Source organism: Psychrobacter sp. Marseille-P5312, assembly GCF_900291405.1.
Lineage (GTDB): Bacteria > Pseudomonadota > Gammaproteobacteria > Pseudomonadales > Moraxellaceae > Psychrobacter > Psychrobacter celer.
The window spans coordinates 403,701-634,386 of the sequence record NZ_OLML01000001.1; the positions used below are offsets into that span (position 1 = coordinate 403,701).

The following is a 230,686-nucleotide window of genomic DNA, read 5'->3' on the forward strand; positions in this document are numbered from 1 at the left end:
TACGATTATGCAGTCAGAGCTGATAGATTTTAGAGTTAACGACTTTTAGAATTGATAGGTCAAAGAGGTTTTGATATTACGACCCATCTCAAAATCTGTAGCCGTAGCATCAGCCGTATTTAAGCGCGATGCGTGACTGGCATAAGTCTCATCAAACAGGTTATAAACCCCAACGGTGGCTTTTAGACCATCAAACTGACGTGGTGAATAGTTCACATACACATCGTGCACATCATAGCTTGGCTTAGTCTCACCTTGATTATCAGTAATAGATGCCACATAAGTACTGCGCCAGCCTAAATCAACCATATCATTAGCTGCATAATCTAAGTTCACCATGTAGCGATCGCCTGAGTCAGCACCGCTGCCACTCACTGATGGGATACTATTGCCTGTCTTATCGCCTTCGCTACGAGCACGTGAGTAGCTCAGCCCCATACCAAAGTCACGAGTAGTGTAGTTAGCAGCCAGCTCAACACCATCTATTTTATAGTCTTCATCACTGTTGAACATACCTTGACAGTCACCGCCTATCGCGCCGGTCTCACAGTCAATCCCAAATCTTCCTGGGCGACTACCTGTACGCATAAACTGCTGATAGTTTTCGATATTAGATCTAAAGTATTTTGCACTCAATTGTAGCGCATCATCAGCAATGGTTAGATCGCGTAGCGTGGTGGCCACACCTACCTCAGAGTTATAACCTTCTTCTGGCTTGAGATCATTATTGACATAAATACCCTCGCCATTGCTGTTAAAGACAGTTTGGCCTAAATCTGGGCCATTAAACAGCTCTGTGTAGCTGGCAAACACTTGCGTACGCGGCGCAACCTCGTAGCTTGCAGCAAACGCGCCAACCACATTGTCATAAGTAGAACTGCCCGCCACAAATTCAGGAGACTCATAGCGGTCGTAGCGTACACCTGGTGTCAGCGTCAGTTTGCCTATTTGCCATTGGTCTTCTAGATAGACTGAGGTGTTATTGGCATCATCATTCGCAGTTGCAGAACCATCGCGTGCCATCTCTGACTCTTTTTCGTAGTGCTCAGCGCCTACGATTAGCTTATGACGACCGTTACTTGTGTCAATAACACTGGTATTTTCAATCTTAACACCTGTGGTTTTTACTTTTGCATCAAAATCAAAGTTGCCTACGTCTTCAGAATCACGCAGAATCTGCGTTTCTGTTTGATAAACAGTGGTATCAATGTCAATGAGTGAGTTTGCTGGATTAAAGTTATGATCGAGCGTATAAGTATCGCGCTTCACCTGTTGCGGAATCGGTGGCTCAGAGCGACTCGGAAAGTCTGGGCGGAATGGAAAAACCCCTTCTTTATCAGTACGGCTAAAGCTTGCACCGACATGATGATCCTCACCAATATACGCGCCTGCTTTTAATAAGATGTTTTCGCTCTCACTGTCCTCATAAAGCTCACGGCCGTCGCCATCTTCGCCAGAGTCGGTATCGCGCTTGCCATAATAAGCCAATAGGTCGATATTGTCTGTTGGCGCACCATAGACGGTGGCTGATGTCAGTAGCTCATCATTATTACTGGCATAACCTGCGTGTAGTTTGGCACCGACCTTTTGACCCGGTTTGAGTAAATCTACTGCATCGACCGTTTCAAATGCTACTGCGCCGCCGATGGCATCGTTACCTAGCGTGACAGAGTTGTTACCCACTGCCACTTCTGCTTGTTTTAATAGGTCTGGATCGATGGTGATATCACCCATGTGATAAAACATCGCGCCTTCTTGACGCGCGCCATCGACGGTGACTTTAAGATTGGTATCATCAAGACCACGCACACGCACGCGCTGATTGACCGATGAGGTACCACCGACCTCAACCCCTGGTATGACATCCAAAAAATCACTTAAGTGGCTTGCCTGTGCTGCGGGCGTATAGTTGTCGATATAGACTGAGTCTTCTTGTACATTTTCACGTACTGAGGTGTTTGCCGTGACGGTAATGGTCTGTAGCGTAGTACTTGGCATGTCTTCTGCTGCCGCACTAGCCGCCTGCGTCCACAATATGGCTGCCACGCCCATAGATAATAAGGTTAATTGATTGGATGAGATTGGTAACTTTACTTCACGCATAACACACTCACTTTGATGACGATCAATATTAAATTTTAGCTGTGACTGTAGCCTGTCCGGCATTTATCAATGCATTGCTATATCGCCACATTGACAAACACCAAGACGCTACAGCATGGCTCAAATACGAATAACATTATGAATATTAATGATAATTGTTAGCATTTAAATAATGACAGGCATCATAACCAAGTATTAACAATTTGGCAATAATGAATGTGAGAAATTAAGCATTTTAATGATAATTTGTAAAGGCCGTCGAAAAACCTAAGGGAGGAGGATGTCGGTTAACGTATCAACATAATAAACCAATATCATAAAAAGATAAGCGGATACCTTGTTTTTCTTGTACTACTGTACTAGAATACTGAAACAAGAGCCATTGTTCTGTTATTTATTATCTGACTGATTATTATAAGACGACATACTATGAGCACCAACCCTTATCACAGCTTATTACAGCATTTGGCAAACTGTCCTGATAGTGCGGATATCGAGGCGTTGTTTCGCGCGCTGCTGACAGAAAAAGAGCAGCAAGAGATTGCCAATCGTATACGCATCTTTGATTTGCTGGCGCGCGGCGTGACCCAGCGTGAGATATCTGAGCAATTAGGGGTTGGTATCGCCACTGTCTCGCGCGGCGCCAAAGCGATGCAGGCGCATGACGTCAGCGCTTTATTGGCGACGCATAGAGAAAATGCGTAAGCGATTAGCCATTATATCAATTTTGCTTAGTATCAATTTTGCTTAGTATTAATTCTGCCTATCTCTATCTGACACCTATCTAACTCACTTTGGACATCACTATGACACCTACCCTACAGCACAATCCGCCTGCGGCGATTGAGATTCCCAGCAAACCGAAACGCATCAAACTTACCCAAGATATCGATTTTTTTGCGTTATTTAAACGTATTGAGCGTGCTTTTGAGACCTGCTATCTGCTTGAATCACTGGGCGAAGATGGGCATATGGCGCGCCACCATGCCATTGGTTTTGACCCTGTGATGACCATTGCCGCTATTGACCGCACGACTTTGGCAATTACTGATAATCAAACCGCCAAAACCCAGCACTATCAAACGGACAACCCTTATGAGCTTCTACGCAGCATCACCCCGCAGCACGTCATCGCTCGTGATCAGACAGGCGGACTGGTCGGCTACTTAGGTTATGACAGTGTCAATTTTTTTGAGCCAAGTCTCAATGCAAAGGCAAGCGACGATTTTGAACCCTTTAAATTTGGCGTCTATCTCGATGGCCTAACGCTTGATAAAATGACCGGTGAGATTTTTTATTTTTATTACCCGACTGCTCAGCAAGACAATCGTATCGAGCAAATCAAAGCCTTACTTGATGAGCCAACGCCTAGCTATGAGCCGCCCTCGGTTGAGTTTTTGGCTGATGGCATGAGCCAAGATGAGCATGCGCGCGCCGTCATGCAAGTCAAAGAAGACATCATCTCTGGGCGTATCTTTCAGTGCGAGGTGGGTTTTAAATCCAAATATCGTATCGCCGGTGATAAGATGCCGATTTATGAAAAGCTGCGGGCGGTCAACCCGTCACCGCACATGTACTTTATGAAATTTGCTGAGCAGTGCATCATTGGTGCTTCCCCCGAGCTGCTGTTTCGCCTGCGACAAGGTGAGATGGAAACCTATCCACTGGCTGGCACCGCCAAACGCGGCGTCGATGTCGCAGAAGACCGTCAGCTTGCCCGCGCGTTGCTAAATGATGCCAAAGAGATCGCCGAGCACAATATGCTGGTCGACTTACATCGTAACGATATCGGCCGTGTAGCGTGCTTTGGTACGGTAAAGGTGCGCAGCCTGATGGACATCAAACGCTTCTCACATGTGCAGCACATTTCCTCTGAAATCGTTGGGATTTTGCACCCTGATGAAGATATGTTTAGCGCGCTTGCCAGCAACTTCCCTGCCGGTACTTTATCAGGTGCGCCAAAAGTCGAGGCAATCAAAGTCATCAACGAGCTAGAGCCTGATGGCCGCGGTGCGTATGGCGGCGCGCTTGGCTCGTTTAATTTTAATGGCGATTGTATTTTTGCCATTCCTATTCGTAGTCTATTTATCAATGGTGAGTCCGCCTACGCGCAAACCTGCGGCGGCAATGTCTACGACTCCAACCCTGCTGATGAATACTTAGAAATCCAGCGTAAGCTCTCTGCCATGAAAGTGGTGTTAGACAGCTTTATGACCGCCTAAACCCCTCTCTACTTCAGCAAAGAGTGATGATTTATGAATGTTTTGATTATCGACAACTACGACTCGTTTACCTTTAACTTATATCAATATATCGGCGAGATCTTGCAAACCATGGAGGATGATAAAGACGGCGCTAGCGCTGCAAACGTCATCGTCAAACGCAACAACGAGATCACCTTGGCTGACGTACAAGCGATGAGTCTTGACCGTATTATCATCTCACCTGGCCCAGGCGCACCTGATGATCCTGCTTACTTTGGTATTTGTGCAGAAGTCATCAAAATCATGGGAAAAACCACGCCGATATTGGGCGTCTGCCTAGGCATGCAAGGTATCGCCCACGTATTCGGCGGCGATGTGATACGAGCTCGCGTACCGATGCATGGCAAAGTCTCTGCCATTCGCCATGACGATGCAGGTGTTTATCAAGGCTTGCCGCAAGAGGTAGAAATCATGCGCTATCACTCGCTTATGGTAAAGGCGGATACGCTACCTGACTGCTTAACCGTCACTGCTGTCGTTGCCAATGACGCCCATCATCACTTGAGCCTGACAGAGGCGGCGCTCGCAGGCGATGAGATAATGGGACTTGCCCACACCGACTATCCGATTCAGGGCGTGCAATTTCATCCAGAGTCATTTGCCACAGAAGGTGCCAAACGCTTGCTAAGCAATTTTTTACTGCAAGTTTAAATCATGCAGCCCAAGTAAATCGACTTTTAAGTTTAATGGACTTGTGTTAGTCCTTCATTAACGCTTTAATGTTAGACTGAAAACAACAAACAAAAGGCAGCCTTTAACAAGGTTGTCTTTTGTTATTTCAGCATAGTAATGAGTGATGAGCAATAGGCAACGAGCACCAAGTCAAAAAAAGCGCCATTAGCTTAAAGACTGATACAGCTTATTGTTTGAATTTTCTAGAAAGTAAAATAGAGAGCGATATGGCACACACCGAGAGCGCGATGACAGCGCGGCAGTCATGGATAGGCACCATTCAAATCATTAGTGCTGCGATCTGTTGGGGCACGCTTGGGATATTTTCCACCTATCTAAACCAGAGAGGCTTTAGTGGCTGGCAGATTACTATTTTGCGCATCGTGAGCGCCGCTTTTTTGGTGCTGGTCATGCTACCAACGCTCTGGCCCCATTTGATTAAGCTACGTCCAAAGCAGTGGCTGGGGCTGGCGCTGCAGTCCTTGATAGGCGTGCTTGGTATGTCGCTCTGTTATTTTTTTGCCGTCATCTATGTCGGCGCTGGCCCTGCGGTTGCTTTGCTATATACCGCACCAGTGTTTAGCTTGCTGTTTTCTGCGGTGTTATTGCAGGAGCCTATCACTCGTCAGTCAGCGCTACTGGCACTCATGGCGGTGTTTGGTGTGGGTTTGACGATGCTGGGTGATGAGGCAAAAGTCAACTGGGGTATCGCGCTTGGGCTGCTATCTGGCGTGTGTTATTCGCTCTACGGTGTCCTTGGCAAACGCGCGATGCATTATGCCCACCCTGCGCCGTTGGTGTTTTTTACCTCGATTGTCATCAGTGCTGGCGTACTGCTGTTGTTGCCTGAGACGTATCGTACTTACGGGCAGTTATCCACCTTACCGCTGGCCACCTGGAGCTACGCACTGGGGCTTTCCTTGATTGGTACGGTGGTGCCATTTGCGCTGTATATGAAAGCATTAGAGAAACTGCCTGCCACGCGCGCATCGGTCTTTACTATCTTTGAGCCATTGACCGCCATTGCTTTGGCGCTACTGCTCCTGCATCAAGCGCTTTCATGGATACAATATGTGGGCGTGGTGCTGATTTTACTGGCAGCTTTATTAAATGCCATGTTAAATGGTACGACTACGCGCGTACCACGCTGGCTCAGACGGCAACCAAAACCTTTTTAGCAAAACAAAAGCCCCAGTGAAAAAATAGCTTAAAAACAAATAAAGCCCCAACCATGATGTCATCGTTGGGGCTATTTTTTGCATAAAGGCTTATTTAAAAGTAGTGAATTTGCGCCAGACAGTATCTATTGCGCCCCATTACTGCTCGATACGCTGCAAAAACGCTTGCGTACGCGGGTGAGTGGATAGCTCAAACAGCTGCTTGGCGCTGCCCTCTTCAACCACATGGCCATCCTCAATTAATACCACATGATCGGCGACATCGCGCGCAAAGTTTATCTCATGCGTGACCACAACCATCGTCCAGCCCTCACTTGCCAGCTGCTTCATGGTCTCAAGCACATCTTGTACCAGCTCCGGATCAAGCGCTGAGGTTGGCTCATCGAATAATAACAGCGACGGCTCAATGGCCAAAGCGCGGGCAATGCCGATGCGCTGCTGCTGACCACCTGATAGCTGAAACGGATACAGATCGGCTTTGTCCGCAAGCCCCACCTTATCAAGCAAGGCCAGCGCCTGCGTACGCGCTTGGGCTTTGTTTTGCCCTTGTACCACCGTCGGCCCAAGCATTAGGTTCTCTATCGCTGTTTTATGCGGAAATAAATTATAAGACTGAAACACCATGCCAGACTTACGCTGCAGTGCCAGCAGGGCTTTTTTCTTAGGCTTGGTGGCAAAGTCTACCGTCAAACTACCGTCTTCAAAAGCAATAACGCCCTGATCGGGTATCTCCAGCGCATTTAAGCAACGCAAAAACGTGGTTTTGCCCGACCCTGACGGCCCAAGTATCACCACCACCTTGCCTTTTTCGATGGTCAAGTCGATGCCCTTTAGCACTTGATTGTCACCAAAGGCTTTGTGAATATTACTGACTTGAATCATAGAGGTTTCCGCTGACAAATAAAGAATAATAACAAAACACGAGTAAACAAATAACTACTACCATACTTGGCTCGTCGCTTGAGTGAAATGGCGGCAGTGGCCAATACTTGTCGGTTATTTGGCCACATAACGATCGAGTCTGGTCTCAAGCTTGCCTTGGATAAAGGTCAAAAACAAACAAATGGCCCAATAAATAAAAGCCGCTTCGGTATAGACCAGCATAAACTCATAGTTGCGGGCGGTAATGATCTGCGCTTGCTTAAACAGCTCTGTGACCAATACCAGCGACGCCAATGACGTGTCCTTGACCAGACTGATAAAGGTATTGGACAACGGCGGTACCGATACCCGTAATGCTTGCGGCAAAATCACGTGGCGAAAAGTCTGCAGATACGTCAAACCGACCGTCGAGCCTGCTTCCCACTGGCCTTTTGGAATCGACAAAATCGAGGCACGTACCGTCTCTGAGGCATAAGCACCGATATTGAGCGAAAAGGCAATAATCGCTGAAGGAAACGGGTCGAGCTTGACGCCGACGCTTGGCAGGCCATAAAAGATAATAAACAACTGCACCAGCATCGGTGTCCCGCGAATCGCCGAGACATAAATACGAGCCAGACGGTAGACAATCTCATGCAGCCAGCCTGTACGTGGCACGATACGAATCAGCGCCACGACCAGCGCAATCATCATACCGATGGCAAACGAAATCAGAGCCAGCGGTATCGAATAGTAGATACCGCCTTTGAGCATCGGCCAAAACGAGTCGATGACGATTTGCGCCCGATCAGGACTCATAAAGGGCAGCAGTGCCAATAAATCGGTTAACGCTGAGGTAAGAGACGCTAGCATTATTTTTGTTGACTTATATCAGCACCAAAGAATTCTTCGCTAAGCTTGCTCAGCGTGCCGTCGGCATGCAGCTCGCTCATGGCTTCATTTAACTTCGTCACGACAGCGTCATTGCCTTTTAATAGTACCAAACCTGAACCGCGCTGCTCGTCGGCCGGAGCAACCAGCTTGATCTCAAGGCCACTATCTGGGAATTTTTTTAGATAATCGAGTACGGCCAAATTGTCATTCATGGTAAAGTCAGCGCGGTCTTGCTTGACCAACTGAATCGCTTGCGCCATACCATCGACAGGGACGATTTCGGCTTGATAGCGTTCGGCCAGCTCACCATAGTTACTGCTTAACGACTGGGCGCTACGTAGACCTTTTAGGTTATCCCACGAGCCATAACGATTGTCATCGGTGGGCGCTAGTACCACAGCGCCAGACCAGCTATAAGGCTGCGCGAGGTCGTACTTTGCTTGGCGCTCAGGCGTCGTTAGGCTGACTTGGTTGGCCACCATATCAAAACGCTTCGAGTCTAAGCCTGCTAGCATTGCATCCCACTGAGTTTCTTTAAATTCAACATCGACGCCGAGCTTATCAGCGACCGCACGGGTGACTTCCACGTCGTAGCCGGTCAGCTTGCCGCTTTCATCGTGATAGGTAAACGGCGGATAGGTACCCTCAGTACCCACATTGATCGTGCCGCCATCGTTGATGCGTTGCAGCATATCAGAGCCACCGCTCGCGGCGTTATCAGTCGCATTGCTATCGGCGTCATTGGTAGTAGACTGACCACAAGCAGCGAGCAGGACTGTGCTGGCGGCGAGGGCTAAAAGAGTACGACGTTTCATAAGGCGTCCTTATAAGATGAATGAATAAGTCTAAAAGTGTCTAGCAAAAATATAGGGTGCCATGCTGTAGGCAAAAGCTGTATAAGAAAGCAGTATAATAAAACCATGCAGGCAAACACCTTTACAAACAAATCGTATTTAAACAGTGTCCGCACAGCGCGCATCGGCTTTAGCTGCCCGATTTGAGGACTGCAGATAAATTTTTCAATACTGCATTGGCTACTTTCTGCATTTTCTTATCACAGCCTGTTCCTATGTTTCAAACAAAGGGTTTAAAACAAAAAAACTCAATTGTTTCTATACTAACGCACTTAGGTAAGAATCAACGTACAAAAACAGTGAGCAACAGCCAGCTCTGTCCGTTTGTGGTCACAGCTCGCCTGAGAACTGATAGCGCTCCCCTGCGTGCCACATTTTCACAAAGGTCAACACTTTCCCTGCTGAATATGTCTGACGGCTCAGCACCAATGTGGGAGACTGCGGGGCAATCTGTAGCAGCGCGGCGATCTCATCTGGTGCTGCTAGCGCCTGAATGGTATAGCTACCGCGCTCCAGTGGACTTTTGGCAATCAAGTACTCACTGGTGTTGATAATACTAAAGTCTTGTTCGATAAACTCAGGCAGCTTTTGTGCATCGACCCAGCGCTCTTCAAACTGTATGGGCTGAGTATCCGCAAAATGAATGATTTTTACTTCGTATAAGACCGCTGCACTACTATCCGCCGCGCTCCTCTCGCCTGTGGTTGCCACACTGTCGATAGCAAACTTACGGCGCAGCTCATCATCTAGCATACTTGCGGTGATCACACGTTTGCTCACCACCTGCGCTTGATAATCGCGGTTAGCTGACTTTAAGTCTTGCGCGATATTGCGCACCTCTACAAAGGTATGATTAAACTGCTGCTGGGCGACAAAGGTCCCTGAGCCTTGCCGGCGCTCTAATACTCGCTCCTCGCTCAGCTCTTTTAGCGCGCGGTTGACCGTCATGCGCGATACACCAAACTCCTCAGCCAGCGCCATCTCTGTAGAGATGGCCTCACCTGCTTGCCACTTCCCTGAGTGAATATTGTCCAAGATTGCGTTTTTGATCCGCTGATAAGCGGGAACTTGTTTTGTCATGTCCGTGTTTTACCGTCAGTTTTAGCAAAATAATAGCCTCATAATACCATGACCATCCGTCGCCGCGGCAGCCCTCATCCATTCATCACTATCTGCGTTGGATCACCGACCACATAAGACAAAGAAAAGCCGGTACCAAGACAGACTTACGCCAAAGGTCTTACCCCATACAAAAAATGCTTGCATGAAAAATAAATCTTTGATAATTTGTATATACAACTTATTAGGTACTTTCAATATTATCGCTAAATGCCGCGCAAATAAACCACGTAAACACGCGGCGTAAATAAGCGATGCACACTCAAAAGGATCTGTTCATGACTACTGCCAAGGAAACCACCACAAACAACACCCTTAAGGCAAACACCTTTACCCGCCGTGATGACAGCCGTGAAATCGCTGCGCCCACTGGCAGTACGCTACATTGTAAAAGTTGGCTGACCGAAGCGCCTTATCGTATGATTCAAAATAATCTACATCCTGACGTGGCCGAAAACCCAAAGAGCCTAGTCGTCTATGGCGGTATCGGACGCGCTGCCCGTAATTGGGAGAGCTATGATCAAATCCTCGCCTCTCTTAAAGAGTTAGAAGACGATGAGACCTTACTCGTACAATCTGGCAAACCCGTTGGCGTCTTTCAAACTCATGAAAACGCACCGCGCGTGCTCATTGCCAACTCTAACCTTGTCCCGCGCTGGGCAACGTGGGAGCATTTTAACGAGCTGGATCGTAAAGACTTGTTTATGTATGGGCAGATGACCGCTGGGAGCTGGATTTATATCGGCACCCAAGGCATCGTCCAAGGCACTTATGAGACCTTTGTCGAGGCAGGCCGCCAGCATTATGATGGCGATTGGAGCGGACGCTGGATATTGACCGCTGGTCTTGGCGGTATGGGCGGCGCGCAGCCATTGGCCGCAAGCTTTGCTGGTGCGACTTCTTTGAACATCGAATGTCAGCAATCCAGCATCGATTTTCGTTTGCGCACCGGTTACGTCGATAAGCAAGCGGACGATCTCGATCATGCTTATGAGCTGATCAAGCAGCATACCGCCGCTGGTGAAGCCGTCTCTATCGCCCTACTTGGTAACGCCGCCGATATCTTGCCTGAGATGGTCAAGCGCGCCAATGCAGGTGAAATCAAACCTGATCTAGTTACTGATCAAACCTCTGCTCATGACTTAATCAATGGCTATTTGCCAAGTGGCTGGAGCGTTGATGAGTGGAAAGCAGCACAAGAAAACCCAGAGCAACACGCGGCGTTGAGCAAAGCTGCTGCCGCCTCTTGTGCCGTACACGTACAGGCCATGCTGGATCTACAAGACATGGGTATCCCTGCCACTGATTATGGCAATAACATCCGCCAAGTGGCCTTTGATGAAGGGGTAAAAGACGCCTTTAATTTCCCAGGTTTTGTCCCCGCTTATGTACGACCACTGTTTTGTCAAGGTAAAGGGCCGTTTCGCTGGGTGGCGCTATCAGGCGACCCAGAAGATATCTACAAAACTGATCAAAAAATCAAAGAGCTGTTCCCTGAAAACACCCATGTGCATCGCTGGCTGGATATGGCAAAAGAGCGTATTCAGTTTCAAGGTCTGCCAGCCCGCATTTGCTGGTTAGGTCTGGGCGAGCGTGATAAAGCAGGCTTGGCATTTAACGAGATGGTCAAAAACGGTGAGCTCAAAGGCCCCATCGTCATCGGCCGTGACCATTTGGATACAGGCTCTGTCGCCAGCCCAAACCGTGAAACTGAGAGCATGAAAGACGGCTCAGACGCGGTGTCGGATTGGGCGCTATTAAATGGTATGCTCAATGTCGCAGGCGGCGCCACTTGGGTATCATTGCATCATGGCGGCGGCGTGGGCATGGGCTACTCGCAGCACTCTGGCATGGTCATCGTCGCCGATGGTACAGAGAGCGCAGCCAAGCGCTTGGCGCGCGTACTGGTCAATGATTGCGGCTCAGGGGTGATGCGTCATGCCGATGCCGGCTACGAGCTGGCGATCAAAACCGCCAAGGACTATGGTTTACATCTGCCGATGATTAAATAGCTTGCTACTGTCCTTATATGCTCGGATGATATAAGGACATCATCAACACTTTATCAAGGACGATAATATGTCTGAACGTGATATTTTGCCTCCAGGCAGCTCTGTGCCTAGAACGCCTCTAGACAGTCCAGCACCTGCTAGCCTACGGTCTGAAAAGCTGCTATCCAAACCCATCGCACTAATACAGCTAATCGTATGTAGCGCTATTGGCTTGGTGATGTTTTTTGTACCCTTTACCATCGGTGACAAAAGCACGATTTTGTTTGATCATGGGGCCACTTATCTGGTCACTCAGCAACACACTTTATCTGTGACCTTGTTGTTTTTGCTGATGATATTTGGTGTTGGCAAGCCATTCATAGACGGTTCATGGCGCAAGAACCTCACCCACAAGACCCTGACCGTGTTTAAGATAATCGGTTTGGTTTTGGCGGTGATGTATATGACTGGCACCGCCCCTGCCTATATGATGGAAGCTGATATGCTGCCATTTTTGTTTGAAAAGCTGGCATTACCCGTGGGTATGATTGTACCTATTGGGGCATTAATCTTGGCATTTTTGGTGGGTTTTGGTTTGCTTGAGATGGTCGGTGTGCTGATGCAGCCGATTATGAAACCGATTTGGAGAACGCCTGGCTCATCAGCTATTGATGCCGTTGCGTCTTTTGTGGGTAGTTACTCTATTGGTTTATTGATTACCAATCGTGTGTACCTACAAAAACAATACTCAGCGCGTGAAGCCGTCATTATTGCGACTGGGTTTTCTACGGTATCGGCAGCGTTTATGGTGATTGTTGCCAAAACCTTAAACTTGATGGAGTTTTGGAATATATTTTTTTGGTCAACACTGGTGATTACCTTTATCGTCACCGCTATTACCGCTCGTATTCCGCCCATCAGCCTTTTTGACAATGACGTTGAACGCCCGCCACTCGATCATACCCGGAGCAAACGGCTGGCCGCCGCTTTTGATTTAGGCTTAGCGACGTCGCGTCAGGCAACTGACCTAAAACAGATTTTATGGTCCAATTTTCGCGATGGTCTTATGATGGCTGCTGCCATTGTGCCCTCTATTATTGCTGTCGGGCTGACCGGTCTTTTGTTAGCCAAATACACCCCGGTGTTTGATGTATTGGGTCTGCTTTTGTATCCATTTACGTGGCTCGGCGGCTTGCCAGAGCCTTTAGTGGCTGCTAAAGGTATGTCTGCTGGGCTCGCTGAAATGTTCTTGCCAGCCCTACTACTCAGTGAGGCAGATATCCTAACACGCTACGTCGCTGGGGTGATATCGATTAGCAGCGTGCTGTTTTTTTCTGCCATGATTCCGTGTGTGCTCGCAACAGAAATTCCATTATCGGTTGGCAAAATGATCGTCATATGGTTTGAGCGTGTGGCCCTTAGCGTCCTACTCGCAGCCGCGTTCGGACATTTTGCTATGTATGTAGGCTGGATGGCTTAAATCGCGTCATCTGCCAGCATCAGCGCCGATACCATTAAGTAAATCAGAACACTAAAGCATATTATTCATATTGTTTTTAACTTTGGGACTCTCCTATGACCGCTATCAAAACCCTGACTCTCCATCCACGTAAGCTAAGCTTTGAGATGCTACGTAATATCTATAATCACCCAGTCCACCTCACCTTACCCGCCAGCGCTTATGAGGCAATCGATGCCTCACATGACGATGTACGTACCATCATCGCACGTGATAAGAGCGCTTATGGTATCAATACTGGTTTTGGCCTGTTAGCAAAGACCCGTATCAACGATGACCAGCTCGAACTGCTTCAACGCAACCTGATCATCTCGCACTCAGTGGGTACTGGTGAGGCGCTACCAGACAACGTGGTCAGGCTAATTATGGTGATGAAAGTAGCCAGCCTCGCACAAGGCGTCTCTGGCGTCCGCCGCGAGGTCGTCGATAGTTTACTTGGCTTAATTAATCATCAAATTACTCCAAACATTCCAGCCAAAGGCTCCGTTGGTGCTTCTGGTGACCTTGCGCCTTTATCGCATATGACGCTGGCGATGATGGGCGAAGGCGATGTCTATGTTGACGGCAAAAAAGTCCCCGCCGCTGAGGCACTAGCGCAGCATGGTCTTGAGCCTATCACCCTAGCAGCCAAAGAAGGCCTTGCCCTTATCAATGGTACACAGGTCTCAACGGCACTGGCATTGCGCGGTTATTTCTTAGCAAGAGATTTACTTGAGACCGCCACCATCGTCGGCTCTATGTCTATCGATGCCGCCAAAGGCTCGGATGCGCCATTTGATGCCCGTATTCATGAGGTGCGTGGCCATCACGGTCAGATAGAGATCGCCAAAGCGCATCGTCAGCTGATTAAAGGCAGTGCTATTCGTGCTTCGCATAATGACGAGCAAGACGATCGCGTGCAGGATCCGTATTGCTTACGCTGCCAGCCACAAGTGATGGGCGCTTGCCTTGATATCATCAACCAAGCAGGCAAGACGTTATTAATAGAATCCAATGCGGTGACGGATAATCCCCTTATTTTCAATAACGATGATGGCCCAGTGGCTATCTCAGGGGGTAACTTCCATGCCGAGCCAGTAGCCTTTGCCGCAGATATGCTCGCTTTGGCAATCGCTGAGATTGGCTCTATGTCTGAGCGCCGTGTGGCGTTATTGATTGATGCAACCTTATCAGGTGGCTTACCGCCATTTTTGGTAGAAAATGCAGGGGTAAACTCCGGCTTTATGATTGCTCACGTGACGGCCGCAGCGCTGGCTTCAGAAAATAAGTCTATGGCTCACCCCGGCAGTGTCGATAGCATCCCAACCTCTGCCAACCAAGAAGACCATGTGTCGATGGCCACCTATAGCGCCCGCCGCCTATATGAGATGGCGCAAAATACCGCTACCATCGTTGGTATTGAGCTATTGGCTGCTGGTCAAGGGATTGACTTCCATCATAACCTTGCTACTTCCGAAGCATTACAGGCTGCGCATCAAAAGCTGCGTGAACAGGTGACTTTTTATGACAAAGATCGCTACCTAGCCCCTGATATCGAAGCGGCAAAACAGCTGGTATTAGATGGCGCACTGACAAAGCATTGGCAGGCACTGCGTAGTGATTGGTACGAGTCTAAATAAATAGCATCCTTCTATATAGTCAATTCACTTTAAAAATGACATAGCGCTGCTGGGATGAATTTTACGCAGCCTCTGTGATAACAGCACGCAAGTAAAATTTATACCAGTAGCGCGTTTAGATTTATAACAATTTTAATTTGAACTAACTATAGTAAGTGCTAAATAAAAAGAGTACAGATTGTATGGCGGATCGACTATACACAAGCAATACGGATTAAAGGAAATCAGCGATGAGCCTATCAATGTCTGACACAGCCGTGAGCCACAGCGCCGCTGACATGAGCCGCTGGACTGGACGTGCCGAGCCGTTTGAAACTGCGCGCGCCCGCTATTGGTATCAAATAGCGCAGCCTTATACCTTTGATAGCAGCAGTCAACAAAACAACCAGCAAAACGGCCAGCGCATTGGACTGGTTGGGTTCGCTTGTGACCAAGGTGTCAGACGCAATCAAGGACGCGTAGGAGCCAGAGCGGCGCCGCCTTTGATTCGTCAGGCATTTTCGGCGCTGCCCGTCATCGCTGAGCTGCAACAACGCTTTGATGGTCAACTATCAACGCTACTAGGTGATGCTGGTGACATACATTGTCATGATAATGATGATTTTGCCGAGCGTACCCTTGAGCAAGCTCAATTAACCTACGCTGATAAAGTCAGTCAAATTATCCAGCAAGGCGGCCTGCCCGTCGGACTTGGTGGAGGTCATGCCATCGCTTATGGTAGCTTTTTGGGATTGTGGCAGGCGCTACAGCAGGCAGATGCTACCAGTAACAACGATGCATCGCCGCGTATTGGCATTATTAACTTTGATGCGCATCTGGACATTCGTCAGTCTGATGTCGCCACCTCTGGTACGCCCTTTCGCCAAATAGCCGAGCACCTTGAAGCACAAGATCAGCCATTTCACTATTGCTGTATCGGCGTCAGTCGGTTTTCTAATACTGCTGCGCTCTTTGATCGTGCTGAGCAGTTAGGCGTGCATATTATCAGTGACGAAGATTGCACCAATAAGAAATGGAAAAAAACTGCAGCGCAAATAGAGACCTTTATCCATGACGTTGATGTCATCTATTTAACCATTGACATGGATTGCTTGCCAGCAAGCGTGGTACCGGGGGTCAGTGCGCCCGCCGCTTATGGTATTAATTTGGCATTCGTTGAGCGTGCGGTCAAACGTATCATGGCATCAGGCAAAGTAAAAATGGCTGATATCGCTGAGATTAACCCGACCTTTGATATTGATGCACGCAGCTGTAAAGTCGCGGCGCGCCTCTTAGCGACTATTATCGAGCAGCATTTACTTTTAGTATAAATAAATCGATATAGAATCAAAATGTGGTTGCTATTGATATAAGTGACTGGGATAAATTTTGCGAAGCCTTTGTCTCGCTTGCGCACAACAAGCGAGTAAAATTTGTACCAGTCACGCTATAACATTTTTAAAATAAACCAACCATACAAGGTTACTGAAGTAAATTTTGCACACCCTCTGTCAGCAGCACCACCGCAAGAAGCGTTTTTACCAACGACGCACTGTCTATTTTAAAATAAACGGACTATGGATGGCTGCACTAAATCTATACTAATAAGCAGGAGCACACCATGACTCATACAATCAATCCTACAGATCAAATGCATATAAACGACTCCATCCTGACTTCATTTGATCACATCATTATCAATGCCAATCTTGCCACCTTTTCAGCGCAATACGGCTTTGATATTTACAGTGACAATCAAAGCGCCAGTCAAAACAAAAGCACCCCTTATGGTCAGTTAGAAAGCGCCGCTATCGGTATCAAAGACGGCAAAATCGCATGGGTTGGTACGTATGAGCAAATCAAGCCGCATCTGACTCATTATAAAAGCGATCGAATCAAAGACGTACATGGCAACTGGATCACGCCCGGACTTATCGATTGTCATACCCATATCGTGTATGGCGGTAATCGCAGCAACGAGTTCGAAGCACGCTTGCAAGGTGCCAGTTATCAAGATATCGCGGCACAAGGTGGCGGCATCGTCTCAACTGTTAGTGCCACCCGCGCAGCGAATGAGGAAGAATTATTTACCCAAAGTGAAAAACGTCTGCTCGCCCTCATGCGCGAGGGCGTGACCAGTATCGAGATCAAATCAGGCTATGGGCTGGACTTAGACACTGAGCGTAAAATGCTAAAAGTCGCTCGTGCGCTCGGCGACAAACACCACATTCATGTTAGCACCACGTATTTGGCCGCCCATGCGCTACCGCCAGAGTATAAAGACCGTGCCGATGACTATATTGAGCAAGTTTGCCAGTGGTTGCCCATCTTACATAGCGAGGGCTTAATCGATGCGGTCGATGGTTTTTGTGAAAACATCGCCTTTAGTAGTGAGCAAATTAAGCGCGTCTTTGATATTGCTCGCTCATTAGACTTACCTGTAAAGCTGCATTCTGAGCAGCTCTCAAACATAGGTGCCAGCGCTTTGGTAACAGAATACCAAGGGCTATCAAGCGACCATCTTGAGCACTTGGCAGAAGATGATATCAAAAAAATGGCCACAAGCAACACGGTAGCCGTGCTATTGCCAGGGGCTTTTTATACGCTGCGTGATACCAAGCTGCCACCGATTGAAGCATTGCGCAAGCATCGGGTGCCGATGGCTATCTCAACCGATTGCAACCCCGGCACCTCGCCGCTCACCTCGCTGTTATTGGCGATGAATATGGGCTGTACACTATTTTATCTCACTACTGAAGAAGTGTTGGCAGGCGCAACCGTGCATGCAGCGCAAGCATTAGGCCTCGCCAAAAAAGGCAAGATAGAAGTCGGCTGTGATGCTGACTTGGTATTATGGGACATCGCCCGCCCTGCTGACCTTGCTTATCAGATGGGGCTAAACCCTATCACAGGTATCATGGTACAAGGCAGATGGCGTGAGACGGTATAACAAACCACTATAAAAACCTATTCACAACAAAAAATCTGGCAATACTTTATTGCCAGATTTTTTCTATTTTCAAAATTCAAACGAGCCTAGGCACCTTCTTCTTTATATAGTTAGCTGAATGTAAAACTGTTATGGATTTGAACGCGCTACTGGTATAAATTTCACTTGCGTGCTGCGTTCCCAGAGGCTGCGTAAAATTCATCCCAGTAGCGCTATGACATTTTTAGAGCGTATCGACTATACTATAATGAGCACATGACAAAAACCTAACCCACCGTCTATACCTTAACTATATTGATATGCCAGATATGCCTGATCAACCATTATCAAACACCAGTAGTAGCCATCTTACCGCAGAAGCATTTGCTGCGCTACCGCCTATCATGCAGGCGCGGCTAATACAAAGCCAGCGTGTGATATTGATCGCCAACAACCCGTCGATAGACACAGCGAGCTTAGAGACGTTATTGCAGCCTACTGATATGTTGGTGTTATTTAATGATTTTATTCATGCAGACTTCTTTGCCCATCATCCGCTCGCCAAAGATTTGCCAAAGCTACTATTTTTTAGACAAATCGGTGACAGTAAACTGCATTTTGGCCTACCGCCTCGCAGCAATAATGTGACAGCAATACTCGATATGACTAAGCAAGCACCGCTTGGCATCTTGTTTGGGAATGCTGCCTATCAGTTTCCCATGCCATGCGATGATCCAAACCCCGCTGATGACCCCATAACGGCCAACCGAGTGCTAGAGATTCCAGAACCGCTTGAGAAACTAATACATAGCGATAAACATTGCGCTGTGCTATCAGAGCAGCATAAAGTAGTGGCGGATTATCCTATTTTTGCTGATATTCATTCCTCTGCGCCGACGTCAGGGTTTTTATTATATCGGTTACTGTTGTCTGCACGCCTGCATATTCAGCAAAAACAGAAAGCTGAGACGCTGCTATCAATAGTGATGTTGGGTTTTAATAATGATGATAAGACCGCGCATTTTTGGGAAGGTCATAACTGGGCGTTTGAGCGGCAAGCGCTTGCAACGCCGCCGACAGGTGTGGAGATTATCCGTCAGTATTAGTTGCCCATCAAAACTCACTACTCATTGATACTAACTACTCATTGATACTAATGACGCCTCGGGATTAGCAGAACTAAGAGCCGTCTACACATACGGCGCATCTGAATAATGTGCGGCGTCAATCTCAGCGCTACTTGGCTGTCGATTAATACTAATCGGTACTGTTTGCTCGTCTTGCCAGTCAATCAAACCTAGCTGCGCAAACGCTACCAACCAGCCTGCCATCGGCCAATGTTGCCATTTATCATAAAAGCGATTGGCATTAATCACTATGCTATCGAGATGATTGAGTGGCGGCCGGTAGACGCTATGCTGCTGATGGTAAACCACGTCGTTGGTTAAATAAAAATCAATGTCTAAAGCACGTGCCATAAAAGCAAAATCTGTGTCTTCAGCGCCGTAGCCGATATAATCGGTATCAAAGCCGCCAATCCGCTCAAACTGATGACGCATTATCGCAAAGCAAAGACTCCAAAATGCGCCATAGTCTTGCGTTTTTTTAATATTAGCATCGACATTGTCATTGCGATGTTGGGTAAAATTATCACGATAAGGGTTAAATACCGACAGCTGGTCTAAAGCGTCAGACGCCATTTGACCTTGCTGTAGTTGACTACCTTCATCATCCGTCAAAGGGCGCGTTAAATAACGTGGCTGTCCCATCAGTAGCGCATCAGGATGCGTTTGCAATTTATCATATAGCCCGTCGATAAAGTCATAGGCGACGATACAATCCACATCCAAGAAAATCATAGCCTCATAACTAGCACGTGCAGCGCCAAGATTACGGTTACGACCGATATCAAATGACATGCTATCTGCTACTCCATGCTCAGTCGCTGTAGTCGTTGCTATCTTAATAATATTTAAATCGTAATCTGCCAGGCGTTCAGCCTCGGCGTCATCATTAACAATAACCACCTCGCGCGGCCTGACGCTGCCCTGCGCCAGACTAGCAAGTAGATTGTAAAGATGGCGATTGCGCCCATAGCAAGTCGTTATTACACTCACGGGAATGGTGTTATGTGCGGCGTCTTGAGCTCTGGTTGTCGTTGTCATGGAAATATTTGCTCTTATTATTATAAATTTCTTTGTTATTTCTTATTTTTTGGGTTTTAAGTCCAACTGCGGCAACAACCATTCTGCAAACCAATCTTTTACAGAAATATAGTCAGCAATGCTATTCATAAAGCGTTGCGCCGCCAAATTGGCTTGCCTATCTGTCAAAGCAGTCGGCTCATGGTCAATTGACTTATTATTCGTGGAGAGAGAAGACAATAGGTTCTGAGTATCCATACTAGAGGCTGTGGCGATAAACTGTGGCCAACTAAGCGCACGACCTTGTTCGATTAATGCCTCTGCCATCACTTCTTGCTCACGGTGCGGGCGCACATCAGGCAATACAATAAGCGGCGTGGCATAATCATAGGCCTGCGCAATTGCGTTCAAGCCACACGCCATCAATAGCAGATGACTATAGGCGATAAATGGCGTCACATCATCGACGTGGGCGGCAATATCGACACAATGCCGTACTTCATCATTGATAGGGCCAAGAGAGACGATTATAGCGTCTGGTAGTATTTGGCGTAGCTTTGGCAACTTGGCATCAATCGCTTCGTGCCCGCCATAGCCTTTAATCACAGTAACGATAAAAGACTTATCGACGCTGGCGACCAGTTGTTTATGAACAGCATCATCATGGGTCAATGTCATAAGCTCGTCCATAAACTCACAAAAGCTAGGCAAACCTTGGGCTTTGCTTGGCAAAAAATCCAGATATAACGTTTTTTGTCGTACCCAGTCCGGCGTGGCTGCCGCCTCCAATGCTTTAGGATAAGGAGCTAACAATCCAAGCGCGCCCGCAAAAGCGTTTAAATGCGGCGCATCATCACGCTCGCCTGCCAGCCGTACATAGAGATAAGGCACGCTAGCGGTACGGCATAGCATAGCCACTTCGGCGCTAACATCGACAATCATCAGGTCAATCTGGCGCTGATGTATCTCATCAAGCAGCTGCCAACTGCGTCTCTGGATGTCTTTGTTGCCTACTGGCGAGTAGTGCAAACAGCTTGGCTGCCAATACTCACCTGCTCGCCCCGCTAGCACATCATCTGGTCGCTCATCCTCAGCGTCTAAACGTACGATGTGCTCATCATTTATACTGCTAAAGCGATAACCATCAGCCGGTAAGCTGGTAAACACCGTCATTTTCTGACGTAGCTCTGGTGATAGTAAGGCGGCCAGCTTATCTGCTTGGCGGCAGTGCCCCGAGCCGTGATGATGAGCATAGTAGCCGATACGCATGGTAAAAAAGCTCCTAAGAGATGAAGGCAGTCATTGATAGTCACGACATAAAGAAAAAAAGGAGAGAACGCTAGGGCGTGTCTTGGATGCTATCGCTGTCATCAACCGCTACTGCCTGCTCATATAAACGCAGATAACCATCGACCATCGTAGCGACTGAACAAAACTGCTCAGCGCGAGCACGACAGGCTGCTCGTGAAATATGCTGAACGTCAGCAAACGCTTGTATAAATGCCTTTTTATCCTTTTTGGGTACGATAATACCTGTCTGATGCGTGATAATCTCAGCACTGGCACCGACATCGAAGCCAATCACAGGTGTACCGCAAGCGAGGCTCTCAGCGAGCGTCAGACCATAAGGCTCATCCCAAGTACTGGTAAATAGCATGGCGGTGACTTGGCTTAACTGCTTGTTGATTTGCTTCTTACTTAAATGACCAACATAATCAAATAACGGCGCAGCGCTCGCTCCATCGGCTTCTAAGAGCGGCGCCACATAGTCATCGAAGTATTCCTCATTACTTTTGGGTCCTGCAATAATCAGGCGCTTGCCTGCCGCTTTGCAGTATTCCATCGCCAAATGCGTACCCTTTTCAGGACAAATGCGCCCGTACCAGAAATACACTTCATCAGCAATTGGGTTTGTATTGGCAGTAAATGAGTGGACATCGATGCCGTTATAGACCACATGCGAGGGCACAAACTCAGCAAACAACTGCTGCTGATGACCACTGATCGCCGTAAACTGAGTCTGCGTACCCAGACGTAGCGTCAGTAGTGCCAGACGCAGCTGCGGAAAAATCGGTGTATGAAACGTGGTAAAAAACCGCGCGCCAAACGCCTGCCCCATCATCATCGGCACATGGTGCAAGCTATGATTGTGTACCACATCTATCATTCCTTGCTCATCACGGCTAATGATATCGCGCAGCGCCTGCTGATAGACCAGATACTGATACAGCTCCTCGCGGCTCATCTCTACTGACTCATGCTCATCGGCATAAACTGTTTTTTCAAATTCATCACGGGTCATAAAGGGTACTAGTGTGGCATGGGTTTGACTGTCCGCATGAGCGTAGAGCAGCACCTGATGGCCTTGCGCCACCAGCTCATCACAGATCAGCTGAGTGATCATCTCAAGACCACCTGCATAAGGCTGGGCAATGGGATATAACGAGTGAGCGATGATGGCAATACGTAGTGGTCTTCTTACTTTAATGTTTGCCCCATCGGTTGTCTCACACGCCGCCGGTGACTCAGGCAAGTCATATGTCTTGTGCATAACGATGTTAGAGGTTTTAGCTTTTATATGACCATTTGGGTTGGTTTTGATAGAAGTCAGCATACGTCATCCATTTATTATTTTATTATTCAGCTATATATTTTTTTATTGGATCGGTGTTATTTGGGCGCTTATTTTTAGTAATATTATCTCTAGCCGTATTTTTATTTTTAGCGATATTATTTTTAATCACATAGCTTTGGTTTACAGTGTTATTGATCTCGTCATACGTATCATGCTCATTAGCATAGCGGTCATCCACCTCAGGTGGATACCCATAATTATCAAAAGCCACTTTTGCTGACCATAGCTTGAGGACAGTGACCACAAGCGCACTGATAAATAACAAAGGCGAATACAGCGCTGATAGCGGTGAGGTCACGGCTAAGGTAATGACATTAAGTATGAGTAGCAGTTTTGGTAAGGCACAAACATTGGCCTGCCATACGCTGCGGCGGCTACTAATCACCGCCTGTTTGGGCGTACACAGAAATGGCTTGTCGCGGCCCCACAGCACAGGCCACCATGACAACGCGCCGATTTCCCAAAAGTTCAGGTGCAGTGCCCACGCTCGTAGCTTATTGGTAAAGGTTGGCGTAACGTGCCGAGCTACCTGCTGATTAAGCGGTGAGCGGTCTTGCGCATAGGCCCACAGCCGTCGCAACAAAAACACGCCATAAGCGGCATAAACCACATATAAGGGCGTAAGCAACATCGCCATATCCACCTGTGCGCCTATTACCAGTGCCGTCAGCACGATAAGCAGCGTACAGACATGCAGCACGATAAAAATTCCCGTGAAATTAATCCAGGCACTCAGCTGCGAAAAATGCGCGCGCATATACTGCAAACGCTCGCCCATCGTCTGGCTTACATTTGTATTTGCGCTGCTATCAGCGGTTAGAGATGACGGCGTAACAAAGTAACGGTTGAGCACCTGTACATTGCCATATACCCAGCGCTGCCGTTGAGCTATCAGATCACACAGCGTGGTGGGCAATATACCGGTAGCAATCACCTTGGGTATAAAACGACTGTACAAACCCATACGATGGATCAGCACCCCCATCTGCGCATCTTCAGTAATAGATGCTCCTGACCAGCCGCCCAAACCCACCAAAGCATCTCGGCGTATCACCGCGTAAGTACCGGTAGATAACGCCCGCTGACGATTAAAAGATCGATATAAATGATGATTAAAATAATGGTTTAATTCGCTATGGACATCCGCTTTATCTGCATCACGATAAAACTGCGGAAACTGCAATAAAGCATGCTCAGGATACTCGTGGATCGCGCTGATAATGGCATCACGAGCATGTGGCAACGCCTGATAATCACTATCGACCACCACCACATGACTGGCGCTAGGGTTCATCAGTCCTAGCGCCAAGTTGAGCGCACCAGACTTAAACCCTACCACCGCATCGATATGATAAAAATGCACATTGAGATGCGGCTCTAAGCCATGACAAAAATCTGCCAAAGGCTTATAAAGCTCACGCTTAGTATGGTTGTTATCTATGATTAAAATCTCATCGTCGGCCGCTTTGATGGCTAGTAGCGATTGTATGGTCGCAATCACCATTGTGGTAGGCTCAGCACGGGTCATCAACTGAAAGCTCAAGCGTATCGGCTGCGCGCCCTCTGCATGAGTCATCGCCTGATCGATAGTACCGACCGCATCGCCTGCTAGACGCTCCATCCGCTCAAATTTACCGACAGGTTGCATGCCATTGTTTGTGTCATTTTTCATACCCCTTCGGGTGTTTTGGCGGTAGGGCTTTAGGCAATCATTGCTACGTAGATGGCTGGTTACTTGCTCGTTTATATGGTTATTTATGTTTAATACAGGGTCTTTATACCAGCTGGTCTGCGCGCGTTTGGAGGCTGGTGGATAATCGCCAAAGACATGCGCCGCTCGATTGTTCATAGCTTCACGGCCATTATCGTTATGATTCTGACCAACACTGCAAGTAAACCGCTCAGCATTTGGCGTATCCTGTATCACTGGATATAAGTCCGACATACCTGAGCGGCCATCAGAATAGACCTCCTTATTGACTGTCATGATTCATCCTTTGATAAATATATCGACATTGTCAGCGGCATCGTTTGCCCGCGATATGAATGATTGATGATATAAACCTGTGCGATAAACACTGAGATAATTGATGATAGTCAAAAAGATCGGTGATAATTACTTATAAACTGTCTAAAAAAATAGATTAATGTAACTTCAAGTAAAACATGTAAAAACTTTTATAAATTAATACTTTATAATCCAAAAAACTTTAGGCGGCGTCTACTACCTCGAGTTTACAACCAGTCTTTGCACTCATAAATATTTTATACAGACAAAAAAATACCGCACTTATATATGATAAGTGCGGTATTTGACAGTGCCTTAGCAGCCAGAAGGTGTTAGTTTAAGATACCATAAGCGCACAGTGCGTCCGCCACCCGCTTAAAGCCGACGATATTGGCCCCTGCCATATAGTCGATATAGCCGTTGTCCGTTTGACCATAGTTTGCTGATGCTTCAGCCGCGCCGTCATGGATGTTTTTCATGATGCGCTTTAGGCGCTCATCTATTTCTTCAAAGGTGTTGTATTGACGTACGGAGTTTTGTGACATCTCAAGACCTGAGACTGCCACGCCGCCTGCGTTTGCTGCCTTACCTGGCGCATAGTGCACACGGTGCAAACGGATATGATCGACTGCCTCTGCTGTCAGCGGCATGTTCGCGCCTTCGACGATATATCTGATGCCGTTTTCGACCATATGTTTGGCATCGTCTTCGTTGACTTCATTTTGTGTGGCTGATGGAATGGCGATATCACCTTTAATGTGCCAAGGCTTTTGCTGCGCGAACCACTCACCACCATAGACATCGACATAATCGCACAGTGGCTTACTCTGGGCTTTTTGCGCTTTTAGCCAATCGATTTTTTCTTGATTTAGGCCATTTGCATCATAGAGCGTCCCTTGTGAGTCGGAGACCGTCAGAACTGTCGCGCCTAGCATGCAGGCTTTTTCGGCGGCATGGAGCGAGACGTTGCCTGCCCCTGACACCAGTACTTTTTTGCCTTCGATACTCTCGTTTTGAGCAGCGAGCATGTTTTCTAAGAAGTACACCGCACCGTAGCCTGTCGCTTCTGTACGCATCAAGCTACCACCGAATCCCACCCCCTTACCTGTCAACACGCCACCGTATTCGCGCGTTAAGTTTTTGTACATGGCAAACATATAGCTGACCTCACGGCCGCCGACACCGATATCACCAGCTGGCACATCGATGTCTTTATTGACATAGTGGTGTAGCTCACGCATAAACGCATAGCAAAAGCGGCGAATTTCGCTGTCTGTTTTGCCTTTAGGATCAAAATCAGCACCCCCTTTACCGCCGCCCATCGGCAGACCTGTCAAAGCGTTTTTGAAAATTTGCTCAAAGCCCAAAAACTTAAGCACTGACTGGTTGACGGTTGGATGAAACCGTACGCCGCCTTTGTAAGGGCCAAGAGCGTTGCTGAACTGGACACGCCAGCCGCGGTTGACTTGTACTTCACCTTTATCATTTTCCCAGTTGACGCGAAAGCAGATAATACGATCTGGTTCAACCAAACGCTCGAATATCTTCATTTTTTGAAATTCAGGATGGGCATCGTATAAAGGCGCGATAGTCAGTGCCACTTCTTTTACGGCTTGGACAAATTCAGGTTGATGGGCGTAACGCGCTTCGACTTTTTCGATGGCCTGACTGATACTCATATAGGTTCCTTAGGGTAAAAATGGTGGACGTGTTTATTTACATCGATGTCGCGTCGTATGGCAACAAACGAAGGGGATTATGGACATTGATGTAAGACTACAATCGCCCCTATACACTGCGGTATATAGAGGCTCGTGGGAGTAGAAAAGCGGGATAATGTGACGCCTGAACAAGACGCTCAGTAGCAATGACCGTTTCTATCGTATAACTATATATCATTTTTTTGGGGTATAAGTCTAGTAAATATAACCATCATGAAAAGTTATGGTCAACGTTTTTTGTATAAATTATTCGTTTGTCTGGCCGCTACGCAGGCTGTTAGGCATTGAGAACATAAAGTAAAGCGCTGGGTAAATGAAACAAAAATTGCTACAGGCCTACTGTCTGATTGCAAGTGGCTGAGCCAAATAGAGAGAATAAAACCCTATTGCCAACTTTAGTTCGTCTTAAAATTAAAGAAAACAGATAAAAGGTTGATAATGACAACTAGACGGTCAAAAAGTAGCAGAACCCAGCCATTTGTTTGCTGTAACATATATCAATATAAGTAGTAAGGGTTTATAATGATCAGCGTTTGCTTCAGTCCTTTTTAGTGTCGCTGATAGTGATCTCATCCATTCAATAACCCGTCATAGAGAAAGTGATATGCGTACAGATTCGTTCCAGCAAATCTTGGAAGACCTAAACAGCTCATCTGCCGATGTCGAAGCATCTGCCCTAATTTCTAACGATGGTCTGATGATTGCATCAGCCCTACCATCAGGCGTTGATGAAGACCGTGTTGGCGCTATGTCAGCCGCTTTATTGTCATTGGGTGACCGTGCAGGTCGCGAGCTGGCGCGTGGTAGTATCGATCGTATTATGATCCAAGGCGAAAAAGGCTATGTCATCATGACCTCATCAGGCGATGAAGCGGTATTGACCATCATGGCCAAGCCAAACGCCAAGCTCGGTTTGATCTTTTTGGACATCAAACGCGCCTCAGAAGCCCTAGCAAAACTTATTTAATCAATCATTGTTTTCCAGTCAATCATGACGAATACAACGATAGATAAATACAACAATAAATAAAGGAGATTACTATGGGTTCTCCAATCCCTGATGCACCAAAGCCGGATATGCCAGCTGAGCAGATGACGCTGACTTACTATGACGGCACCTCTCGCACCATTTATGATACGGGTGTTGAGCGCCCTTATCCTGATGGTAAGCTTATCGTCTCGCGTACCGACTTAGACGGTATTCTAACCCACGTCAACGATGCTTTTGTCGAGATTAGTGGTTACACCAAAGACGAGCTGCTTGGCCAGCCGCAGTCTATCCTGCGCCATCCTGATATGCCAAAAGCGGCTTATCAAGACTTGTGGGACACAGCAAAAGCTGGAAAAAAGTGGCATGGCTATGTCAAAAACCTATGTAAAGACGGCAGTCACTACTGGGTTTATGCCACTGTGGTGCCAAACGTACGCCGCGGTGAAACCGTGGGCTATACCTCAGTACGCCGCAAGCCATCACGTAGCAAAATCGAAGCCATGCAGGCGCAGTACGCTGATATGAAACAAAATGAGGAAGGGTAAATCATGACGACACACAATATGTTAATCGCCCCTGATTTTTCGCCTGAGCGTTTTGCAGGTTGGCATATGTTTAACACCTTGATTCAAAAGCGTGCCAACTTAAACATGCACCTAAATACGCCAGCCTCACACGCAGAGCAACAACAAATCATCACGGCTGGTGACATTCAAGTCATCTATGCCAACCCTTTTGATGCGGCAACTTTGATCCGTGAACAAGGCTACAAAGCGGTCGCACGTCCTATCGGCAAATCTGACGAAATGGTCATCGCCGCTGGTGCCAACAGCGACATCAATGTCTTAGAAGATATCAAAGCTGGTGCCACCATCGCGATGGCAAACAACCGCGATGTCAAGCTGATTGGTTTGCGCCTGCTTGAGGCTGTCGATATAGCAGAGTCTGATCTGAGCTGGGATGTCACCGAAACATATCAAGCTGCGGCGCGTAAAGTCATCAAAGGCGATGCGCAGGCAGCGTTCTTTTTGGCAGAGGTATTTCACAGTTTTTCTCGTCTGACCAAAGCTCAGCTATCGGTACTGATCGAAAGTGATTTGGCTGATATCAGTCATGTGCTGCTGATCAAAGACGATTTTCCAGATACCGATATCTTTATGAATGCCATACTCAACCTGCACAACGACCCAGACGGTCAAGAAGCATTGGCCGAGCTGGGTATGCCGCAAGGATTTGAGGCCATGGATGAAGAAGACGCCGAGTTTATGATTGATTTGATGGAAACCTTGCTTGATTAGTCGTTACTTGCTATCTTGCTTTGGCTGATTTTATTTTTTCATGGTCGATGACAGTCGTCATCGCCGTGATTATTGGGTCATGTCCATACAACGCAACACCATAGGCGCAGCCACTATCAAGGCAAGAATAACCGCAACGAAGATGTGACCTAAAGGATCCTGTTATGTCTGATGTAGATCTGATTAAAGAAGCCGAGACCGAGGCGCGCCGTGCGTTTCGCTTTTACTCACGCAAAGTATTTTTGGCACCTGCCAATCGTCACTTTCATGAGCAGCGTATCAACGCTGCCCTACTGCTGAGCGAAAAAGAGCCGCTACAGGGCGCGGTGGCAGATTTTTTTTATGGCTGCTGGTACGATATTCCTTACGATGTCAATAACCTATTTACCCGTATTAAAGACCGTCTGTACCCTCATGTTGCACAAGGCTTTCGCGACTGCATCGACAAAAAACGCTACATCCAGCGCAACAGTATGCTGGCGACGCGTTGGAGTGTATTGATATCGCCGTCGCTCAATGAGCAAAAACAGCGACTGCGCATCAGTAGCGACGATGCCAAAGAAATCTCCAAAGACATCACCGCCGAGCTGATGCAAGCACGTACCGAGGAGGACTGGGGCACGATTGAACAAATCGAAAACGAGTTTTTTGCCCACTGTATCGCTCGCAATGACCGTCTGGCTTTTTCTTTGGTTTGGTTTCGCTTAGGCAAAAGCGACTGGCACTTTGATGAGCGCTGGAACAACTGCCAACAACGTCTTGACCAAACCAAAACCATCAAAACTTAACTTATCGCCTGTTTTATAACTTCATCACAATGGTAGCCGCTATGTCCTCTTACTTAAATGCTGATAAAACCTATCTTACCCTAACCCCAGCCGGTATTTTTGAGGCATTTTCCCAAAGCGAACCTACAGAGGAGCAGCTATCGTTACAAGACTTACTCTCTTATGAGCAAACCCTACTCGCCGCTGATTGGCTAGAGCGCTACTCTGAGACGTGGTTACAGCGCTTTATAGAGGCCGGCTGGATCGAAAAGTTGTCCCTGTTTTTGCCCGCGCCCAACTTACCATTGGATCAGTTTTTGCCTTATGTCGTCGCAAGTCTATCTGGTAAGCGCCGTGCCGCTATCGGCTCTGATGAGGGCTTTTGTCTGGCGCGCATCGGCTATAACCAAGAAGAAGCGGATATGCTGAGTGTTGCGGCGGCTGACTTTTCAGGCTTTATGCTGCGCCAAAAACAACGCGGCTGGGCAGTAGAAAGCCAAGCAATTTCGTTTTTTCAGCAGGTTGACTTGTTGATTCCTGAGACCAGTTTTGTGTTTTTGTGGATTGATGGCTCAGGATATGTGCTGATCATCGATGGCGAGCCGCTCACCAATAGCCGCGCTTTTGTAGAGCTGGTTTGGGCACTCAAAACCTCTGGACTCCGATTTTTAAATTAAGCATCTATGGCGTACTTTCTCATAACTCGTGACGGTCATGACTTTTATAAACATAAACATAAACATAAAAATAGACATGACTGACGTATCATATTCTCATTAAGAGGCACGCATCCCACTTCTATGTTTGCGTTTATAGCAGACAACTTGGTGCGGTGCGCGCTCTTTTTATCCACAACGCCCTCCTTTATCTTTATACCATACCGCCATGCTTTTATATAAGCAACGAGATAGCGGACGGCGGCACACTTCGCAACGATACTACCCTCATACGTAACAGTAGCTGGCACCGTATTGCGTCATACTGACCTTTGACGATGCCAACCTTTACTTGTCTGTTTTTATTGATTTTATTGAACTGACATATAGGCTGTGTTGAATATTTACCAATAACCACTGCTGTGTATGACCCACCATTTATATCAACCAGCTTCCTACACATTACGTCATTGCACAAAAAACCCAGCCTTTGAACGTGGCACTCCTTGCCAAACCTTGCACTCTTGCTTATTAGACCTCTTGCAAAAGTAGTTGTAAGACACAACGTACATTATTGAACTCTACTTACATAATAGATATGCCAAACATAGATAAGCTACTCAAACAAAGTGACGCTGGTTTTAAACGCTACACTGGCATTCATAAAGCCACCTTTTATGACATGCTTGATGCCATGCAAGAGCATGAAGCATCTAAGACCAAATCAGGTAGACCAAGTGTGCTTAGTCTTAAGGAGCAGATACTACTCGCCCTGACTTATTGGCGTGAATACCGCACGCTTTATCATATCAGTATGGACTTTGGTATTCATGAGTCTTCTGCTAGCCGTATCATTCGTAAAGTAGAAGACACACTGATTGACTCTGGCAAGTTTGAATTGCCTAAAAAGCTGCCTAGTCGTGTCGATGAGGACATCAATTGGTCAGTCGTCATTGTCGACGCCACCGAAACCCCAATTGAGCGTCCAAAAAAAACCAAAGCGACTACTACAGCGGCAAGAAAAAACAACACACCCTAAAAGCGCAGGTTATCGTCCATTGGCAAACCGGCTTGATACTTGATGTGCAAACCTGTAAAGGGTCAATCCACGATTTTAAGCTGTATAAAGATACTTGTCCTGATTGGTTACCTGAGAATACTAACTATCTAGCAGACAGTGGTTATCAAGGGTTAGCAAATCTACATAAGCAAACCTTCACACCATTTAAGAAACCTCGTGGTGGTCAGTTATTGGAGATATGCAAACAGGCCAATCACTATCTGGCAAAGTTCCGTATTGTGGTTGAACACAAAATAGGCTTAATAAAGTTGTTTAAAATCGTGGCTCATAAATATCGCAACCGTCGTCAGCGCTATGATCTTAGAATGAAGCTGTTTGCTGGTATCATTAATTCCGAGCTTAACCTATGACTTTTGCAAGAGGTCTATTTTTTAGAACAGTTTATGACTTCGCTGACGACTGTGCGCGTGCGTTATCAAACGATTGAAATCGGCAATACCGACATCCATGTTTGTACGCTACGTGACAATCAACAATTTTAAGCTGACCAATAAAAATGCTGGAGTTTGGTTTTAGCAGTCAGCACGTAAGGCCAGAGGATACCTCTTATCTTGAGCTGCCTTTTAAGGGTCATATTTTGACCTCTGCACGCAAGGCTATGGCATACCCCCTCCTGTATGATGAACGCCTGACGTGATGGCCGCATCTTGCCACTGCTGGCGCGTGATCCAGTGAGCCATTAGGGGTTTGTAAATCCGCTGTGACATTGCTTGGTCAAAAAAACAAACCAAAGTTTATTTAATAATATGATTGCAATCGCAATATCATTCTTCTAGCATGAATTGATAGATAGCAATTGAGCATAAACCTCAAATAGCTTTAAACAATATCAATTATATAAATAATATCAGGCAGATAGATATGAAAAACACCAACACTCCCCTACGTATCGACATCGTCTCAGACGTGGTGTGCCCTTGGTGCGTCGTTGGCTACCGCCAACTGGCCGCAGCGCTTGAGCAAAGCAATACAGACTATGAGATACATTGGCACCCTTTTGAATTAAACCCAAAAATGCCAAAAGAAGGACAAAATATGCGTGAGCACATCATGGAAAAGTATGGCTCAAGTAAGGCAGAATCGGATGCCAGCCGCGCCAGAATAACAGAGGCGGGAAATGAGGTCGGCTTTCAGTTTCACTTCAACGATGACACACGGATGCACAATACCTTTAATGCGCACCAGCTCTTGCACTGGGCCGAAAAACAAGGCCACAGACATGAGTTAAAGCAAGCGCTTTTTGCAGCGCACTTCACGGACAACCGCGATATATCGGATAACGCGGTACTGGCCGATATCGCAGCAGAGGTCGGCTTAGATCGAAGCGAGGCACTGGCGGTCTTAGCAGACCAGCGTTTTGCTCGAGAGATACGCGCAGAAGAGCAGCACTGGCAGCAGCAAGGCATTCAAAGTGTGCCAGCGATGATTTTTAATGAGCGTCATTTGGTAAGCGGCGCGCAAGGGATAGACAATTACCTCAATATCTTAGGGCAATTGGCCAATATGCCCGACTAAACCCTAAGCGTTGTCGATGAAAGGATATCTTATGCACGCTCATCTAACACCCGCGGTTATCGTCTTTGATGTCAACGAGACGCTACTCGACATAACCACTTTAGCGCCGTTATTTGCACGCCTATTCGGTGACGAAAACATGCTCAGAGAGTGGTTTGCCCAGCTGGTGCTATACTCGCAAACCATGACGTTATCGGGGCTGTATACGCCTTTTGGTGAGCTGGGTACCGGCGCATTACAGATGAGCGCTGACATCCACCAAATCACGCTGACAGAGGACGATATCGATGAGTTAAAAGCGCATATGAGCAACATGCCTGCGCACTCTGACGCTGTCCCAGCATTGACCAAACTACGGGAGGCAGGGTTTCGTCTGGTGACGCTGACCAATTCAGCACCCAGCGCCGCCCCTACGCCACTAGAACAGGCAGGATTGAGCGTATTTTTTGAGCAGTCTTTTAGCGTTGAGCAGGCCGCAAAATTCAAGCCGGCGCCTGAAACCTATGAGCTGGTCGCTAATGAACTGGCGGTCCAGACGTCAGATTTATGCCTAGTCGCCTGTCATCTTTGGGATACCATCGGCGCGCAAGCTGCTGGCTGCCAAGGAGCGTTTCTCAAACGTCCTTATAATGCCTTGTTATCCGCCCCCAATGTGCCAACACCGGACTTTATGGCCACAGACTTGACTACGCTTGCAGAGCAAATCATTCATCGCGCGCAAGGCTAATCGCTATGGTTTGTCTTGAGCATAAAAAAATACCGCCCCATAATAGGCGCGGTATTTTCAGCTTATCGTTTGCTGCTTAACTTAATGTTTACTCAGAAAAGTGCACCACCGAACGAATACTCTCACCTTTATGCATCAAATCAAAGGCATCGTTGATGTCTTCTAACGGCATGGTGTGAGTGATGAAGTCTTGTAGCGGAATTTCACCTGCTAGGTAGCGCTCGACGTAGCCGGGCAACTCACTGCGGCCTTTGACCCCGCCAAATGCTGAACCTTTCCAAACACGGCCTGTCACTAGCTGGAATGGACGGGTTGAGATTTCTTGGCCTGCGCCTGCGACCCCGATGATGACCGACTCGCCCCAGCCTTTGTGGCAGCACTCTAGTGCTGAGCGCATGACATCGACATTACCGATACATTCAAACGAATAATCCACGCCGCCGTCGGTCAATTCGACGATGACATCCTGAATGGGCTTGTCATAATTTTTTGGGTTGATGCAATCTGTCGCGCCAAGCTTTTTGGCCAACTCAAACTTGCTCTCGTTGATATCGATAGCGATGATACGGCTGGCGTTGGCCATTTGCGCGCCGATGATAGCGGACAGTCCGATGCCGCCCAGCCCAAAGATAGCAACCGTTGCGCCCTCCTCGACTTTGGCAGTATTCATCACAGCGCCCATGCCCGTGGTCACGCCGCAGCCCAGCAAGCAGACTTCTTCTAATGGCGCTTCTTTATTGACTTTGGCCAATGAAATCTCTGGCAACACCGTGTATTCAGAAAAAGTCGAGCAGCCCATATAATGGTAAATCGGCTTACCATCTTTGTAAAAACGCGTGGTACCATCTGGCATCAGGCCTTTACCTTGGGTTTCGCGTACTGCCGAGCATAGGTTGGTTTTACCTGAACGACACATTTTACAGACGCCACACTCTGCGGTGTACAACGGAATGACATGGTCGCCGACTTGCACGCTGGTCACGCCTTCACCGACTTGCTCGACGATACCGCCACCTTCGTGACCCAAAATCGCAGGAAACACGCCTTCTGGGTCTTCACCAGATAAGGTGAACGCATCGGTATGGCAAACGCCGCTGGCGACAATCTTTACCAGCACTTCACCTTTTTTGGGCAGCATTACATCGACTTCTTCGATAGATAGCGGCTCATTTGGCCCCCACGCGATAGCGGCTTTGGACTTAATAAAATTATCTGACATAGTATTCTCTCTTGTAATCATAAATAAGTGATGGCGTTAATCACGCTCAGACCAATTTAGCTTATAGCGCTTACACTGTAGAGGCAAGCGCTAGTTTGAGTCGTCTATAGGCGTTGGTTTTATATTGTGCATTATAGTTGTTTCTGCTGTGATAACAATGTGTTATATTTGCAAATATCTTTTTCACAGTGGTAATAATCATGCGCTGGGATGGTATTAGTGAGTTTGTCTATGTGGCTGAATACGAGAGCTTTACCCGAGCAGCAAAGGAGCTGGGCATCTCCACCGCGCAGGTCAGTCGGCAGATCAGTGCGTTAGAAAAACGCCTGAATATTAAATTGCTCTATCGTACGACGCGGAAGGTGTCGCTCACAGAAGAAGGGCGGGTGTTTTATCAGCATTGCCGTGGCGTGCTCGATGGCTTGGATGCCGCCGAGCAAGCGGTGAGTAACTTACAATCTAAGCCGCAAGGCAGAATCAAACTCACCGCCCCTGTCACCTATGGCGAGCAGCAACTCTTGCCCCTGATCAATGACTTTATGGTGCAATACCGCGATATCGAAGTGACGGCCTTTTTGAGCAATCAAAAAATAGATCTAATAGAGGGCGGCTATGATCTAGCGGTGCGTATTGGCAAATTAAGCGACTCAACCATGATGGCAAAAAAACTCAGTCGCCGTACCAACTTTGTCTGCGCTGCACCTGCTTACCTCAAAAGATATGGTACACCGCACACACTGTCTGATCTGCACAAACATAACTGCCTACTTGGTACACGTGATTATTGGCACTTTATCGAAAATAATAAACAGGCTAACAAGGCAGTGGGTCAGCAAGCGCACAAACCAACGGACACAGAAAAAAACCTACGCGTCTCAGGCAGCGTGCAATACAACAGCGGTCATAGCTTAGTGGATGCAGCATTAAAGGGTCTAGGTATCGTGCAGCTGCCTGATTATTATGTGCAGCAATATCTGGCCTCAGGGGCATTGATCAGCGTACTGGATAACTATAGAGAGCCTGAAGAAAGCATTTGGGCGATTTATCCGCACAATCGTCATTTATCGCCAAAGATTCGCTTGCTGGTGGATTATCTGGCAGCGCGTCTGGCATAGTTGGCGCTCTTACATCATCGCTGATAAGATCTAGTTGTCACGCGCGCCTTTACTATGCATGGTTTATTACGCACAATGCTATAAAGCATCGCGCTTTTATATACAAAGAGTACTTATATAGTGAGTTCAGTATAAAAACGATACAGTGAGACTGGGATAAATTTTACGCAGCATCGAGCGGCGCAGGCACAGCACGCAAGGAAAATTTATACCAGTTCCACGTTGACATATAAGGTAGGCTGCAAACGCATGACCCACCTTTTTTCTGCTTTGAAAGAATGCGCTTATTCGCAGCCCTCAGCGCGTGCGATTTGCTCATGTAACTCTATTTTTAGCTTCTTTGCACATTCAATAATCTTTTTTCGATTGGCAGGTATAGCGCCATATTCAATCGCCTTTTTGCGCATTTGTACTGTCACATCATAGTGCGGATAGCTGGCGTCTCGGTGAAACAACCGCGTATCTATCTCAATCAAGGCGGCAAACTCATGGAGCTCTTGCAGGCTATCTGCCAGCATGTGGCACCATTTATAGCCTTTAAATTCTATCTGCATAAAATCGACATATATCGCCATAGAGTCGCCTCGTGTATTATCAATAGCTATTTTATCATGTGCTAAACAACGCTTTCACAAAACAGCCATTAGAACAATTCACGTGCATCTTTCTTAAGCTGCTTTAGGATAGTTTGGTACTCGCTATCATTGGTTTCAAGGCTGCTTAGACGTCCATAACGCAGCTGCCGATAGTTCTGCCTCATTTGCAAGATTTTTGCTTGTACAATCTCTGAATGCCCGCTATCTGTTAGCTTACTCACTTTACTGCTCTTATTACTACTTTTAGCATTGGTATCGGCGTCGATATCAGTATTTGAATCATTTTCTCGGCCATCAACCGCTATTGCCAAGCGCTCAAGCCAAGCCAGCTGCCCTTCACTCTCTTGACGAGCCAACTCTTTATCACTTTTACCAATACGTTTTGATAACTGTGCAAGTGGTAGGTCTGCTGGATGCCAACGCTTACGGCGACGTTGCCAAATGACTAAGATGACTATAGCCATCACCATGATAGCACTGACCGTTAGCCATATAATCTGCTGCATGATTGAGCGGATGTTAAACCAGTTGAGTAGCGAGTCGGCTTGCTTGTCCTGATCGTAACCAACGACATCTTTTTGCCAATAGTAACTGGCTTGATCGGAGAGGCGGCGTAAGGTTTGTAGCATTTGATACTGCTGATAGCTGATTTGTGCCCCAGCGCCATCACCGAACATCGCCGCGCCTTGCGACTGCGTCAGTGCCTCCATACCCTGCTCGACACGCTCAGGCGCTACAAAAGCCGTCGGATCGACACGTAGCCAGCCTTGACCTTCAAGCCAAACCTCCGTCCAAGCGTGCGCATCCTTTTGCCGTACTTCCCAGACATCGCCACCGCGGCTGGGCTCGCCGCCTTGATAGCCCGCCACGACGCGTGCTGGAATGCCAGCGGCGCGCATCATAAAGGTAAAGCTGGAAGCATAATGCTCACAAAACCCCGCTTTGGTCTCAAATAAAAACTCATCAATACGGTTATTATTCAGTCGTGGCGGAGACAGTGTATAACGAAAGTCCGTTTGGTTAATCCAGCGCTCCAGCGCCTGCATATAGCGCACAGGGTCTGAACCTGACTGAGCGAATAACTGCTGCGCCAATGTTCGCGCTTGCAGGTTGCCGTCAGCTGGCAGTGTAAGATTGAGACGGCGTGATTCATCAGAGAGAACAGGATCGATACGCATCGGTGCAAACTGCAATACCTCGTAGCGCAGCTGCTGAGTCACCGGCTGATCTTTTAATAAAGTAAAGTCTGAGGTGATTTTGACGTCTTGGCGCTGCGTAAACGGATAATCAAGCCCAAACAGCCAGCTTTGCTGCGTTGGCTCTAGGATAATCTCATAGTTGGTCGGCGCAACTTTCGCTTCATCAGGGATAGTTGCAAAGGCATTCTCAATCCAAGCAGGCGTTTGCGGTGCAGGCCGCCACTCTTGTTGCTGAGGGCTAGGACGCCACGTGACCCCATCAAACTCACTAAAGACCAAGCCGCGCCAATAGAGCTGCTGCTGCGGGGGACGATTGTCTGCAAACTCTACCCGAAATGCAAGCTCGGTCGATTGTCCCAAATCGGCAAAATCACCGGGTGACATACTATCAGAGACACCCGTGGTCGCTTGCTGACCTGAGAGCTGCACTGACCATAGCGGTGGCAGGCGCGGGAAAAACAAAAACAGCACGACCAATAACGGCAATGCGCCAATACCCAGTACACCTAAAGTACGCAAGCGACCATCACCGCGCGTATTGCCGTCGTCATTTAGCGCAATAAAGGCCAGCAGCACCGTCACTGCCCCCACGATTACCTCAAACGTCGTGACCAAGCCCTGGTCCATCAAAAACAGCGCAGCGAGGACAAATAGCGATAAATTTAATACCACATAGGCATCACGGCGCTTATAGAGCTCCCACAGCTTGCTAATCAAGCATAGCACCAAAAACGCCACACCCATATCGAGGCCGAAAGCGGTGTGATAAGTCAGCCATAGCCCTGCCAGCCCTAACAAAAACCCGAGCATCTGCATGCCCTGATAGACGCGTTTTAGATACGCTGTTTTTCTAAATCGCACTTTCACACGCGGCAGCTGAGCAATAATACTGACCACCGCAAACCCCATTAGCCATAACGGCAAGTGCGCTGCATGCGGTAAGATAGTGACCACTTGGGCGATCAACACCCAATAATAGGCAGGCAAAGCAAAAAATTTGGCATATCCGCTTGGCTTTTCGCCATGCACTATCTGTGCGCTGCAATGATCACCCAAGGCCAACTGCTCAAAGCTGGCAGCGTTTATAGCGTCTGCTTTATCAAAGCGACTCGATGACGCTATCGTTTTTTTTGATAGAGGCTGCTTAGAGTTATTCATGGCGCTTTTGCCAACCTTAGCAAGCACGCTTGTACAAAGCTGTCACCTGCCCCCGTCGCCGCGCCGGCAGGCTTATCTTGCGGTAGTTGCATCGTAAAGGGTACGCCCAGCTCACCCAAAGTCTGTACGCCATAAGCCAGCTGTGCCAGTTTTTGTTCATGATGCGCGGCTGGCATATCGGCATAATCCAACGTTTGCTCATGACCGACCGGATCGGCAAAATGCTTGGTAAACATGCCTTGACCTCGTGCCACATGCCCCCACGACACACGGGCCAGCGACTCACCTTCGATATAGTTGTCGAGCCGCTCAAAATCATCTTGACCTTGCTGATATTGCCCGCCTGTTGGCAGATCTTCTTCATTGGCTAGCGCATACTGTGCTTGCCAATCAAAAGCCTCAGGTTTGGGATACACCCAAGCGCGACGGGCAAAATACACATAAGACCATGCGCGCATAATGCCGAGCGGGTAGACGGTTTTGATGGTTAGTCTGGGGAGCACCAGCAGGCCACGGCTGTGCGTTTGTACTGGCAGGCGAATGGTTTGCTCGCCTTGCAGTCGTGTCACTAGTATCGACTCTTGGGTACTAGCGCTATTTTTGATTTTCTTATTGGCTTTTTTATCTATCTTGCTATTAGCCTTACTATTCGCTTGGCCGTCAGCCTGATCAAAGCCAAATAATAGCTGCCGTCTTGGTTGGCGGCTCTCACTAATCAGCTTTAAGGTCACCCAAACAGGCGCACCTGCCTCTGCCATAGTGACATCTATCAATTGCACCTTGAGACCTGAGATATGGGCAAAGGTCACATGAAAGCTGATCAGCCAAACGCTAACCAAATAAAAGCACAAACCCAGCACCAAGTTGTTGCCATAATTGATGCCAGCGATAAAAGTGATGATTAACAAAACGGCAAACAGCAGGCCTTCACGGCTAAAAAAGATATAGACATTACGCAGCGTGAGGGTGGCGCTATCGCTTTTGGGCGCACGCGCGGCAAACCAGCGGCGTAGTGCAGAGTCCGCTGGTACAGTAAAGGCATTTGGCAACAGACTCATAACGACCCTATCCTCAACATTAATAGTCTTATCGCTAATAAACGAGCAGCTTTAGAAGTGAATCTATTATAAGTAAACAGACGGTCAAACAATAACAGCCACTTCTGCCAAAATACGTTGGGCGATGGTCTGCGTCGCTTGTCCACCAGTCACATGCGCGGGTACAAAACGCTGACCGAGGCGATGATCGGTGACGGCAGCAAACACCGCTTGGATATCCTCTGGTGCCACCTCCTGATGCCCCGATACATACGCATAAGCCTGCGCCGCACGCTGTAGCGACAGTACCCCTCGCGGCGACAAACCATGGTACTCCGAGCTGGCGCGTGTCTTTGCAACCAGCCGCTGTAGATAGTCCAAGACCACATCGGCGACATATACTTGCTTGACGCCCTGCTGCGCCAATAATACCGCCTCGGTATCAAGTACAGCAGACAAGCCTTTGAGTAGCTCGCGGCGATCTTGACCTTGCAAAAGCTCACGCTCAGCGGCAGGCGATGGGTAGCCAAGCGATATACACAGCAAAAACCTGTCGAGCTGCGACTCAGGCAGTGGATAGACGCCTGCTTGCTGCAATGGGTTTTGGGTGGCAATGACGAAAAACGGCTGCGGCAGCGCATAGGTTTGCCCATCTTGCGTCACTTGCCGCTCCTCCATGGCCTCTAGCAGCGCGCTTTGGGTTTTGGGACTAGAGCGGTTGATCTCATCCGCAAGTAACAACTGCGTAAAGATCGGCCCGGGCCGAAATTCAAAGCGCTGGTTTTTTTGCTCAAAGATACTCATGCCCAAAATATCAGCGGGCAGCATGTCATTGGTAAACTGCACACGATTAAAGCTCAGGCCAAGCAGCTGGGCTAGCCCTTGTGCCAATGTGGTCTTGCCCATACCAGGCAGGTCTTGTAGCAATAAATGACCACCCGCCAATATACCACTGAGCGCCAGCTTAATCGCCTGCGGCTTATCTAAAACGATGTGGTTTAGTTGCCCAAGCAGCTGAGCTATTTTTTGCTGATTGTGCTGATAGTCAGCGGCATTCAAGGCCGCCGTATCTGCCAGCTGCGTGTCTGGCTGAGAGGTGGTGCTAGAAGCGGGGTCGATCGCGGCATGGCTCATAGTCAGTTATTGGCTCATTTTGGAAGAATAAACATAATAAGTCTGCGATCAAATACCATCATCGGTCGCAGGCGGCGCCGCCCTTAGGGTTGACAGATAAGCAATCACATCTGCTCGCTCTTTTGCATCCGGCATCGGGTCTGAGAGCATTTTTGAGTCTGGCATACTCTTTTGCGCATCGGCGATATAAGGGTCTAGTGTCTGTGCATCCCACACCCAGCCTGATGCCTTTAATCCTTCACTATAAGTATAATCCTCGAGAGCAGCGGCAGGCGCGCCGTAGATATTCATCAGCTGCGGGCCTTTTTTGTTTAGCCCTGCATTTAGCTGATGGCACTGACCGCAGGCATCTTGATAAATGATCGCACCGTTGTCGGCATCGCCCTCAGTATATAGCGGCAATGTCACGGGGTCACGGTGATCAGCAGGCACTTGCTCTCCGCACGCACTGAGCAATAAAACAGCGGCAACAAGGCCGCACAAACGATACTGACGAATCATAAACATGTTTGACAATCTTCAGTTAAAAGGTATGACAGTTAAAAACAGGATGAGGCATGACGTTATGAGACTTTTATGGTCTCACTCGGAGCTTCTAGATAGTATCCTTGCAAATAGCGTGCGCCCACACTCCACGCCACCGACATCGTCGCGGCATCCTCGATATATGGCATGAGTACGTCAGCATGGACCTCAGACGTACGCACAATCAAAGACTTAACCGTGTTTAGGTTATCCGCAGAATTGATGTCTTGGATATAGCTTCGCGCTAAACGCACCATATCTGGCTGTACAAAGCTGGCGATTTCGATAGACTTAGCAGATGAGCCAAAGTTATTGATACCTAACTGACAGCTGACTTGTGTCAACGCCGAAAACTGGGTTTTGGCGACGGTCAGATAGTCTAAGATATCTTTTTCATTAAACTGCAGTGTCAATACTCCAGCAGCACCGCCGACCGCCTTGATCAACTGACTTGCCACATTTGGCAGTTTCTTGTCGACCAGCGACGCCCCAGTGAGCTGCACCAATAGTCTGGCCTCAGGATGGGTCTTACGGACTTCGTTTATTTTTTTGCAGGCATTGATTAGTACCCAGCGGTCTATTTTTTCTAATAAATTATGCGTCTTGGCGACAGCCATGAACTGATCAGGGGTGAGTACGGTATTGTCAGCGTCTGCCAGCGGTAAGCGCAGATACACCTCAAAAAAGTCGCTACGGTCTTTGTTGATGTCATATATGGGCTGAAATGACAGCTCAAAACGATTGTTGGTAATGGCATCGACCAAAGACTCAGCCAGTGCATGATCATCACTATTGGCATGCTCACTTGGGTCATACAAGTGGTACGTCCCACCATTATTGGAAGTTTCTATCATGATTTGATTGATGGCATCGATAGCACGCTCGAGCAGTACATTGGGCTCTGCAGCATTTTTCTCTATCTTCACGATACCAATACTGACGGTGGTACTGGTGGTACGCTTATCAACTTCGATAAACATCTCACTAATGCGTGTGACAATGTGCTGTGCCAAATCTTTTAGCTCGCTGGCGCTTTTGTCTTCGACAAGCACCGTAAACACCGTATCACTAAAGCGGCTCACATGCCCATCTTCTATCAGCTCATCTAACATATAGGCGACTTGCTTGACTGTCGCATCGACCCCTTGTAGGCCCAAACTGCTTTTTATTTTACCCACATTATCGAGCTGAATATACAAAAGCCCTGCTGTCAGTAGCCCTTGTCGTGCCTGCTCGTACACCAGCGCCATTTGTTTTTCAAAACCATGACGGTTGTCGATACCAGTCAGTTTATCTTTACGCTCAGCCTCCGCTAAGCGCTTGGCCACCTCAGCGCTGTTATTGGTGTTTTGCTGAATGATAACTTGGGTGACAGGCTCACCGTCTAGGGTGGCTGAGGCAAGCTGTAGCTTGGCCTCAAAGGTGCTACCATCGGTACGTTTGCTTTCAAACTCAAACTCCACCTCTTGTCGATTGCCTTTGTCAAACTGCCGCAAAAACTGTTTAAAGCCTTTGACACTATCCCCGCCTGAAATCAAATCAACGACTGGCACGCCGATGGCATCGTTCATGGTTTTAAAGCCAAAAAGCTGCAGATAGGGGTCGTTGGCAAATATATGGATGCCTTGATCGATATAGGCGACCGCGCTTTTGGAGTTTTTAATCAATACGTTCGCGCGTTGCTCCGCCTCAGAGATGACATGGCGTAGCGTCTTTAGCTCACGGCGGCTGCGCAAGTTGTCATGTTGCAAGCAAATAGCCATCACCACTGCCATCTCTTGCTCGGCTTTGAGCGCCTTGACCATTGTACCGCTGACGATAGCTGGCAAGCCGTCGTCATTTTGTGCGGTGGCTGCCGCCTCATCATGAAAAAGACAAATCATCGGCAAATCAATACTTTGCTCTTGCACGATGCCCACCGCTTCGGTGAAGTTCATGTCATAAGCACTGCCAAACACCAATACATCCCATGGCTGACGCAACAGCCTTAGCAGCTCTTCTTTATCGTCCAAAAACCCCAAATTCACACTGTCATAATAAGCGCTCAATAACTGCACAAGTCGCTCAGCATAGAGCTGATCATCATTGATGACTAACAGGTTTAGGATAGACTGAGTGCGCATAAATGGCCTTTTAACCTTATGATCATACGATCGTATTTTATCAGTGATGTTTGATACCTGAGCTTGCTTATTCAGTGCTTGGTCAGCAGATTGGGTATCGCATCAATAGAGTAACAATTTGTACCATTATAGACAATAACTGCACCCCCTGCAGGCGAGTTTCATTAGCGGGAGTTCGCGCAGTATGTTTTGGCACTTATCCATGATTCAAATACAAAAACACAGACTTTCTCGTGTCTACTATAGGCCTGATAAAGCTTGCCTCAAATCAAACAATAGTGCTGGTAGTCAAACTATAAGCGTAGCACTTCATATTGGCTAAACTCATCAGTCATTAATAAGCGTCGTCCCAAACGTAACGGCGTCTGCTGCTGATTGATACGCATGATGACCCGATCATCGACCTGAAAATGGGCAGTTGGGACAATGAGGCTTGCCTCGGTTTGGAGCTGCTCGTCTTTCCCCATGATAAAAGCTGGCACAAAGTGCCGGTCACGCGTGTCATCACCATCGACACGTAGACCGCAAGCCGCTGGATTGTGTCCGAGTACCTGCCACTCAATCTCTGGCGTAGCGCCATCGGCATTGACCCAGCGAGTCAGCCCTATCGAGCAATCAAGGGTAGTCGCAGTCTCAGCACGACATAACAAAAAAAGCCTCATGATCTGTAATGGCACCGGCGCGGCCACGCGCTCATCACGGGTTTTATGACTGGTGTTATGTTGGATATCTGCATCTATAGGTAGAGGACTCAAATCGAGCTGCCCAGTCCGCGTCGGTGGTTGGCGATCTACTGGCATGCTCGCAGGCTCAGTGCGCAGTCGCAAGATGCGAAACAACGATAAGGTATCATCGCCATCAAATGTCTCAGCGTTCAACCGCGTATGAGTGTTGGTGGGCAACTGATGGGTATCATAATGAGGCCGGTATGCCTCTGGCAGCTCGTTTGCTACAATCAATCTGGTGAAGCTGCAGCCCTGACTGACTCGGTAATGCATGTCGTTAAACCCGCCAATCACCACAGCGTCTTGCTTTGAGCTATACTTGGTTGGCAACGTCAGCTGAGGCTGTAGATAGCGATATGTGAGCGTCATGATTACTTTATTGAGCAGCGCACACGCCACCGCCTCCCGGCCTTCTTTTATCAATGCCTGCCTGCGTGCCTGCAGATAGGCAATCATCGGTGTCAGCTCTATAAATAAGCACTCATACCGATCCTCATAAGGATTGATGCATGAATGAGCCGTCAAGTAAGTGGGCGGCTGATTGTCTTTTAAATTGACAAACACTCGGGTTTCGCTCTCAGGCTCTATGGTGGCGAGCAGATGCTCGGCCCACTCAGGTAACAAGCGCTGCACCAACAAGATATTAGGGCGACGCATGGCACGTACGTTCAATAAGCTGTGCAAACATAGCTGACAGTACAGACGGTGAATGCTGTCTGCGCGCTGAGTGAGCGTATGGGCGCTCAGATTCATCAATGTTAGGCGCTGCTGATGAGCAAGATAATACAGCTGATTGATCTTAGACCATAAGTACGATGACGGCTTTTGGTAGCAGAGCGCCGCCTCGCCTAAGAGCTTTTGATACATCAATAGTGACTGATAGATAGCAAGGGCGAGCACGGCTGATGCGCGCTTTTCATGGTTGAAATAACGCTGCCAACCGTTTTTTGTAGCAGATTTATCGGGATGGATGGAGCTTGTCATCTCACGCTGTATGACACCATCATAGATCATGATAATCAAATAATATAACGACCGAACTTGAGCCACGTACGCCATCTGCGCCTCACTAAAGGCAGCAGTCTCATAAATATAGTGTTGGCGCAGCGCCACAATCAATTGCTCAGCGGCCTCGATGACACAAGCGGTGAGCTTAAGGCGCTGCTCCTCCTCCATATCCGCTGCCTGCAAGCCCTTCAAAATCTCTTCTAGCCGCTCAGCTTGCGCCTCATGTGTCTGTGACGGCAGACCGGTCAATAGTGTCTGCAAATAGCGCGCTTCATTATCAACTGAACGCCGTACTGTCGTTGACTGCAGTTTTGTAGCAGACAAATACTCTTGAAACGTCGATAGGGTGATCATCCAGATTCCTAATAACTTTTAATCCTAATAACTTTTCGTGATATCGAATAGTTTAACAGCGAAGCCGTTTTGTCAGACAGGCAAGCAAGAAAAGCTGATGCCAGTTGCACGTTAATATCAGCGTATCGATTTTACTTCGCATGACTATACCTTAATACCATCCTTACCCGCACGCTGGATAAATCCTTTACCAAGCGTCACTATTGATATTGCTTGTTTGGTAGTCAGCAGCTCGCCCACTCTTTACTAGTCATTCTTTGTTTACTAATTTTTAATATAGCATATTTTGCATATCAAGCATCATGGTAAATGTTAACCGGCACTTTAAAGGGTTTATTCGGTAATTCTCTGACCAGTTTGGGTACCAGATACCCTGGCAAAGCCGCCAGCAGCGACCAGTATAGCCTTACAGCGCTGTGCTCATCACTATCAAAATGAGCCGCGCCTGCCACTTTATCCAAAACGTGTAAATAATACGGCAGCACGCCTGCAGCAAACAGGCGCTGACTGAGCTGCGTCTGTATCGCCACGCTATCATTGATGCCTTTTAACAACACCGCTTGGTTGAGTAACGTAATGCCAGAGGCTCTTGCACGCTGTAGATGCTCCGCCGTCAGCGTGTCAATCTCATTGGCATGATTGCAGTGGATGACCATCACAATCTGACAGCGGCTTTTGGCCAGCCTATCTAATAGCGGCGTATCCAAACGCGCAGGAATCACAAGCGGTAAGCGCGTATGCAGACGAACGGTGGTCAGCTGCGGGATGGCCTCAAGCGTCTCCAGCCATGCAAACAGCCGCCTGTTGGTCACATTTAGGGGATCACCGCCACTTAAGATAACCTCATTGATTTCAGGGTGCGCTGTGATATAGTCAATGATATGTGCTTTGGCATCGGCGGTGGGCATGTTGGCACTATAATCAAAGTGCTGACGAAAGCAGTAGCGGCAATGAATCGCACAAGCCCCCGTGATGGTCAGCAGCACTCTTGATTGGTATTTGTGCAGCAGACCTTTGATAGGGTTTTGGTCGTTTTCCGCTAGTGGGTCCGCCACGTAGCCTGTGACTTTTATTTGCTCTTGCTGATCGGGCAAAACTTGTTTGAGCAGCGGATCCTCGGGGTCGCCGACTTTCATTTTTGCAACAAAAGCACGCGGCACACGTAGCGCAAAGTGTTTCGGCACATAGATCTCTGTGCGTAGCGTCTCAAGCTTTAGGATGCTAAGCAATTCATCCACGGATGTAATGGCTTCGGATAATTGCGTTTGCCAGTTTTTTTGTGTGATTAAATGGTTTATCATGACAGCCTATTACCTGTGCCCAAAAGCCGCTATTATACGCCCTTAGTGTCTACCCTATCAAAGTATCCCGCCTAGCCTATTTTGCTAAGTGCGACAGACACAAGTGATGGTATGAGGTTTGGCGCAATAAGCCCTGCAACCACCAGCACATAGCATAGTGATACCCCCTACTTACAAACCCTTAGGAGTCTCTTGTGGCAAGTTTTTCTACCAATGAATTTAAAGCAGGTCTAAAAGTCATGCTGGATGGCAATCCTTGTGCCATTCTTGAAAACGAATTTGTCAAACCGGGTAAAGGTCAAGCCTTTAACCGCGTCAAACTGCGTAACCTTCGTAGTGGTAAAGTGCTTGAGCAAACGTTTAAATCAGGCGAAAGCTTGGAAGCCGCTGACGTAATAGACACTGAAATGAACTATCTATACAACGACGGTGAGTTTTGGCATTTTATGCATCCAGAAACCTTTGAGCAGCTGCAAGCCGACAAAGCGGCCGTTGGTGATGCACCAAAATGGCTAAAGGACAACAGTAATGAGCTTTGTGTCATTACTTTATTTAATGGCGTACCCTTATCCGTCACGCCACCAAACTTTGTCGAATTGCAAATCACAGAGACCGATCCTGGCGTACGCGGCGATACCTCAGGCGGCGGCGGCAAACCTGCCACGCTAGAGACTGGCGCGGTTGTACGTGTACCATTATTTGTCCAGCAGGGCGAAGTGGTCCGTGTGGATACCCGTACTGGTGACTACCAGACCCGTGTCAACTAGTCGACGCTTACTATTTACTGTTTGTTACTGAGTACAAAAAAAGCTTAACCTTTATGATAAAGGTTAAGCTTTTTTATTGCCCCGCTATTCTTGATTGGATGACTGCTGAATCAGCCAATACTGCACCAGCGCATTGAGCTGCTCTTGTTTAAAGGGTTTGGTACAATAATCCTGCATCCCAACCTTGAGATATTTTTCACGCTCGCCGTCCATCGCGTTGGCCGTCAAAGCGATAATCGGCGGCAAAGACTGCGGATCATAGAGCTCGTGTAGCTTGATGGTGGCCTGTACCCCGTCCAAAATCGGCATATGATGATCCATCAAAATCAAATCATAGCGATCAGGCGATACGGCAAATATCTCAAGCGCTTGCTGTCCATCCGTGACGTGGGTGACGATATGCCCACTGTTGGTCAAGGTTTTTTTGGCAATAATGGCGTTTACCGCATCGTCTTCGACCAGCAAGATATGACCTGCCCGCTCATGACTTGGCTCATCTGTGATGAGCTCATTGGCGTTCTGCCAAGTTTTATATTTGGCAGCATCGATGGTTGGCAGCGGTAGCAGGACACTAAACGTCGTGCCAACGCCCACTTCGCTGTCGACATTGATTTCACCGCCCATCAAGTCTACCAACGACTTACAGACAGATAGCCCAAGCCCTGTACCGCCATAAAGCCGGTGCGTCGACTTATCCGCTTGATCATAGGCATCAAATATCGCCTCTAACGACTCAGGCTTGATGCCTACCCCCGTGTCTGTCACCTCGATACATACGGTCATATAGTCAGCAGACACCGCCGTATCATCGGCAGGGTGGTCACTCGATAGATTGGCTGGTACGCGGATCGCCTCACCTGAGTGATAATGATTGTCATCAGCGTGGTCGGTATCGTCGACACAGTGGCAGTTGGGCACGTGCTTGACCGCGATACTCACCTGCCCCCCTTCACGGGTAAACTTGATGGCATTATTGACCAGATTGGCGATGATTTGTTTGAGCCGTATCGGATCGCCTTGTACATAAGGCGATAACGATTCCGTATAGTGATAATCTAATATCAGCCCGCGCTGACGTGCCTTTATCGCAAAGAGGCTCACCACCTCGTTGCATAACGTGGAGAGGTTGAGCGGAATGGAGTCAAGGGTCATTTTGCCAGATTCAACTTTTGATAAGTCCAAAATCCCATTGATAATCGCCATCAAATGCTCATTGGACACCTTGATATTGTCCACGTATTCTTGTTGCTCGTCACTAAGCTTCGTCTCGCTTAGCATCTCCACCATACCAATGATGCCATTCATCGGTGTCCGTATCTCGTGGCTCATATTGGCCAAAAAATCCGACTTCATCTCATTGGCATGCTTGGCATTACGCTGCTTGTCCTGTAGCTGTAACGCATCTGCTGCGATCAGGGCAAATTGCGCCAGTACTTTCGCTTGCGACTCATCAAAGTCGTCGTGCGGTTTGGTATCCATCAGGCACAAAGAGCCCAAGCGAAAGCTTTTATGATCCTCGTGTAAGATAATGGGCGCCCCTGCATAAAATCGTAAATGCGGTGACTCGGTAATCAAAGGGTTTTGGCTAAAGCGGCTGTCTTTTGATAAGTCCGCCACCACAAAAACGTCATTGGAGAGCACCGTATAATTACAGATTGCCACTTCACGTGAGGTTCGGCATACCTCACCTAAACCATGGGCAGACTTGAGATATTGCGTCTCCTCGTCCATAAAGGTGATGGTGACAATCGGCATGCCAAAAAAAGACTTGGCAAGCTCTACCAAACGCTTAAATGCAGGCTCATCATTGTCATTGAGCACTTGATACTTTCTTAGCTTGTTGATGCGCGCAGCTTCATCGACTGCGACCGGATAGCTGAGCGTTGGCAAGTTGGTTGTAGACAAGATGGACTCCATTTAATAATCTCAGACGGTTGGAATTACGCGGTCTGCTTTATCAATAATTGTAACGCTTCGCTCACCATGACCATGGCCACCACTGAGGTGACGACGACGGCTGAGCCATAACCACCACAATGCAAGCCTCCTGTTTGACAGCTCTTATCTACTCGTGGCGGCTCTGTAGAGTAAACACATTTGATACCAAACTTATCTTTTAGCTCGCGGTTGATGCCTTTTTCGTGCCGGAGCTTGTTGCGTAGCTTGGCCAGTAGCGGGTCTTGATAGCTCTCACGCAAGTCACTCACTCGAATTTGGCTTGGGTCTATCTTACCACCAGCGCCCCCAGCACAGACCAGTTTTAATTTGTTAAAACGGCAGTGCAACGCGATGGCCAGTTTGGCATTCATATCATCCACACAGTCGAGCACCACAATCGGTTTGCCCTGCTGGGCGGCTGTTTTGGCCACATTGCGACTGGGCAATAACGCTGCGACATTCTCTACTGTCAAAAAATCATCGACCAAGTTTACGGTGATTTTTGGGTTAATCTCCTGCAGGCGTGTGGCCATCGCTGCAATTTTACTTTGACCAAAGGTGCTGTCTAGTGCCGGTAATTGACGGTTGACATTGGAGGCGACCAACACGTCCAAATCTATCAAGGTAATGGTGCCGACCGCGGTTCGAGCCAGCGCCTCTGCCGCCCAAGAGCCGACACCGCCCACCCCGATGACATAGACGTGAGCGGCGGCAAAGGTGTCTGCCGCTGCTGCGCCATAAAGCGTCTTGGTGCCCTGAAAGCGGCGCTCATACTGCCCATCTTCGGCTTGCATCGCCAAAGGCGCGTTGCTCATCGCTTCATTTATTTGCTCAAAACTTTTTGTATCACTTATCACAGATTCAACGCTCTTTTAAATTGAAATGACTTGTCTACATGATGCTTGATTTTCTACCCTCATTATACGGGATAAGGCCAACGCGTTTGTAAAGCATCATTGCTGTTTTGCCATAATTGTTTGGCAAGCTCGTCGATGGGTATCTCAAGCAGCTCACTGAGACTCGCCAGCACCCATGGCAAGTTGGCCGGTACATTCCTATTATGAGCACATCCCGCAGTAGACGGCGCGCCCCACTCATCATCTGGAGACTGGCCTAATGCCGATGCGCTGTCGCCTGCCGTCTGACACATGATGGGCGTCATATCAGGGCAATCCGTCTCTAACACCAAGCATCTGATGCCATGCGCTTTTACCGCCGCACTAATCGCGCGGCGCAGTTTTTTGGCATTGGGATTGGTGACTTGCCCCGTCACTCCCAGCTTAAAACCAAGTTTGACAAAAGCCTTGGCTTCTTGCTCGCCGCCGCTAAAGCTATGGGCGATACCACCGAGCTGCTGCGCGTCGTAGTCGTGCGCTTTTAACATAGCCAGTGCCTCTGCATGTGCCTTACGGATATGCAGCATCACAGGCAACTGATGCGCCACTGCCATGTCCAGCTGTGCGCAAAAAAACTGCTGCTGCTTGGCAAACACGGCAGGGACTTTCATGGCATCTGTAAAGGTATCTAGTCCAATCTCACCAATGGCGATAGGACGCTTTTGCCCCAACATTTGAGCCATATCCGCCAAGTGCTGGTCAGTATGCTGCTCAATATAAAAAGGATGCAAACCTAACGCAATATGCGTGACAGGCATCGGCGGGCGGTCACGATTGTCCCCATCTTTGTCTTGAATTGCATCAGTCGCCGTGAGTGCGTGCTTGGTCTCATACATACGCTCGAAATGACGCGCCAAATACCCCACCAGTACCAAATGATGCACCCCTCGCTCATAGGCTTGTTGCGCAAGGGCTGTGCGGTCATGGTCAAATACAGGCGCATCAAAGTGTGTGTGCGTATCGATGAGCGGGTAGATAGTAGATATCCTCTCATAGTCATGGCTAAGGGTTGATGAGTCGCTAGCAGTCATAATCGTCACTCCACGGCACGTATTGGGTCTCTGGCAGCTGTCTTTACCTTGGTTTTTTGTATCGCCGCTTGACTCGGCCGTGTCATAAGTGGTCTGCGCAGCTCTCATGGCAGCTCGTGGCAGACTTCCGGCTACTACGCCGAGGGATCAGTAACAAAGCCGCCGCGGTTAGCCCCAAGGCCAGCCACTTTTTTGTTGGCTGCTTATGGTCTTTATACTTGTTGTCTTTATGCTTGGTCATTTTGATGCTCTGACATGATAGCTACTCTTGATACTTGCTTAGTTTTTTTGGCAATTGGTACCAACAATCACTTATTACCCATTATTATACGGCGATATCAAGTGTGCTATGTGTATCTGTGTTATGAATGCGCAAGCTAATGTACGATGTCATGTGCGTGATTACATCATGATCCGGCCTCGTAAGCGCGTTCGCTTTATGCCGGATTGATGATAGTGAATTAAAAAATTGGTGAATTAAAAACCAGCTACCATCAGCCATCAGCGCTTTAACGGATAGGTGGTGATACCGCTGCTTGGACTGTCCACTTTTGTAAATCCTTGCGGCGCAGCAGTTGGGGTTTGATCGCGCTTGGGTACGAGAGGGTTGAGCGGCATCAGCTCATAGTCGGCGCTGACATTGCCATTCCAGCCTTCTGTACCGCTCAAGGGCAACTGTTTGATTGTGCCGTTTTTATCAATGACTAGCTGTAGCACACGCATCTGATTGTATTTACGCTCAGTGACACTCGCGACCGCACCGCCATCACGTAAGATGGTGGGCTGCAAAAATATGATTAGATTGCTTTTTTGGGTGCTGTCGTTGTCTGAGCGAAACAACCGACCAATCACAGGGACATTGCCCAGCCCTGGGACTTTTTGTTGGCGGGTGGTGGTGTTGTCACGCATCAGGCCACCTAAGGCGATAGTCTGCTGATCGTCTGCCAAAATCGTGGTATTAATCAGGCTTTTATTGGTAATCAGTCCGCTCGCGTTGCCAGTACTGCCAGGCACCACCGATGAAACCTCTTGTGAGACCTCAAGGCGTACCGTGCCATTGTCACCGATATGCGGAATGACATTGAGATTGATACCGATGTCCTGACGATCAATGGTCTGAAAAGGATTGGTCGAGGAGTTACCACTGGTCGTATAAGAACCTGTGACAAAGGGTACGTTTTGCCCGACCAATATACTGGCTTTTTCGTTGTCCAACGTCAAGATAGAAGGCATCGATAGCAGATTGGCACTGGTCGTCGAGTCAAGCGCTTGTAAGATTGCGCCATAAAACTGAGTGTTGCCTTGGCTGTCTTTGCTGCTATCGCCGATACCGACCAACGCGCCTGCTATCGAGCCGGCAGCGGCGCTGATACTCGACCCACCTGCTAAAGCGGCGGCGGCAAGCGAGGTGGCACTAGCGCCCACGTTATTGAAGTTGACCACGCCGTAGCCGCTATTGGCATTGCCCAGCGCCCACTGTACGCCAAGCTGGGTGGCATCATCGCCTGATACTTCGACGATCGCTGCCTGAATCAACACTTGCGCGCGGCGACTGTCTAGCTGGTTGACGGCATCTTCGATCTCAAACATCAGCTCAGGGGCGGCGTTGACGATAACGGCGTTTTGGGTTTCATCAGCAATGATACTAAAGGGTCGACCATTTGCACTGGCGCTGCCAGCACCAGCGCCTGCAGAAGACAACGCCGATGCAGCCGTACTATTCGTACTGGTATCGTTGGCAGCACTGCTCAGTCCTGCCCCGGCACTACTGGCGTCGTTTAGGGAGGCAGATTCCAAAGTAGAAGTCGCCCCTGCACTATTGATCGACTGATTGGCCAGCAGTCCGCGTAGCATCTCTGCAATATGACTGGCACTGGCATACTTTAGACGAAAGACCCGTAAGCCGCTAAGACGCCTGCTAGGCGTGGTATCTAGTTGATTTACCATCTCTTGTACTTTGGCGATCATCTCAGGGCTACCCTTGACCAATAGCCTATCGCTGGCACTATCAGCAATCACCTTCAGCTGATTACTACCGCCTTGTGCTTGCCCGCTGCCTGCACTAGAGACCAACGCGCTGATCAGCTCCATCATACGCTCAGAATCGACATGGCGTAACGGTATCACGCGCAAGCTATCATTGACATTGCTGTCCAAATCACGGATGAGCGCCGTCAGCTGATTGAGGCTATCGGCGCGATCAGACAACACCAGCGCATTGACACCAGGTACCGCAGCAGCATGGGCAGACTGCGGCATCAGGGGCCGAATGACGCCCAATACTTCTGCCGCCTGAGTATTGGTTAGATAAATCACGCGTGTGGCCAAGGACTCACCGACACTATCTCCGCGCAAATCGACGGCGACGCCAGATTGCTTGGCGACATTATCAGGCACCAGCTTGACCGTCGTACCAGAATCAATCGCGGCAATGCCATTGACCTGCATCACACTCAAAAACAGCTGGTAAATCTCATCACGTGATAAGGCTTTGTTTGAAATCACCGTTACATTGCCATTGATACGCGGGTCGAGGACGAAATTTTGATTGGTGATGGTCGCCACTTCATTGATAAACGCCTTGATATCAGCGTCTTGTAAGTTGACCTTCCAGCTCTCAGCACTCGCAAGCCCTGTACTGGCAGCCCATAGCGGTATCGCCAGACATAAAGGACGACACATACACATCAGACGCTGCATAATACGCTGCAAAGGCGTGACTGAAAATTTGTGAGAACTGACCATATTGATAATTACCTGCAGTGATATTGCTAAATATGTACTGGCTTTAGGTCAAAACCTACCTAGCCAGCATTTAAAACCACTATGTGAGCGTGAAGACTCAAACACAACGATACAACTGAGCGAACGCTTAATCCATCTGGTGATGGGCTTACTATAAATGTGATAAATACAAAGTCACAACCTTGCCGCAACCTGTTAAATGGCATCAAAACTGCTGACGAATGGTGATCACTTGCTCGCCGCGCTGCACTTGTATCTGCGCCTCGCCAGTTTGCTGGACTTGCTGCAATATGCCAGCGTCTTGGGCAGGATTGTTGCCCACACTTTGCCCATTGACCGTGATGACCTTATCCCCTGGCTCAAGACCCAAGCGATTACGCAGTTGCGCTGGCATCGCCGCCGTCACTTGATAGCTCTCTCCTGACGCCATCACCCCCATTCTACTCAGATAGCTGGCGGGGTTTTCTTGCAGCTCGGTGACCGCCTCGGCGATGGCTGATTGCGGACTACTGTCACGATCATCGCTGCCTGTCATGGCCGCCTCATTGTCTATATCAGCTGGCAGCGGCGCGGTAGGCAACATCGTATGATCTGGCAAACGCTGGTTGCTCACCGCACCTGCTATGTTATCGCTTTGATCCAGCGGCATCGCCTCAACCATTCTAATCACAGTTTGCTTGTCAAAGGCATCAGCGATGACGACAGCATTCCAATCGACGGCCACCAATGCATAGTCGCTACCTGTCAGCGTATCACCGATACGATAGTTTTTTACCTCACCATTGACATCGAGTAATGCCGACGACTGGCTCTCTGGCATAGCGAGCAGCACCCCTTTTAACTCGACGTTTGGTGGCGGCTGCACAGGCGCTGCACTCGGCTCGGGGTCGGAGAAGATCGCAAACAAACCTGCGTTGTCATTGCCTGAAGCCGTGCTGCTTTGTAATGGCGCTAAGGGCAAGGCTGGTGCGAGCGGTGCCGCCAGCAAGAGCCAAAATAGCCGCGCCGCTGTCCAGCACAGCCATACCATGGCCAAAAACAGCAACCAACCCGAAAAGCGATTTAGGATATTGAGTACAGGCTTGAGGTTTGCGCTCATATTCAGCATTTACTGCGCCCCCAAACCAGCCAATAAAGGCTGACGCACACTGACGACTGGCGTATCTTGCGGCGCTTGTCCTTTATAGTCAGGCATATTTTCTAGCAGACGTTGGGTCAAACTGACATCTAGCATATTATCGCCATCGATATATAAGTCACCCAAGCGCTTATCTTGTTGGTTTAGTAGATTGATATGCAAAAGGTTTTTGTTGTTTTTTTGCTCAGCGCTCAGCTCAGCACGCAGCGCAGGCATGGTGATATAAAATACCTTACCGCCACTTGGATAGCCAACCTCGCCGCCCACCCACGTAAGCTGACCATCTGCTTGGCTAAAGCCTGCCGCCTTGGCGCTGGTCGCTGATTCATCGGCGGCGGTACCGCTAGCTGTCTGGCGTTTGAGCGAGACATTATTGACCTGAATTGGTGTATTGGGCAGTTGCCAATCGATGATACTGGCAAGGGTGGACGGGGCAATTTTGCCACTCATATTATCTACCTGCCACGAGTGCCAGCCTATTTTTACTTGCCCATGCAGGCGGGTTTGCTCTGATTGGATATCAACCTTGGCACCGAGCTTACCGAGCAGCAACTGCCAAGGCTGCCATGACCAGTCGGCTGTCCCCGTAAGCGAGCTTGCTGCCACAGGCATCTGCCAAATAGCAGACCCTTGCCAGAGATTGCCCGATACGTGCTGCACATAAGGCGTATCTGGCGCATACTTGTTAAGCACCCATGCGGCAGGCATCTGCAGTACCGCAAATAGCGCAAAGAGCACCAGCCCAACGAGCCACCACAGCTTACGGGGACGCTTATGAGACGATGCAGATACTTGGGGCACAGTGTGATAACTCTTATATAAGACAAAAACGTCATTATCATAACAAACAATGGCATACAGATGACAGAAAAAAAGCCAGTATCTTTTTACCAAAAGACTGGCAAAAAAGATACTGGCTTTTATCTGATGCTTGGCTCAGCAACCAGACGCTGGCTGTGCTAATTAAACAGCAAAGTCTTCAAGTTTGCGACCTGCGGCCAACGCCTCTACCAACCAGGTAGGCTTGCGGCCACGGCCCGTCCACGTCTCTTCGCTGTTATCAGTATTGCGGTATTTAATACTGCGTTTTTTCTCCAGCGTCTCACCGGCTTTTAAAATCTCTTCGATGGTGGTATTGCTGTCTTCTGCAATTTTTTCGAACTGCATATAAGCGTCATATAAACGCTGATGCTGTTTTTTAGCGATAAGTTGCTGAGCGTTTTCGGTAATGGCACGTAGCTCATCAACGCCTAAACTATCTAAATCAATAGCACTATTTTTAGTCATAATAAATCCAACTCTATAATAAAATAACAATCTTAATGATCTAATGAATCATTAAGGACGTAACTGACTCAGTATCTGAGTTAGCACTTAATCATATGATAACGGCGTTAAGATTATAAACCCATTAAATGTCATCTGCTTTAAAATAGCTCAATATCGCCATACTCAAACCAAAAAAAAAGGTTTTGGGTCATAAAGTTTATTCGCAAAAGTAATATAAACAAAAATATCGCTTATCACAACAGTAGTTTTTTATACATTTTTGTATAGACTCAGCAGACAGTAAACTTAAGTAAATTTTTAATCCACTATTACTCCCCATTATTTCTTAATTTTATAAAAAATCATATTTAATAACAAACAAACTTTGTTTTTATTAAAAAAAATCAATAATAAAAACGGATATAAAAATAGCTCAATGATATTATTATCAATGAGCTACAGAATTATAAATACAACATCTTGTTATTGTATAAGTTAGAACGGAATATCATCATCGACTGGACCATCAGGCATCGCTGTTGGCTTAGGCTGAGAGGCATTTTGCGCTGGCTGATTGAATGGATTTTGCTGAGGATTGCTTTGGTTGTTATAAGCATTTTGATTGTTATAACCCCCTTGGTTACCGCCCTGCGCCATACCTTGAGCTGCTACGCCGCCTGCTTGGTTGTAGCCACCTTGCTGACCAAAGCTGTTTTGACCGCCTTGATTACCATAGCCCCCGCCTTGGCTTTGACCGCCACCGCTTGCGCCATCGAGCATCTGCATTTGCTCAGCGCGAATCTCGGTGATATAGCGATCTTGACCATTTTGGTCTTGGTATTTGCGCGTGCGCAAACTGCCCTCGATATAGACCTTACTGCCTTTACGAAGATACTGCGCTGCAATCTCGCCTAGACGATTAAAGAGTGAGATACGATGCCATTCGGTCGCTTCTCTTTTTTCGCCACTTTGCTTGTCTGTCCACTGCTCTGATGTCGCAACCGAGATATTGGTCACGCTACCACCGTTATTAAACTGACGTGCCTCAGGGTCTGCTCCAAGGTTACCGATGATGATAACTTTATTAACTCCGCGCATGGTACCGTCCTTTTATTTATGAATAATTTAGTGAATCGTATTTATGATGATTCAATGAAGGCAATGTGCCCCATCATCGTTAATGCTATCGACAATACGATTTTACAGTGATTTGATTTTACTTTAACCAATTTTTATTTAAATATCTAGTGGGCTTTGGGCCAGATGCGACAGTACTTGTCGCGAGTCGTCGGTGAGCTGGGTTTTGTCCAGCTTAAGATAGGCAACCTGTTCTTTTGCCATCACCACCAGCTCATCTACGCCATCTACCGCCAGCATTTGCCGCGACCAGTCTTGGATATTGATGTTTTTAGGAAGGGTAATGGTGGTACTTGATAGATACGGCGGCTGGGCGATCGGAAATATCAGTAATAGCGCCGCGCCCATAATCAGCGCCAGTACGCCCCATGCTAGCAAATTTGGCTGCGTCAAGAGTATGCCGCCCAGCGCCCCGCCGACAAAGGCACCAAAAAACTGGCTGGATGAGTTGAGTCCCATCGCTGTGGCTTTATTGGCGACTGGTGCACGCTTGGATATCCAAGAAGGTATCGTCGCCTCAAGCAAGTTAAAGCCCATAAAGTATAAAAGCAACCCCAAAACAATCCCAATGCCCACATGGCTACCCAGCGCCAGTAATGCCAGTGCCGCAGTCATCAGGCCAATCGCACCCAAAAACACCTGACGCATTTTGCGCTTTTTTTCTGCGACAATAATAAAAGGTATCGCTACCGCAAAGCCAATAAACAACAGTGGCAAATACACCAAGCCCTGCTGACGAACCGACAAACCCAGCACCTCAGAGAGCTGATGCGGCAAGAGGACAAATATCGCCGTCATGGTCAAATGTAAGGCAAAGATACCAATATGCAGACGGTTTAAATCGCCGATTTTTAGCACGCTGGCCAACTGCTTACCGATAGATTTATTGTCCAAGTTATGTTTGAGCACTCGTAGCGGCGTCGGCACCACAAACAGTAACATCATTGCCAATACCGCAAAGCCCGATGTCAGCCAAAACAAGCCTGACATACCAAGCGAGCCGACCAACAAAGGGCCAAATGCAAAGGCCAACATAATAGAGGTGGCAATGGTCAAGCCCATCGTCGCCATCGCTTTGGTACGCATCTCCTCGCGCGTGACATCAGCGAGTAGCGCCATCAATACCGCCGACACCGCACCACTTCCTGCCAGCGCCCGACCGATGATGACCTCATAAATATCGGTGGCGTTGGCTGCAATCATACCGCCCAAAGCAAACAATATCAGACCCAAAAAGATAATCGGCTTACGCGGAAACTTGTCAGCAGCAAGGCTCATCGGTATCTGAAAAATCGCCTGACCCAGCCCATAAACCCCGACCGCCAAACCAATCAAAAACGGCGTGGCATGCGCATAATTGTCGCCATACACCGAAAACACAGGCACAATCATAAACAGGCCAATCATACGCAGGGCAAAGATGCCGCCGACCCCAAGGATTGCCCGTTTTTCTACGCTATTCATACTTGCCTCACAGGTTTATCATTGCTGATATAGTCGATTCACTCTAAAAATGACGACCAGTAGGACCATACTTATTTTAAAATAGATTAGCCATACATCAATATCACAGTCGATCTATCAGGGCACTCACCTACAAATCAAGCCCTCTAAATTAAGGCCCCTAGTATAAGACATTCGCCGTTTGGTTGCCGAGACTTTTGTTTTTTGTTACCAAGTGCGTCTCTAGCGGCTTTTTGCCTTGAATAATGCACGCATCATGACAATAAAGTACAACGTTATCAACAAGGTTGCAGATTCGCTTGAGCCATTAAGTGCTAACTAAGACAAGCGTGCTGGTCAAAACCATAACAAAGGATACCTGTTACGTAACACAGATTTGATTTAGATTGGCTGAGTCTAACAAAACTTGTGAGATAAAAACGGCCTAGATGGTTTAGCCGCCTTAAATGATTTGGTTAAAGATTACCCAGCTTATAAAAAACGCGCGCGAAAAAGCACGCACTAAAAAATAGGGTAAAAACCGCAGCGAGGCCTGATAAAGCCATTATAAAACCCAAAGCACTAAAGAAAGCGTATCGTCTATAAAAGTATCGCTTATAAATCATTTGTAAATAGTTATTGTAAAAACATAGCTTGCAAAAACGCTGTTTATAAAAACCAGCTATCTTTTGCGTCACTATTTTGACCCTCATACACTTTAAAAATAACATAGCGCGACTGGGATGCTGTTTTACATGGCTAGTTTAAATGTAGGTTGCGCTCACTACTTCTTATACATCAGTATTTTTATCCATCACTTTAGCAAATAGGAAACCTATCACCGATGGCAAATGACCACATTGCAATACGCGGCGCCCGCACGCACAACCTAAAAAACATCGATCTGGACATCCCACGCGATAAGTTCGTGGTAATCACAGGTTTATCAGGCTCTGGTAAATCGTCATTGGCCTTCGACACCTTGTATGCTGAAGGACAACGTCGTTATGTCGAGAGTCTGTCTGCCTATGCGCGTCAGTTTCTCTCACAAATGGAAAAACCAGAAGTCGATAGCATCGAGGGACTCTCCCCTGCGATTGCCATCGAGCAAAAATCGACCAACCATAATCCACGCTCAACCGTGGGTACGATTACTGAGATTTATGACTATCTGCGTCTATTATACGCGCGTATCGGCACGCCTTATTGCCCCGAGCATGGTGAGCCGATGGTGGCGCAGTCTGTCACCGAAATGGTCGATCAGATCATGGCGCTGCCGACAGATACCAAGCTTATGATACTGGCTCCTGTAATTCGTGAGCGTAAAGGCGAGCATACGGTCCTACTTGAGCAGCTGATCGGACAAGGCTTCGTCCGTGTGCGTGTCGATGGCGATGTCTATGATACCGACGAGCTACCCACGCTCGATAAAAAGAAAAAACACACCATCGAAGTCGTCGTCGATCGTTTTAAAGTTCGCGACGATTTGGGCAACCGCGTCGCCGAAAGTCTCGAGACTGCCCTGCGCTTAGGCCAAGGTCTGGTCACGCTACACTTTATGGACGGCAATCCAAACGCAGACAGTGCTGACGACCAAGTGATGTCAGCCAAGCACTCCTGCCCTGTCTGTGATCGCGCCGTGCCTGAGCTTGAGCCGCGGATGTTTAGTTTTAACAACCCCTACGGCGCTTGCCCAACTTGTGATGGACTCGGTAAGCGTCAGTATTTCGCTGCTGAAAAGCTCATTACTCATCATGAAAAATCGCTCAACCAAGGCGCGATCAATGGTTGGGATAAGCGTCATGCCTATTATTTTGGCCTGCTCTCTACCGTCTGCAAGCACTTTGACATCGATATGGATGCACCGTGGCAAGCACTGCCAAAAGCGCAACAAGACATCATCATGCACGGCTCTGGTAAAGAAAAACTGAGCTTTAATTTTACCGATGAGCGCGGGCGCAAGACCAATAAGACCGTACCATTTGAAGGCGTACTACCCTATCTTGAGCGCCGTTATGCCAAAACGCAAAGTAACCTTGTGCGTGACGAGCTGGCAAAATATCTGGCTGACACCACCTGTAACGTCTGCGATGGCGCGCGTCTCAATGAAATCTCGCGCAACGTGCGTGTCGATGAGCAGACCATCGCCGATATCGTCAAGCTATCTATCGGTGATGCTGCTGACTATTATAAGACCTTAAAGATCGGCGGTCATAAAGGCGAAGTGGCAGAAAAAATCTTTAAAGAGATTAATGAGCGTCTAAACTTCCTCGTTAGTGTCGGGCTAGATTATTTAACCCTTGCTCGCTCTGCTGAGACGTTATCGGGCGGGGAGGCACAGCGTATCCGTCTTGCCAGCCAAATCGGTGCCGGTCTCATGGGCGTGATGTATGTGCTCGATGAGCCGTCCATTGGCTTGCATCAGCGTGACAACGATCGCCTGCTAAAGACTCTAACGCGGCTGCGTGACTTGGGTAATACGGTACTGGTCGTCGAGCACGACGAAGACGCCATACGTCAAGCCGATCACGTTATCGATATCGGTGTCGGCGCAGGCGTGCATGGCGGTCATATCATCGCCGAGGGTACGGTCGATGAAGTGATGGCAACGCCAGATTCGCTCACCGGACAATATATGTCGGGCGAAAAACGCATTGAGATACCAAAAGTGCGGCATAAAGCCAAAACCGTAGAGGTCGAGGTTAAAGGTAAAGCGAAAGCCAAAACTAAAAAGGTACCGATGACTATCGAGCTCAAAGGCGCCTCAGGCAACAACCTAAAAGACGTCGATCTGAGCCTGCCCGTTGGGGTGATGACTTGTGTCACGGGTGTATCGGGTTCTGGTAAATCAACGCTGATTAATCGTACGCTTATGCCTATCGCCGCCACACAATTAAACAATGCGTCTACCCTTATCGCGGATAAGCATGAGAGCATTAGCGGTCTTGAGCATTTGGATAAAATGGTCGATATCGATCAAAGCCCAATTGGTCGTACCCCGCGCTCCAATCCTGCGACGTATACTGGCGTCTTCACTCCCGTGCGTGAGATGTTCGCCCAAACACCAGAAGCCCGCGCACGTGGTTATAAAGCTGGGCGCTTTAGCTTCAACGTCAAAGGCGGACGCTGTGAGATGTGCCAAGGCGACGGTCTCATCAAAGTTGAGATGCATTTCTTACCGGATATGTATGTGCCGTGTGACACCTGTGAAGGCAAGCGTTATAACCGCGAGACCTTAGAGATTCACTATAAAGGCAAAACCATCGCTGACGTGCTCGAGATGACGGTAGAGGACGCCACTGAGTTCTTCTCGGCGATTCCAGCGATCTATCGTCGCCTACAAGCGTTGATGGATGTGGGACTGAGCTACATTCGCTTGGGTCAGTCTGCACCGACGCTTTCTGGCGGTGAAGCGCAGCGGGTGAAACTGGCACGCGAGCTTGCCAAACGCGACACGGGACAGACGCTATATATCTTGGATGAGCCAACCACAGGTTTGCATTTCCATGATATCGATAAGCTGCTCAACATCTTGCATGCGCTACGCGATAAAGGTAACACCATCGTGGTCATCGAGCATAACTTGGATGTCATCAAAACTGCCGATTGGGTGATTGATCTTGGCCCTGAAGGTGGTAAAGGCGGCGGCATGATTATCGCGGAGGGTACGCCAGAAGAGGTCGCAGAGGTCGAAGGCTCACACACGGGTGAGTTTTTGAAGCCGATGCTTACGCAGGTGGTTTCTGAGGCGGGTTAGTTTAGTTAATTGTTTGGTTTTAATTTAAAGGCTGCTCTTTTGGGAGTGGCCTTTTTTGTTGAGTACGGTTTAAGCCTAGTGTTAGTATAAAGAATACAAGAGATAGACTCACTTAAAAAATGCACTCAAATATGAGCGACGATAATAACAAGCAATTAAATCATCTTGCAATCAGATGTTTTAGAGATATTGCAGATCAAGATTACATTCACGCTCGGCTTGCCCATAAACGTAGTTTATCAATACAGTTTTTATAGTTATCACTGCACCATGACGACCGATAAAATAGAATGCGTATCCAAAATTAAATCATTATTAAAAGTATAAGGATAACTTATGACGAAGACGATTTTAATTACTGGTAGCACCGATGGCATTGGTAAACTTGCCGCTCTCAATTTAGCAAAAGCGGGACATCAGGTATATTTGCATGGCAGAGATGCCGACAAGCTTGATAGCGTCATTATGGAGGTCAAAGCAGTAGCGACAGGCGCAGCGACAAATAATATCGATGGATTTGTGGCGGATTTGTCAGACCTAAACACCGTCCGTGATATGGCGGCCGAGGTCAACAACAAGCTAGCAAAGCTTGATGTACTGATTAATAACGCTGGGATTTATACCACCAGCTCGCCCGTGACCAAAGACGGACTCGACGTGCGTTTCGTGGTTAATTATTTAGCGCCTTATGTATTAACTAACGCCTTATTACCACTGCTTAAAAAATCTAATAAAGCGCGCATTATTAATCTAAGCTCAGCGGCGCAAGCACCAATATTCTATCCCGCATTTGCAGGGAACGAACGTCTTGACGACAAAGACGCTTATGCGCAAAGCAAGCTGGCACTCACGATGTGGAGTATGGACTTAGCCGATACCGTCGCAGATAATAATATCAACGTCATCGCGGTCAATCCTGGCTCGCTACTGAATACCAAAATGGTCGATGAAGCTTATGGCAAATATTGGTCATCAGCAGATAAAGGCGCGAACATTTTAACTGAGCTTACCATATCCGATGAGTTTGCTAACGATACAGGTAAATACTTTGATAATGACATTAAAGACGGCGCTAACGGCGATGCTAGAGGTGAGTTCGGACAACCGCATGCCAATGCGCTAAATAAAGACGCTATTGCCGAGCTGAACCGCCGCACGCAAGAGGTATTATCACTGTAATTGTCTCACTTTAAAAACGATACAGTGCTATTGAGATGAATTTTGCGCAGCATCGATAAGTGCGAAGCGCACAGCCCGTATGTTGGATTGACGAAGAAAACCCAACGATTCATATTGTACAAAATTATCCTGTTGGGTCTCGTTCCTCGACACCAACCTACCTTGCATTATTCATAGTTAACATTAGATCCGTCGTAGGCTGAGTGAAGCTTGCGATATCCAACCTATAGGTTAGACATTTTTCAGACTTAAGATAATTATCGTTTAACCTAAATAAACTCCCGCTCAACATTCATTACCCTTGCATCCACCGTGCGTTCTATTTTTTCTTCGATCTGACTGCATTGCGACTCGATGTCCCGTTTAGACAGTCCGACTATAACGAATGTCCATTCGCTGGCGTCATGCCGATCACGCTCACCGCTCTCACATACCGCGACGCTTGGCGTATTGCCAAAACGTGCGTGCAGGCCGCCCATACGTTGGCGCTTTTCTTTTAATGAGCTACAGCCAGGTAAAGAAAAGGTCAAAGTTAGAATGACGATATGCATTTTATTCTCCTTGCAGCAATGGTTTACGCCTTATAATAGTAGCAAATCAATAGCGCAAGTTATGCTATCGTTACCTTGCTATATCGATACGTCATCACTACTTCTCATCCCTTATAACCCCCATAAGAGCGACAGTAGCCAACATGCCCAGCTTACCCATGACCTCTATCAGCTACGTACAGCAACAGCGCATCACTCGACTCTGCGTGCGCTGCGGATTACTGCTTATGCAGTATGGCGCTGAGTCTGCCGTGGTGGTGGACTTATCCAAACGCTTGGGGCTCGCCTTGGGAATGAGTAGCGTCGAGTGTTCGCTAAATTTTAATGCGATCACTTTGACGACTATCTGTAATGAGCGTTGTATCACCACCACCCGAGATACGATCAATCAGAGCATCAATGTCAATTTATTGGTACAAATCCAGCAAATCGTCAATAAAACCGAAGCCACTGTCGATCGCAATGAGTTGATTGACCGCACAACCCTTGCGTTTGATGAGTTGGATAAAACGGTATATCCGACATGGCTAGTCAGTATATTTGTCGGCGCTTCTTGTGCCGCGTTTGCTTATTTGAATGGCGGCAGCTGGTCGATTACGGCGGTGACCTTTATCGCTGGTATGGTGGCAATGTTCACCCGCATCTACTTAGCAAAGCACCACTTCAATCCCTTTATCACCGTCATCGTGACGGCCTTTATCGCCTCTTTGATTGGGGCGACGACCTATTACTTTGATATTGGCAATAACGCCGATATCGCCGTTGCCTCTAGCGTGCTGTTGCTAGTTCCAAGCTTTCCTTTGATTAACTCTTTCTCAGATATCTTAAAGGGCTATGTCAATATCGGCGTTGGGCGCGCAGTTTTTACTTATATGCTGACCTTATCCGCGTGCGTTGGCATCGTGATGGCGCTGGTGTTACTACGCATACAGCATTGGGGGTTTTAGATGTGGTTTATTGAGACCGTTGTGCTGTCATGTATTATCACCCTTGGCTGGACGCTGATGTTTAGCGTACCCAAACGCTATATTTTACCGTGTTTGCTGATGACCGCTCTGGGATTCGGACTAAAAACCGCGCTTGTCTATCAGCATGTCCATCTGGCAGTGGCCAGCTTTTTTGGGGCGATGCTTGCCAGCTTTTTGGGGGTATATTTTTCTAAAAAATATACCCTACCGCCCAAAGCGCTGATCTCACCTAGTGTCATCTGTATGATGCCCGGTATCGCCGCTTATAAGGCGATGGTCAGTATGGTACAGATAGGCTATTTTGGTTTTTCGGACGAGTTATTTAGCCAAATGATGGTGTATTTGTTCGAGGCCTTGTTTGTGACCTCAGGATTGGTGCTGGGTCTGTCCATTCCTGGGTTGTTATTTTATAGACGTCGCGCCATTGTTTAGGTATCGTTTATAGTATGTTGGGTCCTTGCCCATTTTCTTCATAGCGGCTGTTTATGTTGTACCATACCCACAGTGGTCGGTTGCACCCTGCCCCGACAATACTCAAGACAGCACTTATCAATCATACATACAAGGATAAAACATGAGCAAACATTATGATTATATCGCCATTGGTGGCGGTAGCGGCGGTATTGCCTCGATCAACCGTGCAGCAAGCTATGGCAAAAAGTGCGCTATTATCGAAGCGGAGCAATTAGGCGGCACTTGCGTCAATTGGGGCTGCGTACCCAAAAAGGTGATGTGGTACGGCGCGCAAGTCGCTGAGGCGATTGAGAAGTATGCGCCAGATTATGGCTTTGATGTGGAATTAAAAAACTTTGACTTTCAAAAGCTGGTACAAAGCCGCCAGCAATATATCCAAAATATCCACCGCGCTTATGACAATAACTTAGCCAAAAACGGCGTAGAAGTAATCAAAGGCTTTGCTAAATTTGTCGATACCAATACGGTCGAAGTCGATGGCGAGCGTATCACTGCCGATCATATCCTGATCGCGACGGGCGGACATCCTATCAAGCCTAATATCAAAGGCGCAGAGCACGGCATCGATTCTGATGGTTTTTTTAAATTGACTCATTTGCCCAAACGCGTCGCTATCGCAGGCGCAGGTTATATCGCTGTCGAAATCGCAGGCGTACTCAACAGCCTCGGCGCTGAGGTACATCTCTATGTCCGCCAGCATTCACCGCTGCGCTCGTTTGATCACACTATCGTCGAGGCGCTGCTGATAGAGATGGAGCAAGACGGTATTCATCTGCATACCAACACCACCCTTACCGAAGTCAATAAAAACGAAGATGGCTGTTTAGAGCTATGTACCAAAGATGGCACGTTAGATACGGTTGATTGCTTGATTTGGGCGATTGGGCGCGCGCCGTCTACTGACAACATCAACCTACAAGTAACGGGCGTAGAAACCACCGAGTTTGGCAAAATCAAAGTCGATAAATTCCAAAATACCAATGTCGATGGTATTTACGCGGTCGGTGACATTATCGAAAACAGCATTGATCTGACACCAGTTGCCATCGCCGCTGGTAGGCGTCTGTCTGAGCGCTTGTTTAACAACAAGACCGATGAGCATTTGGTTTATGATTTGATACCGACGGTGATTTTTACTCATCCCGCTATCGGTACTATTGGTTTATCTGAGATTGACGCGGTGAAGCTACATGGCAAAGACAACATTAAGTGCTACACCTCGACCTTTGCCTCGATGTATAGCGCCGTGACTCAGCATCGCCAAAAGTGCGTAATGAAGCTGGTGTGCTTAGGTGAGGAGGAGAAAATCATTGGCCTACATGGCATCGGTTACGGTGTCGATGAGATGCTGCAAGGGTTTGCCGTAGCAGTGAAGATGGGCGCGACCAAAGCAGACTTTGATAATACCGTTGCTATTCATCCAACCGGTGCAGAAGAGTTTGTGACGATGCGTTAGTGGGCGTTAACGAGCGTTAATGGGCGCTAGATGAGCGTTATAGACGTTAACAAGTGTTATTGCTGTCAGTAGAAGCTGATCAATAAAGAGTAAACATATAGAGTTAAATAACAAAAGGAGTGCCGCTTGGACACTCCTTTTTTTTCATCGTTTGTATCTCATACCAACCACTATGGCGTCAATACCCATTCGCCATTGACATCACTGACCTTAAAAGCGCCGCTATCAGTACGACTATTGCCACCGATGGTTTGCGTGACATCAGCGGTACACAGATAAGTGTTGTCACCCTCAGTCGTATCACAGCTGACATTGTCTACGCTCTCAAGCGTTGGCATCATACCTGCCATCATGCCGCTCACAGCTTTTGCCATCTCATCATCGCCCGCTTGCACCATTGCATCGTCCATGATGCTATTGGCCTTGTCATACTGCGCCTGAATCAGCTCTTCTACGTCACTATCAGAGGGGCCGCTCGAGCAAGCGGCAAAGAGCGGTGTCAATACAACGATGATTGCTAATTTTTTTATACTTCTCATCATATTCTCGTTTCGATTAGGTAGTGCTCAAAGTATACCTAAACACCCTTTAAAACCCAACATAATTTCTTTGTCAATAGCACTGTTTTTTAGGATGAGCCGTTTATTCTTGCTAGGGCGTGTCTTCAATTGGATAAGGCATAAATAATAGTTACAATACCGCATCTATTGAAACGATGCGAGCAATACAAGTTATGGCAAGAAAAGCATTAACAGATACACTTTGGGATCAATTGCAATCGACGATGATAAAGTACGGCTGCTATCAAACTCAAAACAGCCGAGAGATCATGGAAGCCATACTGTGGAAACTACGCACAGGCGCGCCTTGGCGTGACATACCTGAAGAATTATGTTCATGGAAAACAGCCTATAGTCGCTTTAATCGATGGTCGAAAACTGGCTTATGGGAGAATTTTTTTTTAGCTTACGAAAAGAAATTGATACGGAATGGGTATTCACAGACGGAAGCTATGTTCGCTGTCACCAGCATGCAAGTGGAGCTCGGCGTGGTGCAGATCGAGCAATTGGACGAAGCCGTGGCGGCGCAACTACAAAGATACACCTATCCTGTGATGCCGATGGATATCCGCTCGATTTTAAAATCACTGGGGGTGACGTCCACGACAGTCAAGTTGCAGGTGAATTGATTGACATGATTGGACAGGCAGATTGCTTTATCGCTGATAAGGGCTATGACTCAGAGGCTATCAGAGATAAAGCTCGAAGCCATAATATGATACCTGTCATCCCTAAAAGGAAGAATACAAAACAGCCTAATCCAGAATTTGATAGCTACTTGTACAAGCTGCGTCATCTTGTTGAAAATATGTTTGCAAGGCTTAAACACTTTCGTAGTATCGCCACTCGCTATGAGAAGTTAGCTCGTAATTTTAAGTCAATGCTTTATCTGGCATGTACTATCGTTCATTGTAAGATGAATTGAAGACACGCCCTAGTAATTTGCTCTTTTNCAAGGCTTAAACACTTTCGTAGTATCGCCACTCGCTATGAGAAGTTAGCTCGTAATTTTAAGTCAATGCTTTATCTGGCATGTACTATCGTTCATTGTAAGATGAATTGAAGACACGCCCTAGTAATTTGCTCTTTTTATGCCTTAGCCTCAAGTGACTTACAGACAGTCCAATCTCCTTGCTGTTATTATGCCAGTATTCTAATAAACGATAAGAGAGTTGCAAGATGGTAGCCGTCTACCTTTATATTTTACCTGTTGGCTTAGGCATCATGACCTTGGCAGGAAGTTTGCTATTTTTATTCGCTTTTCTCATGTCTGATGATAATGCCACGCGCGTGCCCGCTTTTACTTGGTTTAAGCGTTTGATTATCGTAGCATTTATCTTGCTCAGCATTGGGCTATTTATGACTTTTGGTCACTTTTGGGGCGCATAAAGTCCGCTGTTATGCGTTAACGATTTTCTCAAGCTCCAATAGCACTAAGTCATCGCGTTTAGGCTCGCCATTATTGCCATCGACAGGAAACGGCATACTATTACCATTTAGCTGATAACCGCGGCGCTGATAATAAGCCAATAATTCAGGGCGGTGACTTAAGATGGACATAGTAAGACGGGTGGGTTGATTGTTACTTTTTAGATGTCTGTCAGCGAAAGTTTCGGCGGCCTGCAATATCACGTTACCGATGCCCGCTCCTTGCAGCTTTGGATGTACGGCAAACATACCGATATAAGCTTTGTTGCTATGAGATTTTTTATCTGAACCTGTCTCGACCTTTATATCGACAGCTATGCAGCCCAATAGCTCGCCTATCTCCTTGCCGCCGCGCTCGCCGGTATCGGTCTGTGGATAAACAAAAACATAGTGCTTAGGATTGGCAATGACGCCAGCTAGCTCGTCTGCTGTGGTGCGAATACCGCCCACCAAATCGGCCTCATTGGTCCAGCCTTCATCTTGGCGATAGCAGAGGTTTAAGAGTTGCTCTAAAGCGCTCACATCATTAGCATCCGCTTGCCGTAAAAATACTTTTGCTGCTTTGTCAGCAGTGTCATTGTCAGTTTTTTTGTTTTTCGCGGTATCAGTCATTTGGGTACTCTGTCGGGCTAAACATTATTGCTAATAAAAAGGGCTGACCTAATATACTAGGACAGCCTTTATGATAATTATTAACCGCTAATTAGTCTATGGTGATAGCGCATGGGCTTGCTCGATAATATCGAATCCTGCATTGATTTGAGCGCGTGTTGGCGCATGACCACGGCGTAATAATTCGCTAAAAGCAATCAGCTCTTTGTCTCGGCCTAGGGAGCTGGCGGCACTAGCGCGAGTATTCTCTCCTTCGTCATCAAAATAGTACTCGATGTAATCTAAATCGTCAGGCGTACCAAATAAAATGCCTTTATCTGGCGTCGCGGCATGACCACTATAGCGCAGGCTCTTGCCATATTGCGCCGTCCAAAAGAAAGGAATACGTTCCTCTAGCGAGTGGTCATTGTCTTCATTTAAGATGGCAGCAGCCGTTACCATGCCATGCTGTAAGGCCACGCGCCAATGCTCAATACGCATCCGTCCCATCTGATTGGTGGCTTTGGCAATATCGCCCAGTGCATAGACGCCGTCGCGTAGCTGTAAATGCTCATCAACTTGCACGCCATCGGGGTCATTTACTTCATTTAATAGCTCGGTACGTGGTGCCACGCCCGTACCCAAAACCACCACGTCCGCTGCCAGCGTACTGCCGTCTGACAGTGTGACACCGCTGACGTGACTGCCGTCTCCATCGATGCTCTCAACACCTGTACCAAACACAAAGCGCACCCCATTTTCTTCATGCAGTTTGATGAGCGCATTACTCACCGCCTCAGAGACGATATTGCTCATTACCCGCGCGCTACGACCAACGACAGTGATTGAGGCGGCCTCGCCTGCTTGCGATAACGCCGCTGCAGCTTCCATGCCGATAAACCCAGTACCGACGATGACGACGTTTTTGTTATCGGTAGCACCTTTGATCGCCTTAGCATCATCCATACTACGTAGCGTAAACACGCTTGCAAGATCAGCACCTTTAAACGGTGGTATCTTAGGTTCAGCGCCGGTCGCCACCACCAAAAAGTCTGCGCTTTGTTTTTCATTATCGCCGTTGTTATTTTCGATAATAATAGCGTTCTCATTGGGCAAGATTTCGCTGACTCGCTGATTCAGACGCAAGTCGATATTGTTTCTATCAGCCCAATTTGAGCCGCCTAAAATAAGTTTACTCTCGTCCATTTGACCTGCTAGAAAGGCTTTGGACAACAAAGGGCGATTATAAGGCGCTTTATTGTCGGCACTGATTAGGGTGATTTTGCCGCCATAACCAGTGTGACGTAGCTGATTGGCGGTCATAAAGCCTGCACCGCCGCCGCCGACGATGATGGTATGCGTATTAGCGAGCTGATCGTTATCTGCTCGCTCGTTGATATTGCTAGTAGTATCAACGATTAAGTTGTCGCCTTGCCTAGTCACGCTATAGCGCGTCAAGCCTTTCATCGCAACCGGCTCTATCAGCGAGCCATCAGTACTATCAAAAGTGCCATGATGCCAAGGACAAATCACGCGATTACCGCAGCGTAGTCCTTCACCTAAGTCCGCGCCTGCATGGGGACATTTACCATCAAATGCGCTAAACTCATCGCCATCGCGGGTGATTAAAATGATACTATCATCGTCTTGTTTGAACGACTTCATACCGCCATTTTTTATACCCTCTGCGCTAATAGTAATTTTGTTATTATCAGTCATAAGTTATCCTTAACGTTTGCTATTTCATTATTAGGTATTGATCGTTAGTTGCTTCTACTAGGCTAATTGTGAAGCACTACTTTTTTGATATTACAGATAAATAAGTACCATTAAAAATGGCGTTATCTTTAATAGTAGCAAGACCACTTGGCGGGCGATGTTTTTTTGTATATCTAGCGCGTTGCAAATCGTAACTTTTCAGCGGTTAATCCAAAACTCGATAGTTTAAGCGTTAAGCGTTTATGCTACTTTATTCATTGACTTATAAAAAATTTTCACTCACTCTTTTATCACCTATCAAATGACTATTTTATGACTGCTATAGAGAATCAACATCTTGACCTTACCACTATCGACTTTGCGGCAGTAACCAATTCCGCTGATCTACCTCAGCCTATGACGCCACCTATCAAACAGGCGCTCTATAAAGCTAAGCCTGAAGACTTTGTGGTCAATGAGCGGTTAGAGGTAGACTTCACAGGCGAGGGTGAGCACTTGTGGCTACATATCAAAAAATCAGGGATAAATACGGCCTATCTGGCCAAGCTGCTATCAGAATGGGCAGAGATTCCGTTGCGTGATGTCGGTTATTCGGGGCTAAAAGACCGTCATGCGCTGACGACGCAGTGGTTTAGCTTAAGAATCCCCAAAAAGCAACTGCCCAACTCTGAGTTTGCCCCAGTAGACATCAGTGACAACGAGTCCGTCACCATCATCGCCCAGCATTGGCACCACAAAAAGCTCAATCGCGGTACTCACCGCGCCAATCAATTTACCATTACCCTACGAGAAATCGAGTTTGCCAGTAATATCACAGCTACTGACGCCAAGCATGCGACCGAGCAACATCTGGCTACTATCAGCAAAACAGGCGTGCCCAATTACTTTGGCCCCCAACGTTTTGGTTATGAAGGCAACAACATCGCAGAAGCCCTACGGCTATTTGCTCGTCCCATACCGGCGAGCAAACCAAAAACTAAAAAAAGTAAACGCAAACGCGCGCCGCGTGAGCAAAACGCCATGGAGCTGTCTGCGGCTCGCAGTCTGATATTTAATGAGATATTGGCAGCCAGAGTCCGCGTAGGCAACTGGGATACTGGGCTGGCAGGTGAGGTGTTTAACTTAGACGGCTCAGGCTCGATATTTGGCAGTGAGGCAATAGATGATGCCTTACGCGCACGGATGATGAGTGGTGATATTCATCCGACTGGCGTGCTGTGGGGCGTGGGTAACGATAAGGTTAGCGGCATGGCAGCGCAGCTTGAGAGCGACATTGTAAAAAACAATGCCTTATTGACACAGCTGGCCATGGGCTTAGAGCAGCGCGATGTCAAAGCCCAGCGCCGAGCACTGCGTTTGCCGATTGAAGCGCTAAGCTGGGAGTGGTTAGATGCGTCCGATAGTAATGAGCAAGCGCTGATACTGAGCTTTACCTTGACCACTGGCAGCTTTGCCACCAGTGTATTGGCCAGCATCGTCCAGCATTTACAGTTGGGCTCAGCTTAGATACCCCACAGCATCACATGGCGGCTATTTTCGCTGTCGAACATATGATTGGCACTGACCACTTGGTCGCGGCCACGGTCTTTTGCTTCATAGAGCGCCTTGTCCGCTGTACAGATTAAACGCTGGCAAATATCAGGTGGCAAAAGGGTCTGGTACTCTGGCGGTAAAGCGGATCTGTGGTGGCGGGGTTTGCCTGCGGGCGCTGGTTGCAGCGCCGCCTCTAACTGTAGCTGCTCCGTACGGGCTTGTTTCATACACACGCTTTGTTCGTGAGTGAACGTGTATAGCCCCAAGCTTGCGGTGACACTAAACGCCTCATTATCATCGACCTTGATGATGTGCTTGCTGATATCTTTGCGGAGCTGTTCGGCGATGAGCATTGCCCCATCGTGACTCGTGGCTGGCAGGACAATCAAAAACTCTTCGCCGCCATAGCGGCTCACGATGGCCGCATCGGTCAATGCCTGCGTTAGCGTCTGCGCCACTTCAAACAACACCTGATCGCCGACCTCATGGCCATAGGTGTCATTGATGTCTTTAAACCAATCCAAATCTAGCAAGATAACGCTAAAGTCCTGCCCGTCTTGTAGCTCTTTTAGCGCCTGCTCCATCTGCGTCAAACCGTATCGACGATTTTTGAGCTGGGTTAGCTCGTCTTGATTGGCATGCTTTAATATCTCGTTTTTGCTGTCATCTAATATCAACAACAACGTACGAAACATATAAACGATAAAGATTGCTTTGGGTAAGGCCAGTAGCACGTGGGTTGCGCGCCAAAAAAACGTCGAAGAGCGCTGTAGCTCGCTGATACTCGACCAGTCTAACGTCACCCCATTAAACACCGAGGTGGCAAGCGTGTTTTCGATCGCCATCAGCTCGTTATACATCAGATAGTTTTGGCTGTCTAAAAATGGATAAACAAACGTCAGTTGACGCAAGTTGGGCAGATGAATACCGAAGTAAGGCGCCAAGATAGCCAATAAAATCAGAGCAATCTGTAGCAAAAACACACGCCACGCATAGCGGCGTTTGATCAGCATCATCCCAAGCATCGCACCGCCTACCAGCGAGACACCCGCAAACAAACTGCTATAACCGACCATGATGATCACAATGGCGATATAAAGAGTATAAGGCACCACCAACAGCAGCTGCCATTTGTTTAAGTTTTTGTTTTTTATGACAGTCGTTTGCCCTTTAAGACGCGACAGATGGCGTGCGATACCCCAAAAAAACACACCCATCACCGTAATGCCAAGCCACAGCGGATACAACAGATGAATATAAACATAAGCGCCTAAGGCATCTTGATACCACCAGACAAACGCACACCAAAGCCAGTGTAAAAACACCTCCATCAAGATAAACACTGCCAACAAAGCAGTCCTATCAGCAGCTTGCCATTCAAAGATTGCTCGTGAGAGTCGCTTGTAGCCTAAATGAAGAACCGATACAGACATAATTTGGCTACCGCAAAAAATGTAAATACACCAGACATAACATGAGTGAAAGCAACCAACGACTACAACTGCTATATAAAATAAGCGTCTATTAAATATAAGCTCAGATAGCTGCGTGCGTAAGAGATAAACGTCCTACCCATCGTACAAACGCTGGCCACCACCTAAGTGTGGCAAGATTTTTCTGAGGTTTCAATCTGTTTTGGCTATTTATTAGACAAACGCTCACCTCAAAGTGTAACCAAATAAGCGGGGGCCTCGCGCTTCTAGACAGATGTATATGAGCCGTTAGCCAAGCGTGGTAAACGACTGCCAGACGCCTTGTTGGTCAGGTGTCAATACAGGAACGTCGCCCAAGCGCCGCCACGGCATATTGCTACCATGAAAGTCACTACCAACCGAGGCGACCAAATTGTTGGCAGCGATACTACGGTCGACCATGCGGCGGGTGCTGATAGGCTCACTGGTGGCTGGCAGCTCACAACCATCACCGCCCAGCCCAGCAAACTCTTCGATCAGCTTACGCACCCGCGTGGCTGATAGATGATAACGCGTCGGATGCGCCAATACAGCCTTGCCGCCACACGCATGTATCAGCTCGATACCCTCAGCCATGCTCAGCGCATCGATTGCCACATAGGCAGGTTTATTATCCGCCAGATATTTGTCAAAGGCCTTTTGTACCGTTTTGACATCGCCGCGTTCAAACAATACCTGACCGATATGGGCGCGCCCGACCCCTTGCGGGTTGCCACCGGCTTTACCCAGTACGGCCTGCCATAGCTCCTCATAATCGAGACTTAATAACTCACTAAGCTTTTCAGTGATTTTCTGACCGCGACTGGCGCGGCTGTCTTGTAATTGCTGCAAAGTTGCGTGCATTTTATCTCGGTCAATAAAATCCAGCCCCAGCACATGGATGATTTTTTTGGTTGATTTGTTTTTGCCATAGCCGCCGCTAAGTGTATGCTCACAGCTAATCTCAACTCCATTAATCAGCTGCATACCGCAGGCCGTCGCCGCTGCCCGCGCCTCATCAATCCCTGCCAGCGTATCATGATCGGTCAATGCCAATACATTGACGCCAGCTGCGTGAGCACGTTGCACCACTTCGGTCGGTGCATAAGTACCATCAGAGCAGGTACTGTGACAATGTAAATCAAATTTCATAAAATAAGCCTTAGCTTTAATAGTATATAAAAGTATAGTCAGCTCGAAATAAAATCGATGCGCTCATATGAACGGGCAACTGATATAAGTTTTCCTTGCTTGCGGTGTCTACGCTGACAGATGCTGCGCAAAACTCATACCAGCTACACTGTATCGGTTTTAAAGTGAGTTAACGATATAAAAAGTCAATAATAAATCGGCGCGCCTGTGCATCAGCAACAACCCTTTAGCTATAGCAGTAGCACGACTGATAAGCCGCACTGACTATTGGCGCGCAGGCTTGTGATATCGTATGATTATCGCGTTGTTTGCTTTTTTTTGCCGCAGTAGACGTGTAAACTACCCCATACGTTTTTGTTGGACATCCCACTTGCTATGAAAGCCTTATTAGACTTTATTCCTTTAATTGCCTTTTTTATCGCTGCTCGTTACAGTGGTATTTTGGCGGCGGCGGGTGCGCTACTGATCGCCACCATCCTCGTTTATGCCATTCACTTCATTCGGCAAAAAGGCAAGTTTGATAAACAGCAATGGGTCGTTTTGTTATTGACCATTTTGTTCTGTGGTGGCACGTTATTGCTGCGTGATGATGTCTATCTACGCTGGAAGTCGCCAATCATCAACGGCATCTTTGCCTTAACGCTGATTGTCAGTGCCGCGTTCAATAAACCCTTGATGCAGCTGGCCATGAAAGATGTCTTTTCACTGACGATGAGCGGCTGGAAAAAACTGACTGTCGCGTGGGGGTTGTTTTTTGCCTTTATGGGCATTTTGCATTATATCACAGCGTTTATGATGTCAGATGAAGCCTGGATCAACTTTAAAACTTATGGCTGGATTCCAATTATGTTGGTGTTTGTCGTCGCTCAGTTTGCAGTACTAAAAAAGCATCTCAATCCAGCATTGACGGACAAGTCGGCAAAGTAGCAAAGTCGCGCGCGTTATTATTTCTATAATTTTATAATAATTTGCAGCGCCAGCTAAATGCCAATCGCGACCATCATGATGCCATCTTGGCACAGTTGTATCGATACTCGCGATTTTTTATCAGCTCATGTGGTTAGAGCGTGTTGAACATTCACCCCTTTTATTTACTGTTTATTTTATGAGGAAGTCTCATGTCCTTATTTGCCATCATCGGTCATGACGTAGCCGATAGCCACGCGCAGCGTCAACTTACCCGCGCTGAGCACGTCGCCCGTCTGCAGGCACTCGACCAAGAAAACCGCCTAATTATCGCAGGCCCTACCCCTATCGAACACGGTTTGGAGGCAATGTCAGGTAGCTTAATCATCGCTGACTTTGAGTCTATCGAGGCGGCGCAGGCGTGGGCAAACGACGAGCCCTACCTACGTGATGGCGTCTATAGCCATGTCGATATCAGACCTTTTATTCATACGTTGCCAAAATCTGGTAACGGCGCTGCACAAGTGACCAAACCGTGAGCCGATACCCCTCTGTACTAAATACGCTTGGCTCTACGTCTGCGCTTGCTGGAGTGTTGTTGGTCATGGCGCTGGCCGCGCAGTCTGCTTATGCAGCGCCGAGCGTCACCGATACGGCTGCCAGCACTGCCGCCCCTTTGGTAGAGCAAGCCGCACCGCCTGCAGCGGGTGCCAATACCAGCCTTGATATTAATAACACCTTGGCCGCGCAGTTGCAGCCGTCCAGTCAAGCGCTCTCCGATGCCAATCAGCAGCTCCTTAGCCGTAATGCCGAATTGCAGCGGCAAGTGAATGACTTACAAACCCAAGTCAATGTCTTGATATATGAGAGTAAGGGCCAGTTGTTTTTATATGGCGCTTTTACGGTTTTGATCAGCTTGCTTGTGGGTATTTTTATCTCGTGGCTTGTGTTTGTCCGCCGTGAGCGCTGGTAGTTTTATTTATCGTCTTTTTGCTTTGTCTGATGTGACCATTTATGTCTAACGCCGCCCCAAAAAACAGCAGTACATCTGCCTCCTTGCCAGATAAACAGCCAGATACTCTGTCGCCAAACAGTCATTCACCACAGCTTTCTGCCATCCGCCCTGCTAAGATTGACTGGCAAATGGATGACACGGGCAATCAGGTACCGGTATCTGGTGAGTTTGGTGATGTGTATTTTTCCCATGCTGACGGTCTCGCAGAGTCGCGCTACGTGTTTTTGGCACACAACCAACTCGCCGAGCGCTTGGCAAACCTTGCGCCAATGCAATGCTTTAGCATCGCGGAGTTGGGACTTGGCACAGGGCTAAATTTATTGGCAACGTGGCAGCTCTGGCGTGCGCTGCGTGACATGCATCCGCACTTAGCCACAGCGAAGCTGCATTTTATTACCACAGAAAAATTCCCGATACCGCTCACGGATCTTACTCAAATTTTAGCCTTATGGGCACAGCGGGCGCCTGAGCTGGCCGAGCTGATTGAGCAATTTTTGGCCGCCTATCCGCCGCTCATCGCAGGCTGTCATCGCTTGCGTTTTTTCGATGACAACTTAACGGTCGATATATGGTTGGGCGATGCCGCGGATAGCTTGGCAAAATTGGCATCAGGGACGTACCTAACGCCAGCGCCTGCTGTCGATGCTTGGTATCTGGACGGATTTGCGCCGTCGTGCAACAGCACCTTATGGGCTCAAAATGTCTTTGCACAAATTCAGCGTCTCTCCCGCTCTGGCACAACCGCGGCCACTTATAGCTGCGCCGGCATCGTCAAACGGGCGCTACAGAGCTGCGGCTTTGAGATCAAAAAAGTCAAAGGCTTTGGCCGCAAGCGTGAGATGCTCACTGCCATCATGCCAGCGCCAGTAAGCGATGAGATATCTGACCACACTGATAATCGAACGGCTGACCACCAAGCTATAGATAATGGCCATAGTATCGTCATTGGTGCTGGCATCTCAGGGCTGATGATGGCGTGGACGCTGGCCAATCGCGGTGTCCAGGTGACCTTGCTGGATAAAACGGCACCGTTGGCAGGGGCGTCAGGCAATCCGCGCGCCCTACTCGCGCCCAAAATGACGCCCATCAATCATGTCGACGAGCATCTGCATACTATCGGCTATCTCTATAGTAGCAGACTATATCGAACGCTCAATGACAAGGCTACGCAGCAGCAGCTAGCGCCAGTGCTTGAGCCGACAGGCGCGCTCGATTTGCTGATAAAAGCCAATATCGACACCGAGCAGATTGCAGATTATCCAGATGAAATGGCCACCACGCTACCACTTGCGCAGGCACAAAGCATCAGCGGACTAACCACGCAAGACTTAACAGAAAACTTATATTTACCACAGTCTGGCTTGGTCAATCCGCACGCCTTAAAAGACGTCGTTCTGACGCATCCGCTCATCCGCTTTCAGCAAATAGACGTTTACGATATTAGCGAGACGGCGCAAACCGCTACGATTAAAGGTAATGATCAAGCAAACAACACCGTCTCTCTTGATGCCGATAACGTGGTGATTTGCGCCGCATTTGAGAGCCATAAGCTAGATCGGCGCATTTTTGATTGCCGTAAAATACGTGGTCAGCTCTCTTGGTTTACGCCGACCGCCGCTAAGCTTACAAACTTACCGAAAGTACCACTTAAATACAGCGGTTACTGTGCCCCATTTACCGCGCACGCTGGCGATAACGAGTTAAATGATGTGGTAGAAGGTGCAACGCATTTATTGTTAGGAGCGAGTTTTGTGCGTAATGACACAGGCACCGATATTCGTGATGAAGAGCATCAGATTAGCCGCGACAAGCTCGTCACTGCCATTCCTGAGATGGCAGCCATGATTCCAACAGATACCGCTCTGTGGCGGGGACGTGCAGGCATTCGCACGCAAACGCCTGATTACCACCCCATGGTTGGGCTGTTGGTAGATAGTAAGCGGCTTTGGACAATGAGTGCAATGGGCGCAAAAGGCTACGCATTAGCCCCAATATGCGCTGAAGCATTGGCAGATATGATGCTCGGCTCGTTTGCACCGTTGTCGGCAGCGATGCAAGCACGCCTATCAACGAACCGCACGCGCTTGCAAACGCCGCTTGCAGACTAGGGCGTGTCCTCATTTTGAAAATGGTGATAAAAATGAGATAAATAGCCGTCAAACAAGGAAGATAGCGCAGATAATATCGAGATATTCGTCAGCTATTTGACACCGTTTGACCAGATTTAGCCATTTTTAGCCCATTTATATGGCTATCGATTGAATTGAGGACACGCGCTAGTTTAAAGAAAATACCATCACAAAGAAAACCGCTATTTATACTATAAAATACCATTAGCGTGATCGTGGATTGTTCCTATTGGTTTACTGTGCTTAAATATCGCTATCTTACCAGACAAGCAGCGCCTTATGACGACCCTAGCCCCCACATTGACGAGCTTTCTAAGAGCCATCCCTTCAAGTGCCATGTCCCAACAGGCGCGGCGCCTTTATCTTTTGTTGCCTGCTGCCGTGCTCAGCCTGCAACTAGCAGCTTGTCAAGAAACGCCCGCGCCTACTGACGATACTCAAACTGAGATCCGCACCCAACCAGTAGCGACCACAAATACTGATATCGATCGTGCTGGTAGCGATAAAGCACAAACGGCGCACACTCAGATTGCGCCAGCAACAGCGACCGACCATGATGTCAACCTAACGGAATTAGAAAGCGATCTTGACGATGCAGCGCCGGCTGCCTCCGATACACCGGATACACCGCCTACCCCAAACCCAGAGCAAGCCATTAAAGGCGCGCAAATCACCGACGTGCGTTATATAAGCGCAGCTGGCGAGTCATTATCCGTCACTTTTGAGACCTCGGCGGCGGGCGTACTCAATGCCATTGTCACCCTGCCCAATCAACCAAAGATGACCCTAAGCGCCCCAGAAGGCCAAGGCAATAACCCCACATATCGCTCAGCCGATGGTAGCATCCAATTGGTGAGTCATGCAGGTGGCGGTACCATTGATCTTATCCAAAACAATAAAGTCAAAAGCTTTGATGCAGTCAGTGCTGAAGCAGAAGTCATCACTGAATAAAACCTAAACATGTACTTTATCTAAATCGGTATTTAAAACTAAAAAAAAGCGGCAAAAGCTATTATCGTTGCCGCTTTTTTTATCTCTATTTACTGGTCTCTACTCACTCGTATTTACTTAACTTTCTGGTAGATGATTTTATTTAGCCAAAACCCGTTGTCTTGCCAAACACCTCGACCAACCAACTCATAAGTGCCCATAGCCCCCACGCGATCATCGCGATGACGATAAGGCCGATAATATCAGGAATATGCAAGTATATCCAAGCGACGACTGGATTGCGCCAAATCGCATTCTGCCGCTGCTTATCCTCTAGGCTCTGATGCAAAAACGGCCGATCCATATGCATGGTTTCGGTGATGCCATATTCATCGTGTAGATGCTCATGGACGATGCCCAAGGTCTTGCGGCTAGGACGAATAAAAATATCTAGCAATGTCCCAATGCCCGGCACGATACCGACCACCATATCAATCAGCGCCAGTCTCACTGCAGGCGTCATCTTATGTGCTGGTACGCCTAGCTGACGACCTAATATAAAGGCATAGCTGGTCAACGCCAGCCCCGCCAAATCCCCTGCTAGCGGAATGGTGGATAGCGCCGCATCCGCGCCTAAGCCCTGCTTAGTGAAAGGTATGCGCACCACCGAATCCATAGTATTAGCGAATTTGGCAAGCTTACGCTCAGTAGCAATAACCTCTTCGCGGGTCAAGCCATGCTCAGCAAGATTAATCTCATAAGCCGTTTGTACTTCATTAACTACAGGCTTCTTAGTCGAGCGTCGCTTCAATGACTCAGAGAATTTACCCATTGAAAGTCGTCCATAGACAAGAGATAGCGGTTAAGACAAAGACGTAACGCCCGACCCAGATATTCGCCAAAAAAGCTTGGAAACAAGGTATCGGCTGACGGCTAGCGCAGGCGCTGTTTTGCTTAGCGAACATCATTGCTACTAAGGCTAAGCCAAAGATAGGAATGATATTTAAGCTCGTTGGGGCAAAATAATGCCACATCACCACACCCATAATGAGCAAAAATAGCATCTGTAGCAGCGAGATGATAACGACATCATAGCGGCCAAAGAGTATCGCTGTGGATTTAACCCCAATTTTTAAATCGTCCTCACGATCTGCCATGGCATACTGGGTATCATATGCTACCGTCCAGCACATATAAGCGATAAACAACAGCCAACACCAGATGTCAGGCGCACCTTGTACCGCCACATAAGCCATCGGTATCGCCCAGCCAAACGCTGCAGCCAAAAACACTTGCGGCAAATGGGTATAGCGCTTCATAAACGGATAAATAAACGCTAGCACTACTGCACCAAGCGACCAATAGAAAACTTGTATCGGTAAAAAAAACAATAGACAAGCACTGACAGTCACCAATATTAAAAACGCGGCGACTGCCTCACGACCTGACAGACGACCGTCAGCAAGCGGCCTGCCTTTCGTGCGCGTCACATGACCATCGACTTTACGATCGGCAAAGTCATTAATCGCGCAGCCTGCCGCCCGCATCAAAATCGCCCCGAGCGCAAATAATACAAATACTTTTAGGCTGGGCAAGCCTGCTACCGCCCCTTGCTGCTGCGCCTCACCCATCGCCGCCAGCATCACGCCCCAAAGCGTCGGCCACAAAAGTAGCTCAATACCGACTGGCTTATCAAAGCGCGTCAACTGCATATAGGCATGCAGCTTGTCTTTTAGGCTTAACTCTAAGGGCGTACTACTCATAACTTTGATGCTCTTTATAGGTTCTCATACAGACTATTGGCTTCGATTAACGACAACTCAGGATACTGCTTACGTAATGCCTTGATTGCTGCAACTTTATTGTCTTGGACGTTTTGCTGACGTAGATAGTTCATATATTCTTGCGGACTGCGTAGCTTTTTAAGCTCGCCTTCTAAACGCAAAATACGGGTGCGCAAAAATATATTTATTAATAATAATGCGGCTCCTACCGCCCAAACTATGATGGTTAAAATTGCTCTCTCCTAAGCTGACTGCTACTAAAGATCAATATAAACATAATGACTCATATTCCACTAAACGAAATAACCATCAAAGCGGACGGCTGCATTATGCCAACTCTCATCGGGATTTTGCTGAGACAAAAATGGCGCTTGCTGCGGACGCTTGACGATAACCCGTCCTCGTCCTTCTTGATTATCGGCCACCACGGCCTGCGCTTTATTTAGTAATGCCATCTCTTCATCTAAAGTCGGCGGATGAGCGAGGTGATGCAGCGCTTGCATCTGCTTGCCTACTTTTGCGCCTTTGCCAGTCTTACTATCTTGATAGCTGTCTTCTGGAAACATCGGATCTAGATAGACCACATCGACGGCTTTAGTCGCACCTGTCATATCAGCTGGTAAGGTGGCAAAGTAGCTGAGCGCATCGGTGTTGACAATTTGCAGACGGCTCATCAGCTTTTGCCAATTGGGCTGTGCACTCATTCGCTGCTGCTCTACCAACAATAGCAATGCCATCAACGGCTGCTGCTCGAGCATGGTGACTTGAGCACCGGTGCTAGCCAATATCAAACTGTCATGACCAAAGCCTGCGGTGGCATCAATCACACGGCTGTCCGCTGTGACCTTCGCTGCTTGCAGCAATAGCTCAGATTTGCGCCCTGCACTGACCACGCGGCGCTGCAATTTATCCCACTCTGGCGCCACGCTTAGCCCATCGCTCAGCCACGATAGCTTGTCTTTTTGATCCAATACTAAAATAGGTACGCTGGAGGTTTGGCTTAACTGCTGGCGACGTTTTTGAGTGAGCTTATCGTGCAATCGCTCAGTATTTAAGACAATGGGCAGCTGGTGCTGTACTATCAAGGCTTGCAAGCGCTCAATCTGTGCTTGCTGGCTATCGCTGATATAAAACAGGTGACAGTAACTTTGCACATTAGGAGGGTTAACTGCTGGTCGCGGCGCGCTCATGACTATTTCTCTCTATTTATTGCCTGTATAACCACAAATCATCGCGCACATTTAACCTACCATTTGATAGCCAAATAGCCAAGACGCCAACAGTACGATGACTCCTGTGATAATCCGTAGCCATGCAAAAATCGTAAAATCACGGCGACTCACCCATGCCACCAGCCAGCGTATACATAGTAGCGCTACGATAAAGGACACGACAGTGCCTATCGCTAATACCAGCCAATCTTCACTGCTAGCCAGTACCTCATGATGCTTCGCTAAATCAAGCAAGCCTGCACCAACGATCACTGGGATACCCAAAAAGAAAGAAAACTCTGCCGAAGCCTTGCGCGAGACGCCAAGCCAAAGCGCACCAATGATGGTCGCCCCTGAGCGAGAGGTTCCTGGAATGAGAGCCAGACATTGAAACAACCCTATCATCAGCGCTGTCTTTAGACTGACGTCTTCAGCCTCACACGCAATGACGGTCTTAGGGCGTTTTTCGACATAAAAAATCAGCAGACCACCGATGATAAGCATGATGGCGACTGTGATCGGATTAAACAGATAAGTCTTAATCTCATCGGCAAAGGTAAAGCCCACCAGCATCACCGGAATGGTGGCGACAATCAGACTCAGCCCCAGCTGCCGTGGGTTGCTCATGCCAGCGGCCTTGCCAGTCAGCAGACCCATAAACGCTTGCCAGAGCCTTCCCCAGTAGTCATAAATGACCGCCAAAATCGCACCAAGCTGCACCACCACCACAAACAAATCAACTTTGTCTTTGCTCCAAAACCCCATGACATCGGCTGACAAAATCATATAGCCGGTACTAGAGATGGGCAAAAACTCAGTGATACCTTCAACGATACCCATGATGACAGCTTGAATTAATAAAATGATATCCACGGTGGTATTCCTAAACCCAGATTGACAGGTGACTGAGTATAATGTTTGCGGTGTTGTTATCGTCTATACGGCTAGCCGCAGTTAGGCTTTGCCTTGCTCTTTGAGGGTTTTCCATGCTTGGTTGCGCAGATACTTTGGTAGTGCATTTGCCGCATCGGTACCGCCAGTACGCATAAATTGGGCGATACCAATCTGCCCTATCACCACGGCATTCGGCCAGACATCATCATGACACACCTGCTCCTCTTGTGGTTTGAGTAATACTGAGCCGTTACCAGCGATAGGTAAATTCAGCGTCGTCTGACTGTCATAATCGAGCAGCTGCTCTGTGCTGTCGTCATCCGCCGTCGACACTGGCTGCATAATGGCGGCTGTCTCTTCAGTCTGCTTTATTTTATAGTGACCAAAATATACTTGCTGCATCCGCGCATCAAGGGCGCTATAAACCTCTGTGACGCCATACTGCTGATACGCGCACTGGGCAATGGCCTGCAGGCTTGAGACACCGACGCAAGGCAAATCATGCGCCACAGACAACGCTTGCACCACGGCGGTATTGATACGTATGCCGCTAAACGCGCCAGGACCACGGTTAAATATCAATGCTTGTATATCCGCAAGCTTTAGATTGGCCTCCAACAAGGCGGCATCAATCATTGGCAAGATTTGCTGGGTTTGCTGACGTTTGCCGCTCTCTGTATGAGCGGACAATACCTGTCCACTGGCATCTAAAACGGCGATCGAACACTGATCAAATACGGTATCCATTGCTAAAAACATCACAACCTCGATTTTGTCGCTCGGCACAAAACTTATGCCCTAATAAATCAGCGCCTATCATAGCATTTAGGATAGGCAAGTTTTATGAATTTCTACGTTTTTCATACTTTCTTTATCAGTACCAACCCACGCTTGGCAAACAGAAAAGACCCCAAAGCCGTCACAGCTTTGAGGTCTCTTTGATGGTCGTTATACTTGCCGTATTTATAATACTGACGACCATGCCTGCCAATCAAGGCTTAAAAGCGCGTTTTGAACTTTTTGGGCGCTTGGTTTTGTAGCTCTTGCATCTGCTTTTGCATCTCTTCGGTGCTCGGCATGTTGTTTGGATCTAGCCCCATTTGCTTTGCCATCTGTGCAGGATTCACGTCTTTAGCGCCGCCTTGCTGACCACCGCCAAACAGTGGACCGCCGCCAGATCCACCGCCGCCCATCAAGCCTTGCATCGACTTCATCATTTTACTGATGCCTTCTGGCTTTGAGATCATTTTCATCATCTTTGCCATTTGCTTGTGCTGCTTTAGTAAGCGGTTGACGTCCTGAATCTCACGACCTGAACCTGCAGCGATGCGGCGCTTACGGCTTGGATTGATTTTATCTGGGTTTTTACGCTCAAAGGGCGTCATAGAGTTAATCAACGCCTCCATTTCACGTACTTTTTCTTCAGGCTTAGCGTCTTCGACCGCTTTTTGTATGTCTGAGCCGCCCATACCTGGCATCTTGTCCAAAAAGCCTGCCATGCCGCCCATGCTCTTCATTTGCTGAAATTGAGTCAATAGATCCTCAAGGTCAAAATCGCCGCCCTTTTGTATCTTTTTCGCCATTTTTTCGGCTTTATCACGGTCGATTTTTTGTTCGACTTCTTCGACCAGACTCAGTACATCACCCATACCGAGGATACGCTGGGCGATACGCTCAGGATGAAAGAGCTCTAAGGCGTCCAGCTTTTCGCCGCGACCCAAAAACTTAATCGGCTTGCCTGTGATGGCACGTACAGACAACGCCGCACCGCCGCGCGCATCACCATCGGTCTTGGTGAGGATAACGCCTGTCAGCGGTAGCGCATCATTAAAGGCTTTGGCAGTGTTGGCGGCATCTTGACCCGTCATCGCATCGACGACAAACAACGTCTCAGACGGATTGACCGCAGCCGTTAATGCCTTGATCTCATCCATCATGGTGTCGTCAATGTGCAAACGACCCGCGGTATCGATGATCAAGATATCTTGGTATTGGATTTTGGCTTCTTCGATGGCGCGGCGGGCAATATCTATCGGGTTTTCATCCGTGCTTGAGTTGACAAACTTGGCATTGACCTGACCGGCCACCTGCTCAAGCTGCTTAATTGCGGCTGGACGATAGACGTCGGCTGAGACCAGCATGACTTTTTTCTTTTGCCGCTCTTGTAAGTACTTGGCAAGCTTACCTGCCGTGGTGGTTTTACCCGCCCCTTGTAGGCCTGCTAATAGATAGACAACCGGCGGTTTACCAGTCATCTCAAGCGTTTGGTTGGCACTGCCCATCATCTCGGTCAGCTCGTCATGGACGATTTTGACAAAGGCTTGGCCCGGTGCCAGCTCTTTTAGCACCTCAGCACCCAGTGCCTGCTCTTTGACACGTTTGACAAAGTCACGGGTGACAGGTAGCGCCACATCAGCCTCTAGTAATGCCATACGCACTTCGCGCAGCGTGTCTTTGATATTGTCTTCAGTCAGTTGTCCAGATCCTACGATATTACGTAGGCTCGACGATAAGCGTTCTGTTAAGGTATCAAACATAAATAACTCTCAGTTAAAATAATACAGTTAAAATAGTTGTTCGTTAAATCAGCGCTTAGTAAACCAGTTAACCGATTTATCAATAATATCAGGGTGTCTGAACATATTAAGGGATGCTTTTGGCACAAACCCTTATGAGATGGCCACAAAAAACAGCAGATAATCCTTACTATACCATTAAGACGATACGGTACTTATGGTCGTTTTGCAGAGGTTTAAACCGTTTGCAACCCCCTTGCTGCGGATAATGCGGCCACCAAGCATTTATCAAGAATAAGTAAGATGGTGCTCAATTGCCACCCATTTTATGATAAATTGGAGGATTATTCTAATCATTCCGATAATACCACTTTGGTGATACATTGAGCGGTCATGTTGCGCTCAGTATGAGATGAGGTTTTATATCTGTGCACTTTGCATTCTTACTTGCTAGCCTGACTTATATAGCGGTCAGCGTTTACATCGGTTGGGCGCTGATTGCTGATAAACCTATCTACAAAGGCCGCAGTCTAGGCTTATTGCTGATCGGGATGGCCGCGCATGCCGCGCTACTTTATCCATCTGTGGTGACGTTGTATGGCCTAAATTTTAATTTGTTTAACGTCATCAGCCTGATCAGCTTATTTTTCTTGTGTTTTTATGTGCTGTTTAGCCTGTATCGTCCGATTGTCAGCCTCGGTATCTTGGCGGCGCCGACCGCGCTTGCAGGCATGACCATCGGCTATGTCGGCCGTGCCCCCTATCAGCCCATTACCGATATCAGCCTCGGGCTTGAGACCCATATTTTACTGTCGCTGGCGGCCTATTGTGTGCTCTTGATGGCGGCGGTGCAGGCGCTGTTTTTACGGCTACAAATCCGTGAGCTTAAGCACAAAACCATCCATCGCTTTTGGGTCAATAAACTACCCTCCCTACAAAGTATGGAAGGTTTACTATTCGATATGATTTTAGTCGGCTTTGTCTTGCTGAGTATCGCGCTGGGGATTGGCTTTATTTACGTACAGGACTTGATGGCGCAGCATATCGTCCACAAGACCGTGTTTAGCCTGCTGTCTTGGTTGTTATTTGGTGGCTTATTATTCGGTCATTGGCGCGCAGGCTGGCGCGGCAAACGTGCGGCCAACATCACCATTTATGCTTTTATCCTGCTGGCTATTGGCTTTGTTGGTAGCAAGTTTGTATTAGAGATGCTGCTATAGTTGGTATTTTCAAGCAGCAAACATAAAAAGGCCGCCAGTCATAATAGAAAATGACTGGCGGCCTTTTTACTGACTTACAGTGATTTCAGCACTATTTAATTAAATACCTTAATTAAACACCACGGTTTTATTACCAGCGACTATCACGCGGTTTTGGACGTGCCAATTGACTGCACGTGCCAAGACATTGCGCTCGATATCACGGCCAATAGCGCGCAGCTCCGCCACGCCCTGACGATGGGTGACGCGGTGTACGTCTTGCTCGATGATAGGCCCTTGATCGAGCTCGGCGGTGACATAGTGCGCTGTTGCGCCGATAAGTTTGACACCTTTGTCATAAGCCTGACGATAAGGGTCGGCACCGACAAACGCTGGCAAAAATGAGTGATGGATATTAATCACCTGCATCGGCCAGCGTTTGACAAAATCGGACGACAATATCTGCATATAACGCGCCAATACCAATAAGTCATTGCCTGCCATCAGCGTATGAATCTGCTCTTCGGCATCTGCTTTGTTGTCTTTAGTCACAGGTACATGATGAAAAGTGATGCCAAAGTTTTCTACCGCTTGGCGCAGGTCTGGATGGTTGCTGACCACACACGTAATATCACAATCGAGCAAGCCGCGCTGATGACGCCATAATAAGTCCAATAACGCATGATCGAACTTTGACACCAAAATACCGACCTTGGTTTTGATGGCATTGTTGTGTAGCCGCCACGTCATGTTGTGGCGCTTAGCAACCGTATGCGCAAAGCTGGCCTCAAAGTTATCCATAATTTCGCTCAAGCCTGCCAAAGCAAACTCTAAACGCATAAAGTACTGCCCGCCCTCATGCGCGGTGGAGTACTGATCCAAGGTAATGATGTTTGCGCCATAGCGATGGATAAACTCAGATACCGCTTGGACGATGCCCGCTTGGTCGCGGCACTTAATGAGCAGTGTGGCGGTATCGATAGCCGCTGTCGTTTGCGAAGATTTTGCTGATGTACTTGGCAATGACACAGCTGGTGAGGATACAGCTGCATTGTCGCTTGAGATGGTGTTACTTGATGTTGTTTTACTTAGCATAATGCGCCCAATTCAAAAAACAAAGCTATCAGCTCTACATGGTCATACTGATAGCAAAAATCTGATAAAAGTATAGGAAACCGACTATTCTAATCGTTTTTGCAAAACTTTGCTGATTGAGTTGCTTGTATTTGGTTATTAAGATTATAAATGCAAAAACCCCCAACGCGGGGTTGGGGGTTCTAAGAAATCATCTCCAAAGCAAGTAACTTACTAATCAACCTTAATTACTTTGTTAAATCCAATTCCATTGTTACGAACATTAATCACAGAACCTAAATCTAAATCAAATGCTTGATTGAAGTCAACAATATAAATCGTATCGTTGCTACTTGAGTTAGGTAATGAATTAACCCCATCGATTGAAACAGAATAGTTTGGCTGATAAGGCCATAGTCTAACTGTTGTATTACCACGTGGATAAGCATTAGTAGAGTTAGCATCAACACTAACACTCATATTATTTACACAAGTAGCTCCACCCGTACCGAATGGGCTTGCATTATCTATCCAAGGCGTGACTAAACTGGTTCCGCTTATTGACAAATCATTTACCTCACTAGGCAGTTGATAGTTAATACTCTGTGTATTTTCACTACCATTAACGAAGGTTGATGCATCAAAGCGTACCTTTACCCAGTTAGAATAACGTAGTGGATAACGGATTTCGAAATCAGCACGCCCTTCGTCATCAGTAATAAACGTATAACCATCCTCTGAAACAGTACCACCAATAATTGCAACTGGATTAATTGGATCTAGCTGTTTATTACCAATAACAATATTACCATTAGCATCAACATTTTTGTCAATATCTTCGTCTTGATCTAACGTATAGTTATAGTTTAGATCTTCTGTGGTGATCCATTCAGACTGCAAGAAAACAGGCGATTTTTCAGAGAACACTTTAGGCTCAGGTGTCGTAGTAATATCCTGACCATTCTCATCCTTTTCTTTGATATCAGCCGCTTGATAGGTCACAGTGCTGTCTAACAAACAGACTCTACCTTGAGCATACTGTGTAGCATAAGACTTAATTGACACTTCCTGGTTGGGGACAGCACGACCTGAGCCATCCATAACCGATATCGAACCACGTACCGTATAGTAAATATCATCAGAAGATAGCTTATTACCAAATGCTAACGTGGTGTATACCGATTCCTTAGATACAGTGATATTAGTAGTTTTTTCAGGAACACCAAAGGTATTATCTAATAAGCGCGCGTTGATAACTACACCACCAATAGGAGAGCTAGCATTGGCTTGATAAACCACACGCGCCTCACCTCTACTATTCGTCACCGCTGTTGCAGCCGATAAGCGGCCCGCTGAAGAATCTGACGCACGACTGAATACGACCGTTTGCCCTTCGACGGGTACATCATTTTTATCTTTGACTGTCGCGACAACTTCGGTGCTGGTGCCAGGAATGATGACCGATTTGACCGGTTGGAACAGCATTTTTGCAGGGGTTGTCGCACGGAAGCGTGTATCGACAGTGGTTTGATAACGGGGCTCGCCGTTTTGTAGGGTTTCGCCTAATAGTTTGGCTTGTAATACCGCTGTGCCAGCAAGCTCAGACTTTAGCCAAAACTTAACAGTAATGACGTTGTCGTTAATATCACTAGCTTTAATAGGCTTGGAGACGATGACATTATCTTCAAACTTACCGATATAACTGGTAATGAGACTACCAAGAGAAGTCTGTAACTCTACTTGTTTCCCTTCTAACGCCTTCGCCTGATTGGCGTTATCAGCACGGATTTGAATTTGAACCTCTTTTGGCTCATTGACATCATACAACTTTTCAATGTTAATAAAGCTGATACCCGCTTGTGACACTTTGACCAGATCAATACTATTGATACTACGCTGGGTATTGATGCTATTTTCACCCAATGCTCTAGCAAATACACGTAGGTTACCATTGCTATCAAAGGTCAAATCAGCTTCGTTAATATTAAACACCGCTTGACCATCTGCATTGCTAATAGCAGTTGCACTAGAGTGAATAACATCACCGTTGGCGTCGACCAACTCCATACCAGCATTGGCAATAGCACGCCCTGCACCATCCACCAATGTGGTCGTGATAGTAGTAGAAGCGCCATCTTTTAGATTGGCCTCTGTCGCTGCAATAGTAATCTCTGTACCAATCGCTGATAAGCTTAATGACTTCTCTTCACGCATTTGCATGCTGACTTTACCATCTGCATCGTATTGCGGTGTCACGATTTTAGCATTAATCACTACGCTATGATTCAGACGCGAATTGATAGAGTTGGCTGCTAAGATGACGCCGACATCGATCTGACCATTAGCATCAGTGGTTACCATGCTTGGTGTGGTTAACGCCGCACCACTAGCCTCTAAGTCTTCAATACTTAGCTGTACAGGTACTCCTGCCAAGATACCGCCTTTGCTGTCAGTCACACGGAAGGTAGCATTGGTCTGATCACCACCAGTGTTCAACGTAGACTTGTCAGAGGAGGCTATGAGCTGATAACTATCAATCGTAGCAGTATCTACTGCAACGATATAGGTCTGTGGTAGCTCGATACCTTCTGCAGTCGTCGTGGTAGCTGTCAGCTTGATGCCTGCTTCTAAGATAGCTTGGTTGACGTTAGCACCGTCTGTAAGTGTTAGGTCAAAGGTTGCTAAACCATCACCATTGGTCATAGCGGTATTACTACTAACCGTCACGCCAGTTTTGATAGGATTATCAACATTCAAACGCACTTCACGATTGGCAATACTTCCCTTTTTATTCTCTACACGCACAAATACTTTGAATGTGTCACCCTTCGTATTAACGACTTTATTAGCGCCAATCGTTATACTCTCTTGTGTTCCTGTTGGAGTAACAGTATTAACGACAGTAGTTTGCGTGGCAATATTACCTCTACTATCTGCTGCTGACAATGCAACCGTGAATTTACTCCCTCTATCAGTGAAGCTGTTTTTCTGCTCAACAGTAAGGTTATTTGGCACGGCAATGGTAAATGTCGCTTTACCTGAGTTATCCGTGGTTTGACTACTTCCTGATACTAGCGTCACACCCTGACTTGCGATAGACGCTGGCAGTGCAAGAAATACTTTTTGTCCGCTAATCACATTGCCTTTGTTATCTTTTGCTATCACTTCAACCTGTGTTTCACCACCATTTAGGTTTAAAGCACTTACTGGATTACCCTGTAAAGAGATAGCCGCTGTCATAGACTGAACTTTGACATTGACTTGTTGTTGCTTGCCAGTCAATGTCTCTGTCAAAGTAGCGGTCAATACTTGCTTGCTAAGCGCTTCTTTTTGCTCATCATTCAAGTTATTTGGAACTACCACATTAAAGCTAACCGAACCATTAGCATCTGTACTAGCAGTTATATTTGATGACCCAAGCTGACCATTTACTGTGAGCAGGCTTGCTAATTGTGGATTATCAAATACCAACTTCACTGTCTGATCAGTGACTTGCTCACCAGATGACTGATTATTTAGCTGTGCTTGTATATTAGCATTACTGCCAACATTATTAAGAATATAGCCTGCTTGGTTGTCAATATTATTAGTAGCATTCAGAATATTTAGAGTGACCACTGGAGTGGTAATAGTAACTTTTGTCGCTGCAGAATTATAGACAATACCGTTTTCAACATAAGACAGTTGATAATTAATACCAACTTTTTTAAGGTCAGCACGCTGAACGGCTGTTAGAGTACTTGGTATCTTCACTGCAAATAGGGCTTCACCATTGAAGTCAGTCGTCGCCGATTGAGTGACAGTGACTCCATAACTAAGTGCTTTAGCACCCAGCTGAATAGTAATTTCTTTATCTGAAACTGGCTTAACACTATTACCTTTAGTTGTAACCTTAACATTTATATTTCCATTACCCCCTAACTCACTGATAGACGGTGACGCAATAGAAGAAAATTGGATACTAGTTTCTGGCTGCTCAACTTTGATAGTTCCTGGCAATCTAGACTGAGTGCCATCCTCGTCCGTTATTACCGCGGTATAACTAATGCCTGACTTTATCAAATTCTCACGTTGCGTTGGCGTTAAGTTTTTGCTGATAGCAATATCAAATTCTGCTATACCACTACTATTAGTAATTATTTCATTACCAAGAATAGTGATGCCACTGCTTGTAGTCTGATCTAAAACTAGTTTTACAGTTCGACCTACAGCTGCACTGCCATTTTTACGTTTACCAGCAACTTGTAATTTAAACTGCTGCGCTAAAGCACTAACAGTTGCTGGCAAACTTTGTGCTGACAATTGAATGTCACTTTGGCCTATCTCTGAGCCAATGCGAATAATTTCGCTAGTGACAGAGCTACGTACTCCTGAGTCTTCTACAATGGTAGCGGTCAAAACAACTGGGTCAGTCTCTTCTATTAATCCTGCATTTTCTAATTTTATTTTTTGCGCTGCTGTTAAATTGTTAGGAACGCGTACGGTATAGCTTACTTCTCCATTACTGTCTGTAGTTTGCTCAGAATTATTTTGCAGTGTTAACAGACCAGCCTTGGCTAAATCTTCGGGCAAGCTTGCGGTGACTTTTTGACCTGCAATTATACCACCGCGACTATTATTGACACGAAAACTAATAACGGCGCTACCACCTGAGCTTGATAGCTCCTTTTTATTGCTTTCATTGAAGTTAATCTTATACTCTGCAACAGGTAGATAAACTGTGCTAGTAGCTGTTTCTGTTGTTATTGAACGGTTAGGTTCTGTTAAGACAACCGTATAACTAATACCTTTTTCGATAAGCGTTTTGCGGTCATCTGCGCTCACAGTATTAGCAATATTTAAGGTTACATTGGCTTGCCCTTGAGCATTTAGAGTTACTTTGTCAGCATTTAAACTTACTCCAGTCACTGCATCATTAAGATTGATGGTGGCTGTCGCTCCATTGATAGTCGTCGGTACGTTAGTATTTTTGGCAGTAGCACTAATAACAATCGTTTGGCTATCGCCGTAAGCACTAAGTTGGCTAGGACTAGCCGTCACGCTCACCGCATAATCAGAGATAGGCAGTGCTACAGTTAAAGTATTTGTTTCTTGCTTGGTGGCGCCATTCTGCTCTTGGATACTGATGGCATATGCAATACCTTCACCTTTTAACAGTGCATCACGCTCAGCTTTCGAAAGATTTTCATCTATTTTAATAGTGAACGTTGCAATACCATCCGCATTTGTGACTTTACTACTCCCACCTACGATAGAGATGCCTTTGATATTATCAATACCCAAGCCAACTTTAACATCCTGAACGCGGGCACCCTTGCTGTTCTTAGCAATGACGGTCAATTGAGCGCTGTCACCATAAGGGTTTAGAGCGTTATTAGAGACTGAGCTTGTTTTCAATGAAGAGGTAATATCAAGCTTGCTTTCCGTAACTTGTGTGCCATCACCACTGCCTTTTTTACTGACAGAAACCTTGAGTTCTTGCGGTGCAATAACCGTGCCATCAGCTTTCTTAGCGCTGGCTACTAGCGTAAAGCCATTTTTTATCAGTGCTTCTTTATCAGCAATTGCTTGTGGATTGAGCTTCAATGCGTATACCGCATTACCATTACTGTCAGTGGTTTGGGTACTCTGACCTTCAATAGTGATACCGTTAGTTTCAGAATCCACTACTTTTAAAGTAACTGCTTTGCCGATCATTGCACCACCTGAGCCCACCTCAGCAGCTTTCACTGTTACATTAAAAATAGCCTGCTCATCAGATAGCTCGATGATAGTAGGCGATGTGCTAAGCTTCTGTAAAAAGAAATCAGGCTCAACTTCTGGTGTCTGCTCACCACCACTATCACTACCATTATTTTCGCCAGGTTGCTGAACCCCTAAGTCGGGCGCTGGTGCAACAGAGTCTACGGTGTCACCATCACCGCCTCCACCACAACCTGCTAACGCTAGCGCGCACGTCAAAGAAGTGAGCTGAAAGAGTTTAGAAGAAAGAGGTAATGAACTATATGACATATTTGGAACTCCGCATCGGCAGTAATTTATTCGCGCAAATAAGCAAAATATCATTGTCTAGAATCATGACAGACTGATAATGATACATAGAATTACAGTAAGGTTGGTTGTATTAACAGATTGTATTAAATATATAACAGCAACTTTACTGACTTTTGTTATAACTTACAACTAAAAAATGAATCTTTACTATTAAATAATCAACAACATAGACAGCTCATTTCAAGGTATAATAGATACCCTTTAGACCGACGATAATCACAAAAATATTTGAGTATTCATCTGTTTTATGGTATAAATGTCGGCTTTAAAATTTTCTGAATTGGTGGGTCTGTTATTTGCCTTTAGTAACAGTCATATCAGCTCAACCTTCATATAGTTTTGTTTGGTGCAAAGCTGCCGCTTGCTGTGTCCATGCCGCAAAAACGCGCAACTTGCCCAGACTGGTATGAGAATCCCTCATGCCTCATAGATTAGGAGTTCGCCATGTCTCGAGTTTGCCAAGTGACTGGAAAGCGCCCTATGGTGGGTAATAATGTTTCGCACGCAAACAACAAAACCCGTCGTCGCTTTCTACCAAACCTTCACAACCATCGTTTTTGGGTAGAGTCAGAAAACCGTTTTGTACGTCTACGTGTGTCTACCAAAGGTATGCGCATCATCGACAAAGTTGGTATTGATAAAGTGTTAGCAGATTTGCGCGCACAAGGTCAAAAAGTTTAAGCCACGCGCTTATCACCACCATCTAAAGGAAAGCTATCATGAGAGATAAAATCAAATTAGTATCGACTGCTGGTACTGGCTATTATTACACCACGACCAAAAACAAGCGCACGATGCCTGGCAAAATGGAGATCAAAAAATATGATCCTAAAGTCCGCCAGCACGTGATCTTTAAAGAAGCAAAAATCAAGTAATACGGCAATGCTGATTATTTGAATACAAAAAAGGGTTTATCAAATGATAAACCCTTTTTTTGTCTGTTTTATCTGCTACTTTTTTCTACTGTCACTCGCATGGCGCTTTGGCCGTAGGTTTTCAGCTGACTATCTGTCTATAGTACATCGGCCAGCTTAGTGCAGTACACCAGCCAACTAGCTATAGTGCGCCGGCTCTTTGTCATAGACATGGGCGTGCCACTGGCTCATTTGTTTTTGCATGATCACCTGAATGGCAGCATGAATCATATGCTGACCTATCGCCTGCGTATCACTGCCGAGGATGTCTTTGAGTTTTTCAGAAAAATCAATGGTCATGAGCGGTGCTTCATTTTGCTCAGCATCACGTAGTAGCAGTCGCCCATCATCGGCCTCTACCAGCTCAAGCGTGGTTTCTCTTCCAAATCCTGCGAATTGATCGCTATTCTCGTTATCTACTTCTATCTCATTATCGATATCGATGTCGTATGGCATTCATGTGTTCCTTATTGTCCCGTGATGAAGTACTGGCAAAATACGTCGCGTCTGGCCACGTGATTACGCTAAGTAATACGGGTAAAACTGTATTATTCATACAATGGACGCTTTGGCCCTGAAATTCAAGGGCTGTCACGTAAGTCTTCTATTCTAGAGTCCGCTTTTGTGTCAAGTATTTGCGACAGCACATGCGCCGATCAGCGCCAGTAGCGCAGTTTTGCTAAGGTAAATAAGAAAGCGACAAACATACCCAGATAATACATGAGCTTGAGCTCAAGCGATGGGTCACGGTATTTAAACGGCAAGGCAACAGTCGCTGTCGCCGTAGGAAATATCAGCAGCATCAGTAGCCAGTTTTCGATGACATTGAGCCAGCCTTGCAAATCGGTGCCATGACGTAAGGATGACAGCCCAAGCAGCAGACAAGCCACTATCAGGATGACAAACAAACTGTTGGGTAAGTCTTTGGGAAAAATAAGATCGAAGATTTTATCAGAAGGTTTTGACATGCAAGCGTCCAGTCACGCCCAAACAGCGTGACGTATTTATGAATGAAAAGTAAGCAGTCACAAAAGGGTGAATTGCGCTCATACACACTAACCTGTCCTCATAACAGGGTATTTGATATGTACGATACGCAAAACCCCTTAGTTTGTGCAGTATAGCGAGGCATATAACAACTTAACTATAAGTCCCCATCAGCCACAGCATGGCCACGCACGCGGTCAGCCAGCCAAGCGTTAAGGCATTACGAGTTTCGATATGCATGCCTTTAACTTTGTTGAGCAGGCGCGAACCCAGCCAAAAAAACAGCGGAATACCCAGCACAAAGGCTGGAACGATGACCGCTGCATGGCGCAGCACCGTCTCTACATCCTCACCGAGCATCAGTCGAAAGCCATAACCGGCTAAGCTGAGTACAAGCGCAAATACAGCAAGACCAATGGTAATACCTTTAGGCACCAAGCTGCGCTGTCGCGGCACACGGCTATTTACAGAATCAGGCGGCACCGATGCGTGTGGCGGTTTGTTTGTGTTCATATGTCACCTTTTTACTTTTATAGGGCGCTCACGCTCACAGCAACCGTGAGCCGTGCCCCATCTCAGCTATGCACTCGCGTTGGCCAATGCCAGCTCTGCACGCATGGCGTCGATTGCAGCTTTATAATCTGGCTGATTAAATATCGCCGAGCCTGCGACAAACATATCAGCGCCCGCTTCAGCGATCGCACGGATATTGCTGGCCTTGACGCCGCCATCTACTTCAAGCCTGATATCACGGCCACTGGTGATGATGCGCTGACGCACCTCACGCACCTTGCCCAGCGTACTGTCGATAAACGACTGACCGCCGAACCCTGGGTTGACACTCATTAGCAGGATTTGATCGACCTTATCCATCACGTAGTCTAAGTAATGTAAGGGCGTTGCTGGGTTTAATACCAAACCGCACTCAGCGCCGCCATCTTTGATCAGCTGCAAAGAGCGATCGATATGCGCGCTGGCTTCTGGATGAAAGGTAATGATGCTGGCTCCTGCGTCCAAAAACTGCTCAATCATACCATCGACAGGTGACACCATCAGATGTACATCGATAGGGGCATCGATGCCATAATCACGTAGCGCTTTACAGATCATGCTACCAAACGTTAAGTTGGGTACGTAGTGATTGTCCATGACATCAAAATGAATGACATCAGCACCAGCCTCTAATACTTTTTCGACCTCTTCACCAAGTCTGGCAAAGTCAGCCGATAAGATAGAAGGCGCAATAAGATAAGGCTTAGAAGGACTGCTCATAAATAAACTACCTGATTGATGATTGTATAAAATAACAAGGCTAGAAACAACAAGGCTAAAAACCACAGCTAACGCGGCTTGTATTGCGTTTTGCAATAAGCGCGTCCTACGCTAAAGGAGCGTTTGGCGTCATGTTTGGTAGCACGGCAGCTGACACGCCGACGCCATAGGCGAAAAGACCATGGTTTTAGCGTGTGACGCATCAGCTTAATAACTGCTGTCTCATTTAGACCATAACCATGCTCTATCGCTGAAAATGGCGTCCTATCCTCCCACGCCATCTCTATCACGCGTGATATCTGCGCCTCATCTAGCACGCTCAGACTACTACCTGTATGCTGAGGACAGGGCTGCGGATCAGTTGACGCCCGCTTACCACGTTGCTTGTTTTGTAAGGCGGCAATCATATCAGCGCGCATGATGGTAAGCGAGGGTGAAGCACAAGCAGCCTGCGATATAGCAGGCTTGGAAGTCATGATATCTTGATAACTTGCCATCATATTTCAACCTTAATAAACATAAGCAATCTACCGTACAGCACCTATATGAAAGCCTACGCACAAAAAACAGCTTGGGACAAACAAGCCACTAGCCAAACTGCGCCATACGCCAATGGTGCTCGATATGATCATTAATAAAAGTTTGGATAAAGTAATAGCTATGGTCATGCCCTGCTTGATAACGTAATGTTAAGGGCTGTTTGGCTTTTTCACAAGCGTCAAGCAACTTATTGGTCTGTAATTGGCCGTCTGCCAAAAAATTGTCCGCCGCGCCTTGATCGACCAAAATACTTGTATACTGCTGACCGACTTTTTCTATCGTTTTTGCTGCATCTGCTTGCGCCCACTGCGCTTTATCATCACCAAAGTACTCTGTAAAAGCAGCCTCGCCCCATGCCGACTCGCTGGCGGCGCATACTGGCGACAGCGCTGATACGCTGACAAACTTACTCGGGAATTTAAACCCCAATAGCAGTGCCCCATGACCACCCATCGAGTGCCCTGTCACACCGATGCTATCGATAGGAAACTCTGAGCGCAGTAAGTCATATAGCTCATCTACGATATAACTTTGCATATTAAAATGCTCGGACCACGGTGCCTGCGCAGCATCGACATAGTAGCTGGCGCCCTGCCCGACAAAATAACGCTCATCATTTGGCACATCCACCGACTCACTACTTCTCGGCGAGGTATCTGGCGCGATAAATATCATCCCAAGCTCGCTGCATTTTTGTTGAAAATGAGCTTTGTGCGTGACGTTATCGGCATTACACGTCAAACCTGATAAATACAAGACAGCTGGACAGCGGCGACCTGCAAGCGCCTCATCTGGCAAGTAGATACTAAATGTCATCGCAGTCTTTGTCGCTGTCGACTGATGGCTATAATAGTGCTGCTCGCCATCAAAACAGCGATTAACACTAAGCTGCGTGAGCTGTGAGCTGGCAGAGAGGCTATGATGATAGGAGTTATTCATAAGTCAGATCCTTTTTATCTAAGATGAAATACTGGTCAAATATATGACGCTTAACGAGAGAATACATGGGCCATGCTGTTTTATATTGATAAAATCAACGTATCTCATCAATAGCGGCGACTGCTGGACGGGCAGCGTTTTTAGGTGCGGTATCGATGCCAGCCCTCTCTATAATGCGTGCCACTGGCGGCCGCGTTTTATCAAAAAGCACTTGCTCAAAGGCTGGCAGCGCCGTCTCCATTAGACTACCGATGGCCATTTGCGGTTCAGAGGGCTCAAAGCCCATCAGGTTTTCGCGCTTACTAACCCGCCGCCTTGCGTCTTTAAAGGCCGCCGCAAAGCTGGTATTGCTACGCAAGCTCTCGGCAAAAAACGCCTGCCCAAAGTAAGTCATCTCAGCGGTGTTGGTACAACCAAACGACATCTTGTCAGCAGCTGAGGCGGTAATCACCACTGTAGTCGGCGACGCCAGCTCGTCGATAAACGACCCAGAATAACACGCAGACACCACAATCACTCGCCAGCGAATACCAGACGCATCCAGTGCCTCACGCAGCCATGCCGCGTCGAGGTTTTCCATGGCGAGCGGCGGGTTGGCCAATTGTATCAGGTCTTCGGTGCCGTGTGATGAGAGCGTCATAAACAGCACATCTTCATCGGTATTCATCTGTTGGCCAATTTTTTTTAGCCCGCGCAAGATACTGGTCTTGGTCGCCACCGGCTCATCTAGCCAGCTATAAGTATTATTAATCAAAGCAAGCGAGCGACCACTGGTACCAAACCGCACATCAAACAGCTCACGGACTTTATTGATCTCCGAGCGAAATACATTTTGCTCAGAAAACCCCGCCACACCCATAAAATACCAGTCGGTTTTGCCTGTGATACCCGGATCGATACTGTTTAGAGCGTTTTGGAGCAAACGCGGCTGCTTATAGAGCGCCGCCTCCTCTAGCACAGGCTCGATAGGGATTTGTTTAAATATTGGCTGATCAGCGACGTTACGCTGCCAGATAGTCAAAAGCGCCACCGCACCGAGCAGCACAAGGATACGCTCCCACCACGGAATACGCAGGCGCCGCGAAAATATCCAAAGCAGTGCCAATGTCTGCCACAAAAAAAGCAGCAAAAATAAAATAGGTAGAAACGAATAGCTCCAGTCAGGTAGCCAGCCGTGACTGCCCAAAAACTGTACCAAGCTTTGTAGCAGCGCCGATAACGTATCCGCGACCAGCCATAGCACCACGGGCACAAACACCAAGGCTTGATTGCTCGCTCGCCGTGCCAAGATGATACCACTGAGCAAGATAATCATCGGCCAAATAAGATAGCTGACCAGTCCTTGCTCATTAAACACGCTGCCATTTTCGGCTGCCAGCCACGAAAACAGCACATTACTGCCCAGCGCCAATAGCGCAAAAACAGCAAACTGTATAAACGTAGGCTTGACCCAAGAAAACGCCCGCGTTGAGCCTACTAGCATCCATAAGGTTGCAATGATATTGGCCGCGAAATTGAGCGAAAAACGCTGAAGCGATACGGTTTTTAACGACGCAAGTGACAAAGACTTAGACCTCTAGCCAGTCGAGAGAAATAACGCAAATCAAGGATAGCACGCTTTACTGTCAGTGCCACAGTTGAATGTTCAACACGCCCTAATGTTTGTACGGTGTACCGACAGCAGTTTTATCCCTAATTGACGATAAAACAAGGTTAAAAATAAAAAACCCAGCCCAGCCAAACAGCTTAGCGCGCTAATCTATCGCGATTGTAACGGATTGTCGCCTAAGAGGATAAGGCTGATTTGTAAAATTCGGCTATATTTACATAAAAACATATAAAAAAAAGAGGCCTTGAGTACAAGACCTCCTTTATTAGTCACTAATATCAGTCGTGTTTACTTCATCAATAGCTCGTTGACGCGCTTTAGATACGCGGCTGGGTCGTCAAGTTGACCACCGTCGGCCAATAGTGCTTGATCAAAAATCACTTGCGCCAGCTCATCAAACTGCTCGCTGGTTTCTAGTTTTTTGATCAATGGATGCTCTGGGTTGACTTCAAGCGTGGGCTTACTCTCTGGCACCTCTTGACCCATTTGCTTGAGCATCTGAATCATCTGCGGGGAGAGCTCACCTTCGCCGACCACCAAACACGCTGGGCTGTCGACCAGACGCGTTGAGACTTTGACGTCTTTAGCACGTGCGCCTAGAGTCGTTTTTAGTTTGTCAACGACTGGCTTCATGGCCTCTTGCGCCTTTTCCGCTTCCGCTTTTTCTTCTTCGTCTTGCAAATCGCCCAAATCTACCGCACCTTTGGCGATGTTTTGTAGCGGCGTGTCATCAAACTGGGTCAAGAAGTTCATCGCCCACTCATCAACACGGCTGGTCATCAAGATCACTTCGATGCCTTTTTTCTTAAACAGCTCAAGCTGCGGGCTGTTTTTGGCAGCAGCGAGGTTGTCTGCCGTGAGATAGTAGATGGCTTTTTGTCCATCTTTCATACGCGCTTTATAGTCCTCAAAGCTGGTCTCGACCTTGTCATTGGTGCTGGTGGCATAGCGCAGCAACTTGGCAATACGCGCTTGGTTGCCCATGTCCTCGCCTAGGCCTTCTTTGATGACATCGCCAAACTCGCTATAGAACTGCGCAAATTTTTCTTGCTTGTCGCTGTCCTCGCTGTTGGCAAGGCTTGCCAGCAAAGTCAGTACGCGGCGCGCGTTACCATCACGGATAGATTTTACATCGCGTGACTCTTGCAACAGCTCACGGCTGACGTTCAGTGGTAAGTCAGCAGAGTCGATCACCCCTTTGACAAAGCGCAGATACATCGGTAGTAGCTGCTCTGCTTCATCCATGATAAAGACGCGTTTAACATACAGCTTTAGCCCGTGCTGCTGCTCGCGTGTGTACAGATCCATTGGCGCTTTTTTAGGAATATATAACAGCTGGGTGTACTGCACGCGGCCTTCGACACGGTTGTGTGTCCATGTGAGCGGATCGTCCATGTCATAAGTGATGTTTTTATAAAAATCGACATATTCATCATCTTCGATTTCAGATGCTGAGCGTGTCCACAGCGCACTGGCTTTGTTGATGGTTTCCCACTCATCGGTCAAGACCATCTGACCACCAGCTGGTGCGTCGCTACTATCATTTTCGTCCGCACCTTCCTCTTTGACATCTTCTTGCCAAACTTCTTTACGCATCTGAATCGGCAAGCTGATGTGATCTGAGTATTTGTTGACCAGACGCTTGATCTTTCCGCGGTCTAGGTAGTTGTCTTCACCTTCGCTGTATTCTTCTTTTAAGTGCAGCGTGATACGGGTGCCGCGAGTGTCTTTTGTGATGGTCTCAACCGTAAAGCTTCCCGTGCCATCAGATACCCAGCGGACGCCTTGATTGGCGGGCTCACCAGCTTTGCGCGACTCAACGGTGATGGTGTCGGCCACGATAAACCCTGAATAAAAACCCACCCCAAACTGACCGATCAGCTGACCGTCTTGTTTTTGCGACTCAGACAGCTTATCTAAGAAAGCTTTGGTGCCTGATTTGGCGATGGTACCTAGGTTTTCGATGGCATCGGCTTCATTCATACCGATACCATTATCGATAAAGCTGATGGTTTTGGCCTCGGTGTCGACATCGATGCGAATTTTAAGCTCGCCATCGTCTTCATAAAGGCTATCATCGTTGGTGGCTTCAAAGCGCAACTTATCACAAGCGTCCGAGGCGTTAGAGACCAGCTCACGAACGAAAATATCGGCATTAGAATATAGCGAATGGGTCACCAAGTGCAGTAGCTGGGCGACTTCTGCTTCAAAACTGTGTTTTTTTACATCAGCGGAACTTTGATTGTCCACTTGGGTCTGCTCACTCATAAAAACTCCTATTATTCATACCAAAGATGCTGTCATCAGCAGCGGTGAATCACAAATTTCCAATACCAACAGTATGGCATCTCTGACCATAAAGGCTGGGCGATAAATACTGTTAGGCTGGTTAATCAGATAGGGGCACAGGCAAAAATTTCAAGCCAAAATACCGCAAAAACCAAGATTGGCCATAAAAATCGTCCACAAAAAAACCGCCTAAGTTGACTTAAGCGGTTTTTATGATTTTTTAGCATTGAGTGGCATTGCCTCGCTTGCCACCTCTAGGCGCGCCAAGCGATGCGTCGCGGCTTATAGACAGCTTGGCAGATGACGCGCTGGATCAGCGTCACGGGCAGCCATCGCATCTTCGACGCTCAAGCCCAAAGCCTTGGCCACGCCCTCGCCATACGCAGGGTCACACCAGTGGCAGTTGCGAATATGACGGTACTGGATAAAGTCTGGCACGCCTGCCATGTTTCTGGCGGTATTATCAAACAAGACCTGCTGCTGCTCAGCACTCATCAAATGAAACAACGCGCGTGGCTGGCTAAAGTAGTCGCTGTCGTCTTCGCGAAAATCATAGTGCGCCGCATCGCCATCAATCTTTAAGGGTGGCTCGGCATAATCAGGCTGCTCCTGCCACTGGCTAAAGCTGTTTGGCTCATAGTGTGGGCGGCTGCCATAGTTGTCATCGACGCGGCCTTGACCATCACGGTGGTTGCTCATCACAGGGCAACGCGGTTTGTTGACAGGGATCTGCTGATGGTTGACACCGACACGGTAACGCTGGGCATCGGCGTAGTTTACCAAGCGGTTTTGGAGCATTCTGTCTGGTGAGACGCTGATACCTGGGACTAGGTTGCTAGGTGCAAACGCAGCTTGCTCGACATCGACAAAATAGTTGTCAGAGTTTTTGTTAAGCTCAAACTCACCCACTTCGATAAGCGGATAATCCCCTTTTGGCCATACTTTGGTTAAATCAAACGGATGATAAGGGACGGTATCTGCCTCAGCTTCTGGCATGATTTGCACGTACATTTTCCACTTCGGAAAATCGCCTTTTTCGATAGCATCGTATAAGTCTTTTTGATTACTTTCGCGGTCCATACCGACGACTTCACGAGCTTCGTCATCGGTTAAGTTTTTGATACCTTGCTGCGTACGGAAATGAAACTTCACCCAATAGCGCTCGCCCGCTTCATTCCAAAAGCTGTAGGTGTGTGAGCCAAAGCCATGCATGTGTCTGTACGAGGCTGGGATGCCGCGATCACTCATGACGATGGTGACTTGATGAAAGGCTTCTGGTAATAAAGTCCAAAAATCCCAGTTGTTGGTCGCTGAGCGCATGTTGGTACGTGGATCGCGTTTGACCGCTTTGTTTAAATCTGGGAATTTGCGTGGGTCGCGTAAAAAGAACACAGGTGTGTTGTTACCGACCATGTCCCAGTTACCCTCTTCGGTATAAAACTTCAAAGCAAAACCGCGAATGTCACGCTCTGCGTCGGCCGCGCCGCGCTCGCCTGCCACAGTACTAAAGCGCGCAAACATCTCGGTTTTTTTGCCCACTTCGCTAAAAATAGCCGCGCGGGTATATTTGCTGATGTCGTTGGTCACGGTAAAGGTACCAAACGCGCCTGAGCCTTTGGCGTGCATACGGCGCTCTGGAATCACTTCGCGGACAAAATTGCCAAGCTTTTCATTAAGCCAGATATCTTGAGCCAATAATGGGCCGCGCTTGCCTGCGGTCATGCTGTTTTGGTTGTCAGCGACTGGTGCACCATTACCCATGGTCAATTGGGTTGGGGCGTAAGGGCATTTTTTATCACTCATGGTCATACTCCTGTAAAAACAAATGAAAGTGCCAAACTTATACTGAATACGCTTCTAGCAGTATATCTAGAATGCTCGTCAGTTTGTTTGAAAATCGGTGATCTTTGTTCAGATAAATTTTGTTCATAGTAACCTGCCTGTGCAGTTATATTACCTAGCCTTTGCTTGATTACTATTACAACTGATTTATATTGTTTTGTATAATCAATTAATTACATAATTTCGTTTTGTTTTTCAGAACTATAGAAGGCTTTGCGATAATCGACATGGTTCTGGCTCTGCCTTGCCTTCGTTAATATGATCAGCATAGTTAGCATGGTCGCGAATGCGGCGTATATGCTCGCTCACCTTCCTTTATACTAGCGCGGCATCGGGCGGATGGTCAGTATTTGCTCGCTACGACCAAAGGGACCATGCACATCGTGGAGCACAGCACTGGTCAGCCCGATACCATCAGCGCCATACTGCTGTACCGCCTCGATACCGAGCCAGCGACCTTTAGGGACACGGTGCATATGGATTTGCAGGTCTGTATTGGGAAACATCCACTCTAGTTTTGACAGCCCTAAACCCAGTCTTGGTACCACGCCATTGGCAGTATCGACCATGCCCAGTAGATGTACCATATCATCAGTGGGTACGCCCTCTACCATCTCGACATCGTTGGTTATCCAAACCATGCCGCGACCTTCTCGGCGATCTGGAGCGGCCACCAAGCGCACACTTTCGATAAAGCCGCCCGGCCAGCCTTTCATATCCTCCCAAACAGGCAACGTTTCTGGCTTATGCTGTGCTGGTTGATCCTCAATGCCAGCGATGGCGCTGGTGTCTTGCGTCAGCAGTCGCCATGCCCTAGCAATAATGGCATCTCGACCACGGCTGCTCATTACCGCCTCGACAAGCTCGATGGTCTTACCTGGGCGAATACAGCGCGTGGTGATAGTAAACTCATCAAGCGGTATCAGCCCCAAAATATCTAAGCTAATACGAGCAATGCGCATGTTTTTTTTCGGCGCATACCCTTGCAGCTCAGCGCTCAGCACCCCAGTGGCTGGTGCCATATGTTGCTCGTGCTCATTCCACGCGCCTTGGGCATGCTGGGTCGGCTGATAATGCGCGACACTGACGCCCTCTGCCAATGGTTCGCGTTTGACCAATTTGTAATACGCTGACATAATTTTCCTTAATATTTTCGATTCTCTTTTTTATTTAAAGTACACTATTTATGACCGCAAACTGTCTGGCTGATCTTGCCTGACTTATCGTCGACGTATACCTTATATGAGCTTGGTTGGAGTAACGTGTTGCCGGATTCGATAAGCATACGTTATTTGCTCAATCGTTGTTTTTGCATGGTCAGCAGTGTACGACTCTTGACCATGATAAATAGAAAAAACGCCATCACCGCAATCAGTACGCCATATAAGACGCTATAACCGCTCCAAAAATCTTACTCAAACCTAGCCAATATTGACTATTAGATAGGTTTGACGTTTTCTTTCTGCTTCATTGTCACGCGCTATTTCTCATTTGAGATTTAGACTGACCACGACTCCACAGACTTTTTTAATTGGCGATGGAACTCACCGTCCAATAAACAGGATTATGCAGCTGTTAAAATAACAGTCGCGTTATTTAAAATATTGATGCTGGCGTTGAGGTCACGGTCATGAGAAACCTGACAGTTAGGGCACAACCACTCACGCATTTTCAATGTTAGCTCATCTTTACCAAGGATATGATTGCAGTTTGAACAGGTTTTTGAGCTTGGGTAGAAGGGTCCGACTGATTTCACAACCTTGCCTTGCTCAGTGGCTTTGTAGATAAGCTGTCGCTTAAACTCAAAGAAACCCAAGTCACTGATAGCTCTTGATAGCCGCCTGTTCTTAACCATACCTTTGACATTCAAATCCTCAATCGCAATCACATCAAACTCATTAACCAGACTTGTTGTGATTTGATGGAGAGAATCTTGCCTAATACACCTGATCTTATAGTGCAAACGAGAGAGCTTGGTTTTCGCTTTTTCTCTGTTTTTACTGCCTTTTTTAGTGCGACTGAGCGCTTTGTTTAGCGTTCTTAGTTTTTTAAGGTTTGCTTGAAGTGGTTTTGGCGCTTTAATTTTAGTGCCGTCTGATAAAACCAGTAAGTCGGTAATACCAAGATCAACACCAACGCTTTTACCTGTCTTTTTAGTAGGAATTACAGCTTTTTGTATTTCAACAGCCACACTAACAAACCACTTACCGCCACGTTTAGAGATGGTGGCTGACATGATCTTGCCGTCAAAACGTAAAGCTTCTTTTAAGCGAACCCAGCCCAAGTTTGGGATACGAATGGATTTACCTTTAATGGCAAATTGGTCGTTGGATAAACTGAATCTATCGTCACGGCCTTTTTTACGAGCGGTTGGGTATTTCGCTAAGCCTTTAAAGAAGTTGTTATAAGCATCACCCAACTGCATGATTGCCGCCTGCGGAGCGCATTTGGTCACTTCCAGCATATAGGGGAATAATTCACGCTTAATGGCGTTCAATTCGCGTCTGAGCTTCGCCTGTGAGGGCTTGTTTAGATTTTTAGTATCAACCTCAACGCCTGCGGCCAAACACGCATCACGGTACGCTTTGTCAAGCGCATACTGCCGCTGCCACTCATGCAAAGCCCAGTTGTAGGCTTTTCTCGCCACGCCACAAGCACGAGCAAGGTGATTTGCCTGTACGTTGTTTGGCTTGAGTTCGATAATGTGTCCACGGATCATAATGCTTTTTTAACCGCCTCTATTAATTGTTGGTTTTTCTTGCTGCAAGAGCCGTATAGCCTCGCTGAAAATACGGTGATAATCTCCAATACATCTTGGGCTAATTCTTGCTCAAAACTCAACTCTTCACCTTGATTGATTATTACCACTTCAACGTCACGAGCCTCACACAACATGAAAACCAGTTCTGCACCAAATCGTAAAAGCCTGTCTTTATGGGTAATTACCAGCCGTTCAACTTTATTGCTCAGTATGTCATCAAGCAGGTTTTTTAAGCCTTTCTTTTTATAATCCATTCCACTACCAAGATCGGTAATCGTCTCAAAAGTCCAGCCTTGCCTGGCACAATAAAGTTCCAAAACTTGAGACTGGAGAAGTAAGTCGTCTTTTTGATCACGACTCGACACACGAGCATAAGCAATGGTTTTTCGGTCTAATTTAGGTGGTGTATTCAAGGAATGCGGTCTGATTTCACTTAAATCATATCGCCTATGCCCGTTTTCGGTTCGCTTGGCGACTAACGTACCATCCTCATCCCAACGTCTTAATGTGGATTGAGCAACCCCGAAATGTTTGGCAGCCTCCCCAATACTAACCAGTTTCCCCATAACTTGCTCTCTATATTATAGATATAATCTATCTATTATAGTAATAAATAGGTAGGTTTGTATATGTTTTATTTAACTGTTTGCAACCCTTTATAAACTGAGCGGTATTGAGTAGCAGCATCAGCACCAAGACGATGGTGACAAAGGTATTGATTTTTAGCTGCTTGTTGATCTCATCTAGCGTGGCTTCTGCTAAGACAAACTTTGTTTTTGACTGCTGTCGACTCATATCACTTGCCTACTTGAGTGACCGGAATGCGCAGCGCTTTTGGCAGGCTAAACGTCACGTTTTCTTCGATACCCGATAGCTCGCTTGGCAAATCGCCACCCCAGTCTTGTAGCTGCTTTAGTACTTCTTGGATCAGGACTTCCGGCGCTGAGGCACCAGCCGTCACCCCGATACTCTGCACACCCTCCAGCCAGCTTTTGTCCATCTCACTGGCATTGTCTATCAGATACGCTCGGCAATCCATACGTTCGGCCAGCTCGCGCAGACGGTTGGAGTTTGATGAGTTTGGTGAGCCAACGACCAACACCACTTCACAGCGGCCCGCCAAGTCTTTGACCGCATCTTGGCGGTTTTGGGTGGCATAGCAGATATCGTCTTTGCGCGGGCCTTGAATACTTGGAAACTTATCGCGCAGTGCATCGATGACGCGCGCGGTATCATCCATCGATAGTGTGGTTTGGGTGACAAACGCTAGGCGCTCAGCGTCTTGGATACTGAGTGCAGCCACATCACTTTCGTTTTCGACCAGATGAATCTGACCGCCATGCCCACGGTTAAATCGCCCCATGGTGCCTTCGACTTCTGGATGTCCAGCATGGCCGATCAGCACAGCATCCATGCCCTCTTGTGCAAACTTTGCTACTTCGATATGCACTTTGGTGACGAGCGGACAAGTGGCGTCAAATACCGTCAAATCGCGGCGCTCAGCCTCATCCTCGACCGCCTTTGATACCCCGTGTGCTGAAAAAATAACGATGGAACCATCTGGTACTTCATCCAATTCTTCAACGAATACCGCGCCGCGATTGGCCAAGTCTGAGACCACAAATTTATTATGTACCACCTCGTGGCGGACATAAATGGGCGGCTCAAAACGTGTCAATGCTTCGTTGACAATCGCAATAGCGCGATCGACACCAGCACAAAATCCCCGCGGATTGGCAAGATAAATTTGCATAAAAAGGCCTATCATTAGATAATTTGTATTTAAGACTATATAAAACGTCTCACAACAGCTTGGAGTAAGCTTTGATTGAAGGTTTGGGATAAAACCCATGCGTTACTGTAGCATAATTTGCTTTTATTGCCTTCGAAATTCCTGCGCCGGTCACAGTTAGTAAGTGGTAGTCATGTGACTACCGCCTACTGATGGGCAGGTGCTTTATTATGCGTAACAGCTGTTTATCACGGTACCAATCAACCCTGCTATCGCCATAAATGATGGCGATTTTTCTTTTTACCAGCTTTTTATATTTATTAGGGCACTCGCTACTAGGACACACTGTATGACAGGTTCACTATTTATCATCACCGCCGCTTCAGGTACTGGCAAGACCTCACTGGTAAAACAGCTATTGGCTACCACCAATGACTTGACTGTCAGTGTGTCACATACCACGCGCGCGCCGCGTCCAGGCGAGGTCGATGGTCAGCATTATCATTTTACCAATGTCGACAAATTCGTCGCCGCCATCCATGACAATCAGTTTTTGGAGCATGCCGAGGTGTTTGGCAACTATTATGGCACCTCAGAGCAAAGCGTACGAGCACAGTTAAACGCAGGTGTCGATGTCATCTTAGAGATTGACTGGCAAGGGGCGCTACAAGTCAAAAAAATCTTCACGGACGCGGTGATGATTTTTATTTTACCGCCTAGTATCGATACCCTGCGTCAGCGTCTATCAACACGCGCGCAAGACTCGATGGAGGTCATCGAGCAGCGTTTGGCCGGTGCAGTGACGGAAATGGCGCAGTACGTCCATTTTGATTATGTGATTATAAATGACAACTTTGAGGTGGCATTGACTGAGCTAAAGGCCATTATCGTCGCTGACAGGCAGACCCTAAGCCGCCAGCAGCAGCGCTACCATCGCACCATTGCCAATTTGCTCGGCACTCAAGCAGACTAAAACGTCAGACAAATTAACACATTAAAAGGGCGGCATGCCAGATTTTATGATGTAGAGATAAAAAAGCAACGACGCGGCGGAGCAAAAAATGCTATAATGTCTAGCTATCCCCCTTTATATATTTTTGATATTATTTTTATTGAGTGGCGGCCATCTTCGCCGCTTAATAAAAACAACCGAGGTAGCTATTTATGGCACGAGTGACGATTGAAGATTGTTTAGATAATGTAGATAATCGCTTTGAGCTGATTTTAGTCGCAAGCAAGCGCGCCCGTCAATTGGCCAAAGGTATCGCTGAGCCAATGGTTGATGTCGACAATGACAAACCAACGGTTTTGGCATTACGTGAGATTGCTGCTGGCAAAATCACCCGCGATATTTTAAATCAGCCAGAGCATAACTTTGCAACCAGCTCATTAGACTTAGCCCTGTCAGGTGATCATAGCTTTTAATCTTTAACCGTGGTTTGATAGACCAACCAGATTAAGGCGGGCTATATATGCCCAAAAAGCCGTCATATCACCATGACAAAAGAGACCACAGCATAGGCTGTGGTTTTTTGGTTGTATCAGTTGTAATAACCACTGAGACCCCAAAATATACCACTGAGTGGGAATTTTTAGATTTTTTGCCGCGCGATTTGCTTAGCTGTTGACATTGAATGCGATTTACGATTAATTAGAAGGTGCACGGCGCTCACTCACGTTTTCTATAGTGAGTTCATATTTTGTCAGCCGCCGCTTATCTTGATCGATGATTGATTGTTATCGCAGTTGCCTAGTCATAAAAACTGGCCATAAAAAGCAGCCATAAAAACTGGTCATAAAACCCAGTCATCAAATATAGGATCGTCACTTTATGATTCAAACCTTGCCCAAACTCAGTCATCACCTAGTCGATGATGCTCAATATAACTTATTGCGCTCAGTAGGCTACCTCACTGCCGACGAGCGCCGTGATGTTATTGATGCCTGTGAGTTTGGTGACATCGCCCATATCAAAGATAAGCGCAAATCAGGGGAGCCTTATATCACCCATCCTATTGCGGTCGCTGAGATATTGGCAGGTTTTCGCTTGGATCGAGATACCATCATTGCGGCGATTTTGCATGATACGGTGGAGGATACTGAGGTCAGTGATGAGCAAATCGCCGAGCGCTATGGCAAAGCCGTAGCCAGATTGGTCGATGGTGTCACCAAGCTCAAATCCTCGGCACACAATAAACAAGAAAACAAAGCTGCCACTTTTCATAAGATTTTGACCGCAACCCTCGCAGATCCACGAGTATTGATCATCAAGCTGGCAGATCGCCTGCATAACATGTCGACATTGGATGCGGTGCGCCCAGAAAAACAGCGCACCACCGCACAAGAAACGCTGGATTTTTATGTGCCCTTTGCGCGGCTGATGGGTCTCAATGACATCGCCGATTATATCGAGGTACTGTGCTATCGCAACCTTGACTCTGAGATGTACAACAAGCTCTCAGATAAGCTGTTGCAGCATGGCTTGGGGCGCAATTTTCAACGAGAAGCCATTCATCGCTATCTGAGTATCGTGTTAAATAACTTAGATCTAAACGGTCTGGTCAAGGTCTTGGACAACCGCGTGGTGATTTACCGACAGTTTTTTCGCAACCGCGGCGAAATCAGTGCGCTATTGCGTCATTATGCGTTTGAGATCGTACTCGACAATATCGAAGCTTGCGATAAGCTCGCCTATTATCTGATCAAAAAATACCAAATCGACGACACCCATATTGCTGATAATATTCGCCGCCCGCTGCCAGGTGGCAATCAGTCGCTGACGCTCATCTACGAGCGCGACAATGACGTGGTCAAAGTTACGATTTTGACCAAGCAAATGCAAAGCGCGGCAAGGCTTGGGGTCATCGGTGCTGAGCATGCCTCTGATGTCAGTCAATCGGTCATTCAAGCGTCCTTGCGTAACATGAAGGACTTGGTCGAAGAGGACAGCTTAAATGATGGCAGTCCTGACTTTTCGGCGGCCGTCTCTACCATTAACGAGCTGATGGATTATTTACACTCTAGCAAAATCATTTGTTATAGCCCCAAAGGCCGAGCCTACGAGCTGCCGCAAGGCGCCACCGCCCTAGACTTTGCTTATGCTGTCGGCCCGATGGTCGGCAACGTCGCTGTCGGTGCCAACATCGATGGCAAAAAAGCCAAACTGGGCACGGTGGTCAAAAATGGCCAACTGGTTGAAATCGAGGTCGACAACCACTCAGAGCCAAAAGCAGAGTGGCTTGGGTTTGTAGCCACCAACAAGGCCCGTGAAGAGATATTGCGCTGGTTTAAGGACTTGTCCGCTGCTGACAAACAGCATCATGGAAAGCAAGCCTTAGATCGCGCGCTTAAGACTTATCAAAAAAGCCTTGACGACCTGACAGACAGCGACTGGAAAAACCTAACTGAATGGCGCGGTTTGACAGAAAAAAACACCTTATTTGAGCAAATCAGCTCTGGCACATTGCTGCCGCAGCTGGTCGTTACCCGTTTATTTAGTGACGAAGTCAACGACCTACACGCGCAAGAAAATAGCGATGACATGACCCAGCCGCAGCAGCTGATCGTCAACGCCTCAGGGGTTGAGATCAACTTTGCCAACTGCTGTCATCCGATCTACGGCGACCCTATCGTCGGTCATTTATCACGCCACGGTCTGGTCGTCCATCGTCATAAGTGTTTTTCGCTTGATGACATTCGTAAAGACAATCCTTATCAGGTCATTCAACTGCGTTGGCGCAGCGATAAAGCTGTCAACCAAAGCGAGGTGGGCGAGACGGGGATCAAAAATAACGGTAAGGTTCGTTTCCCCGCTTATCTTAAACTCTCTATCGCCTTGAGCGATGAGCAAATCAGTGAAGTGATTTATCACCTGCGCCAGCTCAATATGGGCGTCGAAAAAATCGATGTACGCAGCAGCGATACCATCCTCCATATCGTGGTACGTAGCCGCAACCACTTAGCGCAGGGTATCCGCGAGCTACGCTCATTACTCGGCTTCCCCAATATTATCCGTCTATATCAGCTATAGCGCTGAGTAGCAGCTAGATGTGTCGCTCTATCGTCGAATCCAAATAAATCAGACACATGGCTATCAAGTCGTGTTTATATTGGATTGACGATCGCACAAGCAGCTTTTGATGACGCGGCAAATTATAAAACGCGGCGCGATACTCAGATGTTTTTAGAAAGCAGTAAACAATGCTAAACTGGGCAGCTTGCAGCAAAACAGTACAGGCTGCCACTGTATGCTCAAAACCCAACTGAGAAACTCATCTAACAACAGATAACAAGGATATCCTATGACTCGTCAAACCATCCAAACAGACAAAGCACCTGCCGCCGTTGGCACTTACTCACAAGCCGTTAAAGTTGGCAACACTGTCTATGTCTCAGGTCAGCTGGGTTTTGACCCAGACACCATGGAGCTAAAAGAAGGCTTTGAAGCACAAGCCAAGCAAGTATTTGCCAACCTAAAAGCCGTTTGTGAAGCTGCTGGCGGTAGCTTAAGTGACGTGGTGAAGTTCAACGTTTCTTTGACCGATCTAAGCGACTTTGCCGTGCTCAACGATGTGTTTGCCGCCAACCTAAGCGAGCCATACCCAGCGCGCGCGGCGGTACAAGTCGCCGCGTTGCCAAAGGGCGGCGTGGTTGAGATCGAAGCCATCATGTATATTGAGTAAGCCTACCTCTCAGATCTGTGTTGTAACGATAAGCTTAGCACCCTGCTAAGCTTATTGGTTTTTAGCAGTGAATAGCTGAATAGAGTCTAGGGCGTGTTGAACATTCAACTGTGGCACTGACAGAGACTATTTTTTAGACGATTCGAAGGTAAAAATAGTAAGCTTAGTCGCTCTAAGCGTCTATTTTTACCAATGAAGCGGCAAAAAAGAGTCCTGTTCCTACGGCTGATGCTAAAATTGCGCCATACTGCGTTGCAAATCTAGCTAAGGCATCTGCATTATCGTCGCTTTGCGCCTTGTCTGGAACAATTTTAGCGATCAGCAGTGCCTATTTGTGATTGTTCAACACGCCCTATTAAATATTCAAATATTTTTGGTTAATGGGGCGTTATTTCGACTTTAGTACCTAACGCTGCCTATGCCGACCATGTAAATCATCGTCTGTGGCAATGATATTTCTCTAATAAGACGGCGACACCTTTTATGTTGGTACAAGTTGCTCTACCTGTGCCCCTTTACCGGGTATTTGACTATCGCATGCCAGCAGCTACGCAGGCTACTCCAACTGCTGAGCCTAGCGCGCGTCCAGCAATCGGTAGCCGTGTCGAAGTTCCTTTCGGTCGCCAGACACTTATCGGTATCGTGGTTGCTCATATTGCTGCCGCCGATAGCAGCATACCACTAAATAAGCTCAAATCTATCTATCGATGCTTGGATGACGAGCCTATCTTAAACGCGGCGATGCTAAAGCTTGCTTACTGGCTGGCACGCTACTATCACTATCCACTGGGCGATGTGTTTGGCGTGATCTTGCCGACGCTGGTGCGTCAAGGCAAGCCGCTAGACCTTTTGATCACGCACTGGCGCATACTGCCGAACATCACTGATGACGACTTTCATCCCAATGCCAAAAAACAAAAACAGCAGTTTGATATGCTCAAATTGCACGGCGAGCGCGGTGCCAGCGAAGACGTTTTGTTATTAGAAGGCATGCAGCGGCCTTTTTTAAAAACACTGGAAGAAAAAGGACTCATCGAGCGCTATATCGAGCCAAAACAAGCACCGACGCCTGTCAAACTGGCCAAACTGCCACTTGATCTCAATGACGAGCAACAACAGGCGGTCAGCACCATCATCGCCGCTCACAAAGCTGGCCGTTATACTGGGTTTTTATTAAACGGAATTACTGGTAGCGGTAAGACCGAAGTGTATTTACAAGTCATGCAAGCGGTACTTGAGGCGGGCAAACAGGTTTTGATTTTGGTGCCAGAGATTGGCTTGACACCGCAGACGCGCGCCCGTTTTGCCAGCCGTTTTGCCGCAGATATCGTGCTGCTACACTCTGGCATGAACAACACCCACCGCCTGCAGGGCTGGCAAGACTGCCGTACAGGACACGCCCAAATCATCATTGGTACACGCTCAGCAGTGCTCTATCCTTTTGCCGATTTAGGGTTGATTGTCGTTGACGAGGCACATGATGGCTCGTATAAGCAGCAAGACACCCTGCGCTACCACGCCGCAGATGTCGCTCTTTATCGCGGCGTGCAACACAACATCCCCGTCATCCTCGGTACCGCCACCCCTTCGCTTGAGCATCTAAAACTGGTCGATGATGGCAAACTCATAGAGTGTCAGCTATCGACACGGCCAGGCAATGCCAAACCTGCACCCATGCAGCTTATCGATGCGCGTCTGCAAAGTACGCACCAGCAGACAACGGACGACGGCGCCCGCTACGATACTGGACTGACAGACGCCATGATTGGAGCAATACGGCAAACCCTAGAAGCTGGCGATCAGGTGCTGGTGTTTTTAAATCGGCGCGGCTACGCACCTGTCTTATTGTGCGAAGCTTGCGGCTGGCAAGCAGATTGTCCACGCTGTGATGCGCATTTAACAGTACACTATAGCCGCCAAAACAGCAGTAATGCCTATCTCAAATGCCACCACTGCGACTGGCAAGCTTATATTCCAGCGGTGTGCCCTGACTGCGGCAGTCAAAACTTGGATGCCAAAGGTATAGGCACGACCAGGCTTAGCGAAAATTTGCACGCGATTTTTGCCAATCCGCAAACCAGCAAAGTCCTATACCCTATCATTCAAATCGATCGTGATACCACAAGGCGCAAAGACAGCTGGGAAAATATTTATCAGCGTATCAATCAAGGTGATCCTGCTATCTTGGTTGGCACGCAGATGGTCGCCAAAGGTCATCACTTTCCAAACGTTACCTTGGTGTGCTTGCCCAACGCCGATCGCGGCTTTTTGTCCGCGGATTTTCGCTCGCCTGAGCATACCGCGCAGCTGATGATTCAGGTCGCCGGTCGAGCAGGCCGCGGAGACAAGGCAGGACGCGTGCTGATCCAGACGCTACAGCCTGACAACGCGCTACTACTAAAGCTGGTAAAAGACGGCTACCTGTCATTTGCGCGGGATCTACTACAAGAGCGCAAAATGATGGGACTGCCGCCTCATACCCATGCCGCGCTGATTCGCTGCGAAGGCAAAACCCTAGCCGCCACCATGCAAGCGCTCAAAGATGCCATCGCTATCTTGCCCAGCAACCACAATTTGGCCGTGCTCGGGCCCATCGATGCCCCTATGAGCAAAAAAAACAGCCGCTACCATGCCCAGCTACTCCTCATCGCCAAAGAGCGCGGACAGCTCCACCAAGTACTGAACCACTGGTGGCAACCCGTACTGGCGCTACCCAGCGCTAAATATCTAAAACTGACTTTAGATATCGACCCTGTCGGCTGGTAGGCTGACACCTCAAACCTATCACCGTTTCCTCTTATTATTCTTAGGCTACTAAACGTATAGTCAGTTCAAAATAACGTGGTGATAAATTGAAGAGTGCTACTGGAATGAATGTTGCGCAGCCTCTGTAATAACAGCATGCAAGGAAAATTCATACCAGTAGCACGATGTCATTTTTGCAGTGAATCGACTATAGCTTACTGGCTGCATTTTTACCTCGTCGTTACAGCTTCTAATACTCGACTATGTTAGATTTATCATTAATCCTTGAAGTTATTTACCATAAAGTCTTAATAAATTTGAGTAACGTTATGAGTCAAAAAGATCCTAGTCATAAGCAAAATAAGCATTTGCCTCCAAGTGAGCCTATTGATGTCTATAAAAACAACGATAGTAACTATACTGCTGGCAATCAAGACGCTCATGATCATGACACTCACCTAGAGCAAAACACCGCACCAAGAGATACCAAAGGCTATCAGCGTACGTTACTGATTAGCTTTGTGATCATCACAGGCTATATGTTTATCGAGGCGATTGGTGGCTTACTGACAGGCAGCTTGGCGTTACTCTCTGATGCAGGACACATGCTCAGCGACGCCATCGCCCTTGGTGCGACGTTGATGGCATTTAAAATCGGCGAAAAAGCCGCCACCCATCAAAAGACCTTTGGCTATAAACGCTTTGAGATTATCGTGGCCACCGTCAATGGTGCAACGCTAGTAATTATCGCCTTGATGATTTTTTATGAAGCGATCAAACGTTTTAACTCACCGCCAGAGATTGCGACGCAAGGCATGCTGATTGTGGCAACGGTCGGTATGTTGGTCAATATCTTGGTCGCTTGGCTGATGCATCGTGGTAGTAGCGGCAGCGATGGGCACACCCATAGCCATGGAGCAAATGCAGACAAAGTAAATAAAGAAAAAGCAAATAAAAGCGATGACTCCAAAGAGCCTGTCAACCTCAATATGCAAAGCGCTTACTTGCATGTATTAAGTGATTTGATGGGCTCAGTGGCCGCTATTGTCGCCGCTTTACTGATGATGGGGTTTGGCTGGGTTTGGGCCGATGCCGCAGCGTCGGTGATCGTCGCCATACTTATCTTAGTGAGTGGTTACCGCGTTGTACGTGATTCGGTACATATCTTGATGGAGGGCACGCCAGAAGGCATATCGCTGGTGGATGTCGAGGACAAACTGCTTGCCCATCCACAAGTAAAACAAGTCCACGACCTGCATATTTGGAGCATCACCAGCGGGCTAAATGCGCTATCTTGCCATGTGATGGTCGATGGGGATATGAGAATCTCGGATGCCAGCGTATTGATTGCCAATCTTGAGCAAGGGTTGCTTGCGCTTGGTATTCATCACGCCACCATTCAGGTTGAAAGCTTGTCACACCCGCAGACCAGCGCCCATAGCGATGCATTGGTCTGCGACATATCAGAGCAGCAAAGCTCTGCGAATAACCATATCGGGCACAGTCACTAGTCACTAGGGCGTGTTGAACCTTCAACCATGGCACTGACAGAGACTATTTGTGAATNCAGCGCCCATAGCGATGCATTGGTCTGCGACATATCAGAGCAGCAAAGCTCTGCGAATAACCATATCGGGCACAGTCACTAGTCACTAGGGCGTGTTGAACCTTCAACCATGGCACTGACAGAGACTATTTGTGAATATTCAACACGCCCTAGTTACAAAAGACAGAAAACGGCGTCAATTAACGATGGTATTTAGACAGTGAGCAAATACCATCGCCAGCACGATCCATTCGATGACATGCCCTCCATTCAATCGACAGTCACCTAAATGGGTTAAAAATAGCCCACTCTGCTTATCACTTACCCATTACCGCCAACCCATCTCAACAATTTCTAGCAAAACTTTACTTATCCTATTTAAAAAAAACCTTTTATTGGCGTTTATATGGTTATAATAATTATAAACTGCTATTTACTGATTGATTTGCCATGGCAGATACACTGAGTTGTATTTTTTAACCGATTCCTTGACGATGTGATCTTATGTCTAGACGTTCCGCGCCCTTTGTCGCCCCAGACTATATTGACAACCCAACGTCAAAAGAGGGCAAAAAACACGCCAAAGTTTTGCTATCGACGCTGCAAGACGATATTGCTCAGTTTCGTGACGAGCAGTTTCCACCTGATATCTTGCGTCAGATCCGCGACATGCCCATTTACGAAGGTAACTTAGCCGAGGTACAGGCCTACCAGCAGCGTTGGCAGCCCCTACTTGAGCGCGCGATGGCTTTTTATCCTGCAGCCAACCTACCGCCCGATTATCTGCCACTGCCAGCCAGCCTTGAGATACCGCAGTTTATTTATCATGTGCAGCGCCTGCATCTGACCAAAACCCGAGCCAAAGAATCCAAAAGCTTTGGCTCGGTCGGTGCCCTGATTGATAAATGCGGCGATTATAGTGCCGAGGAGACTGCGCGCATGTCAGCAGTATTTGATAACGATGACGAGGCAAGATTGGTGGCGCATCGTGAGTTTATTGACCTACGTGCTTATGTATTTTGCCGCGATAGTAAGGGTGAGATGATGGAGCCTGAGCGCGTACGCTTTTATCGTACCGGTCTTATCGTCCATGCGTTGCCTGATGTTAAAGTGGTCGATAGCAGACAGACACCGCGTAAGCGCCGTAACGATGCTTACAACAACCCCATCGCCGACAATGGCGTTTGGAAAATTTACCGCAAAAAATAACGCAGGTTTCTGATATTTTTTTGACCACGTTTTTGATTATGTCTTTGACCTTGCCACTATTTGAGGATACCAGATGTTCGCTGCCGCCGCCGGCTCACCAAATTTGATGTTACAAGCTACAATCTTCTTAGGAGCAGCGCTGCTGTTTGTACCCCTTGGTAAACGATTTGGTATCGCGACAGTTTTAGGGTATCTCATTACTGGTTTGATTTTGGGGCCGAGCGGCTTGGATGTGGCAGGTAATGCTGAGAGCTTGCTGCATTTCTCTGAATTTGGCGTGGTCATGCTGCTGTTTATCATTGGCCTTGAGCTACAACCATCGCGGCTTTGGGCACTACGGCGCTCGATCTTTGTCCTCGGTGGTCTGCAAGTTGGCCTCACTGGCATGCTGTTAATGTGGCTTTTGCACCAATTTTTTTCTTTGGCATTAGATACTGCCTTTATCGTCGGTTTTGGCCTTGCGCTCTCCTCCACCGCTTTTGTCTTACAGATACTGACCGAAAAGCAGCAGCTCTCTAGCACTCATGGCCGTGAAGCCTTTACTATATTATTGTTTCAAGACATCGCCGTCATTCCTTTATTGGCGGTCATTCCGTTTTTGTCAGGGGTGCGCGAGCAAAGCTACGACCTGCTGTATTTTGGTAAAGTGTTTGCCGTATTTGCGGGTCTGATTTTTGCCAGCCGTTATGTGGTACGTCCATTTTTTAAGTTTGTGGCCTCCAGTGGTGCCTCTGAGCTGCTCACGGCGGTAGCGCTTTTTATTGTGATAGGCGTGTCGATTTTGATGGGTCAGATTGGTCTATCAATGGCACTGGGCGCGTTTTTGACGGGTGTATTGCTGGCAGACTCTGAATATCGTCACGAGCTCGAAGCCAGTATCGAGCCGTTTAAAGGCTTGCTTTTGGGCTTGTTTTTTATGTCGGTTGGCATGCTCACAGACGTCAAGCTTATCTTAGCGGAGCCTATTTTTATTATTGGCTGCGCCATTGCGCTGATGGTGATTAAGTTTGCCGTGATTACCGCCATCGCCAAAGTCTCAGGCAATCGCTGGCCGACCAGTATTAGGCTGGGCGTGACACTGGCACAAGGTGGTGAATTTGCCTTTGTCCTCTTTAGCGTGGCGAGCGCCCAAAACGTCTTGCGCTCTGAGGTTGCCAACACCTTAAACCTCATCGTCACCATCTCTATGGCGCTCACACCATTGGCGTTTTTATTGCTAGAAAAAATCGGCGAGCCATTATTTGCCAAAAGCAAGCCCAGCCGTGAGTACGATGCGATTCCTGATCATGAGCATCAAGTCATCATTGCAGGGTTTGGCCGTGTCGGGCAGATTATCGGGCGCGTACTGCGCATGCACAATATCGAATTTACCGCCATTGAACGCTCAGCCAACCGTGTCGATTTCGTGCGTAAATTTGGTAACCAAGTCTATTACGGCGACCCAAAAAACCCTGAAATCCTCCGCGCTGCTGGCATCAAAAAAGCACGGGTGTTTATATTGGCGATTGACGATTTGGAGCGCTCTATCACCACCGCCCAGTATTTGCGCAAAAACTATCCCGATATGATCGTCCTAGCACGAGCGCGAGATCGTCAGCATTATTATCGCTTGCGTGAAGTAGGCGTACGTCATATTTGGCGCGAGACTTACCTGTCGTCGTTAGATATGTCGCGCGAGTCGCTACAGCTGCTGGGTATTTCTCCAGAAAAAGCCCGAGAAACGGTGCAGACATTCCGTGATTACGATGATGACTTGATTGAGCGCCAGCAAGCCATTTATGGCGACGAAGCCAGCCTGATTGAGTCGGCGCAGTCAGCCATGGCAGAGCTTGAGAGTCTATTTGATGAAGATATCGATAAAGCGCGCAAGATGGATTTGACTGATTTTTATGAGCCACTAAAGAGTCAAGCAACGCCTATCGATGACCAAGATGCCAGCGCCGCTGATTCCAAACCCTAAAGCATTGTCCTTGACTACTTTGACGACATTGACTGGGATACACGCTCGATAGCACAGCACACCCTTGCTCCGATATCCATGCATCAATCAGCTAGGCAGCTTTTGGGGGCTTGTTTTTTATTGAGTGAGCTGGTGCAAGCCCAATCATCACTATCTGGCAGATGATAAAAAACCAAGGTCTGATCATTGAGGTAGCGCACTGGAAAGCTAACGTTTTGAATGGTCGCAATGATGGCGCAATCGGTATTGGTCACCCCTGGCGCTTGGACGGCGATATGCATGCGCACCTGCTGATCCTCGGTACTAAGCGGCAGATTCACAGGACACTGCCCAGTCTGCTGATAGATCAGCGCCACCCGATTTTGGGCGTTTTTGGCGATATCATAAGTATCAAACAGCACCGCGTTTTCTTTTGGTTTGGCAATGATAGGCAAAAACTGCACTTTAATCACCAATAGTGCAAATGCAAAAAACCCAAAACCAAGCCCCAAACCAAACAAGCTCACGCCGCCTTCTTTTTTTAGGTGCGCCTTTTGCGCCTCCTCATCACGCGGATGGTCATTGATAGCATCCGCAATCTCACGACGCGCCATACGATAATAATAGGCATCCGTCCAACGCGCCACCATAAACGACCAAAACAGCCAAATAGCCGCGGCAATACCGATACGGGTGGCCATCTGATACGCATCAGGGACATAAGACATCGCCACAAACTCAAACGCAACCAAGACCAGCGCCACATTAAGCTGAATAAACGACCAACCCGCCACACTATAGACAATGGCGTCCATATAACGCTTGCGGTATAGCAGCCAAGGAAAGGTGACGAAAAATGCCGCCCAGTGCCATTTGGGCGACAAATACCCTTGCTCATCAAATTCCTCAAAGCGCTTTAGATAATAATGCTGGCTACGATGGCCAATAAACCATTTGTCCAGCTGCTTGCGCTTGGCTGCTGTGAGCTGTTCTTGATAAAACGGTGGTGGCGAATCCGTTTCGATAAATAACATGAGAGTACGCTCTAAGTTTTAAAAAATATCAATCATTATTATATGATAACGCCAACTGCCCTGTATAGAAAACCCGTGTACACCGATTTGACGTCTTTCGATACTTTAATAGCCTTTATCATTGCGATAGTCTTTACTATCGTCTTTGATGTCACATCTATTCTCATCTCCTATAACCGTATAAAACCGCTAAAAACGTATTGCACATTCACAGTCGCAACAATATCACTTATAATGACGCCATCTCACTTACCTAATGAAGCACTGCCCATCTTATGAGTCAACATCCTGATAGTAATGATAATCTCACCAGTACGCCAACCACTGATGAGCAAACCCTAATCGACGTCGACACAGCGAGCGCTGACGTTGATGACAACCAAAGCACGCCTGCCGCGGACAAACACATTCGTATCGTCAACACCTTTATGAAACGACGTACACACATGAACAAAAACGCCGAGCTGGCGTTGACTGCGCCCGAGTTCGCCGATTATTTGGTCAATAACAGCTTTGGCGATGGCGACTTAACAGGCATCCATGACTTGCGCGCGCTATTTGCCGATAGCCCAAATGGCAGTGACGCACCGCTGACCCTAGAGATTGGGTTTGGCTTGGGCGACTCGTTTATCGAGATGGCCGCCGCAGAGCCGGCGCGCAACTTTGTCGGTATCGAAGTCCATGAGCCAGGCATTGGTAAATGCGCCTATATGGCCGGCACCCAAGGCTTGCGTAACGTCAAGATTATCAATGGTGACGCCATCCAACTACTCAAACAGCTACCAGAAAACCATATCGACCGTATTCAGCTGTACTTCCCTGACCCATGGCAAAAAAAGCGCCACTATAAGCGCCGCTTTGTCAGTCCTGAACGCATGGCGATTGTGACACGCAGCCTAACCCAAGGCGGCTGGTTTCATGCCGCCACTGACTGGGAGCATTATGCTTTTTGGATGCTGGATGTACTAGACAACTTTGCTAGCCTCACCAACCAAGCAGGCACAGGTAACTTTATTGACAGACCAGACTTTCGTCCAATGACCAAATTTGAGCGCCGCGGCATCGCGCGTGGTCATGGCGTTTGGGATTTGATTTATAGCAAAGACTAACACCAAACAATTAGAAATCTACTCTTAGATAAAGAGCGATAAAGGCGGCTAACAGATTAGCCGCCTTTTTTATACGCGGCGCTTTGCCAGCGAAGATAATAAAGAGCGCGGCGGAATGTGACCGATACAACGGATAAAACGCCCCTTAACACGGCCGACTAAGTATAAAAAGCTTACCATACTGTCAACTCAGCGCTTCTTGCGACCATTTTGACGGTTTTATTTTTATAAAAATAACTATTTTATAGTGTGAAACGTCGGCAACACAGACTAATTTTTTGAGAAAAATACACACGTGACATCACAAAATCCGCTTTGATCTTTAAGAAGTCATGATAAGCGATTTGCCCAAACATTGATGTTACAAGGGCTTGGTGAGTTCTCCCCATAAGCTGTGGATAACCCTGTGTATAAGTCAGCACTTGACAAGCATTTTCCTAGATATATTAAAGGGTCAGGTAAAATCGTTCATTTTTTGTACAATTTAAAAATATTTCAAAATCAATAACTTACATCGATATAGAGAAGTTAAAAATTTATTTTTCATATTTTTTAGAAAAACCGAAATCAGAGTTGATGTTTCACAATCAGCGAATTTTTACCGAGGATTTATTGTGGACAACTGCAAACCCTATTGACAAACAATACCATTTTCCTATCCAAAATACTCACTAATTTTGCCAATACTTATATAACTCTAAAAATAATATGCATGCGACAACTGATGTCGTTTAGCATACCTGCACCCTTAGTATGCTATCCAGATTTTGTTATAATACCTTTATCCAATCAACCATACACCCCTAACGCTTAGCGAGATGAACAAACGCCTTAATAATGAGAAGGCGCTACTTGTACAAGCAGGTATATCAAACTTTTATTTACTTTTATCCGTCATTAATTTTACTGTATAGTAGAATGATTGCACTCTCGACATCATCGATACGACATCTTATTTGTCTTGCTAGACACTGGCCGTTGCCTAACATTTGGGGAGCCGTCAGTATATATGGCCCATAGCCCTCCTATTACCCGTATTTTATCTATCATCGAATTTATCGTTTTACACTAATGATTGAAGACAAGGAATCCAGTATGGACGACAATAAAGCCAAAGCCCTCAAAGCCGCACTTGGTCAAATCGAAAAACAATTTGGTAAAAATACCATCATGCAACTGGGCGATGACTCTGCAGTCCTCGATGCCGATGTGGTCTCGACAGGCTCGCTAGGATTAGACATCGCGCTTGGTATTGGCGGCTTGCCAAAAGGCCGTATCATTGAGATTTATGGGCCAGAGAGCTCAGGTAAAACCACCATGACGCTACAAGCAATCGCTGAGTGTCAAAAACAAGGCGGTACTTGTGCCTTTATCGATGCCGAGCATGCGCTTGATCCTGTTTATGCGCGTAAGCTTGGGGTCAATACAGATGACCTACTGCTCTCTCAGCCTGATAACGGTGAGCAGGCGCTGGAGATTACCGATATGCTGGTACGCTCGGGGGCGGTCGATATGATCGTGGTCGACTCCGTCGCCGCACTCACGCCGCGCGCTGAGATTGAAGGTGAGATGGGTGACTCACACATGGGTCTACAAGCCCGCTTGATGAGCCAAGCGCTGCGTAAGATCACAGGTAATGCCAAACGCTCCAACTGTATGGTGGTGTTTATTAACCAAATCCGTATGAAAATCGGCGTGATGTTTGGTAGCCCAGAAACCACAACCGGTGGTAATGCGCTGAAATTCTATGCCTCAGTACGTATGGATATTCGCCGTATCGGTTCGGTCAAAAACGGTGATGAAATCATCGGCAACCAAACCCGTGTCAAGGTCATCAAAAATAAAATGGCACCACCCTTCCGCCAAGCTGAGTTTGAAATCACTTATGGCGAAGGCACCAATCACCTAGCAGAGGTCATCGACTTAGGTGTCGAAATTGGCGCTGTGGGTAAAGCAGGCTCTTGGTATAGCTATGGCGATGAAAAAATCGGTCAGGGTAAAGCCAACTCTGTGCTTTTCTTAAAAGAAAACCCTAGTATTGCTCAAGAAATCGAAGATAAGATCCGTGAAGAAAAACTTGGTAGCAAAAAAGGCGCCAAAGACACTGACGCCTCTCAAAAAGATGAAGACCTAGCGCCTGAGCCAGTACAATAACGGCACGCTTATTTATCGTTATGATTGATTATGAACATTAAAACCTTAGCTGAAATACTCGCTGAATCGGACGCCGACTCAGCGAGCGCCCCTACTAGCAAGCCAAAAAAAACCTCTAAAACCTCTAAAACATCTAAAACCTCTAAAACCTCCCAAACACCCAAAGCGCTCAGATCACCTCATGCAGCACGGGTCGATAAAAATACGTCTCAGAAGTCGGCGTCTACAGCCAAACGTAAAAGACGTGAAAAACGCTTTCATCCAGCCGCGAGCTTTAGCCCTGAGCCTAACGACGCACCTGCGTATCAGCCACCAAAGGCGCAAAGTATCAAAGAGATGCTGGCCGAGGTAAAGCATCATATTCATGGTCATTCGGACGATAGCGCCCCTACCATCACCGCTGATAGCGATGCGCGCCTAGAGGGTGTAGATCATTTAGAGAGCACAGAAGGCTCAGCGCCACTGCCTGACCCTATAGCTACCCATAGTCACCGTACAGACGCGCAAGCGGACAACTTACCTGCTGCTCTAAAAGCGTATCTTCGCACCCCTGAGCAAAGGCAAGCTGAGATTGACGCTATCAAGGCAGAGAGTCGCCTGCGCTGGCTGGCTTTTTATTATCTGTCGCGCCGTGAGTATGGTAAAGCAGAGCTAAAGCAAAAACTGCTCGATAAGGAGCAAGACCCAGACAAGATTGATGCCTTACTCGATGAGTTTGAGGAAAAAGGCTATCAAAGTGATTATCGCACCACCCTCATGCTCATCCGTGAAAACATCCGTAAAGGACGGGGGCGCGGCCGTATCAAGCAAGCGTTTTATCAAAAAAAAATAGCCATGCCAGACAACATCGATGAGCTGATCGATATGGCAAATGCAGAGTCTGAGGAGTTTAGCGAATTTGTCGAAGATGGTGATGACAATCTGTTCGAAGGCGTTGACTGGCTAAAGCTAGCGGTGACCGCTCGCACCAAAAAATACGGCAATACCTTGCCCCGTGAGCCAAAAGACAAGGCTCGTCAATTACGGTTTTTGCAGTATAGAGGCTTTAAGAGTGACATCTGCTTTGCCGCCCTTGACTACACGCTTGAGACATTAGATGAGCGATTTTAACCGTGACTCATCTAACACTCAGATACCTATTAATAATAGCCAAGCACTTTCCACCATATCATACCTGCCCCTATCCAAATCACCAGATTGACCACACTCATGATAGCGCCGATGCCCCACCACTCTTTTAAGGTCACATACCCTGAGTTAAAGATGACGGGGGCGGTGCCGGTCGCATAATGAGTGAGGGTCATCATAATGTTGCCCGCTGCTGCCAAAATCAGCGCATATAGCATGGGCGGCGCTCCTAAGCTCAGCCCGACGGCATAAAAGGCGGCAAATAAAGCGGTTATATGCGCAGTCGTACTTGCAAAGAAGTAATGAATGTACAAATACACTAGTGTCAAAATCGCCACGGCACCTACCCAGCCCAGACCCGTCGTACCAATCATCGCCTCGATATTGTCAGAAAACCAGCGAATCAAGCCAAGCTCATTCAGATAAGCGGCCATCATAATCAAAGCACCAAACCAGATGATGGTATCCCAAGCAGATTTTTCTTTGAGAATATCCTCCCACGTTAGCACCCCAGTCAATATCAAAGTCGTCAGACCGATAAAAGCCGTCGTTGTGGCATCGACGCTGTATTGCTCACCCAATAGCAGCGCCGGGATATTGGCCCAGAGTAGTAGCATCAGGCCAAACACACCGAGCATGATTTTTTCTTGGCGGCTGATGCTACCCATGTCTGCCAAATTGTCTTTTGCAAAGCCTTTAGCGTCAGGTGTGACTTTGACATCAGGTGGATAGATCAGATAAATCACCAAGGGCATCACCACCAAGCACAGAATGCCCGGCACAAACATCGCCACCGCCCACGTTGTCCACGACAGCTGAATGTTGCCGCCTGTGGCTTTATTTACCAGGTCTACCACTAAAGGGTTGGGCGCGGTGGCGGTGATAAACATCCCTGAGGTAATCGGATTGGCATGGTAATTGACCATCGCCAGATAGCGACCAATTTTATTTTGCGTGCCTTCCTCTGGCGTTGAATGAAAGCTTTGGGCGATAGATTTCATAATAGGATGAATAATACCGCCACCACGCGCGGTATTCGACGGCGTGATAGGCGCTATCATCAGCTCAGCTGCCGTCAATGAGTACGCGACTCCGATGGTTTTTTTGCCAAAGATAGAAATAAAATAATAAGCAATGCGGCGACCAAGACCGGTTTTGATAAGGCCGCGCGATATCATCACTGCGATACCAATCAACCATATCAGCGGGCTTGAATAGCTAGAGAGCGCATCATTGATGGCTTGTTTTGGGCTGTCACTGGTCACACCCGTCAAAGCCACAAGCGTTACGGCAATGACCGCTATCGCCCCGATGGGTAGCACTTTACCAATAATGGCAACGATGGTGGCAATAAATAAAGCCAGCATGTGCCATGCGTCAGCGGTGACGCCCGTCGGTACAGGAATGACAAACCAGATGATAAGACCTACGACGATGGCAATAGCGGCTTGGATCGGCTTAAACGGCATGCGTCAGTATCCTATTCAGTGGCTGATACCCTCATCTTATAAGATTACCAGCACCGTTGCGCATTTGTTCACCATTTTTAACATATCTATGTAGTATGTATTATTGAAGTCCTCACAATAAAAAAGAGCACGCTATACAAACGTGCTCTTTTGGCCGCTATCAGCTGTCTGCGTAAGTAGCGGCAGACTACACAGCTAAAGGTAGCTATAACACAAGCATGGGACCATTATCGTAAAGCGCCTAGACGGTTGGACAACTGGCTGATGATTTGATCAATTTCTTCGTTAGCCTCCGCTTCGGTATCTAAGTTACCTTTGGGGGTAAGCTGATTTACGACTTCAGGTAGCAGCTCTGCAATGCCTTGGCGCACCTCGGCTTCGTTGGCACCAGTACGCGCTGCCACTTGTTGAATCTCACTTTCATCAAACAATCGATTGACATCGTTTGGGTCGAGATTTTCATTGTCTTGCTGATTGCTCATCCAAGAGCGTGCTTGGTTTTCATAGCCCATGCCCGTGATTTTGGATAATGCACCGCTCAGACCACCATTACGCTTGATCCAGCTGAGCACCATGGGCATAAGCACGGCGATAAGCATGCCTTTACCGCCAAAGCCGCTTTGACTGCGCTGACCACCCAGCACGCTTCCTAAGATATCACCCAAACCACCAGCGCCTGCGCTGACACCACCACGCTGCGCGCCGCCCGTAAGACCGCCGATGATGTCATCTAGGCCAAAGCCATTATCTGGCTGACGATCGTATTGACGCGGATTATAGCCACCTGCCTGACTGCCTCCCAGCACGCTTCCTAAGATATCACCCAGACCGCCCGTCCGCCTTGTATCAGCCCGCTGATTGACTGGGTTATGCTGGGCGTCAGCAGGATTCATGGCTTGACGAGCCACCTGACTGACTAAATTTCCTAATAAACTCATATTTTTCTCCTTTTTTATCATTATCGTGGTCTAGCACAGTGTTTTTTTAGCCGTTATTTGTCGGTAGCCATTTTTTAATGGCACTGCCTCACAACGTACATTATCACCATATTTCTCATAACTATACTTCCTACAACAGCGTTGTTAGTTAGTTGTTAATGAATAGTGCTATTAATATAGCAAGCTTTTTTGACAATCGAGATAGGTATTTTGTTATGACATGTAGGCTCTTGTAAGCCTGCACATCGCTACCAAGGAAAAAGAAGATAAGTATTTAGACAGTATTGCCCGTGCTCATATTGGCCAAAACATTTAGCTCTCGCCACTGCTCAGGGCTGACTTGATCGCGAAAAACTGTCACGGCCAACGAACGCTGATAAGGCTCGATGATATCGAATTCAAAACTGAGCGCCCACTCAAAACGGTGAATGGCTCGTAGGTTTGCCAACCATAAACCCTCTCCTTGTGCCGTACGCATCAGAAGCTGCCAGTGTTGGTCAAGGCGCTGACTCAGTGGCGGCTGGCTTAGATGTAGCAGGGTCGGCCGCGATACGGTCAAATAACCAACCACGGCGGCTGCCACCGCTAAGACCAGCACGTACTGCCAAAGTACCAAAGACGCCAATATACCAAGCCCTATCATGATACTTGCTAAGCTCAGATGTAACAGCAAGCGCAATCGGCTCTTAGGCTCGATAGCAGTATCAATACGCAGGGCAGTTATCGAATCCATGATATCGCGGTAATCTCATAAGGTGTGTGGTAGCGAATTAGGGCATCAACTCTTTGGTATGACGCCATGTTTTAATTTTATTGACCAGCGCCCAGATTGCATCATCTTCAGGTCGCGATTGATTGGTAAAATAATCCAATAAATCAGGGTCTTCATGGGTGAGCATTTCGGCAAAGGTCGCCTGTTCAGCAGCATCTGCGGTCAAATACCGCTCTTTGACGTAAGGATCGATATAAAAATCCAGTTCTTTTAGGCCGCGGCGGGCTTGGTAGATGACGCGGCGCTGCTCATTGGTTGGCTCAGGTTGCTTGTTTTCAGATATGCTCATAGGAAACGCCTCATAGCTAGTAGGTACATTATTTAGTAGATTGATAGTAAGGGTTGTTGGTCGTAATGACAGAGGTTTGATGATACTCGGTTAATTGCTGCCAAAGCGCGGCCGCTTGCTGCATCATCGCTACATTATGAGTACGGATGATACTCGCGCCTTGCTGCAATGCCAACAATCCAGCCGCAGTCCCCACTGCATCTCGTTCTATCGCTTGAGTGGTCTGCACTGCTTTGACACCGCTATTGGTCAATACTTCTGCTAAAAAACGCTTACGCGAGATACCAAACATCAATGGCAAACCAAGCGTTTGTAACTTATCAAGCTGGGTCAATAGTGCACGATGATGCTCGTAATCTTTTGCAAAACCAAAGCCTGGATCGATGATGAGGTTTTCACGCTTCACGCCAGCACAAGTCACCTCTTCAATACGAGCAAGCAGCTCGCGACTGACATCATTGACTACCTCATCATACTGCGCCAACTCATTCATGGTCGTGGGCTCGCCGCGCATGTGCATCAACATCACCGGTATATTAAGTTCTGCTGCTAATTGGGCCGCACCCTCACGTCTGAGCGCGCGTACATCATTCCAAATATCAGCGCCTGCATCAAACGCTGCTTGCATCACAGTCGGGCTGCTGGTATCGATCGACAGCCAAATATCCTGACCCATCTCACCTAACTGCTGACGTATGGCTGTCACCACTGGCACCACACGCTGCACTTCTTCATCCGTCGCTACAGGCGCGGCATTTGGACGGGTAGATTCGCCGCCGATATCGATAATCGTCGCCCCCTCATTTATCAGCTGTTTACAATGCTGCAGCGCTTTATGTACCGCGGTAAACTGACCACCATCTGAAAACGAGTCTGGCGTCACATTTAATATTCCCATCACCTGCGGCTGCGATAAATCCAACACTTTGTTGCGGCTGCGAATGCGATAAGTCGGTAAAGGCTGAAACAATGACATAGGCCATCCATTATCAATAAAAGGGACTAAAAAAAGGACAATCGGTATTGGCTACCGTTTGCTTATGATACCAGTAAATACCATACGGTTCTAAATTCTGAGTAAAATACGAGCCATAAAAAAGCCCTTTATCAAAAAGGGCTTTTTAGCTTAAACACTGATCTGCCAGCTGTCTTTTGCAATTTTACTTGCTTGCTCTACATCGCTGGTAATGGCGGCGGTGTCGGACCCGTTGTTTTAACGTCATTTTTTGACAAGTTCACTTCGTTGGGCTGATACACTCTTGGTGGACGTGGCTCTTCACCTGCCAAGATGTCTTGCAATTGATCCCGATCAATGGTTTCCCACTTCATCAAAGCATCAACCATCGCATGCATCTTGTCTTGGTTGGCTTCGATCAGCTCGCGAGCGATATCATATTGCTCTTCTAACATGCGGCGAACTTCGTCATCGACCTTTTGCTGCGTGGCTTCAGAAATCGTCCGACCACCGCCGCCGAAGTACCCTTGCGAGCTATCATCGTCTTCATACACCATGATACCTAGCGCATCTGACATACCATACTTAGTCACCATTGCTCGTGCCATCTTAGTCGCACGTTCAAAGTCATTAGAAGCACCAGTCGACATCTGATTGATGAACACCTCTTCAGCGATACGACCGCCGAACAAAATAGCGATATCATTGAGCATTTTTGACTTATACATACTTGTCTGATCATGCTCAGGCAACTGCCAAGTGACACCAAGGGCAAATCCGCGCGGCATGATCGTTACTTTATGCACAGGGTCGGTACCTGGTAGTAGCTCAGCAACCAAGGCATGTCCTGCTTCATGATAAGCAGTAGCACGGCGCTCTTCTTCCCGTATTACCATCGATTTGCGCTCAGGACCCATGTATAGCTTGTCTTTTGCGTCCTCAAAGTCATTCATATCGACGCTGGTTTTGTTGCGACGGGCGGCAAATAGTGCCGCTTCGTTGACCAAGTTGGCCAGCTGGGCACCACTAAAGCCAGGCGTACCACGCGCTAAAGCTCGCGCATCGACACTGATCGTATTTGGCAGTTTCTTCAGATGTACTTTTAGGATTTGCTCACGGCCTTTGATATCTGGCAAACCTACTTGTACCTGACGGTCAAAACGACCAGGACGCAATAGCGCTTTATCGAGTACATCAGCGCGGTTGGTCGCGGCAATCACGATCACGCCTTCGTTACCTTCAAAGCCGTCCATCTCAACCAATAGTTGGTTCAATGTCTGCTCACGCTCATCATTACCGCCGCCCATACCAGAGCCACGGTGGCGACCAACGGCATCGATCTCATCGATAAAGATAATACAAGGGGCACTCTTTTTCGCTTGCTCAAACATATCGCGCACACGTGAGGCACCCACACCGACAAACATCTCGACAAAGTCAGACCCTGAGATAGAGAAGAACGGTACTTTGGCTTCACCAGCGATGGCACGCGCCAATAGCGTCTTACCCGTACCAGGCGGTCCAACCATCAAGATACCGCGTGGGATGGTCGCACCTAGCTTGGTAAACTTGTCTGGATCGCGCAAGAAGTCAACGACCTCGACCACTTCTTCTTTGGCCTCTTCACAGCCTGCGACATCCTCAAAATTGACTTTGATTTGGTCTTCGGTGAGCATTTTGGCTTTTGATTTGCCAAAGCTCATCGGACCACCGCCCTTGCCGCCAGCGCCGCCTTGCATATTACGCATAAAGAATAAAAACAGACCAATAATCAATAAAATTGGGAAACTGGCTATCAGCAATTGCATCAAGACGCTTTGGCGTTTCGGAGCAGTTCCTTGAACTTCAACCTGATTTTCACGCAACAGCGGCATCAGCTCGTCGTCTGTCACAGCGGGTCTAATGGTCTCAAAAGATGAGCCATTTTTCTTTTCACCGGTGATTTGTTCGCCATCGATTTCAACACTGGCTACCTGATTTTCTGACACCGCGGTCACAAACTCAGAGTAGTTAAGGTTATCCGGCTCAGAGGATTGATCAAAGCCGCTAAACACCAGCACCAAAATGCCGATTACCACCAGCCACAATAAGGTATTTTTTACCATGTCGCTCACTAGTTATTCCCATCCCTTACTTATTGGTGTGTTTACTAAACACGTGACGTCCATAAACGTTTGGCTCATTTGACGATATATAAATCTCAACGAGCGTATCGGGCGTTTATTATCAGACGACTTTGCCTAAAACTCATGCTTAAAACAAAGTTAATATACCATGATATGTGGTGTTTCCCTGCATAATTCAAGCAGGTTTCACTTTTATTCAGTTAACGATTGTAGCGGATTTTCACGCATGGTATTCATCTTTTATAATGGCATACTCTCCCGCTTACAATAGCAGCAACTCATTGAAACTAAAACTATTTGATCGCCACCCAAAACATCTCTTTTGATCGTGGTCGTGAGGCAGCGGGCTTGATGCTACGGATTTTACTAAAATCACGCTGCATCTGCTGACGTAATTCTTGTGTACCCTCACCCTGAAACACTTTCATAATAAGCGCGCCACCTTTGGGTAAGGTTGCCAGCGCAAAGTCAACCGCCAGCTCGCATAGGTACATCATACGCGGCTGATCAATCGCGCGATTGCCAGAAGTATTGGGTGCCATATCTGATAACACCACATCGACCTGCCGATCGCCCACTTCTGCCATAATCGCGTCAAACACCTCAGCCTCACGAAAGTCACCTTGGATAAAGGTGACATCTGGCAACGCATCCATCGACAAGATATCAGAGGCGATTAAAATGCCTTTATCACCCACCAACTGCCCGGCCACTTGTGACCAGCTACCAGGCGCACTGCCCAAATCCACAACCGTCATGCCTTTTTTGATTAGGCTGGTCTTTTCGTTGATTTCTAGGAGCTTATAAGCTGCGCGGGCTCGGTAGCCGTCTTTTTGGGCCTTTTGTACATAATGGTCGTCAATATGCTCTTGCATCCAAGCACTGCTGCTTTTTGACAATTTTTTGTTTTCGATACGCGTGGCCAAAATACCTGCTCCTATTACTCTGCAAAACTTTATGCGCTTTGCTAACGATACACTTTGAAACGCCTGATGCACGCAAGACATAGTACCAATATAGTACCAATGAGGCATAGTACCAATGAGGCGATTTATCTATAAATGCGCTTAAATCACCCCACTCTCAACTTATTTTTCTAAGGTATTGGTTTACTTAGTTTTTAAAATTTCAGTTAAAACAATTAGAATTTTAAATTCTATAAAAATCAAAAGCCTACGATAAGTTGAGATTAGCGTTTAAATCATCAAATTCTCTTGGTTAAATAACTGTTTTATAAGGCAGTAGCGTTTATAATGTGGTCAAACCTTCAGTTTAACATTTTCGGCACGTAAAATCGTGCAAAATCCTGCCGATCTCATGCAAGTTGGTCATAGATTATCTATAATGATCACTCACTGCTGTTGGCGGTAATATTTTTATTTTTATCAATACCTAGGAATTCTATGCAACTCGATAACGCTACCATCAAACGTCTAAAAGGCATCGGCCATGAGCTAAAACCTATCGTTATGATTGGCAACAAAGGCATCACGCCCACCATCACCGAAGAGATTGATCGCGCTTTATCAGATCATGAGCTCATCAAGGTAAAACTACCGGCCGGCACCAAAGAAGAGCGTGATACCATCGGAGCAGAGCTTGCGGCGGCGGCAAACGCCACTTTGGTCCATTCTATCGGTCGTATGGCCTTGCTACTACGCCAAAACCCAAATGCCAATCCAAAACTCTCTAATCTCACTCGCCACGCCCAGTAGCATGTCGGCACAAAGAGGCGGTGTGGATTTAGTGCGGATAAACAAATGGTCGTGCTGTGTGTGACCATGCCGCAATACGCCTGCTATCTGCTATACCCTAAAACCGCGCGGCATGTTGCTCGCGGTTTTTTGCATGATGGGTATATAATCAATCTACTATGAAATAAATATCAGTAGCACTCTGGCACCGCAGTTTTTTATGTAGGATTAACTATATAGACCTCGCGCAGTATTCATTCTACCTATCGAAAAGACTGCCTATCAAAACTAGTGCGTATCAAAACAGTGATTACATCATGAGCCAAGTCTTTCATTTGCGTTTAGCCACCGACAGCCTCGCCACCAAGGCGCAGCAATTAGGTGTCAGTATCGCTGCGCTATCAGAGATCCGCGTGAGCGTACACGCAGACATCAGCCAGACGTCGCCTTTTTATCTACAGCTTCATTATCAGATCAGCATGCCCACACCCTCTATGGCGCACCGATTAGAGTGGCCAGTATGGCAGCCAGACAAGGTCGGTTTTGCAGACTATCTGTGGGAGGAGACCTGCCTTGAGTGCTTTATCAGTGCCAAAACGCCGCAACCTTCTACGCTGGCAGTGACAAAGACACCCTATATCGAAATCAATGCCAGTCCAGACGGTCGTTACGCGCTTTATCAGTTTGATGACTATCGGTACCCATATACTTTGCCGCCGCCAGCCCTGATGACCGATCTGCAAACCCGTGCCACGCTCGACTGGCCAACATCGAGCGTAAATTCAAGCTCAAGTATAAACTTGGCCCGCTCAGTTGATTTTGAGCGTTACTTGCATATACCAGTGACGCCATTGCCGCATCAACAATACGCCGTATATGGCACCGTGATTGAGTACCTCCACCCCTGCGTTATCTTATGGCTGGATAAAACAGCGCTATATTTTGCGCCCTCTCACGCTACCCCGCCTGATTTTCACAATCGCCAGCATTGGGGCCAGTTCGTACTTTAGGTCTTATGTGCTTCGTGCTATGACAGCACAAATAAAAAAAACTCAGTAACGTCATAAAGAGCATTACTGAGTTTGGAGAAAATCGGTAAATCAGCTCACTATCAGCTGATTACTAAACAGATTATTATTTGTCTGCCATCGCAAGATAGATACCACGATCTGAGGCATCATCTACGTATTGTGAGTCGCGCCATGTGGTATAACTATGGACACCGCTGTATGGGCTGATACTTTTTTGGCGGAAGTCAGATACCCAGTCGGTACCATCAAAAATCTGGATATGACCGTGCGGGCGTCTTGAGCTACGGTCATAGACGATCACATCACCCACCTGATGCGGTGTGTCATTACTGATTTTGGTAAAGCCTGCTTGAGCAAGCGTGCCACGCGTGGCGTACTGATACGCTGAAGGATTTGGCGTAAACTCATAGCCTGCTGATTGCAAGGCTTTACGGACGTAGCGGGCACAGTAGCCAGAGCTTCTAGACAACGCCACGCGTGAAGCACGTGCTGCGGCAATGGCAGGGGCTGAGTTGCTATCAGGTACACGGCTTGCTTGCTGCTGGCGCTGCTCATAAGAGAGGCGGCTGGTGAGCGAGGCAAGCTGATATTCTTTTTGCTTGGCATGAGCACTTAGGTTGTCAATTGCTTGACTGATTTCATCATTACTATAAACATGGGCGCCGCTATTGGTGCTATAGATATTGCGACTAGAACCGTAGTTCACAGCAGTAGAGACGTTTGTGACGGTATGACTCAAGGTATTATTTGGTTGAAAGGTCGTTTCGATAGCACCACTCGTCTGTGCTATGCCCATTCCCAATACTGACAAAATTAATAAAGCTTGTTTCATAAATTTACTACCTATGGTTAATACAGGATTGCTCGTCATCCATGACGACGCATCAATTAATTTAGAGGATATTCATATCAAGCAAACATGATAAAATCCTTATCACAACCACTTCTTTTATCATGACTCACACCGATAGTTTTGGTCTGGTCAACTGCCTCGTCACTCACTTGTTATATACTGCGGTTAGCATGTTTATGATAAGTATCGTTTTTGTCACCTACTAGATGAGTTATCACGATGTCAAAAAAACAGCCCAATCGGCTTGCCAAACTTATTGATCATCAAGCTTTTGCTGGTAGCGCACTACCCCAAACCCTTGCTGATAATATGCAGTTCTATATAAAAGCGACCAATGAGATAAAAGCGCTACTGGTAGACTGTCTACCTGAGGAAATCCTCAATAGCTGCTGGGTCGTCGGACTTACTGCTGAGCAATTGGTGCTCAGTGTCAGCTCAATGACGGCTGCTAACCATATTCGCTATTTACAGAGCGCGTACTTGCAAGTCCTTAATGAGCAGTCAATTACATTTAAACAACTCAAGCAAATTCGCGTCATTGTAGCCAATACTTCTACTGAAAATCATCTTTCAAAATCATCTTCAGGGCTAGCGGCGGCCTCATCAAAATCTCGTAAAGCTAATAAAAATCAGGCTCTTAGCCAAAACACAAAGCGGACTATATCACAGGCTGCAGAGCATGTCACCACTGATGAAAATCTCAAAAAAGCACTTTTGCGCCTAGCAAATCACTAAAAATTATCTCGTTACTATGTAAAGTTATGTAAACAAAAACAGAAAAACACCCCTTGAACGCTGGGTTTTTGTAATATCGCAAACAAAAAAAATCGTCTATCGCTTTCATTCATTATTTGAATGAAAGCGATAGACGATTATAAAATTATCCACAGCTTTTATATTGTCTAGGTTAGCGCAGAATTTTAAAGTAAACCACACAATATATTCAAAAATAAGAATATTTTATAACTGTAATCATGGTCGACTTATGTAATATTGCGTAAATGTTTCGATACTTCGTGTATATTCCTGTATTTATCCTTCAACGGCCAAACCATTGAGTGGCAAATATTCGATCGGACAAGTTACGTTGTCATCAAATGTTACAATTTCAAAGTTATCATGATTAGATAGTATCTCACGTACCAGTAAATTGTTTAGAGCATGACCAGACTTATAGGCATTAAAACGACCTAAAATAGGATAACCTATCAGATATAAATCGCCCAATGCGTCTAAAATTTTATGACGGACAAACTCATCATTGAAACGCAGGCCTTCTTCGTTGAGTACGCTCATATCATCGATGACAATGGCATTGTCCATACTGCCGCCTAGCGCCAAGTTGTTTTGACGCAAAGCTTCGATATCACGTAAAAACCCAAATGTACGAGCCGAGCTGAGCTGCTCGATGAAGTTTTGGGTCGAGAACTGCAATTGGGCGTGCTGAAAGTCTTTGTCGATAGCAGGATGATCAAAGTCAATCTCAAAGTTTAATTCAAACCCCTCATAAGGGCGTAACTCCGCCCATTTATCATCGACTTTTACTCGTACAGGTCGCACAATCTTAATAAATTTTTTGGGTGCTTCTTGCTCACAAAATCCCGCCTCCAGCAGCAAGGCGACAAAAGGTGCGGCACTGCCATCCATAATCGGTATCTCTGATGCCGACACGCGAATCAATAAATTATCAATACCCAGTCCAGCAATCGCACTAAGCAAATGCTCTACCGTACCCACGCGCGTACCTCCAAATACCAGATTGGAGGACATCACGGTATCTTGTACCAAAAAGGCACTGGCTGGAATCGGTTGGCTGCCGGCGATGTCTGAGCGCTCGAAAACAATACCTGTATCGACTGGCTGCGGATGAAACGCTAAGTCAACAGGCTGACCACTATGGAGACCAGTACCTGTAACGGCTATCGCTGTTTTTATGGTTCTTTGGTTCATGGCTGTCTTCTCACATATTTTGTTACAATTGCCATAGTGTACCATTACCCGCCCCTATTTCGCTATAGTTAAAAGCAGCTAATTTACTTATCTCCTTGATTGATAACACTTATCACTGATTTTTTGCCGTTATCTATGGTCTGTTTTTTCTCTTATATCCGTGCCTGTATCTCAAAATCTGTCATACTTTTTAACACTTAAGGCAGGCTTGTAAACTACAGCAGACACAAAAAAACCAGCAATGTATGCTGGCCTTTTTGTCTATATCTTATATGACAGACAAAATCTGTATGACAAACTATTTGTTTTGCTGACGCTTTAGATAGTCTTGAATACTGTTGGTTTTGGTTTTAGGCTGCTCTTGTATGGTGTTTGTGCGAGCAGTATGGTCTTGATACATTTGCGCTTGTGACTGCTTTTGACTGTTTAACGCACTGGTATGTACGTTAGGATCAACTGGCTGAGTACTGTTTACAGACGGTACTGGCTGCTTTTTCACTTCCGGCTCTTTGCCAGCGTTTTCGTCTAAAGTAAGACCGGTTGCGATGACAGTAACATGCAAATCATCGCCCATTTTTTCATCGATCACAGAGCCGTAGAAAATATGCGCGTCATCGATGTCTGTGATTTCTTCGACGATTTCACTGATTTTGCTCATCTCATCGAGTGATAACGACTCAGAGGAGATAACGTTGACCAACAGGCCTTTAGCGTTTTCTAGGCGTAAATCATCAAGTAGTGGGGATCTGATGGCTTTTTCTGTGGCTTGACGAGCACGATCATCACCGCTGGCGCGGCCAATTCCCATCATAGCGTGACCTTTGGCTGTCATCGCGGTGCGAATATCGTTAAAGTCAATATTAATCATACCTTCGCTGGCGATGGTCTCAGCGATACCTTGAACCGCATGCAATAATACGTCATCGGCTTTTTTAAAGGCATCCTGCATTGAGATATTGCCATAGACGCTCATCAGCTTGTCGTTTGGAATGGTAATGATAGAGTCTACAAAATTGGTCAGCTGCTCGATACCTGCCTTTGCCGCTTTGATGCGTTTACCACCTTCAAATTTAAATGGCGTGGTCACCACAGCAACTGTCAGCACTTCCATCTCTTTTGCGATACGAGCCACCACTGGCGCGGCACCCGTACCCGTACCACCACCCATTCCAGCGGTAATAAACACCATGTCTGAATGCTCAAGCAAGCCGCGGATGGCCTCTTCTTCGCTCTCTGCTGCTTCGCGGCCTACTTCTGGGTTGGCACCAGCACCTAGCCCGCGGTTGGTCTTTGCGCCCAGCTGCAGTTTATGCGGCGCCGTCAGACGGTCAAGTGCTTGTTTATCCGTATTGGCACAGACGAAGGTTACACCTCTAATCCCTTGTTGTACCATATGTTCAACCGCATTACCGCCGCCGCCACCCACACCGAATACTGTGAAGCTTGCTTGGCCGTTATTTTGAAGCTGGTTATCATCTGGCATGGTGTATTTTAACATAAGAAAGATTCTCCAGTTGCAGATAGCGTAATGTTCGATACGTAGTAACGCACTCATGTGGCGCGCTATCGACATACTATATATAAATGTATTTAAATAAAATAGGGTAAATGGCCCAAATAGTTTAGCTAAGACGAAATATGTCGTCTTAGCACGGTATTTACTGCTTAATCTATTGTTTGTCGGTCTCGCTCTTGCCTCACTCCTCTATAAGCCTATATCAGAGTGTCTCGACTAAAAGCATGGCCCAACAGTATCAGCGGCACTTAGCAGCGTCATAGTATCTTTTTTAAGACATTGGCAAAACGCTGGCCTGCGCTCTGAAAAACGCCCGTGACGCGGCTTTTTTTGATGGCTTCAGGCTCGCTTTTTTCACTGCGGCGAAACTGCTCACTTTGACTATATAGTAGTGTACCAAATGCCGTCTGATAAGCGCGATCATTCACTTGGATATTGAGCTGTCTAAACGCTTCGTCATTATCAAAATGATTGTGTGCGCTGATTGCAGGATGAGTATTGGTCAGCACCACCGGCATTTTTAGCAGCTTTTTGGTAAAGGGTATCATGCCTTTGATGGCCGTACCGCCGCCTGTGAGCACGATGCCTTTATCAATATAGCCGATTAGATCAGCCTCATGCAATTGACGCGCCACTTCGGTAAATATCTGTATATAGCGCGCTTCAATAATGCGTGCCAGATTATAGGTACCGATATTGATCTCGTCATTCGAGCCTTGTGGCTTAAAAAGAAAAAACGAGCTGGGATCGACGCTATCGACATCGACGGTACCATACGTTTTTTTGAGCTTTTCTGCCTCAATCATCGAGATGCCAAAATCTGCTGAAATGTCCATCGTTACCTCATGGCTACCCGTGGCGATACAGTGGGTAAAAATCAGCTTGTTTTCTTTATAGACACAAATACTGGTCGTACTAGCGCCAATATCTACCAAGCAAACCCCTTGCTGGCGCTCATCGCTCATCAAGCTATACTCAGCACTAGTCACCGCATCAAACACAATATGATCGATGCCGACATCACAGCTTTGCAAGAGTTTTTGGATATTTTGGCGACTAGAAACCGGCATCATCATCATGTGATACATCACGGTGATGTTGTGCGCCATCATCTCAATGGCATCATCGACCATAAAGTCTTGCTCATCGACATAGATACCCTGCTGGCAGCAATGCATCAGATAATAATCTGGCGACAAATCGCGGGATTTGGCATTGGATAGGGCTTGCACCATGTCTTTGGCACGGACCACTTCGTCTTCGACTCGCACTTCACCTGCACTGTTGCTACTGAGGAGCTCGGGCGTGGCAAGCGTAAGCCACACACTATGCACGCGGCAATTGGCCGTGTCTTCGGCTTCTTGAATGGCTTGTTTGATGGCGCCTTGTAGACGTTCGCGGTGTTTGATTTGCCCTTGATAAAAATCGCTGTTTTTAACTTGTCCCACGCCCAGTATGCGAATGTCTGTTGCAGAGACGACATTGCCTATCACGACATATACTGCCGTGGCGCTTAGATGGACAACAACCAGATTTTCAGTATTTTTCATGGTACCAGACAAATTATCGCTAAACAGGAGAGCAGATGACGTCTCCATTAAATCATTAAAACCATCGCTATATTCTTTGTAGTAAATAAACAACTTTTACTAAATAAACAGCATCTATCTATCGGTGCGCTATGACTGGCTGTTTATCGGGTTTGTGCATGACCGCTCATGCTTATCTTTCTGAGCCGGCTTTTATCATTTTTTACTCAGCATCACCACCGATTATGATGAGCGTGCTGGTGGCGCGCTGATATCCCAAGAGATGGTAAAGCCGTTTTTGTAACGCAAGTCCACTGACTGTATCTCATCGCGGCGATCGCTTAATTGATTGGCCAGTAATTGACTCAGATTAAGCAGTTTTTGCGCCGTATTTTCGTTATCAACAATCACTCGCAATCCATTATCGAAACGAATCAGCCACGTCATTCTGGGTGATAAGATGATATCCTCGACCTGTATACCTAGCGGCGCATACCAGTCGTTGACTTGCTGCATTTGCTGCATGATGACTGGTGCTTGTGATATCTCACCTTGCAGCGTTGCAAACCCCTCTTGCGCCAGATCTTTGCTATCAGCAGGCACAAAAACCGCGCCTTTTGCATCGACCAGTCGCTCTGTACCAAAGTTTGCAATCGCTTGTTTGGGCAGTGCCGTCACCACGATGCCGCGTTGCCAATCGCGTGAGACACTCACTTGATCGACCCACGCCAGCCCTGTTGCGATGTCTCTGAGCGCTTGCAAATCAGAGGTAAAAAAACTACTGACTTTTTGCTGATTCATCACTTGGCTGAGCGAACGATACTGCGTCACGGTCAAGCCCTGATTGCTCACATGAATAGCAGCTGGCGGGGCATCACGCAGCGCCTTGCCGCCCATCAGTAGTATCAGTACCAACAAACCTAGTACCAAGACCATAAATAAGTATCTAACCGAAGTCGGTACTTGAAAACTAGAGGTCGGGCGACGGGTTTTATCACTCATCAAGTCAGTTGCCTCGTTGACGGTTTGAGCCATAACGACCTTTTTCCCTATATTTGCATAGATTGCTCATGCTGTTTGTTGATATTAATTTTCTCATCGATGTTGCAAACCGTTTAAGTGCAAACCGTCTAAATAGTAGGTTAGCAAATACTTGGGAGAAAACGACATTTATAGTGCGGTCATGCTCTGTTAAATGTAACATTTTTCTTACTTTATGAACGCCTTATGACAGCTCTCATAAAAAACACAAATATCACCAAAACAACCTAATAATTACAATATTAACGTATTTTGTGGTCAAACAATAGCCTAACCCCAAAGAGTGACTATGAATTTACACAAGTTTACATGAAGCTATGACACAGCAGCGCTAGCGATACATTATCCGTTTTAAAACCCTACTGGTTTCCGCATAAAACAGCTTTTGCTAACCTTCACTACACAGTCTGAGATAAAATATGCCAGCACAGCGCGTCAAAATCCATACCGCGCGCTTTTGCGGCCATCGGCACCAAGCTATGACTGGTCATCCCAGGTACTGTGTTGATTTCTAGCAGCCAAAAGTTGCCCGCCTCGTCCTGCATGGCATCGATGCGGCCCCAGCCTTTGGCATCGACGGCACGGAACGCCGCCAAGCTCAGCTCTTGTAAGTGCTTTTCGTCCGCGGCACTTAAACCGCAAGGGATATAGTAGCTGGTGTCGTTGCGATTGTACTTGGCTTCAAAGTCGTAAAAATTGGTGATATCGGCAGGCTCAAGGCGAATCACAGGGTAGGCCTCGTCATCGATGATCACGATGGTAAACTCACGGCCAGTAATCCAGCGCTCTGCCATGACCGCGTCGCCGCACTGCACGGCTGTTGCATAGGCGGCCGGTAGCTCATCGAGATTGTTGACTTTGGTCATGCCAATGCTTGAACCTTCATGCACCGGTTTGATAATGAGCGGCAAACCCAGCATATTGACCACTTGCTGCCAATCGGTGTCGGCTGTCAATAATGAGAACGGCGCGGTTGATAAGCCGCACCCTTGCCATAACTGCTTGGTGCGTACTTTATCCATACCCAGTGCCGAGGCCAAAATACCTGAGCCTGTCTGCGGAATATCGAACCATTGCAGCACGCCTTGTAGCAAGCCGTCTTCGCCGCCGCGACCATGCAAAACATTAAACACGCGATCATACTGACGCAGCTCGGTGATGTCTTGGTGCTTAGGATCAAAGTGGGTGGCATCAACGCCTTGGTTTTGCAAAGCCTGTAATACAGCAGCCCCGCTGTCTAGTGACACGCTGCGCTCATTGCTACTGCCACCATAAACAACGGCTACTTTACCAAATTCACTGGCATTTTTAACTTTAGAGGTCACCGCTTTTGATGACTGCTCTTTGGTTGATTGCTTGTTTTCCATACTGCTCTTCCCTGCTTGTGCCGCTGCTGCGATGGCTGGCTCTGGGTTGATGATAATGGTTTTATCCTCAGTGATAGGCTCATCTTGTTTTAGCGTCTCTGCCAGTCTATCTAGAGTGTCTTGCTGAGTTTGTATCGTCATGAGGATAATTCCTAAAAGTCTTTTAGCTTACTGGATATAAAGGTTGTTTGCGGCCAAGTCGATAGCAATCTGCCCAACATTACCAGCGCCTTGGGTGATTAGCATGTCATTGGCCTTTAATAAACGCTGCATAGCAGGAGCCAGATTGTCCTTATCGATAATCGTCGGCTCGACCTCACCGCGCAGACGGATACTGCGTGCTAAGGATTTGGTATCAGCACCAGCAATCGGATTTTCGCCTGCAGAGTAAACCTCTAATAACAACAACTCATCGACGCTTGAGAGCACTTCGACAAATTCATCATAGCAGTCACGCGTGCGGGTATAACGGTGCGGCTGAAACAGCATCACCAAGCGGCGATCCGGAAAGCTTTGGCGCGCCGCTTTAATCGTCGCATCGACTTCTTTTGGATGATGGCCATAGTCATCAATGAGTAACACATTGCCCTCATCGATAGGCACAGCGGCGTGCTGCTCAAAGCGGCGACCAACGCCTTCAAACTTTTGCAAAGCGCGAGTAATCGCCTCATCATCTACGCCTTCATCGGTCGCCATGGTGATAGCGGCCAGCGCATTGTAGACGTTATGTATGCCAGGGATGTTTAAGGTAAGACGCAGCGGCTCGCGGTCGCGGCGCAATACAGTGAAATGCGTCTTGGTGCCTTCACTTACCACATCGATCGCTTGCACATCATTAAAAGGCTCAAGCCCAAAGGTCAATACTGGACGGCCAATATCGTCAATCATCGCATACAGCTCAGGATCATCACCGCAAACCACGGCCAAACCATAAAACGGCATGTTTTGTAAAAACTGAATATAAGCCGCTTTGAGCTTATCAAAGCTGTTTTCGTAAGTGTCCATATGGTCTTGATCGATATTGGTCACAATCGCTGCCATCGGATGCAAGGACAAAAATGACGCATCTGACTCATCGGCCTCGGCCACCAAATAACGACTGCTACCGAGCGCGGCGTTTTTGCCAGACGCATTGAGTTTACCGCCGATGACGTAGGTTGGGTCTAGCTGCGCCTCTGCCATCATTGTGGTCAATAAGCTGGTGGTGGTGGTCTTGCCATGTGCACCCGCAACCGCGATACCATGACGATAACGCATCAGCTCGCCCAACATATCAGCACGGCGCACCACAGGCAGGCGCGCTTCTAATGCTGCTTTGACCTCAGGATTGCTCCGATCAATCGCGGAGGACACAACGATGACATCAGCGTTGGCGATGTTTTTAGAGTCATGCCCAATCGATATATCGATACCTATCTGCTGTAAGCGGCGCGTCACCACACTATCAGCAATATCAGAGCCGCTGACCTGATAGCCTTGATTGTTCATCACCTCTGCAATACCGCACATCCCCGAGCCGCCAACACCGACAAAATGCAGATGTTGAATACGGCGCATTTCTGGTATTTCGATCAAACGCTTGGGTAGAGATTTTTCAGAGGTAGACATAAGAGATTCTCTTGGTTAAAGGCAAATAAAATAGGGTGAATCAAAATAACTGACTAAGACAATCAGCCTCAACGCCTGTCACTGACAACGATAGAAACTATAACGTTTGCCAAATGATATCAGCAACCTGCTTGCTGGCATGGCGATTGGCAAGCGCGTGGCCTTTTTTAGCCATCTCCAAACACGTCGCGCGATCCAGTGCCGCCAGCTCTTGGCTCAAGCGCTGCGCGGTCAGCTCAGACTGCGGCAATAAAATCGCAGCACCGTGGTCAGTTAACGTGCGGGCATTGGCGGTTTGATGGTCATCCACCGCGTGTGGCAATGGCACAAAAATCGCCGCAATACCGACGTTTTGAATCTCAGTGACCGTCAAAGCGCCGGCACGGCATACAATGACATCTGCCCAATTGTAGGCGGCAGCCATGTCATCGATAAAAGGCTGTACCACAAACGTGTGCTGGCTCAAATCCTCATGATCGTAGGCCGCTTGCGTCGTTTGTTCATTATTACGGCCGCATTGATGACGCACATCAAACGGCTGATCTAATAGCGCCAAAGCCTTGGGCACATTGGTGTTGAGCGCCTGTGCACCCAGCGATCCGCCTACTACTAACAGCTTTAGGGGTGTGCTGTCGTGGATATCATAACGCTCAGTAGGCTTCGTGACGCCCGTAATGGCGTTGCGCACAGGGTTGCCCACAGTCTCAAGCTTAGCATCCTGCTGGCTATTGGCAAACGTATCTTCAAACGCTTGTAGCACCTTGGTCGCTATCTTGGACAAATAGCGATTGCTCATACCAGCGATGGCGTTTTGCTCATGAATGATTAGTGGAGTTTTGGTCAAACGCGCTGCAATACCGCCAGGCGCAGTGACATAGCCTCCAAAACCCACCACCATATCGATCTGATTGCTACGAATCACTTTGATAGCCGCCATCGTCGCCGAGAGCAGGGTCACCGGCAGCTTTAAGAGACGGCCAACGCCCTTGCCACGCAGACCCTGCATATCGATTGCATGAAAGCGGTAGCCTGTCGGCTCGACCAAACGGTTTTCCATACCAGCGGGCGTGCCCAGCCAGTGAATCACCGCGCCGCGTTTGCTCAGCTCTTCACTAACGGCCAGTGCCGGAAACACGTGACCGCCTGTCCCAGCAGCCATCATTAGTATATGCGGTGTTTTCATGAACCCCTGCCTATCTTTTTTGTATTTATATGAAGCACTTATTGTCCTATCGTGGTCATGGCCCACCGTCCAAAACGAGCCGCCGAAAGCTGGCATAGTATAGTGTAAATTATGGGCTGATATATAGTACTTTATGCACAGTTCATAACAAAAATCCAAGCCATGAAAAATCACGGCTTGGGCGTTATTGGCATGTGCTTAGAGGCGCATTTTTCGGCCCCATCTTAGCACAAGGTTTTTTTCTCATTGTGCACATACTTTAGTAATAAATTACACTATCGTTACTGCTTTGTTTAGGGCGTGTCCTCAATTCAATCGATAGCCATCTAAGTGGGCTAAAAATGGCCAAATTTTGCCAACCATCGTCAAATAGCTGGCTAATATCTCGATATTATCTGCGCTATTTTCCTTGTTTGGCGGCAATTTATCTCATTTTTAAAATGAGGATACGCCCTAATGAGCACGCTTGTGCTCGATTGCAATAATCAAATCTGTAGCAATATCGGTGCCACACTGGTCATCAATCTCGCGTACACAAGTCGGACTGGTAACGTTAATCTCTGTGATACGGCCGCCGATCAAATCAAGCCCGACAAACATAAGACCTTTTTCTTTGACGATGGGCGCGACGACCTCTGCCACTTGACGCTCTATATCGGTGAGCGGCATCGCCACCCCACTACCACCGGCCGCAAGATTGCCACGCGTTTCGCCTTTGACTGGAATACGTGCCAAGCTATAATCGACCACCACTCCATCGACGATAAGCACACGCTTATCGCCCTCGGCGATCTCAGGTAAGTAGCGCTGCGCCATGATCGGCAAGGTCTCAAGCTCGGTCAAAATCTCTAACGTCACCCCGATATTTGGGCTGTCAGCGGTCAGGCGAAAAATACCGGTGCCGCCCATGCCGTCTAAGGGTTTGACGATGACGTCTTGTTGCTCGGCGATAAACTGGCGAATATGTGCCTGTTTGCTGGTCACAATCGTCGGACTCATATAGTCGCTAAACCAAGTGGCAAACAGCTTTTCATTACAGTCGCGAATCGCTTGTGGGTCATTGACCACCAACACGCCTGCTGCCTTGGCATGATCTAGCATATAAGTGGCATAAATGAAGCGCATGTCAAACGGTGGATCTTTACGCATCAAAACCACATCATAATCACTGATCGCGCCTGTGGCCTTGTCGCCCAAGCTATAAAAATCTGCCGGATCACGTTTGACGGTCACAGGCTGGGTATCGGCCATCAACTGACCGCGATCCAGCCACAGATCATGAATCTGACAATAGCCAAGCGTATGACCACGGTCTTGAGCCGCCCACATCATCGCCAAGCTGGTGTCCTTTTTATAATTGACCTGCTCGATAGGGTCCATGATGACCAGTATGTGTAAGGATTTTTTTTGATTTTCTTGGCTCATAATAAGACTCATTTATATTAGATGATTTCGGCGTGCTGATATATAACTGCTATATAGCCGATATGTACACTAGCAATCACAGAGCAGCAGCCACTATAACGATAATGACCAACTATACACCGTACTGGGCGCGGTAATGCTGCATTTTTGCAAGTTGGGTGGCATCTTTGTACTGGCCGTTTGCCGCTGCCAAATAGCTGATCAGATCGTCGATATCGACCAATGCTCGTACTGGTACGTTTAGCGTCGCGGCCAGCTCTTGGATAGCAGAGCGCTCACCTTGGCCTTTTTCTTTTCGATCAAGCGCCACGATAATACCTGCCACGCTGGCGCCCGCTTGCTCGAGTATCTCGACCACTTCACGCATCGCTGTGCCAGCCGTAATCACATCATCGAGCACCCAGACCGCCTTACCGCTGACATCTGCACCCACCAAGTTACCGCCCTCGCCATGTGTTTTGGCTTCTTTGCGGTTATAGCCCCATTTGGCGTTGATACCGTGATGCTGCCACAACGCTTGCGCGGTGGCAGCAACAAAGGGAATGCCTTTATAAGCCGCACCAAAGATGACCAGCTCTTGCATGTCCGCCTCGTCACTTTTGGTCATTTGTGCCGCCAAAGCATCTGCATAGCCGCGTGCCAGCAGAGACAACATCTCACCTGTCGCCAGCAAGCCTGCATTAAAAAAATAGGGGCTGATACGACCAGACTTTAGGACAAACTCGCCAAACTTAAGCACTTGGTTATCAAGCGCCAGCTGAATAAATTGATGAGAAGAAAAAGAGGCGGTTTGAGCGTCAGCAGTTGCGGCATTTAGCATGAGATATTCCTATTGGCAAAAAAAAGGCAAAAAAGTGGCGTTATTGTACGCATTATTGATCAGCTTGACCAACCGTTGATGGCATAATCCTGCATATTGGGATAACGCATCAATAAGCCATTACGCGATGAGAGGTTAAAGTAACAGTGACCGTCATGGCTGACTTGTATGTCCCAGCCCAAATAGTAGGCGGCGACCACGATATGCCCTGCAAACACTCGAATTTGCCGATAAACATGGCGCTGCGCAGGCTCACAGATCACCTGACTGAGCAAATAGCTGCGTACGTACTGGCACACTTGCGCCGCACTATAGCGGTGATTGATGCTTTTACGCGTCTGGCACTGCTTTAGCGCATGAACCGCCGCGCTGCACGCCATGATGTCAGTGGCCAAGCTGCCTTCACCCGTTTCAAACTGCTGCGGCTGCAAGATCACCTGCCAGTCATCAGCATAGGCATCGCTTAGCAACTCGTCAGGATTATAGCGTTTGATAAGGGCGTACAGGGAGGCGGTAGAGGCTTTGGTCTTCTCAGACGAGCCTGCGCTTGTTTGGTGAGTTTTTACCGAGCGATCAGTAGGCGCAAAACCATAACGATGGAGCGCTGGATACGCGCGCATGGCCTGATGGATATCGGCCATATCCAACAATATCATGTCACCGAGCGGCGATAGTAGCGGCTGTTCGCTGTGGTTTTGATAAAAGCTGTCAGGCAACTCGACAAGCTTTGCTGCCTGTAATAGCGCCAAATGCTCAGCCAACGTCTCAGAGGCAATCAGCGCCCATTTCGATAAACTACTTGTACAAGGCTGATAGAACCGTTTAGAGTTGCCGTAAAGCCGGCGCAGCTGACCGTTTAGCCGTCGCGCCGGCTCTGGAATATCACTCAGCGGCCGTGCAGGATCGAGCGGCGCTTGGCTTGGATCAAAATTAGGGTGCACGATGGCAGGCTGCTGACTATCAGGCAACGTAGAGGAGCGCTCAGCATTGCCTTCTGCCAGCATGTCGCTTGCTGCGTGCTTTGCAGTAGATAAGCGGCTCTCAGAAGTAGAAGGCTGGGTCATGAAATCTCCATCAATGATAAAAAACGATAAGCGCGAAATAAGTACCAGCTGTGCTGTATCGGTTTTAAAATAACTGAACGATAGGGTTGACGATAGATGGCTATTTTACGCTTGATGGCGCAAAATCTCACGGTAACCTACTTGCCAGTCAGGATAGTCAAGCCACGCTAATGGTATATTGCTGTGCAGACGCTTGCCCGTGACAGCGGTTTTTTCGTCCGCTATCGCGGGCGGTGCTTCTCCCACTTGCGCACTGAGCCAAACACCAAGCTCCAAGGTGGTGACTGGCGCATAATCCGTCGCAATATAAAGCGGCTTTGGCGCAGCAATGGTCAAGACATTGACGATGATATTGACCAAATCGCTATCCATAATACGATTGCTCCAGTGGGCAGCGGCGACGGGCTTTTTTTGCGGATCGCGGGCTTGACGCAGGCGCATCAGACGCTCGCGCCCATAGATACCACTAGGGCGAATAACAATGGCGCGATCACCAAAGCCTTGTTGCAGTACCTTTTCTGCTTGCAAGATAATTTGCGAGGCTTCGCGCTCAGGCAGGGTCGGCACCGTCTCTTCGTCTATCCACTCGCCACCATCCTGCCCATAAACGCCCGTTGACGAAATAAACACAACGCGCGTCAGATGTGGTAGTTGCTCGGCCAGCGCGGCTACATGCTGAGCAATCGCCAAATAGCTGTTTTGATAACCGCTGGCTGAGTAGTCATCGGGCGTGACGATAATCGCCAAATGGGTAAAGTCTTGTAGCTCATCAGCGCGCAAGCGCAAGGCATCTGCTTGCATAAAGCTTGCTTGATCATTTAAATCATAGTGCTCGCGGGTGCGGCGAGCAAGACCGGTGACTGACAAACCGTCCTGCGCCAGTTTATTGGCCACGGGCAGTCCGATGTCGCCTTGTCCGATAATCAGTAGGTGCATACTCATTTTATATCCTTAAAAATAGCGTCGGTATGACAGCTGTATATCGTCATTGGCATCGATACGCTCCTGCCACTCATAGCTGGCATTGATGCGCACTGCTTGATTTTTATCGATATCGTACTGTAGGCCGACGCTTGAGATTGGCTGCCAATAATGACTGCGAGCGTCTGGGTCGTCACTGCTGCCATGATACCAATATGGCAATTGTAATTGGGCCTGCGCGCGTAACTGATTGTTAATCTGATAGTCACAGCCTGTATTGACCCCAGCACCGATACGAAAGCCTTTATGGATGCCGCGGCCTGCTTGCCCCTTTCCTGACAATAGGGCGTAGCATAGCTGCGGCGGCATCTCACCGCTGCCAGCTTTTGGGCTGCCGAGCGCCCACGACCAGCCCGTCTCATAGCCGACGCTACCGACCAAGTGATCACGCCCTGATGGTTGCGAGCCATCATTTACGCGGGTCGCCTCGACACTGACGCCCCAGGTTTTTCCTTGCTTGGCGGTATTGACAGGATTAAAAGAGCGACCTCGTAGTATTGTAAAATTCTCTAACACCACACGATCTGACTCATGGTCTTTACTATTGTCTGTCTCATAAAAACGCACGGTCGCAGCCAGTGCCTCTAGATTAAAAAACTGCGGAAATCCTGAAGCGCGATCCAAGGTATCATGGAATCCCAAACGCAACCCCACATCAAGGTAGCCATTATCACCGCGCTGACCTGCGCCAATCTGAGCCACTTGTAATGGATGTCTATCGACTGGGTTGTTGTCCGAGGCAATAATGCCATGATCTATGATGGTCTTTTTATCGCCAGCTGAGATACTCGATGCCACATTGCGCGCGGCTGATTGAATATTACTCGCGTCATCATTGGTGAGGTCTTGATAGCCCAGTGCGGCCGCCTTGGCATTATTTAGCTCGGCTTGACGCACGGTACTGTCAGATGGGGTATAGCGGGCATCTGCTAATAAAGACTCCTCATCAAGCAGCTTGACCACATCGGAGGGGATGACCACATAAGGCAGCTGGCTGAGCAAATCCTGCTCGGGGCGCACCACATCGATCAGACGCAGAATCTCAGAGGCGCAGTTATCCGTGGTAAAATAATAAGGAATCTCTAAATCCTTAGTTTCCCACACATGCAGGATGATTTGCTGCACCTCTGCGGGTGTCAAATCCAACTGATACGTCCACGCGTCACGCTCATCGTCTTTGAGATATTTGGCCAGCTTTTCGGGATAAGGGTCGATCTCAATTCTATTATTATAACCGCCGCTGGTGGCTTTAATGGCATAAACAGCGAACGCATCGTCAGGGTCGCCATCGACGGTGTCATTGAGGGCATAAGCATGGTGAATCTGACTGGGGTCAGCAGCGCTGATTGGTGAGTCGATACGTAGCAGGGCATGGGCGAACGCGGAGATTGGATTGTCCAAGTACTCCTCAGCAAACATAATGGATAGCTGCTCGGGGTTTAGCATCGCCATCCACTCTGTCAGCTCAGGGCAGTCCGCTTGCAAGCTTGAGCCATCAATGCCTAGCCTCTGAGTGAGCCAGTGTGTGCGCGCAGGAAACCGGCAAATAGCGGACTGTGCATCGCTGCTGGGTTTGGACTCAGGCGGTGCGACCATCTGCTCGGCCAAGGCCACTAGCAGCGCATCCAGCTCAGCGCCAGCGTCGTGCTGGCCGTCAGTGCTGAGAAAAAACGCAGGACTATCGATAAGGCTTTTGGACGCGTCTTTATTAAAGAGTGATTTTTTATCATCCAAAAAGTACAACAATCGCCGCCAAGTGGTATGCTCAGCCAGACTGTGCGCTTGCACCTGCTGACGCCATGTGGCTAATAATTGCTCGGATTCGCTATTTTGACTAGGCAAGGTGCCATCAGTCTGCGGCATTGGGCTCTGGCTAATATCAGCCGTGGTGGTTGGCGCAGCCGCCAGCTCGCCTGTCATCACCAAGGACGCAGGCGTCGGCAACACAGCCTGCACTTGCGCTGAGAGTAGCAGCGCTGCCACTGCAAAAGGCAAACGTGCACGCACGCAGCACGCTCGCAGGCGAGTAGCGCTTGAGGTACAATTTATAGAAAAACTCGGCTTTATAGACATGAGGAAACTCTCGCCCGTTATCATATGAATGAATATAAATCTAAATAACAACTAAATATGCTAACCACCATCATCGATGCCATACATCTGACATCTGCGCTCAACCTATTTATAACGAAAACGACAATATAAAGAGAACATTATGCCCAGCTCAACCATCCCATCATCCATGACTATCGATGATGGCCTACTATCGGCCGCCACTTGGCTTGCATCACCCAATTTTAATAAGCGACCTGAGCACACCACCATTGATACCATTGTCATTCACAATATCAGCCTACCGCCCAACGAGTTTGGCGCATGCGGCTCTGATGGTGTGCATTATGTCAAAGCACTATTTACCAATCAGTTGGACTGGGACGCCCATCCGTATTTTCAGACGATCAAAGGTGCTGAAGTGTCAGCGCACCTGTTCATAGAACGTGATGGCACAATTACGCAGTTTGTCAACTTCAATGAGCGTGCGTGGCATGCTGGCAGATCCAACTACCTTGGGCGACCTGAGTGTAATGATTATAGCATCGGCATCGAGCTTGAAGGGTCTGATTTTGTGTCCTTTACCGCCGCGCAATACCACACGCTTGCAGCCGTCGTCGCAGCTATATATAACGCCTACCCCAACACCCGCCGTCACCTCACTGGACACAGCGACATCGCCCCTGGACGCAAGACCGATCCAGGCGAGTTTTTTGAATGGGCGCGGTTGCGTGAGCTTATTGCTCACCAAATGGCAGGATAGCTGCTGCTGGCTGGCTGGCTGGTAGCATTCCCACAGTCACTCCATTTATCATCTAACGCCGTAAAACCACATCCTTCTAGGGCGTGGATATCAGGCGTCATCTGTTGTCACCTAAGATTGAACATGCCTTGATAACCAACTGCATTAAGATCATAATTATTCCATGAAAACGCTCAAGCTACGCATCAAAGACAAACACGCCGCTCAGCTCAATATCTTAGCTGGGGCGGTTAACTTTGTCTGGAATTACGTTAATGAGCTAAGTTTTAAACATCTTAAGCGCACAGGCAAATTCTTTTCAGCCTATGACTTGGCTACTTATACCAAAGGTAGTGGCGAGTATTTAAACTTGCACAGCCAAACCCTACAAGCCATCTCTGAAACCCATGCCAAAAGCCGAAAACAGTTTAAAAAAGCTAAACTCAACTGGCGTACCAACAACCCAAAGGCCAAGAGAAGAAGCTTGGGCTGGATTCCCTTTAAAAAGACCGCGATTAAGCATATCAGTACGCGCCAAAGCGGTAAAAAGTCTCTAAAAAGCACCCTACAATTTAGCTTAGCTAACCGTCAAAAGCTGATCATTGATGTATGGGATAGCTACAATTTAGCCCTGTACAGCATCAACACCTGTGAGTTGGTACAAGACAATCGTGGTCACTGGTACGCCTGTATCACCGTCAAAGATTTTCCAAAGATTAAATGTGGCACGGGCCAAGTCGGTATTGATCTAGGCTGTCAGGATTCAGCAGTCAGTAGCGATGGTGATCAGCTACAAATCAAAGTCACGCATCAATATGCTGAAAAACTGGCCATTGCTCAAAGAGCCAAGAATAAAAAGCGGGTCAAGGCCATTCACGCCAAGATTAAAAACACCCGTCAAGATTTGATCCATAAATTCACATCAAAGCTTGTTAAGGCCAACAGCTTAATCGTTGTTGGTAAGATTAAATCAACATCATTCACTTCAAGCAAACTGGCCAAATCCGTCTATGATGCTGGTTGGTTTGAGATTAAGCGGCAACTGGATTATAAATGCGCGAACGCAGGTTGCCACTATATCGAAGTCAATGAAGCGTACAGCACCCAAATCTGCTCGTGTTGCGGCTCTCGCCAAGACAGTCCGAAAGGTAGATCAGGTCTTGGTATAAGAGTATGGTTTTGTCGTTCTTGTAAAACGACCCATAACAGAGATGTTAATGGAGCAAAAAACATTCTCGCGGTCGGGCTTGGCCGTCTTTAGTAGGAATCCCCTCCGTTTAGGGAGGGGAGGAAGTCAACTCGATAACGAAAGTGCTATAATTTGTCAGTTTTTTGACACCCACCACTCAGCAACTTCTTATTAGCAACCCCTTATCTGCAAACAACATAGCAAAACAGGTTCTTATGGCAAAAAGTCGGTTATTTCGCTCTACGATGGTCGTCAGTAGCATGACCATGCTGTCTCGTGTTTTAGGCTTGGTACGTGATGTGGTGTTATTGGGCGTGTTTGGCGCAGGTGGCCTGATGGATGCCTTTTTGGTCGCTTTTAAGATTCCAAACTTTTTGCGGCGTCTGTTTGCCGAAGGCGCTTTTAGCCAAGCATTCGTCCCTGTGCTGTCTGAGTATAAAGAAAAATATAGCCTACAGCAGGTGCAAATTTTGGTCAGTCGTACCTCAGGGGCACTGCTACTGGTGCTGTCCATGCTGACAGTTCTGGTGATTTTAATTGCGCCGTGGGTGGTGACACTGTTTGCCCCAGGGTTTGCTGAACAACCCGACAAATTTGCCATCACCGCTGAGCTGCTGCGCCTGACTTTTCCGTATTTGCTGTTTATCTCTATGACCGCCTTTGCCAGCGGTATCTTACAAAGCTATGGCCGCTTTGCCGCACCAGCCTTCGCCCCCGTGTTATTAAACTTATGCATGATTGGTGGCGCGCTGATTTTCGCGCCGATGTTTGATACACCGATCATGGCGCTCGGCTATGCAGTGGCTATCGCAGGATTGCTACAATTTTTGATACAGCTGCCGCAGCTTTGGCAACAAAAGCTGCTGGTCGCGCCCAAGGTTGACTTCAAACATGAAGGAGTCAGACGTATTCTAAAGCTGATGCTACCGGCTATCTTTGGTGTCTCGGTCACCCAGATTAATCTGCTGCTCAATACCGTCTTTGCCTCATTGATGATAGGCGGCTCAGTCTCTTGGCTCTATGCAGCCGAGCGCATGAGCGAGCTACCGCTTGGGCTCATCGGGGTGGCGATTGGGACGGTGATTTTGCCCAGCTTATCAAAGAGCGAAGCGCAAAAAGACGATGTCAGCTTTAAAAAGACCATCGACTGGGCGGCTCGTCTGATTATTTTGGTGGGCGTGCCAGCGTCGGCGGCGTTATTTATCTTAGCCGATGTGCTCATGCAGGCGCTGTTTTTGCGCGGAGAGTTTACTTTGCGTGACTCACAGATGAGCGCGCTGGCGCTGCGTAGTATGGCGGGCGGTATTTTAGGCTTTATGCTGATTAAGATTTTTGCGCCTGCGTTTTTTGCGCGGCAAGACACCAAAACCCCAGTAAAAATCGGTATTATCTCTGTCTTTGCCAATATGATTTTTAGCGTGGTTTTTATCGGTATTTTTTACTTTTTAGAGATGCCGCTACATGGCGGATTGGCCTTAGCCACCACAGGTGCCGCTTTTGTCAATGCCGGCTTGTTGTATTACTTCTTGTATCAGCGTGAGATTTTTCGCTTTGGCAGTCATTGGAAAAAACTGTTTGCTCAGTTTGCGATTGCTACAAGTGCCATGATTGCCGCCCTGTGCGTCATGCTGCCTTATTTTCCAACCGATGAGGCGCAGTGGCAGCGTATCATTGCTCTGCTCGTCATGTGTGCGGTGGGCGCAGCGGTCTATGGCGTGGTCTTGTTGGCCACAGGCTTTCGTCCGCGCCAGCTCAAACATGGCTAAACGATGCCTTTACCAAACCAAAACAAGCCTTATATGAGAAATGATAGTGCGTGATGCGGATAGTTGTGATAATTGACGTTTAACGAATACATAAATTTTGAGGGTCAATATGACAACGAAACAATCCACCTTACTACGCTTACCGACCTTACTCACTGCTGGCGTTCTAAGCACCGGCTTACTTGTGAGTGGTTGTGGCAATAATGATAATGTAGATACCGCAGCTATTGAAGATAACGCAGCTGTTGCCAAAACCTCTGAGGATGACCTAACGACTTCGGTAGAGACAGTCGATAGCGACAATGACGTAAAGAATGAGCAGATAGCGGCCAATACTGAAGATAAAACCGCTATCGATAGTGATAATGTTAATCCTGTCACCGCCTCTGCCAAGCAAAAAAGCTTAGTGACCAATCCCACCCAAGCAGGCACGCCAGAAGATACAGTAAAAAAAGCGCTAGATAGCTTATATTATGGTGATGCCAAAAAATCCGCCTCATATTATGAAGTGGATATGGCAAACTTTGAAGAAGAGCTGGCCAACACGCAGTCAGCGTTTCAACAAACAGTCGATGGCGTCACTATTACTGACACCAAGTACAACGATGATAAAATGCGTGCCACCATCACAGGCGAGCTGATGCTAAAAGGCCAAAGTGAACCTGCGCCGCTGACTTATGAGCTGCAAAAGATAGATGGTCAGTGGAAAATTTTGGGCTAAGTTTTCGCTTATTTGTTTGAAGTGCCCTCTGATGTCACGGCTTTGCCAAGCATCACAACATCCGCGATAAATCCGTCCATATCACATACCTTTGGCATATAGCCCCACTGCTCAAAGCCAAGCTTACCAAACAGTCCTAAGCTTGGCTGATTGTGCGCAAAGATTAGCGCGACGACATTATGAATACCAAGACTTGGTGCTTGCGTCAGCATCCAGCGTGTCAGCAAACTACCTAAACCCTTTGCTTGATAGTCTTGATGCAGATAGATACTCATCTCTGTGCTGATATGATAAGCCATACGCGCATATAAGTCGCTAAAGCTGCCCCACGCCACGATTGGTGCTGTTTTTTGATTGGTTTGCACCGCTTGCACTGTTTGAGCTGTATCCTCGCTCGCTTGCTCCATCGATTGCGCCCTAGCTCTAACGACATAAATAGGCCGCGTCGGACTGTTTATGTGCTCGGCAAACCACGCGGCACGCTCTTCACAGGTCACGGGTGTCAGCTGCGCTGTGGCTTGTTTGCCAGCGATACTTTGATTGTAAATCGCCACAACCTCGGGCAAGTCCTCTGCTCTAGCATGCTGTACTGACCATACATCATTGAGACGGTAAGACGGGGCCAAAGCAGGTAAAGAAGTAGCAGTCATAGAATGTCCATAGCTAAAAAGCGACACGGGGTATTTGGATGGAATAATACTCACCATCTAGACCATCATCAACAGACAGCAAAGCTGCGATAGCGCAGATCAGCAAACGCGTTTTTTGCGATGCAGCCATCACTGGCACAAATCGTTTGATACTGGTTCGTTTGATACTGGTATTATCCATAGACCATAAGATGTTAGTATGGCTATTTTACTTTATAATGGCTGGTTTTAGACACCTCAATGTTTTATCTGGGCGTGTTTCTCCTTCTTTATTTGGTCTTATTTATCATAGCTGACATTTATGAACACCTATTTTCTTGAGCAACTGATTGCCATACCAAGCGCCCTGCCTGCCCATACTCACCCAGTAGCGCTAGCGCCTTGTGTGCTCACTATCGGTAACTTTGATGGTGTGCATTTAGGCCATCAAGCGATGCTTGCCCAAGTACGCGATATCGCCGATACGCGTGGGCTTGATGCTGCCGTCATGATATTTGAGCCGCAGCCACGTGAGTTTTTTGCGCCAGCAAGCGCCCCTGCTCGCCTCACCAACTTAGCAGAAAAGCAGGCACTACTTGCAGAGTACGGCGTAGAGACACTCATTGTCGCAGGATTTGACAATGAGTTTCGCTCGCTATCGGCGCAGGCATTCGCGGATTTACTGGCACTGCGCCTAAACGTCAAAGCCTTGGTGCTAGGAGATGATTTTAAATTTGGTCATGACCGGACGGGCGACAGTGCGTTTTTGCGCAGCTATGGCTTAGACGTGACCAATCTGCATACCGTCGTCGATGATGGCGGCAAAGCGGCACGTATCAGCTCAACCCGTGTGCGTGATTTGTTATTGGCAGGAGATATTGCGTCGGCCAATACCTTGCTTGGCCGTGATTATACAATGACAGGCGAGGTCATCGGTGGGGATAAAATCGGCCGTACTCTGGACTTTCCCACCGCCAATATCGAGCTTAAGCGCTTAAAGCCTGCGCTGCATGGCATCTTTGCCGTTGATGTGGTCAGCTTGGATGACAAAGGCGAGATAGTCGCAGATGGTTTAACAAAACTGGCTAATGATGACCATATGGGCATAACAGGTTTGCGTCCACACAGTTTGTTTGGCACGGCCAGCATCGGCATCCGCCCCTCTGTCGACAAAGCCCACGACTGGCGCTTAGAAGTACATTTCCCCAACCTACAAGCTGACTTATATGGCCTGACGCTACAAGTGCGCTTTTTGCATTATTTGCATGGCGAGCGCCATTATGAGAGCTTAGACGCCCTAAAAACAGGTATCCATAATGATGTCAAAGAGCTGATTGCTTGGCGCGCGCAGCAGCCTGATTGAGCAGTATATTCAGATGTGATAGGTGTGAAGCTAAGATTTTTAGACATAAAAAACCATTGCCAGTATCTGAACTGAACCCCATAAGTTGGACACAACTTATGGGGTATCTTTATGCTTTTCTAATACTTATATATTAGGTTTTTTATATCAGCTTTTAGGCATCTGGATGCATACGGACATTTAACTCATCAATCGTCTCTACCCAAGCGGCGTCTTTTTGCCATTCTTCTTGCAAAAACATACGCTGATTGTCCGTCCAGATATCAGAATCTACCAGCTTTTCATCTTTGGCCAATTTGTTTTTTTCGATAAACTGATTAATCGCCTCATCAGAGCTATCGAGTCCTAACTGGGCAAATAGCTCATTCATATTATATTCAGGTTCACCTAGCATACTGTCTCTCCTTAAGTGGTGCGGGTTTAATTGTACTTATTATTGCAACGAACCTATTTATTGTAGCAAGCTTTTTTTTGTTCGCTGTTAATCCACGTTTATCTAACGTTATCAATTGTATTGATGAGGGTTTCAATAAATGTCAACGCACAAAAAAGCCCTCAGTTCACAATGAGGGCTTTTTTTATGGCTGTCTACCATACTTTTCGCAAAGTCATGGCTTATGGTAGTAGGTGTGCTACCGCATCACGCTCTTCGCTCAGCTCTTGCTCAGTGGCGGCCATTTTCTCTTTTGAGAATTCTGATGACACATCAACGCCGTCTACGATAGACCAGTCGCCGTTAGCGCATGTGCATGGGAATGAGTAGATAAGGCCTTCAGCGATACCATATTCCCCATTTGAGTAAACACCCATAGAGACCCAATCGTTCTCGTCAGTACCGAGTGCCCACGTGCGCATATGGGCGATAGCAGCGTTGGCAGCAGAAGCTGCAGATGAGGCGCCGCGAGCTTTAATGATGGCCGCGCCGCGCTGCTGTACTTCTGGGATGTACGTGTTTTCGTACCAATCACGATCAACCAACTCTAGCGCTGGTTTGCCATTGACAGTCGCAGCCGTTAGGTCTGGATACTGGGTCGATGAGTGGTTGCCCCAGATGGTCATGTTTTTGATGTCATTGACAGTGCTGTCAGTTTTTTCGGCCAGCTGTGCCATCGCACGGTTATGATCTAGGCGAGTCATGGCGGTGAAGTTACGTGGATCTAGGTCTGGTGCGTTACGCTGAGCGATTAGCGCGTTGGTGTTGGCAGGGTTGCCGACGACCAATACTTTTACATCACGGCTAGCCACTTCGTTCAATGCTTTGCCTTGTGCTGAGAAAATCGCAGCGTTGGCTTCTAGTAAGTCCTTACGCTCCATACCTGGGCCACGTGGACGAGCACCGACGAGTAACGCGTAGTCAGCATCTTTGAATGCCACATTTGCATCATCAGTTTGAACGATACCTGCCAACAATGGGAATGCGCAGTCTTCTAGTTCCATGACCACACCCTTTAGGGCGTCAAGCGCTGGTGTGATTTCAAGCAATTGCAAAATAACTGGCTGATCTTTACCTAGCATCTCGCCAGATGCAATACGAAATAGCATCGCGTAGCTGATATTACCAGCGGCACCAGTGACGGCAACACGTAAAGGCTGTTTCATTGACATTGAATACTCCCTAATTGATGATTAGATCATTCATGATTGTAATAGATGATTATCTTTTTAGATATCGACTTGTTTGCTGCACAAAGGCAGCGCTAAACCGAGAGCTAGTGTAGCACTTCGTTTGGCAAATCGTCTAGAGACAATCAGAGGCTTGCCGCGGATTCTCACGGATTATATTGTTACATTATTATACAAAATAATCGATGGGGTCACAAAAGCACTGAGACTAACAGCGTTTAAAAAAACGGGTAAAACAAGGTAAAAGACAGCGAGTAAAGGCTAAAACACGGCCATAAACAATCACCAAAGAAAGAGCATAGCAACACAGCCTGCAAAAAAGCAGCGCTCATACCCGAATAGTACAGCGGCCAGTGTCCATGTTGGAGTACGGCAACATCTACTTACCACCTGAGATGATAAACTTACTACCGCAATTATTCACCACTTGATAGCACTTACCAAAATCACTGCCATCATAGCAGACATGAATGTCGGTCAAAATCGACTGACGACGATTGCCAGCCTGACAGATCAGATCAATACCACTGGCGGACATACCGCTATTTAAGCGCGTCATTTGACTGATAAATCGCGCCTTAGATACAGTGTAGCTGTTCCCCGTATTCAGCTCGTTTGGGAGTTTTAGCGCACCCGCGTAGTTGGTGATTTGACGAAAATAACTGGCCGCACTCAGAGGGCTACAAGCGCCGTAACGCTGCCATGCCTGACTACGAACCGTGGTATCAGGCATGATACGATTGACGATTTTTAGCTGTAGCGGTGTCAGACGCGGCTCACTGCCCACGCCGCAGCGCTCACCATAGCCCATATCTAGCCCCGACACCGTCAAAGAATAGCCTTCTAGGCATTGACGCATGCGCGCGCGTGTCGGCTGTATGCTGCATAGCGCAGGGGTCATCTCAATCATCAACACCCGCTGTCCTGTCTTGACGGTGCTAGCAGCGTGCGCGGGTAACAACATCACGCCTTGCAACATGATCAGCGCGCCTATACTAGATGACGCCATAATGGCTCGGCCAGATGGGCTAAACTTGGACGTCGACTTATAAGACAAGTGCATTTTCATCTGTGATGATGAGGGATGCCTCGCTTTTGATAATACAGACAGGGTAAAATATTTTTTGATCATAGGAGGCTGGAAATATCTAGCAATGACAAAACATGGGCTATCACTTAGGGCTGCACAAAGACGTCGATATCGGACATCGCGAGGCTTACTAAGCATAACGGTAACAAAAATATAAGTGCTTACCAATTGATAAACACAAAACTTTGGCGCTAAACAACAGGCCAATAACCACAACACAATAAAGTCATGGTAGCAAACCGTTTTTTTTAATCTATAGCAGAAACGTAAACATCGGAGCAAGGCGGCGGCAGTAACACCGCCATATATGCGGCTCCCTGACAAAGTCAGGTCTGTGCCAAAGCGGCAGCGCCACGAGCAATGGCCAAGTTGTCGCTACATCTGCCCTAAAATAAGCCACCAAAGACAAACCATCAAAGACGACGCATTGATGGCTATTAATTAAAGGATAAACGTATTAAAACGCTGCTGGCACGGTGCCCATACGCTGCGAGATCGGCTGACTGCGGCCAAGCAAACTGCTATATACCGTCGCGTTTTCCATCACATGCTTGACATAGTTACGAGTCTCAGGAAAAGCTATCGACTCCACATACTGGTCGGCCGCAAGTGAGCCATACACAGGCTGCCAGCGTTTGGCGTTGTTGGGTCCAGCATTATAGCCTGCGGTGGCCAGTACTGGCTGATAGTTGAGCTTGCCTAAGATATCACCCATATACCATGTGCCATAGCGGATATTAGTGTCGCCGCTGTTGGCACGGCTGGCGCTATAGCTCTCGCCCAAATGACGAGCGATATACTTTGCTGTACCTGGCATGATTTGCATCAAGCCGCTTGCACCAACGTTTGAGCGTGCCGATGTCACAAAACGGCTCTCTTGACGCATGATGCCATAAGCCCACGCAGGGTCGATGCCCGCCGACTGGCTATAGCGTACCACTGCGCTCTGGTGCGGCATCGGATGCGATAGCGCCAGACTGTTTACGCTATCGGTATTATCAATCGCATAAATCGCCCGATCCAGCCAGCCCATGTCGTAGGCCTGCCGAGCGGCAGCAATGATGAGACTGTTATCACGATTGTCTCGAGCCTGCTTGACAGCCCAGTTCCACTCGCGGTTGGCGTAGCCGCGACTCGCGTCAGAGTTGTATAGTGCAAATGCACGGGCAAAGTGTGGGTTTTGCATGACGCGGGCGCGATCTGCGGCGCTGACAGTGGGCAAGTTATTGCCGCCCAAACGGCTGGCATCAAAACGCTGACCGACTTTATCTTTTGCTAGCAGGCCATAGTAATCATTACTCTTGGCGATATTTTGATACATTCTTTTTGCTAGGCCGCGTTTACCTGCATCACTTGATTGCTCATAAGCGCGTGCCAGCCAATATTGCCACTGATTGCTTTTTTGGGTTTCGCCATCCATCTTTGAGATGGCTTCGACCACATCATCCCAGCGGCTAAAGCGAATCGCGGCCATGGCATAGTCTTCGGCTTCTTCAAAGTTAAAGTCATCATCTAAGCTATTGCGAAACCAGTCCACCGCCTCAGCATTAAACCCATCATCGGTATTATGATTCATACGCTGTACCCCAAGGATACGATAGGCGTAGCGGCGGGTTTCGTCATTGAGCAAGCGTGTCGCGCGCTGATTGTCTTGTTTGATATCAAAGTCCAACTGTAGCGCTGCTTCACGATAAGACTTATCAGCGACGCGGCCCAATGCATATAAGTACAAGTATTGGTTGGTTTGGCTGGCAGGCTCACGACCAAAACGCGTAAAAAACGCTGATGGGTTGAGCTGAATCTCACTCAACGCCGCATAAGCAATGGGCGTCCCTAAACGCGATGACAAAGCCATGATATCGCCCGTCTTGCCTTTACGTAGCATACGCTTGAGGCGCGCGGCGCGATCTTGGTTGCTAATCAAGGCGTTATTGTTCATCTCCATCGCCAGCTGATCACACAGTGCTGGCTGCTTTTTGGTGGTCAGCCATACATCAGACTTGGCCGCCATGGCACGCATGGTATCGCCGCCATTATTAAAGCCAAGCGCCACCGCACAGCGCTCAGAGCTATCGGCATTGGTTATCAGATTGGCCACTTGCCGTACAGCAGCATAGTCATTGGCTGCCGCTTTGGTCTCAGCAAAGTCCGCCACCAGCTTTTCGGCCATGACCGTATTAGGATACTGACGGACAAACTGTGCCACCGCCGCCGAGCTTTGTGAGCCCAAATCCAGATTCATGCGCCAATAGGTCGGGTACATCGCAAACAACCCACCACTCATCAACTGTTCGTAATTATACAGTGCGCTGACATCTCCCCGATCGGCTGCTATCGCCGCCGCCATAAACGAGTCAATGCTGTTGTCTTGTTTATAACTGGGTTTTTGCTCAAAGCGGTCATCCTCGCCCCACGCCAGCTCCGCACAAGCAACTTGTGATAGACCAAGCGCACCAAGGGCTGTCGCCATGAAGACGCCAAACCGCAGCGTACTGGTGGTTAACCGCGATGGGCGGTATTCTCGATGAACAGAGGCTCTATCCTTGATGCTATGAGCGGCGCGCAACTTTGTCATACTGACTCTCTTTCTTATGTCTTTATCAATAGGTAAACAGCGGTTTATCACGTACCGCTAAGCGTATGCCACTTATCATACTATACCCGTTGCACTTTCAACCATCACCTTTACCTTTTGTTAATAAATACGACAGTACGGTGTAACATAAAAGTGATAGTAAGCGGCGTTATGTTGCAAAGTGGTGATTAATCGCAGTAAATAATTGATACTGTTAGAAATAACCCACCTTATCGCCGCTTAATGACCCTTGCTAATTTTTCACATTGGCACAGGGTTGTGATAAAATACGCCACCTGTTAATCGGCTACCCTGCTATATTTTAGTCAATCATGGACTTATCCTTATGAGTGTTACTGTATTTAATCCCCGCCTCGATGACGCTAATGTTACCCCAACAACGGCGAGCGCGCCTACCGTTGCGGCACTCAAAGACTCAAGTTCTGCCAGCATGTCTGCCGATCAAGGCCCGACCAAAAAAGTCTTTGTCACCACGCAAGGCTGTCAGATGAACGTCTATGATTCTGGCAAGATGCTCGATGTGCTCGGTGATTCACACGGCATGGAGGTCACGCACAACATCGATGAAGCAGATGTCCTGCTGATGAACACCTGCTCTATCCGCGAAAAAGCGCAAGAAAAAGTCTTTTCAGAGCTGGGCCGCTGGCGCAAACTGAAAGAAAAACGTCCTGACCTTGTCATCGGTGTCGGCGGCTGTGTGGCCTCACAAGAAGGCGATAACATTCAAAAACGCGCGCCCTATGTCGACATGGTGTTTGGTCCACAAACCTTGCACCGTCTGCCAGAGCTGTATGATCAATCAAATGAGCAGCGTAATATCTCACCCAAAAACCGTATTGGCACCATTGATGTGTCATTTCCGAGTATCGAGAAGTTTGACTTTTTGCCGGAGCCGCGTGTCGAGGGCTACAAAGCATTTGTCTCTATCATGGAAGGCTGCTCGAAGTATTGCTCGTTTTGTGTGGTGCCTTATACTCGCGGTGAAGAGCTCTCGCGCCCGCTCGATGACGTCTTGGCCGAGATTGACAGTCTTGCCGAGCAAGGCATTCGTGAGATAAACCTACTTGGTCAAAACGTCAATGGCTATCGCGGCGAAAAAGACGACGGCAGTATTTGCCGTTTTGCAGAATTGCTGCACTATGTCTCGCACGTCGATGGTATCGAGCGTATTCGCTATACCACCAGCCACCCGCTGGAGTTTACTGACGATATCATCGATGCTTATGCCAAGCTGCCAGAGCTGGTGTCGCACCTACACCTGCCGGTGCAAAGCGGCTCAAATAGTATCCTTGCGGCGATGAAACGCAACCATACTATCGATGTCTATATCAATCAGATCAATAAGTTAAAAGCCATTCGCCCCGACATTCACTTATCGAGCGACTTTATCATTGGGTTCCCTGGTGAGACCGATGAAGATTTTCAAGATACATTGAACTTGGCAAAGGCGTTGAACTTTGATCACTCGTACAGCTTTATTTACTCTAAGCGCCCGGGCACGCCCGCCGCTGAGCTGCCTGACGATGTGAGCTTTGCTACCAAAAAAGCGCGCTTAGCAGAATTTCAAAAAGTCATTGTTGAGTCAACGCTAGCCAAGACCCATGAGATGGTCGGCACCACGACGCGTGTCTTGGTCGAGCAAGTGGCCGATCGTCACCCTGACTGCTTGATTGGTACCGCGGACAACACCCGCACGGTGATGTTCCCTTATAATGAGGCACAAATGAACGAGTTACTCGGTAAAATCGTCAGCGTACGCGTGACCGACTTCGTCAGCCCGCACATGGTCAAGGGTGAGCTGGTCGAGGTATTGGCGTAATGTTGCCTGCGTAGATATCAGTCTTCTGCTTCTTAAACGCTCATCAAAAAGCCGCTCTCTACTGAGGTAGGGAGCGGCTTTTTTTAGCAGTGGCTAGAACGTGTTGAACATTCAGCCTTGGCAAGATTAAACCATAAATCCATTTAATACCTCAGCCAATAGTGCTGCTGCAATAAGGATAAATATCACCCCGCAGCCACGGTTGAGCCATGCTAAGCGACTGCCAACATCTAGCCAGCTGGCCAGCTTTTTGCCACCAAGCGTATAGACAATCTGCCAAATCGTCTCACTCAAAAACAGCCCGCAAGTCAGCATAAGATACTGCGGCCATAATGGCGCACTAAAATTGATAAACTTGGGGAAAAAGGCGGCAAAAAACAAAATGGCTTTGGGGTTGGACAACGATACCCATACCCCAGCACGAAATAACGTCATATTGCTCGGCGAGGCCTTTACCGCGGCGCTAGAGAGCGAACGCGGCCGAGGCGTGTCGTGCGCGGCCAAGGACGGCAAGCTCTCTGGATAATCGGCCGCCACCTCTTCGCTCATCTCGCGCGCATCATTCATCAAGCTGCCTGCACTTGCATCACGCCAAGAGCTGATACCCAAATAGATCAAATAAGCAGCACCAACGGTCTTAATCAGGGTCAGCAGCCACGGCGACTGACGACTAATTACATCGAGCCCCAGTAGCGTCGATAGCAACAACAAAAACAGCCCAAGGCTCAGACCCGCCAGCGTCCATAGCGTGCGCTTTACCCCATAGTTCATCCCATACTGAAACGCCAGCAGCATATTAGGACCAGGGGTCGCCGAGATAAAAAACGTACTTGCAAAAAACATCGCAAACAGATGCCAAGACATCAGCCAACCCCTACTTTTTTATAAAAATAACTGAATATACCGAAAACGAAGACACGTAAACACCATCATAAGGACGGTGTATTTTATGCCTACTTATATCGAAAACAAGCGATTTTATGCGTCAGACTCGCTATAGGCGAATCCAAATACATCAGATACGTGGCTATCAAGGCGCTCCAATAAAACGTTGTGTCGTCTTGTTTTTATATCAAATTGACTGTATTAAACTCACGACTGCGATGTAGCGCTTGCTAATAACTTTTGCAAAAACGCATCACAGCGCGCCATCTCACTGAGCGCGACAAACTCATCAGCCTTATGCGCCTGCTCGATACTACCAGGACCGCAGATAATCGTCGGAATACCACTATTGGTGAACTGTCCGCCCTCTGTGGCATAAGCCACTTTGTGACGGGTGTCATCATCGGTGAGCGCCGCTATCAGCGCTTGTAGCTCGGCACTGTCGTTGTCAGTCATTGCAGGTACGGCCTCCATCTGTAGCAGCTCAATGCCGGTATCAGCAGCACGCGCTTGCATCTGCGCGCTTAGCTCTGCAACCTTGGCTTTGATCGGTACCAAGATATCGTCTTGTGTCATGTGCGGCAGGTTACGATAATCAAAGGTAAACTCACACAGATTGGGCACTATATTGGTCGCAGTGCCGCCTTGTATGGTGCCGACAGACAACGTCGAGTACGGCACATCAAACCACTCATCATTGTCATCACGGCCGCTGATCTCGTCTGCCAGCTCATCGACATAACCAATCAAACGGCTGGCATAGCTGATGGCGTTGACACCTTGCGCGGTCAATGACGAATGCGCCGACTGACCATGTACACGGCAACGATAAACCGCGATGCCTTTGTGCGCGACAACCATCGTCATATTGGTCGGCTCGCCGACGATACAATAATCAGGCGTGATACCGCGCGCCTTGAGATCCGCCAGCAGCAATGGCGCACCCAAGCAGCCAACCTCTTCATCAAACGACAATGCCAAATGCAACGGCCGGCGCAATTGACCGGCGTTAGACAGCTTTACTGCTTGCGGTAATAGTGTCAGCGCGCAAGCAATAAAGCCTTTCATGTCGCAGGCACCGCGGCCATAGAGCTTATCGCCGCGAATGGTAGCAGTAAACGGCGCTGTCGCCCAGTCCTGCCCTTCCACTGGCACCACATCGGTATGACCGGACAGCACCAGACCGTGGTTCACCTCATCAGCGTTTGCCCCAGCAGGTACTGTGACAAACAAATTGGCCTTATCTTTGGCGTCATTAAAGGTCAGATCTACGGTCAAACCCAACTGCTCACAGTACCCTTGCACATCCTCAATCAACGCTAGATTTGAGTGGCGACTGACGGTATCAAAACCAATCAAACGCCTAAGCCAGTCGATACTATCCGTAGGATAGCCAATGATGTACGAGTCGTCTTTGCGCTGATCATCACTATGTAAAGTCATAAAACATCCTTATTATGAGGTATCTGTTACGATATAGGCGTCGTCCCCCTTTGAGGTTTAAGAGGGATTATTTTGGTTCATCGCGTCCATCACAGGCGGCATTGGTTTTGGCAACTTACCCTCTGCTTGTAGCTCTTTGGTGGTTTTTGCATCGATGGCCAATCCAGCGATTAGCGCGATGTCTTTTACTGGTTTGCGCTTGCGAGTTGCAAAGCTCACGGGCACCATCCGCGCAAACTCGTAAATATACAAATAAGACTCTTCGCCGCCCTCAAAGTCCTCATCTTCTGCCAGACGAATCGCCCCAATCTTGGCCAAATCCGATAGCATCTCGTTTTCATCCCCACTGATCTGACAGTCAGTGATACCAAAGCCTGTCATAAAACCATTGGCCCACTGTTTCAACGCCATCACACGCTCGTATAGATCGTGTTCGTCATCTGGTAGCAGCGGCATATACGCATAAGCATCGTCTTTGTCTTTGAGCTGAAACACCGTGTCTTCTGCTTCTTCTGCGAGCAAAGTCAGCGCCGCTTCAGGCAGTGGCGCAAAGCTCAGCTCTTCAAACACCTTTGCCCATACTTGCTCGTCAGGCGCGTTACACGCCGTCATCAGCCCCGTCATCAGACCATGCACCTCACTGATCGATACGTCATTCCAGTCGTCAAATGCGGTTAGCCACGTATTCCAGCCAGAGATATTGTCATTCATAATAATTGTCCTAGTAAATGGTTGTGACTTATAAAATCAGAAAAATCGCTTATAAAACAAAAAATCAGCTCGATACCACTCATCGCGCTGAGTCAAAAAATACATAGATAAGATTTAGGTATATGTAATTACTTTGTTGATATAGATATTATGCGGTCACCTATGGCATTATTAAATACACAAAACAAAATTCATTCACGCTTACTTGTTAAGGATAAAAACTGACTATGTACGATCAACTTAGAATATTAGAAAAAATGATACTCGACATCAAAAAACAGTATCAGCTTGTCAGTGCTGAACTTAGCAGCCTAAAAAAGCAGCCAACCACAGATCCAAAGCAAATCACCGACTTACAAAACAAGCTAAATACCAGCCATAGCGAGCGTGACGGTGCCAAAAAACAACTGAACGATCTGGATAAACGTTATCAAAGCTTGGCCGAAGCCCATCATATGATCGGTGAAGAGCAAGACAAGTTACAGAAGCAGATCAGCCAATTACAACAACAAAACCGTGAATTGCAGCAGCATAATAATGAACTAAAGCAGCAGTATAGCGATATCAAACAACAAAATAGCGAATTACAGAAAAAAAACCAGTTGGCAGCAGAGCGTACTCAAGTTGTCCTCAAACGCCTCACGCGTATCGACCAAGCCGAAGGTTAGAGTCTTGGTGATCGCTATAATAGCTGATACCCCCATTTACTGACCCATATATTGTAGGATTTATCATGACTGATGACCATACCAATGCCGCAAACAACTCGCCTAAACAAGCAGAGCCAAGCGTATCCAAAGCCTCTATCAGCCCAACCACGGCAGGCGCTACCAGCAAGCCTATGACACCCGAGTCACAAGTCAAAAAAGTCGATATTGTCATCGCGGGCGTGACCTACCCCATTTACTGTCCGATCCATGAGCAAGAAGAGCTACTATCTGCCGTCTCTTATATCAATAACTACGCACTGGATCTTAGACGTGAGGCACCCAGCCTGAGCCAAGAAAGCCTGCTGGTGCTGTGCTGCCTTAACTTGTATGAAAAAATCCATGCCAATCAAAGAAGCGAAGAGGATCGCCTGCAGCAAGACAAACAGTCTGGGGCGCTACTCAATAAGATCATGAAAGACGCCCAATCTATTTTGTAGGCCAGCGCGTCTTTTGGCCTACTTGATAGATAGGTTAAAAAGAGAATTTATGAGTAAGCAAAAAAGCGCTTGGCTCATAGAGCCAAGCGCTTTTTTTATACGCTTTTTTTATACTATGGCTAGCCGCCATCATGCATTAGGATCATATACCTTGCCTGCATGATAGTCTGCCTGATGCTCGTAATTGCAAAAAAACAAAACGTTACTATCCGTCTCCATACTGCCAGCCGTCTCCATACTACCAGAACTTGGCTGTGCAGTATTTGTCGTGACAGATGCAGGCTTGGTTTCGAGGACACCGCGGTACTCAGCCAAGCTATTGCCACAAAAGTCACAGGTGCGCGGTGTGACCACATCGCCTTTTTGCGGCATCATGCTTTTGGGCGGCCGCGGATACATAAACTTATAAAAGGCCCACATCACAGCCCAGATGATGAGAATCACAACAATCACAGCAAACACGGCGGTGCTCCTTTGAAGACGGGTTCAGAGATGATAAATGCAGCGCGGCAGCATCGCCCACAAAGCTGGCAATATAAGGCCAGCTTTTTTATGGGCTAAATAGGCTGGTAGATGCGATATAAACCAGCAAAAACAGGCTGAGAACCTTTGACTATAATAGATATAGTCGTTACTAAATAAAAGAGATACACGTTATAACCTCGCTAGACTGGTACAAATTCCCTTGCGTGCGGTGCTGCGCCGATAGGTGCGGCAAAAAATTTATCCCAGTCTCGCTGTATTCTTTTGATACTGACCTGACTTGATTATATCTTAGCGACAACGAGCGCTATAGCTGTAATTCACTGATATCAGCCACGGTCAAAAACAGCGCTCGTACTTGCTTGAGCAGTGCCAAGCGGTTGTTTTTTAGCGCCGCATCTTCACTGTTGACCATGACATCAGCGAAAAATTGGGTCAAAGGCGCATCCAGACTTGCCAGCGTTTGCAAAACTTGCGTATAGTCAGCGGTTTCTAGCAAAGGCTTGACCGCTGTTTGCGCTTGTTGAACAGCCTGATACAATTCTTGCTCAGCAGGCTCAGACAATAGCGCCTCGTCGACGTTATCTGCCACGCTGACCTCTGACTTGGCCAATATATTTGCCACCCGCTTGTTTGAATCGGCAAGTTTTTCAGCTTGAGCCAGCTCACTAAACGCTTGTACCGCACGAATACGCTGATCAAAATCCAGCGGCATATGCGGCTGGATCGCTTGCACCGCTTGGATGGTATCGACGCTCACGCCTTGCTCGGTGTACATCGCCCGATAGCGAGAATTTAAGAAGCCCATCACTTGAGTAAAAGTATCACCCATTTTGGCAATCTTACTGCCATCGCTGGTGCTATAGCCTTTAACCGCTTGCTCAACCAAAGCGGCAAGGTTGATAGGTAGCTGTTTTTCGATCAAGATACGCAAAATACCAATGGCCGAGCGGCGCAGACTAAACGGATCTTTTGAGCCGGTAGGTGCTTGGTCAATGGCAAAAATACCGACCAGCGTATCCAAACGATCAGCCAATGCCAAACAAATACCAATCGGCGTCTGCGGCAATACATCCCCGCTAAACTTCGGCAAATACTGCTCTTGCAGGCTGGCCGCGACTGCCGCAGGCTCACCATTTAAGCGTGCATAGTAGGTTCCGGCGATACCTTGCAACTCCGGATACTCACCGACCAACGAGCTTGCTAGATCGGCTTTGGACAAGATGGCAGCGCGCACGGTGTCTTCGACTTCGATATCGTGGCCTTGCTGCTGCATCAAAGTGGCAACAAAGGCAGCAAGCTTGGCGATACGCTCAGACTTTTCCCAAATCGTACCGAGCTTGTCTTGGAAAACGCGAGTCTTTAAGCTCTCGGTCAAAGCAAACAATGGCTGTTTTTGATCTTGCAAAAAGAAAAACTCGGCATCAGCCAAGCGCGGCCGCACGACTTTTTCGTTGCCTTCGATGATTTGGTTGGGATCTGTGGACTCAATATTGGTGATAAAAATAAAGTACGGTTGCAACTTACCTGCTTTATCGGTTAAGCAAAAATACTTTTGATCCGCTTGCATGGTGGAGATTAGCGCCTCTTGCGGCACTTGCAAAAAGCGCGGCTCAAAGCTTGCTCTAAGCGCAATCGGGAAATCAACCAGCGCGGTCACTTCATCTAGCAACTCTTGCGGTACGATGGCGTCGGCATTGACTTCATCGGCCAGTGCTTTGACTTGGTTTTTGATAAGCATTTGACGCTTATCAAAATCGGCCACCACTTTTAGATCCGTTAGTAGCGACTCATAGTCGGTAGCATGAGCAATCTTACGATAGTCAGGGCTGTGGAAGCGGTGACCACGGGTTTGGTTGCTGGTTTGATGCCCTTGGATAGTGGCATCGATCACTGCATCGTCTTGCATCAAGACTGTCCACTGTACCGGACGCACAAACTCTTCTCGGCTGCTACCTGAGCGCATACGCTTGGCAATTGGCAGACTATCTAATGCCGTCTGAAAGATGCTCGGTAGCAGCTCTGTGGTCGCTTGACCGTGAATGGTCTGCTCGTAGCCGACATAATCCCCTTTATCGGTGTTAATCGTTATCAGCTCGCTGGCTTCAATCCCTAAACCCTTAGCAAAGCCCATCGCTGCACGGGTTGGGTTGCCATCGCTATCAAACGCTGCTTTAATCGCAGGGCCACGTTTTTGTTCGGTACGATCAGGCTGCTTGTCGCTAATTCCTGTGATCTGAATCGCCAAACGGCGCGGTGCGGCAAAGGACTTGATGCCATCAAAACTGATATCGGCGTCATTTAGTTGCTCGGTGACACTCGTTTGCAGGGCATCACGTAGCGGTTTTAGGCTTTTTGGAGGTAGCTCTTCACACCCCAGTTCAAATAAAATAGTACTCATGGGATGCTCCTATTTGTCGTTGGTAGATTGGTGGTTGTTGGTCACGGCTTTATCGCCTGTCACATCGTCTGCTGCCGCGTCTTCTTCTGGTGCTTTTGGTAGATACTTATCGAGCGCCGCTTGGCGATGTTCTTCATCAGCCAATGGGAAGCCAAGCTTGGCACGCGCTTCGACATACCCAAAGGCCACTTTGCGCGCCAAGGTACGGACACGCAAAATAAAGCGCTGACGCTCAGTGACCGAAATCGCACCGCGGGCATCAAGTAAATTAAACGCATGAGAGGCTTTGAGTACCATCTCGTAGGCTGGCAGCGGCAATCCTTCGGCCACAAGCTTATCAGCCTGCTGCTCATAAAAATCAAACATCTGCCCCATCATCGGTACATCGGCGTGCTCAAAGTTATAAGTGGACTGCTCCACTTCGTTTTGATGAAAGACATCGCCATAGGTCACGCGGCCAAACTCACCATCCGCCCAAACCAAATCATAGACGCTATCGACGCCTTGTACATACATCGCTAGACGCTCAAGACCGTAAGTAATCTCACCGGTGACTGGAAAGCACTCAATGCCGCCCACTTGCTGAAAATAGGTAAACTGCGTGACTTCCATACCGTTTAGCCAAATCTCCCAGCCCAGCCCCCACGCCCCAAGCGTTGGCGATTCCCAGTTGTCTTCGACAAAACGCACGTCATGAACCAGCGGATCGATACCGATGGCGCGCAGTGAGTCCAAATACAACTCTTGGATATTGGGCGGGTTGGGTTTTAGTACCACTTGAAACTGGTAATAATGCTGCAAGCGGTTTGGGTTGTCACCGTAGCGGCCGTCTGTCGGGCGGCGTGATGGCTGCACATAAGCGGCATTCCAGCGCTCGGGGCCAAGCGAGCGCAAAAACGTCGCCGTATGAAAGGTACCGGCACCGACTTCCATATCGTAAGGCTGCAAGACCACGCAGCCTTTGTCAGCCCAATAGTTTTGCAAGGTTAGGATGAGATCTTGAAACGTCATCGGTTGAGAATCTTTCGCTTGTGATGTCATAGTTTGGATTGTCATAGTTTGGGGCATCTTAATAAAGCCACTGTGAAATTAGTATTATGAAATATTGATAGCGCTCGTATTGCCTATTCGGCAACGACTCTATTTGCCTGCTCACCTTACTAAAAATTGACCATTTTATCCATATTTACCGCAACTAAATTTATGCTACCTATCCAGATACCGTGCGCTATGCCCCATATCAAATGGTATCGAGGGTATTTATGTCTATCGAGCAGCATAGACACAGCACGCACATAAACCCTATACCCGTCGCATCTCTCAACTTATAACCATTTTTTCAATTGACCATAAAGGCAAAAACAAAAAAAATACCCAAATGCGTGAGCATCTGGGCAGGAGGAAAAGTATGTCGCTGGTATCCTGATGGGTCAGGCTTTTTGTTTTTTTAGTAACGCTTATTTGGTGACGCTTGTTTTTTGATACAGATTTTAATATAAGTTTTGAGCAAAGCTGGGTAACAAACCGTTTGTATAGTTAGCTGAATGTAAAACTGTTATGGATTTAAACACACTACTGGTATAAATTTTACTTGCGTGCTGCGTTCCCAGAGGCTGCGCAAAATTCATCCCAGTAGCGCTATGATATTTTTAGAGTATATCGACTATATGTCAATCTATGAAATATCAGCCTATTGGGTGCTACTGATAAGACTCATGAGTGGCTTTTGGCATGATAATCCATAAAATAATATAAATTAAGATACCTGGAACCGCCGCACTCAGTGAAGATACAATCACAAACAATACTCTTACCCAAGTAGGCGACCAACCGACGTATTCTGCAATACCGCCCATCACCCCTGCTATCATACGATTGTTTTGCGAGCGATGTAATTTTGCTAATTTAGCCAAATCCAATACCTCTCTATTTTATGTTTTCTATTTCTTGTTATTTCAACCTAGACAAAAGATCGCTGTTTTTGTCTTATATTCTGTGCATTATATTTTTTATCTTATGTCTTTTAGTTAGGCTAAATCTGTAGCCTTTCTGACTTACAAATCAGTATAGCAACTATTTTCTTATGGTCTGTTGAAGATGTACCAGTGCTTTGTGAGTTTATGCTACCTAAGCTTGCCCTAATCTGTCCTAACTGCCTGTAAGCTACTGATTTTAAATAGTTATTTCAAAATGTTTCAGAATTAAGTTTGTTGCCAAAACCTTACTTTCGCTGCCTACCTACTTTGAAATACCAAGCACAATCAACCAGATACACTTATATACTTTTACCGGTTATACTGATACTGGTTATGCTGATGGTTGTGTTTATAGGTTTATAGGCAATCCGATATCAAAACAATACAGCGAAATGACAAGTCGTTTTTTGCAGCCTCTGTGATAACAGTACACAAGGAAAATTTGTACCAATTGCACGTTCATAGGAACGTATCGATTTTATTTCAAACTGACGATACCCTAGCCACATTGCTTTATCGCCACTTAACGCCTGTTTAATAAAAACAACCTTTATCAGCGCTTGTTTACAATAACCTACCTGCAAATCGACCAAAACCTTTATACCATGCAGATTGTCTTACTTTTATAAAAACGCTTACTAACAAACCAACAAGGATTGCTATGTACGATACGGGGTTGATGATTGGTCATTTTGAACCACTACATTTGGGGCAGATGCGCAGTATTTTGGAGGCCGCAGGGCAAGCTAAAATACTACATATCGTCATCACAGTGCACCCGACGCCGCATCCAGACTATAGCATTACGCTACAAGATAAGGCGCGCTGGTTACAGATGGCCTGTGCTGACTTGCCTTTTATTCACATTCACACCACCCATGAGATTGCCCTGCCGCTTCATGACAGCTTTGATGAGGTGCACATCGATATCCCAGCCAGCAATGCCAAGCTGCATCGTCTGAGCCAAACGCTCGCGTTGCCTGCAGAAGCGGTGCTGTTTGTGGCACAAAACCATCCTTTAGCCAAATCCCATATCACAGAACACTTGCAGATGCCCGTGGTAACGACGGCGCTACAGCCAGCGTTTGACTCATATGCCATCGCTCGCGATCCTGTCGCCCATTGGTCAGCGATTCACCCGCAAGCACGCGGTGATTACACAAAGACGGTCGCGATCGTCGGCGGTGAAAGCTCAGGGAAAACAACCTTGGTACATAAGCTTGCCAACTATTATGGCGCAAGCTTTGCGTTAGAGATGGGACGTTTATACGTCGGTACGGACTTGGGTGGCAGCGAGATTGGGCTACAGTATAGTGACTATGGCCCCATCGCCCTCAATCATGCTCAGGCGATTCGAGAGGCCGCAGCCGTAGCGACTGCCCCTGTGACCATTGTTGATACTGATTTCGTGACCACGCAGGCGTTTTGTGAAGAGTACGAAGGTCGTAGCCACCCGTTTGTGGCCGCGTGTATCGATGAGTTTCGCTTGGACCATACCATCATGCTAGACAACAATACGCCATGGGTAGATGACGGCATGCGCTCACTGGGCACCCCTGAGGCGCGCGGGCGCTTTGAGCAGCGGCTGGTCGATATTTTCACCCGCCATGGTATCGAGCCGCATTTGATCGATGCGCCTGATTATGATGCTCGCTATCGGCAAGCGTTACGTTTTATCGATCGACATGTCTATAACAAAAACCAATAAACAAAGCGCGGTGCGACAACGCCAAATAAAAAACAGATAAAGTAAAAAACAAACAAAGTAAAAATACAGAATAAAAACAGCATATTATAAAAGAAGCGGCTTGTAAAAAATTCAAAACCACAACGGTCAAACAAGCCGCTCCCAACATTTATTTTAGGAAAAACCTATGCGTATTCAGCTATTAGACAATATCACTGGTAAGTGGGCCATGCAGTGGATCATCACTTGGTTTATCTGCGGCGTGATTGCTTTATCAGCAGGCTTTTGGTTGACCACCGATCATACCACCTTAGATTGGTTTTATTTGGCGGTGTCCTTTATCGGCTTGATTTGTGTGGTATCGCTATCATTTCGCAAAAACGTCTTGGGCAATGGCTTTGGCATGGCCGCCACTGCAGGTGAAGTGGTGGTGCAAGCAACCTCGGGCGCGGTGGGTTTGATGCTGGCGCCTTTATTTAACTTTTTCACCCATGTCTATGGCATTTTTTATTGGTCAAAGCACACCGACCCTGACGGCGACATGATACCCAAGTCTGCCAGCAAAGCCGTTTGGCTGATTACCATTGCCTTTACTGTGATTGGGTTGGCACTATTCCCTACCGTCAACGACCTTTTAGCCAGCTATGGTTATGCGGTGGTTGAAGACGACAACAGTCTATTTTTAGGCTTTATTTCCTTTTTTTGGATCAATGTCATCGCCTTTGTACTCTCAATCACCGCCCAAGCCGCCATGATTTTGCGCTATTCGTTTAACTGGTGGCTGTGGATTATCGTCAATTTTGTTTGGCTCATTGTCAATCTTATGTCTGGCAACTACATTTTTGCCATTCAAACCATGATCTATCAAGTCAACTCCTTTATCGGTCTGTATGAATGGCATCGTAGCGAGAGAAGCTAATATACTGAAATAATAGGGCTTAGATGACTCAGACTATTTAGATGGCTTAGACGCCTTTGATAAACCCTATCGCATCTAGGATAAAGCTGACAGACCTGACAGACCAAAGAACCGCTCAGCGCTGACTGAACCGTCTATCAGATACCATGGTAGAGAAGTCCAATTAGTGCTACAAATGATACTAGAGACGCTCTGATGTGGAAGAGGAGTGTCGTATCTTAATGACTAACAAGGAGGTTAGTATGTCTCGTCGTCCGCCCCGCCTGTCAAAACGCACACTTGAGCAGTGGCTCAGTGAGTACTCTGTCAGCCACCAAAACCTCATCAACAAAAAAATACATTGGCTCTGCGTGCCGACCATCTTTGTCAGTTTGCTTGGGATGGGTATGTCGCTATCCGTTTGGTTTACCTTAGTGCTTAGTGCCTTGGTCTTGCTGTTCTACATGCGTTTGTCCACGCCGTTATTTTTGGCGATGGGCATGTTTATCCTTATCTGCCTGTCTGTCATGACCTTACTACCGTGGGGCTTTAAGGTCTGGGCAGGTGTCTTTGTTGTGGCTTGGATTGGGCAGTTTATCGGTCATAAAATCGAAGGCAAAAAACCCTCATTTTTTGAAGATTTACAGTTTTTATTAATTGGGCCTGCATGGGTGGCCAATAGCCTGATGGGTGACAAAACCAGTAGCTAACTCTCCGGTGAAGCGCGTTATGTGCTTAGGGTTGGTATTCTGACGGTTTTTATACCGGTTATTTTCGTTTATATGGTTTTATCCTTACTCTAGCCATGCTGTACGACGACAAATCCTAAAAAAGCGCCACCCATGAGCTGGATGGCGCTTTTTTGGTTTTTTATCTCTTACACTACCGAGCTTTGGTGCTTATTTACCAAACACCTTCATACGCTCTTCTACTGGCTTAAACTCTTTGTCACCAGCTGGCTGCTCGATGGCACCAAATACCATCTGCGCGTTTAGTTCCCAATCATCAGCGATATTCCAAGTATTGGCAACTTGCTGGTCAATCACTGGATTATAATGCTGCAAGTTGGCGCCAACATCGATACTTGCCAATGCCGTCCAAATCACATACTGATGCATGGCGTTGGTTTGGTGTGCCCAGATTGGGAATTTGTCCGCATATAAAGGGGCGGCTTCTTGCATGCTTCTGACCACACCTTTGTCTTCAAAAAACAATATCGTACCAGCACCGGCTTTAAAGCCTGCGATTTTATCTTTTGTACCTTGAAATTTCTCGTCGTCACCCACGATGACCTTCAATGTCTCTTCGGTGATGTCCCACAGTTTTTGATGATCCTCATCGAACAAGACAACGATACGAGCTGACTGAGAGTTGAAGGAGGAAGGCGTGTGTAAAATAGCGTGCTCTACCAATTTTACAATCTCATCCTTAGAGACTGGTAGTTGATCGCTCAAGGCATAGATAGAGCGGCGTTTTTCGGCAAGATTTTGTAAGGTGGTTAGGTCTGACATAATAAGACTCCGTCGGATTAAATATTTAGGTTGTATATAAAGTATGTGTTTTAAAATGAGTCGATAGTAAAAATAGTAAAACTTGCTTGATCGTCATTTGATTGTAAAAGTAACACTGACGGATCTATATTCAAATTTTGTAAAAAATCTTCACAATAACGTGAATCATAAAAGATAAATTAACAATCTGTATTATCAAATCATCCTTTAAAACCGTCAGGCAGCGCTGGAGCGGGCAGATGTTTCATATCAGAGTCGACATTACCAAAGCGCTCGTGGCCGTTGTTCCAATCGATGATAGACTGCTCAATCTCTTCTTTATTATCAGCGACAAAGTTCCACCACAGCAGCACTTGATTGTTTAATGGTTCACCGCCGATAAACATCACCCGTGTGCCTTTTTTGGCGACCAGCTTGATGCTTTCGTTATTTTCGACATCACTATCGTGGAAGCGAAATAGCTGGTCTTGCTCACAGATTTTGCCTTCAGACTCGATCTGCCCTTCGCTGACCAAGATACCGTATTCAAAACCAGGCTCTAACGTTAGGGTGACCTCGTCATCCTCTAGCCAGTACACATCGATACCGACCATTTTGGAGTACTGTATCGTTGGCGCTTCGTAGCGCTCGCCTGTGACGCTGGTGTAGTTGCCCGTGGTCAATATCATCTCTACATTATTTTCCGTCCATGTCGGTAGCTCTGGATAGTGATGAAAGCCGCGCTCGATTTTTTGGTCTGTTGGTAGAGCAATCCACAGCTGCACCATACTCAGCGCACGCGCCGCATCTGGCGAGCCGCCCGTATCAGGAAAGACACTTTGCTCGGTATGACTGATGCCTTGGGTCAACCCCGTACCTGCCGTCATAACGTTGACTTGGTTTTTGGTAATTACTTGCTCGTTGCCCAAGCTGTCTTTGTGCAGCACTTCGCCATCTAACATCCAGCTAAAGGTTTGCAAATTGGTATGCGGATGACGACCCACTTGCATGCCAGCCTCACCGTCCTCAAACTCAGCAGGGCCTGCGTGATCCAAAAAGCACCACGCACCGATCGGTTTTTTGCCAGTATTAGGTAACAGACGGGCGATAGGAATACCGCCAACATCGGCCAAACGCGGCTCTAGGGTTTTAATACTCATGACTCACCTCTTACTATACAGCATACAAGTGTTACAAAAAGCAACGAATAGACACATTTATAATAGACATTGGCGCTCAAATGTCCTATTTTTTTGCTAAACTTAACTATAGCACCTATAAGCACTACTTAACGGAAATAAATGAAAAAACGTTAAGCCAATGCGCTCTTTTCTTTACCATAATTCTCGATCACAAATAAGGATAATGAACCATGATGCTCCCTTCTATCAAACAAGCCAATCGTGCCTTCGCCTTCGCTGCTATCAGCGCCCTTGGCATGATGAGCACTGTCGGTCAGGCAGCGACCTATGAGCTGGACCCTAAGCATACCGCGGTGCGCTTTTTTGTCGATCATTTTGGCACCTCGACCAATGCTGGTGGCTTTTATAACCTCTCAGGCATTCTGGAGTACGCACCCAAAGAACAAAAAGGCTTTATCGGCATCACCATTCCGATGGGCAGCTTGAGCACAGGTATCAAAGAGTTTGATGGTCATTTAAAATCTGCGGATTTCTTTAATGTCAAAGAGCATCCAACCGCTTATTTTAAATCTACCAATTGGCAGTTTGATGGTAATAAAGTCAAATCAGTCACAGGCGACTTAACACTACTGGGTCAGACGCATCCTGTGACACTGACAGCCACTAAGTTTAACTGCTATGACAGCCCAATGCTAAACGCTGAAGTGTGCGGCGGCGATTTTGAAACCACCATCGACAGAACCAAGTGGGGTATCGATACTTATACCGACGGCGGTATGATGAAAAACATCAAACTGGTCGTTCAAGTAGAAGGCAGTAAAAAGGCCGATCTCAAGTAACGATCGCTTGTCTTATAAAGATCATATAGTCGATTAGAGATAAAACAGATACACGATATGTACTATAATTAAGCTGAGTTTTTAACTCAGCTTTTTTGACGGTATAAAGATTTAGGGGCTGTCCTAAATGGTATAGAGAACTTTTGGAACCAAGCTAAACGGCATCTACGTAAGTTTAACGGGGTTCCAAAAGAGCATTTTCACCTCTATTTAAAGGAATGTGAGTGGCGTTTTAATCACAGTGACCCAAAGTCGCAATGACTACAATTAAAACAGTGGGTTAAACAGGGTTTAAACTAGTTATCTAGGACAGCCCCCATTATTATTTATGATGTCTCGTATGTTACTTAGTATGCGCGCTTACTCTAAAATACGTGTGTCAATTCATCCGTAATTTGTAACCGTTTTTGCGTAAGCTTTGACCAGCTGCCAAATTTTACCCATAAAAAAAGCCTCACAATAATGTGAGGCTTTAGTGCTCTAACAGAGCCATATTTGGAGCGGGATAAGAGATTCGAACTCTCGACCCCAACCTTGGCAAGGTTATGCTCTACCACTGAGCTAATCCCGCTAAACATCGAATCGCGTCATTGTTAACAACAACTCCGTCTCGATAGGCTGGCTATTCTAGCAAAAAATCTGAGCCTGTCAACACCTTTTTTGGCATTTTGTGCAAATACTTTCGCCGTCAGCCTTTATTTACCAGCGATTTTGTTATAAACGTTTGATTTTACAATGAGTATTATCAGCCAGTTTTTCTAAAATATTTTAGCAAATAAAGGGCTGTACTTGCTGGGCTCACGGCTATGCATGTCTATCACTGTGTTTGGGTGCGCTGTTTACTTACAATCATAGGGTGTACTGTTACTTTTTCTGTCTTGGTTTTGGCTTATTAACATTATTATACTTTGTGCAACTTTATTTATTATTTACAGTGAGGATGTTTACTATGAAAAAATTACTGACCACAACTGTCATGGCCGCGTCTTTGTCGGCGCTGACACTGACTGGCTGTAGCAGCACCACCAATACTGGCGCGGTGGGCGTTGATCGCCAGCAGTTGCTCTTGGTCTCTAATGAGCAGGTGTTACAATTATCAGCGCAAAGCTATGCAAAGACCTTGCAAGAAGCAAAAGCTCGCGGTTTGCTCGATACCAATAAGGCCCAGCTCAATCGCCTCAAAAACATCTCCAACCGTCTGATCGGGCAAGTCGGCGTCTATCGTCCTGATGCGGCAAAGTGGCCATGGGAAGTACACACGATCAAATCAAATCAGCTCAACGCTTTTGTGATGCCAGGTGGCAAAATCATGTTTTATTCAGGCATCATCGATCGCCTCAATCTGACCGATGATGAAATCGCTGCCATCATGGGACATGAGATGTCTCACGCATTACGTGAGCACTCACGCGAGCGTATCTCCCGCCAATACGCCACTCAAACGGGCATCGGCGTCGCCGCTAGTATCTTTGGTCTCTCACAAAGTCAGGCGCAGCTGGCCAATGTCGCCGGTGACCTAGGCCTGAGTCGTCCGCATGGTCGTACTCAAGAAGCAGAAGCCGACCAGATTGGCCTTGAGCTAATGGCTCGCGCAGGCTACAACCCGCAGGCCGCGATTAGCTTATGGCAAAAAATGCAGCGCGCCAGCCAAGGCGAGCCGCCGCAGTTTTTGAGCACTCACCCAAGCAGCAGCAATCGCATTGCCCAGTTGCAGTCATTGATGCCCAAAGTCATGCCGCTTTACCAAAAAGCACGCCGCTAATCACCATTTAGCATGACTGATTAGATTGACTGTCAAGCAGAGTACAGACCACAGTTTGTATTCTGCTTTTTTTATAAAAGTGGCCATACTCCATTATCTGCTGAATGATAAGGCGTGCGCATCAGTGTCTGCTATAATAACCTCATGCATCGCCGCAAGACGCTAATACGTCATCGGTGCCCATACCTCATCAAACACCACTTTATTACGTAACGCTTTATCAAATACTACCTTATCAAACCATATCGCGTAAAAGGATGCTATCCATGAATACCACGCCTACCGCTGATGCCCTCTATGCTGAGCTACAGAGCTTGCAGCCGCAGCATATCGAGCTGCTTAACGAATCGATGAATCATGCAGGCTACTTTGATGGCAAAGAAAGTCATTTTAAACTCACTATCGTAAGCGATGCCTTTGAGGGCAAGCGTTTGGTCGCTCGCCATCAACTGGTTTATGGCCTGGTCGCGCCCCTACTGACTTCGCAAGGTGGCTCGGTGCATGCCTTAGCCATACATGCCTATACGCCAACAGAATGGCAAGGGCAAAGCCCAGATAGCCCCTTGTGTGCTGGTCAAAACAGCTGAGCCATCGACAGAATAACAGAATAATCAACCATGACTGCGCGTCGTATGAACGTTGTGACGGTAGCGCTGCGTGATTGGATCACCTCAGAGGGAAGGATATTTAATGAAACATTTACATATGCTGATGGCCGTCCTGACCATCGTTCTGTTTTTATATCAAAGCTATCTAGTATTGAGTGCCAATAGACGCGCTCCAAAGGCGGTGAAGATAGCCACGCACATCATTTATGCACTTGTCATCGGCTCAGGTGCCATCATGTTGATGCAGCTAATGAGCGCCAACGCCCCTGTGCAGTGGGTGTTTGCCAAGGTTATTTTGTTAATCGCTGCCATCAGTGCCAGCATAAAAGCCTTTAACAACCATGCAACGCCCGGCCAAAGAAAAACGGGGATTTTGATCTCGGCGATCGCCTATGCAGGTATCGTGATACTTGCTGTGGTCAAACCAGCCAACTTATTTTAAGGCGCTGTTTACGGAGGCTGCGCAAAATTCATCCCAGTAGTGCTTTGGAACTTATGACAGTTTTGTTTGCAACTGACTATAGCTAGCATATTTCGTAATTGACATATTTTTCAATATCTTAATCTGTTTATTTTTGCTATCTTAAATATAAACAACGGCGTTTATCACAGATCTTGCTGTTTATATCCCCCCATCTTGCCTTATGGAGCCACTATGAAAACTCTCTTTTCCGCAACATTACTGGCCTCAGCAGGCATTTTTGCGCTTACAGGCTGCGCCTCGACTGGCAATATCACCCCGCAGTATGTGCCGCCTAGCACCTACCAAAACTATGACTGCCAAGCGCTGAGCCAAGAGTACAACCGTATCAATCGTTATGTCGAGACTGCGCGCAATCAGCAGTCGACCATCGCTGCCTCTGGCGTGGGGGTCGGCGTCTCAGCGGGCCGCTGGGGTATCTCACCCAATATCAGTTTTGGCTTGGGAAAAAGCAACAATACCAAAGCCCGCGATGCCAAGCTATCACGGCTCTACGGCGAGCGTGATGCCGTTGTTCAGTCCGCACGCATCCAGCGCTGCAGCTTTGCCAATGGCATCAAGATATATGGCGAATAAACAAACTATGGTGAGTTGATAGAGGTCAAATCGATAAAATACCATCGTTGCTCATACGACCATAAAAAAGCCAATACGCGATCAACGTATTGGCTTTTTTGATGAGGACATCTAGGGCGTGTCCTCAATTCAATCGATAGCCATCTAAATGGGCTAAAAATGGCTAAATCTGGCCAAACGGTGTCAAATAGCTGACTAATATCTCAATATTATCTGCGCTATTTTCCTTGTTTGACGGCGATTTATCTCATTTTTATCGCCATTTTTAAAATGAGGACACACCCTAGTGATTATGATTGCAATTGTAGGCTTTGTACCCACTGCACGATTTGCTGACTGGGTAGCGCGCCTGACTGCCGCGCAATCTCTTTACCGCCTCTAAAGGCTACCATCGTCGGTAAGCTGCGTATACGATAAGGGGCGGCGGCTTGTTCGTACTTATCGGTTTGCAATTTGGCAAAGACTACTTGTGGCAATTGACTGGCAGCCTCTTTAAACTGCGGCGCCATCATCAGGCACGGCTGACACCAGCTCGCCCAAAAATCCACGATGGTCAATACCTCATTTTTTTGAATGACTTTATTGACAGTTTGTGCGCTCAGCTCATGCGCGCTGCCTGTCAATAATGGCTGACGGCAGCGACCACAGTTTGGCGCAGCAGTCAGCCGCGCTGCTGGTATACGGTTGGTCGCTTGGCAGTGTGGGCAGACCAGATGCAGATTTTGTTCATTCATCATCAGACTCCTTTTTTAGCCCTTATGATTTTTGTGGCGTATGTGTTTGCTACTTTTAAATATAGCATAACTTTATATGCTGCCATTATCCCAGCGCATTGATGGGTACTTTAAGATAACGGATGCCATTGGCTTCTGGTTGCGGAAAATTCCCTGCATCGATATTGACCTGTACAGCCGGAATAATCAGACGCGGCATCGAAAGCGTGGCATCACGCCGCTCACGCATCTGCACAAACTCTGCTTCGTTGATACCGTCTTTGACATGAATATTGCCCATTTTTTGGGCGGCAACCGTGGTCGTGGGGCAGTGTTTGCGTCCTTTGCTCGGATAGTCATGACACAGATACATGATGGTATCTTCGGGAAGCGCCAGCAACTTTTGGATAGAGTGATACAGAATCTTGGCATCACCACCTGGGAAGTCACAACGCGCCGTGCCGACATCGGGGGCAAACAACGTGTCTCCGACAAACACCACGGTTTTTTCGGCATCGGCTGCTAGATAGGCCATATCTGCACGCGTATGACCTGGCACATACATCGCTGTGATGGTGATGTTACCAAGCGCTAAGGTATCGCCGTCGTCTGTCAAAATGTCGAACTGACTGGCATCGGTACGAAAACTCATGTCAAAGTTAAAAATTTGCTTAAATATTTTTTGCACTTCCGTGATGTGCTGACCGATGACGAGCTGCCCGCCGAGTGTTTCTTTGACATGAATGGACGCAGATATATGATCGGCATGGGCGTGGGTTTCGACGATATACACCAGCTCCCAGCCCTGCTCGCGGACAAAGGCGATGACCTCATCGACACTACTGGTAGCGGTGTGACCAGACTTGGCATCAAAATCCAATACAGGATCGATGATGGCACATAACTTGTGTTGGACATCGGCCAGTACGTGCGTATAGGTCTCAGTATCGCTATGTAAGAAAGAATGAACTTGCATGGCAGCCTCGCTATCAGAATGTTTCATCTATAAATATTTTTAACCTATAAATAATAGTTAAGTATGATATCGAGTCGTATATAATGTTTACACAGTTGCCGACTCGTTTATGGTGTTAATATAGCAACTCCCATACATTTTATCAATTTATATAATGTAATTAACGATAACTTGCTATCATTGATGATATCATTGATAATTAACCATATATTTATTGATGTCACCGAGATAATTATTGCTATTTTATAAGGAGCTCACTCTGACTACTTCTACTTCAGCATCGAGTGCATCCATTCAGAGTACGAATGAGGATGCATCCACACATCCAGCAGACTTTGTCCCTGCCGATCTTGCCAAGCAGATGCAACAAGCCTCTATGCAAGCCAGCCAACTATTAAAGTCGCTCTCGCACCCTGATCGCTTGCTGCTGCTGTGTCAGCTCACCCAAGGTGAATACTGCGTCAGTGAGCTTGAAGGTTTGGTCGGCGTTGGACAGCCCAGCTTGTCGCAGCAACTCGGTATCTTGCGCAAAGATGAGCTGGTCACGACCCGCCGCGAAGGCAAACAGATCTACTATCGTATTGCAAGTGAGGATGCGCTGGCGGTCTTAAATCTGCTGTACCAACGTTTTTGTGCCAAAACCGACTAGCCACAGCCAGTCGATAGCCGTTCACAGACGCGGACGGCCACTATCACTTGATGGCGCTGCTATTTTTTGTTGTCGAAATATTTTTTAAGATGATGTACTGATATGTCTTCTATCGCTGCTCGCCTGACTCCCACGTGGCTACGCCAATACCAGCTAGCCACCTTGCCAACTGACGTCATCGCCGGATTGGTCGTGGGCGTGCTTGTCATTCCGCAGAGCCTCGGCTACGCAGTATTGGCAGGATTACCACCTGTGTATGGTCTGTATGCGGCGATTGTGCCAGTCATTGTCTATGCTTGGCTGGGCTCGAGCAATGTCCAAGCGGTCGGTCCTGTCGCCATCACGGCTATTATGACGGCAAGTAGCTTGCTGCCCTATGCCGATAAAGGCGCTGAGCAGTACGCCTTGATGGCGAGCCTATTGGCGTTTATGGTAGGAGCGCTGCTCTGGGTAGCCGGACGTCTCAAGCTCGGCTGGATCATGCAGTTCATCAGCCGCGGGGTCTCGGCAGGCTTTGTCAGCGGTGCAGCGGTGCTTATTTTTGTCAGTCAGCTGAAGTATTTGACCGCTATTCCAGTCGCCGGTAGTAGCTTGATTGGCTATCTGTCTAGCCTGCAGATGTACGTGCGCCAGCTGCATCCTCTGACCTTGCTTATCGGTGTCATCGCCTTTGCTCTTTTGGTAGCGAACCGCTATGCCAGCAAGTGGGTCTGGCGTACGTGGCTGTCAGCGTCATCGGCTAAATGGGCCGAGCGCTTATTTCCCCTGATTTTGCTCGGTGTGGCGATCATACTTAGTATGGCGCTGCATTGGGGCGCGCTGGGGGTTGCGACCATCGGCAGTATTCCGCAAGGGCTGCCAAGCTTCACACTACCGCATCTGCCCGATATACAAGAAGCGCTCAAGCTTTTGCCCACTGCAGGGCTGATGGCACTGATTGTCTTTGTGTCCAGTAGTTCTGTGGCGAGCACTTATGCACGCTTGCGCGGTGAGCGTTTCGATGCCAACCGTGAGCTAACTGGTCTTGGGCTGGCCAACTTATCTGGCGGTCTGTTTCAGAGCTTTGCGGTCGCTGGCGGGTTTTCGCGTACCGCCATCAACGTCGACTCAGGGGCCAAAACGCCAATGGCCAGCCTCGTCACTGTAGTGGTGATGATCGCCGCGCTGATCGCTTTTGGTAATGCACTCGCGCCGCTACCTTATGCGCTGCTAGGAGCGACCATCATGGCCTCTATCATTGGGCTCATCGATATCGATACCCTAAAGTCGGCGTGGCAGCGAGATCGTTTGGATGCCGCTAGCTTTATTGCAGCGTTTGCAGGCGTACTGATATTTGGCCTAAATACAGGACTGGTCATCGGTCTGATGGTGTCTTTTGCCAGCCTTATCTGGCAATCAAGTAAGCCGCACGTGGCGATCGTCGGTCAGTTGGGCGGCACTGGTCACTTTCGCAATATCAATCGTCATGATGTGGTGACTTTTGATAATTTGTTGCTACTGCGTATCGATGAAAGCTTATTTTTTGGCAACAGCGAATCGGTGCACCTGCGCATTTTAAAGGCATTACAACAATACCCTGAGGCGCGCGATCTTATCTTAATCATGTCTGCTGTCAATCATATCGACCTGACCGCCCAAGAGATGCTCAGTACGCTCAACAAAGAGCTGGCACAACAACATAAACGTCTGCACTTTAGCTTTGTGAAGGGGCCTGTCATGGATGTCATCGGCCATACACCGCTCATCACCGAGCTATCAGGGCAGGTCTATCTCAGTACACTAGACGCGGTCAATGCGTTGACAGCACGCTAGCGGGCGGCTGGTATGTATGATTTTATAGTTGCAAGCTGCTGTTTGCCGCTTTGTTTTTATGACATCGCATCAATCACTGGTGTCACTGGCAATAAAATATCGTTATGATAGGATATAAAGCAGGCTGTTTTTTGTATAGACAAATAAATTAAAATAGTAGGCTGTCATCTCCCGCTCACGGAGGGTTGCAAACAGTCAAATAAAATATATACAAACCTACCTATTTATTACTATTATAGATAGATTATATCTATAATATAGAGAGCAAGTTATGGGAAAACTGGTTAGTATTGGGGAGGCTGCCAAACATTTCGGGGTTGCTCAATCCACATTAAGACGTTGGGATGAGGATGGTACGTTAGTCGCCAAGCGAACCGAAAACGGGCATAGGCGATATGATTTAAGTGAAATCAGACCGCATTCCTTGAATACACCACCTAAATTAGACCGAAAAACCATTGCTTATGCTCGTGTGTCGAGTCGTGATCAAAAAGACGACTTACTTCTCCAGTCTCAAGTTTTGGAACTTTATTGTGCCAGGCAAGGCTGGACTTTTGAGACGATTACCGATCTTGGTAGTGGAATGGATTATAAAAAGAAAGGCTTAAAAAACCTGCTTGATGACATACTGAGCAATAAAGTTGAACGGCTGGTAATTACCCATAAAGACAGGCTTTTACGATTTGGTGCAGAACTGGTTTTCATGTTGTGTGAGGCTCGTGACGTTGAAGTGGTAATAATCAATCAAGGTGAAGAGTTGAGTTTTGAGCAAGAATTAGCCCAAGATGTATTGGAGATTATCACCGTATTTTCAGCGAGGCTATACGGCTCTTGCAGCAAGAAAAACCAACAATTAATAGAGGCGGTTAAAAAAGCATTATGATCCGTGGACACATTATCGAACTCAAGCCAAACAACGTACAGGCAAATCACCTTGCTCGTGCTTGTGGCGTGGCGAGAAAAGCCTACAACTGGGCTTTGCATGAGTGGCAGCGGCAGTATGCGCTTGACAAAGCGTACCGTGATGCGTGTTTGGCCGCAGGCGTTGAGGTTGATACTAAAAATCTAAACAAGCCCTCACAGGCGAAGCTCAGACGCGAATTGAACGCCATTAAGCGTGAATTATTCCCCTATATGCTGGAAGTGACCAAATGCGCTCCGCAGGCGGCAATCATGCAGTTGGGTGATGCTTATAACAACTTCTTTAAAGGCTTAGCGAAATACCCAACCGCTCGTAAAAAAGGCCGTGACGATAGATTCAGTTTATCCAACGACCAATTTGCCATTAAAGGTAAATCCATTCGTATCCCAAACTTGGGCTGGGTTCGCTTAAAAGAAGCTTTACGTTTTGACGGCAAGATCATGTCAGCCACCATCTCTAAACGTGGCGGTAAGTGGTTTGTTAGTGTGGCTGTTGAAATACAAAAAGCTGTAATTCCTACTAAAAAGACAGGTAAAAGCGTTGGTGTTGATCTTGGTATTACCGACTTACTGGTTTTATCAGACGGCACTAAAATTAAAGCGCCAAAACCACTTCAAGCAAACCTTAAAAAACTAAGAACGCTAAACAAAGCGCTCAGTCGCACTAAAAAAGGCAGTAAAAACAGAGAAAAAGCGAAAACCAAGCTCTCTCGTTTGCACTATAAGATCAGGTGTATTAGGCAAGATTCTCTCCATCAAATCACAACAAGTCTGGTTAATGAGTTCGATGTGATTGCGATTGAGGATTTGAATGTCAAAGGTATGGTTAAGAACAGGCGGCTATCAAGAGCTATCAGTGACTTGGGTTTCTTTGAGTTTAAGCGACAGCTTATCTACAAAGCCACTGAGCAAAGCAAGGTTGTGAAATCAGTCGGACCCTTCTACCCAAGCTCAAAAACCTGTTCAAACTGCAATCATATCCTTGGTAAAGATGAGCTAACATTGAAAATGCGTGAGTGGTTGTGCCCTAACTGTCAGGTTTCTCATGACCGTGACCTCAACGCCAGCATCAATATTTTAAATAACGCGACTGTTATTTTAACAGCTGCATAATCCTGTTTATTGGACGGTGAGTTCCATCGCCAATTAAAAAAGTCTGTGGAGTCGTGGTCAGTCTAAATCTCAAATGAGAAATAGCGCGTGACAATGAAGCAGAAAGAAAACGTCAAACCTATCTAATAGTCAATATTGGCTAGGTTTGAGTAAGATTTTTGGAACGGTGCCTGACGCTTTGCCGCCTTATGACAGACCGACTGCCCTATCCCATTTTTCACATATTTAATCAAAGCTATTTATGACCGATGACATAACGATTTATAAGCAAATTCATCCCAGCCAGTGTATCAAACTTGCCGAGCTGGGCTATCGCTCTGTGCTCAACATCCGCCCTGATGCAGAAGTGGAGTCACAGCCCAATAGTGACGAGTTTGCCGATGCCACCGAACAGGCAAACCTAAGCTATCAGCACCTGCCTTTTGATGATGAGCGTTTGAGTATGCTGACCGTCGAGCAGTTTGCCGCCCTTTATCACGCGCTGCCCAAACCCATCCTGATGTTTTGTGGTACTGGAGCGCGTGCCAAGCTCTTGTATCAAAGCGCCTTGATGCAGGGTTTGTTGTAAGCCTATATAGCCAAGTGCCGCTGGGGTATTGCTCTGCGCTCTATGACTGTATGGCTTTATGAATACACGCTATAAGCTATAAGCTACAAACAGCCATCTCTGATTTTTGGCTGATAAGCCATGATAGAGCTCAACAGCTCTATACACGTAAAATGCTGGCGCAAAAACCAGCCCACACAACTAAAAATAGGAAGATTTATGAGTCATCAAGTTCGTATCACAGGGCAAATCACCCCTGACCAAGTCCCTATGCTCGCCGAAAATGGTTTTAAAACCATCATCAATAACCGCCCTGATGGCGAAGAGCCAGGACAGCCAACCAGCGCAGAGATTGAAGCGGCAGCGACCGAGGCAGGCTTGGCTTACAAAGAAGTGTCTTTTGCCGGTAGTGAGCTCAGCCAACACCACGTCGAAGAATTCGCAGATTTTTTTAATCAAGCTGAGCAGCCCATGCTGATCTTTTGCCGTACGGGCAACCGCTCAACCGGTATCTACGAAGCGGCAAAGCAGATGGATTTATTAGACGACTAGCCTATCATTAAGTCATGCACCTGCCAGATATCCCATGGCAATAACAATAAGTGCCTGTGCTAATGACATTAACAATGCTCAAGACGCTTGGCATAAACGATGAACCATAAAAACCCCTGAAGCCTATATAGACTTCAGGGGTGTGTTTTATAAAAGATAAGTAATTAAGTAGAGGCTTACTGCATAACCAAGTATTCAAACGCTGATAACGCTGCTTTACTACCCTCACCCATCGCGATATTGATCTGCTTAAAGGGGACTGTGGTCACGTCACCACAAGCAAAGATGCCTTTGCGGTCAGTGCGGCAGCGCTCATCAATTTCAATCTCACCAAAGCGATTTAGATCGACAAAGCCTTTAACAAAATCTGTGTTTGGCACAAGACCAATCTGCACAAACACCCCTGACAAATCGCGCTCATGGGTCTCACCGGTGCTGCGATCTTGATAAACGATAGACGTTACCTTATTGTCAGTCGCTTTGATCTCTTGAGTGGCCGCATTGGTGATAAACTCGATATTGTCTTTTTCTTTGGCTTTATTAATCAGCACCTGATCGGCTTTGAGGTCGTCTGCAAACTCAAGCACCGTCACATGATTGACAATACCCGCTAAGTCCAGTGCTGCCTCGACACCTGAGTTACCACCACCGATGACGGCGATGTCTTTACCTTTAAAGAACGGGCCATCACAGTGAGCACAGTAAGCCACGCCTTGACCGATGTTTTCTTCTTCGCCTGGCACACCAAGCTTACGCCACTGGGCACCGGTCGCAAGGATAATGCTGCGCGTCTCAAAGCTCTCACCGGTATTTAGATGAATGCTGTAATTTTCCTCGACCGTCTCACCGATTTCTTTGACACTGACGTGCTCTTTTAGGGTGATGTTGTACTCACGCAAGTGTTTTTCAAAGTTGGCTGACAACTCGTTACCCGTAGTCAACGGCACAGAGATCAGGTTTTCGATGTCTTGCGTGTCTTTTACTTGTCCGCCAATACGGTCAGCGACCATGGTGACTTTAAGGCCTTTACGCGCGGTATAAATCGCGGCGGCAACCCCAGCAGGACCAGCACCGATGATGGTGACATCTTGCTGCTCTAATTGGTCTTCGTCAGCGCCTGCCTCTGCTAGCAAGTCAGGGAACTGCTCTTGCAGTTTTTCGATGAGCTTTGCCGTATCGATCAGACCATTGGCAAATGGCTTACCGTTTAAGAAAACCGCTGGCACGCCTTGAATATTGTTTGCCTCGACCTGCTCTTGGAACAACGCACCATCGATCATCTCGTTGCTGATATCATCGTTGAGTATCGCAAATTGGTTAAGCGCTTGTACCACTTCTGGGCAGTTGTGGCAAGACAAAGAGACATAAGTCTGGAACTGCAACGGCTTATTAAAGCGTTTGATCAGTTTTTGAATACCCTCATCTAACTTTAGCGTATGACCGCCCGCTTGCAAGATTGCCAAAACCAGCGAGGTAAACTCATGGCCACCTGGGATACCGCTAAAGACGATACCCGTATCACTTAGCGCGCCATCGATATGGCTATAAATCGCAAAGCTGATCGCGCTTGGCAGGCTGTCGTCAGTGGCTTGTGCATCGAAATTGATCTTATCAGTCGTGCCTGCGATTTTACTCAAAAAATCAATCAACTCACTGCGTTTTTCGTGCTCACCGCTACCCAATACAAAGGTAATCGGACGAGTCATGTTTTCGCTATAGCTTTTGATCGCATCTAATAAATTTTGATCTATCATGTTTGTTCCCCATCATTATTGGATATGTAACGGCAACTGTCGCATTGCCTGTTCAAGTACGGTTTTTTTGTGGCTGCTTCTGTTATAAAAAAGCGATTGGGCATTTGGTTTATGCCCTTTGATGTCTCTATTATCATGTGTTTAGGCATGTTGGGCAAGCTGAGAAACTCAAACCTTACGTTTTATAAAACCAATCATAATCTATCAAACATGATTAATATTAAAACCACCCTTGACGGATTGCCATGGTATCAAGGCGGTTTTTTCGCTACAATCAAATGAGGCGAATGGGAAGGGTTCTTATTTGTCTGCATCAACCTCAAGTCTCACCATTACAGCAATCTTCACGATCATGCGCTCATACTTGCTGGTGTTTGTGGCAAGCTGGCGCTTCATAACAAGGATGACAATATGAGAAAGACTGATACATGGCAAGATAACCGAGAGATCATCAGCGAGCTAAAACAAAAAGACAGTCACTTTGCCAGCATTTTTGATGAGCACACCATGCTGGATCAGCAAATCAATCAGCTGGAAAAAGACACAGTCAAACATGCCAGCCGCGAAGACGAAATCGAGCAAATGAAACGACGAAAGCTGTATTTAAAAGATGAGATTTATCAAATCATCGATAAAAACAAACTACAGTCTCAGGCTTAGCACCATACGCCCTAGGGCAAAAACACAGACATTTTTTAATCATATAAACCCCCCATCAATTTCTGCTGATGGGGGTTTTGTTTCATAATATAACTAGCGAATAGTTATCAACCGCCAATGATTTCGCCGCCATTGACGTGTATCACTTGTCCTGTCACATAGCTTGCATCATCACTTGCTAAGTACAAGTAAGCAGGCGCAACCTCATTTGGCTGCCCTGCTCGTCCCATCGGCGAGCTTTGGCCAAATGTTTCAATCTCATCGGGTGTGAATGATGCAACGATAAGCGGCGTCCAAATCGGCCCTGGCGCAACACCATTGACGCGGATACCTTTATCATTACTCATCAAATTGTTGGAGAGCGCACGGGTAAAGGATAAAATAGCACCTTTAGTGGCGGCATAATCAATTAGATGATCGCTGCCTCGGTAGGCGGTGATGGAGGTAGTATTGATGATACTACTGCCCGCCTGCATGTGCGGCAGGGCAAATTTGCTCAGCCAAAAATGCGGATAAAAATTAGTATGAATGGTCTTATCGAGCTGCTCGGTGCTGATGTCCGTGAGCGTTTGCTGCTCGACTTGTCTGCCTGCATTATTGACCAAAACATCGATTTTGCCAAACTCTTTAACCGTTTTATCAATGAGCGCCTTACAGTTGTCTTCATTTGACAAGTCAGAGGCAACCAATAAACAGCGGCGACCATAGGACTCAACGTAATGCTGCGTCTTCTTAGCGTCTTCATCTTCACATAGATAGCTGACCACCACATCTGCGCCTTCTTTGGCAAATAAAATCGCCACCGCTTGACCGATGCCGCTATCAGCCCCCGTCACAATCGCGACTTTGCCAGCCAGCTTGCCATCTGGATAGTCGCGCGGCAGTACCTCAGGGCTTGGATGTTGTTGTTTTTGCGAGCCGGGCAAAGACTGCTGCTGCTGAGGAAAGTCTTTATTTTCTGATTGATGACTCATGATTTTACTCCTTTATTATCATATTCATACTTATAATGGTTGTGATTAAATCATCGATGATAAAACAAGCTTTTGAATAATCCACTGCCGCTTATCGTGCAAAGCCTGTTATCAGCATAAATAACCGAAAATAGAATTTGGTAAAATCTGGTGTCAACCTGTGGACGAGATGTAAAAAAAGACCCTATCAACATCTGCTGATAGGGTCTTTGTCTATGATACTGGCTCTAAACATAGTTAGTCGTCAGTACCATAACGTTACCTAAGAGGTCAATCGACTACTTAGATTTTACCAACCAAATCTAGGCTTGGTTTTAGCGTTGCTTGACCTTGCTCCCAAGCGGCTGGGCAAACTTCGCCGTCGTTGTCACGAACGTACTGAGCGGCTTTTACTTTACGGACCACGTCTTTTGCGCTACGGCCGATGCCTAGGTCATGGATTTCAGCTACTTTGATGAGGCCGTCTGGATCGACGATGAAAGTACCGCGAAGCGCTGCGTTGTCTTCTTCGATCATGATGTTAAAACCACGAGTGATTTTACCAGTGCCATCACCTAGCATTGGGAAAGTGACTTTGCCAATCGCTTCTGAAGAGTCGTGCCATGCTTTGTGTACAAAATGCGTGTCAGTTGATACTGAGTACACTTCTACGCCTAAGTCTTTTAGCTCTTGGTAATGGTTTGCCATGTCTTCAAGCTCAGTTGGGCAAACAAAAGTAAAGTCATGTGGGTAAAACATGAATACAGCCCAGCTGCCTTTGACGTCGTCTGAAGTGATGGTTTTGAACTCACCGTTTACAAACGCTTCTGTTGAGAATTCTGGGATTTCTTGATTGATAATAGCTGCCATGATTGGCTCCTTTTTTGATTACAGTGTTTTAAGTTACATTGTGATGATAGAGTTGGCTGTTTTTACCAAGCCTTTAACTCTCTGGGCTACATGACAAACTATACGCGAATTTCATGGTTAATCCAGTTAAAAGTTTTTAATGTGATGTTTTGTTTTATTAAACTTGTTAAACTATTATCTCTAGTTTTTATCATCAGTGCTGTACGCGTGTATGCTGGCCTGATAGTAAGCAAGTATCCGACATCAATCATCTGACAAGATAGCATTAAAAAGCCCATAAATAGAGAGGTTTTATGATTACTTTACGTCAACTTGAGTTTGCCTTAGCCGTCGCCAAACACCGCCATTTTAAGCGCGCGGCCGAAGAGTGCAATATTTCACAGTCTGCGCTGAGTCTCGGTATCGCTGAGCTCGAAAAACAGCTAGATACGCAGATTTTTGAGCGTAACAATAAGCAAGTGCTGATCACCCCGATTGGGCAAGATATCTTGACACGCGCGCAGCGGGTGTTTTCTGAAGTGCGAGATTTGACCACACGCGCCCACAGTCACAAGACCCCGCTTGCATATCCGATGACGGTCGGTATCATTCCAACGATTGCCCCGTACTTGCTGCCTAAAGTACTGCCCGCGCTGCGCGAGCATTATCCTGAGTTTCGCATGACCATCATCGAGCAGCAAACCGAGCGCCTACTCGAGCAGGTACGCTACGGCCATATCGATACTGCTATTATTGCCTTGCCTTATGCCGTCGATGGGCTACACAGTTTTGAGTTTTGGAGTGAGGACTTTTTTGCGGTATTTCCCAAAGACGATGTGCACGCCAAACTTGATAGCATTAGCTCTGATGAGCTAGCGACCGCGAATCTGATGCTATTAGGCGAGGGTCACTGCTTAACCGATCAAACCTTATCCGTCTGTCATTTCGATCGCGCGCAGATGAAATCGAGCTTTTCTGATGCCAGTCTCAATACTTTGATTCAGATGGCACTTGCCAACATGGGAACGACGCTGGTGCCAGAGATGGCCTTAGATCAGCTGCATCTACATAACCAAAACGCGGTCGCTGTGCCACTTTCCGAGGCCGGACCGCATCGTCACATTGCCTTTGTCACGCGTTTAAACTATGCGCGGGTCGATGATGTCAACTTGCTGGGTAATGTGTTTAAACAAGCATTAGAAGAAGCGGCCAATAAGAGCTAAGCAAATATGACCGACCTCTTGCAAACCAGCTCTCGTCTTAGTCAATGCTTTGAGAAGCATCTACTATCGGCTACAAATAGCGATATTAAGCCTGCGCAAGCTCATGCGTTTTGGCAGGATATCGCCAATCATTACAATGAGTCTACTCGCGCTTATCATACGCTCACACATTTGCAGCAGCTTTTTTGTCAGTTTGAGCAGATTAACCATAAGCTACAGCAGCCGGCTATTATTGCCTTAGCATTGTTTTATCATGACGTGATTTATGTGCCGATACGTAATGATAATGAGCTAAAAAGCGCTGAGTATGCAGTGCAAGTCTTAGATAAATATTTGACCTATAAACAGGTTAAACGTATTTACGATCTAATAATGATGACTGCAGATCATCAGCTTACTGACCATGCCGACCTTGACGCCGCCTATTTGCTCGATATGGATTTATCTGTTTTAGGCGCAAGTTGGCCTGAGTATGAAGAATATGCTAAATCGGTGCGACAAGAGTATGCTCATGTTGCAAAAGTGGCGTATCGAGTAGGACGCACGCAAGTATTAAAGGGCTTGCTCGCCCATCCGAGACTGTATTTAACGGACTATTACTATCAGCACTTAGAAGCTCAAGCGCGTAAGAATATCAGGCGAGAGCTTACTTTACTTGCAGCTTGATAAATAGCTCACTGCCTTGGCGCGCAGGGTGAGAGTTATAGCAAGGCTCCATGATTTCAATAGCAAAATGCGACTCAAAGCGCTGCTTATACTCTTCGACGTCACCGCCAAACGGTGGATGAGTATGGCCAAAACCCCTATCAAATAGCAACCCTACTAGCTTACCTTTTGGCTTTAATAAACCGGCCATCTGCTGTACATATTCGTCACGGCGCTGCGGGTTTATCGCACAAAAAAACGTCTGCTCAAGTACCCAATCAAACTGATACTGCGCAGGCGATAACTCAAAAAAGTCGGCACAAACTAAATGCTCAGAGGGAAAGTCAGGATAGCGCTCGGCAAAGTCATTGATGGGCGCTGGAGCAAAGTCCACCAGCGTTACATTGGTAAAGCCTTGCTCATGCAAATAGCCTACCTCGTAAGCATTCCCCGCTCCTGGCACCAAAATAGCCTGCGCCTTAGCAGATTCAGGCAACTGGTCTATATAGGCTTTGAGCGGTGGCGACACTTGTCCCATATCCCAACCGATACTATCGGTTTCGTAGCGCTGCTGCCAAAACTCGGCTTGACTGACATTTTCCATATTATGTTTATCCCTAATTTCTTATTTTAAATAATACGTTTTGTACTGTTATAGATTATCATATCAGTATTTTAGGCAGTATTATGGTCGATATTATTATATAGGATTGACCATACCATTCTTAATCCAACTGCCCTGTCTTGCCTGCTAGCATATTGTGCCAATACCGGTAGTCTGGCATCGCGGTCGCCACCGTTTGCCAAAACTCATGGCTATGGTTGGCATGATGCAGGTGGCACAGCTCATGGACGATGACATATTCGGTGCATTCAAGCGGATAGGCAGGCAGATACACAGACAGCCAAATACGACGCGCGCGCGTGTTGCAGCTGCCCCAGCGCGTATGCATCTTTTTTAGGCGTATCTCATTGGCATAGGCACCGACCACAGGTTGCCATTTGTCAAACAATGACGGCATGATAGCCGCAAGCTGCTCACGGTAATAGGCCAGTTTTTTATCATGGCTGAGTGTGATAGATTGCTCGGCACCCCAAAGTAAAATAGAGCTGTCGGCCGTTGAAGCGTCCGCTAAAGGACGATGTTTACGCTGGTGCTGCTCTAAGACTTGTGCATGATTGTCGATTGCCCAAGACACACGCTTGGCAATGGCTTGCTCGATCTGCGCGGTACTGATAAAAGCCGGTGCGGAGACCATCAATGTGTACGGCTTTAAGCGAAAATTGATGTTTTTGACGCGCTTTTTATGGACTTGCAGCTCTATCCCTGCCTGCGCAAGATGTTGTCTCACCGCATGTAAACTGATGGCCTGTCTCCTTACATACTTACATTCTTGCTTTGTTATTTAGCACTTATCGCCGTTATAGCGCTTGCAAATGATTGTCAAAAGACATTTTATGCCACTTGCTGTCGCTCCTCACTTGCCAAGCGGTATGTAGCGATGTGTTGGCTGCTGTCGGTGCCGACTTCACCTCCAATGTCGTTAGCCGCCCTTGCCCATCACTCACGATAAAACCTGCTTTTTTCTCATCAGCCAACACCGACGCGCCCGCACAATCTGGCAAATTGACATCATCGATCAGCTGCCGCGTATTTAAATCATAAATCACTGCACAGCCGCCAATCGGGGTGGTGACGCATAGTAAATCATGCACACTGTCGACGGCGACGCTGGCGATATACTGATGAAAGCACTGCCACTCGTCATTAGGCATGGTGAGCGGCTCGAAGTCAGCATCGCCGCGCTGATGCGTCAGTACCAATGGCACATTGATATGCTTATCTCCTTGAAACTGAATACCAATCATCACCCTGCCATCGTCATGCATGGCGAGATGACGCACGCTCATCTGGTTGTGCGCTGGGACGACCTGCTCCAGCAACGCGCCCGTATGACGATTGAGATACACCAATGACGGGCGCATGCTATCGAGATTTAGCTCTTCTCGTGAGGCACGCTCGGTTTTGATACCGCCATTGGCGATCACCAGTGTGTCACCGTCAGGATGCATCACCAGCTCATGCGGGCCGATACCAAAAGCATCAAATTCTACGATTTTCTGATAGTCATCAGTCGCATCATAAACACCGATTTTGCCATCGAGACTCACCGTATCGTTTTCGGTCACATACAAACGCTGGGCATCTAAGCTATAGCAGGCATGACCATAAAAATGTCGATGGTTTGCCGCTTGAATAGCTGTCTTGACCTGCCCTGTGGCAGTATCAAGCACCCAAAACTTCTCACTAGGGCGACGTCCCATCACCACGACATCACGGCGCTGCTGATGATTGGTTTTATGGTATTGCATATCGTACTGGGTATCTGTATCAAGCACCCCATCGACAGACGGCTGTACGACGATATCATGGACACGCTCAGGCATGGTGGTCTGCCAAACGATCTGTCTATCAGCGTCTATACCGACGACGCCAAAGTCATTGTCAGACTGGCCATCAGTGTGGTCAGTGGCAGTGAGATTTTTTGGCATAGATGCCACCCCACTCACCCAGCACATGGGGCGTGCCATCATGGTGGTGGTATTCACAGCAGCCAAATCAGAGATAACATTGTTATCAGTGTTATCTGAATAAGGCTGCTGATAGGCTCGCTGCCATGTCACTGCCGCCTGCTGGCAAGCATGGCGAAAGCGTGCTAGCTTTGACCACTTAGGCTGCTCCGACGGCTGTGGCTCTGAGCTACTGCTCAACTGCCATGTCTGCCACTGCGCGCGGACACCGATCACGTAATCTTGCAAGCTTGCATCGGGCTGCCGGCGTTTACGATAATGATGATGGATAGCGACCAGCGCCGCCGTACCTGTGACGCTAGCGAGCGTCGTCATGACAGCGGACGTCAGTCGCTCGCGGCGAGACTGATTGCTATCTTTCGATAGTAAAGCTCGGTTATGGGTATCGTCATTACGCTTACGCATTATTTAATCGCCATCGGTACTATTAAAGCCCACACGGATACCGAGTGCCGGTATCAGCTGGCGCTTGATAATACGAGTAATGGTGGTCAGATGGTCATACAATTCTTGCTGCGTTGCTTTATCAGCCGTGGCGATATCTTCTGGCATCTGCGCCAATAGCGTGGTGGCATCTGCTAAGGCAGTCGATAGCGTATCAGCGACGTTGTTTTCATTATTACTGCCGAGGATTGCCGTCAGGACAGGGTCGGTCATCGCCTCATTTAACGTGGCTAATTTGGCATTGATAATGGCGCGGCTTTGGCCAGCGGTGGCGGCTGGCACATGACCTTTGGCTTTGCCGGTCAGTCCCAAAGGCTGGTCAATGGCGTTAGATTTCATGGTCTCAACCAATGACAACAAAGAATTAAACCATTGATTTAAGCCCTGATCGCTATCAGCTGTTTTATCAATCGCCAACAGTGTTGTCGCGTTTTTTTGCCAGTCTTTTTCGATGTTTTGTAGGCGCGTACTCAAGGCATCACTGGCGCTTAGCACATAAGCACACTGCCCCGCATCCAAGCGATCATTGGCGTACAGGGCTTCTTCTAGTCCTGGCACCCCTTGCACGATAGCACTCTCATCAGCGAGCTGCTCTGCAGTGAGCTTTGGATTGGCTGCGATCAAATCAGCCACACCGCTATGCACCAGCCTGCGCTCATCAGGGTAGTAGTTGATATATAGGTTGCTCATGCTAGCGGTGGCAGGCCCAAAGTTGATCATCTCAGCGCGCGCCCAGGCTTGTGCCAGCACCAGCCACTGATCCCGCAGCGCTTGCAGCTCATCACCGCTGACTACGTCTGACTGACAGTGCTTTTGTGCCAGATCATGCAGCAGCTCACTTTGACGCGCCGCATCGGCATAGGCAGGAATGACGAGGTCACCTGCCACATGGGTCAGATAGGTCTTTTCTGTCTCAGCGCTGATATCGACAGCAGCGATACGCTCTGTACTGTTATTTTTGTCATCTACAGAAGGCGTAGCAGCGCTATCTTGCGCGACTTCTTGACCCTCAGAGTCTGGCGCTTTGCTTTCATCTGCAGGTTTGACGCAGCTGATTAGCAGGCCCGCACTCAAAGCAGACAGTGCCATTGCTACAGCAGGGTTTATTTTCATAAGTTTCTCGGTATTTGTATGAGTGGTTTTATCAATTGTTTATTGGTCGTTTGCTAAGAGCGCACCCTTTGCCCACACGCCTTTGGTCAAGCAATTTATAGCGACTGCAAGAACGCTGTCAATTCAGCTCGTCCTTGCTTATCTAACTGTAGGACTTTTTGTTTTTGTTTTTCGGCCTCACCGCCGTGCCATAGTACTGCTTCCATCAAGGTGCGTGCACGGCCATCATGCAAAAACGTCGCTTGCGGATCGACCGTTTGGGCAAGACCAATACCCCATAAAGCCGGCGTTCGCCACTCGTAAGAGTTGGCCAAAAACTCTACTTGCGCGTCTTTGGCCGGCAGCTTACCAGCGATCGTCCGATCGGCAAGCTCGTCGCCCATATCATGCAGCAGCAAATCAGTATAAGGATAAATCACTTGTCCGTGCTGCTCAAGATGGTCATCGTCGGTTTTTGGCAACTGATAGCGCGGGGTATGACAGCTTTGGCAGCCCATATCATAAAAGCGTTTTTTGCCAGCAAGTACCAGTTTATCCTCGGCATTGCGGCGATGCGGGACGGCCAGATTGCGTGTATAAAACTCCACAAACTTGGCCACCTCGTCATTGACTTCCACCGGCGGCCTACCACCGCCTTGCTCATCAGCGCCCGTGGTTGCATTGACACACGCCGTTTGCGCAGGCATGCAGGACTCATGAGGACGGATATTTGAGGTCAGCCCCATGTCTTCATTAAAAGCACTTTGGTTCTGTGTCAAAAGCTTGGTTTGTCCTGCTTTCCAGCCAAAGCGTCCCAACGCGGTTTTGCCCGTCTGTGGATCCATGACCCAGTTAAACTTGCCACTGATATCAGAGCTGTCATTATCGACGGCTTGTTTCTTGATATCGTCATCAGGTATTTGTTCCAACAGTCCAAGCCCAATCATCGGCAAGGCCACGCGCGGCGATACCATCATCTCATCATCAAACGCCCCATAGCCAGGGTTGGTTAGATGAAAGGTGGGCGCGCGCAGGGTTTCGACGTGACCATCAGCGAAAGTGACGGGCTTGTCTGTCCACTGCACCGCGATTCTTGCTTCAGCAGGCACGCCCTGAATACCGCGATCTTGTAGCTGGCCGCCATACATCGGATGCACGACTTTTTCGATCAGCGAGTTTTGCAGCTGCGCTCGCTCCTCATCGGTGGTCGCTGGCATCGCCAAACGAATCAGCAAGCTATCGGCATCGTCCTCACTACTCATCGGTGCGTGGCCACGGCCATCCTTGATATGACAAGACTGACAAGCCGCGACGTTAAATAATGCTCCCAGGCCATCACGGCTATCGGTACTGGCAGGTGCGACCACCCACGGCTGACGAAAAAATGCATTACCAATAAAAAAACTGCCCTTACGTGAGGCCGACAGATTGGATGAGGGTTTGGAATAACTCTCGCTACTGGTAATGCTAATGCCCGTGTCGCCGCCTTGTTTGATCTCTTGCGGGTCAAATGTCACCAGCTGCTGCATCGGCACGCCAGCCAGTGCTTCCACGGTTTGCGTACGTTTAGGCGTCAAAGCGGACGCGCCTTCACCACTTGCAACGGCAGTGTCATTGGTGTTTTTATTGGTCGATGCGCTGTCTGACGTGCTATCCGTGGGCTGACAAGCGCTGATGGCGATTGCACCTGCGACGGTGAGCGCAAGTTTCAACGATGTACCTTGTAAGCTTGAAGAAAAGAAAGGGAAAGCAGAGGGTTTGGCAGGAATGACGCTCATAGGTGTTGCCTTAGTTCTCAAGTAGAACCATTAAAATGGCTGGCTATAACAGTATTTCTTCTTATCAATATAACGGTATAAAAATGCATCGACGCTATAAATCAACGTCTGACCTATTTTATTGCACGTAAAAATACGTTGCTAACGGTCGTTAACAACGCATGTATTATATATAACTTGTCCTTTTACAAACATATCTTCCGTCAGCTTTTCATGACTTGTAAAACATAATCGACATCATGAAATTATTCTATGTGAGAGAAGTCAATCGCTTAAAACTGTGAGCCAGCGTCCGCGTCTAAGTTATCGATACCGACTGCTTTTGCCGCATTTTCGATACCATCTGTTAGCGCTTGCAGACTTGTGATACCCGCCTCGATCCAGCCGCGGCGTTTGTTTTGCTCTTCTGCTGAGATGTCATGCTTGCTCGCTTGACCGACCGTTGCAATCATCTGATCGACCTTGATGCCTTCTTTTTCGCCTTTTTCTACGATGACATTAAAGGCGTCTTCGACCTTTTTAAAGTCAGCAGTCAGCTTATCAGCCGCTTCTCGATGACCACTATCGATCAGATAGTTTTTGACACCGTAGCCACCGATGGTTTTGCCAGCGACAGTCTTATAGCTGCCATTAAAGACGTTTTGGATGCCGCGTGCGTTATTGGCATAGCTTAGGTGAGTTAAGTCACTAAAGCACTCGTGCTCATCTTCAGTAGAGCCCGTCACAAACGCGACCTGCATGCGCTCAGAGGCCAGCTCACCTAAGGCCAAGCTGCCCATTTGATACATGATTTGACGTAGGCCATTGTCGTATTTACGCGCCATCAGATCGCTACGTAGAGTGTTTTCGCTCTCAGGCTGCCACTCAGCTTCCATCGCTGTGAGGTCATCTACCAGCAACTGCGCTGCCGCTTTTAAGAACTCGCCGCGACGCTCACAGATACTGACGTCTTCATTGACTGTATCACCGCTGGTACATTGTCCAGCTTCGGTGACATAGTCAGTCACAGGGCGCTCGCCTGCCCCTGCGCTGACACCGTTGGTGTCTTGACCCCATAGCATAAACTCAATCGCATGATAGCCTGTGGTGACATTGGCTTCACTACCGCCGATCTCATTCATATCTGCCAGTAACTCAGGTGTAATATTGCTGGTATCTTGTTTGACACTACCGACCGTGATGCTGTCGCTATTGATGATATTGTCTTGGCTGTTGTACTCGCCTTCGTAGCTATCGCTGACATAGTCGATCAAAGCTTCATCAAGTGGCCACGCATTGACCTGACCTTCCCAGCCATCGACACTATCGATGGCACGCTTATCATTGGCCGTCACAAACCCTTCATCAAAACGGAAAACTTCTGTCTGAGAGTATGGCTGACGCGCCATTTTGTAAGCTGCTTTTGCCGCCTCTAGATTGGCTTCAGTGGGCGTCTCTACATAGGTCTCTACCGCCTTTTGTAGCGCTTTAGCCGTTTCAAGTGAGTCTTTGTAGGCGGCATGAGCCATATTGGCATAGCTGATTACCAATCTGTCAGTATGTGCCTGATCGGTCGCCGATAGCTCGCCGCTGTCCACTGACTCTGCGCTTTGTACTTCTGTTTGACTCTCTGCACTTGTCTCGGCATTTTCGTCGGTTTGTTTGGTGCAACCCGACACCATTAATAACCCTGCCAGCGCAGCAGCCAAAGCGGTGGGGAAAATCTTACGGCTCGTTCCTGTGGTAATCGTCATACACATCCTCAAAGATATTACAAAAGAAAAAATCGTCGTCAGTGCCACAGCGCGTACTGACTTTATCTATATATCATAATGTAGATAAAGTCAGTATCGGTTATTGCGCTTATGTTACGGCATTTATCTAAAACCTCTATGAATTATAGGGTTATTGATAATCATTATCAATATTTAATTCTACATCAGTATTCACGGCGATGGTGAGTGATAGTCTGATATTAGGCATAAAAAAAGCCAGCAATTCGCTGACTCTTTTATGATCGATCTACTTATTATAACTATTTTACTTATCGATAGAACGATAAATTAGTTAACGCTCTGTGGCGAGTTGATGGTCAACTCAACGCGGCGGTTTTGCTGGCGACCATAGTCAGTGCTGTTGTCCGCAACTGGGCGAGACTCGCCGTAAGCCACTACATTGATACGATTAGCAGATACACCGCGTGCTGTTAGGTAGTTGGCTACTGAATAAGCGCGGTCACGTGATAGACCCATGTTATAAGAGGCTGAACCGCGGCTGTCTGTATGACCTGCGATGTTTACCGTGGTCTTGTTATACTGGTTCATGGTCGAGGCCAGCTTATCAAGCGTTGGCTTGAAAGATGAGCTTAGGGTCGCATCATCAAAAGCAAAGGTAATGTTACCTGGCATGACAAGGTCGATGTTACCTGTAGTTGGGTTTTGCTCAACCGTCACGCCTGTACCTGCCATTTGCTGCTCAAGCTGCTTGGCTTGACGCTCCATGTAGTAACCGACGCCAGCACCCAGTGCAGCACCGATAGCCGCATCACGGCCAGTCTTCTCACCGCCTGTTGCTTCAGAGATTACCGCGCCGCCTGCTGCACCTGCTAAAGTACCTAAAGCAGTTTTATTTAGACGCTGTTGTCCAGTGTTAGGGTCAGTGGTACAACCGCTTAATGCCAAGCCTGAAGCCACTGCCGCAATCATTAATTTGTTACGCATAATATTTCCTCTTAAATTTAAACCATTAAAATGACAAATAAATTGGGCTTTTTATAAAGATTTTTCCATTAATCTTATTTAGGTGCTTGTATACACTCATCATTATTATGACAATTACAATCTCATTATGTGTAATATTTTGTCACACCTATGTATGAAAAGTGCAGAATATACTATTAAAAAAGACAGGACTTTATGCGGTTTTCTTCTGCTACGATATCTTTTACTCATGAGCCCTGATAATCATAAAAAAAATTCTTTACCCACAAAGTCACTCGCTCTCACGCCGACTATCAGCCTCATCTCAAAACTTGTTATCGTAAGTCACGTTTACACTCGTACACTATGAGTGCTTTCTGCTAAAATCACTTCGTATATGAACTTACTTCACCATACCTTTTGTCTTAAGCGGTGGACCATAAATATCCCAACAATACCGATTGAAAAGGATTTAGCATGCGACTGACATCTACTATCAAAAAAATACATAAGCGCAGCCCAAAGCTCGGAAAAGCGGTCTCGCTTGCGACGGCGACAGGCGTCATTGCAGCCAACAGCTTCGTTGGTAGTATTCCTTTATGGTTAATGGGCGTGGGCAAAATCATCACCGGCGCACCGATCGCCGATAAAACCGTCATCAAAATCACCAACCACTGGATCAGTAGCAATAATGCCTTGATTGATAACATGTTGCCGCGTAAGGACTGGCGAATCAGCCTGCCCGACGACGTCAATACTGAGGGCAAATATCTGCTCATTAGCAACCATCAGTCTTGGGTCGATACCAGCATTGTCCAATACATCAGCGAAAAACGCTTGCCGCTCACACGGTTTTTTACCAAGTTTGAGCTGATTTATATCCCAATCGTGGGTCAGGCGTTTTACTTTTTAGACTTCCCAATGATGCGCCGACACTCAAAAGAAGCAGTGGCAAAAAACCCTGCCCTAAAAGGCCAAGATATCGAGGAAGCCAAACGTGCCTGCGCGTTGTTAAAAGACAAGCCCTTCACGTTGTTAAATTACCTAGAGGGCACGCGCTTTACCCAAGCCAAACACGAACAGCAAAAATCTCCTTATACACATTTGCTCAAACCACGTGCAGGCGGACTCTCTTTAGCCATCAATGCACTGGGCAGTGAGATGGATGGCCTGCTGGATATGACCATCGTGTATCCTGATGGCGTCCCTACCTACAGCGATCTGTGGAAAGGCAATATCAAACGCTTAGGCGTTGACGTCAGATACCTAGACATCCCAGCTGAGCTGTTTGCTGGGATTAAACGCGGCGGCTACGAAAACGATGAGCAAGTAAAAGCACAAATGTTTGCGTGGATTGAGCAAGTTTGGCGCGACAAAGATCAGCGCATCAGCGCCATGTTAGCAGATTTTGAGCACAACCCTGCCGCTGACCATACTTCATAATAATTGAATGCTGCATGATGGCTAAATAGCAGCCAAATCACTGGTGGCTGGTCTTGCGCGGCGAGCCACGCTATCGGCATTCACGTATCGTTTTTATTGCAAGCGACCGATATCATAAAAGATGGGTTGTTTTTTAGTCCTATTCATTGATAATGTGAGTCATGATCCGCTGATGGTGTGATGATGGTAAGGATGTATGTATCGTACGCCGTCTATCTCACCTATGCTTTGTACCGTTTATCATTTCATCATTAATAAGGTCTGACTGTGCCCGCCTCATCTACTCCTAGCTCGCAGCTGAACACAGCCTCTGTACCCAATCAGTCGACTCGGCTACCTGATTATCCGCCGCCCAGTCGCCCCAATCGGCCAAAGCCAAACCGCGCAAAGCTGGCTTATGACATTGTGATGATCGTGGTCATCAGTATTGATCTGTTGTTGATCAGTATCGATGCGATTTTGATGAGCAATTTTAGCAGTCATGTCGCAGAGTGGCTGCGCATCAGTGAGGCGCTGCTTTGGTATCAAAACACCTTACACGACCCCTTGCGTACCGCTGGTGGGTTTTTTACGATATTTTTGATCGCAGAGCTGTTGCTACGCTGGGCAATTGCAATCAAAGACAACGTATATTATCGCTGGTTCTTTTTTCCTTTTGTGCATTGGTATGAAGTGCTTGGCTGTTTTCCGCAGCTGCGCGCTCTGCGCTTGTTTCGTGCTGTCATCATTGGCCGCCGTCTGTATCAGCTTGGCTATCAAGTACTGCCGCAGCCTTGGATCAATCGCATCAAGTTTTATATTGACCTCTTATTGGAAGAGCTGTCTGATCGCGTGATACTGACCACCATCCAAAACTTTCGGCAGCAGCTGACCAATCCTGAAACACACAAATCCTTTATCGAGTCCACGATAGCGCGCAATCGTCGTGAGATAGAAGCTGCGGTACTCTCCGTCCTGCGCACAGAGCTGGTGCCCAAACTACAGGCACTGACTGCAGCCTCAGGCGGCGGCAGCATACTCGCCCGTGAGATGGGCGGTGCTATCGAAGAAGGCTTGGCCAATACGCCTGAGCTGCGTCGTTATCTGCGCATGATACCCATCGCTGGCAGCCTGATTGAGTCGCAGCTACAGCATGTCGGGCACAATATTGGGGAAAACGTCGTGTACGCTCTCAATAAACGTCTGCTAGACCCTGAACGCTTAGATGAGTTGATGGTGGCCATTGCCAGTGGTATTGCGCAAATAGACACCGACAACAGCGCACTGGACGCTTTAGTCTCTAGTATTATCGACGACAGTTTGACGGAGTTTGAAGCACAGGTAAAAGTCCAGCAGTGGAAACATCAAGACATGCTCAACCTTTGAGCGATACATTTGACCATCAACCCAATGCCAGATAAAGACTGGTATCACACAGCATCACTGAGTCATACAGCGTATGACACGACAATGCATAGTACGGTAAAGACAGCGACAAGATTATCTCTTGAGGATTGATATATGACAGTTTTAGATAATGGCACCCAAGGCGCAAGTGCCGCACCAGCGTTGGCGTTTTATGGCAAGATGCTGACCTTTTCGCGTTTGCAGTTTGGCACAGATGATCTCAGTGCTATCGAAGCTCAGCTTGCAGCCACACTCAGCGGTAAATCGAGCAATATCCCAGTCCTTATCGATAGCGAGGTCGAGCAGGATCTCTCTGCTTTGGTAGAGCTGCTATGGTCGTGGGGACTACAGCCCATCGGTGTCGTCACAGGTTTGCTGGATGCACAGGCGCGTGAGCTGCGTTTGGCCATTTTTCCTGCTGATGGCAAGCGTATCGAGCGCATCTTACCGACCAAAAAACCAGCAACCCAGCGTCAGCAAGTCACCGCAGACCAACCTGCTGAATCAAGCGCGGCCAGCAGTCCAAAAGACAACTCCGCGACAGATAGCACCGCTACCACTGAGACAACGCTCGCTGATGTTGCCGCTGAGACATTGGTCAGCGCTGAACAAATCACCAGCCTTATTTATGACCAAATGCTACGCTCAGGCCAAAGCCTCAATCATGTGGGCGGCGATTTGATTTTGACCAATAGCGTCAATAGCGGCGCTGAAGCCATCACTGACAACAGCCTACACGTATATGGGCGTGCGCAAGGCCGTCTGGTAGCAGGTGCCACCGGCGACAAAGACGCGCGTATCTTCTGTCAAGTCTTTAACCCCTCATTGGTATCGGTCGCTGGCACTTACTGCCTGCGCGACAACCTACCTGAGCACGTGATCGACAAATCAGTACAAGTGCGGTTTGTCGAAGGAGAAGGTTTAGTATTTACAGTCATGGATGATGTATAGCGCTCGTAGACAAAAATGCCAGCCGCAATCAATACCAGCAGCTCTGGCTTGTAAACGTCTGCGCAAATAAAAACATGGCTGGCGACAAATAATGCTACGATATTGGCAGTCTCGCTATAGATAATGACCGCTTTAATAGTACTGTAAGTTTATTTAACAAAACTGCTCTATGATGAATTGCTGGCTCTGCCACTATTTACCCTATTCATCAGCGCTCGTTATATCATCTATTAAGGTGTTTATGTTACGCCGGTCTATAGTCTATAGAGAGGTGTCATAGCACGAGTCATACTGGTATTGATATTGGTATTGGTATTGAACTCGGTATCGTCGTTTAGATATAAATACACTGGCATCTGATGGTGTGCAGGGCGACTGATACAGATTGTTTACTGCCGTATAGACCTGCTATAAATTTTTGTTTATTTATGCTAGGCTACTTTCGCAGGTAGTGCTTATATTTACAGTGAACGATATAAGCGTGCGCTATTTTTTATAATAGATATCCCATTGATTCATAGGAGTGTGCCATTGTGGCGAAGATAGTTGTCATCACTTCAGGTAAAGGCGGCGTGGGCAAAACCACGACAAGTGCCTCTTTTGCCGCCGGTTTAGCATTGCGTGGTTATAAGACGGTCGTTATCGATTTTGATGTGGGTCTACGTAATCTAGACTTAATCATGGGTTGCGAAAATCGAATCGTGTACGACTTTGTCGATGTGATCAACGGCAATGCCCGTTTGTCGCAAGCGCTTGTCAAAGACAAACAGCTTGAAAACTTGTATATCCTTCCTGCCAGTCAGACGCGTGATAAAGACGCTCTGACAGATGAGGGCGTGAGCGAGGTCATGTCTGAGCTATCTAAGCAGTTTGACTATATCATCTGCGACTCGCCTGCTGGTATCGAACGCGGCGCGCAGCTGGCCATGTATCATGCTGATGAAGCCATCATCGTCACCAACCCTGAAATTTCCTCGGTTCGTGACTCAGATCGCATTATTGGTATTTTGCAAAGCCAAACAAAAAAAGTTGCAGAAAACCAAGGCTCCGTCCGTGAGCATTTGGTCATCACGCGCTACAATCCTGAACGTGCAGCAGCAAATGAGATGATGGACATTGACACCATCTCTAATGATATTTTAAAAGTGCCATTGCTCGGTGTGGTGCCCGAAAGCCACTCCGTCTTAGAAGCCTCTAACCATGGTGAGCCTGTGATTCATTATGGCGATTCGGTTGCTGGTCAATGTTATGATGACATCGTTGCCCGCTTTTTGGGTGAAGAGCGTCCGCTGCGTCATATCGATGTGAAGAAAAAGAGTCTACTACAGCGCTGGTTTGGGAGTTAATAATGAGTAAGAAAAAAGGATTTTGGAGTAGCCTATTTGGTACTGATGACAGCAGTAGTGCTGGTAGCGCCAACCTAGCCACTGAGCGTCTTAAGGTCATCGTTGCAAGCGAAAACCGCCTAAACAGTCGTCTCACCGCCGATCGCATCGAAAAAATGAAGCGTGAAATACTAGAGGTGGTCAATAAATACGTCAATGGCGTACAGATTGATGATGTCAATATCAATCATCGCTCCGAAGACAGCTTAGACGTCTTAGAAATGAACATCAATTTGCCTGAGCACAAAAAAAGATAAGTCTAGCAGTACAGCGCCTCTTATCAGCGATTTTGTGACGCATACGAAAAAGCCCTAAGCATCTTACTTAGGGCTTTTCTATGTGGCAATCTGATGGGTGACTTTTAGCAAGTGATATGAACATTACTCATATGAGACGGGCTTCTATTATACCTCGATGCGTCAGTCCATCGCCTACGCCGCATACGCTTAATATCGATACTCAGTGCGCTTATTTCATACGAGCGAGCAGGTTGTCTTTTTTGACAAACTGATGATACAACGCTGCAGCGATATGTAGCAATGTAAAGCCGATAATCATCGGCCAAATGATATCGGTATGCATGTCATTAAAAAAACGCGCCAAGCTTCTATCTGGTGTGACAAATACTGGAATCTGAAACAAACCAAAAATATCTACCGGTCTGCCACCATATACAGACATCAACAAACCCGCCAACGGCATCGCGATCAATGTGGCATACAAGGCAAAGTGCGACAGTTTAGAGACCCACAACTGCCAAGCTGGCATGGGCAGTGCTGGCGGCGCTTTGGTAAAAACACGGTTAATCACCCGCGCGATCATCCAAAACAATAAACTGACCCCAAACGCCTTATGCAAGCCGATATAAAGATTGCTATCGAGGTTTTCGTATAACAATATCAGAATCCAAGTGATTAGCAACAAGACCGCACTAATCCAATGAAACACGCGACTAGTGACTGACCACTTGGACATATTTGACTGTGTGTTATTCATGAGCTGCTCTATTATCCTTATCGCTATTTATGACAGTGATTGGTTGGCAATGCACACAAGGAAAATGAATAGCCGTAGATCTATTTTAAAACAGATTAACGATACCAACCGAACGCTAGCTGTCCATCTCAACCAACTGATGCGCGATTTTTTCTAAATCAGGCACCACATAAACGGTGTCCTCAATCATCACCGTTTGATAAAGGTAGGATAGCATACCCTCTGCCGTAAAGCGTCCCTCGGCGGTAATTTTATCCGCGCTGTCAGAGTCGGCAAAATACGCCTGCCTATCTGTATCTTTCACATCAGAGATACCCACTTGGCGCTGATACAATTGACCTGACGTCTGGAGCGCCATGCGGTGCTCTATGGTGTTACCTTCCAGTATAATCATCTTATCAGGCGTTTGTTCTTGCGTGAGCAGATCAAACACAGGCAATACTTGCTGCTGCCAATGATAGCTGGAGGCGCGCTCATGAGTGTCCTCAATGCTCAAAATCAGACCGCTTGGAATAATCCAATCAGGCTGATTAAAAGCGGGAATAAAAGTGACATCCAGCATACCGTGGTTTGTGGTCAGCAAGCTGACTGCTTCAAACGAGTGTCGTAAAATTTGTTTCATACATCGCTCACAGTAAGTTAACGCAAAGAGGCCGTCGCCTTTTCACCAATATAGTCGGTAAGTTTTTGTGCCAATTGGACAGGGCTGCCGACAAAATCACAATAACCTGAATCAATGATGGCCTGTGGTTGGCTCGGACAAGCACTCAAGCTTGGCTCTTGTGCCCATAATTGGCTGTCATTATCTTGAATAAGATCCAAGTATTGCGAGCCATCATCACCCATACCTGAAAATATGATGTTGATAAGCTCACTGCCGTACACATCGCTGGTGTTTTTTAAAATCTGGCCAATAGCTGGTTTGTATTCACCATCCCAAGGCTGCTCTAGCAGTATCACCCGCCCAGTAGAGTCACAGACTATCTGCTTGTCTATAGGGGCTATCAGACATTGACCAGCTCGCAGACGCTGCGATGAGGTGATGACCTGACAGCGCCAATCGTTGTGGCGATTTAAAATACGGGGCAGCGTACCAATCATGGTTTGGTTAAAATGATGCGCGAGTAAAATACAAATCGGTAGCGTGGGCGATAAGTTATCCAAAAACTCTTTTACCGCGCTCGGCCCGCCCATAGAGGCACCCAAAAACACCACATAATGCCAGTCGTTATCAGTATCATCGCTTTTATACACAGGCGTATGCACCAACACGGGCAGTGCCAGCATCTGCGCCAGCTTACGCTTTAGTTTACGCTGCCATTTAGCATACAGCTGCGCTTCATTGAGATAAGGGGCTTGACTAAATCCCACTAGCACGGCGGCAGGTTTGGAGGCAGCCGTTACCGTCGCCATATCATCGTCATAGTCGCTATCGATCAGCCAAATGTCTATTTCGGCCTCAAAAAGTGCGGTTTTTTTTTGTAATTGCGCACGCGACACACAGTCTATCAGCGCAAAACCGCAGCTACGAACTGTGTCTGAAAACGCCATGCGCTGATGATGGTCTTCGGCCACCACCAGCACCTTTATATTTGCTTTTGTCTTCCCTGTTAGTGCCAAAATACCTGCATTATCCTTCATAAGTTAAGCTGACCTCATCACCCAGCAGTCTCTGGATTTTATCAAGCAGCTGTTTTTCTTGGAACGGTTTGCCCATATAGTCATTTACCCCAATCTCTAAGGCGCGCTGACGATGCTTTTCACCAGTACGCGAGGTGATCATAATGATTGGAATATGCTGTAAGCGCTGATTGTTTCTGACTTGCGTTGCCACCTCAAAGCCATCCATCCGCGGCATCTCAATATCGAGCAATATCATATCTGGCGTGGTTTCTTGTAGTATTTCGATAGCATCGATACCATCTCTGGCAAGCGCCACATTGAAGCCTTGACGCTCTAAGAAACGAGAGGTCACTTTACGTACCGTGACTGAGTCATCCACCACCAGTACCGTCGGTTTTGACTGAGTGCCGCTAGGCTTGGTCACGTTTTTGACCCTTGGAGCATTTCGCATTAGTGCAATCAAGTCCAAAATCGGCATGACCGAGCCATCACCCATGATGGTCGCCGCCGAAATGCCTGAGAGGTTGGATAGCTGCTGTCCCAATGGTTTGACGACCACTTCAATACGTGAGCCTGCAATCTGATCGACCTGTAAGGCGATGTTTTGTCCCGTGCGGTTTTTGATGATGATCAGTGGTAGGCTAGTGTTGGTATTGACCATCAGCTCGTTGAGCTTATTACCCGAGAGAATCTCGTTGAGATAACGTACGCGGTAATCATTCCCTTCAAACGCTAACGTGGCGTCATTGGACTGATAATACTCATAAAGTTTTTCTGGGTTGATACGCACCACACGCTCGATCTGTACCAGTGGAATGGCATAGTAGCGATCGGCTGCACGTACGACCAGCGCATCAGACACTGCAACTGTCAGTGGTAAGCGCATGGTAAAGCGTGACCCTTTGCCCAGCTCCGACACCACAGTGACCGCCCCGCCCAACTGGCGAATCTCACTGATCACCACATCCATACCAACGCCGCGGCCTGAGATTTGCGTCACTTGCTTACTGGTACTCAAGCCGGCATTAAAGATATATTGCATGATATCGACATCAGTCAGGCTATCGTCATTGGCATCGATAAGGCCTTGAGAGATGGCTTTGTTGCGTACGGCTTCTACATCGATACCGCGGCCATCATCCGATAACTGAATGACGACTTCACTCCCTTCGCGGTGCACCTCTAAAGTGATATGACCGCTACGCTCTTTGCCTGCTTTGAGTCGAGCCGAGGTGTTTTCGATACCGTGGTCGACAGCGTTTCGCAGCATATGCTCAAGCGGTGAGGTAATCCGCTCCAAAATGGTTCTATCCATCTCATCATCAGCATTGATAATGGTCAATTCTACAGATTTATTAAGCTCGTTTGCAGTCTGACGGACAATACGCTCCAGACGCGGGGTCAAGCGCGTAAACGGCACCATACGCGAGTTCATCAAACCGTCCTGTAGCTCGGTTTGTGTACGTGCCAGCTGCAGCAGCAAGCTTTCGCTATCACGGGTTTTTTCTAATAAAGTGTGGTTAATATCGACCAAATCCGAGGCCGACTCTGACAATGATTTGGACAACTGATTGAGTGACGAGTACTGATCCATCTCCAATGGATCAAAATCTTCGTTATTAATCAGCTCGTCATCGATTTGCGACAATATCTGTGCTTCAAGCTCCGTCTCCATACGGCGTAGCTGATCGGCCAAGCGCTGTACGGTAATGCCCATCTCTTCGATACTGTTGGTCAAGCTGCTCATACCCATATCGATACGAGCACGGTTGATCGCAGACTCACCCGATAGGTTGATCATATGCTCAATCAAGCCACCTGAGATACGAATCATCTCATTGCTGCTGGCGCTCTGCTCTTCCTCATCGGTCTCTGCAAACATCGACGGCATCTGACTGATGTCTTTTTCTAGATATTGCGAATCCTGTGCTTCTTTTGCCAGCAAGATCGCTGTACGCTGTGCTTGCAGCGACTCTTTTGGTACTTGTTTTAGGCTATTAGGGTTTTTACCAAACTGCTGTAGCGCTTCAATCAGTAGCGTCGGCGTTGGCGGGTTGACCTGTAGACCTAGCATAAATACCGCATCTGCCAGCCAGTCGTGACAAGCAACAATCAATGCTTGAGCTTTTTCGGTTGCAGGACGGCGACGGCTAGCAAAGTTTTTATACGTCGCTTCTAGCTCATAAGCCAAGTCAGCGATGCCGCTGGCGCCGACCATTTTGGCGCCACCTTTGATAGTATGCAGGTCACGCTGTAGCGACTGTAACGCCACGGTATCTTCGGCATCTTGTAAAAACACTTGCAAGTGTTGGTTTTGGTTGGTCAGCTCTTCTGCTTCTTCTAAAAACACTGCCAAAAGATCAGGATCAGGCAAACCATTGGCCCATGATTGCTTGATCATGGTATCTAAGCTGACCGTGTCTGCTACTTCATGGCTCTGCTGGGTATTGTCAGCCTGTGCTTGGGTGTCGGCATCGAAGTGATTGGTCGGTGCTGGTATGATCAGCTCAACCACCGCTGGCAATGTGTCTGCTTTTTCAAACTGTTGTAACTGCTCAATCAATTCTGTAGCAAAAAACGACTGCTGATGACGAACGATATGCATGACTTGCAATGACATGGTGTCCTGCACCATTTGCATAATCTTTAGCCACTGCGCGGTTGGTGTTTTCCTGTTTTCTACAAAGGCTTCATAAATGCTCTCCGCCTCGTGGGTCAGGTCGCCAATACTGCTAATGCCCGCCATTCTTGCGCCACCTTTGATGGTGTGTAAGTGACGCTGCAATACTTTAAGCGCGTTGATATTGGTGATATCGGCACGCCACTTATTAAAGCTTTCATCCAGCGCGTCATCTAGCTCTTGCGCTTCTTCTAAGAAAATCTCAAGCAGCTCTACATCGGTATCGATCGACTCAAGCTGCAGCTCGGGTGCAGCAACCGTGCGAACCATCGACTCGGCATCATCGCCGTCATCGAAGCCAGCAAGCGCCTGCAACTCATGTAGCACTTGCGGGTCAACTTTTAGTGAAGTGCTGCCAGCGAGCGCATCAAACAAGCCGACCAATTGCGCGTGGCCAGCGAGTAATACCGCCTGCACCTCTCCTTGTTTTGCCGATTCTGGATGCCGCTGTAGATAAGCATAAGCGTGCGCCAAACCGCCAAGGATAGCAGTGAATTTTGGAAACTCTTGGGTTTTATTGGTGAGGTGTTTGATTTGGCTAAGTTGCTGCTCTATATAGTGCTGAGCCTGCGAGATATCCCCCTGACTTAGCGCCTCCTCTAGCTCCCACTCAGCGTCTAATAACTCATCAATATTGTCATCCAACAACTGCTCAATCGTTGGCTTATTGTCGGAGGCCGTCTGATCGTCATGGATGAGATACTGCTCACCAAGCATGGCTTGCAATGACGCAATATCTTGCTGGCTTTGGGCATCTTCCACCGAGACATCAGGTTGTTGGACGTTTTGCTTATAATTCGTTAGATAACCATTGATCAGCATCGCTGACCGTGCCAACGCCTCTAAATGCAGCGGCGTCATCGCGGTATCTTGCTGTTGTAGCAACTCTAAACTATGCTCTATCGTCGCACTCACGTCACTGATCGCCGCTAACGCACTAGAGCCTGATGCGCCGCGCAGCGTATGAAAGGCTCGTACAATCTCATCGGTCACCTCAATCTGAGGCTGATCTCGATGCGTGGCAACAAACTGCTCAATGTCTTGTAATAACGCTTCGGCTTCATCGATGAAAATCTCACAGAAGGCTTGCTCTTCTTCGCTCTGCGGCGTCAAAATCACCGGTGCTTCTGCCATCATTTCATTGACAGAAGTAAGCGATTGCAAGGTACTATCTATCTCTATGGCCGCTACAGCGTCCCTTACCTCGCTGTCATCACTACCTTCATAGTCGCTCGCAGCCTCAATCTCATCGGCATCAGTCTCATCCCACCGCTCTGAAGCTAAAGCCAAGTCGTCTTTGTGAATATCAGACGCAGGCGTACTGCCCATTTGCGCCATTAAGGCTGGGTAACTAAAGTCCTGAGATTTTTGTTTGCTATAGGCGTTTGCACAGGCAATCCATAACGGTATCAGTGCTGGATACTCTTCACCACCTTGCTCAAAGGTAGCGAGCATCGCTGGGTAAGCGGCTAATACATCAGCCATTAGCTGAGTGATATCTGCTGTCACCTCAATACTGCGATCCAGTACACGATTGAGCATATTTTCAATGGCCCAAGCCAGCTCAGCGCTATAGTTGGCCCCGACCATGCGGCCTGAGCCTTTTAGGGTATGGAAGCCGCGGCGAATATCCGTCAAGGCATCTAGGTCAGTAGGAGACATGCGCCAGTTTTCATACAAAGGCACGATTTCGCTCAATACCTCTTCGGCCTCTTCGATAAATATCTCTTTAATATCAGGGTCTGCATCATTGGCATCGGCTGGTAGCTGCCCAGCATCTGGCATAAAGGGCGCAAGCACTGCTGGAACCTCAAGATCAAACAAAGACACCGTTTCACCGCGCACTTCGGTATCGGCTGTATCCATACCGACCTCATTAGACGCAACGGCATCATTACTCTGTGATGCAGCGACGTCAGCTGCCACTTGCACTTCATCAGCCAGCATTTCCGCCTCAGCCCCTGACTCGGTGTCAGAGATGGCCAATGCAGACTCGCTCTCGGCCAATCCTGCGTCGATAGGCTTTCCGCTCAATAGGTTACGGCTTTGCAAAATTGTCATAGCAGGATCCACACTTGGCGGCCGTTTGGCTTGAAAGTCGGCGACCAGAGTGGGCAGATGCGTTGTGGTTTGCGTGACCAGTGTTACCACGTCTTCGGTGACGGGCAAGGTTTTGTCCAACAATCGATTCAGCAAGTTTTCGATAGACCAAGCCATCTCACTGATGCTAAAAGCCCCCACCATGCGCCCTGAGCCTTTTAGAGTATGGAAACCTCTGCGCACTTCTGTCAAGGGTGTCAAATCCTGTGAGTCTTGCTGCCAAATAGGCAAAAAGTCTTTTAAATCAGCGATCACTTCTGTGACTTCTTCGATAAATATTTCACGGATATCAGCATCTGCCTCAAAGCTATCAGGCTGCAGCTGCGCGCGAGCCTCGGCCAATGCCTCACTATCCTTATGCGTAGCACTGTCATCGTGCACGTTGTCATCACGCATGTTGTCATCCTCTAGCGCATCATCGGATGGCTGGGCAGATAGATCATGACTGGCAGGAGCAATCTCACCGCTGTCATCATAGCGCAGCACGTCAGTTGCGGCAGGTGTCTGGGTATGAAAAGTATCACTAACCATCTCTGGTGCCTCAATATAAGCATCAAGCAGTGCTTCTGCTCTGGCCGTATGCTCACTTGCGAGCGTTAATAGCTGCTGATCAAAAATCTGCTGAGCCAGATAGTCTAACAACAGCTCAATTGACGTCAGTGCTTCCGCCAAGGCTTGCGTCACATCCCAACTCAGCGCATCAATCTCGTGCGTTTTTAGCTGGCTAAAGATATGCGCGATCTGATCGGTGGTTTGGCAGATCGTTGGTAACCCCATATCATCAAAGGCTTGACCGATTTTTGCAAAGTCAGCAGTCGTCGGTAGCAGCTGCACTTCTTGACGCTGTATATACTCATTAAAGCTCTGTTTGACGTCTTCGACAGCGATGCGCAGCTCACGCAGCCCTTCACCCGCCGACACAGCATCAGCACTTGTGACGGGTTGATCGTTGGCACAGTCAAGCACATCAGAAAAAGGAACAAACGCGGCGGCCTCACCAATCTTTTGCGAGATCACTTGCTCCGTATTGTAAATGGCGCTGTATAGCTCTTGCAGCTTTTGTTCAATTTGCCATTGTACTTGGGTCAGCGCCGCCTCAGACGCAAGCGCTTGCTCTATCTCGGTCAGTATTTCTGCCACTTGTGCGGCATAATATGTCCAACCACGCCCCTCCAGCTGGGTTTGTATCTTTTGCAGCGGATACAACAGTGTGGTTGGCTTGTCTAAATGAAAAACCAAAGTCTCAAGTTCACTCAATATACGCGGTAAAAAACGCGACTCTACCGCCGAGCTTTGGGGCAAGTTGCTCAGTATCGACTGCGTATTGTCACTGCTTTGGTCGAGACCACTTAGCTCGATATAAATATTGGTTATAAGGCTGTTGATGACACTTGGCACAGGCGGTGTTTGCTGTACAAAAGCGTCAATGATCTGCTCAAGCTCGCTTAACAGAGGGGCATACTGCTTAGGCAACGGAGCCGTATTTTGCGCAAGCTCACTAAACCACAGCTCAGTCAAGTACCAAAGCTGCTGCAAATCTTCATCTTGGCTCGTCTGCTGCAGGTATTGGCTGACTTTTTCTAGCGGGGTTAATAACGGCGGCTGATTACTATTAACACTTAACAGCACCTGTACTTGTTGTCGCCAGACGAGCAATAACTGCTGGTATTGCTGCTCGTCTAGATGCTCGGTGACGTCATCTGTTCGCACTGGTACGGCCAGCTCAAACCCATCCACAGCCGCATCTGTGTCAGTTTTTTGATGCAATGCGCCCTGCTGAATAGCGCTGGATGCCAATGATGACCCACTAGCCGCTCCCAATTGCGTTAGCACCTCAAACAGTTGCTCCGCGGCGGCCGTGATTGGGGCGGTATGGTGACTGCCAATGCGAGCATACTGATTTAGCGCTCGCTGCAACAATCGGTGCGCAAGCTGACCCACGCGGCGCGCCTCGCTAGCTAGGCCATCGCGGCCACCAACTTCTGCTAATGCGCTGAGCTTGTATGCCAGATCTGCCAATGCCGGTAGATTGCTCATGATGAGCGCACCACCGAGCTGATGATAGGGCACGACCATGTGCTCATAATTGATGGGATCAGCGTCTAATTGCCAGCCATCCGATACCTGTGATAATTGCTGATTAAATAGAGGGAGCAACCACTCAAGCGTCACTATGTCATTGGGCTGGTTTTTCATAGGGTCATCCTAACTCGTCTAGGCACTAATTTTGCCACTCATGAAGGCACGGGGTTTAAGTGTTGGTCTTTTGCCACACATTAACCTGTGGGTTCGCAATACGGCGCATATTTGCAGGACGCCAAAACAGCGCCTCACCCGGAGCCAATACAATGTATCCACCAGGAGCACACTGCGCTGACAGCCGCGCCAAAATATCACGCTGATCAAATTTGCGAAAATACAGCAGCATGTTTTGGCAAATAATCACCTGCTGCAGATGTGGCGTGGGTGGTTGCCGCTCGATAATATTATGTAAAGCAAAGCTTACGTGTGATTGCAGCGTTGGGGCAACTTGCCATGATGTCTGTATCGCTGTAGCAGGCATCGCGGTATCTGCCAAGCTCGATGTAGGCGTTGGGCGGTTTGTTGATAACGGATACACATACGGCTGACAGTGCTGCGGAATCAAGGCCTGCTGACGTTTGTCATATTGCGCCAACCGTGCTTTTGCCAGTGCTTGTTCACTAACGTCAGTGCCTAATATCGCAAACCTCGTCAGCTGCTGCGCCGCCAGACTCATGGCCAGCGACCACGCTTCTTGCCCACCGGCACAGCCCACACTCCAAATACGAAACAACTTATCTGCGCAGCTTACCCCATTACTACTTATCTTATCGGCGTTTAGAACTAGGCGTTGATGCTCAGCGGCGCACTGGGTCACAAAATCTATCGAAGGCTGATGTCGAAAAAAACGGCTTTCGTGGATAAGTACTTTGTCCAGCAGCTGTTGACGCAGCGCATTGCTTTTGGGCAGCTGATACCATAGCTGCTTGACGCTTAAGCCATGCGACTGGGCGGTATGATCAATCGCATTTTTTAACCATTTTAGCTGGACATCTGGTAGTACAAAGCCCGTTTCGAGCTCTATATACCGCTGCCATTGCTGCGCATCAAAATGCTCGTTTTGCATTACCGTCTTACCCAGCGCAGCGCTACTTGCTTTAACAAAGCTGCGGGTTGGTTGATTAAGATCGTTCACATGACCTGCTATCATTGTTATGCACCGTTACTGCACCTGTTTGCCGACCCAGGCTCTGGCACCAAATATTTATCAGACGCTCTCTGATAAGGCCTCTTCAGACTCTAGCGTATCAGCGTCCAACAACTCATCGTCATTTGAGATTTTAAACCCAGTGACGGACTCTTGTAGTGCGGCTGCCATCTCACTCAACTCGCCGATAGAGCGCGCAGTCGCCATGGTACCTGATGAGGTCTGTGACGTAATGTCTTGAATGACGTTCATGGTGTGTGAAATATGGCCTGCAGATTCAGCTTGCTGCAATGCCGCGTTTGAGATGTTTTGGATCAAATCAGCGAGCGTGTTTGAAACGCTTTGCACTTCTTCTAGTGCCTCACCGGCGTCTTTTGCCAGACGTGCACCGCGTACGACTTCAGAGGTCGTTGATTCCATCGAAACGACCGCCTCATTTGTATCTGCCTGAATGGTTTTTACCAGTGTTTCGATCTGCTTGGTCGCATTGGCTGAACGCTCAGCGAGACGCTGAACTTCATCAGCAACGACCGCAAAGCCGCGGCCTGCCTCACCTGCCATCGACGCCTGAATGGCCGCGTTCAATGCCAAAACGTTGGTCTGATCGGCAATGTCATTAATCAAGCTAACGATATCGCCAATCTCTTGTGACGACTCACCCAAGCGCTTGATACGCTTTGAGGTTTCTTGAATCTGATCACGAATCACGTTCATACCTTCGATAGAGCGCTGTACTACCTCGGCTCCGTTATAGGCAATGGCAACTGAGCGCTGGGCTACGGTCGCTGACTCTGAGGCGTTGTTAGACACTTGGTCAATCGACACCGTCATCTCATTAATCGCCGCCGACACGCCAGCGATCTCTTGTGCTTGGTGCTCAGAGGCTTCGGCCAACTCTACAGCGTTCATCTGTGTTTGCTCTGATGATTGCGAGACGCGCTCAGCGGTACTGTTAATGACCAGTACCAGCTGACGCAGCTGGTCGATGGCAAAGTTGACTGAGTCGGCAATCGCCCCTGTAAAATCTTCTGATACAGTCGCATTGACGGTCAAGTCCCCTTCTGCCAAGTCGCCTAGCTCATCGAGTAGACGCAAAATAGCGATCTGGTTACGCTCATTTTCCTCTTGGATTTGACGAGCACGCTCAGACTCCGCCTCGGCTTCTTGACGGCGACGTAGGGTCTCTTTTTCGATCAAGATGCGCTCTGAGCCGCCCCGTTGTTTTAAGATTTTATATAAGGCAAAGAAAATACCTAGCATGCCTATGATCAACACCACCACAGGCAGAATGACCGATTGATTAAAGTCAGAGAAATACTGACTCACTGACGATACAGAGTTGCCTAGCCAAATCAAACAAGCCACGCTTATCGCCACAAACAGAACCAGCAATAAATTCCATTTACTATAGGCATCTTTGCCATCCGCTGTGGTTTTGGGCGTACCAGCTACAGGTTTTTTTATAACATCACTCATCTTACGTATTCCTTTCAAACAATCGTCAAAGTCTTATCGTGACTGACTTTGACAATCTTATTGTTATCAAAACAACGATCAACAAAGCCTGTATGAATGCTGACATCCAACCGCATCATGTCAGTCGCTAATCCTCTGTCTTTATGAATGAGACAGATTCTGTATTATCGACAGTTATATTGCCGCATCGCTATACTGCAAATCCTGCGCTAGTAAGCTTGGCATGAAAATATACCAATCTTGCTCATTTTTATAAAACTTACCGTGATTATAAGGCGCAAATGGTGAGCTTGGCTCGATGGCCTCGGCGCGATATTGGTCACTGGTAAACTGCTCAATACCGATCACCTGATCGACGAGCAAACCTGAAAACAGGTTGTCGTGATCGATGACAATGACCTTACGCTGACTCATTTGCGCCACACGGCTAGGTACTTGTAAAAACTGTGACAAATCCGTGATCGGTAATAAACGACCACGGATATTGGCAATACCTAGCATCCAAGGCTTCACTAAGGGTAAGCTGGTATATTCTGGCATGGCCAACACCTCCGATACCTGACCCATTGGCGCCACCAAACGCTGTCCGCCAATCTCAAATACCACACCTTGCCAGTCATATTCTTGCCCACTGCGGCGACCACTTTTGCGCGCGCGTGCCAGATCTGCTAGACGCAGAAGCTCAATAAACCCTTTGGAAGCCACAAGCTACTCCATTACTCGACGAATGATATTGACCAAGCTGCTCTCGTCAATGGGTTTGTTCATATACTCTTTAGCGCCTTGACGCTTACCCCATACACGGTCTGTTTCTTGGTTTTTGGTACTGATCATGATCACTGGGATATGGGCGGTGGTTTTGCCGCGGGTGATCTTGCGTGTCGCCTGAAAACCATTCATCTCTGGCATCACCACATCCATCAAAATCACATCTGGCAGATGATCTGCTGCCATCTGACAGCCCTGCTCCCCATTGGTCGCCTCCAACACTTGAAAATTGTTTTTGGAGAGCATGTCGCGAAATTTCGCCATTTCAGATGGCGAGTCGTCAATGACTAAGACGGTAGTCATAGGATTTTCCTTTATTTACGAAGATATCCATTTGGATATTCAAATATATTATAAAGACCAACTGCTACAGCCTGTGCTCCAAATACTCATGATCACACGCCTCTCACCGCAGTGGTTACTCGTTGTCAAGCGGCTAGCAACAGCCGTACGTGATATCAAAACCTGCACAAAATATGCCACGCTCAAAGATAGTCTGGCACATTTATTTTGACCCTTTGTCTAGCGGTATTGGTTGATCGCGTCAAACAGCTCGTCTTTACTAAATGGCTTGGTCAGATACTCATCAGAGCCAACAATACGGCCGCGTGCTTTATCAAATAAACCGTCTTTAGATGACAACATGATTACAGGCTTGTCGGCATAATCAGGGTTGTTTTTGATCAAAGCACAGGTTTGATAACCATCTAAACGTGGCATCATAATATCCACAAAAATAATATCGGGATTGTTATCGACAATCTTTGCAAGTGCATCAAAGCCATCAATAGCAGTTACAACTTCACAGCCCGCCTTTTGTAACAAGGTTTCTGCAGTACGGCGAATGGTTTTGGAATCATCAATCACCATCACTTTTAAGCCATCAAAATTATTTTCCATTCTCATTGTCCTATGAACGACTATGGGTTTGTCACGCGATCTATCAACACAGCTGTTAGGGTATTCTCAATTGATCATTTATTGATTATGGGCTTGAGACGACCTCTGCCATCTATCTATATCGTAGCGGACCTATCTTTTCTTTTATGAGTATCTGGCTTTTATCAGTCCTGAGCAAAAGTAGCCCCGCCATCTGGGTCATGATAGGCAATTTATGATGGCTGAATCGATTGACGCTCAATCCGGTGGCCAACCACTGTGCTTAGCGTGTCGCCAGATAAAGGTATCTTAATGCATAAAAAACATTAAAGCACTTTGCCATAAACTATCGTCATCCTACTTTTTGATAAAAACAAGGCAAAAAAACTCACCAACTTCATGATATTTCTGCATTATATAGAATCAACCACCACATTGCTGAATAATTTTCGATTGTGATAAAAATGTATCAATATATTTTGTTATGTTTGTTTTAGCACAGTTGTTCATGCAATTCCAGTGATTGACAAATTTATGTTCAGACTGACCAGTCTCCTAGCTAATAACTTAAGTAACTATCCAAATAATTACCTAAATGGTTATCTAAATAGCTACCTATAGTCATACTCCAGTCATGCTTCTATCAGCAGGTTGTTAGCAGGTTGTATGGCTTAGCATTTGTCAATTATGATTGCATGACGACCGGCAATGTTTTGTCACTGTACAATCAGCTAGCGTACAATCGTTTCACCTCATAGGATTTCACTATATAATAAAACGACGATTATAACGGTGACTGCTATGACAGCTTTTCAATGGTTAAAAAAAAGCCCGTACTTACTTAGCGTTTTGCTGCTGCTGGCTTGTCAGCCCTCCCCGCCTACCGATGAGCCTGTCACAGCCGAAAACAGTGAGACAGTAGATAACCCACTGATCATCAGTGATAGCACGGTGACGATGACGCCAGACCATATTCTAAGTATCAAACCATCGCGCTATCAACCCAGCCTCGGACTACAGGGCAATATACAGCCGATCAAACAAAGTCAGTTTGTCGCCGCCCAGCCGCTGTATGTCGAACAAGTACTGGTCAGTGAAGGTCAGCAGGTCGAAAAAGACGCGCCTTTGCTTATCGTCCGACGGCTGGACATGACCAGTCAAACACCTCCCAAACGCTCAGATGAGATAAATACAGAGGCCGATGACAACTCAGCGCCGCAAACCGAGAATGCAGCACCACAAACCAAAAGTGCAGCAAAAGACCCAGCTACTGAAAAAACCTCACCTCGTCCGGATCAGACAAAACAAGCCACCATAGAGGACGCGGCCTCCGAGCCATCAGCCATCGATAGCAAGTCTACCTCTGCTAGCCAAGCCACCTCCGACAGCAACCCTGCCTCAGCCAAGCTACCGCGCCAAAACGACGCGGATGCAGACGCTGCGACAGACACACCGGACGACACCTCAAAGCATTCGTCATACCAACTTATCACAGTGCGTGCCAGCTTCGCTGGGCGGATCGCGCAGTTAAATGCCGCCGCAGGACAGCAGCTCGCTGCACGTACGTCCTTACTGCAGATAGCTGATGAGACCAAGCTATACTTTGTCGCAACCGTGCCTATTCAAGCAAAGTCGCAGCTATCGGTAGGACAAACGGTTAATTTTACAACCGCTGAGCTGACAGATCAGTTCACCGGTCAAGTCAGCAAACTGGTCGAAGCCCCGCACCCAAAAAAGCTGCTGGTCCATGTCAATGTGATCGATAACGAGAGCAGTCGCAAAAAACTGCTGCCTAAGATGCAGGTCACGGGGCGGGTCAACTATGGACAAATCGATGTCGGCACTATCGTGCCTAGACGCGCCTTACATGATGTGAACTTGACAGAATTGCATTCACCGCCATATAAACCTCTAAGGCCATTGGCGGCAAATGTGTGGATCATCGGACAAGATCAGCGTCTGACGCGCCAGCCTGTAGAAGTGATCGAGTTTAACCCCACCACTCAGCAGTATCTGATCGCAGGCATCAGTAATGATAGCTTGATTTGCTTGGCCGATTTACCCCTTGATTCTAAAGGCAAAAAAGTCATTGTGTCCTAATGGCTTACGCTGGCAGTTACATTATGCAGAAACATTAACAAAGCTTGTCTTGTTTTGTCACAGCAAAATTAGGCACTATGTCTTTATTATTAGCGGTCTTTATTATTAGCGCGTTTACAGCAAGCATACGTATTTAAGCGTATATATATATTTACGAGATAGTACCTTTAAATAGTACCTTTAAATAGTACCTTTAAATAGTACCTTTAAATAGTGCCTTTAAATAATATCTTTAAATAGCACATAACGCATTCAGACGTTTGACATAACAGCGGTCGCATCTGATGTATTTATCAGAATGACTGTACAGAGCTGTATAAACGCCTGACCCATGATAACAACAACTAGAGGATAACCCATGAGTAAACAGATCTTATTAATAGAAGATGATCCAGATTTAGCAGAATTGATCAGCGACTATCTGACCATGAATTATTACGACGTGCATCACGCAGGGCTTGGTCAAGAAGGTCTTGACTTATTAGATACCAAAGAGCGCGATATCGATTTGGTAGTGCTTGATTTGATGCTGCCCGATATGGATGGTATGCAGGTCTGTCAAAAGATCCGTGGCAATAAAAACAACATGACCAATAAAGTACCTATTATCATGTTGACGGCCAAAGGTGATACCACAGATCGCG

Annotated in this window: 194 protein-coding genes, 1 tRNA gene and 3 pseudogenes (1 of these 198 running past the window's edge); 84 read left to right on the plus strand and 114 right to left on the minus strand. The window is 47.5% G+C overall.

What is annotated here, in order from left to right; genetic code table 11:
- Window positions 1–45: 45 nt before the first annotated feature.
- The gene (locus C6W44_RS01750) at window positions 46–2,103 is read right to left on the minus strand and encodes a TonB-dependent receptor domain-containing protein (protein WP_105246379.1); all 2,058 of its coding nucleotides are present in this window, start codon (window positions 2,101–2,103) and stop codon (window positions 46–48) included.
- Window positions 2,104–2,532: 429 nt separating this feature from the next.
- Here C6W44_RS01750 and C6W44_RS01755 point away from each other — a divergent pair, with 429 nt between their 5' ends.
- The 4 genes from C6W44_RS01755 (at window position 2,533) to C6W44_RS01770 (ending at window position 6,217) form a co-directional block, all read left to right on the plus strand.
- Window positions 2,533–2,808: a Trp family transcriptional regulator gene (locus C6W44_RS01755; RefSeq protein WP_100749829.1), complete on the plus strand. Its 276-nt coding sequence runs from the start codon at window positions 2,533–2,535 to the stop codon at window positions 2,806–2,808.
- Window positions 2,809–2,909: 101 nt separating this feature from the next.
- A complete protein-coding gene (locus C6W44_RS01760) occupies window positions 2,910–4,325 on the plus strand; it encodes an anthranilate synthase component I family protein (RefSeq protein WP_105243973.1) in 1,416 nt (471 codons plus the stop codon).
- A gap of 33 nt (window positions 4,326–4,358) precedes the next feature.
- On the plus strand, window positions 4,359–5,018 hold the full coding sequence (locus tag C6W44_RS01765) for an anthranilate synthase component II (protein WP_105243974.1): 660 nt from the start codon (window positions 4,359–4,361) through the stop codon (window positions 5,016–5,018).
- Window positions 5,019–5,266: 248 nt separating this feature from the next.
- Window positions 5,267–6,217 (plus strand): DMT family transporter, encoded by a 951-nt coding sequence (locus C6W44_RS01770; protein WP_105243975.1) that lies wholly within the window; start codon window positions 5,267–5,269, stop codon window positions 6,215–6,217.
- Between the two features lie 138 nt (window positions 6,218–6,355).
- On the opposite strand, the gene C6W44_RS01775 is transcribed toward C6W44_RS01770, so the two are convergent.
- The 4 genes from C6W44_RS01775 to C6W44_RS01790 form a co-directional block, all read right to left on the minus strand.
- The gene (locus C6W44_RS01775; RefSeq protein ID WP_105243976.1) at window positions 6,356–7,099 is read right to left on the minus strand and encodes an amino acid ABC transporter ATP-binding protein; all 744 of its coding nucleotides are present in this window, start codon (window positions 7,097–7,099) and stop codon (window positions 6,356–6,358) included.
- Between the two features lie 114 nt (window positions 7,100–7,213).
- Entirely contained in the window at window positions 7,214–7,951 is a 738-nt protein-coding gene (locus C6W44_RS01780; protein WP_025644029.1) for an amino acid ABC transporter permease, read from the minus strand.
- The gene (locus C6W44_RS01785) at window positions 7,951–8,787 is read right to left on the minus strand and encodes an amino acid ABC transporter substrate-binding protein (protein WP_105243977.1); all 837 of its coding nucleotides are present in this window, start codon (window positions 8,785–8,787) and stop codon (window positions 7,951–7,953) included. The genes C6W44_RS01780 and C6W44_RS01785 overlap by 1 nt, the downstream gene beginning before the upstream one ends.
- Window positions 8,788–9,156: 369 nt before the next feature.
- Window positions 9,157–9,906, minus strand: a complete 750-nt coding sequence (locus C6W44_RS01790; RefSeq protein ID WP_105243978.1) for a UTRA domain-containing protein — start codon at window positions 9,904–9,906, stop codon at window positions 9,157–9,159.
- Window positions 9,907–10,223: 317 nt separating this feature from the next.
- On the opposite strand from C6W44_RS01790, the gene hutU reads away from it, so the two are divergent.
- From hutU to C6W44_RS01820, 6 genes are all read left to right on the plus strand, one after another.
- Window positions 10,224–11,957 (plus strand): urocanate hydratase, encoded by a 1,734-nt coding sequence (gene hutU, locus C6W44_RS01795; RefSeq protein ID WP_105243979.1) that lies wholly within the window; start codon window positions 10,224–10,226, stop codon window positions 11,955–11,957.
- Window positions 11,958–12,024: 67 nt separating this feature from the next.
- Window positions 12,025–13,416 (plus strand): YjiH family protein, encoded by a 1,392-nt coding sequence (locus tag C6W44_RS01800; RefSeq protein ID WP_105243980.1) that lies wholly within the window; start codon window positions 12,025–12,027, stop codon window positions 13,414–13,416.
- 95 nt (window positions 13,417–13,511) lie between these two features.
- Window positions 13,512–15,074 (plus strand): histidine ammonia-lyase, encoded by a 1,563-nt coding sequence (gene hutH / locus C6W44_RS01805; RefSeq protein WP_105243981.1) that lies wholly within the window; start codon window positions 13,512–13,514, stop codon window positions 15,072–15,074.
- Between the two features lie 242 nt (window positions 15,075–15,316).
- Window positions 15,317–16,384, plus strand: coding sequence for a formimidoylglutamase (gene hutG / locus C6W44_RS01810; protein WP_105246382.1), 1,068 nt, complete (start codon window positions 15,317–15,319; stop codon window positions 16,382–16,384).
- Between the two features lie 290 nt (window positions 16,385–16,674).
- Window positions 16,675–18,003: an imidazolonepropionase gene (hutI, locus tag C6W44_RS01815; protein ID WP_105243982.1), complete on the plus strand. Its 1,329-nt coding sequence runs from the start codon at window positions 16,675–16,677 to the stop codon at window positions 18,001–18,003.
- A gap of 308 nt (window positions 18,004–18,311) precedes the next feature.
- Window positions 18,312–19,088 carry a hypothetical protein gene (locus C6W44_RS01820; RefSeq protein ID WP_105243983.1) on the plus strand — a complete coding sequence of 259 codons (777 nt, stop codon included), beginning with the start codon at window positions 18,312–18,314 and terminating at the stop codon, window positions 19,086–19,088.
- Window positions 19,089–19,172: 84 nt separating this feature from the next.
- On the opposite strand, the gene C6W44_RS01825 is transcribed toward C6W44_RS01820, so the two are convergent.
- The 5 genes from C6W44_RS01825 to gdhA all read right to left on the minus strand — a co-directional run bounded on the left by C6W44_RS01825 (window position 19,173) and on the right by gdhA (window position 26,448).
- A complete protein-coding gene (locus tag C6W44_RS01825; protein ID WP_105243984.1) occupies window positions 19,173–20,147 on the minus strand; it encodes a glycosyltransferase family 2 protein in 975 nt (324 codons plus the stop codon).
- Between the two features lie 42 nt (window positions 20,148–20,189).
- Window positions 20,190–21,395, minus strand: coding sequence for a hypothetical protein (locus C6W44_RS01830; RefSeq protein ID WP_105243985.1), 1,206 nt, complete (start codon window positions 21,393–21,395; stop codon window positions 20,190–20,192).
- A 70-nt stretch (window positions 21,396–21,465) separates the two neighbouring features.
- On the minus strand, window positions 21,466–22,740 hold the full coding sequence (locus C6W44_RS01835) for a glycosyltransferase (RefSeq protein WP_105243986.1): 1,275 nt from the start codon (window positions 22,738–22,740) through the stop codon (window positions 21,466–21,468).
- A gap of 22 nt (window positions 22,741–22,762) precedes the next feature.
- The gene (locus C6W44_RS01840; protein ID WP_105243987.1) at window positions 22,763–24,748 is read right to left on the minus strand and encodes a glycosyltransferase family 2 protein; all 1,986 of its coding nucleotides are present in this window, start codon (window positions 24,746–24,748) and stop codon (window positions 22,763–22,765) included.
- Window positions 24,749–25,101: 353 nt separating this feature from the next.
- Window positions 25,102–26,448 carry an NADP-specific glutamate dehydrogenase gene (gdhA, locus tag C6W44_RS01845; RefSeq protein ID WP_105243988.1) on the minus strand — a complete coding sequence of 449 codons (1,347 nt, stop codon included), beginning with the start codon at window positions 26,446–26,448 and terminating at the stop codon, window positions 25,102–25,104.
- Window positions 26,449–27,094: 646 nt separating this feature from the next.
- Between gdhA and C6W44_RS01850 the strand changes: the two genes are divergently transcribed.
- From C6W44_RS01850 to C6W44_RS01895, 9 genes and pseudogenes are all read left to right on the plus strand, one after another.
- Window positions 27,095–27,457, plus strand: coding sequence for a roadblock/LC7 domain-containing protein (locus tag C6W44_RS01850; protein ID WP_105243989.1), 363 nt, complete (start codon window positions 27,095–27,097; stop codon window positions 27,455–27,457).
- Window positions 27,458–27,531: 74 nt separating this feature from the next.
- The gene (locus C6W44_RS01855; protein WP_105243990.1) at window positions 27,532–28,026 is read left to right on the plus strand and encodes a PAS domain-containing protein; all 495 of its coding nucleotides are present in this window, start codon (window positions 27,532–27,534) and stop codon (window positions 28,024–28,026) included.
- A 3-nt stretch (window positions 28,027–28,029) separates the two neighbouring features.
- Complete coding sequence (locus tag C6W44_RS01860) at window positions 28,030–28,779, plus strand: PhnD/SsuA/transferrin family substrate-binding protein (RefSeq protein ID WP_105243991.1); 750 nt, start codon at window positions 28,030–28,032, stop codon at window positions 28,777–28,779.
- A gap of 164 nt (window positions 28,780–28,943) precedes the next feature.
- Complete coding sequence (locus tag C6W44_RS01865; RefSeq protein ID WP_105243992.1) at window positions 28,944–29,567, plus strand: hypothetical protein; 624 nt, start codon at window positions 28,944–28,946, stop codon at window positions 29,565–29,567.
- 41 nt (window positions 29,568–29,608) lie between these two features.
- Window positions 29,609–30,223, plus strand: a complete 615-nt coding sequence (locus C6W44_RS01870) for a hypothetical protein (RefSeq protein ID WP_105243993.1) — start codon at window positions 29,609–29,611, stop codon at window positions 30,221–30,223.
- Between the two features lie 577 nt (window positions 30,224–30,800).
- A complete protein-coding gene (locus C6W44_RS01875; RefSeq protein WP_105243994.1) occupies window positions 30,801–31,241 on the plus strand; it encodes a transposase family protein in 441 nt (146 codons plus the stop codon).
- Window positions 31,242–31,249: 8 nt separating this feature from the next.
- Window positions 31,250–31,633, plus strand: a pseudogene (locus C6W44_RS01880) (transposase family protein); the annotation flags it as partial.
- A 511-nt stretch (window positions 31,634–32,144) separates the two neighbouring features.
- Window positions 32,145–32,798 (plus strand): DsbA family oxidoreductase, encoded by a 654-nt coding sequence (locus C6W44_RS01890; protein WP_105243996.1) that lies wholly within the window; start codon window positions 32,145–32,147, stop codon window positions 32,796–32,798.
- A gap of 31 nt (window positions 32,799–32,829) precedes the next feature.
- On the plus strand, window positions 32,830–33,525 hold the full coding sequence (locus C6W44_RS01895; protein WP_105243997.1) for a haloacid dehalogenase type II: 696 nt from the start codon (window positions 32,830–32,832) through the stop codon (window positions 33,523–33,525).
- 88 nt (window positions 33,526–33,613) lie between these two features.
- Here the strand turns inward: C6W44_RS01895 and C6W44_RS01900 are convergent, their stop codons facing one another.
- The gene (locus C6W44_RS01900; protein WP_105243998.1) at window positions 33,614–34,744 is read right to left on the minus strand and encodes an S-(hydroxymethyl)glutathione dehydrogenase/class III alcohol dehydrogenase; all 1,131 of its coding nucleotides are present in this window, start codon (window positions 34,742–34,744) and stop codon (window positions 33,614–33,616) included.
- A 200-nt stretch (window positions 34,745–34,944) separates the two neighbouring features.
- On the opposite strand from C6W44_RS01900, the gene C6W44_RS01905 reads away from it, so the two are divergent.
- Window positions 34,945–35,859, plus strand: coding sequence for a LysR family transcriptional regulator (locus C6W44_RS01905; protein WP_105243999.1), 915 nt, complete (start codon window positions 34,945–34,947; stop codon window positions 35,857–35,859).
- 284 nt (window positions 35,860–36,143) lie between these two features.
- On the opposite strand, the gene C6W44_RS01910 is transcribed toward C6W44_RS01905, so the two are convergent.
- The 8 genes from C6W44_RS01910 to epmB all read right to left on the minus strand — a co-directional run bounded on the left by C6W44_RS01910 (window position 36,144) and on the right by epmB (window position 47,019).
- On the minus strand, window positions 36,144–36,434 hold the full coding sequence (locus tag C6W44_RS01910; RefSeq protein ID WP_105244000.1) for a DUF4031 domain-containing protein: 291 nt from the start codon (window positions 36,432–36,434) through the stop codon (window positions 36,144–36,146).
- Between the two features lie 68 nt (window positions 36,435–36,502).
- Window positions 36,503–38,812, minus strand: a complete 2,310-nt coding sequence (locus tag C6W44_RS01915) for a transglutaminaseTgpA domain-containing protein (protein WP_105244001.1) — start codon at window positions 38,810–38,812, stop codon at window positions 36,503–36,505.
- Window positions 38,809–39,870, minus strand: coding sequence for a hypothetical protein (locus C6W44_RS01920; RefSeq protein WP_105244002.1), 1,062 nt, complete (start codon window positions 39,868–39,870; stop codon window positions 38,809–38,811). The genes C6W44_RS01915 and C6W44_RS01920 overlap by 4 nt, the downstream gene beginning before the upstream one ends.
- A gap of 84 nt (window positions 39,871–39,954) precedes the next feature.
- The gene (locus tag C6W44_RS01925; protein ID WP_105244003.1) at window positions 39,955–40,983 is read right to left on the minus strand and encodes an AAA family ATPase; all 1,029 of its coding nucleotides are present in this window, start codon (window positions 40,981–40,983) and stop codon (window positions 39,955–39,957) included.
- A 48-nt stretch (window positions 40,984–41,031) separates the two neighbouring features.
- Entirely contained in the window at window positions 41,032–41,490 is a 459-nt protein-coding gene (locus tag C6W44_RS01930; protein WP_105244004.1) for a c-type cytochrome, read from the minus strand.
- A 56-nt stretch (window positions 41,491–41,546) separates the two neighbouring features.
- Complete coding sequence (locus C6W44_RS01935) at window positions 41,547–43,631, minus strand: EAL domain-containing protein (RefSeq protein ID WP_105244005.1); 2,085 nt, start codon at window positions 43,629–43,631, stop codon at window positions 41,547–41,549.
- A gap of 293 nt (window positions 43,632–43,924) precedes the next feature.
- Window positions 43,925–45,718: a hypothetical protein gene (locus C6W44_RS01940; RefSeq protein WP_105244006.1), complete on the minus strand. Its 1,794-nt coding sequence runs from the start codon at window positions 45,716–45,718 to the stop codon at window positions 43,925–43,927.
- 293 nt (window positions 45,719–46,011) lie between these two features.
- Window positions 46,012–47,019, minus strand: coding sequence for an EF-P beta-lysylation protein EpmB (gene epmB, locus C6W44_RS01945; protein ID WP_105244007.1), 1,008 nt, complete (start codon window positions 47,017–47,019; stop codon window positions 46,012–46,014).
- Window positions 47,020–47,213: 194 nt separating this feature from the next.
- On the opposite strand from epmB, the gene efp reads away from it, so the two are divergent.
- Entirely contained in the window at window positions 47,214–47,786 is a 573-nt protein-coding gene (gene efp, locus C6W44_RS01950; protein WP_105244008.1) for an elongation factor P, read from the plus strand.
- A gap of 84 nt (window positions 47,787–47,870) precedes the next feature.
- On the opposite strand, the gene C6W44_RS01955 is transcribed toward efp, so the two are convergent.
- From C6W44_RS01955 to C6W44_RS01995, 9 genes are all read right to left on the minus strand, one after another.
- Window positions 47,871–49,691: a GAF domain-containing hybrid sensor histidine kinase/response regulator gene (locus C6W44_RS01955; RefSeq protein WP_227526323.1), complete on the minus strand. Its 1,821-nt coding sequence runs from the start codon at window positions 49,689–49,691 to the stop codon at window positions 47,871–47,873.
- Between the two features lie 35 nt (window positions 49,692–49,726).
- Complete coding sequence (locus tag C6W44_RS01960; protein ID WP_199774498.1) at window positions 49,727–50,518, minus strand: ThiF family adenylyltransferase; 792 nt, start codon at window positions 50,516–50,518, stop codon at window positions 49,727–49,729.
- A gap of 125 nt (window positions 50,519–50,643) precedes the next feature.
- Window positions 50,644–51,651, minus strand: coding sequence for a TatD family hydrolase (locus C6W44_RS01965; protein ID WP_105246387.1), 1,008 nt, complete (start codon window positions 51,649–51,651; stop codon window positions 50,644–50,646).
- Window positions 51,652–52,152: 501 nt separating this feature from the next.
- The gene (gspD, locus tag C6W44_RS01970; RefSeq protein WP_105244010.1) at window positions 52,153–54,396 is read right to left on the minus strand and encodes a type II secretion system secretin GspD; all 2,244 of its coding nucleotides are present in this window, start codon (window positions 54,394–54,396) and stop codon (window positions 52,153–52,155) included.
- A gap of 205 nt (window positions 54,397–54,601) precedes the next feature.
- Window positions 54,602–55,504, minus strand: coding sequence for a type II secretion system protein N (locus C6W44_RS01975; RefSeq protein WP_105244011.1), 903 nt, complete (start codon window positions 55,502–55,504; stop codon window positions 54,602–54,604).
- Window positions 55,505–56,335, minus strand: coding sequence for a type II secretion system protein N (gene gspN, locus C6W44_RS01980; RefSeq protein ID WP_105244012.1), 831 nt, complete (start codon window positions 56,333–56,335; stop codon window positions 55,505–55,507).
- A 162-nt stretch (window positions 56,336–56,497) separates the two neighbouring features.
- Entirely contained in the window at window positions 56,498–56,821 is a 324-nt protein-coding gene (locus tag C6W44_RS01985; RefSeq protein ID WP_105244013.1) for an H-NS family nucleoid-associated regulatory protein, read from the minus strand.
- Between the two features lie 477 nt (window positions 56,822–57,298).
- A complete protein-coding gene (gene ssb / locus C6W44_RS01990; protein ID WP_105244014.1) occupies window positions 57,299–57,901 on the minus strand; it encodes a single-stranded DNA-binding protein in 603 nt (200 codons plus the stop codon).
- Between the two features lie 138 nt (window positions 57,902–58,039).
- On the minus strand, window positions 58,040–59,404 hold the full coding sequence (locus C6W44_RS01995; protein ID WP_105244015.1) for an MFS transporter: 1,365 nt from the start codon (window positions 59,402–59,404) through the stop codon (window positions 58,040–58,042).
- Window positions 59,405–60,227: 823 nt separating this feature from the next.
- Here C6W44_RS01995 and uvrA point away from each other — a divergent pair.
- Together uvrA and C6W44_RS02005 are read left to right on the plus strand one after the other, a co-directional pair.
- Complete coding sequence (gene uvrA, locus C6W44_RS02000) at window positions 60,228–63,140, plus strand: excinuclease ABC subunit UvrA (protein ID WP_105244016.1); 2,913 nt, start codon at window positions 60,228–60,230, stop codon at window positions 63,138–63,140.
- 336 nt (window positions 63,141–63,476) lie between these two features.
- Window positions 63,477–64,319, plus strand: coding sequence for an SDR family NAD(P)-dependent oxidoreductase (locus C6W44_RS02005; RefSeq protein WP_105244017.1), 843 nt, complete (start codon window positions 63,477–63,479; stop codon window positions 64,317–64,319).
- A gap of 269 nt (window positions 64,320–64,588) precedes the next feature.
- Here C6W44_RS02005 and C6W44_RS02010 read toward each other — a convergent pair whose 3' ends face one another.
- Window positions 64,589–64,870, minus strand: a complete 282-nt coding sequence (locus C6W44_RS02010) for a DUF503 domain-containing protein (protein ID WP_105244018.1) — start codon at window positions 64,868–64,870, stop codon at window positions 64,589–64,591.
- A gap of 158 nt (window positions 64,871–65,028) precedes the next feature.
- Between C6W44_RS02010 and C6W44_RS02015 the strand changes: the two genes are divergently transcribed.
- The 3 genes from C6W44_RS02015 (at window position 65,029) to gorA (ending at window position 67,768) form a co-directional block, all read left to right on the plus strand.
- Window positions 65,029–65,817: a threonine/serine ThrE exporter family protein gene (locus tag C6W44_RS02015; RefSeq protein ID WP_105246389.1), complete on the plus strand. Its 789-nt coding sequence runs from the start codon at window positions 65,029–65,031 to the stop codon at window positions 65,815–65,817.
- The gene (locus C6W44_RS02020) at window positions 65,818–66,270 is read left to right on the plus strand and encodes a threonine/serine exporter family protein (RefSeq protein ID WP_105244019.1); all 453 of its coding nucleotides are present in this window, start codon (window positions 65,818–65,820) and stop codon (window positions 66,268–66,270) included.
- Between the two features lie 142 nt (window positions 66,271–66,412).
- Window positions 66,413–67,768, plus strand: a complete 1,356-nt coding sequence (gene gorA, locus C6W44_RS02025) for a glutathione-disulfide reductase (RefSeq protein WP_105244020.1) — start codon at window positions 66,413–66,415, stop codon at window positions 67,766–67,768.
- 170 nt (window positions 67,769–67,938) lie between these two features.
- On the opposite strand, the gene C6W44_RS02030 is transcribed toward gorA, so the two are convergent.
- A complete protein-coding gene (locus tag C6W44_RS02030; protein ID WP_227526324.1) occupies window positions 67,939–68,310 on the minus strand; it encodes a hypothetical protein in 372 nt (123 codons plus the stop codon).
- A 191-nt stretch (window positions 68,311–68,501) separates the two neighbouring features.
- Here C6W44_RS02030 and C6W44_RS02035 point away from each other — a divergent pair.
- Together C6W44_RS02035 and C6W44_RS02045 are read left to right on the plus strand one after the other, a co-directional pair.
- A protein-coding gene (locus tag C6W44_RS02035) for an IS5 family transposase (protein WP_105246391.1) occupies window positions 68,502–69,253 on the plus strand; the annotation gives its coding sequence in 2 pieces (ribosomal slippage) (window positions 68,502–68,709 and window positions 68,709–69,253; 753 coding nt in all).
- A 254-nt stretch (window positions 69,254–69,507) separates the two neighbouring features.
- Window positions 69,508–69,717 (plus strand): hypothetical protein, encoded by a 210-nt coding sequence (locus C6W44_RS02045; RefSeq protein ID WP_105244022.1) that lies wholly within the window; start codon window positions 69,508–69,510, stop codon window positions 69,715–69,717.
- Window positions 69,718–69,726: 9 nt separating this feature from the next.
- Here C6W44_RS02045 and C6W44_RS02050 read toward each other — a convergent pair whose 3' ends face one another.
- On the minus strand, window positions 69,727–70,368 hold the full coding sequence (locus C6W44_RS02050; protein WP_105244023.1) for a GNAT family N-acetyltransferase: 642 nt from the start codon (window positions 70,366–70,368) through the stop codon (window positions 69,727–69,729).
- A gap of 96 nt (window positions 70,369–70,464) precedes the next feature.
- Window positions 70,465–72,066 (minus strand): FAD-dependent oxidoreductase, encoded by a 1,602-nt coding sequence (locus C6W44_RS02055; protein WP_105244024.1) that lies wholly within the window; start codon window positions 72,064–72,066, stop codon window positions 70,465–70,467.
- Between the two features lie 312 nt (window positions 72,067–72,378).
- Between C6W44_RS02055 and truD the strand changes: the two genes are divergently transcribed.
- Window positions 72,379–73,572: a tRNA pseudouridine(13) synthase TruD gene (truD, locus tag C6W44_RS02060; protein WP_105244025.1), complete on the plus strand. Its 1,194-nt coding sequence runs from the start codon at window positions 72,379–72,381 to the stop codon at window positions 73,570–73,572.
- On the opposite strand, the gene C6W44_RS02065 is transcribed toward truD, so the two are convergent.
- Entirely contained in the window at window positions 73,569–75,032 is a 1,464-nt protein-coding gene (locus C6W44_RS02065; RefSeq protein ID WP_105244026.1) for a sensor domain-containing diguanylate cyclase, read from the minus strand. The two genes, truD and C6W44_RS02065, sit on opposite strands and share 4 nt — an antisense overlap.
- 288 nt (window positions 75,033–75,320) lie before the next feature.
- Window positions 75,321–76,202, minus strand: a complete 882-nt coding sequence (locus tag C6W44_RS02070) for a PHP domain-containing protein (protein ID WP_105244027.1) — start codon at window positions 76,200–76,202, stop codon at window positions 75,321–75,323.
- A gap of 375 nt (window positions 76,203–76,577) precedes the next feature.
- On the opposite strand from C6W44_RS02070, the gene ispZ reads away from it, so the two are divergent.
- The 5 genes from ispZ to C6W44_RS02095 all read left to right on the plus strand — a co-directional run bounded on the left by ispZ (window position 76,578) and on the right by C6W44_RS02095 (window position 81,203).
- Window positions 76,578–77,129 carry a septation protein IspZ gene (ispZ, locus tag C6W44_RS02075; protein ID WP_105244028.1) on the plus strand — a complete coding sequence of 184 codons (552 nt, stop codon included), beginning with the start codon at window positions 76,578–76,580 and terminating at the stop codon, window positions 77,127–77,129.
- A 191-nt stretch (window positions 77,130–77,320) separates the two neighbouring features.
- Window positions 77,321–77,647 carry a YciI family protein gene (locus tag C6W44_RS02080; RefSeq protein ID WP_105244029.1) on the plus strand — a complete coding sequence of 109 codons (327 nt, stop codon included), beginning with the start codon at window positions 77,321–77,323 and terminating at the stop codon, window positions 77,645–77,647.
- The gene (locus tag C6W44_RS02085; RefSeq protein ID WP_105244030.1) at window positions 77,644–78,081 is read left to right on the plus strand and encodes a hypothetical protein; all 438 of its coding nucleotides are present in this window, start codon (window positions 77,644–77,646) and stop codon (window positions 78,079–78,081) included. Before C6W44_RS02080 ends, C6W44_RS02085 begins: the two co-directional genes overlap by 4 nt.
- A gap of 41 nt (window positions 78,082–78,122) precedes the next feature.
- Entirely contained in the window at window positions 78,123–80,231 is a 2,109-nt protein-coding gene (mnmD, locus tag C6W44_RS02090) for a tRNA (5-methylaminomethyl-2-thiouridine)(34)-methyltransferase MnmD (protein WP_105244031.1), read from the plus strand.
- 300 nt (window positions 80,232–80,531) lie between these two features.
- Window positions 80,532–81,203 carry a hypothetical protein gene (locus C6W44_RS02095; protein ID WP_227526325.1) on the plus strand — a complete coding sequence of 224 codons (672 nt, stop codon included), beginning with the start codon at window positions 80,532–80,534 and terminating at the stop codon, window positions 81,201–81,203.
- A gap of 142 nt (window positions 81,204–81,345) precedes the next feature.
- Here C6W44_RS02095 and C6W44_RS02100 read toward each other — a convergent pair whose 3' ends face one another.
- The 7 genes from C6W44_RS02100 to ffh all read right to left on the minus strand — a co-directional run bounded on the left by C6W44_RS02100 (window position 81,346) and on the right by ffh (window position 87,608).
- Window positions 81,346–82,014, minus strand: a complete 669-nt coding sequence (locus C6W44_RS02100; RefSeq protein ID WP_105244033.1) for a DUF4112 domain-containing protein — start codon at window positions 82,012–82,014, stop codon at window positions 81,346–81,348.
- On the minus strand, window positions 82,007–82,945 hold the full coding sequence (gene ubiA, locus C6W44_RS02105) for a 4-hydroxybenzoate octaprenyltransferase (protein ID WP_105244034.1): 939 nt from the start codon (window positions 82,943–82,945) through the stop codon (window positions 82,007–82,009). The genes C6W44_RS02100 and ubiA overlap by 8 nt, the downstream gene beginning before the upstream one ends.
- 14 nt (window positions 82,946–82,959) lie before the next feature.
- A complete protein-coding gene (locus C6W44_RS02110; RefSeq protein WP_227526326.1) occupies window positions 82,960–83,142 on the minus strand; it encodes a hypothetical protein in 183 nt (60 codons plus the stop codon).
- Window positions 83,143–83,259: 117 nt separating this feature from the next.
- Window positions 83,260–84,156, minus strand: a complete 897-nt coding sequence (locus C6W44_RS02115; RefSeq protein WP_105244036.1) for a class I SAM-dependent methyltransferase — start codon at window positions 84,154–84,156, stop codon at window positions 83,260–83,262.
- A 51-nt stretch (window positions 84,157–84,207) separates the two neighbouring features.
- On the minus strand, window positions 84,208–85,050 hold the full coding sequence (locus C6W44_RS02120; protein ID WP_105244037.1) for an undecaprenyl-diphosphate phosphatase: 843 nt from the start codon (window positions 85,048–85,050) through the stop codon (window positions 84,208–84,210).
- Between the two features lie 81 nt (window positions 85,051–85,131).
- Window positions 85,132–85,830 (minus strand): tRNA (adenosine(37)-N6)-threonylcarbamoyltransferase complex dimerization subunit type 1 TsaB, encoded by a 699-nt coding sequence (gene tsaB / locus C6W44_RS02125; protein WP_105244038.1) that lies wholly within the window; start codon window positions 85,828–85,830, stop codon window positions 85,132–85,134.
- A gap of 239 nt (window positions 85,831–86,069) precedes the next feature.
- On the minus strand, window positions 86,070–87,608 hold the full coding sequence (gene ffh / locus C6W44_RS02130) for a signal recognition particle protein (RefSeq protein WP_105244039.1): 1,539 nt from the start codon (window positions 87,606–87,608) through the stop codon (window positions 86,070–86,072).
- Between the two features lie 407 nt (window positions 87,609–88,015).
- On the opposite strand from ffh, the gene C6W44_RS02135 reads away from it, so the two are divergent.
- Window positions 88,016–88,807 carry an inner membrane protein YpjD gene (locus tag C6W44_RS02135; protein ID WP_105244040.1) on the plus strand — a complete coding sequence of 264 codons (792 nt, stop codon included), beginning with the start codon at window positions 88,016–88,018 and terminating at the stop codon, window positions 88,805–88,807.
- A 108-nt stretch (window positions 88,808–88,915) separates the two neighbouring features.
- Here the strand turns inward: C6W44_RS02135 and purU are convergent, their stop codons facing one another.
- Window positions 88,916–89,881, minus strand: coding sequence for a formyltetrahydrofolate deformylase (purU, locus tag C6W44_RS02140; RefSeq protein WP_227526327.1), 966 nt, complete (start codon window positions 89,879–89,881; stop codon window positions 88,916–88,918).
- A 213-nt stretch (window positions 89,882–90,094) separates the two neighbouring features.
- Window positions 90,095–95,872 (minus strand): hypothetical protein, encoded by a 5,778-nt coding sequence (locus C6W44_RS02145; RefSeq protein ID WP_158676688.1) that lies wholly within the window; start codon window positions 95,870–95,872, stop codon window positions 90,095–90,097.
- A 486-nt stretch (window positions 95,873–96,358) separates the two neighbouring features.
- On the opposite strand from C6W44_RS02145, the gene rpmB reads away from it, so the two are divergent.
- Window positions 96,359–96,595: a 50S ribosomal protein L28 gene (gene rpmB, locus C6W44_RS02150; protein ID WP_075100488.1), complete on the plus strand. Its 237-nt coding sequence runs from the start codon at window positions 96,359–96,361 to the stop codon at window positions 96,593–96,595.
- A 38-nt stretch (window positions 96,596–96,633) separates the two neighbouring features.
- A complete protein-coding gene (gene rpmG / locus C6W44_RS02155) occupies window positions 96,634–96,789 on the plus strand; it encodes a 50S ribosomal protein L33 (RefSeq protein ID WP_075100487.1) in 156 nt (51 codons plus the stop codon).
- A 177-nt stretch (window positions 96,790–96,966) separates the two neighbouring features.
- Here rpmG and C6W44_RS02160 read toward each other — a convergent pair whose 3' ends face one another.
- From C6W44_RS02160 to ispH, 14 genes are all read right to left on the minus strand, one after another.
- Window positions 96,967–97,284 (minus strand): hypothetical protein, encoded by a 318-nt coding sequence (locus tag C6W44_RS02160; RefSeq protein WP_075100486.1) that lies wholly within the window; start codon window positions 97,282–97,284, stop codon window positions 96,967–96,969.
- A gap of 200 nt (window positions 97,285–97,484) precedes the next feature.
- Window positions 97,485–97,796, minus strand: a complete 312-nt coding sequence (locus tag C6W44_RS02165; protein WP_105244042.1) for a hypothetical protein — start codon at window positions 97,794–97,796, stop codon at window positions 97,485–97,487.
- A gap of 172 nt (window positions 97,797–97,968) precedes the next feature.
- Window positions 97,969–98,328: a hypothetical protein gene (locus C6W44_RS02170; RefSeq protein ID WP_227526328.1), complete on the minus strand. Its 360-nt coding sequence runs from the start codon at window positions 98,326–98,328 to the stop codon at window positions 97,969–97,971.
- 66 nt (window positions 98,329–98,394) lie between these two features.
- Window positions 98,395–99,087, minus strand: a complete 693-nt coding sequence (rpe, locus tag C6W44_RS02175) for a ribulose-phosphate 3-epimerase (protein ID WP_105244043.1) — start codon at window positions 99,085–99,087, stop codon at window positions 98,395–98,397.
- Between the two features lie 68 nt (window positions 99,088–99,155).
- On the minus strand, window positions 99,156–99,410 hold the full coding sequence (locus C6W44_RS13700) for a TIGR03643 family protein (protein ID WP_227526462.1): 255 nt from the start codon (window positions 99,408–99,410) through the stop codon (window positions 99,156–99,158).
- A 265-nt stretch (window positions 99,411–99,675) separates the two neighbouring features.
- The gene (gene fghA, locus C6W44_RS02185) at window positions 99,676–100,566 is read right to left on the minus strand and encodes an S-formylglutathione hydrolase (RefSeq protein WP_105244044.1); all 891 of its coding nucleotides are present in this window, start codon (window positions 100,564–100,566) and stop codon (window positions 99,676–99,678) included.
- A 94-nt stretch (window positions 100,567–100,660) separates the two neighbouring features.
- Window positions 100,661–102,130 (minus strand): C13 family peptidase, encoded by a 1,470-nt coding sequence (locus tag C6W44_RS02190; RefSeq protein ID WP_227526329.1) that lies wholly within the window; start codon window positions 102,128–102,130, stop codon window positions 100,661–100,663.
- A 333-nt stretch (window positions 102,131–102,463) separates the two neighbouring features.
- Window positions 102,464–104,443 (minus strand): molecular chaperone HtpG, encoded by a 1,980-nt coding sequence (gene htpG / locus C6W44_RS02195; protein WP_105244045.1) that lies wholly within the window; start codon window positions 104,441–104,443, stop codon window positions 102,464–102,466.
- 303 nt (window positions 104,444–104,746) lie between these two features.
- Window positions 104,747–106,273, minus strand: a complete 1,527-nt coding sequence (locus C6W44_RS02200) for a catalase (RefSeq protein WP_319830000.1) — start codon at window positions 106,271–106,273, stop codon at window positions 104,747–104,749.
- A gap of 353 nt (window positions 106,274–106,626) precedes the next feature.
- Complete coding sequence (locus C6W44_RS02205; protein WP_105244047.1) at window positions 106,627–107,442, minus strand: thioesterase family protein; 816 nt, start codon at window positions 107,440–107,442, stop codon at window positions 106,627–106,629.
- Window positions 107,443–107,870: 428 nt separating this feature from the next.
- On the minus strand, window positions 107,871–109,025 hold the full coding sequence (locus tag C6W44_RS02210) for an RNA-guided endonuclease InsQ/TnpB family protein (RefSeq protein ID WP_093071385.1): 1,155 nt from the start codon (window positions 109,023–109,025) through the stop codon (window positions 107,871–107,873).
- The gene (locus C6W44_RS02215) at window positions 109,022–109,633 is read right to left on the minus strand and encodes an IS607 family transposase (protein ID WP_105243882.1); all 612 of its coding nucleotides are present in this window, start codon (window positions 109,631–109,633) and stop codon (window positions 109,022–109,024) included. The genes C6W44_RS02210 and C6W44_RS02215 overlap by 4 nt, the downstream gene beginning before the upstream one ends.
- Window positions 109,634–109,661: 28 nt before the next feature.
- Window positions 109,662–109,862 (minus strand): hypothetical protein, encoded by a 201-nt coding sequence (locus tag C6W44_RS02220; RefSeq protein ID WP_105244048.1) that lies wholly within the window; start codon window positions 109,860–109,862, stop codon window positions 109,662–109,664.
- A gap of 1 nt (window position 109,863) precedes the next feature.
- Window positions 109,864–110,820: a 4-hydroxy-3-methylbut-2-enyl diphosphate reductase gene (ispH, locus tag C6W44_RS02225; protein ID WP_105244049.1), complete on the minus strand. Its 957-nt coding sequence runs from the start codon at window positions 110,818–110,820 to the stop codon at window positions 109,864–109,866.
- 328 nt (window positions 110,821–111,148) lie between these two features.
- Here ispH and gmk point away from each other — a divergent pair, with 328 nt between their 5' ends.
- The 8 genes from gmk to C6W44_RS02265 all read left to right on the plus strand — a co-directional run bounded on the left by gmk (window position 111,149) and on the right by C6W44_RS02265 (window position 122,941).
- Window positions 111,149–111,772, plus strand: a complete 624-nt coding sequence (gmk, locus tag C6W44_RS02230) for a guanylate kinase (RefSeq protein ID WP_105244050.1) — start codon at window positions 111,149–111,151, stop codon at window positions 111,770–111,772.
- 191 nt (window positions 111,773–111,963) lie between these two features.
- Window positions 111,964–112,224, plus strand: a complete 261-nt coding sequence (rpoZ, locus tag C6W44_RS02235) for a DNA-directed RNA polymerase subunit omega (protein ID WP_068403827.1) — start codon at window positions 111,964–111,966, stop codon at window positions 112,222–112,224.
- 406 nt (window positions 112,225–112,630) lie between these two features.
- The gene (locus tag C6W44_RS02240; RefSeq protein WP_105244051.1) at window positions 112,631–114,829 is read left to right on the plus strand and encodes a RelA/SpoT family protein; all 2,199 of its coding nucleotides are present in this window, start codon (window positions 112,631–112,633) and stop codon (window positions 114,827–114,829) included.
- 271 nt (window positions 114,830–115,100) lie between these two features.
- A complete protein-coding gene (locus tag C6W44_RS02245; RefSeq protein ID WP_075100471.1) occupies window positions 115,101–115,481 on the plus strand; it encodes a RidA family protein in 381 nt (126 codons plus the stop codon).
- Between the two features lie 483 nt (window positions 115,482–115,964).
- Entirely contained in the window at window positions 115,965–118,247 is a 2,283-nt protein-coding gene (locus tag C6W44_RS02250; protein WP_105244052.1) for a primosomal protein N', read from the plus strand.
- Between the two features lie 308 nt (window positions 118,248–118,555).
- Entirely contained in the window at window positions 118,556–119,737 is a 1,182-nt protein-coding gene (locus C6W44_RS02255) for a cation diffusion facilitator family transporter (RefSeq protein ID WP_105244053.1), read from the plus strand.
- A 539-nt stretch (window positions 119,738–120,276) separates the two neighbouring features.
- Window positions 120,277–120,981: a hypothetical protein gene (locus C6W44_RS02260; protein WP_105244054.1), complete on the plus strand. Its 705-nt coding sequence runs from the start codon at window positions 120,277–120,279 to the stop codon at window positions 120,979–120,981.
- A gap of 73 nt (window positions 120,982–121,054) precedes the next feature.
- Complete coding sequence (locus C6W44_RS02265; protein WP_105244055.1) at window positions 121,055–122,941, plus strand: monovalent cation:proton antiporter-2 (CPA2) family protein; 1,887 nt, start codon at window positions 121,055–121,057, stop codon at window positions 122,939–122,941.
- 83 nt (window positions 122,942–123,024) lie between these two features.
- Here C6W44_RS02265 and C6W44_RS02270 read toward each other — a convergent pair whose 3' ends face one another.
- Window positions 123,025–123,954: a DUF2628 domain-containing protein gene (locus C6W44_RS02270; protein WP_105244056.1), complete on the minus strand. Its 930-nt coding sequence runs from the start codon at window positions 123,952–123,954 to the stop codon at window positions 123,025–123,027.
- 275 nt (window positions 123,955–124,229) lie between these two features.
- Here C6W44_RS02270 and trmB point away from each other — a divergent pair, with 275 nt between their 5' ends.
- The 3 genes from trmB (at window position 124,230) to C6W44_RS02285 (ending at window position 128,327) form a co-directional block, all read left to right on the plus strand.
- The gene (gene trmB / locus C6W44_RS02275) at window positions 124,230–125,063 is read left to right on the plus strand and encodes a tRNA (guanosine(46)-N7)-methyltransferase TrmB (RefSeq protein ID WP_105244057.1); all 834 of its coding nucleotides are present in this window, start codon (window positions 124,230–124,232) and stop codon (window positions 125,061–125,063) included.
- A gap of 1,095 nt (window positions 125,064–126,158) precedes the next feature.
- Window positions 126,159–127,217 carry a recombinase RecA gene (gene recA / locus C6W44_RS02280; RefSeq protein ID WP_105244058.1) on the plus strand — a complete coding sequence of 353 codons (1,059 nt, stop codon included), beginning with the start codon at window positions 126,159–126,161 and terminating at the stop codon, window positions 127,215–127,217.
- 30 nt (window positions 127,218–127,247) lie between these two features.
- Window positions 127,248–128,327: a regulatory protein RecX gene (locus C6W44_RS02285; protein WP_105244059.1), complete on the plus strand. Its 1,080-nt coding sequence runs from the start codon at window positions 127,248–127,250 to the stop codon at window positions 128,325–128,327.
- A 29-nt stretch (window positions 128,328–128,356) separates the two neighbouring features.
- Here the strand turns inward: C6W44_RS02285 and C6W44_RS02290 are convergent, their stop codons facing one another.
- The 7 genes from C6W44_RS02290 to C6W44_RS02320 form a co-directional block, all read right to left on the minus strand.
- Window positions 128,357–129,814 carry an anion permease gene (locus C6W44_RS02290; protein ID WP_105244060.1) on the minus strand — a complete coding sequence of 486 codons (1,458 nt, stop codon included), beginning with the start codon at window positions 129,812–129,814 and terminating at the stop codon, window positions 128,357–128,359.
- A gap of 227 nt (window positions 129,815–130,041) precedes the next feature.
- A complete protein-coding gene (locus C6W44_RS02295; protein ID WP_105244061.1) occupies window positions 130,042–130,752 on the minus strand; it encodes a YidB family protein in 711 nt (236 codons plus the stop codon).
- A 274-nt stretch (window positions 130,753–131,026) separates the two neighbouring features.
- Window positions 131,027–131,485 carry a hypothetical protein gene (locus C6W44_RS02300; RefSeq protein WP_105244062.1) on the minus strand — a complete coding sequence of 153 codons (459 nt, stop codon included), beginning with the start codon at window positions 131,483–131,485 and terminating at the stop codon, window positions 131,027–131,029.
- 37 nt (window positions 131,486–131,522) lie between these two features.
- A complete protein-coding gene (locus C6W44_RS02305; protein ID WP_192996093.1) occupies window positions 131,523–131,813 on the minus strand; it encodes a succinate dehydrogenase assembly factor 2 in 291 nt (96 codons plus the stop codon).
- 28 nt (window positions 131,814–131,841) lie between these two features.
- Window positions 131,842–132,789, minus strand: a complete 948-nt coding sequence (gene folP / locus C6W44_RS02310) for a dihydropteroate synthase (protein ID WP_105244063.1) — start codon at window positions 132,787–132,789, stop codon at window positions 131,842–131,844.
- 197 nt (window positions 132,790–132,986) lie between these two features.
- Window positions 132,987–134,882 carry an ATP-dependent zinc metalloprotease FtsH gene (gene ftsH / locus C6W44_RS02315; protein ID WP_105244064.1) on the minus strand — a complete coding sequence of 632 codons (1,896 nt, stop codon included), beginning with the start codon at window positions 134,880–134,882 and terminating at the stop codon, window positions 132,987–132,989.
- Between the two features lie 305 nt (window positions 134,883–135,187).
- Window positions 135,188–135,820, minus strand: coding sequence for an RlmE family RNA methyltransferase (locus C6W44_RS02320; protein WP_105244065.1), 633 nt, complete (start codon window positions 135,818–135,820; stop codon window positions 135,188–135,190).
- A gap of 477 nt (window positions 135,821–136,297) precedes the next feature.
- Between C6W44_RS02320 and C6W44_RS02325 the strand changes: the two genes are divergently transcribed.
- Both C6W44_RS02325 and C6W44_RS02330 read left to right on the plus strand, forming a co-directional pair.
- The gene (locus C6W44_RS02325) at window positions 136,298–136,609 is read left to right on the plus strand and encodes a YhbY family RNA-binding protein (RefSeq protein WP_075100455.1); all 312 of its coding nucleotides are present in this window, start codon (window positions 136,298–136,300) and stop codon (window positions 136,607–136,609) included.
- Window positions 136,610–136,905: 296 nt separating this feature from the next.
- Window positions 136,906–137,598, plus strand: a complete 693-nt coding sequence (locus C6W44_RS02330) for a hypothetical protein (protein ID WP_105244066.1) — start codon at window positions 136,906–136,908, stop codon at window positions 137,596–137,598.
- Between the two features lie 124 nt (window positions 137,599–137,722).
- Here C6W44_RS02330 and C6W44_RS02335 read toward each other — a convergent pair whose 3' ends face one another.
- Window positions 137,723–138,451, minus strand: a complete 729-nt coding sequence (locus C6W44_RS02335) for a CHAP domain-containing protein (protein ID WP_105244067.1) — start codon at window positions 138,449–138,451, stop codon at window positions 137,723–137,725.
- 240 nt (window positions 138,452–138,691) lie between these two features.
- Here C6W44_RS02335 and C6W44_RS02340 point away from each other — a divergent pair, with 240 nt between their 5' ends.
- Window positions 138,692–139,207, plus strand: a complete 516-nt coding sequence (locus C6W44_RS02340) for a DciA family protein (RefSeq protein ID WP_105244068.1) — start codon at window positions 138,692–138,694, stop codon at window positions 139,205–139,207.
- A 297-nt stretch (window positions 139,208–139,504) separates the two neighbouring features.
- On the opposite strand, the gene lpxC is transcribed toward C6W44_RS02340, so the two are convergent.
- From lpxC to C6W44_RS02400, 12 genes are all read right to left on the minus strand, one after another.
- Entirely contained in the window at window positions 139,505–140,422 is a 918-nt protein-coding gene (gene lpxC / locus C6W44_RS02345) for a UDP-3-O-acyl-N-acetylglucosamine deacetylase (RefSeq protein WP_199774449.1), read from the minus strand.
- Window positions 140,423–140,720: 298 nt separating this feature from the next.
- On the minus strand, window positions 140,721–141,920 hold the full coding sequence (gene ftsZ / locus C6W44_RS02350; RefSeq protein ID WP_105244070.1) for a cell division protein FtsZ: 1,200 nt from the start codon (window positions 141,918–141,920) through the stop codon (window positions 140,721–140,723).
- A 275-nt stretch (window positions 141,921–142,195) separates the two neighbouring features.
- Window positions 142,196–143,488: a cell division protein FtsA gene (ftsA, locus tag C6W44_RS02355; RefSeq protein WP_199774450.1), complete on the minus strand. Its 1,293-nt coding sequence runs from the start codon at window positions 143,486–143,488 to the stop codon at window positions 142,196–142,198.
- Window positions 143,489–143,710: 222 nt separating this feature from the next.
- On the minus strand, window positions 143,711–144,502 hold the full coding sequence (locus tag C6W44_RS02360) for a cell division protein FtsQ/DivIB (RefSeq protein WP_075100450.1): 792 nt from the start codon (window positions 144,500–144,502) through the stop codon (window positions 143,711–143,713).
- Window positions 144,503–144,906: 404 nt separating this feature from the next.
- Window positions 144,907–145,875 (minus strand): D-alanine--D-alanine ligase, encoded by a 969-nt coding sequence (locus C6W44_RS02365; RefSeq protein WP_105246399.1) that lies wholly within the window; start codon window positions 145,873–145,875, stop codon window positions 144,907–144,909.
- A 168-nt stretch (window positions 145,876–146,043) separates the two neighbouring features.
- Window positions 146,044–147,483 carry a UDP-N-acetylmuramate--L-alanine ligase gene (murC, locus tag C6W44_RS02370; RefSeq protein ID WP_105244072.1) on the minus strand — a complete coding sequence of 480 codons (1,440 nt, stop codon included), beginning with the start codon at window positions 147,481–147,483 and terminating at the stop codon, window positions 146,044–146,046.
- Between the two features lie 97 nt (window positions 147,484–147,580).
- Window positions 147,581–148,666, minus strand: coding sequence for an undecaprenyldiphospho-muramoylpentapeptide beta-N-acetylglucosaminyltransferase (gene murG, locus C6W44_RS02375; RefSeq protein WP_105244073.1), 1,086 nt, complete (start codon window positions 148,664–148,666; stop codon window positions 147,581–147,583).
- Window positions 148,667–149,119: 453 nt separating this feature from the next.
- Window positions 149,120–150,091 carry a glutathione synthase gene (gene gshB / locus C6W44_RS02380; protein ID WP_105244074.1) on the minus strand — a complete coding sequence of 324 codons (972 nt, stop codon included), beginning with the start codon at window positions 150,089–150,091 and terminating at the stop codon, window positions 149,120–149,122.
- 112 nt (window positions 150,092–150,203) lie between these two features.
- Entirely contained in the window at window positions 150,204–150,911 is a 708-nt protein-coding gene (gene pyrE / locus C6W44_RS02385; protein ID WP_105244075.1) for an orotate phosphoribosyltransferase, read from the minus strand.
- A 59-nt stretch (window positions 150,912–150,970) separates the two neighbouring features.
- Window positions 150,971–151,975: a hypothetical protein gene (locus C6W44_RS02390; protein ID WP_105244076.1), complete on the minus strand. Its 1,005-nt coding sequence runs from the start codon at window positions 151,973–151,975 to the stop codon at window positions 150,971–150,973.
- Between the two features lie 105 nt (window positions 151,976–152,080).
- Window positions 152,081–152,917, minus strand: a complete 837-nt coding sequence (locus tag C6W44_RS02395; protein ID WP_105244077.1) for an SDR family oxidoreductase — start codon at window positions 152,915–152,917, stop codon at window positions 152,081–152,083.
- Between the two features lie 9 nt (window positions 152,918–152,926).
- Window positions 152,927–155,029, minus strand: a complete 2,103-nt coding sequence (locus C6W44_RS02400; RefSeq protein ID WP_227526331.1) for a DUF4105 domain-containing protein — start codon at window positions 155,027–155,029, stop codon at window positions 152,927–152,929.
- Between the two features lie 142 nt (window positions 155,030–155,171).
- On the opposite strand from C6W44_RS02400, the gene ampD reads away from it, so the two are divergent.
- The 4 genes from ampD (at window position 155,172) to C6W44_RS02420 (ending at window position 159,426) form a co-directional block, all read left to right on the plus strand.
- Window positions 155,172–155,771, plus strand: a complete 600-nt coding sequence (gene ampD, locus C6W44_RS02405; protein WP_105244079.1) for a 1,6-anhydro-N-acetylmuramyl-L-alanine amidase AmpD — start codon at window positions 155,172–155,174, stop codon at window positions 155,769–155,771.
- A gap of 163 nt (window positions 155,772–155,934) precedes the next feature.
- Window positions 155,935–157,011 (plus strand): RNA-guided endonuclease InsQ/TnpB family protein, encoded by a 1,077-nt coding sequence (locus C6W44_RS02410; RefSeq protein ID WP_105244080.1) that lies wholly within the window; start codon window positions 155,935–155,937, stop codon window positions 157,009–157,011.
- 143 nt (window positions 157,012–157,154) lie between these two features.
- On the plus strand, window positions 157,155–158,705 hold the full coding sequence (murJ, locus tag C6W44_RS02415; RefSeq protein ID WP_105244081.1) for a murein biosynthesis integral membrane protein MurJ: 1,551 nt from the start codon (window positions 157,155–157,157) through the stop codon (window positions 158,703–158,705).
- A 109-nt stretch (window positions 158,706–158,814) separates the two neighbouring features.
- On the plus strand, window positions 158,815–159,426 hold the full coding sequence (locus C6W44_RS02420; RefSeq protein WP_105244082.1) for a hypothetical protein: 612 nt from the start codon (window positions 158,815–158,817) through the stop codon (window positions 159,424–159,426).
- A gap of 8 nt (window positions 159,427–159,434) precedes the next feature.
- Here the strand turns inward: C6W44_RS02420 and C6W44_RS02425 are convergent, their stop codons facing one another.
- Window positions 159,435–160,076 (minus strand): GNAT family N-acetyltransferase, encoded by a 642-nt coding sequence (locus C6W44_RS02425; RefSeq protein ID WP_105244083.1) that lies wholly within the window; start codon window positions 160,074–160,076, stop codon window positions 159,435–159,437.
- Between the two features lie 301 nt (window positions 160,077–160,377).
- On the opposite strand from C6W44_RS02425, the gene ribF reads away from it, so the two are divergent.
- Window positions 160,378–161,418 (plus strand): riboflavin biosynthesis protein RibF, encoded by a 1,041-nt coding sequence (ribF, locus tag C6W44_RS02430; protein ID WP_105244084.1) that lies wholly within the window; start codon window positions 160,378–160,380, stop codon window positions 161,416–161,418.
- Window positions 161,419–161,572: 154 nt separating this feature from the next.
- On the opposite strand, the gene C6W44_RS02435 is transcribed toward ribF, so the two are convergent.
- The 4 genes from C6W44_RS02435 to C6W44_RS02450 form a co-directional block, all read right to left on the minus strand.
- Window positions 161,573–161,812: a DUF2789 domain-containing protein gene (locus tag C6W44_RS02435; RefSeq protein WP_105244085.1), complete on the minus strand. Its 240-nt coding sequence runs from the start codon at window positions 161,810–161,812 to the stop codon at window positions 161,573–161,575.
- 221 nt (window positions 161,813–162,033) lie between these two features.
- Window positions 162,034–163,023, minus strand: coding sequence for a malate dehydrogenase (locus C6W44_RS02440; protein ID WP_172953122.1), 990 nt, complete (start codon window positions 163,021–163,023; stop codon window positions 162,034–162,036).
- A gap of 397 nt (window positions 163,024–163,420) precedes the next feature.
- Complete coding sequence (locus C6W44_RS02445; RefSeq protein WP_227526332.1) at window positions 163,421–164,050, minus strand: hypothetical protein; 630 nt, start codon at window positions 164,048–164,050, stop codon at window positions 163,421–163,423.
- A 538-nt stretch (window positions 164,051–164,588) separates the two neighbouring features.
- On the minus strand, window positions 164,589–166,601 hold the full coding sequence (locus C6W44_RS02450) for a transglycosylase SLT domain-containing protein (RefSeq protein WP_413772331.1): 2,013 nt from the start codon (window positions 166,599–166,601) through the stop codon (window positions 164,589–164,591).
- 451 nt (window positions 166,602–167,052) lie between these two features.
- Between C6W44_RS02450 and miaB the strand changes: the two genes are divergently transcribed.
- Entirely contained in the window at window positions 167,053–168,546 is a 1,494-nt protein-coding gene (miaB, locus tag C6W44_RS02455) for a tRNA (N6-isopentenyl adenosine(37)-C2)-methylthiotransferase MiaB (protein WP_105244087.1), read from the plus strand.
- 126 nt (window positions 168,547–168,672) lie between these two features.
- Here miaB and C6W44_RS02460 read toward each other — a convergent pair whose 3' ends face one another.
- The 3 genes from C6W44_RS02460 to C6W44_RS02470 form a co-directional block, all read right to left on the minus strand.
- Window positions 168,673–169,410 (minus strand): LysE family translocator, encoded by a 738-nt coding sequence (locus C6W44_RS02460; RefSeq protein ID WP_105244088.1) that lies wholly within the window; start codon window positions 169,408–169,410, stop codon window positions 168,673–168,675.
- Window positions 169,411–169,638: 228 nt separating this feature from the next.
- Window positions 169,639–170,874: an acetylornithine deacetylase gene (gene argE, locus C6W44_RS02465; RefSeq protein ID WP_105244089.1), complete on the minus strand. Its 1,236-nt coding sequence runs from the start codon at window positions 170,872–170,874 to the stop codon at window positions 169,639–169,641.
- Between the two features lie 57 nt (window positions 170,875–170,931).
- Window positions 170,932–171,585 (minus strand): UPF0149 family protein, encoded by a 654-nt coding sequence (locus C6W44_RS02470; RefSeq protein ID WP_105244090.1) that lies wholly within the window; start codon window positions 171,583–171,585, stop codon window positions 170,932–170,934.
- A 227-nt stretch (window positions 171,586–171,812) separates the two neighbouring features.
- Here C6W44_RS02470 and C6W44_RS02475 point away from each other — a divergent pair, with 227 nt between their 5' ends.
- Window positions 171,813–172,253: a hypothetical protein gene (locus C6W44_RS02475; protein WP_105244091.1), complete on the plus strand. Its 441-nt coding sequence runs from the start codon at window positions 171,813–171,815 to the stop codon at window positions 172,251–172,253.
- Between the two features lie 65 nt (window positions 172,254–172,318).
- On the plus strand, window positions 172,319–172,732 hold the full coding sequence (locus tag C6W44_RS02480; protein ID WP_105244092.1) for a cell division protein ZapA: 414 nt from the start codon (window positions 172,319–172,321) through the stop codon (window positions 172,730–172,732).
- Window positions 172,733–172,861: 129 nt separating this feature from the next.
- Here C6W44_RS02480 and C6W44_RS02485 read toward each other — a convergent pair whose 3' ends face one another.
- The 4 genes from C6W44_RS02485 to C6W44_RS02500 form a co-directional block, all read right to left on the minus strand.
- Window positions 172,862–173,194: a hypothetical protein gene (locus C6W44_RS02485; RefSeq protein WP_227526333.1), complete on the minus strand. Its 333-nt coding sequence runs from the start codon at window positions 173,192–173,194 to the stop codon at window positions 172,862–172,864.
- A gap of 328 nt (window positions 173,195–173,522) precedes the next feature.
- Entirely contained in the window at window positions 173,523–175,616 is a 2,094-nt protein-coding gene (glyS, locus tag C6W44_RS02490; protein ID WP_105244093.1) for a glycine--tRNA ligase subunit beta, read from the minus strand.
- A gap of 9 nt (window positions 175,617–175,625) precedes the next feature.
- Complete coding sequence (gene glyQ, locus C6W44_RS02495; RefSeq protein ID WP_075100430.1) at window positions 175,626–176,672, minus strand: glycine--tRNA ligase subunit alpha; 1,047 nt, start codon at window positions 176,670–176,672, stop codon at window positions 175,626–175,628.
- 644 nt (window positions 176,673–177,316) lie between these two features.
- Complete coding sequence (locus C6W44_RS02500) at window positions 177,317–177,529, minus strand: PspC domain-containing protein (RefSeq protein WP_075100736.1); 213 nt, start codon at window positions 177,527–177,529, stop codon at window positions 177,317–177,319.
- Window positions 177,530–178,253: 724 nt separating this feature from the next.
- Between C6W44_RS02500 and nadR the strand changes: the two genes are divergently transcribed.
- From nadR to C6W44_RS02515, 3 genes are all read left to right on the plus strand, one after another.
- The gene (nadR, locus tag C6W44_RS02505) at window positions 178,254–179,300 is read left to right on the plus strand and encodes a multifunctional transcriptional regulator/nicotinamide-nucleotide adenylyltransferase/ribosylnicotinamide kinase NadR (RefSeq protein WP_105244094.1); all 1,047 of its coding nucleotides are present in this window, start codon (window positions 178,254–178,256) and stop codon (window positions 179,298–179,300) included.
- Window positions 179,301–179,466: 166 nt separating this feature from the next.
- Window positions 179,467–180,198, plus strand: a complete 732-nt coding sequence (gene pnuC / locus C6W44_RS02510) for a nicotinamide riboside transporter PnuC (RefSeq protein WP_105244095.1) — start codon at window positions 179,467–179,469, stop codon at window positions 180,196–180,198.
- A gap of 242 nt (window positions 180,199–180,440) precedes the next feature.
- Window positions 180,441–180,887: a DUF962 domain-containing protein gene (locus C6W44_RS02515; protein WP_199774451.1), complete on the plus strand. Its 447-nt coding sequence runs from the start codon at window positions 180,441–180,443 to the stop codon at window positions 180,885–180,887.
- A gap of 189 nt (window positions 180,888–181,076) precedes the next feature.
- Here C6W44_RS02515 and C6W44_RS02520 read toward each other — a convergent pair whose 3' ends face one another.
- A complete protein-coding gene (locus tag C6W44_RS02520) occupies window positions 181,077–181,688 on the minus strand; it encodes a nitroreductase family protein (protein WP_105244097.1) in 612 nt (203 codons plus the stop codon).
- Between the two features lie 200 nt (window positions 181,689–181,888).
- Complete coding sequence (locus C6W44_RS02525; protein ID WP_105244098.1) at window positions 181,889–182,827, minus strand: pirin family protein; 939 nt, start codon at window positions 182,825–182,827, stop codon at window positions 181,889–181,891.
- A gap of 212 nt (window positions 182,828–183,039) precedes the next feature.
- Between C6W44_RS02525 and C6W44_RS02530 the strand changes: the two genes are divergently transcribed.
- Window positions 183,040–183,648: a YceI family protein gene (locus tag C6W44_RS02530; protein ID WP_227526334.1), complete on the plus strand. Its 609-nt coding sequence runs from the start codon at window positions 183,040–183,042 to the stop codon at window positions 183,646–183,648.
- Window positions 183,649–183,771: 123 nt separating this feature from the next.
- Window positions 183,772–183,909, plus strand: a pseudogene (locus C6W44_RS02535) (transposase); the annotation flags it as partial.
- Window positions 183,910–184,144: 235 nt separating this feature from the next.
- Here C6W44_RS02535 and C6W44_RS02540 read toward each other — a convergent pair.
- A tRNA-Gly gene (locus tag C6W44_RS02540) sits at window positions 184,145–184,219 on the minus strand.
- A gap of 378 nt (window positions 184,220–184,597) precedes the next feature.
- Between C6W44_RS02540 and C6W44_RS02545 the strand changes: the two genes are divergently transcribed.
- The 4 genes from C6W44_RS02545 to C6W44_RS02560 all read left to right on the plus strand — a co-directional run bounded on the left by C6W44_RS02545 (window position 184,598) and on the right by C6W44_RS02560 (window position 187,075).
- Entirely contained in the window at window positions 184,598–185,410 is an 813-nt protein-coding gene (locus C6W44_RS02545; protein WP_105244099.1) for a M48 family metallopeptidase, read from the plus strand.
- A 266-nt stretch (window positions 185,411–185,676) separates the two neighbouring features.
- Entirely contained in the window at window positions 185,677–185,997 is a 321-nt protein-coding gene (locus tag C6W44_RS02550; RefSeq protein WP_105244100.1) for a BolA family protein, read from the plus strand.
- A 103-nt stretch (window positions 185,998–186,100) separates the two neighbouring features.
- Window positions 186,101–186,460: a SirB2 family protein gene (locus C6W44_RS02555; RefSeq protein ID WP_105244101.1), complete on the plus strand. Its 360-nt coding sequence runs from the start codon at window positions 186,101–186,103 to the stop codon at window positions 186,458–186,460.
- A gap of 213 nt (window positions 186,461–186,673) precedes the next feature.
- Window positions 186,674–187,075, plus strand: coding sequence for a hypothetical protein (locus C6W44_RS02560; protein ID WP_105244102.1), 402 nt, complete (start codon window positions 186,674–186,676; stop codon window positions 187,073–187,075).
- A 290-nt stretch (window positions 187,076–187,365) separates the two neighbouring features.
- Here C6W44_RS02560 and trxC read toward each other — a convergent pair whose 3' ends face one another.
- Both trxC and C6W44_RS02570 read right to left on the minus strand, forming a co-directional pair.
- Complete coding sequence (gene trxC, locus C6W44_RS02565) at window positions 187,366–187,809, minus strand: thioredoxin TrxC (RefSeq protein ID WP_105244103.1); 444 nt, start codon at window positions 187,807–187,809, stop codon at window positions 187,366–187,368.
- Window positions 187,810–187,894: 85 nt separating this feature from the next.
- Entirely contained in the window at window positions 187,895–188,764 is an 870-nt protein-coding gene (locus C6W44_RS02570) for an MBL fold metallo-hydrolase (protein WP_105246408.1), read from the minus strand.
- Between the two features lie 235 nt (window positions 188,765–188,999).
- Here C6W44_RS02570 and C6W44_RS02575 point away from each other — a divergent pair, with 235 nt between their 5' ends.
- The 6 genes from C6W44_RS02575 to C6W44_RS02600 all read left to right on the plus strand — a co-directional run bounded on the left by C6W44_RS02575 (window position 189,000) and on the right by C6W44_RS02600 (window position 194,358).
- The gene (locus tag C6W44_RS02575; RefSeq protein ID WP_317053303.1) at window positions 189,000–189,413 is read left to right on the plus strand and encodes a metalloregulator ArsR/SmtB family transcription factor; all 414 of its coding nucleotides are present in this window, start codon (window positions 189,000–189,002) and stop codon (window positions 189,411–189,413) included.
- Between the two features lie 102 nt (window positions 189,414–189,515).
- Complete coding sequence (locus C6W44_RS02580; RefSeq protein ID WP_105244104.1) at window positions 189,516–191,225, plus strand: SulP family inorganic anion transporter; 1,710 nt, start codon at window positions 189,516–189,518, stop codon at window positions 191,223–191,225.
- A gap of 271 nt (window positions 191,226–191,496) precedes the next feature.
- Window positions 191,497–192,108: an IS607 family transposase gene (locus tag C6W44_RS02585; protein WP_105243882.1), complete on the plus strand. Its 612-nt coding sequence runs from the start codon at window positions 191,497–191,499 to the stop codon at window positions 192,106–192,108.
- Complete coding sequence (locus C6W44_RS02590; RefSeq protein ID WP_105244105.1) at window positions 192,105–193,259, plus strand: RNA-guided endonuclease InsQ/TnpB family protein; 1,155 nt, start codon at window positions 192,105–192,107, stop codon at window positions 193,257–193,259. The genes C6W44_RS02585 and C6W44_RS02590 overlap by 4 nt, the downstream gene beginning before the upstream one ends.
- 241 nt (window positions 193,260–193,500) lie before the next feature.
- Window positions 193,501–193,827 (plus strand): beta-lactamase hydrolase domain-containing protein, encoded by a 327-nt coding sequence (locus C6W44_RS02595; RefSeq protein WP_105244106.1) that lies wholly within the window; start codon window positions 193,501–193,503, stop codon window positions 193,825–193,827.
- 198 nt (window positions 193,828–194,025) lie between these two features.
- Entirely contained in the window at window positions 194,026–194,358 is a 333-nt protein-coding gene (locus tag C6W44_RS02600) for a TIGR01244 family sulfur transferase (RefSeq protein ID WP_105244107.1), read from the plus strand.
- A gap of 176 nt (window positions 194,359–194,534) precedes the next feature.
- Here the strand turns inward: C6W44_RS02600 and ahpF are convergent, their stop codons facing one another.
- Complete coding sequence (gene ahpF, locus C6W44_RS02605) at window positions 194,535–196,112, minus strand: alkyl hydroperoxide reductase subunit F (protein WP_105244108.1); 1,578 nt, start codon at window positions 196,110–196,112, stop codon at window positions 194,535–194,537.
- 411 nt (window positions 196,113–196,523) lie between these two features.
- Here ahpF and C6W44_RS02610 point away from each other — a divergent pair, with 411 nt between their 5' ends.
- Complete coding sequence (locus tag C6W44_RS02610) at window positions 196,524–196,772, plus strand: YdcH family protein (RefSeq protein WP_105244109.1); 249 nt, start codon at window positions 196,524–196,526, stop codon at window positions 196,770–196,772.
- A gap of 107 nt (window positions 196,773–196,879) precedes the next feature.
- Here C6W44_RS02610 and C6W44_RS02615 read toward each other — a convergent pair whose 3' ends face one another.
- Both C6W44_RS02615 and ahpC read right to left on the minus strand, forming a co-directional pair.
- Window positions 196,880–197,746, minus strand: coding sequence for an SDR family oxidoreductase (locus tag C6W44_RS02615; RefSeq protein WP_105244110.1), 867 nt, complete (start codon window positions 197,744–197,746; stop codon window positions 196,880–196,882).
- A gap of 282 nt (window positions 197,747–198,028) precedes the next feature.
- The gene (gene ahpC / locus C6W44_RS02620) at window positions 198,029–198,595 is read right to left on the minus strand and encodes an alkyl hydroperoxide reductase subunit C (RefSeq protein WP_105244111.1); all 567 of its coding nucleotides are present in this window, start codon (window positions 198,593–198,595) and stop codon (window positions 198,029–198,031) included.
- Window positions 198,596–198,888: 293 nt separating this feature from the next.
- Here ahpC and C6W44_RS02625 point away from each other — a divergent pair, with 293 nt between their 5' ends.
- Window positions 198,889–199,797 carry a hydrogen peroxide-inducible genes activator gene (locus C6W44_RS02625; RefSeq protein WP_105244112.1) on the plus strand — a complete coding sequence of 303 codons (909 nt, stop codon included), beginning with the start codon at window positions 198,889–198,891 and terminating at the stop codon, window positions 199,795–199,797.
- A gap of 6 nt (window positions 199,798–199,803) precedes the next feature.
- Window positions 199,804–200,463 (plus strand): hypothetical protein, encoded by a 660-nt coding sequence (locus C6W44_RS02630; protein WP_105244113.1) that lies wholly within the window; start codon window positions 199,804–199,806, stop codon window positions 200,461–200,463.
- Here C6W44_RS02630 and C6W44_RS02635 read toward each other — a convergent pair.
- The 7 genes from C6W44_RS02635 to C6W44_RS02665 form a co-directional block, all read right to left on the minus strand.
- A complete protein-coding gene (locus C6W44_RS02635) occupies window positions 200,444–201,046 on the minus strand; it encodes a methyltransferase domain-containing protein (RefSeq protein WP_105244114.1) in 603 nt (200 codons plus the stop codon). The genes C6W44_RS02630 and C6W44_RS02635 overlap by 20 nt on opposite strands.
- Window positions 201,047–201,167: 121 nt before the next feature.
- Window positions 201,168–201,794: a M48 family metallopeptidase gene (locus tag C6W44_RS02640; RefSeq protein ID WP_227526335.1), complete on the minus strand. Its 627-nt coding sequence runs from the start codon at window positions 201,792–201,794 to the stop codon at window positions 201,168–201,170.
- Window positions 201,795–201,864: 70 nt separating this feature from the next.
- Window positions 201,865–203,439: a DUF1513 domain-containing protein gene (locus C6W44_RS02645; protein WP_105244115.1), complete on the minus strand. Its 1,575-nt coding sequence runs from the start codon at window positions 203,437–203,439 to the stop codon at window positions 201,865–201,867.
- A 3-nt stretch (window positions 203,440–203,442) separates the two neighbouring features.
- Window positions 203,443–204,591 (minus strand): imelysin family protein, encoded by a 1,149-nt coding sequence (locus C6W44_RS02650; protein WP_105244116.1) that lies wholly within the window; start codon window positions 204,589–204,591, stop codon window positions 203,443–203,445.
- Window positions 204,592–204,686: 95 nt separating this feature from the next.
- Complete coding sequence (locus tag C6W44_RS02655; RefSeq protein WP_105244117.1) at window positions 204,687–206,348, minus strand: di-heme oxidoredictase family protein; 1,662 nt, start codon at window positions 206,346–206,348, stop codon at window positions 204,687–204,689.
- A gap of 272 nt (window positions 206,349–206,620) precedes the next feature.
- Complete coding sequence (locus C6W44_RS02660) at window positions 206,621–208,081, minus strand: imelysin family protein (RefSeq protein ID WP_105244118.1); 1,461 nt, start codon at window positions 208,079–208,081, stop codon at window positions 206,621–206,623.
- Window positions 208,082–208,390: 309 nt separating this feature from the next.
- On the minus strand, window positions 208,391–209,047 hold the full coding sequence (locus C6W44_RS02665) for an OmpA family protein (protein WP_105244119.1): 657 nt from the start codon (window positions 209,045–209,047) through the stop codon (window positions 208,391–208,393).
- Window positions 209,048–209,503: 456 nt separating this feature from the next.
- Between C6W44_RS02665 and C6W44_RS02670 the strand changes: the two genes are divergently transcribed.
- From C6W44_RS02670 to minE, 5 genes are all read left to right on the plus strand, one after another.
- Window positions 209,504–210,469 (plus strand): acyltransferase, encoded by a 966-nt coding sequence (locus C6W44_RS02670; RefSeq protein ID WP_105244120.1) that lies wholly within the window; start codon window positions 209,504–209,506, stop codon window positions 210,467–210,469.
- Between the two features lie 267 nt (window positions 210,470–210,736).
- Complete coding sequence (locus C6W44_RS02675; RefSeq protein ID WP_105244121.1) at window positions 210,737–211,834, plus strand: hypothetical protein; 1,098 nt, start codon at window positions 210,737–210,739, stop codon at window positions 211,832–211,834.
- Window positions 211,835–211,969: 135 nt separating this feature from the next.
- Window positions 211,970–212,806 (plus strand): septum site-determining protein MinC, encoded by an 837-nt coding sequence (gene minC / locus C6W44_RS02680; RefSeq protein ID WP_105244122.1) that lies wholly within the window; start codon window positions 211,970–211,972, stop codon window positions 212,804–212,806.
- Window positions 212,807–213,339: 533 nt separating this feature from the next.
- Window positions 213,340–214,152, plus strand: a complete 813-nt coding sequence (minD, locus tag C6W44_RS02685) for a septum site-determining protein MinD (RefSeq protein WP_075100396.1) — start codon at window positions 213,340–213,342, stop codon at window positions 214,150–214,152.
- Window positions 214,153–214,154: 2 nt separating this feature from the next.
- A complete protein-coding gene (gene minE / locus C6W44_RS02690) occupies window positions 214,155–214,448 on the plus strand; it encodes a cell division topological specificity factor MinE (protein WP_105244123.1) in 294 nt (97 codons plus the stop codon).
- Window positions 214,449–214,659: 211 nt separating this feature from the next.
- On the opposite strand, the gene C6W44_RS02695 is transcribed toward minE, so the two are convergent.
- The 9 genes and pseudogenes from C6W44_RS02695 to pilG form a co-directional block, all read right to left on the minus strand.
- Window positions 214,660–215,187 carry a cytochrome b gene (locus C6W44_RS02695; protein WP_105244124.1) on the minus strand — a complete coding sequence of 176 codons (528 nt, stop codon included), beginning with the start codon at window positions 215,185–215,187 and terminating at the stop codon, window positions 214,660–214,662.
- A gap of 115 nt (window positions 215,188–215,302) precedes the next feature.
- Entirely contained in the window at window positions 215,303–215,809 is a 507-nt protein-coding gene (locus C6W44_RS02700; protein ID WP_105244125.1) for a hypothetical protein, read from the minus strand.
- A 17-nt stretch (window positions 215,810–215,826) separates the two neighbouring features.
- Window positions 215,827–216,828 (minus strand): chemotaxis protein CheB, encoded by a 1,002-nt coding sequence (locus C6W44_RS02705; protein ID WP_105244126.1) that lies wholly within the window; start codon window positions 216,826–216,828, stop codon window positions 215,827–215,829.
- On the minus strand, window positions 216,818–223,786 hold the full coding sequence (locus C6W44_RS02710) for an Hpt domain-containing protein (protein WP_105244127.1): 6,969 nt from the start codon (window positions 223,784–223,786) through the stop codon (window positions 216,818–216,820). The genes C6W44_RS02705 and C6W44_RS02710 overlap by 11 nt, the downstream gene beginning before the upstream one ends.
- Before the next feature lie 55 nt (window positions 223,787–223,841).
- The gene (locus C6W44_RS02715; RefSeq protein WP_227526336.1) at window positions 223,842–224,807 is read right to left on the minus strand and encodes a CheR family methyltransferase; all 966 of its coding nucleotides are present in this window, start codon (window positions 224,805–224,807) and stop codon (window positions 223,842–223,844) included.
- Window positions 224,808–224,879: 72 nt separating this feature from the next.
- A pseudogene (locus C6W44_RS02720) lies at window positions 224,880–225,953 on the minus strand (methyl-accepting chemotaxis protein); the annotation flags it as partial.
- Between the two features lie 516 nt (window positions 225,954–226,469).
- Window positions 226,470–227,000 (minus strand): chemotaxis protein CheW, encoded by a 531-nt coding sequence (locus tag C6W44_RS02725; protein WP_105244129.1) that lies wholly within the window; start codon window positions 226,998–227,000, stop codon window positions 226,470–226,472.
- A gap of 3 nt (window positions 227,001–227,003) precedes the next feature.
- The gene (locus tag C6W44_RS02730; protein WP_075100388.1) at window positions 227,004–227,366 is read right to left on the minus strand and encodes a response regulator; all 363 of its coding nucleotides are present in this window, start codon (window positions 227,364–227,366) and stop codon (window positions 227,004–227,006) included.
- 219 nt (window positions 227,367–227,585) lie between these two features.
- Window positions 227,586–227,963 carry a twitching motility response regulator PilG gene (gene pilG / locus C6W44_RS02740; protein ID WP_075100386.1) on the minus strand — a complete coding sequence of 126 codons (378 nt, stop codon included), beginning with the start codon at window positions 227,961–227,963 and terminating at the stop codon, window positions 227,586–227,588.
- A gap of 780 nt (window positions 227,964–228,743) precedes the next feature.
- On the opposite strand from pilG, the gene C6W44_RS02745 reads away from it, so the two are divergent.
- Together C6W44_RS02745 and C6W44_RS02750 are read left to right on the plus strand one after the other, a co-directional pair.
- Window positions 228,744–230,042, plus strand: a complete 1,299-nt coding sequence (locus C6W44_RS02745; RefSeq protein WP_105244130.1) for an efflux RND transporter periplasmic adaptor subunit — start codon at window positions 228,744–228,746, stop codon at window positions 230,040–230,042.
- 358 nt (window positions 230,043–230,400) lie between these two features.
- Window positions 230,401–230,686: the 5' portion of a response regulator transcription factor gene (locus C6W44_RS02750; RefSeq protein ID WP_058025471.1), read on the plus strand. It continues 437 nt past the right edge of the window; only the first 286 of its 723 coding nucleotides appear in the window; the start codon lies at window positions 230,401–230,403; its stop codon lies beyond the right edge, outside the window.

Coding starts and splice junctions, on each gene's coding strand:
- C6W44_RS01750 (WP_105246379.1), bottom strand. CDS start 2,103: ATGCGTGAAGTAAAGTTACCAATCTCATCCAATCAATTAACCTTATTA.
- C6W44_RS01755 (WP_100749829.1), top strand. CDS start 2,533: ATGAGCACCAACCCTTATCACAGCTTATTACAGCATTTGGCAAACTGT.
- C6W44_RS01760 (WP_105243973.1), top strand. CDS start 2,910: ATGACACCTACCCTACAGCACAATCCGCCTGCGGCGATTGAGATTCCC.
- C6W44_RS01765 (WP_105243974.1), top strand. CDS start 4,359: ATGAATGTTTTGATTATCGACAACTACGACTCGTTTACCTTTAACTTA.
- C6W44_RS01770 (WP_105243975.1), top strand. CDS start 5,267: ATGGCACACACCGAGAGCGCGATGACAGCGCGGCAGTCATGGATAGGC.
- C6W44_RS01775 (WP_105243976.1), bottom strand. CDS start 7,099: ATGATTCAAGTCAGTAATATTCACAAAGCCTTTGGTGACAATCAAGTG.
- C6W44_RS01780 (WP_025644029.1), bottom strand. CDS start 7,951: ATGCTAGCGTCTCTTACCTCAGCGTTAACCGATTTATTGGCACTGCTG.
- C6W44_RS01785 (WP_105243977.1), bottom strand. CDS start 8,787: ATGAAACGTCGTACTCTTTTAGCCCTCGCCGCCAGCACAGTCCTGCTC.
- C6W44_RS01790 (WP_105243978.1), bottom strand. CDS start 9,906: ATGACAAAACAAGTTCCCGCTTATCAGCGGATCAAAAACGCAATCTTG.
- hutU (WP_105243979.1), top strand. CDS start 10,224: ATGACTACTGCCAAGGAAACCACCACAAACAACACCCTTAAGGCAAAC.
- C6W44_RS01800 (WP_105243980.1), top strand. CDS start 12,025: ATGTCTGAACGTGATATTTTGCCTCCAGGCAGCTCTGTGCCTAGAACG.
- hutH (WP_105243981.1), top strand. CDS start 13,512: ATGACCGCTATCAAAACCCTGACTCTCCATCCACGTAAGCTAAGCTTT.
- hutG (WP_105246382.1), top strand. CDS start 15,317: ATGTCTGACACAGCCGTGAGCCACAGCGCCGCTGACATGAGCCGCTGG.
- hutI (WP_105243982.1), top strand. CDS start 16,675: ATGACTCATACAATCAATCCTACAGATCAAATGCATATAAACGACTCC.
- C6W44_RS01820 (WP_105243983.1), top strand. CDS start 18,312: ATGCCTGATCAACCATTATCAAACACCAGTAGTAGCCATCTTACCGCA.
- C6W44_RS01825 (WP_105243984.1), bottom strand. CDS start 20,147: ATGACAACGACAACCAGAGCTCAAGACGCCGCACATAACACCATTCCC.
- C6W44_RS01830 (WP_105243985.1), bottom strand. CDS start 21,395: ATGCGTATCGGCTACTATGCTCATCATCACGGCTCGGGGCACTGCCGC.
- C6W44_RS01835 (WP_105243986.1), bottom strand. CDS start 22,740: ATGCTGACTTCTATCAAAACCAACCCAAATGGTCATATAAAAGCTAAA.
- C6W44_RS01840 (WP_105243987.1), bottom strand. CDS start 24,748: ATGACAGTCAATAAGGAGGTCTATTCTGATGGCCGCTCAGGTATGTCG.
- gdhA (WP_105243988.1), bottom strand. CDS start 26,448: ATGAGTATCAGTCAGGCCATCGAAAAAGTCGAAGCGCGTTACGCCCAT.
- C6W44_RS01850 (WP_105243989.1), top strand. CDS start 27,095: ATGCGTACAGATTCGTTCCAGCAAATCTTGGAAGACCTAAACAGCTCA.
- C6W44_RS01855 (WP_105243990.1), top strand. CDS start 27,532: ATGGGTTCTCCAATCCCTGATGCACCAAAGCCGGATATGCCAGCTGAG.
- C6W44_RS01860 (WP_105243991.1), top strand. CDS start 28,030: ATGACGACACACAATATGTTAATCGCCCCTGATTTTTCGCCTGAGCGT.
- C6W44_RS01865 (WP_105243992.1), top strand. CDS start 28,944: ATGTCTGATGTAGATCTGATTAAAGAAGCCGAGACCGAGGCGCGCCGT.
- C6W44_RS01870 (WP_105243993.1), top strand. CDS start 29,609: ATGTCCTCTTACTTAAATGCTGATAAAACCTATCTTACCCTAACCCCA.
- C6W44_RS01875 (WP_105243994.1), top strand. CDS start 30,801: ATGCCAAACATAGATAAGCTACTCAAACAAAGTGACGCTGGTTTTAAA.
- C6W44_RS01890 (WP_105243996.1), top strand. CDS start 32,145: ATGAAAAACACCAACACTCCCCTACGTATCGACATCGTCTCAGACGTG.
- C6W44_RS01895 (WP_105243997.1), top strand. CDS start 32,830: ATGCACGCTCATCTAACACCCGCGGTTATCGTCTTTGATGTCAACGAG.
- C6W44_RS01900 (WP_105243998.1), bottom strand. CDS start 34,744: ATGTCAGATAATTTTATTAAGTCCAAAGCCGCTATCGCGTGGGGGCCA.
- C6W44_RS01905 (WP_105243999.1), top strand. CDS start 34,945: ATGCGCTGGGATGGTATTAGTGAGTTTGTCTATGTGGCTGAATACGAG.
- C6W44_RS01910 (WP_105244000.1), bottom strand. CDS start 36,434: ATGGCGATATATGTCGATTTTATGCAGATAGAATTTAAAGGCTATAAA.
- C6W44_RS01915 (WP_105244001.1), bottom strand. CDS start 38,812: ATGAATAACTCTAAGCAGCCTCTATCAAAAAAAACGATAGCGTCATCG.
- C6W44_RS01920 (WP_105244002.1), bottom strand. CDS start 39,870: ATGAGTCTGTTGCCAAATGCCTTTACTGTACCAGCGGACTCTGCACTA.
- C6W44_RS01925 (WP_105244003.1), bottom strand. CDS start 40,983: ATGAGCCATGCCGCGATCGACCCCGCTTCTAGCACCACCTCTCAGCCA.
- C6W44_RS01930 (WP_105244004.1), bottom strand. CDS start 41,490: ATGTTTATGATTCGTCAGTATCGTTTGTGCGGCCTTGTTGCCGCTGTT.
- C6W44_RS01935 (WP_105244005.1), bottom strand. CDS start 43,631: ATGCGCACTCAGTCTATCCTAAACCTGTTAGTCATCAATGATGATCAG.
- C6W44_RS01940 (WP_105244006.1), bottom strand. CDS start 45,718: ATGATCACCCTATCGACGTTTCAAGAGTATTTGTCTGCTACAAAACTG.
- epmB (WP_105244007.1), bottom strand. CDS start 47,019: ATGATAAACCATTTAATCACACAAAAAAACTGGCAAACGCAATTATCC.
- C6W44_RS01960 (WP_199774498.1), bottom strand. CDS start 50,518: ATGCAAGCCGAAGATGGGCAGTATGAGCGCCGCTTTCAGGGCACCAAG.
- C6W44_RS01965 (WP_105246387.1), bottom strand. CDS start 51,651: ATGACTGCTAGCGACTCATCAACCCTTAGCCATGACTATGAGAGGATA.
- gspD (WP_105244010.1), bottom strand. CDS start 54,396: ATGGTCAGTTCTCACAAATTTTCAGTCACGCCTTTGCAGCGTATTATG.
- C6W44_RS01975 (WP_105244011.1), bottom strand. CDS start 55,504: ATGCTGAATATGAGCGCAAACCTCAAGCCTGTACTCAATATCCTAAAT.
- C6W44_RS01985 (WP_105244013.1), bottom strand. CDS start 56,821: ATGACTAAAAATAGTGCTATTGATTTAGATAGTTTAGGCGTTGATGAG.
- ssb (WP_105244014.1), bottom strand. CDS start 57,901: ATGCGCGGAGTTAATAAAGTTATCATCATCGGTAACCTTGGAGCAGAC.
- C6W44_RS01995 (WP_105244015.1), bottom strand. CDS start 59,404: ATGAATAGCGTAGAAAAACGGGCAATCCTTGGGGTCGGCGGCATCTTT.
- uvrA (WP_105244016.1), top strand. CDS start 60,228: ATGGCAAATGACCACATTGCAATACGCGGCGCCCGCACGCACAACCTA.
- C6W44_RS02005 (WP_105244017.1), top strand. CDS start 63,477: ATGACGAAGACGATTTTAATTACTGGTAGCACCGATGGCATTGGTAAA.
- C6W44_RS02010 (WP_105244018.1), bottom strand. CDS start 64,870: ATGCATATCGTCATTCTAACTTTGACCTTTTCTTTACCTGGCTGTAGC.
- C6W44_RS02015 (WP_105246389.1), top strand. CDS start 65,029: ATGACCTCTATCAGCTACGTACAGCAACAGCGCATCACTCGACTCTGC.
- C6W44_RS02020 (WP_105244019.1), top strand. CDS start 65,818: ATGTGGTTTATTGAGACCGTTGTGCTGTCATGTATTATCACCCTTGGC.
- gorA (WP_105244020.1), top strand. CDS start 66,413: ATGAGCAAACATTATGATTATATCGCCATTGGTGGCGGTAGCGGCGGT.
- C6W44_RS02030 (WP_227526324.1), bottom strand. CDS start 68,310: ATGATGAGAAGTATAAAAAAATTAGCAATCATCGTTGTATTGACACCG.
- C6W44_RS02045 (WP_105244022.1), top strand. CDS start 69,508: ATGGTAGCCGTCTACCTTTATATTTTACCTGTTGGCTTAGGCATCATG.
- C6W44_RS02050 (WP_105244023.1), bottom strand. CDS start 70,368: ATGACTGATACCGCGAAAAACAAAAAAACTGACAATGACACTGCTGAC.
- C6W44_RS02055 (WP_105244024.1), bottom strand. CDS start 72,066: ATGACTGATAATAACAAAATTACTATTAGCGCAGAGGGTATAAAAAAT.
- truD (WP_105244025.1), top strand. CDS start 72,379: ATGACTGCTATAGAGAATCAACATCTTGACCTTACCACTATCGACTTT.
- C6W44_RS02065 (WP_105244026.1), bottom strand. CDS start 75,032: ATGTCTGTATCGGTTCTTCATTTAGGCTACAAGCGACTCTCACGAGCA.
- C6W44_RS02070 (WP_105244027.1), bottom strand. CDS start 76,202: ATGAAATTTGATTTACATTGTCACAGTACCTGCTCTGATGGTACTTAT.
- ispZ (WP_105244028.1), top strand. CDS start 76,578: ATGAAAGCCTTATTAGACTTTATTCCTTTAATTGCCTTTTTTATCGCT.
- C6W44_RS02080 (WP_105244029.1), top strand. CDS start 77,321: ATGTCCTTATTTGCCATCATCGGTCATGACGTAGCCGATAGCCACGCG.
- mnmD (WP_105244031.1), top strand. CDS start 78,123: ATGTCTAACGCCGCCCCAAAAAACAGCAGTACATCTGCCTCCTTGCCA.
- C6W44_RS02095 (WP_227526325.1), top strand. CDS start 80,532: ATGACGACCCTAGCCCCCACATTGACGAGCTTTCTAAGAGCCATCCCT.
- C6W44_RS02100 (WP_105244033.1), bottom strand. CDS start 82,014: ATGGGTAAATTCTCTGAGTCATTGAAGCGACGCTCGACTAAGAAGCCT.
- ubiA (WP_105244034.1), bottom strand. CDS start 82,945: ATGAGTAGTACGCCCTTAGAGTTAAGCCTAAAAGACAAGCTGCATGCC.
- C6W44_RS02115 (WP_105244036.1), bottom strand. CDS start 84,156: ATGAGCGCGCCGCGACCAGCAGTTAACCCTCCTAATGTGCAAAGTTAC.
- tsaB (WP_105244038.1), bottom strand. CDS start 85,830: ATGTTTTTAGCAATGGATACCGTATTTGATCAGTGTTCGATCGCCGTT.
- ffh (WP_105244039.1), bottom strand. CDS start 87,608: ATGTTTGATACCTTAACAGAACGCTTATCGTCGAGCCTACGTAATATC.
- purU (WP_227526327.1), bottom strand. CDS start 89,881: ATGCTAAGTAAAACAACATCAAGTAACACCATCTCAAGCGACAATGCA.
- C6W44_RS02145 (WP_158676688.1), bottom strand. CDS start 95,872: ATGTCATATAGTTCATTACCTCTTTCTTCTAAACTCTTTCAGCTCACT.
- rpmB (WP_075100488.1), top strand. CDS start 96,359: ATGTCTCGAGTTTGCCAAGTGACTGGAAAGCGCCCTATGGTGGGTAAT.
- rpmG (WP_075100487.1), top strand. CDS start 96,634: ATGAGAGATAAAATCAAATTAGTATCGACTGCTGGTACTGGCTATTAT.
- C6W44_RS02160 (WP_075100486.1), bottom strand. CDS start 97,284: ATGCCATACGACATCGATATCGATAATGAGATAGAAGTAGATAACGAG.
- C6W44_RS02165 (WP_105244042.1), bottom strand. CDS start 97,796: ATGTCAAAACCTTCTGATAAAATCTTCGATCTTATTTTTCCCAAAGAC.
- C6W44_RS02170 (WP_227526328.1), bottom strand. CDS start 98,328: ATGAACACAAACAAACCGCCACACGCATCGGTGCCGCCTGATTCTGTA.
- rpe (WP_105244043.1), bottom strand. CDS start 99,087: ATGAGCAGTCCTTCTAAGCCTTATCTTATTGCGCCTTCTATCTTATCG.
- fghA (WP_105244044.1), bottom strand. CDS start 100,566: ATGAATAACTCCTATCATCATAGCCTCTCTGCCAGCTCACAGCTCACG.
- htpG (WP_105244045.1), bottom strand. CDS start 104,443: ATGAGTGAGCAGACCCAAGTGGACAATCAAAGTTCCGCTGATGTAAAA.
- C6W44_RS02200 (WP_319830000.1), bottom strand. CDS start 106,273: ATGACCATGAGTGATAAAAAATGCCCTTACGCCCCAACCCAATTGACC.
- C6W44_RS02205 (WP_105244047.1), bottom strand. CDS start 107,442: ATGTCAGCGTATTACAAATTGGTCAAACGCGAACCATTGGCAGAGGGC.
- C6W44_RS02210 (WP_093071385.1), bottom strand. CDS start 109,025: ATGATCCGTGGACACATTATCGAACTCAAGCCAAACAACGTACAGGCA.
- C6W44_RS02215 (WP_105243882.1), bottom strand. CDS start 109,633: ATGGGGAAACTGGTTAGTATTGGGGAGGCTGCCAAACATTTCGGGGTT.
- C6W44_RS02220 (WP_105244048.1), bottom strand. CDS start 109,862: ATGAGTCGACAGCAGTCAAAAACAAAGTTTGTCTTAGCAGAAGCCACG.
- ispH (WP_105244049.1), bottom strand. CDS start 110,820: ATGCAAATTTATCTTGCCAATCCGCGGGGATTTTGTGCTGGTGTCGAT.
- gmk (WP_105244050.1), top strand. CDS start 111,149: ATGACAGGTTCACTATTTATCATCACCGCCGCTTCAGGTACTGGCAAG.
- rpoZ (WP_068403827.1), top strand. CDS start 111,964: ATGGCACGAGTGACGATTGAAGATTGTTTAGATAATGTAGATAATCGC.
- C6W44_RS02240 (WP_105244051.1), top strand. CDS start 112,631: ATGATTCAAACCTTGCCCAAACTCAGTCATCACCTAGTCGATGATGCT.
- C6W44_RS02245 (WP_075100471.1), top strand. CDS start 115,101: ATGACTCGTCAAACCATCCAAACAGACAAAGCACCTGCCGCCGTTGGC.
- C6W44_RS02250 (WP_105244052.1), top strand. CDS start 115,965: ATGTTGGTACAAGTTGCTCTACCTGTGCCCCTTTACCGGGTATTTGAC.
- C6W44_RS02255 (WP_105244053.1), top strand. CDS start 118,556: ATGAGTCAAAAAGATCCTAGTCATAAGCAAAATAAGCATTTGCCTCCA.
- C6W44_RS02260 (WP_105244054.1), top strand. CDS start 120,277: ATGTCTAGACGTTCCGCGCCCTTTGTCGCCCCAGACTATATTGACAAC.
- C6W44_RS02265 (WP_105244055.1), top strand. CDS start 121,055: ATGTTCGCTGCCGCCGCCGGCTCACCAAATTTGATGTTACAAGCTACA.
- C6W44_RS02270 (WP_105244056.1), bottom strand. CDS start 123,954: ATGTTATTTATCGAAACGGATTCGCCACCACCGTTTTATCAAGAACAG.
- trmB (WP_105244057.1), top strand. CDS start 124,230: ATGAGTCAACATCCTGATAGTAATGATAATCTCACCAGTACGCCAACC.
- recA (WP_105244058.1), top strand. CDS start 126,159: ATGGACGACAATAAAGCCAAAGCCCTCAAAGCCGCACTTGGTCAAATC.
- C6W44_RS02285 (WP_105244059.1), top strand. CDS start 127,248: ATGAACATTAAAACCTTAGCTGAAATACTCGCTGAATCGGACGCCGAC.
- C6W44_RS02290 (WP_105244060.1), bottom strand. CDS start 129,814: ATGCCGTTTAAGCCGATCCAAGCCGCTATTGCCATCGTCGTAGGTCTT.
- C6W44_RS02295 (WP_105244061.1), bottom strand. CDS start 130,752: ATGAGTTTATTAGGAAATTTAGTCAGTCAGGTGGCTCGTCAAGCCATG.
- C6W44_RS02300 (WP_105244062.1), bottom strand. CDS start 131,485: ATGGATTCGATAACTGCCCTGCGTATTGATACTGCTATCGAGCCTAAG.
- C6W44_RS02305 (WP_192996093.1), bottom strand. CDS start 131,813: ATGAGCATATCTGAAAACAAGCAACCTGAGCCAACCAATGAGCAGCGC.
- folP (WP_105244063.1), bottom strand. CDS start 132,789: ATGTCATTGTTTCAGCCTTTACCGACTTATCGCATTCGCAGCCGCAAC.
- C6W44_RS02325 (WP_075100455.1), top strand. CDS start 136,298: ATGCAACTCGATAACGCTACCATCAAACGTCTAAAAGGCATCGGCCAT.
- C6W44_RS02330 (WP_105244066.1), top strand. CDS start 136,906: ATGAGCCAAGTCTTTCATTTGCGTTTAGCCACCGACAGCCTCGCCACC.
- C6W44_RS02335 (WP_105244067.1), bottom strand. CDS start 138,451: ATGAAACAAGCTTTATTAATTTTGTCAGTATTGGGAATGGGCATAGCA.
- C6W44_RS02340 (WP_105244068.1), top strand. CDS start 138,692: ATGTCAAAAAAACAGCCCAATCGGCTTGCCAAACTTATTGATCATCAA.
- lpxC (WP_199774449.1), bottom strand. CDS start 140,422: ATGAACCAAAGAACCATAAAAACAGCGATAGCCGTTACAGGTACTGGT.
- ftsZ (WP_105244070.1), bottom strand. CDS start 141,920: ATGTTAAAATACACCATGCCAGATGATAACCAGCTTCAAAATAACGGC.
- ftsA (WP_199774450.1), bottom strand. CDS start 143,488: ATGAAAAATACTGAAAATCTGGTTGTTGTCCATCTAAGCGCCACGGCA.
- C6W44_RS02360 (WP_075100450.1), bottom strand. CDS start 144,502: ATGGCTCAAACCGTCAACGAGGCAACTGACTTGATGAGTGATAAAACC.
- C6W44_RS02365 (WP_105246399.1), bottom strand. CDS start 145,875: ATGGAAAACAAGCAATCAACCAAAGAGCAGTCATCAAAAGCGGTGACC.
- murC (WP_105244072.1), bottom strand. CDS start 147,483: ATGTCTACCTCTGAAAAATCTCTACCCAAGCGTTTGATCGAAATACCA.
- murG (WP_105244073.1), bottom strand. CDS start 148,666: ATGAAAACACCGCATATACTAATGATGGCTGCTGGGACAGGCGGTCAC.
- gshB (WP_105244074.1), bottom strand. CDS start 150,091: ATGAGCCAAGAAAATCAAAAAAAATCCTTACACATACTGGTCATCATG.
- pyrE (WP_105244075.1), bottom strand. CDS start 150,911: ATGCTAAATGCCGCAACTGCTGACGCTCAAACCGCCTCTTTTTCTTCT.
- C6W44_RS02390 (WP_105244076.1), bottom strand. CDS start 151,975: ATGACCCAGCCTTCTACTTCTGAGAGCCGCTTATCTACTGCAAAGCAC.
- C6W44_RS02395 (WP_105244077.1), bottom strand. CDS start 152,917: ATGAGTATGCACCTACTGATTATCGGACAAGGCGACATCGGACTGCCC.
- C6W44_RS02400 (WP_227526331.1), bottom strand. CDS start 155,029: ATGTCTATAAAGCCGAGTTTTTCTATAAATTGTACCTCAAGCGCTACT.
- ampD (WP_105244079.1), top strand. CDS start 155,172: ATGCCCAGCTCAACCATCCCATCATCCATGACTATCGATGATGGCCTA.
- C6W44_RS02410 (WP_105244080.1), top strand. CDS start 155,935: ATGAAAACGCTCAAGCTACGCATCAAAGACAAACACGCCGCTCAGCTC.
- murJ (WP_105244081.1), top strand. CDS start 157,155: ATGGCAAAAAGTCGGTTATTTCGCTCTACGATGGTCGTCAGTAGCATG.
- C6W44_RS02420 (WP_105244082.1), top strand. CDS start 158,815: ATGACAACGAAACAATCCACCTTACTACGCTTACCGACCTTACTCACT.
- C6W44_RS02425 (WP_105244083.1), bottom strand. CDS start 160,076: ATGACTGCTACTTCTTTACCTGCTTTGGCCCCGTCTTACCGTCTCAAT.
- ribF (WP_105244084.1), top strand. CDS start 160,378: ATGAACACCTATTTTCTTGAGCAACTGATTGCCATACCAAGCGCCCTG.
- C6W44_RS02435 (WP_105244085.1), bottom strand. CDS start 161,812: ATGCTAGGTGAACCTGAATATAATATGAATGAGCTATTTGCCCAGTTA.
- C6W44_RS02440 (WP_172953122.1), bottom strand. CDS start 163,023: ATGTCAATGAAACAGCCTTTACGTGTTGCCGTCACTGGTGCCGCTGGT.
- C6W44_RS02445 (WP_227526332.1), bottom strand. CDS start 164,050: ATGGCGTCATCTAGTATAGGCGCGCTGATCATGTTGCAAGGCGTGATG.
- C6W44_RS02450 (WP_413772331.1), bottom strand. CDS start 166,601: ATGGCGACAGCCCTTGGTGCGCTTGGTCTATCACAAGTTGCTTGTGCG.
- miaB (WP_105244087.1), top strand. CDS start 167,053: ATGAGTGTTACTGTATTTAATCCCCGCCTCGATGACGCTAATGTTACC.
- C6W44_RS02460 (WP_105244088.1), bottom strand. CDS start 169,410: ATGTCTTGGCATCTGTTTGCGATGTTTTTTGCAAGTACGTTTTTTATC.
- argE (WP_105244089.1), bottom strand. CDS start 170,874: ATGACTTTACATAGTGATGATCAGCGCAAAGACGACTCGTACATCATT.
- C6W44_RS02470 (WP_105244090.1), bottom strand. CDS start 171,585: ATGAATGACAATATCTCTGGCTGGAATACGTGGCTAACCGCATTTGAC.
- C6W44_RS02475 (WP_105244091.1), top strand. CDS start 171,813: ATGTACGATCAACTTAGAATATTAGAAAAAATGATACTCGACATCAAA.
- C6W44_RS02480 (WP_105244092.1), top strand. CDS start 172,319: ATGACTGATGACCATACCAATGCCGCAAACAACTCGCCTAAACAAGCA.
- glyS (WP_105244093.1), bottom strand. CDS start 175,616: ATGAGTACTATTTTATTTGAACTGGGGTGTGAAGAGCTACCTCCAAAA.
- glyQ (WP_075100430.1), bottom strand. CDS start 176,672: ATGACAATCCAAACTATGACATCACAAGCGAAAGATTCTCAACCGATG.
- nadR (WP_105244094.1), top strand. CDS start 178,254: ATGTACGATACGGGGTTGATGATTGGTCATTTTGAACCACTACATTTG.
- pnuC (WP_105244095.1), top strand. CDS start 179,467: ATGCGTATTCAGCTATTAGACAATATCACTGGTAAGTGGGCCATGCAG.
- C6W44_RS02515 (WP_199774451.1), top strand. CDS start 180,441: ATGTCTCGTCGTCCGCCCCGCCTGTCAAAACGCACACTTGAGCAGTGG.
- C6W44_RS02520 (WP_105244097.1), bottom strand. CDS start 181,688: ATGTCAGACCTAACCACCTTACAAAATCTTGCCGAAAAACGCCGCTCT.
- C6W44_RS02525 (WP_105244098.1), bottom strand. CDS start 182,827: ATGAGTATTAAAACCCTAGAGCCGCGTTTGGCCGATGTTGGCGGTATT.
- C6W44_RS02530 (WP_227526334.1), top strand. CDS start 183,040: ATGATGCTCCCTTCTATCAAACAAGCCAATCGTGCCTTCGCCTTCGCT.
- C6W44_RS02545 (WP_105244099.1), top strand. CDS start 184,598: ATGAAAAAATTACTGACCACAACTGTCATGGCCGCGTCTTTGTCGGCG.
- C6W44_RS02550 (WP_105244100.1), top strand. CDS start 185,677: ATGAATACCACGCCTACCGCTGATGCCCTCTATGCTGAGCTACAGAGC.
- C6W44_RS02555 (WP_105244101.1), top strand. CDS start 186,101: ATGAAACATTTACATATGCTGATGGCCGTCCTGACCATCGTTCTGTTT.
- C6W44_RS02560 (WP_105244102.1), top strand. CDS start 186,674: ATGAAAACTCTCTTTTCCGCAACATTACTGGCCTCAGCAGGCATTTTT.
- trxC (WP_105244103.1), bottom strand. CDS start 187,809: ATGAATGAACAAAATCTGCATCTGGTCTGCCCACACTGCCAAGCGACC.
- C6W44_RS02570 (WP_105246408.1), bottom strand. CDS start 188,764: ATGCAAGTTCATTCTTTCTTACATAGCGATACTGAGACCTATACGCAC.
- C6W44_RS02580 (WP_105244104.1), top strand. CDS start 189,516: ATGTCTTCTATCGCTGCTCGCCTGACTCCCACGTGGCTACGCCAATAC.
- C6W44_RS02585 (WP_105243882.1), top strand. CDS start 191,497: ATGGGAAAACTGGTTAGTATTGGGGAGGCTGCCAAACATTTCGGGGTT.
- C6W44_RS02590 (WP_105244105.1), top strand. CDS start 192,105: ATGATCCGTGGACACATTATCGAACTCAAGCCAAACAACGTACAGGCA.
- C6W44_RS02595 (WP_105244106.1), top strand. CDS start 193,501: ATGACCGATGACATAACGATTTATAAGCAAATTCATCCCAGCCAGTGT.
- C6W44_RS02600 (WP_105244107.1), top strand. CDS start 194,026: ATGAGTCATCAAGTTCGTATCACAGGGCAAATCACCCCTGACCAAGTC.
- ahpF (WP_105244108.1), bottom strand. CDS start 196,112: ATGATAGATCAAAATTTATTAGATGCGATCAAAAGCTATAGCGAAAAC.
- C6W44_RS02610 (WP_105244109.1), top strand. CDS start 196,524: ATGAGAAAGACTGATACATGGCAAGATAACCGAGAGATCATCAGCGAG.
- C6W44_RS02615 (WP_105244110.1), bottom strand. CDS start 197,746: ATGAGTCATCAATCAGAAAATAAAGACTTTCCTCAGCAGCAGCAGTCT.
- ahpC (WP_105244111.1), bottom strand. CDS start 198,595: ATGGCAGCTATTATCAATCAAGAAATCCCAGAATTCTCAACAGAAGCG.
- C6W44_RS02625 (WP_105244112.1), top strand. CDS start 198,889: ATGATTACTTTACGTCAACTTGAGTTTGCCTTAGCCGTCGCCAAACAC.
- C6W44_RS02630 (WP_105244113.1), top strand. CDS start 199,804: ATGACCGACCTCTTGCAAACCAGCTCTCGTCTTAGTCAATGCTTTGAG.
- C6W44_RS02635 (WP_105244114.1), bottom strand. CDS start 201,046: ATGGAAAATGTCAGTCAAGCCGAGTTTTGGCAGCAGCGCTACGAAACC.
- C6W44_RS02645 (WP_105244115.1), bottom strand. CDS start 203,439: ATGCGTAAGCGTAATGACGATACCCATAACCGAGCTTTACTATCGAAA.
- C6W44_RS02650 (WP_105244116.1), bottom strand. CDS start 204,591: ATGAAAATAAACCCTGCTGTAGCAATGGCACTGTCTGCTTTGAGTGCG.
- C6W44_RS02655 (WP_105244117.1), bottom strand. CDS start 206,348: ATGAGCGTCATTCCTGCCAAACCCTCTGCTTTCCCTTTCTTTTCTTCA.
- C6W44_RS02660 (WP_105244118.1), bottom strand. CDS start 208,081: ATGACGATTACCACAGGAACGAGCCGTAAGATTTTCCCCACCGCTTTG.
- C6W44_RS02665 (WP_105244119.1), bottom strand. CDS start 209,047: ATGCGTAACAAATTAATGATTGCGGCAGTGGCTTCAGGCTTGGCATTA.
- C6W44_RS02670 (WP_105244120.1), top strand. CDS start 209,504: ATGCGACTGACATCTACTATCAAAAAAATACATAAGCGCAGCCCAAAG.
- minC (WP_105244122.1), top strand. CDS start 211,970: ATGACAGTTTTAGATAATGGCACCCAAGGCGCAAGTGCCGCACCAGCG.
- minE (WP_105244123.1), top strand. CDS start 214,155: ATGAGTAAGAAAAAAGGATTTTGGAGTAGCCTATTTGGTACTGATGAC.
- C6W44_RS02695 (WP_105244124.1), bottom strand. CDS start 215,187: ATGAATAACACACAGTCAAATATGTCCAAGTGGTCAGTCACTAGTCGC.
- C6W44_RS02700 (WP_105244125.1), bottom strand. CDS start 215,809: ATGAAACAAATTTTACGACACTCGTTTGAAGCAGTCAGCTTGCTGACC.
- C6W44_RS02705 (WP_105244126.1), bottom strand. CDS start 216,828: ATGAAGGATAATGCAGGTATTTTGGCACTAACAGGGAAGACAAAAGCA.
- C6W44_RS02710 (WP_105244127.1), bottom strand. CDS start 223,786: ATGAAAAACCAGCCCAATGACATAGTGACGCTTGAGTGGTTGCTCCCT.
- C6W44_RS02730 (WP_075100388.1), bottom strand. CDS start 227,366: ATGACTACCGTCTTAGTCATTGACGACTCGCCATCTGAAATGGCGAAA.
- pilG (WP_075100386.1), bottom strand. CDS start 227,963: ATGGAAAATAATTTTGATGGCTTAAAAGTGATGGTGATTGATGATTCC.
- C6W44_RS02745 (WP_105244130.1), top strand. CDS start 228,744: ATGACAGCTTTTCAATGGTTAAAAAAAAGCCCGTACTTACTTAGCGTT.